The following is a 230686-nucleotide window of genomic DNA, read 5'->3' as shown; positions in this document are numbered from 1 at the left end:
ATAATCCAGGCATACCAATCCCCATTTCACGGGCATTAGTGTCTGCTAAAGTTGATAAACGGTGCTTTTTCCAAATCATTGGGCCACATTCTGATTGTCCATAAATTTGTAGGAAGACTGGATCTTTTTGCTTAGAGGCAGAAAGAAAAGTGTGCATTGTTTCTTTATTAATTGCATCAAAAGTTGAGTGAAGGTAACGAATTGAAGCAAAAATCTCAGGTTCTTGCTTTGCAAGATTCGCTAGACGAACAAAATCGTTTGGATGTGTTTCAAAAGCATAAGGCTGATGTTTAGCAAAAAGATTGACAAGATTATCTTTTGATAAATCATTGAGGGGCATAAGGCCAAACCCAAAGGTCATTGCTGATGAAACCCCTATATTGAAACGAGAATGAACAGGAGAAATATGGAAAGCTAAAATTTCTTCCTTATCAGGCATCCAATCCATTACAGTTCTTTGAAGCACCCAACGCCAACCCATTGAATTAGCAGAGTGAGCGATTAATTTTGGTACACCAGTTGTTCCAGAAGTATGAGTGAGATAAGCAATCTCATCACTGGCCAATTGCTGACTGTCAGCAATTTGAGTAGGTTTTTCCAAAGCAAATTTACTGACAGAAAGTTTTTTAGAATCTTCAAGATTCTTCATTTCATTTACAGTTTTGTCAGTAACTTGGTCATAAATGAGCCAAGGATTGCCTAAACGTCCAGCTAAAATATCCATTGTTTCGGCAGGAAGATGATAAGAAATCATTGCTGGAACAGCGCCTAGATAAGAAACAGCAACAGCTAAAAGATAGGTATCAAAAGCACTTGATTTAAAAATAATGACTTTATCCGATTTTTTGATTCCCAACTCAGATAAGAGACTTGCCTTATCAACAATTGCTTGATGAGTCTTTTGGTAAGTCGTTTCAAGAGCTAGTTCGGGGAAAGCTCCAACAGCCTCATCAAAGATAATTGGGCTATCAGGAAACTGTTCAGCTGATTTTTTAAAGTTTAGATACAAATTTAGGGGTTCGTGTTTGAATTTCAAAAAAAATCTCCTCAAGTTAATAAGTTTATTATATCACAAAGTATTCTTTAGACCAATAGTTAATGTAAATGTTTTCTTAAGTCGTAGAGAATAAAATACTCGGAAAAAAAGTCTAAAATCTGCTACAATTAAAGGGACACTAAGAGGATTCCAATCCTCTTTTATCAGGAAAAGAAGGGATAGATAGGAAAATGATTAAAAATTATGAACTATCCAACGAAAAAAAATTAATTTCAACCTCTGAAATGAAGAATTTCACCTATGTTCTCAATCCAACACGTGAAGAAATTGGGAATATTTCTGAATACTATGACTTCCCTTTTGACTATTTATCAGGAATTTTGGATGACTATGAAAATGCCCGTTTTGAAACAGATGATAATGATAATAATCTGATTCTCTTACAATATCCTGCACTTTCTAATTATGGAGAAGTGGCGACTTTTCCATATTCTTTGGTTTGGACTAAAAATGAATCGGTTATTTTAGCACTTAATCATGAGATTGATAATGGCTTAATTTTCGAGCGTGAATATGATTATAAACGCTACAAACATCAAGTTATTTTTCAAGTGATGTATCAAATGACACACACTTTCCATGATTATTTGAGAGATTTCCGAACAAGGCGTCGCAGACTTGAACAGGGAATCAAAAATTCAACAAAGAACGACCAAATTGTTGATTTGATTGCCATTCAAGCAAGTTTAATTTATTTTGAAGATGCCTTGCACAATAATATGCAAGTACTTCAGGATTTTATTGATTACTTGAGAGAAGATGATGAAGATGGTTTTGCTGAAAAGATTTATGATATTTTTGTCGAAACAGACCAAGCTTATACAGAAACCAAGATTCAGCTCAAGTTACTAGAAAATCTCCGAGATTTGTTCTCAAACATTGTCTCTAATAACTTGAACATTGTCATGAAAATCATGACATCAGCTACTTTCGTTCTAGGGATTCCTGCAGTAATTGTTGGTTTTTACGGAATGAATGTTCCAATTCCTGGTCAAAATTTTAATTGGATGGTTTGGCTTATTTTAGTTCTAGGAATTTTATTATGTGTTTGGGTCACTTGGTGGTTACATAAAAAAGATATGTTATAAAATGGAGAAAAATCTCCATTTTTTTGCTCTTTGTGAAAAAATTAATTAGTGATTGCAGATTATGAAGTTAGCAATGTTTGTTAAAACTATTTTGTGAATTATTTATGAAAACGTTTTAAAAAAGTATAACAGATATTAAAATAATTGGAACTGTATTAGTAAAGAATCTGTAATTTCTCTTGAATTCTGTTTGCTATTCTCAAACTGTATGATATAATGAAGTTGTAATTTGAAACAGAAAGAACAAAGGAGATTTCAAAATGAAAACCGAAGTTACGGAAAATATCTTTGAACAAGCTTGGGATGGTTTTAAAGGAACCAACTGGCGCGATAAAGCAAGCGTTACTCGCTTTGTACAAGAAAACTACAAACCATATGATGGTGATGAAAGCTTTCTTGCTGGGCCAACAGAACGTACACTTAAAGTAAAGAAAATTATTGAAGATACAAAAAATCACTACGAAGAAGTAGGATTTCCCTTCGATACTGACCGCGTAACCTCTATTGATAAAATCCCTGCTGGATATATCGATGCTAATGATAAAGAACTTGAACTCATCTATGGGATGCAAAATAGCGAACTTTTCCGCTTGAATTTCATGCCAAGAGGTGGACTTCGTGTTGCTGAAAAGATTTTGACAGAACACGGTCTCTCAGTTGACCCAGGCTTGCATGATGTTTTGTCACAAACAATGACTTCTGTAAATGATGGAATCTTTCGTGCTTATACTTCAGCAATTCGTAAAGCACGTCATGCTCATACTGTAACAGGTTTGCCAGATGCTTACTCTCGTGGACGTATCATTGGTGTCTATGCACGTCTTGCCCTTTACGGTGCTGATTACCTTATGAAGGAAAAAGCAAAAGAATGGGATGCAATCACTGAAATTAACGAAGAAAACATTCGTCTTAAAGAAGAAATTAATATGCAATACCAAGCTTTGCAAGAAGTTGTAAACTTTGGTGCTTTATATGGTCTTGATGTTTCACGTCCAGCTATGAACGTAAAAGAAGCAATCCAATGGGTTAACATCGCTTATATGGCAGTATGTCGTGTCATTAATGGAGCTGCAACTTCACTTGGACGTGTTCCAATCGTTCTTGATATCTTTGCAGAACGTGACCTTGCTCGTGGAACATTTACTGAACAAGAAATTCAAGAATTTGTTGATGATTTCGTTTTGAAGCTTCGTACAATGAAATTTGCTCGTGCAGCTGCTTATGATGAACTTTATTCTGGTGACCCAACATTCATCACAACATCTATGGCTGGTATGGGTAATGACGAACGTCACCGTGTCACTAAAATGGACTACCGTTTCTTGAACACACTTGATACAATCGGAAATGCTCCAGAACCAAACTTGACAGTCCTTTGGGATTCTAAACTTCCTTACTCATTCAAACGTTATTCAATGTCTATGAGCCACAAGCATTCTTCTATTCAATATGAAGGTGTTGAAACAATGGCTAAAGATGGATATGGCGAAATGTCATGTATCTCTTGTTGTGTCTCACCACTTGATCCAGAAAATGAAGAAGGACGTCATAACCTCCAATACTTTGGTGCGCGTGTAAACGTCTTGAAAGCAATGTTGACTGGTTTGAACGGTGGTTATGATGACGTTCATAAAGATTATAAAGTATTCGACATCGAACCTGTTCGTGACGAAATTCTTGACTATGATACAGTTATGGAAAACTTTGACAAATCTCTCGACTGGTTGACTGATACTTATGTTGATGCAATGAATATCATTCATTACATGACTGATAAATATAACTATGAAGCAGTTCAAATGGCCTTCTTGCCTACTAAAGTTCGTGCTAACATGGGATTTGGTATCTGTGGATTCGCAAATACAGTTGATTCACTTTCAGCAATTAAATATGCTAAAGTTAAAACATTGCGTGATGAAAATGGCTATATCTACGATTACGAAGTAGAAGGTGATTTCCCTCGTTATGGTGAAGATGATGATCGTGCTGATGATATTGCTAAACTTGTCATGAAAATGTACCATGAAAAATTAGCTTCACACAAACTTTACAAAAATGCTGAAGCTACTGTTTCACTTTTGACAATTACATCTAACGTTGCTTACTCTAAACAAACTGGTAATTCTCCAGTACATAAAGGAGTATTCCTCAATGAAGATGGTACAGTAAATAAATCTAAACTTGAATTCTTCTCACCAGGTGCTAACCCATCTAATAAAGCTAAGGGTGGTTGGTTGCAAAACCTTCGCTCATTGGCTAAGTTGGAATTCAAAGATGCAAATGATGGTATTTCATTGACTACTCAAGTTTCACCTCGTGCACTTGGTAAAACTCGTGATGAACAAGTGGATAACTTGGTTCAAATTCTTGATGGATACTTCACACCAGGTGCTTTGATTAATGGTACTGAATTTGCAGGTCAACACGTTAACTTGAACGTAATGGACCTTAAAGATGTTTACGATAAAATCATGCGTGGTGAAGATGTTATCGTTCGTATCTCTGGTTACTGTGTCAATACTAAATACCTCACACCAGAACAAAAACAAGAATTAACTGAACGTGTCTTCCATGAAGTTCTTTCAAACGATGATGAAGAAGTAATGCATACTTCAAACATCTAATTCTTAAAATTTAATGAATATTCGGTCTGTCAGTTTTACTGACAGACTTTTTTTACGAAAAAATTAATCATAATAGTTAAAAACTATTGTTTTTAGTTTAAGAAAGTTAAATTTTATGCTAAAATAGATGAATGAAAATGGTAATTGGATTGACAGGCGGAATTGCGAGTGGGAAATCAACGGTGGTTGATTTTTTGATTTCTGAGGGTTATCAAGTGATTGATGCTGACAAAGTTGTCCGTCAATTACAAGAACCTGGCGGAAAACTTTACAAGGCAATAGTAGAAACTTACGGTTTAGATTTTATTGCTGACAATGGACAGTTAAATCGTGAAAAATTAGGAGCTTTAGTTTTTTCTGATTCAAAAGAGCGCGAGAAATTATCAAACTTACAAGATGAAATTATTCGTACAGAATTATATGATAGACGTGATGACTTATTAAAAAAAATGACTGACAAGTCTGTCAGTAAAAATTTTGATTCAAAGAGTCAAGGAAAAAATCTGTCAGTAAATAAGCCAATGTTTATGGATATTCCGTTATTAATTGAATACAATTATACCGGATTTGATGAAATATGGTTGGTCAGCTTACCTGAAAAAATACAATTAGAAAGACTGATGGCAAGAAATAAGTTTACGGAAGAAGAAGCTAAAAAACGAATTTCTTCACAAATGCCATTGTCAGAAAAACAAAAAGTCGCTGATGTCATTCTGGATAATTCTGGAACGATTGAAGCACTAAAAAAACAAATCCAGCGAGAACTAGCTAGGATAGAAGAACAGAAATAGAGGTGAATCGCACGAAAACAGTTAATTGGAAAAGGAATTTATTTATAACATGGATTGGCTGCTTTTTTGTAGGTTCATCATTTTCACTCGTCATGCCCTTTCTCCCCTTGTATATTCAAGGACTGGGTGTAAGCGGTGGGAATGTTGAACTTTACTCAGGGTTAGCTTTTTCTTTGCCAGCCTTAGCTTCAGGGTTAGTTGCCCCCATTTGGGGACGTCTAGCTGATGAGCATGGGCGTAAAGTGATGATGGTACGTGCCAGTATCGTCATGACCCTAACAATGGGAGGAATAGCTTTTGCCCCTAATGTTTGGTGGTTACTTGGATTACGTTTGCTAATGGGATTTTTCTCTGGCTATATCCCTAACTCAACAGCAATGATTGCTTCACAAGCTCCAAAAGATAAATCAGGCTATGCCCTTGGAACATTAGCAACAGCAATGGTTTCTGGAACACTGATTGGTCCTTCACTTGGTGGGTTATTAGCTGAGTGGTTTGGCATGGCAAATGTCTTTTTGATTGTCGGCGCTCTATTAGCCTTAGCAACTTTACTAACCATTTTCTTTGTTCATGAAAACTTTGAACCAATTGCTAAAGGTGAAATGTTATCTAGTAAAGAAATTATTAATAAAGTCAGTAACAAACAAATTCTTTTTGGATTATTAGTTACAACATTTATTATTCAAATCACCTCGCAATCCATTGAACCATTTGTGACCTTGTATATCAAAACCCTGACGACAAGCACGAACAATTTGATGTTCATTTCAGGTTTAATTGTGTCAGCAGTTGGATTGTCGGCAATGTTATCATCAAGTTTTCTAGGACGTTTAGGAGATAAATACGGTTCACATCGTTTAATTTTGATTGGACTAGTTTTTACATTTATTATTTATTTACCAATGGCCTTTGTGCAAAGCCCACTCCAACTTGGGATATTACGCTTCCTTCTTGGTTTTGGAACTGGTGCTTTGACGCCGTCAGTAAATTCGTTGCTTTCAAAAATTACTCCCAAAGAAGTTGTCAGCAGAATTTTTGCTTACGCACAAATGTGTTCTAATTTAGGAATGGTAACCGGTCCATTAGTCGGATCAGCAATTGCAGGTTATATCAGTTATCGAGCAGCAATTGTAGGGACAAGTCTTTTTGTCATTGTTAATATTATTTGGTCCTTTATTAATTTCCGAAAATATCTGCGGAAACGGAGTATTATGGAATGAGAGTAAAAATTACATTAATTTGTAGTTCTTGTGGGAACAAAAATTATATTAGTAGCAAAAATAAAGCAACCCATCCGGAAAAAGTTGAAACAATGAAGTTTTGTCCCAAAGAACGAATTGTTACACTTCATCGTGAAGGTTAGACAGCAAGAATTATCTTGCTGTTTTTTTATTTATAATAAGTTTTTACTATGTACACTTATTAAGAATTGTGATAATATTATATAATAAAGTAAACAATATTTCATTAGAGGTGTTTTATGCAAAAAAAGACATTATTTTTTCATTATAATAGCAGTTGATGGAGACAGATAAAAAATTTTAATCATAATTTTGTGGACCATTTATAAAAGAAAAAATTCAGTTTAAAAAATATATTCGGAAATACCTTATCTTTGGGTGGTAGAAACTTATAAGCACTTTGAAAATCTTTATAAATTATTCAACTCATGCTATAATAATATGAATGAGGAAAAAAAGATAATGAATTTAAATAAGAATAATTTTTTAAACTACTCTATATTGATTCCATACCTAATTCTTGCAGGAATTGGTATTGTGATGGTTTTTTCAACCACGGTTCCTGATCAGTTACAAAAAGGATTAAATCCTTATAAATTAGTAATTAACCAAACAGCATTCGAATTATTGAGTCTCATTATGATTGCAGTGATTTACCGTCTGAAACTTAGAGCCCTTAAGAATAGAAAAATGATAGGAACAATAATGGTTATTTTGATTCTGTCATTAATATTTTGTAGGATAATGCCTTCCAGTTTTGCTCTGACAGCACCCGTAAATGGAGCCAGAGGTTGGATTCATATTCCAGGAATCGGAACTGTGCAGCCAGCAGAATTTGCCAAAGTTTTTATTATCTGGTATTTAGCCTCAGTTTTTTCAACAAAACAAGAAGAAATTGAAAAACGTGATATAAATGAGATTTTTAAAGGAAAGACGCTCTTTCAAAAACTTTTTGGTGGTTGGCGATTACCCGTAGTTGCCATTTTATTGGTTGACCTTATCATGCCTGACCTAGGTAATACTTTGATTATTGCTGCAGTTGCTTTGATAATGATTGGAGCCAGCGGTATATCTTGGCGTTGGTATTCCGGCTATTCAAAATTAATTCTATCTTTGATGGCCATTTTCTTAGGATTTCTTTTCATTGTAGGTGGAAATATCATTCCAAGTTTCTTACCCATCACTTATATCAATAAACGATTTGAAGCTTTTGTTAATCCTTTTACAGACTTAGCCAATTCTGGACACCAGTTAGCTAATTCATACTATGCTATAGTTAATGGTGGTTGGACAGGGCGTGGTTTAGGAAATTCGATTCAAAAAAATGGTTTCTTACCAGAAGCTCAAACTGACTTTATCTTTCCAATTGTCGTGGAAGAATTAGGAATCATTGGCGGAATTATTATTCTAGCTATTCTCTTTTTCTTGATAAGCAGAATGTTAATTGTTGGAATTCGTGCTAAAAGTGCCTTTAACTCACTCATTATGATTGGGGTATCTGGTTTATTGTTAGTTCAAGTCTTTGTCAATGTGGGTGGAGCAATCGGAATTATTCCAGAAACAGGAGTAACCTTCCCCTTCCTATCACAAGGAGGGTCGTCCTTCCTTGTCTTATCGTTGGGAATTGCATTTGCATTAAATATTTCAGCTGATGAGAAACGAAGAGAAGTTTCTGAGCTCTCAAATCATTATAGTAGCAGTGTCCCAACTTATGAAAACGATTGACAATTGTCAGTCGTTTAAAAGTGTATAAAAGATTTTTATAATATATGAAAGAGTGAAAGGTAATGACCAATTACCTTTCCAAGCAAGCCTCATTAAGGAGTCAAAATGAAAAAACTACTCGTCGCCAATCGTGGAGAAATCGCCGTTCGTGTCTTTCGTGCCTGTAATGAACTCGGACTTTCTACTGTAGCCGTCTATGCAAGAGAAGATGAATATTCTGTTCATCGCTTTAAAGCAGATGAATCTTATCTAATCGGTCAAGGAAAAAAACCAATTGATGCCTATTTGGATATTGATGATATCATTCGTGTTGCCCTTGAATCAGGAGCAGATGCTATTCACCCAGGTTATGGCCTCTTATCTGAAAATCTCGAATTTGCTACCAAAGTTCGCGCAGCAGGTTTAGTTTTTGTGGGTCCTGAACTTCATCATTTGGATATTTTCGGTGATAAAATTAAAGCTAAAGCAGCTGCCGACGAAGCAAAAGTTCCAGGAATTCCCGGAACAAATGGAGCAGTAGATATCGACGGCGCTTTAGAATTTGCTAAAACTTACGGTTATCCAGTTATGATTAAGGCCGCTTTAGGCGGTGGTGGTCGCGGAATGCGAGTTGCGCGTAATGATGCTGAAATGCATGATGGTTATGCTAGAGCAAAATCAGAAGCAATTGGAGCTTTTGGTTCTGGCGAAATCTATGTTGAAAAATATATTGAAAATCCAAAACATATTGAAGTCCAAATTCTTGGAGATAGTCATGGAAATATTATTCACCTCCATGAGCGTGACTGTTCAGTACAACGACGTAATCAAAAAGTCATTGAAATTGCGCCAGCCGTGGGACTTTCACTGGACTTCCGTAACGAAATATGTGAAGCAGCAGTCAAACTTTGTAAAAATGTTGGCTATGTTAATGCTGGTACAGTTGAGTTTCTTGTTAAAGATGATAAATTTTATTTCATTGAAGTAAATCCACGTGTTCAAGTTGAACATACAATTACGGAACTTATCACAGGTGTAGATATTGTCCAAGCTCAAATTTTGATTGCTCAAGGTAAAGACTTACATAGAGAAATTGGACTTCCAGCACAGTCTGAAATTCCACTTTTGGGTTCAGCAATTCAATGTCGAATCACAACAGAAGATCCACAAAATGGATTCTTGCCAGACACAGGTAAAATTGATACTTACCGTTCACCAGGTGGTTTTGGTGTACGTTTAGATGTCGGAAATGCCTATGCTGGATATGAAGTAACTCCATATTTTGATTCACTTTTAGTAAAAGTTTGTACTTTTGCCAATGAATTTAGTGACACCGTAAGAAAAATGGACCGCGTTCTCCATGAATTCCGTATTCGTGGTGTCAAAACAAATATTCCTTTCTTGATTAATGTTATTGCTAATGAAAACTTCACAAGTGGTCAAGCAACAACAACCTTTATTGATAATACACCAAGTCTGTTCAACTTCCCACACTTACGTGACCGTGGAACAAAGACGCTGCATTATTTATCAATGATTACAGTCAATGGCTTCCCAGGGATTGAAAATACTGAAAAACGTCATTTTGAAGAACCACGTCAACCCCTTCTTAATCTTGAAAAGAAAAAGACAGCCAAAAATATCTTAGATGAACAAGGGGCTGATGCTGTTGTTGATTATGTTAAAAATACAAAAGAAGTATTATTAACAGATACAACTTTACGTGATGCTCACCAATCCTTGCTTGCTACTCGCTTACGTTTACAAGATATGAAAGGAATTGCCCAAGCGATTGACCAAGGGCTACCAGAACTTTTCTCAGCTGAGATGTGGGGTGGTGCAACCTTTGATGTGGCTTATCGTTTCTTGAATGAATCACCATGGTATCGTCTGCGTAAACTACGTAAACTCATGCCAAATACCATGTTCCAAATGCTCTTCCGTGGTTCAAATGCAGTTGGTTACCAAAACTATCCAGATAATGTGATTGAAGAATTTATCCGAGTAGCGGCGCATGAAGGTATCGATGTTTTCCGTATCTTTGATAGTCTTAACTGGTTACCCCAAATGGAAAAATCCATTCAAGCCGTTCGCGATAATGGAAAAATTGCAGAAGCAACAATTTGTTATACGGGAGATATCCTAGACCCAAGCCGACCAAAATATAATATTCAATACTATAAAGACTTAGCAAAAGAATTAGAAGCAACAGGTGCTCATATCTTGGCAGTTAAAGATATGGCAGGTTTATTGAAACCTCAAGCTGCTTATCGTTTGATTTCAGAATTAAAAGATACCGTTGATTTGCCAATTCATTTGCATACACACGATACTTCAGGAAATGGAATTATTACATATTCTGGTGCAACTCAAGCAGGTGTAGACATTATTGACGTAGCAACAGCGAGTCTTGCTGGCGGAACATCTCAACCATCAATGCAATCTATTTACTATGCACTTGAACATGGTCCTCGCCATGCTTCAATTAATGTAAAAAATGCTGAACAAATTGACCATTATTGGGAAGATGTTCGTAAATATTATGCACCATTTGAAGCGGGTATTACAAGTCCTCAGACAGAAGTTTACATGCATGAAATGCCTGGTGGTCAATACACTAACCTAAAATCTCAGGCAGCAGCAGTTGGTCTTGGACATCGTTTTGATGAAATCAAACAAATGTATCGTAAAGTTAACATGATGTTTGGAGATATTATTAAAGTAACTCCTTCTTCAAAAGTAGTTGGAGATATGGCTCTCTTTATGATTCAAAATGATTTAACAGAAGAAGATGTTTATGCGCGTGGTAACGAACTTAATTTCCCAGAATCTGTAGTATCATTCTTCCGTGGAGATTTAGGACAACCAGTGGGTGGCTTCCCAGAAGAATTACAAAAAATTATCGTGAAAGATAAAGCCGTAATTACTGACCGTCCAGGCTTACACGCAGAAAAAGTTGATTTTGAAACTGTTAAAGCAGACCTAGAACAAAAAATTGGCTATGAACCAGGAGATCACGAAGTTATCTCATATATCATGTATCCACAAGTTTTCCTTGATTATCAAAAAATGCAAAGAGAATTTGGAGCAGTTACACTACTTGACACTCCTACTTTCTTACATGGAATGCGTCTCAATGAAAAAATTGAAGTACAAATTGAAAAAGGTAAAACACTCAGCATTCGTTTAGATGAAATAGGAGAACCTGACCTAGCTGGAAATCGTGTTCTCTTCTTTAACCTAAATGGTCAACGTCGAGAAGTCGTAATTAATGACCAATCTGTACAAACTCAAGTTGTGGCTAAACGCAAAGCCGAAACAGGAAATCCAAACCAAATTGGAGCTACTATGCCAGGTTCTGTTCTTGAAATTTTAGTTAAAGCTGGTGACAAAGTTCAAAAAGGTCAAGCCTTGATGGTTACTGAAGCCATGAAAATGGAAACAACTATTGAAGCACCATTTGATGGCGAGATTGTTGACCTTCATGTGGTTAAAGGTGAGGCAATTCAAACTCAAGACTTGTTAATCGAAATTAATTAATATAAATTAAACCTACCTTTTGGGTAGGTTTTTTATTTTTCTTCAAAAAAATATTTAAATTTTCAGAAAATATATAATTTTCGGAATAAAAAGTGTATAATAATGAAATAGATGGAGGCGTTTATGAATTTATTGAGTAAAGAAGAAAAAATGATTAAAAATTCACAAATTCCTAGTGAATTTTACAAAAAGTACAATGTTAAAAAAGGTTTAAGAGACATTAATGGGAAAGGAGTTTTAGCGGGTTTAACCAATATTTCGGCGATACATTCTTTTGATAAAGAAGGAAACCAAATTCCCGGTATTTTAGAGTATAGAGCTTATAATATTAAAGATATTATTAATGATTTAAGAAAAGAAAATCGTTTTGGTTTTGAAGAGATGACTTATCTATTGTTATTTGGAGAACTTCCCACGGCAAATGAACTTCAGGAATTTCAAAACCTTTTAGCCAGTAGGAGAACTCTACCAGAATTTTTTATCCGTGAAACTATTTTAACCAACCCTTCAAGTGACGTGATGAATTCGATGAGCCGTTGTATACTAGCTCTTGCTAGTTACGATGAGAAAGTTTCAGATATCTCGATTGAAAATGTTTTAGAACAATCTTTTGGACTTATTGCTGATTTTCCACTTCTTGCGATTTACAGTTACCAATCTTATGTTCATTATTTTAAAAAAGAAAGTCTTTATATCCATTATCCTGATCCAAAAATGACGACCGCTGAGAATATTTTACGAATGCTTCGCCCAGACTGCCATTACACAGAGGTAGAGGCTAAAGTATTAGATATTGCCTTGATTCTTCATATGGAACATGGTGGAGGTAACAATTCGACTTTTACGACTCATGTGGTCACCTCAAGTGGAACAGATACTTATGCTACAATTGCTGCTGCCCTCTCCAGTTTGAAAGGGCCTAAACACGGTGGAGCTAATATTAAGGCAGCAAAAATGTTGGAAAATATAAAAGAAAATATTTCTAATTATGAAGATGACGCTGAAATAGAAAAGTATCTCCATAAAATCTTAAATAAAGAAGTTTTTGATAAGCAAGGATTAATTTATGGTATTGGTCACGCCATTTATAGTGTAAGCGACCCACGATTTGAGGTTTTTAAATCCTATGTAGAGACTTTAGTAAAAGAAAAAGGATTGGAAGAGGAATTCAAATTATATGAAAAAGTTGCAAGGCTAGCTCCTAAAGTAATATCGGAAAATCGGAAAATATATAAAACAATTTGTCCAAATGTTGATTTCTACTCTGGCTTTGTCTATAGAATATTGGAAATTCCACAAGAATTATTTACTCCATTATTTGCGATTGCTAGAATTGTAGGTTGGTTAGCACATCGTATAGAAGAACTAATTAATATGAATAAGATTATCCGTCCAGCCTATGAAAGTGTCTTAGAATCAAAAAATTATATAAAGTTGGGGGAAAGATGAAAAAAATAAGTATTTCTAAAAAAATATACCATTATTATGATATCTCAGAAACTGAAAGAATTGAAGATTTTCCATATAGTTTACGAGTTCTTTTAGAAAGTTTGATTAGACAGAAAAATGACGAGAATATCAATCAGGCTCATATTCAATCCGTTAAAGACTATTTAAAAGGGGAAGTTGGTCAAGAAACAGTTTTCTTACCAAGTCGTGTTGTTCTTCAGGATTTCACAGGAGTTCCAGCTATTGTTGACCTTGCAGCAATGAGAGACGCAATGGTTGAATTAGGAAAGAATCCTGAATTAATTAACCCAGAAATTCCAGTGGATTTGGTAATTGACCATTCTGTTCAAGTGGATTTTCAAGGAAATGAAGAGGCTTTTCTGCTAAATTCAAAAAAAGAATTTGAACGTAATCGTGAACGTTACGAATTTTTAAAATGGGCAGAGCAATCTTTTGATAATTTTAGAGTAGTCCCTCCAGCAACAGGTATTATTCATCAAGTTAATATTGAATATTTAAGTGAAGTAATTACCGAAAAAAATGGCGTTTTATATCCAGATAGTGTTTTTGGTACAGATAGTCATACAACAATGATTAATGCCCTTGGTGTTCTTGGTTGGGGAGTAGGAGGAATTGAAGCAGAAGCAGTGATGCTAGGAGAGCCTAGTTCATTGACTGTTCCAGAAGTAGTAGGAGTTAGATTAATAGGTAAGTTAGGAGCATTTGCTACTGCAACAGATTTAGCTTTGACAATCACAAAAATTTTACGAGATGAAAAAGTGGTAGGAAAATTCGTTGATTTTTTTGGAGAAGGACTAAAAAATTTAAGTTTAGCAGATAGAGCGACAATTTCAAATATGGCTCCTGAGTATGGTGCCACATGTGGATATTTTCCGATTGATAATGAAACTTTGAAATATCTTCGGGCGACAAATCGTTCTGAGGAAGTGGTTGCGCGAGTAGAAACCTATGCAAAGGCAAATAAGTTATTTTATGACGAAAAACGTGAACCATACTATAATAAGACGATTAATGTTGATTTAAGTGAAGTAGCAACACGATTATCAGGTCCCTCTCGTCCCCAAGATATGCTTGAATTGTCTGAGCTAGCAAATAACTTTGAAGACTTTGCTAAAAAACAAAAACCTCTGAAAGAAGAGGATGGAAAAATTGCAATTGCCGCTATTACAAGTTGTACCAATACGAGTAATCCACATGTTATGATGATGGCGGGATTACTTGCAAAAAATGCAGTAGAACAAGGCCTTACGGTTCCTAGCTGGGTTAAAACTTCATTAGCTCCTGGTTCAAAAGTTGTTACCTCTTATTTAGAGAAAGCGGGTCTCCTTCCTTATCTTGAAACGTTGGGATTTTATGTAGTAGGATATGGCTGTACAACCTGTATAGGTAACTCAGGGCCACTTTTAAGTGAAATGGAAACAGAGATTAGAAATAAAGAACTGATTGCAACGAGTGTTTTGAGTGGCAATCGAAATTTTGAAGGTCGAATTCATCCATTAGTGAAGGCGAACTATCTAGCAAGTCCTCCATTAGTAGTTGCGTATGCTTTAGCGGGTTCTGTTCGTAAAAATTTAACAACTGTTGCTCTGGGGACTAATCTAGAAGGTGAAAAGGTATATTTGAAAGATATTCTGCCAACTTCTGATGAAGTGAATGATTTAGTGCAAAAATACGTAACAAGTGATTTATATGCTGAAAGTTATGCTAAGGTTTTTGATGAAAATACAGTCTGGAATAATATCAAAACAAAGAAAAGTGAAGTTTATGACTGGAAATCTGAATCTACCTATATTTCTAATCCACCATATTTTGAAAACTTAACTATGATAAATAAACCGATAGCTTCACTGTCAAATTTACATGTTTTAGCAAAATTTGGTGATTCTATCACAACTGACCATATTAGTCCAGCAGGGAATATTCCTTTAAAATCCCCAGCTGGGGATTATCTAAGTTCTCGAGGACTTGCTTATAAGGATTTTAATAGTTTTGGTTCAAGACGCGGAAATGATAAAGTAATGACAAGGGGAACATTTGCTAATATCCGTATCAAAAATCAGCTTGTTGCTCCTCTTGAGGGAGGTTATTCTCTATTCAATAATGAAACATTACCTATTTATGAGGTAGCTAAAAAATATAAAGAACAAGGACAAGGATTAATTGTTCTTGCTGGTAAGGATTATGGAATGGGTTCCAGTCGAGACTGGGCGGCCAAGGGAACAAAATTACTTGGAGTCAAGGCTGTAATTGCTGAGAGTTTTGAACGTATTCATCGAAGTAATCTCGTCATGATGGGTGTTCTTCCCCTACAGTTTCTAGATAATGAAAATGCCGAAACTTTAGGATTAAGTGGTTATGAAAGTTTTTCTATAGAGCTACCAGAAAATCCCAAAATTCATGAAAAAATTACTGTAAGTACTGCCGAAAAAAACTTTGAGGTTCTTTTACGCTTTGATTCTCAGGCGGATTTAGATTACTATGCTAATGACGGTATAATGCCTTATGTGATTCGGAAAAAATAAAAAAATAGGTGAAAATTATTATGAAAATTGAGATGAAAAATGGAAAATTAGTTGTGCCAGATTATCCAGCAATTGGTTATATTAGAGGAGATGGTGTTGGCGAAGATATTTTTCCTCAGGCGCAAAAAGTTTTTGATGCTGCGGTTCTAAAAATTTATGGTCAAAAAAAGAAAATAGAATGGCAAAAATTATTGGCAGGAGGAGAAGCATTTGAGACTTGTGGAGAATATCTGCCCAAAGAAACTCTCGCTCATATTAATGAAAATTTAATTGCGATAAAGGGACCACTAATGACCCCGGTCGGTGAAAGCTTTCGTTCAATTAATGTTACTTTAAGACAAAAAATGGATTTATATGCTTGCGTAAGACCAGTTGAATATTTTAAAGGGATAAAATCCCCAGTTAAGGCGCCAGAAAAAGTTGACATGACAATTTTTCGAGAAAATACAGAAGATATTTATGCAGGTATTGAATTTGCTAGTGAAACAAATGAGTCTCACAACTTATTAAAATTTTTAGAAAAAGAATTGAATGTCCATTCTATTCGCTTTCCAAAAACTTCAGCACTAGGAATAAAACCTGTTAGTCCTGAAGGAAGTAAACGACTGGTTAATGCGGCTTTTGAGTACGCTCTGAAAATGAACAAAAAAAGAGTGACCTTTGTTCATAAGGGAAATATTATGAAATTTACTGAAGGAGGATTTAGAAATTGGGCCTATGAGGTTGCTAGGGAATATCCAACTTTTACAAAACTAGAATACGATGAAATCAAAAATGAAAGAGGAAGTTTACAAGCTGAAAATGAGAAAAAAGCAGCATTAAAATCAGGAAAAATTTATGTAGATGATGTAATTGCTGACAACTTCCTCCAACAGATTATTTTAAATCCTGAAAATTTTGAAGTAATTGCCACTCTTAATTTAAATGGTGATTATATTTCAGATGCACTTGCCGCACAGGTTGGAGGAATTGGAATTGCACCAGGAGCGAATATTAATTATAAAAGCGGTCATGCTATTTTTGAAGCAACTCATGGAACAGCTCCAGATATCGCTGGAAAAAATATAGCAAATCCTTCTAGTCTAATTTTATCTGGAGTGATGATGTTTGAGTATTTAGGCTGGCAAGAGGTAGCTGAATTAATCAAAATTGCTCTTTCATTTTCATTCAGGAATGGAAATTTGACAGCTGATTTAGGTGGAAAACTTTCAACTTCAAAATTTTCCGACGTTTTAATTGATTTTATAAAAACATATTAAAAAAATAGATTGATAATCAGAAAAATAAAAAAGCCCTGAAATCAGGGCCTTTAAGATTTACATCATTATTTTAAGGAATTATTTTCCATAATTTCATCGATGAAACCATATTCCAAAGTTTCTTTGGCATCCATCCAATGGTCACGTTCGGCATCTTTGTGAATTTGTTCAAGTGAACGGTTGGAATTATCAGCAAGAATTTGTTCCAAACGTTTACGAGTTTTCAAAAGTTGCTCAGCAACAATAGCCATATCAGTTTGTTGAGTGCCTTGACCTGTACCACCCATTGGTTGGTGAATAAGATATTCAGCATTTGGCAACATGAATCGTTTGCCTTTTGTTCCGCTTGAAGCAATGATTGTTCCCATAGAGGCAGCCATTCCCATAACGATAGTTTGAACATCTGATTTGATAAAATTCATTGTATCAACAATGGCAAGACCAGCAGATACAGAACCACCAGGTGTATTTACGTAGAGATAAATATCTTTAGTGTTATCTTGTGCATCCAAGAAAAGAAGTTGAGCAATGATAGAATTTGCCATTCCATCTTCAACAGGTCCTGTCAGCATGATAATGCGGTCTTTTAAAAGTCGTGAATAAATATCATAAGCACGTTCGCCACGGCTTGATTGTTCAATAACGGTAGGTACTAAATAACCCATAGATTGAATCTCCTTTATAAATAAGATATGAATTTAATTTTAGATAAAATTGAATTCATTTGTTTATTTTTCTATATTATAACTCATTGGTCAAAAAAGGTCAAAGAATATTGTCTTTTTTTATGACTTTTCCTAAAACTTGATAAAAAAAGAGTTTAAACTTTCTTAACGCTTTCAAATTTGTTATAATTATGACATGAATACAGAACTTATTATTGCAATGATTTTTGGTCTGATTATTGGCGCGTGGCTAATGGTTGCAGGCATCTACATTTACAAAATTTATGATGAAAATCGTTATAAGAAACGATTAACAATTGAAAAATTACTTCGTGAAATTGAAGTTCGTAACACACTTAATCAAAAAGTGATTGAAATTCTTAATCGCCCAATTACTGGGAGTGATAAAGCATTAATTAATCCTCAAAGTGATGTGAAAGTTCCTTTTTACGATTATAATTTTTTGAAAAACTATACTTCAATGTATAATTTATACATTCCAACTTATTTTTTGAATACATTTTTCAAAAAGCTCTCTCACCATTTAGCTGTATTTGATGACGAGCAGGACTTGAAAAATGGGGGATACATTTTCAAAGAATCTCGTACAATTTTCGAGAATTTTTCTGTCGAAATTACTGATGATATTGAGGCAAAAAAACGAGAGTTACAAAAGGCTAAAAATGTTTATCCATCGATGTTGAAAAAACAACATTATAATATCTAATGCAGTGAAAAAAACTACTGATTTCAGTGGTTTTTTTATTGAAAAAATTTGTGAAAAAATTTTGAAAAGGTCTTTTTTTAAGTCTATAAATATGGTATAATTGTACAATCATTGATGTTTAATACTATTAGATAAATAAATATACACGAAGGAGAGACGATGATCACAATCTATACAGCACCCTCTTGTACGAGCTGTAAAAAAGCTAAAACTTGGCTTTCATATCACCACATCCCATTTAACGAAAGAAATCTCATCGCGGATCCTTTATCAACAACAGAGATTAGTCAAATTCTACAAAAATGTGACGATGGTGTTGAAGGATTAATTTCAAGTAGAAATCGCTTTGTGAAGACTTTGGGTGTTGATTTTGAAGATATTTCACTTTCACAAGCAATTAAAATTATTTCTGAAAATCCACAAATCATGCGTCGTCCAATTATTATGGATGAAAAACGTCTTCATGTTGGATATAATGAAGAAGAAATTCGCGCTTTTTTACCTCGTACAGTTCGTGTTTTAGAAAATGGTGGCGCTCGTTTGCGTTCAGCAATTTAATTCATAATTAAAATATTCATTTATTGGAATTTTTATAGACGCATTTGCGTCTTTTTTTGTTGAAAAAAAAACACTGCCAGAAAGGAACAATGGTTTTTTGTTGAGTGCATAGTAATTATTATTGGATAATAAAAGAAAATGAATTAAAAAAATATTTTATGGTTATTGTTATCCTTCAAATTCAATATCATCAAGTGTTGTGGCTGAAATAAAAATTGTGGGTAAGTATGGATCAACTGCAGAAACTGCAGCAAGTGAAAGGAGCAGTAAGCTTTTAAATTCCATGATGAACCTCCAACCAAAATGTATTTGTGAAGATATTATAACACAATTTTCTGAAAATTCAACCTTTTTGTTTTTCTTATCTGATGCTTGAGGTAATTATTTTTGAAGGAGCTTTACTTGCCATTCGTTTCCTTCTTGAATAATTCCCCTGAGTGAATTGATAAACATAACGAGCCAGGTAAAAGCTATAGCAAAAGCAATAATTTCAAAGACCGTTAATGAGAGATAGTGAATTCCCATAAAGGCAACGGCAGACAAAATTAATGCTATCAAAGCAGTCCAAGATAATTCTAAAAATTCTTTAGAAATGGTGGGAACTAACCATTTAAGAAAGATAATCATAATAAGAACAACCGCAACCAGACCAAATGCAGAATTATTATGTATAGGCATTGTCCATGATTGGGCTGGAAAAATTCCGACGAAAGCGATCAAAAATGCTATGAGAATATAAAAAATACGAATTATTTTAAATTTATAATTGTAAAGGCTACTCTTAGAAAACTCAGCAAAGAGAAAATCAGTTATGGTAAGAAGAATAAGAGCAGAAAATATTAAGGTAATATTGAACTGCCAGTGCTGTGTGGCTTCACCAGTTCCTAAGAAGCTGAAGTTATGTTGCCACCAATCTTTTTGATTGTTTGTTGCCATTGAAACAAGAATACCCCCTATGAAAGTGGTAAAGAGGAGCAAAATAAGATTAGGTAAAGTGATGGAAAGAGCTGCTGAAATAAGAAAATAAAAGATGATTCCAACAAATACTAAGACAAGAAACCCTGCAGTAAAGGGGTCAAAAGTTACTCCGCTAAATGTTTTGCCAATTATGTACCAAAAAATGATTTGAACAGCGAAAGAAATACTTGTATAGGCTACCGATAGCGTTAAAGTTTCTCTAAAAATTTTAAATTTAGATTTGGATAAGTCACAACTTTTGCGAAGATAAGTCCATATGAAACCAAAAAAACCAAAAAGAGTTGATAGAATTATGCTCAAACTTGCAACAGAGAGGTGGCGGCTCCCCGTAAATGCGATTTGTGGATGATTGGTACTTAAAAAGATAAGCAATGCAATTATTCCAGATGCTAAACTAGGTACTATAAAATAGTGTAAAGCTAAATTTTGTTTATTGGTATGATTAATTTTCGGATTTTCTAATAATATCTGTTGATTTTCTAAACGGATTGATAGTTGGTCATTTTCTGCATAATCACTTAATTTATTATAAAGTTCTTCAGGGATTTCTAAGTAATTTTTAGTCATGATATTCTTTCTAGCTTTAAAATAATGGATAAATTCATTTTTATAATACATAATATGAATTCATACATTCTAATAATATTTTACCATTTAACTTATTAAAGGGGCTACTAGAACTTATTTGTTTTGAGAACGGAAGGCATGATTTGAGTTTTAATATAAGTATATATTGTGTTGTAGTCAAAACAATATAAAATGGATTGACTTACGATATGGATAATGTTAAAATATAATTAATTAAATAAACGACTAGGTTGGGCGCAAGCTTCAAGACATATCTCCAAGGGTGAGGAGATTGTTTTGAGGTTTGCGCTCTTTTTTGTCGTTTTTTACTAGAAAGGGATGATATGAAATTTTATCAAAAATCCAAAGAAGAATTATTACATAGTTATGATGTTAAGATAGATAGGGGACTTTCGAGTACTCAGGTTACTGATAATCGAGAAAGATATGGTGAAAATAAACTTCCAGAAGAAAAGGAAGAAAGCTATTTAAAAGTATTTTTTAAAAGTTTTAAAGAACCAATAATCATTGTTTTATTAGGGGCAGTCGCTCTATCATTTTTTAGTTCATTTTATTCATTCCAAATAGTTGGAGATAAAAAACATGGTTTAGAATCTTTATATGAAGCGATTGCTATAGCTATTTTGATTATTATAAATGCATTTTTAGGTTTTTGGCAAGAAATCAGTGCTCGTAAAAATTTAAATTCACTAAAAGAAATGAACAATCGTTTTGCATCTGTACTAAGAGATGGAGCCTTAGAAAAAATTTCATCAAATGAGCTAGTTGTTGGTGATATCGTAAAAGTTACAGTAGGTGATTTTGTGGAGGCCGATATAAGATGGTTAGAGCTTGATGAACTTCAATTAATTGAGTCTCATTTAACGGGTGAAGCTGATGCTATAATAAAAAATATAGAGGTCATTAATGAAAACGTCGAAATTGGTGATCAAACGAATATGGGATTTTCTGGCTCTATCGTTTCAAATGGACAGGGAATTGGAATAGTCGTAGCCACGGGAGAAAACACAGAACTTGGGAAAATTTCTCAGTTGATGAAAGATGAGGGAATAAAATCATCTCCATTACAAGAAACCGTAAAAAAACTTACTAAAACACTGATGAAAATATCCGCTGGGATTGTTTTATTAACTTTTGTATTTGGATTAATCAGTTCTGGAGAATTTTCAATTAACTCAATTACTTCAGTATTTTCAACCTCAATCGCTCTCGCAGTTGCCTCTATTCCAGATGCTTTACCAGTTGTTCTCTCAATAGTATTGACAATCGGTGCAGTCAAAATGTCAAAAAATAAAGGTCTGATTAAAACACTAAGTAGTGTGGAGACTTTAGGGAGTACTTCTTACATCTGTTCTGATAAAACAGGTACATTGACCCAAAATGAGATGACCGTTACAAAATTTTATGCTAATGGTCAACTGTATAATGTGGATGGTCTGGGATATCGTTCCATTGGTGAAATTCACTTGATAGCAAAAGGTGAAAAAAATATAAATTTTGCTCAATTTATGAAAAATATCGTTTTGTGTAATGATTCAAGTGTCAAAGAAGTTGAGGGGCAAGTAAAAACTTTTGGTAATCCTACAGAAGTTGCTCTTACCGTTCTTGGTAGTAAAGCCGGCTATAGCAAGAATAAGCTATTAAAAAACAACAAAATTATTAGAACTCTTCCTTTTAGTAGCAGTAGAAAAATGATGAGCGTCATTGTTCAAAATGATGAAGGATTCTACGTTTATACCAAAGGAGCACCAGATGTTTTAATGGAAAAAGCTTCGGGGATTTTGATTGGAGATATAGTTGACCAATCTGAGCAGTCAAAAGATAACTTTATTAAAGTGGTAGATGATTATGCGGATGAAGCACTAAGAACCTTGGCTGTGGCCTACAAAAAAGTTGATGAAGAAGAGGCATTATACGGAGCCACGGAAGACGTAGAAAAAGATTTTATATTAACCGGAGTTGCAGGAATAATTGATCCTCCACGAGAAGAAGTGAAAGAATCTATCAGACAACTTCATGATGCAAATATTAATGTGGTTATGATTACAGGGGATCATGAAAAAACAGCTCGTGCGATTGCCTATGATTTGGGGATTGTAAAAGAAAAAAATGCAACAGTTTTAAAGGGAATTGACCTTGAAGAAATGTCAGATCAGAAGCTTTATGCAGAAGTAAAAAATGTTAATGTTTATGCAAGAGTGACACCAGAGCATAAGCAACGTATTGTTAAACAGCTCCAAAATCATCAACAAGTTGTTGCTATGACCGGAGACGGAGTAAATGATGCTCCAGCTTTAAGAGCTGCTGATATTGGAGTGGCGATGGGAATTACTGGTACAGAAGTAACTAAAGATTCTGCAGATCTCATTTTACTAGATGATAAATTTACAACGATAGAAAAATCAGTTTATAGCGGTCGTACTATCTATGCTAATATAAAAAACTTTATGAGACACGAACTGACAACAAATGTTGCTGAAGTTTTGGCCCTTGTATTAGGTTTAGTTTTATTTAGAAGTAGTGTTGGAAATGTAGCAGCAATGACTCCGACATTGACTGCTTTAATGGTTCTTTGGGTTAATATGGTGAGTGATGCGATTCCATCTTTTTCTTTGGGTTATGATGTTGCCGAAACAGATTTGATGAAAGAAAAACCACGGAACCCTAATGAATCTATTCTTGCTAACCACACGTGGTCTAGGGTTTTGATTAGGGGAACAGTTATGGGAGCGATGGTTTATCTTGGATTTCTCCTGGCTGCTCAAAATGGATTGAACGCTAGTGAAGCACAAACAGTTGCTTTTCTGACTTTAGTTTATGGACAATTATGGCATGTATTTGATGCAAGAAGTTCAAGAACATTGTTTAGACGTAATCCTTTTGGGAATATTAGACTTGTTGGAGCAGTGTTATTTGCAGGAGTTTCTTCATTTTTAGTAACAATCATTCCGTTTTTCAATAGTGTGATGGGAACTGCTCAGTTAACATTACCTGTATATCTACTTGTGATTTTTATTCCTGCTCTACCTACATTAATATTGTCAGGAATAAAAGAAGTTTTTAAAATAAAAATATGGTAAATCAATGCAAAAAAGTACTTACTTGAGTAAGTACTTTTTTGTATGTTACTAATTACAAACTGATGTTTGTTTTTGATTTCTAAATTTGCAATTTAGAGTATTACCTAATATGCTTAAAATCATCGTAAGTGCTAGTTTATAAAGGTTATATCGCTTTTTTTATTGATTGATATTTTACTTTATAGGGTTTAATAATAATCAAAAATGAATAATATGATGATATCAAGTAATTTTTGTAAGCTGTATATTACAATATTTCTTTTTGTTATGTTATACTGTGATAAATTGGTGGATTGCAATCAAAAATTAATGATTTTCGTTAATTATAAATCCATACTAAATTAAAGTTAGGAGAATAACATGATTTCGAGACAATTTAGTGATGTAAAGGAAAAATAATTGTAAATTTTGAATTGAGCGGTTTATAACCCAAATTAGAGAAAGGATTTATAGGAGCAAAATTTTTCTGCTATAAATATAAAAAAATGAAACGTAATTCATCAATAGATTTAATGAAAAGTTGTGCAATATTCTTTGTCATTTCGGTCCATTTTTTATTAAATTCGGGCTTTTATGATATGACAATTCATTCCACTTTAGCAATTTTTTGGATTGGGATAAGAACGATTTTAATTACTTGTGTGCCCTTGTTTTTAGTGGCAACTGGATTTTTAATGAATCGAAAAGAATTAAGTGCTCAATATGTTCTAGGAATAGTTCCTGTCATCATTTCATATATAGGCATATCTTTATTAGTATGGGGAGTTCTATCTCTTGTCGGAAAAGGAAGCGACTTCTCCACAGCCATAAATGGAATTTTTGATTATTCAACCGATTCTTACTCTTGGTATGTTGAAATGTATTTAGGACTTTATCTTTTTATCCCTTTATTAAATATTATCTGGAATTATAAAAAAGAAATAAAAAATTATCATTTATATATTGTCTTTATCGCAAGTTTGCTAACATTCTTACCCTCTTTATTAAATAGTTTTGGAAAAGTTATTCCAGACTATTGGCAAATTTGTTATCCCGTTAGTTATTATTTTATTGGAGCTTACCTTTATACTTATCAAAATGAAATAAAGAAAATTTCAATAGGAAAACTTGTTACAGCATTCTTAAGTGCACTTACGATTTTTACTTTGACGGACACTTTTGCAAGTTGGAATCAAGAATTTCAGTGGCTAGACCACAATGATTATTTTGGTTATCAAACAGCCATAATGACAGTATTAGTTATAGCAATCTTGTGGAGAACTCCCATTCCAAAATGGAGCGTTAGGTTGCTAAAGGCTCTATCTACCGCTACTTTGACTATCTATCTTATATCCGATTTAACGGATCAGTTTGTCTATGGATTTTTTAAGCATGAAATTCCAAACTTAAGTCAACGAGTGATAGCAGGACCGATTATTATTCCAGTAGCCTTTACTAGTGCGGCATTACTAGGAATTTTTGTGGGAAAAGTTTTAAATATCCCTTTTAAGAGAAAAAAAGAAAGAAAGGAAAATTAAAACTATGTTAATCTCAACAATGGTAGATGTTTATGTTGTTTATTATCCGATTATCTTGTCCTTCATTTGGGCAAGTGGTGCTTTTTTATCTCGGTGGAAAGAAAGAGATAAGAAAGCAATTGATGAAACAAAAGAATTTGAAAAAATTAGTATTGTTATTTCTGCGTACAATGAAGAAGAAACGATTGAGGAAGTTTTATTATCACTACGTAATCTAAATTACCCTTCCCTAGAGATCTTTATTGTTGATGATAAGAGTAGTGACCGCACTTTAGAGAAACTTTATGAAGTAAAAAAATCTTTCGACGATTGGGAAACATTAACTATTCTTGAGCAAAAGGAAAATAAGGGAAAAGCCACGGCTTTAAATGTTGCTTTGCAACAAGTTAACAGTAAGTATATGCTTGTTATTGATGCGGACTCATATCTTTCTAAAGATGCTCTATCTTATTTATTGGCCGAATTAACTTCTAGTTCAGATATTGGGGCTGTAACTGGACGACCTATTGTTAGAAACAGAACAACTCTATTGGGGAAATTACAAACCTTAGAGTATTTAAGTGTGATTGATGCGATTAAGAGAGCACAAAGTCTTTTTCTAGGTGCAATAATGACCGTATCAGGTGTGATTGTTATGTATCGTGTAGAGGCTTTGAAAGAAATTGGGGGCTTTAATACCGAAGTGATGACGGAAGACATTGATGTCACTTGGCGACTTCATCGTAATCAATGGAAAGTCAAATATGTCCCTAAAGCCTTAAGCTATATTCTCGTTCCTGAAAATTTAAAATCTCTTTTAAAGCAACGGAGAAGATGGGCAGTTGGTGGAGTAGAAGTATTAATTTCAAATTTATCATGGGTTTTTAAAAGAGGAGAATTTAAACATCGGTTTCTTTTGATTGAAATGATTTGTAGTCATATTTGGAGTTGGTTTTTCTTAATAGAATCTTATCAGTATTTTCTCCAAATGCTGTTAAATCAAGAATTCAAAGTATCGGGTCAAATTATCGTGATTTTTGTTCTTATTTCATTTTTTGTATTCTTTTTAGGACTTAATAATGATAAAGGGGAGAGTCGCTTATCCTTGACTGATAAATTAATATTTCCAGCTTATCTTGTTGCTTATTGGTTTCTAAATTTGATTAGTGCTCTTTCTGCTGAACTTGTTGTTTTAACTAATCGGACAAATAAAGGAAAATGGGAAAGTCCTGATAGAGGGGTGTAATAATGGAATTAGTAATACGTAAAAAAATGAAAAAACGACATTTTTTGGAATTCTTGGCTGTTTCACTATGTTGGCTGTTTATATTAATTGTTTTCGTTCTTTTATTAATCTCTTTGCTGGGGATATATAGTGATGGAATTATCTCTGTTTTTGTAATCATTGGGTTTCCAATAACAAATTGGGAAGATATAATTTATGATTTGTTTTGTCTTCTTTCAATATTAACGATTCCTAGTCTTTATATTTTAACGAAGGAGGCTTAGATTTATAATATGAAATTTAGTAAAAAGAATATTTTTTTGATATTGATGTTTGGTCTTATTGCTATCTTGGTGTTTATGTCCACACGTGAAACAAAAAAATATGTAAAAGATGGAAAAAAGGAGCAGCCAGATTTTGCTTATGAGAGTTTGCTTAAAGACAATGATGGAATTATTGTTCTTTGTTATCACCGTGTGTTAAAAGATACGGTGGTTACAAATTTCGCTTATTCAATTTCGCATAATTCTCAACTCCATGAATATAATGTATTCTTGCAAGATTTTGAACAGCAAATGACATTTTTAAAGAAAAATCATATTAAAGTTTTGACTAGTTCAGAACTGATAGAGAAGCTTAATAAAAAAGAGGTCATTGGCAAAGCAGTAGTGATTACTTTTGATGACATTGATAAGTCTTTACCAGAGAACGCTTATCCAATAATGAAAAAATTAGACTTACCCTTTACGCAATTCATTATCACGGGAAAAGTTGGACAAACCATTGATGGTTCACAAATGTCGACTTGGAAAGAAATAAAGAAAATGAATGAAAATCCTTTGGTTACTTCAGGACTACATACGAATGACTTACATTATCAAGAAAACTTTGAACCGATTTTATCTACTAATATTTCAAAAAAAGTAGTGCAAAAAGATTACCAGAAAAGTCAGAAAGCATTTGATGAGAAGTTAGATCAAAAAGGAAAAGTTTTTGCTTATCCTTATGGAGCACAAAATAAAGACTTAGAAGATTATATGCTACAAGATGGAATTCAAGGAATATTCACACTATCTCCAGGTGTAGTGACTAATGAAACACTATATAGTAATATTCCTAGGTTGATTGTTACGAAGGATAATTGGAAAACTATCAAACATTGGCTCTTAAGTGAAGGGACACAATAATAAGAGAAAATAAGAAGGAGATATTCATGAAGGCGAAGAATAAGTCATTTAAATTATTAATGGTTCTGAGTTTATTGATGTGCTTGGTTGGAATTAATTTATTTACAACTTCAAATGTATTTGCTGCTGACTATGGAAATAAATTTATAACGGGACATGAACTGACTGATGATTTGGGAAATCCGAAAACAGATTTTGGTATTTATGATGATGTTCAGGCTCATTGGGATTTTGATATTCCAGTGGGAAGCGTTTCTCAGGGGATACAATGAGTGTCAATGTTCCTGATTTATTAACTTTATCAAAAGATATTACTTTTGAAATAAAAGATGAAGCTGGAAATATTATCGGAACGGCGGTTGCCAATCATCTTACGGGGGTGGTAACTGTTACTTTTTTAAAACTTGTTGAAAATGCAACTTCAGACATTAAAGGTTCATTTTCCGTTTGGGTTAATTGGGATGAACAAAAAGTAGAGGAAGACACAAGGGTAGTAGTTGATTGGAAAGATGGAGGAACAACAGAGGTTAACATTGGTCCGGCAACAGGACCGGATAAAGATGAGGTACTTTATAAATGGGGATGGGTTGACGAGAATGATTCAACCTTAATTCATTGGCAGGTTCGGATCAATTATGCTAAAGAAAATATCCAGAAAGCTATTTATACTGATATTATTGGTGGGAATCAGAATTTAGTTTCTGGTTCGATTTCGGTAGCTAATGTGACTTATAGTAGTGATGGAGAGAATTATAATGTTGATAGCTATTATCCTCAAGCTAGTATTTTAGAAAATGGCGTGAACGGATTTACCGTGAATTTAGGTGATATTTCAAATACGATTATTATCGATTATTCAACGAGGGCAACGGATGGAGGGCTTTCTCAACAGTATGAAAATAGAGGAGAATTGACGGGAGAAAATATTGAAAAACAGGTAGTAGAAGTTCATACTCCTAACAATGGTGGAAATGGAAATGCAAGTATGAAACTTTCTATTTCTGGAGAGAAAACTTGGATTGATGACAATAATGCACGTGGTTTAAGACCAAGTTTTATTAGTATTGAGTTATATCGGAATGGAGAGAAAGTTGATTCACGAGATGTGACGGCTAAAGAAAATTGGAAATATTCGTTTACCAATTTGGATAAGTATGATGAAAGTGGGAAACTTTACGATTATGATGTAAAAGAGGTGTCTGTTAGTAATTACACGAGTCAACAAGAGGGGTATAATTTTATAAATACAATCATCCCTGTTAAAGAAGAAACTCCTTAAAAACCCGACCAATCAATTACTACTCCTAGTTCATCCTCACAAGTAATGTCGGTTTCGTCTTCTTCAATGGAATCAGAAACATCTGAAGAGTTTCCTAAAACGGGAGATAGCCCAAGGAATTTTTTCAAAGTGTTGGGAATACTTCTATTGATTTCTGGGGGTCTTGGAATGATTTATATTAGGAGAAAATCAAAAATTTAATTATCTGAGATGATGTAAAAGAAAAGGAGTTATAAATTATTTGAAACTCCTTTTTATATATTGTAGGCTCTCAACTTTTATGAAAGTGTTGAAGACTTTTTATTTTTATATACAGTAATCGCAATTTGACATAAACATCCGATGATAAAGCCTAAAACCGCTGGAAGAATCCAACCCATTCCTAGGGAGAAAAAGGGTAGAAAGTCTTTAGCAAAATTAATTATTACTGATATGAAAGTAATTGTGTGAAGACTGGCTGGAAGAGCATTGAGTCCGTCGATAATAGCCGCTAAAAGTGTAAAAGCTGTTGTTATCTGATAGACAAGTCTAGAATGTTTAAAAAGCGGACTTAATAAAGCCAATAAAATAAGGATAATGGCTAAGGGATATAAAAACATGAGGACTGGAACCGAAAGTTCTATAATTTTTGTCAAACCGATATTTGCAAAGATGCAAGGAAGAATACTTACGATGAGGAGATAAAAACGATATTCTTTTTTAGAAAATAATTCGACAAAGGTTTCAGAAAAGGCAGACATTAAGCCAACGGCTGTTTTTAAGCAAGCGATGATGACAATGAGTGCTAAGATAATCATGCCGAAATTTCCTAAGTAGTGGTTGGAAATTTGAGCGAGAGCAATTCCACCATTTTCACTAATAGCAAATTGCCCAAGACTCATAGCACCTAGGTAAGAAAGGCAGGTGTAAATGATAGCCATTAGTCCTACACTGATAAGGCCAGCTTTTATGGTTTCTTTTGCAATAATTTTAGGATTTTTTACGCCACGTTGGCGAATAGTTGTGATGATAATGATGCCAAAAGCTAAGGCGGCCAAGGCATCAAGAGTATTGTAACCTTGTGTGAAACCTGTCAAAATAGGAGATGCTTGATAGGCTTTACCAATTTCTGCTTGCCTAACTTTTCCTAATGGATGAGTGAAAGCAATGACCAAAATAATACCTAACAAAACCAAAAAGAGGGGATTTAAAAATTTTCCGATATAATCTAAGAGTTTTGTTGGCTTTCTAGACAGAAACCAGGCGGTTCCAAAGAAAAGGATACTAAAAAGAGCCAATAGTGGAGCTTGGAGTTCATGACTTAAAAAAGGTGAAATTCCAATTTCAAAAGAAGTGGTTGCTAAACGAGGAAGAGCGAAAAAGGGGCCAATAACGAGATAAAGTAAAATTGTAAAAATATAAGCATAAATACGATTGACTCGGGAAGCTAACTCAAAAACCCCGTTACTTTGAGAAATTCCCAGGGCGATAATTCCTAAAAAAGGAAAGCCGACTGCTGTAATTAAAAAACCAAAATTTGCTTGTGAAATAGCGGCTCCGGCCTCTTGACCCATATGTATTGGAAAAATTAAATTTCCAGCACCAAAGAAAAGTCCGAATAACATTGACCCTATAAAGAGGTAATCTTTACCAGCTAATTTTTCCTCCATAAATACTCCTTATAATTGATTTGTTTGATAGATAAAATAATGAATTATTATAGCAAAAAAATTGTGAATTTACAACACAATTTTATAGAAACCATGACGATTGATTTTATTAAGCCTTTTAAATTACCAAGTAAATTCAGAGTTAAAGTAAAGTTTGAAGAAAATTTTTTCTCTTGCTTAATTTAGAATACATAAAAAAGACCCCGCTAAAAGGTCTTTTATATTTAAAGATTAGCTTATTTCAAAACATCAGTTAATTCTTCTTTGTGTTCTCTGAAATATTTGACGGCATAAGGGCAAGTGGCTCCTAATTTTAATTGTTCGCGTCTTGCTTTTTGGATTCCGGCAAGAACTAATTTTTCGGCTAGGCCTTGACCGCGATAGTCAAGTGAAACGCCAGTATGAGTGATTATTATTGAATTATTCATAGGCATATAGGCCATTTCGCCAATGACTTCTCCTTTATCTGACAGAAGTTCAAATAGATTTTCTCTTTCAATAATTTTCATTAGTTTTTTTCCTTCGCCAAATATTTTAGTGCTCCGGATGGGCATCTATTGATTACTGATTGATTGGAAGCAACATCGCCATTATCGGGGATAATCCAAGGCTTACGGCCAACTTCAAATACTAAAGGATTTCCTCTAACACATTCACCTGCATGTTCACAAATTGCTACATTGTAATAAATATCCATGTTTTCACCACGATACTTACGATAATTATTTTTCAATAGTTGTTCTTCATTCGCAGCTTCGCCAAATAATTTTGAATTATCCATTTTCTTCCTCCTGTTTACGATTGTATTTTTTTTATATGACATTTGTCAAGCTGCTTTATCAGAATGATATCTATAGAAAGCATTAAAAATAATATAGGGGTCTAGGAAGAGATGAAAGAGATATACAGATATGTTATAATATAAATGCTTATTGACTTTTTTGTCTTGGAAAAAAACGAAAATATGTTTTAGGGTTGATTAAATAAAAGTAAAATTAATTAATCAATGACAGATTAATAAAAAAGAGAAAAAACTCTAGTAATAAATTGGAAAATTTTTTGCTTAAGAAATTACGGAGAAGGAATTTCAAATAAGATAATGGAAATTTTTGATACACATACTCATCTAAATACTAGTGAATTTGAAGGACGAATTCAAGATGAATTAGTCCAAGCTCAAACATTTGGAGTGACAAGAATTAATAATGTTGGAAGTAATTATGAATCAAATGATGCAGCACTTTTGTTGGCTGAGAAATTTGAAGAATGCTACGCAACAATTGGCTGGCATCCTGATGATGCTGCTGAATTTGATGACCAAGCTGAAAATTATTTACTGACCAAGCTGTCAGCAAAAAAAGTTATTGCTCTTGGAGAAATTGGTTTGGATTATCACTGGATGGTCCGTCCGAAAGAAGAACAAGAACGAGTTTTTAGAAGACAAATTCAGATTTCTAAGGAAATGGGTCTGCCTTTTCAAGTACATACACGTGATGCTCTTGATGATACTTATGAAATTATTAAATCAGAAGGCGTTGGTCCTGCTGGTGCGATTATGCATTCGTTTTCTGGGACAGCCGATGAGGCACTCAAATTTGTAGAGCTTGGAATGATGATTTCTTTTTCAGGTGTAGTCACTTTTAAGAAGGCTCTTGATGTTCAGGAGGCTGCGGCTACAGTTCCTTTGGATAAAATTTTAGTGGAAACTGATGCGCCTTATTTAACACCAATGCCATATCGTGGAAAAGAAAATAGACCAGCTTACACAAAATTTATTGTTGAGAAAATTGCTGAATTACGTGAAATTTCTGCTGATGAAGTGGCTAAAGCGACAACAGAAAATGCTTTGAGGATTTTTGGTTTGAAAAAATAAATTTGTATTTATTTTGATTTGGATAGGAGCTATTTTTATGAAAATTATGATTATTGGTAGTTCAGGAAGTGGTAAATCAACTTTTGCAAGAGAACTAGGAAAAATTACAAGTTATCCTATTTTGCATTTAGATAAGGTTTTTCATAAATATCCAAGTGAAATTGCCAGAGAAAAGTTACGTGAGGCGACAAGAATTTTTATTTTTCAAAATGAGAATGTGATTATTGATGGAAATTACGGTTCAACTTTAGATGAGCGATTACCTTTTGCTGATGAAGTAATCTGGTTGAAGACGCCCCGTTTAAAAACAACGTTTCGGGTGATTAAGCGCTCGATTAAGAGTCGTGTTTTTGGTAAAAATCGTCCAGATATTGCTGAAGAGTTTAAAGAAAAATGGGACAAAGAATATCTGGAATTTTTGAAATTTGTTTGGACCTTTCCTGAAAAAGAGTTTCCACAGATTGAGCAAAAAATAAAAGAATTTAATGTTGAAAGTAAAGTGATTATCCTTAAAAATCGAAAAGATAAAGAGAAATATTTAGCAAATTATGGTAGAAAAGCAAAAAATTAATGAAGTAATTGTGGTAGAGGGACGAGATGACACAGCGAATCTTAAGCGTTATTTTGACTGTGAGACCTATGAAACAGGAGGCTCATCTATTGATGACAGAGATTTAGAACGACTAAAGAGGTTAGAAGATAAGCGAGGAATTATTGTTTTTACTGATCCAGATTTCCAAGGAGAAAGAATTCGTAAAATCATAATGCAAGCCGTTCCAAATGCTAAACATGCGTTTTTAAATCGTGATGAGGCAAGACCTAAAGGAAAAGGTTCTTTAGGAGTTGAGCATGCAAATTTTGAAGCACTGAATCAGGCTTTGGCAGAAGTATTTGGTGGAGAAAAAGTTACTGATGAATTTGGAAGTGCTAAAACGCAAGAACCATCCTCTGACAGAAGTTCTGTCAGTAAAAAAGAATTACTGACAGAACTGACACAAACTGATTTAATGAGCTTTGGCTTAGTTATGGCCGCTGACAGTAGAAAACGTCGAGAATTTCTTTGTGAGCAACTCAGAATTGGTTATGCGAATGGAAAACAAATTAAGAAACGACTTAACATGTTTAAAATTACAAAAGAACAAATTGAAAATGTAATGAAGAATTACTGACAGAAGATAAATGTCGCTGATAGAATACATCAATGGTTTCTGTCAGTAAAATTTACTGACAGAAACTTAATATCAGTTTTAAAATACATAAAAAGTAAAAGAAAGAAAAAATGACAGAAAACAACATAGACCGCATTTCCAATATTATCCGTACTCAGGACATTTTACGTCGCCATGATTTTAATTTTAAAAAAAAATTTGGACAAAATTTCCTGACAGACCATAATATTCTGACAAAAATCACTCAAACTGCTGAACTTTCAAAAGAAGTAAATGTCATTGAAATTGGTCCAGGTATTGGTTCTTTGACCCAATATTTATTGGAAGAAGCAGCTGAAGTGATGGCTTTTGAAATTGACAAATCTTTGATTCCAATTTTAGAAGAAACGATGGCACCTTACGATAATTTTACCTTGGTTTCGGCAGATATTTTGAAAGTTGATTTACTTTCAGAAATTCAAAAATTTAAAAATCCAAATTTACCAATCAAAGTGGTTGCGAATTTACCTTATTACATCACAACACCGATTTTGATGCATTTGATTGAAAGCAAAATTCCATTTTCAGAATTTGTGGTGATGATGCAAAAAGAAGTGGCAGACCGAATTGCTGCAAGTCCTAAAACGAAAGCTTACGGCTCATTATCAATTGCTGTTCAATATTATATGGAAGCTAGTGTAGCCTTTATCGTACCTCGAACTGTCTTTATTCCAGCACCAAATGTTGATTCAGCTATTTTGAAAATGGTTCGTCGTGAAGCACCATTGGTTGAAGTAGAAGATGAAGAATGGTTCTTTAAAACGATGCACAGCAGTTTTGTTCATCGTCGTAAAACATTGATGAATAATTTACAAGCAGCTTTTGGTAAAGAAAGTAAACCTGAAATTGAAAAATTATTGGCACAAGCAGAAATATCGCCAACAATTCGTGGTGAAGCCTTATCTATTGAAGAATTTGCTAAATTAGCTGATGCTCTACTTCCGCTTAAAAAATAAATTAAAAGGAAACGTTAACTCATGTTAGCGTTTTTGTGTTATCATGTAAGAAAATGAAGAAATATTTTAAAGTTTAATTCTTAATTTAAAGGAGAATAAAATGAGAATTGAAAAATTAAAAGCAAAAATGCTGACAGAAAATATTGATAGTTTATTGATTACTGATATGAAGAATATCTTTTATCTGACAGGATTTTCTGGAACCGCGGGCACAGTTTTTTTGACAGCGAAGCGAAATATTTTTATGACAGACAGCCGTTATAGTGAAATAGCGCGTGGATTGATTAGTGATTTTGAAATTATCGAAACAAGAGATCCAATAAGTTTACTGACAGACCTGTCAGCAAGTGAATCAATTAAAAATATAGCTTTTGAAGAAACAGTTGACTATGCTTTCTTTAAAAGACTCTCTGACGCCACTCCAGGATTAGAACTTTTAGCCACAAGTAATTTTGTTTTGGAATTGCGCCAATTTAAAGATGACACAGAGATTGATTTGATAAAAAAAGCCTGTGCAATTGCTGATGAAGCATTTATGTCAGCTTTAAAATTCATTGAGCCGGGCCGAACTGAAATTGAAGTTGCTAATTTTCTTGATTTCAAAATGCGTGATTTAGAGGCGAGCGGAATTTCTTTTGAAACCATTGTTGCCTCAGGCAAGAGAAGTAGCTTGCCTCATGGCGTTGCGACCAGTAAAATGATTCAATTTGGCGACCCAGTGACCATTGATTTTGGTTGTTATTATGAACATTATGCTAGCGATATGACCAGAACAATTTTCGTGGGTTCTGTAGACGACAAGATGCGAACAATTTATGAAACCGTGCGTAAGGCTAATGAAGCACTTATCAAAGAAGTCAAAGCGGGAATGACTTATGCTGAATATGATAAGGTTCCGCGTACCGTCATTGAAGAAGCCAATTTTGGTCAGTATTTTACGCATGGAATTGGACATGGACTTGGTTTAGATGTTCATGAAATTCCTTATTTTAATCAATCAATGACAGAAAATCACTTGGAAGCTGGGATGGTTATTACAGATGAGCCAGGAATTTATATTCCTGAATTTGGTGGAGTCAGAATTGAAGATGACTTATTAGTGACAGAAAATGGCTGTGAAGTCTTAACAAAAGCCCCAAAAGAGCTTATCGTTATTTGAAAAAAGCAATAACTTGTGATAAAATAAGATGTTAAATCCTGTCATTTCACTTCTTTTGTGTACAGAAAAATTGCTGACAAAAGAAAAATGACAGAATATCTAAATTTATAAATACTAGGAGAAACATAAACATGGTTTTAGCAAAAGACCTTAAATCAGGCATGACATTTTTGAATGGGGAAAAACTTCTCCGCGTTATGGAAGCAAGTCATCACAAACCAGGTAAAGGGAATACAATCATGCGTATGAAACTTAAAGACGTACGCTCAGGTTCAACTTTTGATGACACTTACCGTCCTGAAGATAAGTTTGAACAAGCTGTTATTGAAACTGTAACAGCACAATACCTCTACTCAATGGATGGTATTGCTAATTTCATGAACAATGAAACTTACGAACAATATGAAATTCCAGTAGAACAAGTTAAAGATGAACTTCTTTATGTTCTTGAAAATACAGATGTTAAAATTCAATTCTACGGTACAGAAGTAATTGGTATTCAACTTCCAACAACAGTTGTTCTTGAAGTTACTGAAACACAACCATCTATTAAAGGTGCAACAGTAACAGGTTCTGGTAAACCAGCAACTATGGAAACTGGTCTTGTTGTTAACGTTCCTGATTTCGTTGAAGCTGGGACAAAACTTGAAATCAACACACAAACAGGTGAATACTTGAAACGTGCTTAATTAAGTACGATTACTGAAAAAAGTTACTGACAGCCTTTTGTCAGTAACTTTATGAAGTTTAAAGACTTCGTCAGTAAAGAAAATTCATTTTGTAAGTGAAATTTTTCCAATTGGAAAAATTTGCAAAGACAAAAGGAGAAATCAAAATGGCAGAAAAAACTGTACATTCTGAAGAACTTGGGGATATCGTCATTGCCCCTGAAGTTCTTGAAGTAATTATCGGTATTACAACAGCCAAAATCGATGGGGTACACGCCCTTCGTAACAAACGTTTTTCAGACCGCCTTGGTAAGAAAAATGAAGGCCGTGGTGTTTATATTGACTCAAAAGACGATAAAGTAGCTGTTGATATCTATGTGTACCTTACTTACGGTGTAAGCCTACCAGCCGTTGCTACAAAAATCCAAAAAGAAGTGAAAGAAGCAGTTGCCCAAGCTACTGAGATTATTGTTGATGAAGTCAATATCCACGTTGTCGGAATTATGACTGAAAAACAACCAAAACCAGCGCTTGAAGACTTGTTTGATGAGGGATTTTTTGATGCCTAAGACGCTCACTCAACACCAGATTCGTCAACGAGCGGTCCAGGTCTTATTTTCTTATGCTGTCCAAAAAGAAATGGCAACAAATGTCGTAAGCTCTTTTAGAGAAAACGTTGAAAAATTAGAAGAAGAACTTTCTCAAACTGTTCGTTTTGACGTTGATTTTCGTGATGAACGAATTACTGTTCGTAAATTTCCAAAAGGACTTTCTCAACCTTTAGAAGCCATTTATGAAATTTATGAAATTCTTGGACTTAAAGATATCGAGAAAACAACGGTTGCTAAAGCTCTTGCTTTCATGCGAGATTTTGGTGGTTACGCTAAGAAAATGAATGAATATGAAGCAACAAATTTATTTGTTGGTGTCATGGCAAATTTGAAATTGATTCGTTTGTTCCAAATTGAACTTGATGAAGAACCTGTTGCTCCAAAAGTTCTAGAATTTTTCAAAAATCTTCCAGAAAATGCGACAGCTGAACAATCTCTTGAAACTTTCCAAAAAACCTTCTCATTCCTTCATGAAAATGTTCTTGAAAAATATACAAGTGATTTATTCACTCCAAGCACTTTAAAAGAAGAACTTGATGAACAATTAGCACAAGCAGAAAATAATGCTCAATCACAATTGTCAGAGCTTTTGAAAAATACAAAACGCTTTGTTCTCAATTATGACAATGATCGTCCAGAAGATCTTGAAGCTCCTGAATACTTTACACAACTTGTTGATGGAGTTTTAGATAAAAAAGAAGATTTGGAAGCAAATATTTCTAAATATTTGACAAAAACTTGGTCATTTTCACGTTTGACTCTTGTTGAACAAGCAATCCTTCAAGTTTCTAGTTATGAAATATTATATACAGAAACACCTGATGTTGTTGCGGTCAATGAAGCAGTTGAGCTTTCAAAAGACTTTAGTGATGAAAAATCAAGCCGATTCATTAATGGTGTATTAACTAACTTCTTAAAATAAAATTAATAAAAAAGTTACCGATAATTTTATCTGTAGCTTTTTTTTTATTACGTTTTTCTAGCTTTTGTAATTAATGAGTTATCTTATTTAACATTACTTATTAATTTTCTGAAAAATCACACTAAATATTGGTATATTTTTTTTAAAAGATATATAATAAAAGAAAACGTTTTCTTTTGCGATTCTACACTATTTTTAGAGAATTAAGGAGTAAAAATGCTCACCAATAATTTTTCAATTGAACCTTACGGAAAAAAAGCTTACCATACAGGGATAGCAGTTCCAGTTTTTTCACTAAGAACTGAAAACTCAAGTGGGGTAGGGCAATTTTCAGATTTGAAAGAGTTAGCCGATTTTGCCCACCGTTCTGGGATGGACATCATTCAATTATTACCAATTAATGATACCAGTACTTTTATGGACTGGCGTGATTCATATCCTTATCGTGCCATTTCTGTTTTTGCATTGCATCCAATTTATTTAGATATTCACATCTTTTGGGATTCTTACACAAAAATTCAACAAGAAAAGCTTCTCATCGCGGAATTAGAATTAAATGCTTTAGAAAAAATAGATTATGAAAAAGCATTAGCCTTAAAATGGGAATATGCTGAAATTATTTATCAAAACTCAGCTCATAAATTTAAAGCAAGCAAAGATTATCAGCAATTTTATCAGCAAAATGAGGATTGGTTAAAGGCCTATGCGGCATTTTCGTATTTAAGAGATATCAATCAAAGTGCTAATTTTATGAATTGGGGAAAGTATGCCACTTATAGTGAAGATTTCTTTGAAAAGTTAACTTCAGAAAGTAATCAATTGGATTTGTATATCTTTGTGCAATACCTTTTGCATTATCAACTTTCAGAAGCCGTTGACTATTGTCATCAATTAGGAATTGCACTAAAAGGAGATATCGCAATTGGAATTGCTCATGATTCCGTAGACGCTTGGACTCATCCAGAACTTTTTCATCTTGATAAACAAGCTGGCGCTCCTCCTGATATTTTTGCTGTAAATGGACAAAATTGGGGCTTTCCAACCTACAATTGGAAAAAAATGGCCGAAGATGGTTATGCATGGTGGAAAAAACGGTTAACAGCCATGTCTAATTATTTTGATGCTTATCGGCTGGACCATATTCTTGGTTTCTTTAGAATATGGCAGATGCCAGAGGATTCCGTAAGAGGTTTATTGGGCCAATTTTCACCAGCTATTGCCTTGTCAGCAGAAGAAATTGAAAATAGCTATGGTATTCCATTAAGGCAATGGGGCCTCGAGCGGTTTATTAATCCTTTCATCAAGGATTGGGTAATTGATGAAATTTTTGGCCGAGATAATCGAGATTGGATTATTCAAACATTTCTGGATTATATAGGTAATGGAAATTATACATTTCAAAATGAGTATAATAACCAGAAAAAAGTAGAAAAAGCTCAATTAGAAGATTGGGTGCGAGAAGGACTTTATAAATTACATGAAAATATAATATTATTAAAAGATGATGAGAATCCAGAGAAATATCATCCACGTATTTCTTTAATACAAACAATCAGCTTTCGAGAATTTGGTGATGACTATAAAGGACGGCTTGAAAAACTTTATAATGACTATTTTTATGGAAGGAATTATGAATTTTGGAAAGAAAAGGCCTATGAAAAATTACCAGTTTTAAAAGATGCTACGAATATGTTGGCTTGTGGTGAAGATTTAGGAATGGTTCCCGCCAATGTACCAGATGTCATGAATCATCTTAATATTCTACGTTTGATAATTGAGAGAATGCCTTCAGATAATCGATTTGTCAGTCCTTTAAACGAAGTTCCCTATTTATCGGTCCTAACGACTTCAAGTCACGATACAAGTCCACTAAGAGCTTGGTGGGAAGAAAATCATGAGGAAATTCAACGTTACTACAATGAAGTCATGGGTTGGTATGGCGAAGCTCCTTATTATGCAAGTGCAGAAATTATCCAAGAGATAGTTAAAAGGCATTTAAACTCCAATGCGATGATGGTTATCTTACCTATTCAAGATTGGTTAGCAATGAGTGAACAATTGCGAAAAGAAGATGCAAAATCCGAACAAATTAATATTCCAGCAAATCCATACCATTACTGGAATTACCGATTGCATTGTCAACTTGAAACATTGATTGATAATCAGGATTGGACTGAATTTTTAAAGAAATTTATCAAAGAAAGTAAAAGAGCCTATTAAATTTCAAAGTAAATCATTTTGAATTAGAAAGTATAAATTATAAAATAATAATAAATATGTAAAAAAACAAAAATTTTGTGAAAAAAATGGAGGTTTCATTATGGCAATTGAAATGCTTGGTCTTATTCTTGCTGGTGGTCAAGGGACGCGTTTAGGTAAATTGACAAAAGATGTTGCAAAACCTGCTGTTCCTTTTGGAGGTCGTTATCGTATCATTGATTTTGCCTTATCAAATTGTGCAAATTCCAATGTAAAAAATGTTGGCGTCATTACTCAGTATCAACCTTTAACTCTAAATGCTCATATTGGAAATGGAGCACCATGGGGGTTAAATGGAATCAATAGTGGAGTCACTATTCTCCAACCCTATTCTTCACAAGAAGGTTCTAAATGGTTTGAAGGAACCTCTCACGCTGTTTATCAAAATATCTCTTATATTGACCAGCAAAATCCAGAATATGTTCTCATTCTCTCGGGAGATCATATTTATAAAATGGATTATGAAGCCATGTTAGAAAGCCATAAAGAACGTGAAGCTAGTTTAACAGTTTCGGTGATGGAAGTTCCGCTTGAAGAAGCAAGCCGTTTTGGAATCATGAATACCGATGATAATGACCGAATTATTGAATTTGAAGAAAAACCTAAAGAACCAAAATCAAACCTTGCTTCAATGGGAATCTATATTTTCAATTGGAAAAGGCTTCGCGAAGTTCTTGTGAACGGTTACTCGAAAGGAAATCCAATGGAAGATTTCGGTGGGGATGTTATCCCGGCTTATATTGAAGCTGGAGAAAATGTGTTTGCTTACCGCTTTAAGGGATATTGGAAAGACGTTGGGACCATTGATTCTCTTCATCAATCCAGTATGGAATTTCTTGATTTAAATAATGAATTAAATATTACAGATAAATCTTGGCGAATTTATTCACATAATGATATTTCAGCTCCACAGTTTATCACAGAAAAATCCAATGTAAAAAATGCACTTGTTGGTGATGGCTGTTACGTTGATGGAACAGTTCTTCATTCAATCCTTTCACAGAATGTCCATGTTCAAGAAGGAACAGTGATTGAGGACAGTTTCATTATGTCTGGGACATTTATTGGGGAAAACGTTACAATCAAAAATGCAATCATTGGTGAAAATGCAAAAATTGGTGATAATGTAGAAATAATCGGTGAAAATGAAGTCGCAGTGATTGGTCACGGAGAAATTAAAGGAGAAAATAAAAATGAACAATAGTAATAAAATGGCAGCAATCCTCTCAAATATTTCTTCAAGCAAACACTTAAGCCCCTTAACAGAGGTTCGTCCGATTGCTACTCTTCCTTTTGATTGTAAATATCGTTTGATTGATTTTCCATTGTCATCATTATCAAATGCCCATATAGATAATATTTTTATGACCTTTAATGAAGGAGAAACGCAATCTGTTTTTGACCATCTAGGTTCAGGTGGCGAATGGGGCTTGGATGGCTTTAATAGTCGTTACTTTGTCTATATTCAACAAGATTTTGACCGTTTAAGGGAACAAGGTAAGGATTATTTTGCTCAACAGTTAAATTTTTTGCGTAAATCTAAAGCACCATATACAGTTCTTTTGGGCAGTAAATTTATTTGTAATGTCGATTTAACGGCTGTTCTTAAAATACATAAATTGGCAGGTAAGGAAATAACCACCGTTTATAAAAAAGTTTCTCCAGATTTAGCAAGTGAATATGATACAATTCTTCGTTTTGATGAATCAGGGAAAATGAGTAACTGTTATGTTAATCAATTAGAAAATCCCCAAGAAAAAGAAGCCCTTTGTTTGAATCTCTTTATCGTGAACACCGATTGGTTGATTAATTTTATAAAAGAGATGCAAGATATAGGAGAATTGACTTCAATTGCCCGTCTCATTCGTGTTTATATGAAGAACTATGATGTGAATACTTATGAATACACAGGTTATATGAGTAATATCACTAATATTAAGTCATTTTATGATGCCAATATGGTCATGCTCGACCCCCAAAATTTTACCTCTCTTTTATATAGTAGCCAACCTGTTTATACTAAGATTAAGAATGAAGTTCCCACTTATTTTTCTGAGAATAGTAAAGTGGAGAATAGTCAATTAGGTTCTGGTTGTATTATCAATGGTAAAGTAAAAAATTCTCTCATTTCTCGTGGAGTTAAGATTCAAGATGATGCCTTAATTGAAGAATCATTAGTTTTTACCAACTCTGAAGTTAAAAGTGGCGCTCAAGTTAAATTTGCCATCATTGATAAAGGAGTGGTTGTCGAAAATAATGTCAAAATTATTGGTAGTTCAGAAAAACCAGTAGTGATTCCTAAAGGAACAGTTGTGACCGCAGATATCTTATAGAAGACAAATGACGCTGATAATATTTATCGGCGTTCTTGAATAAAATTCAAAAAAAGAATTATATTTTAAAGAGGAAATGAAAGAGAGAAAAATGAAAGTTTTATTTGCATCGAGTGAATGTGCCCCCTTTTTTAAGACGGGAGGACTTGGAGATGTAGCTGGAGCACTGCCCAAAGAATTGGCTAAAAAAAGTGAAATAGATTCAGTTGCTGTGATCCTTCCTTATTTTAAGAATGAAATGAAAGAAGAATATCGTTCACTTTTAAAAGATGAATTTTATGATTTTGTTGATGTTGGTTGGCGGCACGAATATGTTGGAGTTAAAAGTCTAGAAAAAGAGGGTGTGAAGTATTATTTTCTAGATAATGAACATTATTTTGGTAGGGGGCAACTCTATGGTTATGGCGATGATGGAGAGCGCTTTGCCTTTTTTGACTTGGCTCTTTGCCAACTCTTAGAAAAGTTAGATTTCATTCCAGATGTTTTGCATGTCAATGATTGGCAGACTGCAATGGTTCCCTTTTTACTTAAAGAAAAATACAACTGGATTAAGGCCTATGAAAAAATTAAAACAGTACTGACCATTCATAATATTGAATTTCAAGGCTTGATGCATGGAGATGCTTTAAGTGAGCTTTTTGGTATGGGAATGGAGCGCTATTTTGAAGGAGTGGTCCGTCATAATGGTATGCTAAATATGTTAAAAACAGGAATTTTATATGCGGATCGGGTTAATACAGTTTCGCCAACTTACGCTAAGGAAATCCAGACCTCAGAATTTGGTTGTGGTTTAGAATCGATTTTGCAATATGTAGATGGAAAAGTTTCTGGAATTTTAAATGGGATAGATTATGATATTTATAATCCCGAAAATGATATATTAATTCCTTACCATTTCAGCGAGGAAGAGCTTTCTGGTAAAGGTCAAATGAAAGCAGAGCTCCAAAAGCGAACAGGATTACCATTGAATCCAAATGTTCCATTGATTGGGATGGTTTCCCGTTTAACGAATCAAAAAGGATTTGATTTAGTTTTGAGTCAGTTGGAAAAAGTATTGGAAGAAAATGTGCAAATTGTCCTATTAGGAACAGGTTTCCCTGAAATTGAAGAAGGTTTTAGATATTTTTCTCAAAAATATCCAGATAAGTTGTCAGCAAATATTGCATTTGACATTCAATTTGCACAGGAAATTTATGCTGGTTCTGATTTCTTCTTGATGCCATCTGCTTTTGAACCTTGTGGCCTATCACAGATGATTGCAATGAGATATGGAACTTTACCAATCGTTCATGAAATTGGTGGTTTGAAAGATACTGTGATTCCATTTAATCCTATTAGCAAAGAAGGAACAGGATTTGGTTTTGTTGATTTTGAAGGACAGATTTTAGTGGAGACGATTAATCGTGCACTTGAAGTTTATGGAAAAGAACCAGAAGTCTTAAATAAAATGGTTTTATCAGCAATGAGTAAAGATTTTTCTTGGGGAACGAAGGCTCAGCAATACATTGAACTCTATCAAGAATTATAAAACCTCGCAAGCGGTTGCGCTTGTGATTAAATTGTGGTAGAATTCATTTTAAAATAAAAGATGTTTGAGAATAATAAAGGAGCGACGATTGAAACTTTCTAAAAAACAATTTAAGCAAGATTTCGAAGAGCGTCTAACTTCAAAATTTGCGACTGACCTGACAAAAGCAGGTTATCAAGAAATTTATGATGCATTGGCATCTGTTGTGAAACATTACTATGCTAATATTTGGGTAGCCGATAATCAATATAAGGATGAAACTGGAAAAAAACAAGCATATTATTTTTCGATTGAATTTTTACCAGGAAAAATGCTTAAATCAAATTTACTTAACTTGGGTATTTTAAATACCGTTCGAGAAGGGTTAAATGATTTTGGAATTGAACTGGATGAGGTTGCTAAGATAGAACCAGATATGGCCATTGGAAATGGAGGTTTGGGGCGCTTAGCTAGCTGTTTCATGGATTCTTTAGCTTCAACGGGGCTTCCAGGAAATGGAAATGGCATTCGCTATCGGTATGGATTATTCAAACAAAAAATAGTAGATGGTTACCAAGTAGAATTACCTGATTCTTGGCTAAATAATGGGAATCCTTGGGAAGTACGTAGAGCAGACAAAGCAGTTGAAGTAACATTTGGTGGTGAAGTTTGGTTAGAAGATGATGGAAAAGGAAATCTTATTCCTCATTATAAGGACCAGGAACGTGTTCTAGCTGTTCCATATGATACGCCCATGGTTGGTTTTGAAAATACAACGGTCAATAATATGTGTCTGTGGCGCTCAGAAGTGCCAGAGGAATTAGACCCTAAATTTCAAAATTTGGATTATATGCGACAAACTTCGATGCTCTCTGCTGAACTTTATCCAGATGATTCTAATTATGATGGGCGACTTTTACGTTTGAAGCAAGAATATTTCTTTGTTTCTGCTGGACTTCAACGAATTTTGCATCACTATAAAGGAACACAAAAAAAAGATATTCGAAAAATTGGGGATTATATTGCTGTCCATATTAATGATACGCATCCTGCACTTTGTGTTCCAGAATTCATGCGCCTTTTAGTTGATGAATATGGTGTGGGCTGGAATCGAGCTTGGGATACAACCCTTAAGGTAATGTCTTATACCAATCATACAATTTTATCGGAAGCTTTGGAAAAGTGGCCAGAAGAGATGATTAAACAACTTTTGCCCCGAATTTATCAAATTATTGTGGAAATTGACCGGAGACGTACGGCTGAGTTGCTTCCTAAGGTGGGTGCAACGCTGGTGCATAATACGAGAATTATCAAAGATGGACAAATTCATATGGCCAACTTGTCAATCATTGGTTCACATTCAACCAATGGCGTAGCCAAATTGCATTCTGATTTATTAAAGGATGTTGAACTTCATGATTTCTATGAAATTTATCCTGAACGTTTTAATAATAAGACAAATGGAATTGCTGACCGTCGTTGGATTCAGATTGCAAATGAACGCTTGTCTGGAATTATTGATGAAACAATTGGTAAATCATGGCGTCATGATTTAGATGAATTGAAGCTGCTGAAAAATTTTAAAAATGATGAAAAAACACTTGAACAACTTCAAAAAGCTAAATTTGATGACAAGCTACGATTGGCTGCGGTGATTAAAGAACAAAAAGGAATTACGGTTAATCCTGATGCGATTTTTGATGTTCAAGTAAAACGGCTGCATGCTTATAAGCGACAATTGTTAAATGCTTTGCATATTCTAAAATTATATTTTGATTTGAAAGATAATCCGGAATTAGATAGGATTCCTCGAGTATTTATTTTCGGGGCAAAAGCGGCTCCTTCATATCATTATGCTAAATCTATCATTAAAGTAATTAACGAAATAGCAAATATGATTAATAATGATCAAACGATTAAGGATAAACTCAAAGTTGTCTTTATGGAAAATTATAATGTAAGTTTGGCGGAAGTGATTATCCCAGCAGCCAATGTTGGAGAACAAATTTCTTTGGCCTCTAAAGAAGCATCTGGAACTTCAAATATGAAGTTTATGCTAAATGGTGCTTTAACCATTGGAACACTTGATGGCGCAAATATTGAAATTTTTGAAGCCGCAGGGGATGGAAATAATTTTGTTTTTGGGCTGACTAAGGATGAAGTTTATGAATATTATCGCAATGGTAATTATAATGCGCGTGATATTTATGAGCAAAATCCAGTAGTTAATCGAATTTTGAATGCCTTAATTGATGGAACGGTGCCAAATATTAAAAGTGAAGGTCGTGAAATTTTTGATTCGCTCACCGTCTATAATGATGAATATTTTGTACTTCGTGATTTTAATGATTATGTTCGGGCACAAGCTGAACTTGAAAAACTTTACCGTGACCAAAAAGCATGGACTCAAGCAAGTTTAATGAATATTGCCAATGTGGGACGTTTTAGTTCTGACCGAACAGTTAGGGAATATGCTGATGACATTTGGTATATAAAGGCTAAAAAAGAATGAAGAAATTTACTGACAGAAATTTTTGTTACTGACAGAGTAAATTTTAGGAGCCTTTAGCCTTAAGTGTTAATAAAGGAAATGAGAATTAGATGTATTATTATAATCCGTGGAATTTAGATTATAAACAACCTTTTGGGGCCATCAAGGTTGGAAACTCAATGAGCTTGAGATTTGCAACTGACCAACCTTCTGTACTTGTGACATGTGTAATTCGACGTGATTTTGGAAAACGTTATGAATTTTCTATGACCAAAGATTCAGGCGGAGATTTTAGACTTACCATTCCTTTTGATGAAGAGCCAGGACTTTATTTTTATCATTTTGAAATAGTCGAGTCTTCGGATTTGGGAGAAACTAGGCGATTTTATGGTTGTTCTGGCATAGGAGGAGAGGGGCTTCTATATACTGATGAAAATGATGTTAAACCTTATCAGCTGACTGTATTTGAAAAAGAAGATCAAGCTCCCAGCTGGTATCGTGAAGCAGTTTTCTATCAAATTTTCCCAGATCGTTTCTATAATGGAAATGAAAATGGTCAAATCAATCACCCAAAACCCAATTCATTTATCTATGGAAGAAAAACGGATAATCCTTTCTATGTTAAAGAAGAAAATGGTGATATTGCACGTTGGGATTTTTTCGGTGGAAATTTAAGAGGAATTATTAAAAAAATTCCCTACTTAAAAGAACTGGGAATCAATGCGATTTATCTTAATCCAATTTTTTCTGGTACAAGTAACCATCGCTATGATACGAATGATTACCTAAAAATTGATTCAATGCTAGGTAGGCAGGAAGATTTTGAAGAATTGATTCAGTTGCTTCATCAAGAAAAAATGCATTTGATTTTGGATGGTGTTTTTTCTCATGTAGGAAAAAACTCGCTTTATTTCAATATTAATGGTGATTATGGCGATGATGAGGGAGCAGCAAAAAATCCTGATTCACCTTATTTTGATTGGTTTAAATTTGAAAATTATCCTTTTGAGTATAAATCTTGGTGGGGAATTAAAGATTTACCTGAAATAGACAAAGATAATGATTCTTTTCGCAATTTTATTTATGGTGAGAAAAATTCTGTTTTAGCTAAATGGAATGCCTTGGGTATTGATGGTTGGCGTCTGGATGTTGCTGATGAACTCCCTGATTCATTTATTAAAGGAATTCGAGAAAATCTTGACTCTTATTCAGATAAGATATTGATTGGTGAAATTTGGGAAGATGCTTCCAACAAAATTTCTTATGGAAAAAGAAGAAATTATATTCTTGGTGGAAGTTTGCAAGCTGCTATGAATTATCCGTTTCGTGATTTAATTATTAATTTATTAAATGGTCATCGTTCTAGTCAAGATGTCGCTCATCAATTGATGACTTTGCAAGAGAATTATCCTAAAGATATTTTTTATAATAATTTAAACAATCTAGGGACTCATGATACTGAACGAATTTTGACAATGGTTGGAGAAAAGAATTTGTCAGTAGCGTTAGCAATGCTTTTTGTATTACCAGGAATTCCTTGTATTTACTATGGAGATGAAGCAGGATTGTCAGGTGGCAAAGACCCTGAGAATCGTAAATATTTTCCTTGGGATAACATTTCACCCAATGTTTACAATGTTTATAAAAGTTGGACGCAAAAACGTCTGTCAGAAAATAGCTTGAAATATGGAGAGTTTTCAACTTTTTTTACTGACAGGTTGTTAGGAATATTGCGATATACAGATTCAGAAGTTTTTGTTGAACTCATTAATCCGAGTGAAGATGAGCTTAATATAGAAGTTCAAGAAATTACTTTTTTACAAAATCTGAAATTCTTACCAGAATTAAAAAAATTACTGACAGAAAAAGTGATTAGTGGAAAAACAAATTTAGAATTAAAGATGAAAATTTAAAACTTGCTGATGCAAGTTTTTTTACTGACAGATTTATTTGTCAGTAAAAAATGATAAAAACTATATTTTTTAGCTAAATCTTATTTTAGAAAAGAAGAAAATATAAATAAATATCTATGAAATTTTGTTATTGTCCCTCTTTTTCCCGCGTTTTTCAAAGAATCTGTATAGGCAAAATTGTTTGACAACTTGACAAGTTGTATAGAAAACTTTATAATATAATCTATGTAAAACTTAAACAAAACAGAAAAAACATTTTTCGGTCAACCTCGCGGCCTATTGACGCTTTTTCAGACTGAGTTCTGGGAGCGTTTTTCTTACTATGGGATGCGTGCCATTCTGGTTTATTACCTCTATGCATTGACAACTGCTGACAACGCAGGTTTAGGACTTCCTAAAGCTCAAGCAATGGCGATTGTAAGTATCTATGGTGCACTTGTCTATCTTTCAACAATTGTTGGAGGGTGGGTTGCTGACCGCTTGTTGGGCGCTTCGCGCACAATCTTCCTTGGTGGAATTTTAATCACTTTGGGACACATCGCTTTAGCAACACCATTTGGTTTATCTTCACTGTTCGTGGCATTATTCTTAATTATCTTGGGAACAGGGATGCTTAAACCGAATATTTCAAATATGGTTGGACATCTTTATTCTAAAGATGACTCACGTCGTGACACTGGATTCAATATCTTTGTTGTCGGAATTAACATGGGTTCTCTGATTGCTCCATTGATTGTTGGGACAGTTGGACAAGGCGTGAATTATCACTTAGGATTCTCACTTGCAGCTATCGGTATGATTTTTGCATTATTTGCTTATTGGTATGGACGTCTTCGTCACTTCCCAGAAATTGGACGCGAGCCTTCAAATCCAATGGATTCAAAAGCAAGACGTAATTTTCTTATTACATTGACAATTGTTGTTATTGTCGCAATTATTGGTTTCTTCTTACTTTATCAAGCAAGTCCAGCTAATTTCATTAATAACTTCATTAATGTTTTATCAATTATCGGTATTGTTGTTCCAATTATTTATTTCGTAATGATGTTTACCTCTAAAAAGGTAGAATCAGATGAACGTCGTAAATTAACAGCATATATTCCTTTGTTCCTTTCTGCTATTGTCTTTTGGGCAATTGAAGAACAAAGTTCTACAATTATTGCGGTTTGGGGAGAATCACGTTCTAATTTGGACCCAACTTGGTTTGGAATTACTTTCCATATTGACCCTTCTTGGTATCAATTATTGAACCCGCTCTTCATCGTTCTCTTGTCACCTATCTTTATTCGTCTTTGGAATAAATTGGGTGAACGTCAACCTTCAACAATTGTAAAATTTGGTCTTGGTTTGATGTTGACAGGGATTTCTTATTTGATTATGACACTTCCAGGTCTCTTGAACGGAACTTCAGGTCGTGCAAGTGCTCTTTGGTTAGTATTGATGTTTGCTGTCCAAATGGCAGGTGAATTACTTGTTTCACCAGTTGGATTATCAGTTTCAACAAAATTAGCTCCAGTTGCTTTCCAATCACAAATGATGGCGATGTGGTTCTTGGCAGATTCAACTTCACAAGCAATCAATGCTCAAATTACACCACTCTTTAAAGCAGCAACAGAAGTTCACTTCTTTGCGATTACTGGTATTATTGGTATTATCGTGGGAATTATCCTCCTTATTGTCAAAAAACCTATTTTGAAATTAATGGGAGATGTTCGTTAATTAGTAATTAATAAAACCTATCTTTAATGATAGGTTTTTTGTATTTTAAAAACTATAGAAGTGTCTGAAAAGTTACACTTGTTAAAAGTCTTTTACAAATCAATCGTTTTTATCTGCGCTTACATTATGATAAAATATAGTGTAACGTGATTTTAAATTATTTGCAGATGTTAGTGCCTTTGGTTAAAAGGCCAAAGACATTCACAAATGCTAAAATAAAGTATGGAATCACTTATTTACAAATAAAACTTATAGAGGATAGAGGTGAGAAGCAAAGCTATTTTTATTCGAAAACTCGCAGTTACTCTGTTATTAAAAATATAAAATTCAAAGTAAGGATACTCAAGCACGGTCATCCATTAAAAGTGGTTGACTAAGAAATATGAGTTTACTAAAAACTTTGAACATTTTGTGTTTGAAAAGATACTGAGAAGAGGCCTGTAGAAAAAATAATTATTGTTTTTCTGTTGCTAAATTAATAAATAAATTGATAAGAAATAGTGAAAAGTTATAGATTTACGATTAGAACTGATATTTTTAATTATTAATTATTATTGAAAAATCTTGTTAACTTTAAAAATTCTCTTATTTTATTTATTAATAAAATAAATATTTTTATTAAACCAAGGACCAAAGCTAGTCTTAGATAAAAATATTTTTAAAATTAGTCTATATCTATTTGATATATAGTAAATAAAAAATAAGGAGATAAACAATGTTTACCATTGAAACTCTCGCACGCTTTCAGTTTGCGATGACGACAATCTTCCACTTTTTCTTTGTACCACTTTCTGTCGGAATGGTTCTCATGACAGCAATCATGGAAACTATCTATGTGAAAACTGGTGATGAAAAATGGAAAAAACGGACGAAATTTTTTGGATCAATTATGCTCTTATCCTTTGCAGTAGGGGTCGTAACTGGTATTATCCAAGAATTTCAATTTGGAATGAACTGGTCAGATTATTCTCGCTATGTTGGTGATATATTTGGCGCGCCTTTAGCCGTTGAGGCCTTACTTGCCTTCTTCTTGGAATCTACATTCCTTGGAGTATGGATGTTTGGTTGGGATAAATTGGGTAAGAAATTGCACAATGCAACACTTTGGATTGTATTTGTTGGGACCTTCTTATCATCTTTATGGATTTTAGCGGCAAACTCATGGATGCAAAATCCAGTGGGATATGAAGTTAAAGGTGGACGAGCAACATTAACAAGTTTCTCTGCCCTTTTGACAAATCCTCAAACTATTTTGGAATTTAGCCACGTGGCAACAGGTTTCCTTGTAACTGGTGGTTTTGTGGTTGCTGGTATTTCAGCTTATCAAATTCTTAAAAATCGTGAAATTGATATGTTTAAACCAGTTTTACGTTTAGGACTTTTAGTAGCTCTAATCGGTGCAGTTGGTAACTTTGTTGCTGGTGACCAACAAATGATTGAAGTTAAAAACTCTCAACCTATGAAATTTGCTGCAACTGAAGGGGTTTATGAAACAACACCTGACCCTGCGGCTTGGGATATGGTTGCCTTCTTTAATGAAGCTGACCACAAAGAAGTATTTGGAATTCAAATTCCTTATATGCTTTCAATTCTGACTTATCACCGTCCAAGCGGTTCGGTTGAAGGGATGAATGAAATTAACGCTCAACTTCAAAAGAAATATCCTGATGTAGCTAAAGAAATTGGCGGTAATTTCTTCCCACCAGTAACGGTTCTCTTCTGGACTTTCCGGATTATGGCCGGTCTATCAATGTTAATGATTTTACTTTCTGCTCTGGGGCTATTTTGGACTAGAAAGAAAAAACCAAGTCTATATGAAAATAAGTTTGGCTTACAAGTTTATCGTTGGATGCTATTTGCACCTTTCCTTGCGATTACCTCAGGTTGGTTAGTTACTGAACTTGGTCGTTATCCTTGGACCGTTTATGGTTTATTTACAATAAAAGATTCAGTTTCACCAAATGTTTCTGTCGGTTCACTTTTATTCTCAAATATCGTCTATTTCTTCCTTTTCTGTTTCCTTGGTGCTGTGATGGTTTACTTTACGCTTCAAAGAATGAAACAAGGAGTAGAAGGAGCGGAAACAGCTTATGTTTCTTTAGATTCATTTAGTCAAGAAAATTTTGCTTCTTCATCAAAAGAAGATAGTGAAATTCAAAAAGAAACTGATGAGAAAGGGGTGGATAAATAATGACTGGATTACAACTTTTTTGGTTTATTATTGTTGGAGTATTATTTAGTGGCTTTTTCTTCCTCGAAGGTTTTGACTACGGTGTAGGAATGAGTGCAATCACAATTGCCAAGGACAAACGTGAGGTTGAACAAGCTATCGGATCAATTGGCCCAGTTTGGGATTTGAATGAAGTTTGGTTATTAACTGCCGGTGGGGCAATGTTTGCTTCATTCCCTTATTGGTATGCTTCATTGTTCTCTGGTTTCTATCTTATTCTATTTTTGATTTTAGTAGGTTTGATTTTCCGGGGAGTAACATTTGAATTTCGTCATCACTCACATACGGAAAAAGGAAAAATGCTCTGGACAAAAGTTTTGGGCGTTGCAAGTTTTGCTATTCCATTTCTCTTTGGATTGATGTTTACAAGTATGATTCAAGGCGTTCCAATGGATGCTAAAGGAAATGTGACTGCTACTTTTACTACTTACGTTAACTTTTTGTCAGTCGTTGGTGGTGTTGCTGTAATGCTCTTAGCTTGGCTTCATGGCTTAAATTATTTAGCTTTGAAAACAGAGGGAGCTTTGCGTGAGAGAGCTGCAAAGATAGCTAATATCCTCTATTTTGTTCTTTATGCTGGTGAAGTTGTATTTGCTGTATTGCTAGCTATTTTCACTGATTTCTTTGAAAAACATTTTATTGGAACTTTAGTTTTACTTGCTTTGATTGTTATTCTAACTCTTGTGGCACATTTATCTGTTCGTGCAGGAAAAGAAATGTCTGCTTTCTTGGCTTCAGGTTTGACTTTCATTGCCCTTGTTGCATTGATTTTCCAAGGGATTTTCCCACGTGTAATGATTGCAACTAACCCTGCTCACAGTATTTTGATTAAAAATGCTAGTTCAACAGGCTATACTTTGAAAACAATGACGATCATTACTCTGGTTATCTTACCATTTGTACTCATCTATATGGGCTGGACCTATTTCATTTTCAGAAAAAGAATTAAAAAATAAAACATGAAAATAACTGGTTGAACCAGTTATTTTCAGATTAGTTTGTAAATTGATATAATTAATTAAGACAACTACATATTATGGTCAGGAAAATTTTTTCTGACCTAAATTTTTTAGAAAGGAACTGAGGAATTTTATTTTACTGACAGAAATTCTATGAGCAGATTTTAGAAACTGCCGACCTTGCTGATAAGTTCTGTCAGTTGAATGCGCCCAGAGGAAGTCATTCAATCGGTGAATGAAGGAACTATCAGCTTTGTTGGTAAGTTCTGTCAGTAAAATATTATCTCATCAGTAACTTTAAACATGATTGATAAATCTCTTTTTGAACTGCCAGGTGTAAGAAGAATGTTTCCGATATTGGGGATTCTGGCAGTTTTTCAATTCATTGCAATTGCCGGTCAAGCTTTATTTCTAGCTACTGCGATTACTAAGCTTTGGCAAGGACAATTATTTTCTCATACCATTCCTTGGGTTTTGGGCTTTTTTGCTTGCTTTTTGAGCCGTGAAATTATTAATTTTGGTCGTTCAAAGGCTCTGGATAAACTTGCTTACCAATTAGCAACAAAATTGCGGGGGGATATGTTGGATAAATTTTTCCGACTTGGTCCAGTTGCTATTGCTAATTTAGGCTCGGGCTCAGCTGCAACAACAGTAATCACAGGAATTGATCAGGTTGAAAATTATATTAAATTGGTCCTATCCAAAGTTTTAAATATGATGATCATCCCAATGTTAATTTTGATTCCAGTGTATTTTCTTGATTGGCAAAGTGGAATTGTGTTAACTTTGACATTTCCTTTTGCAATTATTTTTATGATTCTATTGGGATACGCAGCACAAGGACGTGCTGAACGTCAATATAAAACTTTCCAATATTTATCAAATCACTTTTTAGATTCATTGCGTGGAATTTCTACATTGAAATATTTTGGATTGTCTAAAGATTACTCAAATTCAATTTATAAAACTTCTGAAGACTTTCGTAAAGAAACGATGGGCGCATTGAGAATTGCTATGCTTTCAACCTTTGCCCTTGATTTTTTTGCAAGTCTTTCGGTTGCTGTTGTCGCACTTTTTTTGGGACTTCGGTTAATGAGCGGTGATATTTTACTTTTTCCAGCTTTAGCGGCTCTAATTTTAGCGCCAGAATATTTCCTTCCACTGCGTGATTTTGCAAGTGATTATCATGCGACGCTTAATGGAAAAAATGCTTTGGCAGCTGTTAATGAAGTTCTATCAACTGAGGAAAATACTTTGTCAGTACTTACAGAAAAAGTAACTTGGAGTGCAAATTCACAACTTCAACTGACAGAGTTAGGAAAAATTTATGACACAGGGCGTGGAATCTCAAATGTTATTCTGTCAGTAAATGGCTTTAAAAAAATTGCCATTGTCGGAAATTCAGGTTCTGGTAAATCAACATTGCTTTCAATGCTGGCTGGATTTCTAAAACCAACAGCTGGTGAAATTAAACTAAATGAGCAAAGTTTGACTTCTTTAACTGACGAAAACTATCGTCAGTCAGTTCAATTCATTCCACAAAAGACTTATATTTTTGCAGGAACTTTTCGTGAAAATTTAGCTTTTTACGAACCTGATTCTACTGATGACGAAATCAAAGCAGCAGCAAAACTTGCTGGTTTAGAAAGTCTTATCGATGAAATTGGTCTTGATGGACAAATTGGGGCCAGTGGCCGTACAATTTCAGGGGGACAGGCTCAACGTGTTGCATTAGCCAGAGCATTTTTAAGTCATACCCGCAATATTTTGTTTCTTGATGAACCGACAGCTCATCTGGACATTGAAACCGAATTAGAAATTAAAGCAAATATTTTACCTTTACTTGAAAATAAACTTGTTTTCATTGCTACTCATCGTCTTCATTGGCTTTCATCAATGGATTTGGTCATTGTATTAAACGAGGGACAGGTCGCAGGAATTGGAACTCCTGAACAACTATTATCTGAAAATACTTACTATCAAAAATTACTTAGTCAGATGCGTGGGGTTGATGATGACAAAAATTTATTAGACAATGAAACGAGCGAATCAGTAAAGGACCAAGAAGAAAAAGAATCTGAGAGGTCAAACTTTTCGTCAGTAAATGATAAATCTACTGACAGCTCTGTCAGCCAAGCTTCGTCAGATAATGGGGGTCAGAAATAATGAAATTAAAAAATATTTTGTTCGGTAATGACTGGATTTCTCCATTTTTGAAAAAAAATCGTTCAGGCTTTATTCTATCTATTTTCTTAGGAACGATTACAATTTCGATGGCGGGACTTTTGATGTTCAGCTCAGGATATGTCATTTCTAAATCAGCAACAAAACCAGAAAATATTTTAATGATTTATGTTCCAGTTCTCTTTGTACGTATTTTTGGGATTGGACGACCAGTGATGCATTATGTCGAAAGATTAACTTCTCATAATTGGATTTTAAAAATCACAAGTCTCTTACGAAAAAAACTCTATTTGCGACTGGAAAAAACGGCCGTTACATTAGCAGATCGTTACCGTTTAGGTGACTTATTGGGTGTTCTTAATGAAGATATTGGAAATCTACAAGACCTCTTTTTGAGAACATTATTTCCAGTTTTAATTGCTGGAAGTTTATCGATTGCTCTAATTATTGCTGGAGGATTTTTCTCACTTTGGTTTGCTTTAGGTTTAGCGCTCTTCTTAGGATTTTTGATTGTTATCTTGCCATTAATTTCTTTGAAATTTACAGTAAAATTAGATGAAGAACTCAAAATTTATCGCAATCAACTTTTTTCTCATTTGACAGATGATATTTTAGGATTACAAGATTGGGTGCTTTCAGGACGAAAAGAAGATTTTCTGACAGCTTATCGAGGTTCTGAATTATCTGCTAGAAAAATTCAAGCCAAACTATTAGCTTTCGGACGTAGAAGAAATTTATTTTTACAAGTTGTCTATGGCGCATTAGTGATCTATTTGATGATTTGGTCTTCTGGTGCCTTAAGATTGGGAGACGCGCCTAATTATATTGCGGCAGTTAGTCTTGCTGCCTTCCCTTTATTTGATGCTTTTTCTCCTTTGTCTGATGCGGTGGTTGAAACGCAACGTTATGGCGATTCAATCAATCGTTTAAATGACTTACCAGACCAAGACGAAGAAGTTAGGACTGAGGAAATTGTTTCTACAGATTTAGTCATCAATAATCTCCAATTTTCATTTGAAGAAAATAAAAAAATCTTTGATAATTTTAATTTAGAAGTTAAACAAGGAGAACATATCGCTCTATTGGGACGTTCAGGTGTGGGTAAATCAACACTTGCCGGATTAATCAGAGGAGATTTAGTTCCCCAAAGTGGAAGTATTCAATTTTCTGGTGTTGAGCCATCTAAAGCTAAAAATGTTGAAGAAAAAATTGGTGTCATTAATCAATCCCCTTATCTTTTTGCGACAAGCCTTCGTTCTAATTTGACTTTGGCGAAACTCAATGCCAGTGATGCTGAAATTTGGGAAGCTCTTGAATTAGTTGGCCTCCGTAAAATGGTTGAATCATTACCTCAAAAACTTCTGACACCAGTAGATGAAGCGGGAGAACGATTCTCTGGTGGAGAACGTCAACGCTTAGCCTTGGCACGGGTTCTTTTATCAGATGTTGATGTTGTAATTCTTGATGAACCAACTGTATCACTTGACCCAATCACAGAAAATCAACTCTTAAGTCTCTTTTTTGAACAGCTCCGTGATAAATCAATTATTTTTATTACTCATCATTTATTAGGTGTTCATCATATGGACCGAGTTCTATTTTTAGAAAATGGCTCGATTAAATTTGATGGGAAACCCGCGTCATTACTGGAGAATAATCCAACATTTAAGGAACTTTATCAACTTGATTTAGGAAATGAATAATATAAAAAATCAGTCTATGGGCTGATTTTTTTAATTTAGTTAGTTTTTGTGTTGACAAAACTAATTAAATGTTTTATAATCTTTTTTGTTAGGTAAATAAAAAATAAACTAACTAATTAATTTAAACTTTTCAAGAAATTAAAAGATAGTAAAGGAGAACCAATGATTAAGATGATAAAAATAATAATTCAAAAATTGAATTGGTTCATCAGACTTATTGAAGGCCCAGATGAACGACTAATCTATGCTTTTGATGACGAATTACAAAGAATTTGATATAAGGAGAATACATAATGTCAGAACAAACAAACAACTTATTGAATCTATTTTCAAAACTATTGCACAATCCAAACATCCTTTTTGCTTTAAGAGCAGATGGGATTTCAAAACAAATGAAAAATCGCGGTAACCGCAATGGAGCTCAAGGTTTACTCGTTGAATTATGGAATAAAGATGGTCTAACCAATGCAGAAATTGCCGAACTTCTTGATATTAAACCTTCAAGTGTAACAGCTCAGGTTAAACAATTAGAAGAAGCGGAAATGGTTATTCGTAAACAAGATGAGAATGATAAACGTGTCAGCCGCATTTTCTTGACTGATAAAGGTCGTGAAGCTCAAGAAACACGTGATACAATGCATAATGATATTTCAGAAACAATTTTTGGCAATCTAACAGATGAAGAACAAGAACAATTAGCCTTTCTAATGGAAAAATTAGTAGAAAATAACGACGCACGTAATGATCAAGATTTCCAACGAATGGCACAATTTTTCGGAAATCCATTTATGGAAAATATGATGAATGCTCATGACCGTCATGCATTTGGGAATCACATGCGCCGTGAAATGCAAAATTGGCAACGTGAAATGCGTCGTTCATCTCAAGAAATGAAACGTGGACAAAATCGTATGCGTCGTGACGAACGCTCACAAGCTCCGTTTGGTGAAGATTGGAAAGCCTTTGGTAAGCAGCTCAAAGATAGCTTTAGAAATAATTTTGGTGGAAGAGATCAAGCCGATTTTAATGAACATTGGGATCACTTTTCAGATGAAATGAAAAATCGTTTTGGTGATTTTGACGGAAACCGTCGTCCAGATTTTGATTCTAAACCAAAGACAGACAAAAATAAAGAACCTAAAAAACCAGAAAACTGGGATGATTTCTAAGGATTGAATAGATAAGGAGCGGAAAATGAGAACACTCATCGCTTACGCTGGTAAGACAGGAAATACTGCCAAGTGCGCTAGAAAGCTAGCGATACATTTAAATCAGGTCACACTTGTGGATTTAAATGCTGAAGTAGTAAATCCTAAAGATTTTGATGCTGTGATTGTTGCCAGCCCTGTTTATAGTCATAAATTTGAACGTTCAGTAGGCAGTTTCTTAAAAAAATATCAAGAAATTTTGCAAACGAAACCTTTTGCGGCATTCGTTACAATGGTTGAATATGATAGTTTTACGAAAGTGATTAAAAAAGAAATCGCCGAACCTTTGCGCAAAAAAGCTGTAGCTATAGCAAACTTTGGAGGTGAGGTAAATAATTTGACCCCTTTTAACTGGCACGATAAAATTATTGCAAAATCAATAATAAAGCTAGAGTCTAAAAAACACCCGATTGAGTTTTTACCAGAAGCTGAGAAACAGTTTGTGGCTCAATTAAACAAAGTAGAGTGGATTTAAAATAGCTAAATTTATAGGAGAAGATAATGTCAAAAGAAACCAAGGCTCTTACGATAAACCCTCAGCTTGCAGCTTTTCAAGAAGAACTTCTTAAAAGCTATGACAAGGCAAACCTATCAGCAAAAAAGGGACAAACTTTATTTGTTGGCTCATCATTAATGGAGATATTTCCTATTGAGAAGTGGGAGGGAGCTGGAGACGTTACTTTTTCACACTATATCTACAATCGGGCGGTTAGAGCCACGACGACCTCATTTTTATTAGAACACATAGAGAGTCAAATTTTTAATTTGGAACCCTCAAAAATCTTTATTAATATTGGAACGAATGATATCGGTTTTGAGATTCCAGAAGAAGAGTTTTTGAATAACTATGATCAAATTCTTTCTCAAATAGAAAGTAAATTACCTCAAACGCAAGTTTATGTGATGCGCTACTATCCGATTAATACGGTTGATTTTGGTCAAGACTCAGATGAAAAAACTTTATTTGAAACGAGAAGTAATAAAAAGTTTCAAAAAGCTTCAGATAAAATAAAAAAACTTGCAGATAACCATCATTTTCACTTTATTGATGTTAATGATGGTTTATCTGATGAAAATGGCAATTTGAAAAAAGAATTAACTTTTGATGGAGCGCATCTAAATCCAGCGGGCTATCAACTTGTCTTAGAAAACCTCAAAGTTTATTTGGAAGAATAAAAAATAATTCAAGACGAAAAGTAATTGAAATCATTTCTTTTCGTCTTGAAATTCAATAATTAGAAAAAGGAAGTAAGCAAACAATGGAAAGAGGTCCACAAATGGCCAATCGTATCGAAGGAAAAGCGGTTGACAAAACATCCATTAAACATTTCATCAAATTGATTCGTGCTGCAAAGCCACGTTATCTTTTCTTTATCATTGGGATTCTAGCAGGAATCGTTGGAACACTAATTCAATTACAAGTCCCCAAAATGGTTCAACCACTTGTTAATAGTTTTGGACATGGAGTAAACGGTGGCAAAGTTGCCTTAGTTATCGCTCTTTATATTGGTTCAGCTGCTGTTTCGGCTATTGCAGCAATTGTCCTTGGGATATTTGGTGAATCAGTTGTAAAAAATCTAAGGACGCGTGTCTGGGATAAAATGATTCATCTGCCAGTAAAATATTTTGATGAAGTTAAAACAGGAGAAATGAGTTCTCGTTTAGCCAACGATACCACCCAAGTTAAAAATTTAATTGCAAACAGTATTCCACAAGCTTTTACGTCTATTTTACTTTTGGTTGGTTCAATTGTCTTCATGCTTCAGATGCAATGGCGTTTGACCCTTGCCATGATTATTGCTGTTCCAGTAGTTATGCTCATTATGTTCCCGATTATGACTTTTGGCCAAAAAATTGGGCGAACTAGACAAGATTCTTTAGCAAATTTCCAAGGGATTGCTAGTGAATCATTATCAGAAATTCGCTTAGTAAAATCTTCAAATGCTGAAAAACAAGCCTCTAAAAAAGCAGAAAATGATGTCAATGCCCTTTATAAAATTGGGGTAAAAGAAGCCATCTTTGATGGTTTGATGTCACCAGTTATGATGTTATCAATGATGCTGATGATCTTTGGACTTCTTGCTTACGGAATTTATCTCATCTCAACAGGAGTCATGAGTCTTGGGACTTTGCTTGGAATGATGATGTATTTGATGAACTTAATCGGAGCCGTACCAACTGTGGCAACTTTCTTTACAGAACTTGCTAAAGCTTCAGGATCAACAGGTCGTTTGACCGAATTACTTGATGAAGAACAAGAAGTACTTCATCAAGGAGAAAGTCTTGATTTGGAAGGAAAAACCCTCTCAGCTCGCCATGTTGACTTTGCTTATGATGATTCTGAACAAATTTTACGTGATATCTCTTTTGAAGCTCAACCTAATTCAATTATTGCCTTTGCCGGACCTTCAGGTGGTGGTAAATCAACAATTTTCTCTCTTTTAGAACGTTTTTATCAACCAACGGCAGGAGAAATTACAATTGATGGTCAACCGATTGATAATATTTCTTTGGAAAATTGGCGGAGTCAAATTGGTTTTGTCAGTCAAGATTCAGCAATTATGGCTGGAACCATTCGTGAAAATTTAACTTATGGACTTGAAGGAGACTATACAGATGAAGACCTTTGGCAAGTTCTTGACTTAGCTTTTGCAAGAAGCTTTGTTGAAAATATGCCTGATCAACTTAATACGGAAGTTGGTGAACGAGGTGTGAAAATATCTGGTGGTCAAAGACAACGTTTAGCAATTGCTCGTGCTTTCTTGAGAAATCCAAAAATCCTCATGCTTGATGAAGCAACGGCTAGTTTAGATAGTGAATCAGAATCAATGGTTCAAAAGGCTTTAGATAGTTTGATGAAAGGTCGCACAACGCTCGTAATTGCGCATAGACTTTCAACAATTGTTGATGCGGATAAGATTTACTTCATTGAAAAAGGTCAAATCACAGGGAGTGGCAAACATAATGAACTTGTTGCCACACATCCACTCTATGCTAAGTATGTTTCAGAACAATTGACTGTTGGTCAATAAACTAAAAAGCTCAACGATTTAAGTTGAGCTTTTTTTATTTTGACTTCTTATTGTTGCAATAATCATTTCTCCTGCTGTATAAATGAATACAAAAGGGGGATAGAAGAAAGTGATAATGAAGCTAATGACCATTCCAATCTTCCAAAAAGGATTCCGTGAATAGTGATAAACATCCATTTGAGCGATTAGTTCAGCCTTTTCTTTAGGATTGTCAGCAATAAAACAATCGGTCATATAACTATATGCAAATCCCCAAATATAAATCATCACGATAAAGAGTAGGGCAGGGGCTTTTGGTGAGTGGATTCCGAAATCTTGAAAGAAGTCCATTGTGCGTCCAGCCCAAGCAGAAAGTACAGGAAGCATTGATAATGAGAGTACCCAAATCATGCAACTATGATAGATTCGACGAGTGATTTTCTCAGCCTGTGAAAGCATATATTGTTGATTAAACCAAGAAGTTGTAACATAGATAAAACTCAAAAGATAAGCAATCAGATAGACGAGATTATCTTTCAAAAAATCAAGAATTCCACCTGTTTTAGGTAATTCGAATTCTAATAACATAATAGTCATTATTACTGCAATAATTGCATCAATAAAACCGGCTAAACGCCCTTTAGATACCATAAAATCTCCTTTGTATTACCAATTATAACAAAAGTTAATGAAATTTTATAAAAAAATTAAGCATTTAAGCTTATTTTTCTGTATCAGATGAATAGTTTTTATTTTTGGGGAAAAATCGTTTCTTGACAAAGATAAGAATCGCAAGGATGAAAATAATCCCTAAAATCACAACCACAACTGAAGAGTAAGAATCAAGAATTCCAGCAATCATCTCCCAGTTATCACCAAGAGCGGCTCCAAGGCACACTAGAACAATGTTCCAAATAAGTGTTCCCAAGGTTGTTAAAATAAGAAAACTTGGGAGTTTCATTTTAGCAGAACCAGCAGGGATTGAAATTAGACTTCTAATTAAAGGAATGAATCGACAGAAGAAGATTGTTGCATATCCTCTCTTTAAAAACCATTTTTCAGCTTTTGTGATGTCCTCTGGTTTAAGACGAAGTACTTTTCCTAAACGTCCAGAAACTAATTTTTCTAAGCGTTCAACGCTTAAAAGACGACCGACGAAGTAGAGTATCAATGCACCAAGCACAGAACCAATAGTGGCTGCGATAATCATGCCGATAATCCCCAGTTCGCTATAAGTAGTCATGAAACCACCGAAAGTTAAGATTACTTCGGAAGGAATTGGTGGGAAGATGTTCTCAATCATAATGAGAAAGGCAACACCAAAGTAGCCAAATTGGTTCATGACTTGGATAATTATTTCTTGCATTAATACTCCTTTTATTTGTCTATTACTTTAATTCTAACATAAGGCTGGAAGGCCACCAAACAATATAAAAATATAAAGTACAAAAAATAGGCTTTGTCTTTTGGCAAGGTCTATTTTTTGAAATCATAGGTTTACTGACAGAGGCTGTCAGTAGATAAACTTCATCTACAAGTTCTGTCAGTCATTTGAAATTACTGACAGAAGAATTTGTATGTTATTCAGAAGCGAGGGCTTCAATTGTGTTCAAACGTGCTGCACGTCCACTTGGAGCTAAACTTGCGAGGAGAGCAATTAATACAGCAACGATAATCGCAAAGATAATGTGTCCACCAGAAATTTGAACGATACTTGCCCCGTCAAGGAAACTACTTAGAGCTTTATTGATGAGGAATTGTCCGAGGTAAGCAAATCCAATAGCGATAGCGGCTGATGACAGACCAAGAATCAAGCTTTCAGCGGTGAAGAGACGAGAAATATCTTTCTTACGTCCACCGAGTGCGCGGATAACACCAATTTCTTTTGTCCGTTCAGCAACAGACATGTAAGTAGTAACAACAATCATAAAGATTGAGACAATCAAACTGATTCCGGCAATAGCGGCAAGAACATAGCTGACGATATTTGTAATATTAGTGATGACATCGAGGAATGAAGTAACACTATATGTAACAAATGCTTTTGTTCCATCAATTTTCAAGTTTTGAATGTCAGAAGTTGTTGATTTGACATTATCTACTTTATTAACTGTAACTACTGCATAAGTGGCATCACTATCTGCATTAGCAGATTCAAGAGCAGCTTTGACAGTATTGTAAGTGGCAATTAGGCTGCTAGAAGAGCTTGCTGGGCCTTGAGGATTTTTCAAAATACCAGAAACAGTGAATTCTTTTGTAACTTCAACACTTGCTCCAGCAGCTGTTTTAGCTGGAATTTTTATAGTAATTTTCTTACCAACTAATGATTTATAATCTTTATTTAATTCTTTAGCATCACTAGCATAGATTGCGATTTCGCCATCAGCAGGTTTTGAACCGGCAACGTAATCATCATTGATATTTGATTGAGTCCAAGTATCAAGAGTCATTAAACCAGATTTAGATTTATCACTGGCAGTAAGTGTTCCTAAGCCAGAAATTGAATAAGTTGGCTCAACTTTTTTGACGTTATCAACTTTTTTCAATTTTGAAAGATGAGTACTGTCAAGGTTAGTAGCAGCATTTCCAAGTTCTTGTTGCGTTTGTTGGAGTGCTTGCTCATTTCCTAATTTATTATCAGTTGTTGTCCGCTTGAAGATGGTGACCACATTCGGATTGACACTTGAAGTAATGGTGTCATTCATATATTTGGTTGCACCATTTCCTAGTCCTAAGAAAAAGATGACTGAGAACAGGCCGATTGCTGTTCCGATTGCAATTAATAAATTAATTTTCCAAGAGTGAGTAAAGTGTTTAAAGGCTGTTCTAAAAGTATCACGATATGACAACGCTTTTGAGTTCATTCGTTGATGTGATTCAACAGGATAGGGTTCTTTTAGACGTTCGTCACCTGTGATTTGTCCATCGGCCAAACGGATAATTCTTGTACCGTAATCAGCAACTTCTTGTGAGTGAGTAACGACGATTACTGTTTTACCAGATTGAGCAATTTGACGTAAGAGTGCTAAAACTTCTTTCGTGTTTTGTGAGTCAAGAGCACCAGTAGGTTCATCAGCAAGAATAATTTCAGGGTCAGAAGCTAGGGCACGCGCGATTGCGACTCTTTGTTTTTGTCCTCCAGAAAGTTGTGATGGATTTTTCTTACGGTGTTCATAAAGACCAACTTGTTTTGTGAGCTCAATCGCTCTTTCATGACGCTCTTTATCAGATAAGCTTGTCATTTTAAGACTGATTAAAATGTTATCTAATACACTCAAATAGCTAACAAGATTGAAAGATTGGAAGATGAAACCGATAGTATCTCGACGGTAAGCATCCATATCTTTTTCTTTTTTTATTTTTTGAGCAAGGCCGTCAACGATGACATCCCCCTCATATTTACGGTCAAGTCCTCCGATGATATTCATCAGAGTTGACTTACCTCCCCCGGATTCTCCTAGGAGACTGACGAAATCACCACGTTCAAACTCGAGGTTGATTCCTTTGAGGACAGGAAATTCTTCTTTTCCAAGAAAATAGGATTTCCTAATATTTTTTAATTCCAAAACGGCCATAAAGACTCTCTTCCTTTTCTTATAAGTATGTACTTTACATTATAACTTAATTTTCTTAAATAAAAATAAGACCTAAGTCTTATTTTCAAATTTATTGACTACCTAAGCTAACCGTTCAGTAAAAAATCTAAAATATTCATTCCCGTACTCGTTTGTGCTTTGTAGAGTTCTGTATAACCACATTGAGAACAAGAAATAGTAATAAATTTCTTATTTTGAACATCAAAAATCTTTGAAAAATTTCCACCGGTTGCTTGAAGTTGATCTTCTTCAAAATTATGATTGCCACATTTGATACAAGTGTATTGTTGTTGATAACCGTTCATTTTAACTCCTCCTCGTTAGTAAAGTGAAAAATCGCTTGTCTTCTTAATTATTTAAATCCATTATAACTCAAAAAAGTTGATTCTTTTAGTCTTTTGAATCCGCTTCACTATTTAATATATTACTTAAATCTAGAATAATAAATAAAAAAGTGAAATTCAAACCATTATTGAAAAACAATGAAAATAATCTTTGTGATATAATTCTAATTATGGATAGACAAGTTAAAGAAAAACTGCGTATTGCATTAATTTTTGCATTAAATGCAGGTTTTATGGATGGTTTCTCATTCTTTCATTTTAATGACCGTTTTATTGGTGCACAATCAGGGAATGTTATTCAGGCGGGGATTAATATTGCTAAAGGAGATTTTGCTAGGTTTTGGGATTTTGCAATTCCGATTATCTTCTTTATATTAGGAGTAATGACTCGGGGCTTTTATTCTCACTATTTGATGAAACGTCGCCGTTTTGATGCCTCTTATTTGTTATTGGTTCAATGGTTAGGGGTGACAATTTTTGCCTTGGCTTATGGTTTGGGCTTGAAGATTCCTGTTTCCTTTTATGTTGGGATTTTCTCTTACTTTATGGCGATTCAATATGATACTTTTACAAAAGTTCATGGTCGTGCTTACGGAAGTATCTTTATGACAGGTAATATGAAGTCCATGTCGGCAAATCTTGCTCAGTATATCATTACCAAAGATAAACAAAAACTCCGGTCAGTTGGTATATATGCCGCGCTTATCAGTATTTTCTTTGCTGGAGCAGCTATTGCAACACTTGCTGGAAATTGGTTTGGAAGTTGGACAATGATGGGCTCTACTTTCATGATAGGGGCCGTTTATCTAATTGTTCGTTTTGATGAAATATAAAAATCCTCAAATAAGAGGATTTTTTTAAGCGTTAAGATAGGATAATTTTCCCTATTGTATGATTTTCTTCAATGAGTTCATGAGCTTTTTTCACATTCTCAGCGGTAATTGGTCCGAGATTCTGAGTCATTGTACTTTTTAGAACGTCATTATCTAGCCATTCAGAAACTTTATTTAAAATATCATGTTGACTTTGTAAATCAGATGTATTTGAGACGACTTTTGTAAACATCCATTCAAAGTTAAAACGTGCAGATTTATGAGCTAGTTGATCTAAATTAATAGCTTGCCCTGGTTCAACAATATTTGCAATCGAACCTTGTGGCGCAATTAACTCATTTACTGCTGGCATATGTTCAACAACGGCATTTAAAATTAAAATATAATCTACAAACTTAAAGCCAAGTTCATGAACTTGAGGAACCAATTTTTCATGATGATTGACGGTATAATCGGCGCCAAAATTTTTGACCCATTCAATGGCTTGGGGATTTGATGCCGTAGCAATCACTGTCAATCCAGCATTTTTGGCCATTTGGATTGCTACTGAGCCAACACCACCTGCACCATTAATAATGAGGAGTGATTTTCCTTTAGATTTATCAGTCACTTCTAGTTTTTCAAAGAGAAGTTCATAGGCAGTCAAACTTGTTAGAGGCATAGCGACTGCTTTTTCTTTGGTCAAATTTTTGGGAGCAAAACCAACAATTCGTTCATCAACGGCTTGGAATTCAGCATTTGAACCTGAACGAGTAACATCACCGGCCCAAAACACTTTATCCCCAACCTTAAAAAGCTTAGTTTCACTCCCAAGTTCGACGACAGTTCCTAAACCATCCCAACCTAGAATTTTTGGTTCTGCTAAATTTCCTTTAATCCCTTTTCTAACCTTTGTATCAACTGGATTGATTGAGATTGCCTCGACTTTTATCAATAAATCATGGGGTCTTAAGATTGGCTTTTCTATTTCAAAGTCAATAAAATTTTTGCTAGAATCAATAGTTCCAATTGCTTTCATCTCTCTACCTCTCTTATAAGTAAAAGTTTATACCAGTCTGACTCCTAAGTCAATCACTTGAATTTAATATTAAATATTTACATCATGTCATTAAAAATTTCTAAGACCAAAGAAATGACGCTTTGCTACAATGGAATGAGTTAAACTAATAGAATCTAGGTAATTTCATGACAAAAACTTATAAGCATTATCATTTTGACCACGTTGGAAGTTTTCTCCGCCCCCAAACTTTAAAAGAAGCACGTTTGGCTTATTCAGAAGGGCAACTTCCATTAAGTGACTTTAAAAAAATTCAAGAATCTGAAATTAAGAGATTAGTGAAAGAAGAAGTGAACGTTGGCCTTAAAGCGGTGACAGATGGAGAATTTAATCGTTCGTGGTGGCACTTAGATTTCCTCTGGGGGCTTAATGGAGTTGGGACTTATGAACAAGAGGATTCTTATAAATTCCATGGTGCAAAAACAAGAACAACTAATATTGAATTGACTGGTAAAGTAGCTTTTAACCCAGAACATCCCTTTTTTGCGGATTTTAACTATTTAAAAAGTCTTTTACCAGAAGGAGTTGAACCTAAAGTTACTATTCCTTCACCTTCGTTAATTCCAAATCGTGATGGTCGTTCAGACCGTTGGCCAGAATTTTATGGAAGTTGGGAAGAATTCTTAGATGATTTGGCTCAAGCTTATCATGAAACTTTGCTACACTTTTATGAATTGGGTGCGCGTTATATTCAACTGGACGATACGACTTGGGCTTATCTTATTGCCAGATTATTAGATGATCCAGAAAATCATGAAAAGTATGTTAAGATGTGTGAAGACATTGTCTATCTTGTTAATAAACTCTTGAAGGATTTACCTGAGGACTTGAGAGTTTCAACTCATATTTGTCGAGGAAATTTCAAATCAACTTATTTATTTGAGGGTTCTTATGAGCCTGTGGCAAAATACTTAGGTCAGCTTAATTATGATACTTTCTTTTTAGAATACGATGATGCTCGCTCAGGTTCTTTTGCTCCCTTAGCAGAAATTTGGAATCAAAGAAAAGATGTCTTGCTTGTGTTAGGACTTTTCACTTCTAAACATCCAGAACTTGAAAAGTATGAAGACATTAAAGCTCGCTTAGACGAGGCGCTTGAATCGATTCCACTTGAAAATTTGGCACTTTCAACACAATGTGGATTTGCTTCTACAGAAGAAGGAAACGATTTGACTGAGGAAGAAGAATGGGCTAAATTAGCACATATTAAAAAGATTGTGGATAAAATTTGGAAATAAAATAAAAGTGGTGGATTCTACCACTTTTTTTGTTTGTCAGTAAAGATTAAATGGCGCATAAGCTAAATTAGCTTTGCTTTGTTATAATAGACTTAAGCAAAAAATAAAGAAAGCGAGAAAAAAATATGAAATTAACAGCACTAGGTGTTTGGGGCGGATATCCTACGCGCGATGCCGGAACAACCTCTTATCTTTTACAATCAGAATCAGGCTTTAACATGCTTTTAGATTGTGGTTCACGCGCAGTGACAGAACTTGAACATGAATTGCAACCAACTCAACTTGATGCAGTTATTTTGAGTCATTATCATGAAGACCATATTGCAGATTTGGGTGCTCTTCGCCAATATCGTCAGCTTTATCCATTGGGTCAAGATGGTTGGGATGGAATGATGTTGCCTATTTATGGCCATGGGGAAAATGAATATGAATTTTCTAAATTAACTTTGGATAAGGTTTCGGAAGGTCATCTTTATAATGTCGAAAATGGAACAAAAGTTGGTCCTTTTGATATTACTTTTCTAAAAACAGTTCATCCTGTGGTGAATTATGCCATGCGCATTGTTGAACGCAGAACGGGACAAGTTTTGATTTATACTGGAGATACTGGTTATTTTGATGAATTGACTGACTTTGCCAAAGAGGCTGACCTTCTTCTTGCTGATGTTTATTTCTTTAAAGATAAAGCAAAAATGCCTAATCACTTATCATCAATTGAAGCCGGTCAAATTGCTAAGGATGCAAAGGTTAAAAAATTAATTTTGACTCATCTGCCACAATTTGGTGATTTGGATATTTTACTGACAGAAGCAAAAGAAGCAGCGGGGGATGCTGTCATTACTGATTTAGCAGTTCCGCATAAAAAATGGCAACTTTGATAAGCCCTTTTAAAAAGCTAATTTTCCTCATTTCATTTGTCATTTTACTGACAGGAATTTTCTTTGGCTTTGTTAGTATCCAAAATTGTGTGCTTAATTACAATCCACCAAAAACGAAAAGTCAGATTGAACAATTGGTTAAAAAAAGTGCTGACAGTTCTAAAACGAGGTTTGTCAGTGATGATAAGCACTATCAGCGTAATTTATTTGTTTCTGACATTCATGGACGCTTATCTGGCTTGAAAAAAACGCTGACAGAGATTCATTTTAGTAAAAATGACCGGCTTTTTGTCTTGGGAGATAGCATTGATCATGGCCGTTTTGGCTTTGATGTCTTACTTTATTTGTTGAAAACTTTGCCAGATGCTGGTTATCATGTGACAGTCATGATAGGAAATCATGAGCAAATGTGGTCAGAACTTGCAAGTGACGGTAAAACGGATGAAGAGCAACTTTCAAATGCAATTGGAACGATTGATATTTATGAAGGGGCTCCACCAAATGGCTGGCAGTATTCAATTGAAAACTGGAAAAAGCTGTCAGTTACTGACAGACAATTTTTACTGACAGAAATGAATAATAACTTTGGTCAGCCAGAACAGTTGATTGAAAAAATTGGAAATAAGTGGGTGGTACTCTCTCATAGTGCAAAAATGAGCCTTTCTTATGAAAAAGAGAAGACAAAAGATTTGTTTTGGGAACATTTGCCAGGGGATTCTTTTGAACGGCGAAATAGTGTTGCTAAAGCTGTGGGCGTACCAAACACTGATGTTCAGGTCTTTGTTGGTCATGTGAGTGGTTTTTTATTTGGGAAACATCGAAACTATATTTGTTTAGATAATACAATTGTCAATGGGACATTAGAACAATTTGAAGCAGTTCCAGTCAAAATATATTGTCTTGAACAAGAGAAATTTTTAGGATAAATGAATTTTACAGAAGAAGAAAAAGAATTTTTTATGAAGGAAGCACTCAAAGAAGCGCAGAAAGCAGCTGAAAATGAGGAAGTTCCGATTGGAGTTGTCATTGTCAAAGACGGCGAAATTATTGCGCGTGATTTCAATAGGCGAGAGCTTGATGGTCGGGCGACACATCATGCTGAAGTTTGTGCGATTGAAGCGGCAAATCAGGCAGTGGGAAATTGGCGACTTCTTGATTGCGCCCTCTTTGTTACCATTGAACCTTGTGTCATGTGTGCCGGAGCAATTGGGTTAGCGCGGATTCCACAAGTTTACTTTGGAGCGACAAATCCTAAATTTGGAGGAACGGTCAGTCTTTATCAGATTTTAGAAGACAAGCGACTGAATCATCGAGTCCAAGTAGAATCGGGGATTTTAGAAGACGAGTGTGCAAAAATCATGCAAGATTTCTTTAAAAATAGACGAAAAAAATAAATTGTGTTATAATAGTTTTCGGAGCAATAAGTTTCTTACTAAGCGTGTCAGGACCTGACGGTAGCAGCACTAAGTATGGAGCTTATGTGCTCTTTTTTTGTATCAAAAGTTGTCATGATTGAGTTTTTAAATATTTAATTTATAAATTTGATACTATAAAACTTAATTTATTTTATTGCTAAATAAAATAGATTTGGTATAAGAATTTTAAAAGAATAGCATTTACTGCAATTGGAGATCAATAAGAAAGTAAAGAGATTTATCAATTGATTTAAAAATTAAAAGTTTGAGAAGACTCATTTTATTTTTTTAATAAATTTTTGAATACCACTCTTTTCTAATGATATAGTTAGATTTTCTTGACTCCCCTCTACCATATTATCAATCTCATCTTCAGAATATACACAAATTTTTTTTTCATTCTTATATTGAATAACATAAACATATTGACGTTAAGTCAAGTTTTTAGAGTAACAAACGTAGAATTTTAATCTATTTATTTTAAGCACTTACCTTTTCAAATTGATTAGGTGTAAGATACCCTAAACTTTGATGGATTCGTTTTGAATTATAAAAGGCTTCGATGTACCAGAAAATACTCTGATAGGCTTCTTCAAAGTTCTTATATTTAAATTGATACACCCACTCTCTTTTTAAATGTCCATGCCAAGATTCAAGACTGGCATTATGATAAGGGTATCCCCTTCGACTGAAAGAGTGAGTCATCCCATAATACTTAAGCAACTCTTCATACTCTAGACTCGTATACTGGCTTCCTTGGTCAGAATGAAGAATAACAGCTTCTGGATAGTCTTGTGATTTAATGGCCTTATTTAAAGTTCTTTGCACTAATTCTACAGTCATTCGCTTGCCCAAATCCCAAGCAATGACTTTTTTAGTATAACGATCCATAATGGTTGAGAGATAACCCCATCCTTGTTGAGTAGGAATATAAGTAATGTCGGTTGACCAAACCTTATTTTTCTTTGTAGGTTCAGTCTGTATGAGATTTTTTCGATTGATGTGATCACTTAGTGAGTATCCAGGCTTAAATTTCTTAATGACTACAGACTTGAGTTGAAGTTGTTTCATTAGCTTCTGTACCAGTTTTAACCCGACTTTTTCCCCTTGTTTAAGTAGAAGATGATGAATTTTAGGAGCACCATAGATTCCTCGGTTAGCATTGAAGAGTTGAGAAATTTTGAGTGACAGGTATTGTCTCCTTAATTGAGTTTTAGATGGATGTCGGTTAATCCGTTCATAATAACTTGATTCAGGAACATCAAGGAGTTGACAGCTTAGTCTGACATTGAGTGCTAAAGTTTGTATGGTTTGAGCCATATCCGCAGCACTCACTTCTTTTTCTCGGCGAATATGGTCAATACTTTTTTTAAGATGTCTCGTTCTTCCTTAACTTTAGCCAGTTGTCTTTTTAATTCTAGAAAATCAGCTTTAGAGACGGAGCTTTCATTAGATTTAGAGTAGAGGTCTATCCATTTATAAATTGTTGCAGGGGCCACGTCGTATTCTTTAGACAGCTGGGTGACGGATTGACCAGAATGATAGAAAGCGATAAGGGTTTCTTTAAATTCTTTTGAGTAGCGTTTTTGCATGTTTTTGTCCTTTGTCTAAATTATACAATAGTGACTCTAAGATTTAAGGATAACATCATATGGTTTATTTTCTTTTTCAGAAATTAGTTTTAAATATAAAATATATTCTGGATTAGATTCTTCACTTGATAAATTCAATTCGGTTTTTAATTTATAAGAATTTTTCTTAAAGAAAGTGGGATTTTTTACAGATACACTTTGTTTAATTTCTTCAGAGTGGAGAGTATAGTAGATGTCAGCTTTTTTAATATTACCCTTTCCTATGAGATTTATCTGTAAGACGGGGGCAACATGGCTATTTATCATGATAAGTTTTCCATTGTCATAATATGCTGCATCATGGGCGGGAGGAGTCGGATTATCTGGACTTAAGACGGCTTTATTTTCAATTTGTTATACTGAAATATTCTTTATGTTTAATTCAGGATTTACATAATTATTGTAAGGCCAAAAGAATAGAAAAGCTGCAATAAGAATCAACCCTCCAACTATACAAGAGATAATGTGTTTATAACCTTCTTCTTTTATGTCTATGAATATTTTTTTTATTTTTTCTCTCATTGGATCCTCTGCTTACAGTATATTTTTTCTTTTCATAAAGAATTATATCATTAAATATAAGAACGCAAATTGTAAAATGAAGTTAGCCACCTTGAGTCAAGCAAAAAACATCTGAATCTCTTATACTAGAAGTTCGACCAAATAGTATAAAAAGGAAATTCAGATGCAAGACTATTCTATCACAAGCCAGAGCAAAGGGAAACACCTGACCAATCAAGACCGTTTAAACATTGAACGTTGGCACAATAAAGAAGGACTGAGCAACCGTGAGATTGCGCGCTTATTGAATAAAGCTCATGGGACGATTGACAGAGAGATGAAGCGAGGGGAAATCCAGCTCAAGCGGAAGGTAAAATACTCTGCTAAAAAGGCTCAAGAAAATTATGAAGGATTGAGGGCTCACAGTGTTCGTCCGAGTAAACTCACGACTGAGATTGATTGTTATGTGAGTACACGTCTTAAAGAAGACAAGGACTCTTTGGAAGTCATTCATCAGGCTCTAAAAGGAGTTTCTCTGAGCAGCCTCTACAATTGGGTCAACTGGGGCTGGTTAGAAGCCAAGCGTCATCATCTTTTCTATCCGCAGTATAAGGCGGCAAAGAAAATCAAACCTCGTGCGCCAAAGCATCCTTTTGGCAAGTCTATTGAAGAACGGCCTGAGTTCATTAACAATCGCTTAGAAGTGGGGCATTACGAGATTGACACGGTCATTCTTACGAGAGCTAAGAACAAGGTGCTTTTGACGCTCACAGAGCGAAAATACCGCACGGAGATCATTCGCTTGATTGATGGGAAAACAGCACAGGCGGTCAATGATGAGCTGGTGGAACTTCAAAAAAGTTATGACTTCAAATCCATTACCCCTGACAATGGCCATGAATTTGCAAGGCTCTCTGAGGTCGTAAGCTGTCCAGTTTACTATGCACACGCCTACGCGAGCTTTGAGCGAGGGACGAATGAAAACCATAACCGAATGATTCGTAGGCATCTGCCAAAAGGCACAACAAAGACGACCCCTGAAGAAGTCGCCGCTATCGAGTATTGGATGAACCATTATCCAAGAAAAATGTTCAACTATAAGAGTTCATATGAGATGAGCTTGGCTGGCTAACTTGGACTTGCAATTTGCGTTAAATATAAGAAGTATAAAAAGAAAATAAAAAATATGGACCTAACAAAGATGGTTTTCTGCTAGTGAAAATAAATATTAATAAAAGAGGAGAAGAAGCTTTTTTCCGTTATAAAGTTATTAATAAAAATAAAGTAAAAATGAGAATTCTTCCTTCAGGAAGTGATAAGGTTGCTGATGAATTTGAGGTTTATTTTATAAGAGAAAATGGTTAGGTATAAAGTAGCAAACTATTTTAGAGAGACAGTTAAATAAATAATAGAAGTAGCAATTAATAATTTAGTTACTGCTTTTTTATATAAAATAAAAAAATCAGAAAATTTACCGCAAAATTATAAAACGCTTTCAAAATAGGTATGTAAGGATTTTTGTATTGACATTTTTTATTGATAGGGTTATGATGAGTTTATCAAATAAGTTTAACGTTAAACTAAAAGAGAGGTTTATTATGACACCGACATCTCAAGTAAAAATTTTACCTAAAAAAGCTAAGAATAGCAGAATAAAAGAAAGATTAAAAAATAATACTTCTTTATATATTCTGCTAGCTCCAGCAACTATTTTACTTATTCTTTTTGCTTATGTACCAATGTACGGATTGCTGATGGCTTTTAAAGATTATTAACCTGCTCTTGGAGTAAGTGGAAGTCCTTGGGTAGGTTTTAAATGGTTTATTCAGTATTTTAATTCTTATCAGTTTTGGCCAACAATATTAAATACGTTGAAAATTGCTGTTTACAGTATTGTTTTTGGTTTTACCTTGCCAATCGCACTTGCCTTAATTTGTAATCAAATTAGAGTTCAAGCGTTTAAAAAGTTTTTTCAAGTCACAACTTATTTACCACACTTTATTTCAACAATGGTAATGTGTGGTATGATTCTACTTTTTCTCTCTCCTTCAAATGGGTTAGTAGCAAACTTTTTAGGAATATTTAATGTGAAGATGCCAGACGTTATTGGTAATCCTAATGCTTTTGCTAGTTTATATGTTTGGTCAGATGTTTGGCAACATGTTGGTTGGAATTCAATTATTTATCTGGCAGCCCTTTCTGCAATTGACCCTACTTATTATGAGGCGGCTACGATGGATGGAGCTTCTCGTTTACAACAAATGATAAAAATAGACCTTCCCTTATTAGTCCCAACAATGATGATTATGCTTATTTTAGCTGTCGGTCAACTTTTAAATATTGGTTTTGAAAAAGTCCTTCTTTTGCAAAATCCGTTGAATTTATCAGGTTCGGAGATAATATCAACCTATGTCTACAAAGTAGGACTCAAGTCATTCCAGTATTCTTATTCGACTGCTATCAATTTATTTCAAACGGTCATTAATCTAGTTATCTTAGTTACGGTTAATTTCATTTCACGACGATTGACTAAGACAGGTTTATTCTGAGAGGAGAATGATGAAAAATAAACATAAATCTAAAAAACCAAGAAGTCTACAAGAGAAGATATTTGATGTTTTAATATATGGGATGGCAATTCTGCTCATTTTACTTATCATTTACCCACTTTGGTTTGTTATTATCGCCTCTTTTTCTAACCCACAAGATGTGGCAACAGGCGCAGTCTGGTTTTGGCCAAAATCATGGAGTTTAGAAGGCTATAAAACTTTATTCGCTCAACCCTTAATTTGGCGCTCATATTTTAATACAATTTTTTATACAGTTGCAGGAACGGCATTCGGATTATTAGTCAATATTCCAGTCGGTTACGCACTTTCTCGTAAAGATTTATTAGGAAGAAAATGGATTTCTTTACTCTATGTTATCCCAATGTTTGTAACAGGTGGTTTAATTCCAATTTATTTAGTAACCAAAAATTTTGGACTCTTGAATACGATTTGGGTTATGATTGTTCCCTTTGCGGTGTCACCTTATAATATTATTATTGCTAGAACTTTTTTCCAAGAGTCTATTCCTAATGGGCTTTGGGAAGCAGCTCAAGTTGATGGTTCGAGTACCTTTAGATATTTTTTTCAAATTGTTCTTCCTTTATCCAAAGCAATTTTGGCTGTCATTGGATTATGGACAGCAGTAGGAATTTGGAATTCTTGGTTCAGTGCTTTGATTTATCTGACTGACCAAAATTTACAGCCTTTACAATTAATATTAAGACAATTATTGATTACAAACCAAACGTTACAAAGCCAAGCGACAGGAGATATGGCGACCCAACTTCGTCAGACTGCTGATATGATGAAATATGCTGCTATTGTTATTTCTACATTACCGATAATGATGGTTTATCCTTTTTTACAAAAATATTTTAACCAAGGAGTTATGGTTGGAGCAATAAAAGAGTAATTTGTTAGAGTTAATAATTAATTAGCGTTTATAAAAATAAAATTATAGGAGATTTTCAAATGAAAAATCAAAAATTGGTTCTTGCAGCTGGAGCAGCTTCAATGCTTGCAGCGATTACTTTACTTTCTGCTTGTGGAAATTCAAGTTCTAGCAAACAGGATAATTCAAGTAATAAAGACTTTACAGTGGCAACGGTTCGTTGGGCTGATTGGGGAAACGATTATACTAAATTTCCAAATCAGTTAGCAAAAGAAGCAGGAATTAATGTGAAATGGAATACTTATCTTAACGCAGATTGGGGAGATAAAAAGTCAACATTGATGGCAGGGGGAAATTTACCAGATGCTTTTATGGGTTCAATCACCTTTACAGACCAAGAAATTGCTCAGAATCAATCTAATTTTATTCCTTTGGAAAAATACGTGAAAGATATGCCTAATTTACAAAAGGCGATGAAGAAGAATCCAGCCTTAAAAGCCATGATTACAAGTCCAGATGGACATATTTGGTCCTTGCCTAAAGAAGCTCCAATGCGTCCGATTATTGCGAACCAATTGTTTATAAATAAAACTTGGTTAGATAAATTGGGCTTACAAATGCCAACGACCTATGATGAATTTGTAAAAGTTTTGGAAGCTTTTAAAACTAAAGATCCTAACGGTAATGGAAAGGCAGATGAGATTCCTTATGGAACAGGTAATTTTGATCCAACAATGTCCTATACTTTACCTTTTGGTGTTTTAAGAGGTGCTGATAATTCAAATGAAATGATGATGTTGAAGGGAAAACCAGCCTATATTCGCTCAACTGACAACTTCAAGCAAGGAATTGAAGCAATGCATGATGCTTTCACTAAAGGATTGATTGACCCTGAACTCTATACACTTGATCCTACTCAAGCACAAGCAAAATTAATGGCTGATACTGAAACAGTTGGCGTGTCTGTTGGCTGGACAACTGATGCAACTTTTGGTAAGAATGCTAAAGATTATGTTGCCTTGCCTGCATTAAAAGGACCTGATGGTAATCAATATGTGATGTCTGACCCTGATCATTTTAATCAAGGACGGGACGAATTTATGGTGACAACTCATGCTAAAAATGTAAAAGCACTAATGAAGTGGGCTGATAAATTTTATACTAATGATGCAGCCATTCAAAATTATTATGGAGCTTTTGGAGTTGGAACTGAAAAATCAGGTGATGCTTACAAAGTTTTAAAACCAACTGGGGATAACTCAGCAGACACTCAAGCTTGGATAAATTCCTTGCGAGATTTTGGACCTAAATCATGGGATAACAGTTTGAATGATAAGGTTACTTTTGAAGACCCTACAAATGGTGATGCTCAAAAATTAAAAATGGATGCAGAGTTGAAACAATATGCTCGGCCTGCCTTTCCTTCGGTTACTTATACAAATGATGAATTACAAAAAATTGCTCAAGTTTATCCAGATTTGAGTTCTTATACAACACAAGAAACTGCAAAATGGGTCACTAAAGGTGGGATTGATAAAGATTGGAATGCTTATATTGCAAAATTAAACCAAATGGGACTCAAAGATTATTTGAAAATACAGACAGGTGCTTTTGACCGTTATCAAAAGGCTTTGGGAAAATAGTTTGATTTAAAAGACCAGAGGTCTAAAATCCTCTGGTTTATTATTAAAGGTTGCTGACAGATTTGTCAGAAGTAGGGGATGAAATAATGGGGAAATTACTGAATATTGATAGCTCAGTGATGAGAATAATGGCTCTTTTAGCAGATTTAATTATCTTGAATACTTTATTTATTCTAACTTCACTTCCACTGATTACGATTGGAGCAAGTCTTTGTGCCTTGCAAACGAGTTTACAAAAAATATTACATCAAAACAGAGGAAGTGTCATCAAGAATTATTTTAAAAGTTTCAGTCTAAATTTTAGACAAGCAACAATTTTTTTCATCATTTTAAGTCTGCTAACTTTTATATTATTTTATGATTTTCGTTTAGTAAGCTATCTGCCATTACTGCTTTCATTTTTGATGAGAACGGCAGCGTTTATTTTATGTGTGTTTATTGCTTTAGCGAGTGTTTATGGATTTTCTTACATTGGAAGATACAAGAATTCTTTGAAAAAAACAGTATATAATATTTTGTTGTTGAGTATTCAAAATTGGTTTCAAAGTTTTTTTTTACTGATCTTTAATGGATTCATAATCTATTTTAGTTTTACAAGTCCGCAAGCTTTACTGACAATGATTTATTTCTTAACTTTTGGTGGCTTTTCTGTGATTAATCTTGTCAATTCAATCATGATTAAACAGGTTTTTGACAGAATTGAAAGAGTGACTCATTAGATTATAGTAAGATATCTACTGACAAAACGATCAGTGAATTAGAAAGTAAATATATGAATAATAATATTATAAAATTTGATAAAGCCAGATTCACGGTGTTGACCGAGCAATTGATTCGTATTGAGTATAGTCATACAGGTGAATTTGAAGATGGAACGACACAAATGGTACAAAATCGAGATTTTCCTGAGGTAAAATTTGATTTTATAAAAAAAGAAAGTACACTTGAAATCATCACTTCAACAGTTCATCTTTATTATAGTGGCGGAGAGTTTACAAATGCAAGTTTATTTGCTGATGTGAAATTTAACTTTTCTGTTTATTCTAATCGTTGGTATTTTGGCGAAAAATCTGCTGGAAATTTGGGTGGAACGACAATAACTTTGGATATGATTGATGGTGAATGTCCTTTAGAAGATGGAATTATGTCCAAAAATGGTTTTGCAATTTTGGAGGACAAAGGAAAAGTTCTGTCAGAAGCAGGGGATATTGCTGCTAGTTCTGTCAGTAAAATTGATTTATATTTATTTGCTTATGGACGAGATTATAGACAAGCTCTGAAAGATTTTTATCAGCTGACAGGAAATACACCACAACTTCCTCGGTTTGCTCTGGGAAATTGGTGGAGTCGATATTATGACTATAGCGATGAATCTTATTTAGCATTGATGGATAAATTTACTGACAAGAAAGTTCCCTTATCTGTCAGTGTGATTGATATGGATTGGCATAAGGTATCAGAGGTTCCAAGTCGGTTTGGTTCTGGATGGACAGGTTATTCATGGAATAAAAAATTATTTCCTAATCCCAAAAACTTTATTAATGAATTACATCAAAGAAAACTGAAAGTGACTTTGAATGACCACCCAGCTGATGGAATTCGTGCTTTTGAAGATGTTTATCCACAAGTTGCTCAAATTCTTGATTTAAATACAGAATTAGAAGAGGCAGCAAAATTTGATTTTGACAACCCTAAATTTCGAGAAGCATATTTTGAAGCGGTTCATGGACCTTTAGAAAACGAAGGGGTTGATTTTTGGTGGATTGATTGGCAACAGGGAGCAATTTCAAAATCGGGAGTTGACCCTCTCTGGTTACTCAATCATTATCAATACCAAAAGGCTCAAGAAAAGAATAAAAATAATATTATATTGAGCCGCTATGCTGGCCCAGGAAGTCATCGGTATCCCTTAGGATTTTCAGGAGATTCAGTTATTTCATGGGCAAGTTTGGACTTTCAGCCTTATTTTACGAGTACTGCCTCAAATATTGGTTATACTTGGTGGAGTCATGATATTGGCGGACATATGCAAGGTTATAAAGATGCCGAACTTAGTCTAAGGTGGTTACAATTCGGAGTATTTTCACCTATTAATCGACTTCACTCTTCTAAATCTGAGTTTACTAGCAAAGAGCCTTGACATTTTGATAGTGTTATTGAGCAATCAATGATTGAATTTCTGCAACTTAGACATCAACTGATTCCATATCTTTATAGTGCTAATTTTATGACTGCTTTTAAAGGAAAAGCGCTTATTGAACCTATTTATTATGAGTATCCATTGGAAGAAGAAGCTTACAATCATCGAAATCAATATAACTTTGGCGACCAATTAATGGTGGCACCAATTACAAAAAAAATGAATTTCAATTTACAGATGGGAAATGTGGAGGTTTGGTTTCCAGAAGGAATCTGGTATGATTTTTTTACAGGTCAACGCTATGATGGTAATGTTAGCCTTAAAGTATATCGAGAAATCACCGAAATACCCGTTTTTGCTAAAGCAGGAGCTATTATTCCACTAGATAAAAATCCTCTGATAAAAGAAGAAATTCCTAGTGAGATAATCTGGAAAATATTTCCAGGTGCTGATGGAGAGTATACTTTATTAGAAGATGATAATGAAACTAAAGCGAAATTTGTAGAGGGAATTTTTACAATTACAAGTAAACAAGAAACGATGCGTAAGCATACTATTGTTTATGGTGGCAAGGAGATTGTATCTGGTAAAATAGGAAATTTTTCTATTGATTTAAAAGAAGAAGAAGGACAGTTTGATTGGGATTTTGCTACTTCCCTTTTTAGAAGGTTAGATATTGCAGAGATTGATTATGAAGAAAAAGACCAAATTTTGCAGAAACTTTCTTTGATTAAAGAATATGATAAACAAGTGGCTTATATCAAAACGATTGAAAATGCAGAGTTAGAAGATAGTCTATTTGAATTACTTTATAGTGGAAAATAAGGAAGAACCTTTGTATAATGAGACTACAGGGCTTCTGATAAAATGACTTACAAAAATGTGAACATCAGTCGCTTCTTGTTAGAAACGAATATTATGACAAAAATCACTTTAAAAGAAATTGCGGAAATGGCTGGTGTGTCAGTGATGACTGTTTCAAATGTTATTCGTGGAAAAAATTCACGCGTTTCGGTAGAAACAAAAGCCAAAATTCAAGCCTTAGTAAAGAAATATAATTATGTTCCAAATCAAAATGCTTCTAATTTACGTTCAGGAAAATCAAGATTGATTGGCGTGCTATTTTACAATAAGTCTCAAACGATAGATTTTACTGACCCTTTTATATCTTCTGTTTTGACGGGGATTGAACGAATGGCTAAAGAAAAAGGCTATTTTACAATGGTTCATACTGTCCAAAGTGCAAAGGGGATTGAGCAGCTCCAAAGAAATTGGGCTTTTGCTGGTTTTATTGTAGTTGGAGCTTCAAATAGAGATTTCTTCAAAATAGACGATGCTATTTTAACACCAGTGAGTTATATCGATACTTATTTTGAAAAAGCGAAAAAATTAGATGGAAAGTTAAGAAATTTTATTGGAACAGATGAGGAAAAAATTTCAGAAAGTATTGCCAATTATCTCTCCAAAATGGGACATAAAAAAGTTCTTTTCTTTAGTTTTGACTTTAATCAAGAGGAACCAAGTGTCATTGAAAAACGATACTGTGCATTTCGTAAATTTTTTAAAGGAGAAATCCTATTCCTGACAACAAAAAGTGCGGATTATCAAGAAATTTTGAAAAGTGTATCAGAATATTTAATGGAGCAACCTTTTACGGCTATTTATAGTACAGCTGATATTCTTGCAGCAAAATTAAATCAAATATTTAAGGATATTTCGATTGTAGGAGTTGATAATGCAGAATTTGATGAATTTATTTCACCTAAATTGACCACAGTGGCAATCGACCAAGTTGAAAAAGGGAAGATGGCAATGTCTAATTTGATTGATTCAATTGAAAATGAAATTTCTGAGGATTATATTTCTGATAGTTTGCTTCTCGTTCGGGATAGCGTAAAAAAACTCTGACTATTTGTCAGAGTTTTTTTGTGGTACCAAAGCATTGACCACTGTGATTTGAGAAATGAGCGTTTCATTTTCGTCAGTGATTTTGATTTCCCAGACATGGTTGCGTTTGCCATTTTTGAGGAGAAGACCGCAGGCATTTACGAAACCTTCGCATTTTTTTGAATTGAGGTGGTTGGCGCTAATGCTTTGACCAAGGGCAAAATATTGACTGGAGCCGATTGCATTACTTGCCATACCAGCTGTGATTTCAGCGAGGGCAAGACTTGCACCTCCATTTAAAAAGCCGTGCGGTTGAGCATGAAAATCGCTGAGTATCATTTTACTTGAGAACTTATAAATTTTACTGACAGACTTGTCAGAATTCTCGTCAGTAAAAACTTGAAAATCTGTGATATTGAGTTGGTCAATCATGTTCATTGGAAAATCTCCTTATTTACAGTATAGTGATCTAGCGCGACTTCATTAACTGACAGACCGATGCCAATGCCAGTCGGGACGGTCATCCAGCCATTTGGGAATGCAATTTCTGGTTGAACGAGGTCTAGGTCAAAATAATGCTTAGAATCGGATAAATCACCGGCCATAGCATTTCCAGAAAGCGCGGCGAGTTGGACATGGAGTATTTTTGAGATACCAGACTCAACCATACTGCCAATCCAAAAGCCAATCTGATGCTGTCTGCAAAATTCGATAGCTTTTTGCGTTTGATAAAGTCCACCTAAACGACCTATTTTTACATTGAGCATCGTTTGAAAAGGAAGTTCTGTCAGTATTTTTAGACTTTCTAAATCTTGAACGGATTCGTCAAAGCAAATTGGTGTTAAGAAGTTTTCTGTCAGTAATTTTAATTCAGATAAATCTTTGATATCAAAAGGTTCTTCGATACAAGCCAGACCAAGTTCGTCTAGCTCTTTGATGACTGGCCAGTCTGTCAGTTGAAAACTTTGATTGGCATCAAGAGCAAATGTAATTTGTGGATATCTTTTTACCAGCTTTTTAATCAAGTCAGTCCCAATTTGTGGACTAATTTTTAATTTAATTCTTTTGACGCCACTGTTAATAAGTTGGTCAATTTCCTTAATGGTTTGCTCGTCAGACATTTGTCCAAGCACCGCACCACGTGGGATTTTATCAGCTAATTTTTCTTGGAAAAGACCAGCAATCAAATTTTTATTTCTTTCTTTAAAATACAAATCTAGAAGTGCATTTTCTAGTCCGGCCAGTGCCATTGGTAAGGGATTTCTAAAAAATTCATGTATTTCAAAAGGGTGTGAGAATTCTTTTTGCAAAATTTCTGGCAGGTAAGTTTCTTCCAAGATTTTCCAAGAATCAGCAAAAGTTTCTGAAGTATAAAAAGGAGTCGTGAAAGCAACAACTTCACCAAATCCCGAAAGTCCGTTAGGACTTTCAACTTTTATAATAATTGTATCTCGGAGATTTAAGGAACCTTTGGCGGTCTTAAAATTAAATTTCATAGGGAGTTGAACATGAAACATTGTAATTTTTTCAATTATCATCCTTTAAGCTCTTTTCTCAAGATTTTTCCAGAAGCATTTTTGGGCAATTCATCCATGAAAGTGATGGATTGTGGTCGTTTGTATTTTGCCAGTTTTTCAGTGAGAAAGTTTTCTAATTTTTCTTGGGAAATATTGCCTGAAACGAAGAGAATTGGCACTTGTCCCCACTTGGCATCTGGCTTAGCAACAAGTGCACATTCCTTGATTTCAGGAAGAGAATAAACTAAATCTTCGATTTCTTTGGGGTAAATATTTTCACCGCCAGAAATAATGATATCTTTTCTGCGATTGAGCAGATAGAGAAAACCGTCCGTATCAAGATAACCAATATCGCCTGTTTCAAAAGCTGTGCCGTAAGGCTTTTGGCCTAGGTAAGCTTTCATCAACATCGGAGATTTTAACCAAATTTCACCAACGCCAGCAAGGTCAGCTTGACGAATCTCAATTTCAACACCTGGTAAAGGCCGCCCGACAGAGCTTGTTTTATCAGGGAAATCTAAAATATTAAAAGTGACAGATTGTGAAAAACTTTCAGTCATTCCATAAGTTTTGTAAATAGGAAGACCTAATTCTTGGCATTTTTTGATTAAAGGTTGGGGAATAAATTCACCACCAAGTAGAATTAAACGTAAGTTATTGCTATGCAATTTGTCAGCAATTCTTGTAAGGAGGGTTGGGACGAGTGAAACCATGTTGATTTTCCCAGAATTGATCATTTCAAGAAGTTGGTTTTCATCAAATTTATCAACAACGGTCGCTGATGTTGCATTATATAAAGTACGCATAATAATGGAAAGCCCAGAGACATGAAACATAGGTAAGATGACAAGCCAATTATCATTGTCATAAGCGCCAAGCGTTTCCTTTGAGGCTTTGACGTGATTTGAAATCATGCCCCAAGTAATAGGGACAGATTTAAATTTTCCGGTAGTAGCGGAAGTGTTCATGATGACTACAATTTTTTCATCAGGAAAATCTGCTGACAGACTTACAGGGCAAGGGTTACTAGTCCAAATTTCCGAAAAAGAAATGCTGTCAGTAACTTTTTCTGTCAGTAAATCCGAAGTAAAGACTTTGTCAATTTTGAGTTCCTTGATTTGGTCAGCCAGTTCGTATTCGGTCAGATGCCTATTCAAAAGAAGAACCTCTTTTGACAAACCGAGCAAGGCAAACAAAACGACTGCCATTTCAACAGAGTTTTCTGAAAGGAGCGCAACCCGTGATTGATTGTCAATAAGGGGGGCCAAATGTTCAGCCATCTTATTGACTTCCTGATTGATTTGGGCAAAAGTAGAGTCATTTAAAAATTGTTTTTGGGGATAAAGTTCCGCCTGTTTTTTTAACCATTTCATATTTTAAGACGTGAGCGAACTCGATTTTCTCCTTTCTGTGTATTTTTTACTGACAGAAATCCTGTCAGTAACTTTTAAATCACAAAAAGCGTCAAAAAGACGCTTTGTCAGCAATTTGGGAAATTTTTATGGGAATTTTGGAAATTGGTCAAAATCAGGTTTGCGTTTTTCTTTGAAAGCATCGCGTCCTTCTTTGGCTTCATCCGTAGTATAGAACATAAGTGTTGCATCTCCTGCAAATTGTTGCAGTCCAGCAAGTCCGTCAGTTGCAGCATTCATTGAACCTTTGAGCATACGAAGTGCCATTGGTGAGAGGGCAAGCATTTCTTGGGCCCATTGAACGGTTTCTTCTTCAAGACGGTCAAATGGAACAACAGTATTAACCATTCCCATGTCCATTGCTTCTTGGGCAGTATATTGACGGCAGAGGAACCATATTTCACGTGCTTTCTTTTGCCCAACCATAGCGGCAAGTAAACCAGCACCATAACCAGCATCAAAAGAACCAACACGCGGACCAGTTTGCCCAAATTTTGCGTTTTCAGAAGCGATAGTCAAATCACAAACGATATGTAACACGTGACCTCCACCAATGGCAAAACCATTTACCATAGCAATGACAGGTTTTGGTGTAATCCGAATCAAATGTTGCAAATCTAAAACGTTCAAACGAGGAATTTGGTCTTCACCAACATATCCACCATTTCCACGTACTTTTTGGTCACCACCAGAACAAAAGGCTTCTTTATCTTCACCTTTTCCATGATTTGCACCAGTCAAAATAATCACGCCGACATTGGTATCATCACGAGCGACACTAAAAGCATCAATCATTTCAACGACAGTTTTGGGACGGAAGGCATTGCGGACTTCAGGACGATTGATGGTAATTTTAGCAATTCCATCATAAGTTTCATAAATAATATCTTCGTAGTTACGGTTGAGAGCAACCCAGTTAAATTTTGACATGATTCTCCTTTAAGATGTGAGGACGAGCGCTAGAAGTTGTGAAAATTAGAAAAATGCGGTTCTGGGCATAGCCCAAGTTCCATTTTATCTATTTTCATCAACTTCTGCGAGTCCGAACTCAATTAAAATTAAGATGTGAGGGGCCCTAGGGTCTTTACGCTTTAGCGCTTAGACTTCAGGGACAGCAACAAACTGATATCTTTGATGTCAGATTGTCGTTGAGTGTTTAGAAGTTATGAAGTTCTATTATTTTCATTAACTTTCATAAGTCCACTTAGAAAAATTATTTTTATTGTATTTATTTCTGTCAGTAAAACTAATTCATCAGTTTTACTGACAGAAGTGATATAGGCATTACTTTTCAATTATATCATAAAGCATTTTGACTAAGGTAAAAATTCCTCTAGTATTTTTTGATAGGTGACCGGATTTTCTAGATGAATATTATGACCAGAAGCAGCAACAGAAATCCAAGTGACATTCGGATTTGGAGCAAAAATTTCTTTAGCAATTTTTGAATATTTTTCGTCTAAATCACCAGATAGATAGAGAATGTTGGATTTTATTAAAGAAATTTTATCGCCAATATAGGAAAGTTGGCCTTGACCTGTTCCATTCAAAGTTTGGGCAAGAGCTAAGGGTGAATTGCTTGCACGGCTTTCCCAAATTTCCTGTTGAATTTTTACTGACAGTTTTTTTTGTGATTCAAAAAGTGAAATATTAGCCCAAAAGTCAGCAAACCAAGCAGCCCCATTTAACAAAATCTTCTGTCCTAATTCTTCGTCAGCCAGTCGTCTTTTTTTGCGGTCTTCACTAGATAAAAGCCCAGGACCAGTTGATTCTAAAATCAAATATTTAACAGGAGCTGACGGATAAGCAAGGCAATAACGAAGCGCCAATCGTCCGCCCATTGAATAGCCAAGTAGTGAAAAAGAATTTCCGTCAGTAAATTGTGCAAATAGCAAGTGCAGATTTTTCAAAATCGCATCAAGTTTATAAGGGGCAAGTTCCTTTGGCTTTGCTGATGAACCGTGACCTAACAAATCGATAGCAACAATTTTGTAGCCGGCCAAATGAAGATTTCGCCAGGTATTAGAACTTTCAGAAAAACCATGCAGTGCAAATAGGACCTCTCCAGTCCCCCAAATACGGACAGCATAATCAAAACCATCAATAGTAATTATTTTTTTATCAATTTTCATAAGTTGTATATTTTTGATGTAAAGCAAGACTTAAATCTTTATCCGTTTTAATTTCCAAAAGATGAATGCCAGATTGATGAAGAGAAGCTTCAAATTGCTGACCAAAATCAGCATAGCCACTGACCAAATGATAATCTAAACCAGTCAACTCAGCCAGTCCAGCAAAATTTAAACCATGTGGAGTTGAAAAAAGATAATCAAAATTCGGTATGCCTTTTTGAGCTAAATGATGAAAAATCCCACCACCGTCATTATTAAATAGCACAATAGTCAGATTAAGTTCATGTGTTTTACCAACAATTAAACCATTTAAATCGTGTAGCATTGACAAATCCCCAGTCAATAAAACCGTCGGTTTACCCGTTGTAGCAATTCCGAGTGCAGTTGATTCAGTCCCGTCAATGCCATTCACACCACGATTTCCTAAAATTCTAACTTTGGCATCTGCTTTTTTCCACCAATAATCAATATATCTGATTTCCATACTATTTGAAACAAGAAGTTGAGCATCCAGCGCTTCCAAATGTTTTTGTAGTTCTTGGACATAACGTCCTTCAAAAGGACTTTCTTCATAAGTCACTTTTTCAAGAAGTTGTCGCATTTTTTCTTGAGCATTTTGCCATTTTTCCAAATAAGAACTATCAGAATTTACTTTTTTAATTGAAGAAGCAAAAGGGAGAACATCAGACTGAACCATCGTTGTCGTTGTCAAACTAGGGTTGCGATAATCAAGAGCAGGGTCAACTTGAATAAATTCAGCTTCGTTATTGAAAGCAACGAATTGTTGCAAACGTTTAGAAACAGGCATTTGTCCAAAAAGCAGAATAGCATCCGCTTTTAATTGAGTTTTTAAATCATTATTTGCTAAAAAAGCATCATAAGAGTCTATGACCAAAGGATGATTATGATTACGCAGATTAGAAAGTGGATCCGCTAAAATTGGAGCTTTTAATTGTTCCGCAAGTTTTAAAAGTGCTTCAGAATAATCTTTGTCAAAATTGGCACCGGCTAAAATTAATGTTTTTCCAGAAAGCAATGCTTCATCAAATGGAAGTATTACTTGTGCTTGTCCCTCATAGAATTTAAAGGCATGTTTAGAACGTCCTTTTTCATAATTTTCACTTTTTAATTCTGGAACTAAAGGATCACGCAAGGGAACATTGATTTGCACAGGACCCGAAAGAGGGGAAATAGCTGATAAGACAGCTCGTTGTGCGACTTTACGTGGATAGGTCCAAAAGTTTTCTGTTTGAGACTGCTTTTGAATATGTGGAGCTTCAAGATTTTCAAAATGATTAACAAAATTTCCAAAAAATCTGGTCTGGTCGACTGTTTGAGGAGCTCCAACGAATTGAAGCTCAGCCGGTCTGTCCGCCGTTAAAATAATAAGGGGAACTCGACTCATTTTTGCTTCAAGGACAGCTGGAAAATGATGAGCCGCAGCAGAACCTGAAGTACAAACTAAAACAACAGGACGTTTTTTCGCTTTAGCAATTCCCAGAGCAAAAAAAGCAGCCGAACGTTCATCAATGTTGACATAAGTATCGTATTTTTTGTATTCCTCAAAGAGCATGGCTAAAGCCGTTGAACGTGAACCTGGACTAAAAACAGCTTCACGTACCCCTAAATTGAAAAGTTCATCAACAAAGGGAGCTAAATATTCATTGGTCATGACTATCTCCATTTCTAATTTAAAAATCTAAAATCGTAAAATATTTTAAAAAGTTACAAAGCTTCTAAAATGGTTTTTAATTTTACCTTGGTTTCCCTAAATTCTTCTAAAGCATCGGAAGAAGGGATAATTCCACACCCTGCATAAGCATAAAGTTTCTTGTCCACAATCAAAGCCGAACGAATCCCGACAATCATTGTGCCATTTCCTTTGCTGTCAATTAATCCGAGAGGTGCAGCGTATAGTCCTCGTTCATGATTTTCATGCTTTCTGAGGAATTCGAGGGCTTCATGACGAGGTTCTCCTCCAAGAGCAGGCGTTGGGTGAAGCTGTTTTGTCCAATCAATAAGTGAAAGCTCAGAATTTTTAGCACTTAAAATTGTCCGAAGATGATAAACATTTTTCAACTCCATTAATTCGGTTGTTCCAACCGTTACTGTCTCGGCTTTTTCAAGCAGATTTCTTTTTATTTTTTGGACAACAATATCATGCTCTAAAAGATTTTTGGGGTCTGTCAGCAATTTTTGCCCCGCATTTTCCATTGTTTTTGGAAAAGTTCCAGCTAAGGCATAACTAAGGAGTTGGTCATTTTCTTTTTGAACTAAAATTTCGGGCGATGCTCCAAGGAAAATTCTTTTTCCTTTTTGATAAGCAAAAATAAAAGCATTTGGATTATTATCTAATAAATTTTGGATGATACTTTCGAGTTCAAAAGAGGTTTGACTTGTAAATTCAAGTTCTCTTGAAGCGACAATTTTTCGACTCTTTCCGTCAGCAAAATTTTTTTGAATGGCATAAAAAAGTTCTTGCCAAGCCGAAAAATCAGAAGCTTTTTCAGTGAGTTGATGCTTAAATTTTGGAATAGTGATTTCAGGAATTTCTCGTGGGCTATCACAAGTGAGGGTGTAAGAATTTTCCTTATTGACAACGAAATAATGTTTAAAAGCAATGGTTTCGCCACCGAAATTTTCCCAAAGTTCTCCTTTAATGTCATCAAAAAAAGTCTGACTATGAAAGAGATAGGGATAGTCAGAAAACTTATCATGTTCAAGGTCAATGGCTTTCAAACGCTCACAGCCAATAACAAAAGTTTCTTTTTGAGGGTCAAACCAAAAGAAACGCTCACTTTCTGAAAAGTTTGCCCAGAAAGCTAAGGGGTTATTTAATTTTAAATTGATTTTTATATAATTCATTTTTTCTACCATAAAAATTATAACATAGCTCAGCATAGTAGAGGAATAATGAGCCCTAAAATTACAAATCTTCATTCATTTTTCATAGACTTTCTGATATAAGTATCACTGCTTATAACACGCTAAAGCGTGAACGCGCAGACAGAAGCCACTATGGTGCCTTTCCTAGATACCTTATTACTCACTCAGCGGAAAATTATCGTTCCCGCTTCGTTCGGTCATAATCCTCATTGTTCGTATCTTCACTGCCGTGCCAGCGATGTAGTTGCGAAGACTCGCTTCGTCAAAGCGTAGCTGTTGGCGCTTTAGCACTTACAGATAGGCTTGTATTTTTATCAGGTCTTAATGATTAAATTTAGTGTTAAAAACTATGATATAATTAAAATCATGAAAACATTCAAAAAGGAGTGCCATGAATATTTATGTCAAATTAGCTGAGTTTAGCATTATTGAAACAAAGCGATTGCTTTTGCGTCCCTTTGATTTAAAAGATGCTGAGGACATGTTTGACTATTCAGGTAATCCTGAAAATCTAAAATTTGTTTTTGCCCCGCATCTGTCACTTTCAGAAACACGTTTTTCAATTGCTAACGATTATATGAAAAGTCCTTTAGGGAAATGGGCAATTGAGTTGAAATCTGAACATCGGCTGATTGGAGATATTCATTTTGTGAAAATTTCTGATAAAAATCAGTCTGCGGAAATTGGTTATGTTTTAAATCAAAATTATTGGAATCAAGGGTTACTGACAGAAGCATTAAAAGTACTGACAGAATTTTCTTTTGAACAATTTGGACTTAAAAAGTTGATTTTATTGATTGATAAAGAAAATGTTCCGTCTAAAAAAGTTGCCCTTAAATCAGGTTATCACTTAGTTAAAAAATTTAAAGGGACGAATCAATACAGCAAAAAAATTAGAGATTTTGAACAATATGAACTTGGAAAAAGTGACGATGAAATTTATCAAAAAAATTCAGAGATTGGGGAAATTTGAAGTTTTATGTCAAAGCACGAAGAAATATTAAATTATATTGAAGGTTTGGAAATTGGTAAACAAGTCAGTGTACGTGGGATTGCCAATCGAATGAAAGTCGCTGACGGAACGGCATATCGCGCAATCAAAGAAGCAGAAATACTAGGTTTGGTAGCCGTAAATGACCGTTCTGGAACCGTTAGAGTGGCAGTTAAAGGACAAAAAGTAGCCAATCGATTAACCTTTGGTAAACTTGCAGAAATAGCTAATGCTGATGTTTTAGGTGGACTTGCTGGATTAGAAGTCGAATTCAGCAAATTTGTCATTTCAGCCATGCAAAGAGAATCCTTCAAGCGCTACCTCTCGCCCAATGGTCTAGTTATCGTTGGTGACCGAAAAGAGATTCAAAATCTAGCCCTCAGAGAGCAGAATGCTGTTTTAGTTACTGGGGGCTTTGACGTGGACCAAGAAGTTGTCAACTATGCTAATCAATTAGGAATTCCTCTTTTACGGACATCCTATGATACCTTTACCGTTGCTAATCGTATTAGTCACGCTTTGGCCAATGAACTTATCAAAAAAGATATTATTACGGTCGGAGATGTCTTTCATCAAAAAAGGGCAACCTTACGGGAAGAAGATACAGTCAAAGATTTTTTAGATTTAGTTAAAAAAACGAACGACAGTCGTTTTGCCGTCGTCAACACTTACAATGTTGTTGTGGGTGTAGTTGCCATGCGGGATGTTACAAATAAGAAAAACGATACTCCGCTCAATAAAGTAATGACAAGAGCTAATGTTGCAAGAGCGAGTATGACAGTGGCGAGCGTTTCACAAAAGATGATTTATGAAGGCTATGATATGATGCCTGTCGTTTACGAAAATTATACTTACGCAGGAATTATTACCAAATCGGACCTTCTCCAAAGCTTACAAAAAGCTCAGGAAGAAAGTCAGGTGGCTCACACTTTCAGTGATAATATTGCTAATTCTTTGGTAGAAAAAGGCTCAGCCTACACCGTGACGGTCGAACCATTTATGATAAATAGCGTGGGAACAATTGCTAATGGTGTTTTTGCAGAACTAATTACGCAAGTTGTTCAACGTGTTTTTGCCAAAAAAAGACGACGGAATATCATCATTGAAGCATTAAATATGCATATGATGGGAGCTGCCGCTATTGACAATGTGCTAGAGATTTATCCAAAGGTGATTGGAGAAACACGAATTGGTGCAATGGTTGATTGTGAAATTTATCATGTCAATAACATCGTAGCTAAAGTTCTAGTCAATGTACAATTAACATAAAAATAAAAGAGGAAAAAATGAACGAAATTTTAGAAAAAATAAAAGCCTATGAGCTTATTCTCATTCACAGACATAAAAATCCAGACCCAGACGCCATTGGTTCTCAAGCAGGACTCCGAGCAATTCTGAGAGAAAATTTCCCCGAAAAAAGAATTTATGCAGTTGGTTATGACGAACCAACCTTAACCTATTTAGCTAAAATGGATTTGGTCGAACTTAGAGAAGATGAAAAATATCTTTCTATAGTTTGTGATACAGCAAACACACCACGAATTGACGATGAGCGCTACAAAAATGCTGATTTTCTAATTAAAATTGACCACCATCCAAATGATGATGCTTATGGAGATTTGTTGCTAGTGGAGCCTGAACGTAGCTCAGCATCAGAAATTGTTGCCGATTTTGCCTTTGAAACAGGTCTTAAATTGAATGCAGAAGCCGCCCGCCTCCTTTATGCGGGAATTATTGGAGATACTGGACGTTTCTTGTATCCAGCCACTTCGCCGAATACCTTAAAAGTAGCTTCAAAATTAGCAGAATTTCCATTTGACCGTCCAGCTTTAGGACGAGAAATGTCGTCATTTGATATGAAAGTTGCTCGCTTACAAGGATTTGTTTATGAAAATATGGAAGTTTCAGAAAAAGGAGCTGCACGTGTTTTATTAACTCAAGAAATTTTGAAAAAATTTGATTTACGTGACGCAGAAACTTCAAGTATTGTTTCTACACCGGGAAATATTCGAGGAATTGAATCTTGGGCAATATTTGTGGAACAAGCCGATGGACATTTCCGAGTAAGAATGCGTTCAAAAGTAAAGCCAATTAATGAAATTGCTAAAAGACATGATGGCGGAGGCCATGCACTAGCTTCCGGAGCTAATTCTTATTCTTTAGAAGAAAATCAACAAATTTGGCAAGAATTACAAGATAATTTAAAATAAATTTACTGACGAAAATAATTTCTCAGTCAAAAACAAAAAATACCGACAGTTTAAAGCGATTGTCTAATGAGCTTTAAATCGGTAAATAAAGGAATTGTCAGTCAGCTGATAATTCTGTCAGTAGCGATTGATTAATGAGCTTTAAATCAGTAAAAGAAAGAATCATCAGTCAGCTGATGATTCTTTTTTGTCAGTAATTTTTTTTAATTCTCCAAGAAAGGTCGTAATTCTGATAAATCTTTCAAGCCAGCATTCAATGCAATAATCAATTTAATACGCGCTTTTTGAGAATTGACTTCATCAGCAAACATCACGCCTGCTTCATAAAGTTGTGAACCACCGCCTTGATAGGAATAGACAGGTTCAGCAATTCCGTTAAAACAACGAGAAACAAGAACGACAGGAACCTTAGCATCTAGTAATCTTTGAAGCGATTGACTAGCAATAGGTGGGAGATTTCCCGCACCTAATGCTTCAATGACAAGACCGTCTAGTTGTTCCAAATTGAGTAAATCTAAAATTTCCCCAGTCATCCCAGCAAATGCTTTGACAATTGGCACTTTTCCATGAACAGTTGCAACATCTAAATGTTGATTTTCACTATCTTTATGGAAATAAATAATTTTATTTTTTGTCAGTAAACCGACAGGACCATGTGTAGGTGTTTGAAAAGTTGAAACATTAGTCGTGTGTGTTTTAGTGACATAACGAGCAGAATGAATCTCGTCATTCATAACAACAAGTACGCCACGGTCACTTGAATTACTGTCAGCAGCGACGCGAATAGCTGTCAGTAAATTATAAATTCCGTCAGTTCCTAATTCATTACTTGAGCGCATGGCACCAGTTAAAACAATTGGTTTACCACGCGAAAGAGTAGTGTCAAGGAAAAAAGCTGTTTCTTCAAGTGTGTCAGTTCCATGTGTAATGACCACTCCATCAAAATCCTCAGCAATAAAAGCTGTTTTGATTCGATTTTTCAAGACCAACATATCTGATAAAGTGACATGTGGACTAGGTAAGTTAAAAATATCCTCTGTCACTAAGTTTACTTCATCAAACTGCATGCTCACAGCATTCATTGGATTGACTGCATTTGGGGAAACATGACCATTTTCATCTTCCGCCATCGAAATTGTTCCACCAGTATGGAGAATTAAGATTTTTTTCATCATTATTTCCTTATCTATCTATAATAAACAATAATTAAATATTTAAATTTAAAGACTCCGAATAAAAGCCAGCATTAGCATTATATCAAAATTTAGTCCAGAAAAAAATAACTAATAAATGAAATAGAATTAAAATTACTGTATAATTTAGTTAATAAATGAAAGCTTTGCCAAAGCTAGAAAAGATTTGAGAGATGGATATAAAAGCAGTATTTTTTGATTTAGATGGAACCCTGTTTACTTCAACACGAGGAGTAGCAACAAGTACTCGTAAAGCAATACAAGAGCTACGTCAAAAAGATATTTTTGTCGGGATTGCCACCGGGCGAGGCCCAGCTTTCGTCATGCCATTATTAGAAGATTTAGATTTAGACTTTGCTGTAAGTTACAACGGTCAGTATATTTTCACACCAAAAGAAGTGATTTTCCAAAATCCTTTAGAACAAAAATCCTTAAAAAACCTGATAAATTATGCCACTGAAAACCATTCTGACATCTCTTTGGGAACAGCCCACGGTGTAAATGGCTCTGGCCTTTTAAAATTTGGCGAGACACGTTTAGCCAGTTTTTTGTCAGGCGTTTTGCCCTCAGGTACTTCCGGGGTGGCAAGAAACAGTTTTAAACACATTATTCGCAGAGTTTTACCGCAAAATTCAAATTTAGCTGATAATGAAGAAGAAGTAATTTATCAGGCGATGATGGTTGCAACAAGAAACGAAACGGCTCGCCTACAGGAGGCATTTCCAGAATTACTGGTGACACGAAGCAATCCTTATTCTGTTGACTTAATTTCAAAATCAGGAGGAAAATTACCAGGAATTCAAAGATTAGGAGAACACTATGGCTTTACTTTAGACCAAGTCATGTGTTTTGGCGATTCGGAAAATGATTTGACGATGATTTCTGGAGTTGGTTATGGGATTGCGATGGGCAATGCTGTACCAGAAGTGAAAAATATTGCGACTTATATTACAGATACCAATAATCAAGATGGAATCGCCAAAGCATTAGCTTACTATGGCTTAATTCATTATTCTGTTGAAAAAGACTTTGTTTCTAAAGACCAAAACTTCAATAAAGTAAAAGATTTCCACCGATTAATGGACGGAAAAACACAAGAAATTCCTAAAGCCTTTTCACCAACAGAAGCAAGTTTCCGGGCTGATTTCAAAGTCGAAGAAATTGTCGAATTTCTTTACGCCTCTGCTGACGGTAACCAAGAGAAATTTACAGAACTTGTGAATAATTTACATCAAGCCGTCGATAAGGCAGCAAATAAAGTGACTTTAAAAGAGCATAATGAAGACAGCTTGACTGGCCAAGTAGATGCTATGATTGATTTGCTCTATTTCACTTATGGCTCGCTTGTTCTTTCAGGAATTGACCCTTATGAAATCTTCAATGCTGTTCATCGAGCAAATATGGGGAAAATTTTTCCAGATGGACGTCCACACTTTGACCCGATTACACACAAAGTCTTAAAACCAGAAGATTGGGAAGAAAAATTTGCTCCAGAAGGAAAAATAAAAAAAGAACTAGAACGACAAAAAAGAGTAGCCGCTAAAAAATACGAAAATAAATAAGAAAATAACAATTTTTTACTGATAAGCTTCTTCATAAAATGGTATAATATTAAGAAAGCGTAACAAAAGGCTTTCAAGGAGAATAAGGGATGCTATTTATTATCATTACTTTGATTATCATTGTACTCATCATCTTTTTAACAATCTTATTACTCCCAGGAATGGCATTTTTTAACAAAATGTCCGATCAAAAGTATAATGCGGATGAAAAAGATTTATTGACAGGAATTTTGACAACAGCCATCAGTTCAAAAGAGGCGACTGGCGAAGTTATGACGACCTTTGTCAATGAATCACGTAAAACAATGCCTGCAAAAATTTATCTACCAAATAAGGATAATATCGAGCAAATTGAATCAGGAGCACAAGTTCTGATTATTGAGAGTAAAGCGGGAATTGCTTACGTTATTCCTTATCAACAAACGATTTATTAGCAATAGAGAACCTAAAAATTGCTCAAATAAATAAAATTTATTATACAAAGGAGACATTATGCCACTACTTTATATTTTGGCAATTGTGGTGATTGTTATCATCTTAATTCTATTAGGAATTATCGCTGCAAACTACAAAAAATCAGGACCTCAAGCGGCCCTTATCGTTTATGGTTCAGGTCTAGGTTCAAAAGGTGTCAATAAAGACTCACAAGGGAATCGATTAAAAGTGGTTCGTGGTTCTGGTACCTTTGTTTTACCAATCTTCCAAAATGCGAGATACCTCAGCTTACAATCTGCTGCAATCGATATTAAAACGGAAAAAGTTCTCTCGAAAGATAAAATTCCAGTAACGGTTGAAGCCACAGCTATGATTAAAGTAGGTTCTACTTTGCAAGATATTGCGACAGCTGCTGAGCAATTTTTAGGTAAAAGAGATGAACAACGTGATGCAATGGCTGACCAAGTCCTTCGTGGACATCTTCGGGCGATTGTTGGAACAATGACAGTATCTGAACTAATCGAAGATCGTAACAAGTTTTCAGCTGAAGTTCAAGGTCAAGCAGGGACTGACCTCTCAAAAATGGGACTTTCAATCGTTTCATTCGTTATTAATGACATTCGTGATGACCAAAACTACATCAAAGCATTAGGTGCTAAAGAAGTAGCGCGTGTTCAACAAGAAGCAGCGATTGCTGTTGCAAATGCCGACAAGGAAACACGTATTCAAAAAGCAGCAGCTGATCAAGATGCCCAAAAAGCTGAAGCACTTGCCGCAACTCAAGTTGCCAATGCCCAAAAGGAAAAAGCAATCAGTTTAGCTCACTATGAGCAAGAACAATCAATTGCTGCTGCTGAAGCAAAAGCTCAAGCTGATCAAGCCCAAGCCTCTGCTGACCAAGCTTACGCGATTCAAGAAGCAATTTCTAAAAAAGAAACAACTGAAGCTGAAATGCAAGTTGAATTGATTAAAAAGCAAAGAGAAACTGACTTAGAAACTCAAGAAGTTCTCCGTAAAGCACAAGAAAATGAAGCCAATGTCGTAAAAGCTGCTGAAGCTGCCAAGGCTGCACAAATTGCTAAAGCCGAAGCCGATGCGCGTGAACGCGAAGTGAGAGCACAGGCTGAAGCAGCCGCTATTGAAGCTACAGCCAAAGCCACTGCTAAACAACGTGAAGTAACAGCAATGGCCGAAGCTACAGCTATTGAAGCAACTGGTAAAGCTGAAGCCGAAGCGATTCGCCTTAAAGGGCTTGCCGAAGCCGAAGCAATTGATAAAAAAGCCGAAGCAATGCAAAAAATGAATGATGCGGCCAAATTGAACATGGCACTTGAAATTCTGCCAGAAGTTGTTGCTAGTGTATCAAGTAATCTTCAAGCTGTTGATTCTATTAATATTTATGGTGGAGAAGGCTCGTCAAAAATTCTCGGAATGTCACAAGAAAGCCTTAAACAAGGCCTTGATGTCTTAGGAACAATGGGAATTGACGTCCCTGACTTATTAAATAATTTTAGCAGTCGTGGTAATTCCAATGAGACACTTGAAAAAGTCGAAAAAATAGAAGAATAAAAAAACAGCTCTTAGAGCTGTTTTTTATTAACATATTTTAGTCAAAAAAGGCTGAATAAATCGCTTTTAGAGCTTCTTTTTCGTATTTTTCTTTGACAATAAACATGACGGAAACTTCGCTTGAACCTTGCGAAAGCATAGCGATTGAAATGCCCTGTTTAGAAAGTGCTGCCGTTGCTCTAGCGGTAACCCCAACGTGTTCTTTCATATCTTCACCAACAATGGTGATAATAGAGAAATCACGGTCAATATAGACTTCATCCGGATGGAGCGATTCTGTAAGATTAGAAATAAGGGCTTTTGAAATAGGTTGAGTTAGATAGCGGCTGCGAATAATGATAGACATGTCATCAATACCAGTTGGCATATGCTCAAAACGAACTCCTAAATTTTCCAATACAGAAAGGACTTTTCGGCCGAATCCAACTTCACGGTTCATCAGATATTTACTGACATAAAGAGAAGAGAAGGCACTAGATGAAGCAATTCCAACGACAGGTGAGCCTTTAGTCTCTCTTTGAACAACAATTTTTGTTCCGGGATGATCAGGGTTATTTGTATTCTTAATGACCAAAGGAACATGGGCACGATAGGCAGGAACGAGTGCTTCGTCATGTAAAACAGAAAAACCAGAATAAGCAAGTTCTCGCATTTCACGGTAAGTTAATTCAGAGATATAAGCTGGATTCTTAACGATGCCAGGGTGAGCAGCGAAAATTCCATTCACATCAGTAAAGTTTTCATAGAGTTCAGCTCGCACACCAGCCGCAATAATTGAGCCAGTAATATCAGAACCACCACGGGAAAAAGTGCAAACCTCACCCTCTTTTGTGATTCCAAAAAAACCAGGGATGATTAATGTTTCTTCAAGTTCATTAAGATATTTAATATGTTCATAAGCTCCACCAAGCAATCGAGCATTTCCAGGATCAGATGAAACCATAATTCCAGCATCTGATGGATGAACATAGCGACTTGGTAAGCCAGAATGATTGAAAAAATCTGCGACTAATTTAGCATTATTATTTTCACCAGCGGCTAAAAAAGTATCATAAGTAAAAACATTATCTAAATCTAACTGGGCTAAATGGTTGATATTTTCTGCGATTTGATTAATGACTGGACTTTTTAAGCCAAGTTCATCATAGATTTCTCGAAATCTTTCAATAATCCAATTCTGATAATAGTGAATTCCTTTTTCATCAGCTGATTTATAAGCTTTATAATAAGCAATCAAAGCATCGGTAACTTTAGTATCAGCCCCCGAACGTTTGCCTGGTGCAGAAACCACAATAAATTTTCTTTGTTTATCGGCTTGAACAATATCAAAAACTTTTTTGATTTGCGAAGCTGATGCGAGAGACGAACCTCCAAATTTTGCAACTTTCACTAAATATTACCTTCCTTCAAGATTAAATTAAATTATAAATTGATTTATTATAGCTAATTTTCAGATAATTTTCAATAAATAACTCATTTATAGCCTATTTTCTTTCTGCAGTATTCAAAAAATAATTATTTTAATGATAATACTTAAAAAACATACATTAAAAGTGGTTAATGTATGTTTTAATTTGTTCAGAGACAATTTGAAAGTTAGTGTCTTCAAAAGAAATGAATTATAACCAGCGTTCTTTTATCAGAGCAGCCTCAGCTTGTCCTTGTTCACGACCTGCTTGAGCAACAAAGGGACGAATTTTTGCTTCCACCATATTATAGTTAAAATCTTTTAAGATATTCATTGTTTTTTCAGAGGGAAGAACCAGGCTGGTTTCTGTCCCTTTTTTCTCTAATTGAGCGAGTAAATCTTCTAATTTATATGGAACATCGACAGGCAGTCCAGTTGAAAGAACAAGCATCTTGTCGGCATCAACAAAGACATCTGGATTTTCCATTGAAAAAGAACCACCATCAAAAAAATGTTTTCCATTGATTTCAACTGAAGGCCAGACGCCTTGAAGGGCTCCACTTGCTTGTAAAGCCACTAGAATATCAACATTTGAATTTTCATCAAAAACTTGACGCTCAATATCCTCAATACTGGTTGCAACGATTCGTAATTTGCTGTTCCAGCGGGCTTGACCTGAACCATAACGTTCTTTAAGCATAGCTAATCGTTCCTCCTTAGAGATAAAAGGTTGGGTTTTCTTAGAAATTTCAGCTTCCGCCGCAATCCATTCTTTGGCTGAATGAGAATTTTTAGCAATGTTTTCAAATGTTTTGAAAAGCTCTCCCATTTTTTCATCGGATATGGGAGTGATTTCACTAATCTCTTTTTCAATCTGTTCCTTCCAGATTAAATCCCAATCTTTATCTGAGCTAACAATTACGCTTGCTTGTGAACCAGCAGAAGTTCCAACAAAAATATCGGCCTCTCTAATGGGCAGCCCAGCTTCTTCTAGACCTCTAAGATATCCGAGTTCCCAAGCGATACCAAAATGTCCGCCACCGCCTAATACAACCGCTCTTTTTAAATTATTTGTCATTTTTCTTCTTTTCCTCTTCATAAATTTGATTTGCATTTTGAGTCATTTGATTCAATACTTTAAATGCAATTGCTTTTTCTTGGGGATCAATTCCCTCTGATAGCAAGTTTTCTCTCTCTTTTGTCATTTCTTCAATTTGAGTTTGGATGTCTCTTGCTTTTTGAGTCAATGAGACACGATAAACGCGTTTATCTTTTTCATCGCGGACTCTGCTAACGTATTCTTTTTCAATCAGGCATTTAATTGCTCGATGAACACTAGATTTATCGATACTTAAATCATCAGTAATTTGCTCTTGGCTTTGATTGTCTTTGATATATAAAGAAATCAAACAAAGCAATTGAATATAATTGATGTCAAAAGGCACTAAGCGTTTTGTGAAATAAATATAACCTCTTCTATAAATTTCAGAAGAAAGCTTCCCAATAAATTGGATTCCTTGATATTCATATTGATTGTCTTCCATAAATTCCTCCATCGAATATAATATATCTCAAATTAGTTGTCTTGTCAACTAATTTCCGTGTAAAATAAAAATACTTTTATAATGAAGTCTATTGAACCATGCTTAGATACTGTGCTATAATGGTTCTATGAAATTTAAAGCAGTGATTTTTGATATGGATGGTGTTCTTGTTGACACCGAACGTTATTATTTACAAAGAAGAGAAGAATTTTTTGGCGGTCATGGAATTTCTATTAGCCACTTGACGCCTAGTGATTTTATTGGTGGAAATATGAAAGATATTTGGCCACGAATTTTGCAAGGGTCTTTTGATGAAGAAAAAGCGAGTGAATTGCAAGAAGACTATGAGCAATTCAAAGAAAATCATCCGATGCCTTATGCAGAACTTTTATTTTCTGATGTGCCTGATATTTTAGAATTTTTGCGTCAAAAAGAAGTAAAAATTGCACTTGCTTCAAGTTCGTCAATGTTTGATATCAAACAAATGTTAGATATTCATCAATTGAATTCTTATTTTGAAGTAGTGGTTTCAGGAAATGACTTTAAACAAACGAAACCAAATCCAGAAATTTATCAATCAACAATGAAGAAATTGGGCGTAACACCTTCTGAAACTTTAATTATTGAGGATTCTGAAAAAGGAATTCAAGCTGGAGAAGCAGCTGGTGCGACCGTTTGGGCAATTGAAGACAAACGCTTTGGCATGAATCAAGAGAAGGCTGACTTAAAGGTAGATTCACTGACAGCTATTCAAAAATTACTGACAGAATCATCACTAAAGATGATAAAGGCTTAATAAACATTTTAAAAGAAAAAATCACTGACAAATCGGTGATTCTTTAAGTTTTTTCTGTCCTATGTTAAAATAGAGGAATATAGGAGTAATATTATGAATTTTGTCCGTCGGTTTTCACCGCTTGCTATTATTATCATAATGGTTATTGTTCAAATCATTGAGACTGTTGTTGTTCATGTTTCAGCAACACGTTGGTCAATTTGGATTTATTTGTTGATTTTGAACATAGCGATTACACTCATTTTACTATCACAAACTCAAAACTATCAATTGCGTCGTCAAGATTTTATTCGTAAAATTAATGATGAAGCAGAAAATTCGCTCAATGCTACCTTGGATAATATGCCAATTGGGGTCATCCGTTTTAATAGTGAAACCTTTGAACCTGAATGGTTTAATCCATTCATTGATATGATTTTTAAGGGAAATGACAAAGTTATCAATCGTGACGATATTAAAAAGATATTGAAAAATGCGAGCGATGACCAATATATCACCCTTGGTAAGCAAAAATATGTCGCAGAACTTGATTCTGATAAGAATCTTATTTATTTAATTGATGCCACAAAAGAAGTTGCTTTTAAATCAGAATTTAATGACAGTCGTGCGGTTATTGGTGCGATTTCTGTTGACAATTATGATGATGCTACAGATTTAATTACTGACAGCGGTCGAACAGCCATTAATAGTTTTATCGCTTCATTTTTAGAAGAATTTGCTGACAAATATGGAGTTTATCTTCGCCGTATTAATAGCAGTCGCCATTATTTTTTCTGTGATTATCGTATTCTTGAAAAAATGATTAACGATAAATTTTCTGTTCTAAAAGAATTTCGAGAACTTTCATCTCAAAAAGAAATTCCTTTGACTCTTTCAGTTGGTGTGGCTTATGGTTGGAATGATTTTCCAGTTATTGGTAAAGTTGCTCTAAATAATCTTGAATTAGCCCAAGTCCGTGGTGGAGATCAAGTTGTACTGAGAGAAAATACTCCTCAAGCTCGTCCTGTTTATTTCGGCGGTAATTCCGAAAGTAGAACGCAAAAAAGCAGAACAAGAGCACGGGCCATTTCAACAGCACTTCGGACAATTATTGCCGAAGCAGAAGATGTCTTTATTGTAGGACATCGCTTTACAGATATGGATGCGCTTGGAGCAGCGGTGGCTATGAAGGCATTTGCTAATATGTCTGGAAAAGAAGCCTTTGTCGTTTATGATCCTGAACAGTTATTGCCAGATGTTGAGCGTGCAATTAATAAAATGAATGAGTCTTCTGATGGTTTTACGCATATTGTCCAGTTAGAAACTGCCCAAAAACTGAAGAAAAAAGATTCATTACTTATCATGGTTGACCATTCAAAAACAAGTCAAACCTTAAATCTTGAATTCTATAAATCATTTGAGAAATTAGTAGTCATTGACCACCACAGACGTGATGATGATTTTCCAGAACATGCACTTTTGTCATATATTGAATCATCAGCAAGCTCTGCTAGTGAATTAACTGTCGAAATTCTTCAATTCCATGATAACAATCAAAGAAAAATGTCAACCATTGAAGCTAGTATTGTTCTTGCGGGTATTGAATTAGACACTAAAAACTTTACAAAAACAACGACCGAAAGAACATTTGAAGCAGCAGCTTATCTGCGCTCTCGTGGAGCTGATAACGATTTAATTAAAATGATTATGGCTACTGACTTTGATAAATATAAGAAGGCCAATGAAATTGTTCTTAATGCAAAAATGGTTTTACCAGGAATTGCTTTAGGAGTTGGACTTAAACATCAAAAATATGATAATATAGCAACAGCAAAAGCTGCTGACACTCTCCTAGATATGGCAGGGATTACTGCTGCATTTGCAATTACACAACATACTAATGGCTATATTTCTATTTCTGCTCGTTCTCGAAATGGTTTTAATGTTCAAACGATTATGGAGCAAATGGGTGGGGGTGGACATTTTAATAATGCTGCAACCCAAATATATGAAAAATATATCGATGAAGTGCAAGAAGATTTAATTGAAATACTAAAAGAAAGAGAAAACGAAAAATGAAAGTTGTATTCTTAGAAGACGTTAAAGGACAAGGAAAAAAAGGTCAAATTAAAGAAGTCCCAACAGGTTATGCTCAAAACTTTTTAATTAAGAAAAATTTGGCAAAAGTTGCTACAGCAGCTGCTCTTTCTGAAGTGAAAGGTCAAGCCAAAGCTAAGGAAAAAGAAGAAGCAGAACTTTTAGCAGAAGCAAAAGCCCTTAAAGAAGTTCTTGAAAAAGAAGACACTGTTGTTGAAATCAAAATGAAAGTTGGACAAACAGGTCACACTTTTGGTGCTGTAGATAAAGCAGATATCGCAAAAGCCCTTAAAAGTCAATTTAATCTCAAGTTAGATAAACGCAAAATTCAATTGATTAACAAAATTCAAGCTTTGGGAACAAAAGATGTACCAGTTAAACTTCACCGTGATGTGACAGCCGTGGTTAAAGTCAAAATTAGCGAGGCCTAAACTAAATGCCCGAAATTGATTTAATAAAAGCCCCGCCTCAAGACCTAGCTGCTGAGCAGGCCGTTCTTGGGGCTGTTTTTTTAGATAGCGAACGCTTAGTCGAAATTAAAGAATTTTTAAGTTCAGATGATTTCTATAAAAATGCTCACAAGATAATTTTTCGGACAATGGAAAAATTATCTGATGCTCGTGAAGCAATTGACGTCTTAACCATTCGTTCACATCTTGAAAATCAAGGGGAGCTGGAGGCAATTGGTGGGATTGCTTATATTGCAGAACTTGCCACCGCAACCCCCACCGCAGCAAATGCGGCCTATTATGCTAAGATTGTTGCTGAAAAATCATTACTCCGTCAACTGATAAATCGTCTAACTGAATCAGTCGAAAAAGCTTATGAACAAGATTCACCAGCGGACGATATTTTAGCTCAAGCAGAAAAAAGTTTAATTGACGTCCAACAAGGACGTAATACAAATGGCTTTAAGAAAATTTCTGATGTCCTAGCGATTCATATGGATGACCTTGAGCAAAAAGCTCAACAAAAGTCTAATATTACAGGTATCGCAACAGGTTATCCCGCTTTAGATAACATGACAACAGGTCTTCATGAAGAAGAATTGATTATTCTTGCGGCTCGTCCAGCGGTTGGTAAAACAGCTTTTGCCTTAAATATTGCTCAAAATATTGGGACAAAGCAAGACCGGACCGTTGCAATTTTCTCTCTTGAAATGGGGGCAGAAAGTCTTGTCAGCCGGATGATTGCTGCCGAAGGTTCAATTGATTCACACAGCTTACGTACTGGACAATTAAATGACCAAGAATGGAATGATTATTTCATGGCAACAGGGACTTTATCAAGAGCAAGTATTTATATTGATGACACACCAGGGATAAAGATTTCTGAAATTCGGGCGCGTTCAAGAAAATTAGCCCAAGAAACAGGAAATCTTGGTTTGATTGTTATTGACTACTTACAATTGATTTCTGGAACTGGTCGAGAAAATCGTCAACAAGAAGTTTCTGAAATTTCTCGTCAGTTAAAAATTTTAGCTAAAGAATTAAAAGTTCCTGTTATTGCCCTTTCACAGCTCTCACGTGGAGTGGAACAACGTCAAGATAAACGACCAGTTTTGTCTGATATCCGTGAATCTGGGTCAATCGAGCAAGATGCCGATATTGTCGCATTTCTTTATCGAGATGACTATTATGAACGTGGAACTGGTGAAGATGAAGACGGTGAAGAGATTCTGGAAGATAATAAAGTTGAAGTTATTATTGAAAAAAACCGTTCAGGAAGCCGTGGAACAGTCGAATTACTCTTTATTAAAGAGCATAATAAATTCGCAAGTATTGATAACCGATATGGCGACTAGATTTTTTTGACTAATTCGTGTTATAATATGAGTAATTGTCTAATTCTCTTTATTAATAAAAATGAACGATAAAGAATACATTATAAAATTTGATTCTTTTAATCAAAAAAGAGAGATATAATCAAGGATAAAATTAGATTTATAAGGTAAGCGTTCGGAGAAATCCGACTTTTACGTCTTATTTGGAGGAAAAAATGGATAACCAAAATCAAGAAATAGGAAAAATCGTTGACATTCGTGAAAAAGTTCAAGCACACTTGGGTGAAACGATTGAAATTACTTCACAATTTGGTCGTAAACGCGAAAATCGTCATAAAGTGAACTTGATTGAAGCCTATGCAACACATTTCATTATTGAAAATATTCCGGCTCGTGGTCCTAAAACAACTGAGTCATATCAATATGCTGACATTTTGACTCAAACTATTTTAATTCACTATCCAAACGCATAAGTTTGAGGAATAAAGTAAATGGTTCAAATAATGATTAATAGATTTTTAAAGGAAAGGAGGAGATAAGGATGATGAAAGCCGATTGGGATATGACGCCTGTTAAAGGTGGCTCTGGCAATGCATTTTTTGGGAAAAGTGATCAGGAACGCGTTTTTATTAAAAAAAACGGCAGTCCATTTTTGCCGAGTATTTATCTTGAGGGAATCACGCCAAAAGTCTTATGGACAAAACGTACGGCTGAAGGCGATACCTTATCTGCTCAACCTTGGATTGACGGTCATACACTAAGTCCTGAGGATATGGAAGACCGCCAAATTAATCATATTTTAGCACATTTGCATGACTCAAAAAAATTGGTTGAATCTTATAAGAAGTTGGGAAGTCAAATTATTCTTCCTGAACAATTATTAGAGGATTGTGTCCAAAATACTGAGGCTTTACGAACAAATCATTTTTTGTCAGGAATCATTGAAGAAATGCGTCAACAAGTTCCCGAAATCAAAAATGAAGAGGTCGTAGTCGTTCATGGCGATGTCAATCATAAAAATTGGTTAGTGGATGATAATTCAGGAAAAATTTATTTAGTAGATTGGGATACCGTCTTTTTATCAGATTCAATGGTTGATATGGCACATGTTTTATCACATTATATTAAACCAAATAACTGGTCTTTGTGGTTGATGACATCTGGTGTTAGACCTCGTTCAGATATTATGGATAAAGTGGCTTGGTATGGAAAACTTTCTTTTCTTCGCCAAATCTCTGAATATCTTTCTAGAGGAAAAATGAAAGAAGTGAATCAAGAAATCTTGGGACTTCGTAAATTTTGTGAATTATTTTAGTAAAAATAGGCTAGGGTTTGGACCTTCCTATTTTTTGGCTTATAATTGAATAATAAAAATAAAGAAATAGAAGATCACTTTTGCTGATTTTCTATCAAAAATTAAAAAATTGAGGTAAAAATGCGCGTCAGAAATCGTAAAGGGGCAGGCGAAATGCTTGCTGAAAACGCACATATCGTAGTTGAAAATCCAGCGGACTTTAAAGGACGTTGGTCAGAACGTTTTGGAAATGATCATCCGATTCATATTGAAGTGGGTTGTGGAAAAGGAGCTTTCATCACAGGAATGGCAGCTCTTCATCCAGAAATAAATTACATTGCAATTGATATGCAATTATCAGTTTTATCTTATGCTTTAGATAAAGCAATTGAAGCAGATTTGCCAAACGTACAAATGATGCTTGTTGATGGAGCTGCTTTGAGTGAATATTTTGCTGATGGTGAAATTGATCAAGTCTATTTGAACTTTTCTGACCCTTGGCCAAAAGGACGTCATGAAAAACGTCGTTTGACTTATAAATCTTTTCTTGCAACTTATGAAAAGATTTTACGTCCTGAAGGTGAAATTCATTTCAAAACTGACAATCGTGGATTGTTTGAATATTCTTTAGTTTCTTTAGCTAACTATGGCATGGAACTTAAAAAAGTTTGGTTAGATTTACACCAAGACGAAGAATTTGCACCTCAAAATGTAATGACCGAGTATGAGCAAAAATTCTCACAAAAAGGTCAAGTAATTTATCGATTAGAAGCAAAATTTTTGCCTAAGAAGTAAATAAGTTGCTTTCTGTCATTAAAACTAATGAAAAAAATTACTGACAGAATAAGAAAGTCTAAACCAATTTTCTGTCAGTAAAATTAATAAGAATTTATTATCTATTAAGGAGAATAAAATGAGATGTCCAAAGTGTTCTTCTGAAGAATCAAAAGTTGTTGATTCAAGACAAGCCGAAGATGCTATTCGCCGTCGTCGTGTTTGTGAATCATGTGGTTTTCGCTTCACAACCTTTGAACGTATCGAAGAAATGCCCCTTTTAGTCATCAAAAAAGATGACAAACGTGAACCCTTTAATCGTGAAAAAATTGTTCGTGGTTTAGTTCGTTCAGCATACAAACGCCCAGTATCAAGTGAAGATATTGAAACAACAGTTGCAAATGTTGAAAGAAAAATTCGTCAACTAGACAGTAATGAAGTTGAATCAGATGTTATTGGTGAATTTGTGATGCAAGAATTAGCTGAATTGGATGATATCACCTATATCAGATTTGCCAGCGTCTATCGTTCATTCAAAGATGTCAGTGAATTAGAAGAGCTCCTTAAAAATATTACCAAAAAATAAATCCGTCAGTAAAAAGTGACTGAATAAGGAGCATTTTATCGGCAAATAAAAGAAAGATCAGCTTGCTGAACTTTCTGTCAGTAAAAAGTGAGGAAAAAAATGAGAGCAGGAGATTCATTTACAATGCTTAATCGAGGAAAGACCAGCTTTGACGCTGAGGCTTTTCGTCTGCTCTATTTACCAATCATTGGCACGGATGCCTTTGCGCTTTATCAGTTAATGCTAAGCTTCTCTACTGGAAGAATTTCTCACTTTTTGGAATATCTAAATCTCGGCCTCAATCCTTTTATTGAAGCATTAGATAAATTATCTGGCTTATCATTAGTTCGTGTTTATGATGATCATACCAGTCTTTATTTTGAAGTAAAAAGTCCGCTAAATTTTGAAAATTTCCTTGCAGATGATTTTTATAGACAACTTTTGATTTCAAGAATTGGTGAAAATCGAGTAGCTGCTTTAGCTAAAAGAATGGAACCGAAAGGAAAAGAAGTTTCCAAGAAATTTCATGAAGTTTACAAAGTTAGTTTTGACTCACAAGCTCAACAAAACCCTTCAAATACAAATGAACGTTTTGATATGGGGGCCTTTAAAAGTATTATGGAACGTCAAGGCTATCATTTAAACAATGAAAATCAAGACTCCTTAACGCTCTATTCACTAGCAGAAAAATTTGAACTCAATTGGTACGAATTATTCAAGCAAGCAGAAAAAACAGCCAATGCTGATAAAACTTTGAACATGAATAATTTGATGAGAAGTCTTTCAGGAGCTAGCCAACCGCAACCAGCACTTTCAGCTTTTCCTAAAGCATTTGCCGATTTGATTGTCATCAGTAAATCTCATGAACCAGATGATTTCATCCGACAGATAAAAGCGCAAGCTGGAGGCTTTGTCAGTTCGGAAGAACATAAGCTTTTAACTAATTTAAGTCGCCAAAATTTGCCAGCAGAAGTCCAAAATATTTTGATTCACTATGTTTTAGTACAGCAAAAAAATGCGTCGTTAAATCCAAATTTTGTAAATGCATTAGCCAACGACTGGATGAGAAACGAAGTATTTACAGCTGAAACAGCGGTAAAACGAATTTTGGAACGAGAAGAATTAGCTGCTGCTAAAGCAAAAACTGGAGCAGAAAAACGACCAATGAAAATCAAAAAAGAAGCACCAAAATGGTCAAATCCAGATTATGAAAATAAGACAAGCCAAGAAGAACTTGCAAAACTTGAGAAAATAAGGCTTGACTCTCTCAAAAAACTGAAAGGAGAGCAAAATTAATGGAATCTATCGGAGACATCTTAGGAAAACGTCAAGACATCCGTGAAAATTTTGAAAAATTAGTCGCAGAAGTATTAAAAAATGCTGATGTGCAAGCTTTTATTGCCCAACATCAAATGACTTCTGACGAAATTCAACGCTCTTACTCCAAGTTTTATGAATACGTTCGTGAGCATGAAAAATTTGAAAAAGGTGAAAAACGGGCAGCTGACGGTTATGAACCTGTTTTAATCATGAATCACGGCTATGCTGATGTTTCATATCAAACGACAAATGAATTGGCGCAGCAACAAGCAGCTCAAAACCTTTTGCGACGTATGAATATTATTGGACTTCCAAAAGATTTAAAACAAGTCACTTTGGCAGATATTGCCCTTGATGATGTTCAAAGAATCAAACCATACCAAGCCCTAGTTGATTTTATTACTAATTTTCCCAAGAAAAAAGGACTTTATCTTTATGGAGATTTTGGTGTTGGGAAATCTTTCATGCTTGCGGCAATGGCAAACGAATTAGCCAAAAAAGGAATTTCAACAACTTTACTTCATTATCCCACTTTCATTTCTGATTTAGATTTTGACAATGCCAAAGTCTGGGTCAATGAAATAAAAGCCAGCCAAGTTTTAGTTTTGGATGATATTGGGGCAGAGCAAAACAACGCTTGGGTTCGTGACAGTATTTTACAAGTCATTTTACAACATCGCATGCAAGAAAATCTCCCGACTTTCTTCACTTCAAATTTAAGAATGGAAGAATTAGAACAGCATTTAGCCGAAACTAAGCGAGCTGATGAAATTTGGCCAGCAAAACGTGTTATGGAACGCGTGAAATATTTGGCAGAAGAAATGCGATTAGAGGGGACGAATAGACGTCATGACTGAAACAAATGAAACGATTGATTTAATGATGAATCACACTTCGGTCAGAAATTTTACAGAAGAAGCAATTGAGCCTAAAGATTTGGAAAAAATCTTAAAAGCTGCTCAAATGGCATCAACATGGAAAAATTTCCAATCATATTCTGTGATTGTTGTAGAATCACAAGCTCAAAAAGATGCGATTTATGAATTTCAACCACAAAAATCAATCAAAAATTGTGCAGCATATTTAGTTTTTGTTGGCGATTTAAATCGTGCTCAAAAGGCAGTCGAATTGCATCAAGGCAATTTCCAACCGCAAGGAATTGAAAGCTTATTGATTACATCAGTTGATGCCGCAACAGCTGGACAAAATGCGCTTCTTGCAGCAGAATCTTTAGGCTACAACGGGGTGATGGTTGGCTTAATTCGAGACCAATCCTCAGAAATTTCTAAAGTCTTGAACTTGCCAGATTATACTTATCCTATTTTTGGCATTGCACTCGGTAAGGCCGCACGTTTGAACAAAGTAAAACCACGTCTTCCTTTGGAAGCAACAGCTTTTAAAGAAAAATATGTTGAGCAAACGTCTGAAACCATTGAAAAATATGACCAAGTTCAAGAAGAATATGCTGGAAATAGACGCTTAAACAAATGGTCTGAACGGATTGTTGACCAGTGGGGCCAACCAGAAATTTCAGCTTCAACAGAAAATTTAAAGGCGAAAAAATTACTGTGAAATTAAAGAAAATCTTAGAACCGAAACTTCCAGCCACCTATCAAGTAGCCACAAGTCAAGATTTTATTGATGGAGAAATTTATCAAGCAGAATTTATAGATAAAACTTTGACAATCAATCAAAGAACTATTTTTTCAGGTTGTTCTTTCAAAAACACAACCTTTGAATTTACTGACAATACGATCAGTGAATTTACAGACTGCCTTTTTGAAAAATGTGATTTTTCCAATTTAAACTTCAATAAAATTGGCATTTATCGCTCAATCTTTAAATCCTGCAAATTGCTAGGAACTGATTTTACTGAAAGTCACTTACAAGACCTTCAGTTTACAGAAAATCTAATGACTTATGCAAATTTTTCAGGTTCTACCTTAAAGTCAGTCCGCTTTTTAGAAAATGAAGCTAAAGAAACCTTCTTTACTGCCTGTAATTTTAAGAATGTGGAGCTTTTAAAAAATCAATTAGAAGCAGCAAATTTTTGGGAAACAGCACTTGCAGGAATTGATTTTTCTACGAATCAATTTGAACGCATGGAAGTTACACCTCAACTCGCTAAAAATATGAAGATAAGTCTTAGTCAAGCCCCATTTTTTACTAGCCTGTTTGGCATTGAAATTATCTAAAATGAACCTCGAAACCCAAATCTAAAATTATATAGTCTATGGATTACAAACTTCTTCACTATTATAATTTTTTATCCAATAAGTAAACAAAGAAAGAAATAAAAATATGAGCTTACCTACAGTAGCCATCGTTGGCCGTCCAAATGTCGGAAAATCAACGATATTCAACCGTATTGCAGGAGAACGCATCTCAATTGTCGAAGACATTCCAGGTGTAACTCGTGACCGTATCTATGCCACAGGAGAATGGTTAACCCGTAAATTCAATATCATCGATACAGGTGGGATTGAACTTTCAGACGAACCTTTCATGACTGAAATTCGAGCGCAAGCTGAAATTGCCATGACCGAAGCAGATGTTATCATTGCTGTTGTTGACGGAGAAACAGGTATTACAGATGCCGATGAAGCCATTGCTAATATTCTTTATCGTACAGATAAACCAGTTATTCTTGTTGTCAATAAAGTTGATAACCCAGAACGTCGAATGGAAATCTTTGATTTCTACTCACTTGGACTTGGCGATCCTTATCCTGTTTCAGCCGTTCACGGGATTGGGACAGGGGATGTCCTTGATGCAATCGTTCAAAATCTTCCTAATGAAATTGAAGAAGAAAATGAGAATGTCATCAAGTTCAGCTTGATTGGCCGCCCAAACGTTGGGAAATCATCTCTTATTAATGCTATTCTTGGCGAAGACCGCGTAATTGCAAGTCCAATTGCAGGAACAACTCGTGATGCGATTGACACACACTTTGTCGATTCTGAAGACCAAGAATTTGTTATGATTGATACCGCCGGAATGCGTAAATCAGGAAAAATTTACGAAAATACTGAAAAATACTCAGTCATGCGTGCCATGCGTGCCATTGACCGTTCAGATATCGTTTTGATGGTGATTAACGCTGAGGAAGGAATTCGCGAATATGATATGCGTATCGCTGGATTTGCTCACGAAGCTGGTAAAGGAATTTTGATTGTTGTCAATAAATGGGATACCCTTGAGAAAGATAACGATACAATGAAAAACTTTGAATTAGAAATTCGGACAAAGTTCAAATTCCTTGATTATGCACCAATCGTTTATGTATCTGCTAAGACAGGACAACGTCTGAATAAACTCCCAGATATGATTAAAGAAATTCATCATGCACAAAACTTACGTATTTCAAGTTCTGTTTTGAATGATGTCATTATGGATGCTGTAGCGATTAATCCAACTCCGACGGACAAAGGAAAACGTTTGAAGATTTTCTATGCAACACAAGTAGCGATTAAACCACCAACTTTTGTTGTTTTTGTCAATGAAGAAGAACTCATGCACTTCTCATATCTTCGGTTCCTTGAAAATCAAATCCGTAAAGCCTTTGTTTTTGAAGGAACACCAGTTCATTTGATTGCACGTAAACGTAAATAAAAAAATTCACTGATTTTATCAGTGTTTTTTTATGCAAAATAATTGAAAAAATTTTAAATTTGAAATATACTATTAAAAAAATTAATTTAATTGAAAGAAGATTAAATGGTATATTTTAAATACGGGAAAGCCTTCCATGACCTTAGAATTCAACATGGGTTTTCGCTTTCAGCCTTTGAAGAACTGGGGATTGCAAAGTCAACCCTCTCAAATTTTGAAAATGGTAAAAGCATGCTCTCTTTTGACCGACTTGATTTTGCACTTCAAAAAATGAATGTTTCTCCATTAGACTATAGTTTAATGATTAATAATGGCGAGCAGGATAATTATATTTCGATTTTTGATGAAATTGAGCATGCTTATTATCAAAGAAATATTAAACAACTTCAATATATATACGAAATCAATAAAGAGGGCTCAAACGAGCAAAAGTTAATCGCATTTTCTGCAAGAGGACTATACCGACGGTTGACTATTGAGGAGCTTAACGAAATAGAATTTTATCTAAAAGGAGTTCAATTTTGGGGATTTTTCGAGCTTTCTATTCTGGCAAATATAGGAGATAAGCTCGACAATTCCATAATTAATAATATCATAGATGACCTCCGCTATGATAAAGCCTACTATGAAAATAATCTCTATTATCGTGTACTGATCTATCGTTTTTTTTATAAAATAATTTTTAAATTTATTGATAGCGAAAAAAAAGAAAAGGCTCAAGAAATTCTGATGATTTCCAAACAATTTTTTATGCCTGGTGATGTGATGAGTCATGTCATTATAAATTTTGCTGAATCTTTTTATTGTTATTATTATACGGATAAAAAACAGGGGAAAATGCAGCTTCAGGAAACACTAAAGTTTCTAAAAAAAATAGGAGCAGAAGATTTTCGAAAAACCTTAAAGCTACAGTATGATAAAAGAATACTAAGAGAAAATCGTTCTGAAAAATGAACTTTTTATTTAAATATTTATTAAAGCAAAAATTTAATACAAATAATAATAGCACTAAAATCATAATGTACTTATAAAAAATAATTATCTAAAAAAATATAGTTAAAGTAATATTACGAAAAGATTACTCGCGAAAAAGACATATAAAAACCGTTCTTTTAAATGAACGGTTTTTATTTTATTTTTAAAGTCTATGGAATACGTGATTTACAAGCTATTGATTTACAAAGAGTCAGAGGATAATTTAAATTTAGTTCTAAAAAAAACAATATTACATTGCAAGGAAGTTTTTAATTACATTAAAAAGCTTGCTTCTGTTTTACTTGATGAAATAAAATTGCAATGTTAAAATGAGGTCAAGACAAAAAGAAATGAGATGTTTTCTCAGTAAAAAAAGAAATTCTACTCAGTAAGAGATGAATAACTAGAAAGTGAGGTATAAAGCATGTATCGTTCTAAGCATCAAAAAGGTTATACAACCAGTCATGAAGTAAAAACAACTCGCTTTCGTACTTGGAAATCAGGGAAAAAATGGCTATATGGTGCCACCGTTTTGACTCTCACAGCTTCAACTCTACTTCCTATTGGAAACCTAGCTTTCCAACCTAAAACAGAGAAAGCGCAAGCAGCATCTGTTTCATCCGGAACACTTGTTCCAGGAAATACAAGTTATGACACAGGAGGACATACCTACTCTGGAACTGAATTTGCTAATTCTTCAAACTATGCTTTATATGGTAAAGCAGTTGTAGCAAGTAATTGGATTAATCTTGTTTCATCAACAGCTAATAGTGTTGGTTTAGGAATATTTAATGGATCAGTTTCAGCTATTTCAGCAACAACAGGTTTTACCTTGAAGTCAACAATTAAAGTTGATTCAGGAAGTTCTCTGACTGATTTCACAAAATCAGGAGATGCCATCGGGGTTATTTTAACAGGGGCATCAAAGGCACAGTTAGCAGCAAATGCTCAATCTTCTCAGGCGACAAATGATGGGCTTGGAATTAGAGGTCTGCCTAACACAGTTTTCCTCGGCCGCGATCTTTATTCTAACTTATCCAACGTCTCAACCGGTTCGTTGACAGGAATTGACGGATCTGCAACTGTAAATGGTTGGACAGATGGTCCAGGAGTTGTAATGGCAATTCGCAATACGGATAGTAGTGGAACTTTACAAGCTGCTAATTATCCTTCATTAGGTAGTGCTGCTCCCTATAGTCCCGTGACCAACACTCAAAATGGGACAGCCTACACCTTTGCAACCGACACAAGCTATGCATTAGGTGTCGCCTCTCCTATTACATCGTCCGTACAAGAACCTATTACAGTCACTTGGACTCCTGATGCAACAAATACTGCAAGCACAGGCTATACTTCAGGGACTTTAACATTTAATTTGATTGCTCAAACAACAAGTAATGGCGCATTAATTGGAGCAAGTGCTGTCAATGGAGGAACGGGTGGTTATACCTTAACAACTCATACTAATTTACAAAATTCATTAACAGTTGGTTTTGTTGGCGGGACAGGGGGGAATTATGGTAATCTTTCTGTTTCTTTAAATGGAGCAACGATTACTGGCTCAAAAGGAACAGAGCCTGTGCCTATAAACTATCTCAATAAAGTTACAGGGCAGCCGATTCCATCTATGGCACAAAGTTCAATTACGGCAAATGTCAATGATACGATTGGTGCGGCTTTAACTGCTCCAAGTTCAACAAGCCCAGATAATAATACTTATACCTACGTTGTTCCAGCAGCTCCAACAGGTTATCAAGCTAATTCTGCAACAACAACGACGACAGTTCTTGCAGCAAACCCAGCATCCACAACGAATACTTCAGCCACAACTGTTTCTAACTTTATTGTAGGAACAACCAACCCCAATGCCTTAAATGTAAGCTATACACCAAGTCAGCAAACTGTTTTGTTCAACTGGGCGAAGGCAAGTGGAACAACCCTTGCAAATCTCCCAAATCAGATTGCTTACGGAGCAACTGGTATAACAGACGCATCAGTTGTAACCGACAACCCTTTTTCAAACACCACTTTGTTATCTAGCTATGCAACAGCTCTTTCAAATGCTGTTCCTACAGGCTACAACATTACGCAAATATCAAATGGGACAACAACAGTTTCCGGTGCTACAACGGCAGCGACCCTAGCTGCTTTTACAAGCCAAAATCCGACTGTTGGTGCTACAAGTACCCTGAATACTTATACAGTTACTTTGACTGCAGTATCACAAACCGCAACTTACACCTATGGATACACTAGTACAGCATTAAATACTCCGGCAATTCCCGCAATTTTAACTTCAACTGGAACAACAGGAGGAAGTGTTACTACACCGACAGGATATAATACTAGCCTACAAATTCCTTCAGGTTATTACATCTCAGCTATTTATGCCGGAACATCTGCATCAGGTACATTAATTAGTAGCTCAACAACTAATGGAACAAATGCCGCTTGGCCAAGTGGACAAGTCTATGCACCTACTGGTAACCAGTATTATATTCAATTGGCACCTAACACTGTAAATGTAACTTGGTTTATTTCGATTGACCCTAATCCTGATAATGATCCTCTAAATGTTGCACAAGGAGGTTTTACTCCAACTGTAGGTTCAATTTTGGGAGGTTCGACAACAACTAATTATCAGAGTCAAGTCATTGATAATATGAATTCTCTTACTGGTAATACTTTGAGTACAACAGATAATGTCACATATACTGATGGTGCAACAGGTATTAAATATATCGTTACCGGATATCAGTATCAAGAGGGGACAACAACTACAGCCACAAATTCAGCTCCAATAACAACTTATAAAACCTTTTCAGATTTATTAGCTGCTCATCCTTATGTTTTAGCTGGGACAAAGAGTAATAGAACACAATTGGTTCATTTGTTGATGACAGTTGACCAGACTACAATTACAAGCAATTCCACTTCAGGTCAGCATGTTAATCCTGCAACAAATTATATTCCAAGTAGTGAAATTACATCAAGTACCAATATAGATGGTGCGGACGATGATGGCTTAAGTTATGCAATCAATGGCTATAACGCGATTGTAAATATCACTGGAGGACAAACAGACTATTGGGGAGATGCAACAAATTCACTGCAACTTTCAATTGGAACTTATACCGAGAATTACTATGCTCTCAATTACCTTGGTGTTCAAGCCTATACTAACTGGCTTCCTAGTCATTCTGGTGGGACAGTATCACAGTTTTTGCAAACATTAGATGCGACAAGTTTGGCAAATGATACAGTAACAAGTCAGACTACTCTAGAAGTGCAAGATGCAACAGCAATTACAACAAATAATCATCATATCATTCCACGCGCCGCTTCTTACAATCCATCTTCTGACCTAGTAGGGGCCAGTAATGCTGATGGAAGCTCAGTAGAAAATATTGAAACAAATCCAATAGTCAACGGAGATGCAATCGGTGTTCTTATCACTGATAGCTCGGGGAACATACTATGGGTAAATAATTCTGATATCAGCCTACCGACAAATAAACTTCAAGAAGTAACATATATAGAAAATTATTATGCTTTAACTGCCCAAGGTTTAGTTGATTATACAAATTGGCAAACAACTACAGCTTCAGGTGGACATACAGTTGGCGATTTTATAAATTCTGGCCAAGCGACCACAAGCGACTATGTTAAATCAACAACAGAGTTGACAGTTACTAATTTTGTACTTCCTTTTGCAGGTGGAGCTGGTAATCAATTCCTGTATTTGATGATAGGATTGGCGGCCTTTGGGGCACTTGGATTCTACTTTAGTCAACGACGTAAAGCAGAAATGGATCTTGAAGTTATTAACAAGGAGATTTTAGGAAAAAATGATAATAAACGATCAAATATTTACCTAACTTCTCGACACACTCGTCCTTACGCAAAAATATTCCATACAAAAAATCGGACTCATTTAGCACAAGCACAGCGAAAGGGGACTAACGAATGATAAAAAAAATAAGAGGAAATTCTAGTTAAGAAATCCCTATTTCACATAAAATAAAAGACCGTTCCAAAAGCTTGAGTATATTTTTAACTTAATTACTCACAACTCAATCAAATAAAAATGGAGATAAACAAATGAAACTTAACTCACTTAATAAAAACTTTGCTTTGGCAAGCGTTAGCTTACTTGCTTTGAGTACTCTTGCAGGATTTAGTGGACTTGCAACTGTCAATGCGAAAACAACTAATGTAGCGGACCAAGTCTCAAATGGCGAAGTGGCTATCTATGCTCAATCAGCAGCTGGGAATCAAAATCCTACGCAAAATAACGGACTTGTAGATTCCGATGGCAATCCTGTTAATGATAGTGGGATTGCTAATAATCAAACAGGAGGACAAGCAGGAAATACTGGAAGCACCAAAAATGATGGTAGCCAACAAACAACTCTTGAAGGTTCAACTCCAAGCACAATGGCAAATGTGACTTTTTCAGCAACAAAATATGTAGGGACGGGTGTTCCGACTGGTGTGACTGATCCTTCATTTACAGATACAACTTCTGTAGCTCCAGTCACTACAGATGCATCGGGTCTTGCTGATTTCACTGGCTTGACCGATGGTTATTATCTGTTTCATCAAGTGACAACAGTCAATGGGATTACAACTGTTGGAGATTTTATCGTCCAAGTCAGCCACGAAGACAGCCAAGCGGGTATTGTTAACGTTTATCCAAAACTAGATATGTCAAGTTCAGCAGGTTTAGGAACAAGTGCGACAACAAATGCGGATGATAATTTCAATGGTCAAACACCAAATCAAATTGCTAATCCAAATGCGACGGGAAATTCTGACCAAACGCTCACAAATACGGACAACAATGCCGGAAATGAAAATCTGGCTAATGGAACATGGACAAATGGGTCTGATAATCAAAATACGACAACTGCGGCAGCTGGAAATACAGTGAATTGGAATGTGAATACAGTTTTTGATTCTTCACAAACAAACAACGGAAACGGGACTACAGGAGTCACAGGTACATATATTGTTACCGACCAATTGCCTAATAATCTGGTCAACAGCTCAACAGTAACAGTAAGTACGGTGATTGTAAATGTTACAAATGGAAGTGGAACAAAAGTGGGTACCTTGACTCCGACAACTGACTATACAATCACAAACGATGGCAATGGAAAAATCGTGGTTACTTTGACAACGGCTGGTCAACAACACGCAGCAAGCTTGCTTGGCAACGCAGATGGTGCTTTGAATATTATCATTCCATCAACGGTTAAAAGCGCCATTGGTAGTGCGATAGATTCAGCCACTACGACAATCACTAACGCTTATGGAGCAGATCTTTCAACGACGACTGCAGTTAAATCAACACTTAATGTGGGTGGTCTTGAAATGACTAAAACAGATGCTTCAACTAATGCAGCTTTGGCAGGAGCAACTTTTACCGTTGTACGTGCTGATAATAAAGAGGATGCCCAAGATTTTGTTGAAGCGAATGCAGCTTATTTTAATAACTCAGCCTCAGGTGGAACAGTAACAAATCTAACTTCAAGTAAAGCGGCTTTTGTCACTGGGGATACTTCAGGAAATGCAAATACAAGTGCAACTGCACCAGTCACATTCACTACGGGTAAAGATGGGATTGCAACCTTTAACGGCTTGAACTTGGTTGATAATAACACAGATGGCAGTAACACAACGAATTACTATCTTGTCGAAGTTGCCGCTCCAACAGGTTATCAACTTCCTAGTGTTACTACAGCAGCTAACCTGACTGGTGCCGTCACCGCAAGCACAGCACCAGCTGCTACTGATACTACAATTACCAATAATAAACCATTTGCATTACCATTTACAGGTGGACAAGGTTTAGCGGGAATCATTGCTATTGCAACTGTTTCAGGGGTGATTGCTTTTGCTATTAAACGTCGTAAAGATAACGAAGAAGAAGTTGTGAAATAAAAAACTTTATCTTTAATGGAAGTGGTAAACTAGCCAAATTGATATTGTAGATTAGGAGGGGATGATGGCAAAGAAAAAATCAAAAACCTCCCGTAAAAAGGGCTTCAGTTTCCGAAATTTACTGAGTATTATTCTTGGGATAATTGCTATTGAATTGTTGTTCTACCCGATTGTTGTTAACTATTTGGCAGGACAGCAAAATATCAAATCCGTTCAGAAATACGATGAAAATCTTTCAAATATAGGAAGTGCTAAAGTAAAGGAATTGCTTAGTCAAGCACAGCTTTATAACGCGCAACTTTACAATGAATATATCTATGATGCAAGTCAGCATATTGCTTGGAATAAGCCAATTCCTAACTATAACAATGTCTTAAAAATTGATACTACGGGAATGATGGGTTTCATCACGATTCCTCAGATTAAAGTCAATGATATTCCAATCTATCATGGAGATTCTGAAAAAATTTTGGGACTAGGGGTTGGACATGTGCCTCAATCCTCTTTGCCAATTGGAGGAATCAATAGTCATGCTGTCTTACCTGCTCATTCTGGGCGAGTGAATGATACTTTATTTACTAATCTAGATAAACTCAAAAATGGTGATATCTTTTATCTTCATGTTTTGAATCTCACTCTAAAATACAAGATTAATGATATTCGCATCGTTGCTCCCAATCAAGTTTCATCTTTGAGTATTGAAAAAGGACGAGATTTGGTGACTTTAGTCACTTGTTATCCAACAGGTATTAATAACAAAAGATTACTAGTTACTGGTGAAAGAACAGCATTATCAAAGGTTACGCCACAAGAAGATATTCAACGCAATCAGTTTGGTTATAATTTTTGGGTGATGTTTGGGTCTGCTTTCTTAATGTTTCTTGGATTAGTCTATCTTTTATGGTTACTCTTTGGGAGAAAGCGGAACTTATATCATGTTGCTGCTAGAAAAATTGAAAAACCTGTTCTTTCTGATGGACAATTGGTAGGAGATTTTGGTGAAGGTTTTTATTTAACTGATTCTAAGAAACTAGCGTTTCAGTGGTTAGATGAATTTGCTCAAAAAGAAAAGCTGAACTCAGAAGAGCTTTTCTTAAATGTTTATCGATTAAAAAGAATTAAAAAGTTGTCCCGCTGGATATTTAAAGATAAAACGGAAAACTGGCAAAATTATATTAAGGAGAAACAAGGTTATGGGGATGAAAAACATGCGCTTGTCGTAGGGCCTGCTTTTACTAGTGATAAGAAAATAATGCAGTATGTTTTGAAAACAGAAGAAGCATTGGGATATATAAAGTATATTAAATGCTTGAATATTAATAAATTAAAGAAAGGGGGAGGGATAATTGACAAAAAGTAGCAAGTTAATGGGGGTCTTAATAGTCACTTTGCTTTTGTTTTTGGGACTTGTCAGTCAAAAAGCTTTTGCTGATAGTCGCTTAATTATTGTAAAATATGGGCTAAGCCCTGGAGCGACAGGATTTAGTGAGAATCAGACGACAAATGATGGACTACAGATTAATAACCTCCCCTTGGATAATTTAGGAAACGAACTGTCAGTTCTTTCTGGAATTCATTATTTAGTTTATGAAATTTCACCTACTGGGGATGGTTCAGAACTTAAGGCAACAAATCCACCGCCATCAAGTTATACAGTTTTAAAAGAGGTTGCTGATTTGGCGACTGACTCTAATGGAGTAGCTAGTTTATCTGTGTCTGATGGTTATTATTTGATTGAAGAACAAACTAACCCTCAGAAAGGTTTGCTGAAAACAGCTTTACCTTTGGTAATCAAGGCTCCAGTTTCAGGATTAAATGAGGTTTATATTTATCCTAAATCTAGTGTTGATAAGGAAAAAACCGGACCTCCAAACAAACCTAAGCCTGCTCCTAAACCAATTGAAGTTCCTAAAGCTCCTAAAAGTAAGGATGATTCATCAAAAAATTTTTTGGATTATTACTAAAAACTGGTGTAGCTAGTTCTCTTTTATTAACTTCTTATGGTTTTGTCTTATTTCTGATTATTATCTGCTTAAAAAAACGCAGAAAAAAAGAAGAAGAAGTTAAATAAAATGATTAAATTTAGCTAAATAAATAAGGTTGGACAATTAAATGTTCAACCTTATTTATTTATATAGGAGTTTTTAATAGCCAAGAATGATTTTGGCAATGATTGGAGCAAATATCACATACATAATACCAGTCACTCCGATACTAAGAGCTGCCATTGCACCTTGGGTTTTTCCAAGTTCAATCGCTGTTCCGGTTCCGACAGCATGTCCAGTTCCTCCGAGGGCAATCCCTTGAGCAACTGGGTCAGTAATTCTAAAGAGTTTTAAGAGAGGGCCGCCCAGCACGCTTGTGAGGATTCCTGTAGCAACAACTACAACAACGGTAATTTGTTCAACACCATGCATTTTATCTGAAATTCCCATAGCCATTGCAGTGGTTACTGATTTAGGGAAAATTGAAAGAGAAGCGAGTTTACTAAGGCTGAAAAACTTAGCACAAAGGGCGGTAAAAATACAGTTGACTAGAGCCGCAATAGCAATTGAGCTAACAATTGAGCGCGCGTGATGTTTCATCAAGTGGAAAGTTTTATAGAGAGGAATTCCAAGAGCAACGGTACTAGGTCCAATAAGGTCATTGATAATTGAACCCCCGATATAATAGTTTTTATAAGGGATATGAGCTAGTGAGAGAATTAGGATTATTACGACAGTCGCAAAGAGGAGTGGATTTGTCCAAGGCTTACGAAAGTTTTCATTAATTCGTACTCCAATCATAAAGACAAGAACGGTAAGGACAAAGCCAAAGAGAGGGTCGGTAGTGATAATATTCATGATTTTATATGCTCCAAATTATTGGTCTTCAGTGGAAGAAGTGACGGTAGTTTCTGGTTTTAAAGCGACATAATCGCCTTCAAATTTTACTTTAATCCATTCAACTAATTTTCCTAAGATGAGCATATTTATAATGAGTGCTGCAACAACAATCAAGAGGATTTGTGCCCAAAAGTGGCTAATCAAATTCCATTTGGCCATAATTCCAACACCGGCTGGCAAAAACAAAATGGTCATATTATTGATAAGAAAGCTGCCGGCTTCATCAACATGACGAAATTCAAGAATTTTGAATTGTAATGCGAGGAAAAGTAGTATCATTCCTAGAATAGAGCCTGGAACTGGTAAACGAAAGACGTTTGAAATGACATTTCCAATAAAAGAAAAGCCAAAAATGATTAATAATTGCAGGTAAATTTTCATATTTGTTAACTCCCTAAGTTAATTACGGATAATTTTTACAACAATTTTTATTGTACTCTTCGAGATAGGCTTTTTCAAGGATAAACTGGCTTTAGACTAATGAAAATGGCTTAATAAAAAATTTAAAATGTGTGCTTGACTTTTACTTGAAACGTGTTATAATAAATATAAATAAACTATTAGAAAGGAGCGTTCGTAAGGGCGCTCCTTCTCTTGTGTTTTTAAAATAGAAGTTGACTTTAACTTTGTATTTTATGAAAGGAGAATTGCCTATGAATGATGTTGTTAAAATTGTAGAAGATTTCATTAGACCTCATATTCCTCAACCTTTTGAACTGTTTGCAGTTGAATGGGAAAAATTTGGTGGAGATATGATGCTTTCAATTCTGGTGGATAAAGAAGGCGGAATCGAAATTGATGAGACGGCTGAGTTGAGTGAAATCATTTCACCTTTGCTTGATACCATTAGTCCAGACCCGTTTCCAACAGAAGGTTATCTACTAGAGGTTGCAAGTCCAGGAGCTGAACGTCCTTTGCGTAAAGCTGAGCATTTTGCGGGTGCAGTTGGTGAGTATATTTTCGTTAAACTTTATCAAAAAATCAATAATGAAAAAGAAATTACTGGTGATTTGGTAAGCTTTGATGGAGAAACTTTAGTGGTAGATGTCTTGGATAAGACCCGTCATAAAAATATTGAAATTCCTTTATCTGCTGTTGCAAAAGCACAAACGATGGTTAAATTTTAAAGATATGACAGGATTTATTGATTTTTCTAAAGAGAGTCAATAATTAGAAGCTGAGTTCGATTTCCTTGAGTTAGGCGAAAATGTAAAACTTCCTTGATTCAAGGTAGTCGAACTTAGCTTATATTAAAAATGAAATTTTCTTATAAAAAGAAAGAGAGAAAAAAATGAGCAAAGAAATGCTGAACGCCTTTGCAATGTTAGAAGAGCAAAAAGGAATCAAATCTGAGATTGTTATTGAAGCGATTGAGCAAGCTATCACAGCAGCTTACAAGCGTCAATATGGTCAAGCACAAAATGTTAAAGTTATCTTTGATGAAAAGAAAGGAAACTTCAATGTTTATTCGACTCGTGAAGTCGTGGATGAAGTTTTCGATAGTCGTCTTGAAATTTCACTTGAGGATGCGCATGAATTAAATCCTCACTATGAAATTGGCGACAAAATTATGTTTGAAGAAAAACCAAAAGATTTTGCTCGTACTGCTGCTGGAGCTGCTAAACAAGTTATCATGCAAAAAATGCGTGAAGAAGAACGCACAATTATTTATAACGAATATAGCCGTTACAAAGATGAAATCATCCAAGGAACTGTTGAAAAAGTTGATGCTCGTGCCGTTTATGTAAATCTTGGCCGTGTTGATGCTCTTTTGACTAAGAAAGACCAAATTCCACAAGAAAACTTCCATGTGGGAGACCGTGTAAAAGTTTATGTTACTGATGTTGTCTTGACTCCAAAAGGAACTCGTGTCTTCATTTCACGTACTACGCCTGATATGCTCAAACGTATGTTTGAAAAAGAAATTCCTGAAGTTTTTGATGGAACTGTTGAAATCAAATCAATTGCTCGTGATGCTGGAGACCGTGCTAAAGTCATCGTTCAAAGTCATGATGAGAATGTTGATGCAATTGGTACAATGGTTGGGGCTAAAGGTTCACGTATCCAAGGAATCATTCGCGAACTTGCGGGTGAAAAAATGGATATCATTGAATGGTCAGAAGATAAAGCGACACTTGTTGCCAATGCTTTAAAACCTGCTCGTATTGAACAAGTTTTGATTACTGCTGACGGTTCAAGTTTAGCAGTTGTTGCGCGCGATCAATTGTCACTTGCCATTGGTAAACGTGGTCAAAATGTTCGTCTTGCTGCACACGTTACAAACAGTAAAATTGATATTAAAGCGGCTGATGAATTCAATCTGGATGATTATGAATTCGTGGGTGAAGATGGGGAAGAAATTCCAACAACTGAAGTTAACGAAACTCTTGTAGTTGAAGAAGTTGTTGAAACACCTGAAGTTAGCGAAAGTGAAGAATAAATTTTAAAAGCTTGAAAATTTACTGACAGAAAATAATATTTTAGAAAAAGCACAAAGGTGCTGAAAATTTCTTTTTTATAGGTCCGTCAGTAAAATGGCTGATATTCTAGTGGTCAAGAAATTGGCTGTCAGTCATTTTTTCAACAGAAATTTTGAGGATTTTCGATGAAACAGAAAAAAACTCCAATGAGAAAATCTTTAGTCTCGAATGAACAATTTCCCAAAAAGGATTTGTTACGGATTGCTTATAATAAAGAGGGAGAAATTTCAATTGACCCTTCTGGTAAAGCACATGGACGCGGAGCTTATATTGCTATTTTGAATAAAGAAGCAAGAGAAGCTAAGAAAAAACGTGTTTTTGACCGAGCTTTTCAAACTAAAATTGCTGATGAGTTCTATGATGAGTTAATCACTTATGTTGAACACCTTGTTGCTCGACGAGAACTTGAATCTGCAACCTATTCCGCTGATTTAGCGCCGGACTACGACTAAAGATGGATAAAAAACAACAAATTTCAAATTTACTAGGAATTGCAAAACGAGCTGGAAAAATTATTAGTGGTGAAGAATTGGTGATTAAATCAATTCAAAGCAGTAAAGCTACATTAGTTTTTCTTGCCAATGATGCCGCAGCAAATTTGAGTAAAAGAATTACTGATAAATCAAATTATTATGAGATTGCTGTCTCAACACTCTTTACAGAAATAGAATTATCGCACGCCATAGGACAAAATCGCAAGGTTATTGCACTTGTGGACGATGGATTTGCAAAGAAAATGGAGAGCCTCATGAACAATTGATGATATAAGGAGGACAAAGATTGTCTGATAAAAAACGTATAAACCAAATTGCTAAGGAAACTGGATTAACAAATGCTGAACTTGTTTCGGCAGCACAAACTCTCGGTTTTGAAGTGAAATCACATTCAAGTTCTGTAACAGCAGAACAAGCAGAAAAAATCATTCAAAGTGCAAAAACAGGCACTGACCAAACTGCTAAAGTTGCTGAAAAACCTGTTAAAAAAAGTCAACCAAAAGCTGCTGAGTCAGCAAAGAAAAACAAGGAAGACCATCCACGCACTTTTGCTGGAAAAGCAGTTGTTGAGGACCCAGCAATTTTAGCAAGAATTAAAGCTAAAGAAGAAGCTGAAAAAGCAGCAAAAGTAGAAGTTGCATCAACTGAACATCCTGTTGTTACAGAAAAACCTAAAGCTAGTGAACCAGTTAAAAAAGCTGAACCAAAAGTTGAAGCTAAATCTGAGCCAAAAGTTGAAAAAGTAGAAACAAAAGATAACACAGCAACGTCAAAAGCTGAAGTAAAACCAGAAAATGTTGCTGATAAAAAAGAACCAGTTGTTACTGAAGAAAAGAAAAAATCATTGACTCAAAAACCAAGAATTCAAATCAAAGTTATTAAACGTGCCGAAGATATCAAAAAAGAACAAGCGGCAGCTCGTCCTGAAAAGAAAAAATTCGACAAAAATCGTAATGACCGAAATAATCGTAGTGATAATCGCCGTCCTAACCAAAATGGGAATGGTCAAGGTGGAAACCATTATGATAAGAACCGTTCATCTGGTCAAGGACAAAATCAAGGTCAAAAACGTGACAAATTCGCTTCATCAGGTAGTGCACCAGCAACAGATTCGTTTACACCAGCTACTTCTGGTAAAACAAGCCGTCGTGACCGTGACCGTAAAAAATCTGATAACAACCGTGATAATACAAAAGATGGTAACCGTAAAGGTGGTCCACTTCGCGTAAATGATAATCGTAATCAAGTTCGTAATGCGCGTAACTCAAACTGGAATCAAAAAGGTGGTCGTGGTCGTTACCAAAACAACCAATCTTCAAGTGTTCCAGCAACTCAACGTAAATTCCATGAATTACCAGAAAGTCTTGAATATGAAGTAGGAATGAATGTTCAAGATATTGCTAAATCAATCAAACGCGAACCAGCTGAAATTATCAAAAAACTCTTCATGATGGGAACAATGGTCAATCAAAACCAATCACTTGATGAAGATACAATTGAGTTGATTCTCATGGATTATGGTGTAACACCAGTCAAAAAAGTTGAAGAAGACAAATCAGATATTGAACGTTTGTTTGTTGAAGATGGCTATCTTAAAGAAGAAAACATGGTTGAACGTCCAGCCGTTGTAACAATTATGGGACACGTTGACCATGGTAAAACAACCTTGCTTGACCGTTTCCGCGAATCTCGTGTGACTGAGGGTGAAGCAGGTGGTATCACTCAACATATTGGGGCTTACCAAATCAAAGCAAATGGTAAGAAAATCACTTTCCTTGATACACCAGGTCACGAAGCCTTCACTTCTATGCGTGCTCGTGGTGCTTCTGTCACAGATATTACAATCCTTGTAGTTGCTGCTGATGATGGTGTAATGCCACAAACAATTGAAGCAATCAATCACTCTAAAGCCGCTGGGGTGCCAATTATTGTTGCAATCAACAAAATTGATAAACCAGGTGCAAATCCACAACGTGTTACACAAGAATTGACTGAACATGGTGTTTTCCCAGTCGCTTGGGATCCAGAAAATGGTTCAGAATTCGTTGAAATTTCGGCTAAATTTAACCAAAATCTTGATGAATTGTTAGATACAGTTCTTCTGGTGGCAGAAGTGCAAGAACTTAAGGCTGACCCAACTGTTCGTGCCATTGGTACTGTTGTTGAAGCCCGTCTTGACCAAGGTAAAGGGGCAATTGCAACTCTCTTGGTACAACAAGGAACACTTCATGTTCAAGATCCAATTGTTGTCGGAAACACATATGGTCGTGTTCGTACAATGACAAATGACCTCGGACGTCGGATTAAAGAAGCTGGTCCGTCAACTCCAATTGAATTAACTGGTCTTTCTGACGTACCACAAGCTGGTGATCACTTCGCAGTATTTGAAGATGAAAAAGCAGCTCGTGCGGCTGGGGAAGAACGTGCTAAACGTGCTCAATTGATCAAACGTCAAAATACACGCCGTGTTAACTTGGACAATCTCTTTGATACTCTTAAAGAAGGTCAAACTAAATCTGTTAACATTATCATCAAAGCGGATGTTCAAGGTTCTGCAGAAGCGCTTGCTGCTTCACTTCAAAAAATTGAAGTTGAAGGTGTGAAAGTAGATATCGTCCATTCAGCTGTTGGGGCAATTTCAGAGTCTGATATTTCACTTGCAGCAGCATCAAATGCGATTATCATTGGTTTCAATGTTCGTCCAACTGGTCTTGCACGTGAACAAGCGGCTCAAGAAGAAGTTGATATTCGTTTGCACAGCATCATTTATAAAGTAATTGAAGAAGTTGAAACAGCAATGCGTGGAATGCTTGATCCTGAGTTCAAAGAAGAAATCATTGGTGAAGCAATTGTTCGCGAAACGTTCAACGTTTCTAAAGTTGGTACAATTGCCGGATTTATGGTTATTCGTGGTAAAGTTGCCCGTGATGCTTCTGTCCGTGTCATTCGTGAAGGTGTCGTGATTCATGATGGAGCTATTGCCAGTCTTAAACATTTCAAAGATGACGTTAAAGAAGTCGGAAATGCTCAAGAAGGTGGTTTGATGGTTGAAGACTTCAACGATGTTGAAATTGATGATACATTTGAAGTTTACAAAATGGTTGAAATCGAACGTAAATAATAAGGTGTGAGGAAAGCCTGCTAAGAAGTTATGAAAAATGCCATTTGACTTGTGACTTTAGTCGCATAGTGAGAATGGACAGCGTAGATAGAGAAATATGGTTATACGCGTAGCGTAGGTTCCACTTTGTCTATTTTCACTGACTTCTAAGAAGGTGAACTCAGTTAAATAAAAGGTGAGGGCGACTGGTTAAAAATGATGAATTTTATTTAAGTTTATTGTTTCTGGGAGCTTTTACTCATTTTAAAACGAAAAAATAGGAGGAGAAAATGGGAAATTCTTTTCGTAGCGACCGTGTCGCTGTAGAAATTCAACGCGAAATCAATGATATTTTACGAAACAAAGTACGTGATCCACGTGTTCAAGATGTAAATATCACTGATGTTCAATTGACTGGTGATTTGAGTCAAGCGACTGTCTATTATAGCCTCTTGTCAAATCTTGCCTCTGATAATGAAAAAGCCGCAACTGCTTTGAAAAAAGCAACCGGACTTTTCAAAAGTGAATTGGCAAAACGCATGACCATTTTCAAAATTCCAGATTTAACTTTTGCAAAAGATGAATCTGTTGAATATGGTTCAAAAATTGATGAGCTTCTTCGTGGGCTTAACAATAAATCAGAATATTAATTAAAAAAGTTACTGACGAAAAAATTGAGTGTATTCTTTAGGTTGAATACATTCTGACAGTTCTGTCAGTAACTTTTTTTGTCATAAAAATACTGACAGAATTGTTCTAGATAAATTTTGTGATATAATAGACATTGTGAAATGAAAGCGAATAAAATCTGCTCATTTGGAGGAAATTATGAAAGAACCATTGTTTTTGAACTCAGTTTTGCAAGAAAAAATCTGGGGCGGCGACCATTTGAAAGAGTTTGGCTATGATTTGCCATCAGACAAAGTTGGTGAATATTGGGCTATTTCTGCTCATCCACATGGTGTGTCAACAATTGCTAATGGCGAATTTAAAGGTCAAAAACTTGACCAATTATACGCAAGTCACCGCGAATTGTTTGGTGATAGTAAAAAAGAAGTTTTTCCCTTACTAACTAAAATTTTAGATGCCAATGACTGGCTTTCTGTGCAAGTTCATCCAGATGATGAATATGGACAAAAACATGAAGGTGAACTTGGAAAAACTGAATGTTGGTACATTATTTCAGCTGAACCAGGCGCTGAGATTATCTATGGACATAATGCTAAATCACGTGAAGAATTAGCAGAAATGATTAAATCTGGTGATTGGGATCATTTGTTACGTAAGGTAAAAGTGAAAACAGGGGATTTCTTCCATGTTCCGTCAGGAACAATGCACGCAATCGGTGCTGGAATTGTTATTCTTGAAACACAACAATCTTCTGATACAACTTACCGTGTTTATGATTTCGACCGTAAAGATGACCAAGGAAATCTACGTGAATTACATATTCAACAATCAATTGATGTATTGAATATTCCGGGCGACAAAGTTCCTGAAAATCAAGTTAAAACTGAAAAATTTGCTGATGCAGAAATTACAACTCTTGTGAAATCAGATTTCTTTGATGTTTATAAATGGCAAATTCATGGTGACCATGAATTTACCAAAGTTGCTGATTACACTTTAGTTTCTGTACTTGATGGTCAAGGAAAATTAACAATTGATGGAAATGAATATCCAGTTGAAAAAGGAGCTCATTTCATCTTACCAAGCAACATTGAAAAATGGAATTTGTCTGGTCAATTAGAAATTATTGCCAGCAATCCTGCCTAATGAATTCAAAAGTTACTGATGAAAACTTTAAATTTTCTGTCAGTAACTTTTTTTGTTGAAATTATTTCTGTCAGTAGTTTGGGAAGGCAAATTTTACTGACAGAAACTAATATTTTTTATAAAAATTGAGCAATGATGACGTTTTCTAAAAATTATTACTTGCAAATCATTCTAAAAAATAATATAATTTGATACAGAAAACCATTTGCAATATAAAAACAAATTGAGTTCATCTTGCGAGAAAGAAAAAATAGAATAATAAATCAGGGGGTAAGTTGATGATGTTTTTTTGCATCAGTTTATCCCCTATCTAAATGTAATAATAGAATTTCATAAGGGGGTTTTATTGATTTCAATTTCTTTTTTTTTCGTAATGTCTAAAGTCGGACTCACATCTAAATAATGAAGAGGATGACAGATGAAAACAGATTTTGATAAGGTGAATGAATGGCTGATTCAACTCTTTCATGATTTTATGATATTAGAGGAGCAATTTTTAAAGGACTCAGCTTATTCAGATGTAACAGTAAAAGAATTACAAATTTTGACACTGGTTCATACGCTAGGAACTTGTCGTGCGACAGATATTGCCAAAAATCAAAAATTGGCCTTGTCAACAATTACAATTACCCTCAATCGATTAGAAGATAAGGGATATATTGAACGCAAGCGTTCTACAGCGGACAGACGAGTGACTCACATTATACTGACATCGAAGGGTGATGAGCTTTGTGCAACTCACCGTGAATTTTTCCATACGATTACAGATAATCTATTTGATAGCGTTTATGGAACTACTGAAAATAAATTGGCTGGTGAACTTGCAACCTTACACGATTCTTTGGAGAATATGAAATAATGACTTTTGCGAAAATTACGCAAGTGGCACACTATGTGCCTGAAAATGTGGTATCTAATGATGACTTGTCCAAAATAATGGATACTAATGATGAATGGATTTACAGTCGGACAGGGATTAAAAATCGCCATATTTCAACTGGAGAGAACACCTCAGACTTAGCAGCTAAAGTTGCTAAGCAGTTGATTAGCGATTCAAATTTAAGCCCAGAAACGATTGACTTCATCATTGTTGCTACAGTAACTCCGGACTCATTGATGCCTTCAACCGCGGCACGGGTTCAAGCTCAAGTAGGAGCAGTTAATGCTTTTGCTTACGATTTGACTGCGGCTTGTTCAGGCTTTGTCTTTGCTCTATCAACAGCGGAAAAATTAATTTCCTCAGGAGCATATCAACGAGGGCTTGTCATTGGCGCAGAAGTCTTTTCAAAAGTAATTGATTGGTCAGACCGATCAACTGCTGTTCTTTTCGGAGATGGAGCTGCTGGTGTGCTTATTGAAGCTGGCGCGAGTCAACCTCTGATTATTGCTGAAAAAATGCAAACAGATGGAAGTCGTGGGAACAGTTTACTTTCTAGTTATGCTGACATCCAAACTCCATTTGCCTCTGTTTCATACGAAAGTTCAAACTTGAGTATGGAAGGGCGAGCAATTTTTGATTTTGCCGTACGTGATGTTCCTAAAAATATCCAGGCAACTTTAGAAAAAGCTAATTTGTCTGCTGAAGAAGTAGATTATTATCTCCTTCATCAAGCGAATTCAAGAATCCTTGATAAAATGGCTAAAAAGCTTGGTGTGACGCGCCAAAAGTTCCTTCAAAATATGCAAGAATATGGTAACACATCGGCAGCAAGTATCCCTATATTGTTGTCAGAATCCGTAAAAAATGGTATATTTAGTTTGGACGGTCAAACAAAAGTCGTCTTGACAGGATTTGGCGGTGGCCTCACTTGGGGTACAGCAATTATTAATTTATAAGAGCTTCAAAGTTTAGCAAGTTTTTCTTTAGTTGTCTATATAAGAAAACATTATCAGCTAACTTTGACTCACAAAAAGATTTTAAAAAATCTTCACTAACTAATGGTTATAAACCGCTTTGCGGATATAATATAAATATTTTCACTCAATTAAAGGAGAAAAAATTATGGCAGTATTTGAAAAAGTACAAGATATTATCGTTGACGAACTCGGTAAAGAAAAAGAAGAAGTAACACTCGAAACTTCATTTGAAGAGCTCGACGCTGATTCACTTGACCTTTTCCAAATCATCAATGACATCGAAGACGAATTCGACGTTGAAGTTGATACAGAAGCAGATATGAAAACAGTTGCTGACCTCGTTAAATACGTAGAAAACAACAAATAATTTGGGATGGGGGTGAAGCGAGCAAAGGAGTTGATTCTTTTGCGAATTTCGCCCCTTCTTTTCGTTGGACTAGTTCTATTTTCAAAATAGAATTCTAGTATAGGGGGCTCAGTAATGATATACTGAGCTTGTCCTATAATTTTCATATTGAAGAATGTCATTTTTTTTAAGATAAAAAACATTTTACAATACTAATAATTAACTTTATAAAAGAAAATACGAGGAATTCTAATTGACTGATTTTGAATCATTGATTCAAAAGGTTGATTACTATATATTATGACTAAAACAGCATTTTTATTCTCAGGTCAAGGGGCACAAAAGCTTGGAATGGCACGTGACTTATATGACCAATATGAAATAGTTAAAGCAACTTTTGATGAAGCAAGTCAAGCTTTAGGATATGATTTGCGAGCTTTGATTGATAATGATGAAGAAAAACTAAATGAAACAAAGTACACTCAACCTGCAATTTTAACAACCTCTGTTGCTATTTTACGTTTGTTAAGTGAGAATGGGATTAAACCTGACCTTGTTGCTGGTCTTAGTCTTGGTGAATATTCTGCCTTGGTAGCATCAGGAATCATTGATTTTCAAGAAGCAGTTAAGCTTGTAGCTAAACGTGGTCAATATATGACAGAAGCTGCACCGACTGGTTCTGGTAAAATGGTCGCTGTAATGAACACAGACCCAGCCTTGATTGAAGAAATTTGCCAGAAAGCGGCCGAATTTAAAGGCGGTATTGTGAGTCCAGCAAATTATAACACGCCCGCACAAATTGTTATTGGTGGTGAAGTTGAGGCGGTTGATTATGCTGTTGAGTTGCTAAAAGAAGCCGGAGTTCGTAAACTTATTGAATTAAAAGTTTCAGGACCTTTCCATACAGCAATTTTAAAACCAGCATCTGAAAAATTGGCTTTGGAGCTTGATAAAATTGATTTTAGACCTTTTGAATTACCATTAATCTCAAATACGAGTGCTAAAGTAATGGAAAATGATGAAGTCAAAGGACTTTTGACGCGTCAAGTCATGGAACCAGTTCGTTTTTATGAATCTGTTGAAACAATGCAAAAACTAGGGGCGACTCGCTTTATTGAAGTTGGTCCTGGGAGAGTACTTTCAGGTTTCATTAAAAAAATTGATAAAAATGCAGAAATTGCTAATGTTGAAAATTTAGCTTCATTTGAAGCTTTGATTAATCAGTAAAATTGAAGAAAGGAATTGTGTTTATCCTTTTGAAATCTTAGTACTAAAGTGCTAAAACTTCTTAGGCGGGCTCATATCTTAAATAATGGAAATTAAAAATAAAAATGTCTTTGTGACTGGTTCAACACGTGGAATTGGTAAAGCAATTGCGCTTCAATTTGCTAAAGCGGGTTCTAATCTAATTATTAATGGTCGTTCAGCAATTTCAGAAGAATTATTAGCTGAATTTACAGCCTATGGTGTTAAAGCAGTTGGTATTTCTGGTGATATTTCAAAATCAGAAGATGCAAAACAAATGGTTGCAGAAGCGATTGAAACTCTTGGTTCAGTAGATATTTTGGTAAACAATGCAGGAATTACTCGTGATGGTTTATCTTTGAAGATGTCAGAAGAAGATTTTGAGTCTGTTCTTAAAATCAACTTGACTGGGGCTTTCAATATGACACAGGCTGTTTTGAAACCGATGACCAGAGCTCGTTCTGGAGCAATTATTAATATCTCATCAGTTGTTGGACTTATGGGAAATGCTGGGCAAGCAAATTATGCCGCTTCAAAAGCAGGACTTATTGGTTTGACAAAATCAATTGCTAGAGAAGTTGCGGCACGAAATGTTCGTGTCAATGCTGTGGCTCCAGGATTTATTGAATCAGATATGACTGAAGTTCTTTCTGATAAAGTTAAAGATGCAATGAAGGGGCAAATTCCAATGAAACGTTTTGGAATGCCTGAAGAAATTGCAACAGCAACTCAATTCTTGGCTGAACAAGAATATATGACTGGACAAGTACTTACCATTGATGGTGGAGTTTCAATGTAAATTATTCATTGATAAATTTTAAAATTAAGAGGATAAAAATATGACAAATAGAGTTGTTATCACTGGTTATGGTGTAGTTAGTGCAATTGGAAATAGCCCAGAAGAATTTTGGAACAATCTTAAAGCTGGTAAAACTGGAATTGGTCCAATCACTCACTTTGATGCTGAAGCAACAGGGATTTCTGTTGCAGCAGAAGTAAAAGAATTTCCATTTGATAAATATTTCCAGAAAAAAGATGCACGACGCATGGATAGTTTCTCACTTTATGCGGTTTATGCAGCACTTGATGCAATGGAAATGTCTGGTATTACAGAAGAAAATACTAATTTTGACCGTTTGGGCTGTATCATGGCTTCTGGGATTGGTGGACTTGAACAATCACAAAAAAATTCACAAGCAATTGTCGCTAAAGGCCCTCGTAAAGGGGTAGCACCACTCTACGTTCCACTTGCTATTGCTAATATGGCAACTGGTAACGTTGCTTTACGTACAGGTGCTCGTGGGGTTTCGCGTGCTGAAGTAACGGCTTGTGCGGCTGGTGCTAATTCAATTGGTTCAGCTTTCCGTGAAATCAAACATGGTTACGCTGATGCAATGATTGCTGGTGGTGCTGAAGCGGCTATTTGTGAACTTGGAATTGCAGGTTTTGCTAATTTGACTGCTTTGACTAAAGAAACTGACCCTGAAAAAGCATGTATTCCATTCGATAAAAATCGTTCAGGATTTGTAATGGGCGAAGGTTCTGGTGTATTGATTTTGGAAAGCCTTGAACATGCACAAGCTCGTGGCGCTAATATCTTGGCTGAGATTGTTGGATACGGAAATACAAATGATGCTTTCCATATGACAACTCCTTCAGGAGTGGGTGCTGAAAATGCGATTAAATTGGCTTTGGAAGAAGCTGGTGCAAGTCCAGCTGATGTTGATTACGTTAATGCACACGGAACTTCAACACATGCCAATGAAGAAACTGAAAGCAAAGCAATTCACAATGTAATTGGCGATAAAGCTTATGTTTCATCTACAAAAGCATTGCACGGTCATGCACTTGGTGCAACAGGTGCAATTGAAGCAGTGGCAACTGTTCAAGCACTTTTGAATCAATATGCACCAGTAAATGCTGGAACAACTGAACTTGATGAAGGAATGACAATTAATGTTGTTCTTGGTGAAGGTAAACCTGCTGATATTAATCTTGCATTGTCGCAAGACTTTGGTTTCGGTGGACACAATGCTGTATTGGCATTCAAGAAATGGACTGGAGAGTAAATAAAAATGAACATTTCAGAAGTAAAAGATTTGATGAACCAATTCAATGGTTCTACTTTACGTGAATTTTCTTGGAAAAATGCTGATGGTGAATTATCATTTTCTAAAAATGAAGGTCAAGCCCTTGTTGGAGCTCAAAGTGCTGCACCTACTGCACCTGCATTTACAGCTCAACAAGCAACGCCAGTTGCAGAAAGTACAGAAGCGCCCGTAGCAAGTGAAGCGGCTGTTGAAGCTGAGGGTGAAGCAGTTACTTCTCCATTAGTGGGTGTAGCCTATCTTAAACCTTCACCAGATAAGGCTGAATTTGCCAAAGTTGGTGATTCAGTTAAAAAAGGTCAAACTTTGCTTATTATTGAAGCAATGAAAGTAATGAATGAAATTCCTGCACCAAAAGATGGAGTCATCACGGAAATTATGGTTTCTGGAGAAGATGTCGTTGAATTTGGTCAAGATTTGATGAGAATCAAATAAAAAAATTACTGACAAAGCTCTGTCAGTTTATCTTTGATGTAAAAGTTACTGACAGCTCTGGTTTAGGTGCCAGAGAATTTACTGACAAGTTCTGTCAGTGAATCTCTAAAAGAAAAGTGAGAATAAATGACTGAAGTAAACATTAATGTAACTGAAATTATGGAGGCTTTGCCTCATCGTTATCCATTTCTATTAGTCGATCGTGTGATTGATATTGCTGAGGATGAAATTACAGCAATTAAAAATGTGACGATTAATGAAGAATTTTTCCAAGGACATTTTCCACAATATCCAGTAATGCCAGGGGTTTTGATTATGGAAGCTCTCGCACAAGCGGCTGGTGTTTTAGAATTATCTAAACCTGAAAACAAAGGAAAACTTGTTTTTTATGCGGGAATGGACAATGTTAAGTACAAAAAACAAGTCACTCCCGGAGATCAATTGGTCTTACATGCTAAATTTATCAAACGTCGTGGTCCAATTGCGGTTGTTGAAGCAGAAGCAACTGTTGATGGAAAATTGGCGGCTAAAGGAACTTTGACTTTTGCCTTAGGGCGTTAGTGCTTTAGTACTTGCCTTTTTATCACTTGCTTTAGCAAGTAGAGAAAACGGACAGCGAAACGAAGTGGAGATAGGCTTATAACCATTACGACTAATCGCTTTAGCGATGTAGCGAGTATGGATTAAAGACGGTCAAGGTGACCTGATATCGAAGATGTCAGGTTGTGTCCTGCCTTAGGTAAATAGCTCATCTTCATTTAAAAATAATCATATTTTTTATGATTAAGAAACAAAAATTTATTTTAACCATAAGATTTTTTACTTATGGTAAATTCGGACTTATTTTTATTTATCAAAAAATTGTTTTGTTGGGAATGACTTTCTTTTTTATCATTCCTTTCAAAACACCCATTGAGCAAAAGCTCGGGGTATTTTCCCATATGGAGAACATCTATGTTTAATAAAATTTTGATTGCCAATCGTGGCGAAATTGCTGTAAGAATTATTCGTGCAGCTCGTGAATTAGGAGTGGGTACAGTTGCCATTTATTCAACTGCAGACCGCGATGCTTTACATGTTCATTTAGCTGACGAAGCAATTTGTGTGGGCCCAGCTAGAAGTACTGAGTCTTATCTTAATATGAATAATATTCTGTCAGCTGCTGTGACAACTGGCGCACAAGCGATTCACCCAGGTTTTGGATTCCTTTCTGAGAATTCAAAATTTGCTCGTCTTTGTGAAGAAATGAATATTAAATTTATCGGTCCGTCAGCAAAAGTTATGGATATGATGGGTGATAAAATCAATGCTCGTGCAGAAATGATTAAAGCTGGTGTTCCTGTAACACCGGGTTCTGAGGGCGAAGTTCATACCACTGATGAAGCAGTAAAAATTGCTGAAGAAATTGGCTATCCAATCATGCTTAAAGCATCAGCTGGTGGTGGTGGTAAAGGAATTCGTAAGGTTAATAATGTTGAGGAACTTGTTCCAGCATTTGAGGCAGCACAAGCGGAAGCACAAGCAGCTTTTGGTAATGGAGCCATGTTCATCGAACGAATGATTTTCCCAGCGCGTCATATTGAGGTTCAAATCTTAGGAGATAGTCAAGGAAATGTGATTCATCTTGGTGAACGTGATTGTTCATTGCAAAGAAATAATCAAAAAGTTCTTGAAGAATCTCCGTCAGTTGCAATTGGACACACTTTACGAAATGAAATAACAGCTGCGGCTGTTAAAGCTGCTCAGCATGTTTCTTATGAAAATGCGGGAACCATTGAGTTCTTACTTGATGAATCTTCTGGTAAGTTTTATTTCATGGAAATGAACACACGTGTTCAAGTTGAACATCCGGTCACAGAGTTTGTATCAGGTGTTGATATTGTAAAAGAACAGATTCGTGTAGCCAATGGCAATGAATTGTCTGTCAAGCAAGAAGATGTGACTTTTAGTGGACATGCGATTGAATGTCGAATTAATGCGGAAAATCCTAAATTTAATTTTGCACCAAGTCCAGGAAAAATTACTAATCTTTTCTTGCCAAGTGGTGGAGTTGGTTTGCGGGTTGATAGCGCTATGTACAGTGGTTACAGTATTCCGCCATATTATGATAGTATGATTGCTAAAGTCATTGTTCATGGTGAAAATCGTTTTGAAGCACTGATGAAAATGCAACGCGCCCTTCTTGAATTTGACGTTGAAGGGGTCATTACAAATGTTGATTTCCAACTAGAATTAATTTCTGACCCACATGTTGTGGCAGGAGATTATGATACAAGCTTCTTAGGAAATGTTTTCTTACCAGAATATCAAAAAGAAGATTAATCAATAGATTAGTGACAGAATTGTCAGATGGCTTACAATTCATCTGTCAGTAAAATTTATAAAAAAATGAGAAAAGGATGCAAAGATGGCTCTTTTCCAAAAGAAAAAATACATTAAAATTAATCCAAATCGTTCCATTATTGAAAAGCAAGCCGAGCAGCCAGAAGTTCCTGATGAACTTTTTGCCAAATGTCCTGCTTGTAAACATACGATTTATCAAAAAGATTTAGGAAAAAATAAAGTTTGTCCTAATTGTGATTACAATTTCCGAATTACAGCCAAAGAACGGTTAGCAATTGTTGCTGACAAAGATTCTTTTGTTGAAATGTTCACTGGAATTGAAAGCAAAAATCCCTTGGATTTTCCAGGTTATCCTGAAAAATTGGCGGCAACAAAAGCACGGACTGGTCTTGATGAGGCAGTTATGACTGGGACGGCCACAATTAAAGGGCAAAAAACGGCTTTGGCAATTATGGATTCGACTTTTATCATGGCTTCAATGGGAACTGTTGTTGGTGAAAAACTGACACGCTTATTTGAATATGCAACTACCGAAAAATTGCCGATTATTGTTTTTACGGCATCAGGTGGTGCAAGAATGCAAGAAGGAATTATGTCATTGATGCAAATGGCCAAAACTTCGGCTGCTGTGAAACGACATTCAAATGCAGGACTTTTTTATATTACAGTTTTAACTGACCCAACAACTGGAGGAGTGACAGCTTCATTCGCCAGTCTGGGAGATATTATTTTAGCTGAACCCCAATCTTTAATTGGTTTTGCTGGACGTCGTGTCATCGAACAAACCGTCCGTCAAACTTTACCTGATGATTTCCAAAAAGCTGAATTTCTTTTGAATCATGGTTTTGTTGATGCAATTGTTAAGCGGACTGAATTACGTCAAAAATTGGCACTTCTTTTAGAACTTCATACGGAGGTGGAAAATGTCTGAAACAATTGATTCACTGACAGGTGAAGTTTCACAAAAAAATATTGCTGACATTATTAATGAAGCACGAGCGGCTGACAGAATTTCGGCAAGAGATATTATTGACAAAGTTTTCACTGATTTCTTTGAATTACACGGCGACCGTCAGTTAACAGATGATGAAGCGATTGTCGGCGGAATTGCTCGCTTCAATAATCAAGCTGTGACCGTTATTGGAATTCAAAAAGGACGTAACCTTGCTGAAAATTTAGCTACTAATTTTGGACAACCAAGTCCGAATGGCTATCGTAAAGCGTTAAGACTGATGAAGCAAGCTGAAAAATTTGGTCGTCCAGTCATTACGTTTATCAATACAGCTGGTGCTTATCCAGGAATTGAAGCAGAAGAACGTGGACAAGGTGAAGCAATTGCTAGAAACCTTTTGGAAATGTCTGACCTTAAAGTTCCAATTATTGCTTTCATCACAGGTGAAGGTGGTTCAGGAGGAGCATTAGCTCTTGCACTTGCCAATAAAGTATATATTTTAGAAAATGCTGTTTATTCAGTACTTTCTCCAGAAGGTTTTGCGACGATTCTCTGGAAAGATGGTTCACGTCGTGATGAAGCGGCTGAATTGATGAAAATTACAGCGCCACATCTTTTAGAAATGGGTCTTGTTGATGCTATTATTTCTGAGGAAAATCTGATTGAAAATCTGAAAAGACAACTGACAGAATCACTTGGTGACTTGTCATTACTGACAGAAACAGAATTGGCAGAACAACGCTACGAAAGATTTAGAAAATATTAAAAAACGAAGGATGTCCTTCGTTTTTTTATACATAAAAAAAGTTAATTCTGCTATAAAAAAATCTTATAGCACTGGGCACACTTTCGTGATATCTTTATATTAGATTGAAAATAGAAAGAAAAGGGCCAATGACAAGTATAAAAACGAAAGTAATTCATGGTGGTATTTCAACAGACAAGACAACAGGAGCAGTATCTGTTCCGATTTATCAAACGTCAACTTATAAACAAAACGGACTTGGACAACCTAAAGAATACGAATATTCACGTTCTGGAAATCCAACGCGTCATGCCTTGGAAGAATTAATTGCAGATTTAGAAGGTGGTGTTCAAGGATTTGCATTTAGTTCAGGACTTGCTGGAATTCATGCGGTTCTTTCGCTATTTTCTGCAGGAGATCATATCATTTTAGCTGATGATGTTTATGGTGGAACTTTCCGTTTGATGGATAAAGTGCTGACAAAGACAGGGATTATTTATGATTTAGTTGATTTGAGTAATCTTGATGACTTGAAAGCGGCTTTTAAAGAAGAAACGAAAGCTATTTATTTTGAAACTCCTTCAAATCCTTTATTAAAAGTTTTGGACATTAAGGAAATTTCAGCAATTGCTAAAGCTCATGATGCCTTAACACTGGTGGATAATACCTTTGCGACACCGTATTTACAACAACCAATTGCTTTAGGAGCTGATATTGTTTTGCATTCCGCAACGAAATATTTAGGTGGACATTCAGATGTAGTGGCAGGACTAGTTACAACCAATTCAAAAGAACTCGCCAGCGAAATTGGCTTTTTACAAAATTCAATTGGGGCGGTTCTTGGACCACAAGACAGCTGGTTAGTGCAAAGAGGTATTAAAACACTTGCGCTTCGGATGGAGGCTCATTCGGCAAATGCTCAAAAAATTGCTGAGTTTTTAGAAACTTCTAAAGCCGTCTCAAAAGTTTATTATCCAGGTCTTAATAGCCATCCGGGGCATGAAATTGCTAAAAAACAAATGTCTGCCTTTGGAGGGATGATTTCATTTGAATTAACGGATGAAAATGCCGTCAAAGATTTTGTTGAAAACTTGAGCTATTTTACGTTGGCTGAATCACTAGGTGGCGTTGAATCTTTAATTGAAGTGCCAGCAGTGATGACTCATGCTTCTATTCCAAAAGAACTTCGTGAAGAAATTGGGATTAAGGATGGCCTAATTCGTCTATCAGTAGGGGTTGAAGCAATTGAAGATTTACTGACAGATATCCAAGAAGCACTTGAAAAAAAATAATTTTACTGACAGACTTGTAAGCAAAGCTTACGACTCCTTTCTCCCTCACTTTAACAGCTCACATTGGTCCTGTTGAACTGACAGAAAAATTAGACAGTAGAAATTGAAAGTAATTTACTGACAGAAGTGCATACAATTCATCTATCTCCCGCCTCAAGCGCTCATTTGGTTGACTTGAACTGACACAAAGCTGTCAGTAATTTAGGAATTAATTATGGTAAAAATTGTTGAAAATATTACTGAATTAGTTGGAAATAGTCCAATTATCAAACTAAAAAATGGTCCAGAAAATGGAGCAGAAATTTATCTAAAACTTGAATATTTTAATCCTGGAGGTTCAGTTAAAGACCGGATTGCTTTACAAATGATTCGGCAAGCCGAAGCAGATGGTCGCTTAAAAAAGGGAGGAACGATTGTTGAACCTACCTCTGGGAACACAGGAATTGGACTTGCCATGGCTGGTGCAGCTTTAGGCTATAATGTGGTTATTATCATGCCTGATAGTTACTCAAAAGAGCGTCGTCAGATTATTCAAGCTTATGGAGCAGAATTGATTTTGACTCCAGCAGCTGATGGCATCAAAGCTGCCATTGATTTAGGTCAAAAATTAGTTGAAGAAAATGGTTGGTTTATGCCAATGCAATTTGAAAATCCAGCTAATTTAAAAGCCCATGAATTAACGACTGGTCCAGAAATAATTGAAGCATTTGGTGAAAATGGCCTGGACGCATTTGTTGCTTGTGCAGGCACTGGGGGTACAATTTCTGGTGTTTCTCACTATCTTAAAAGTCAAAATTCTAAAATCAAAACTTTTGTTGTCGAACCGGCAGAATCACCAATTTTAACAGGAGGTGAGAGTGGTCCACACCGCATTCAAGGAATTGGTATTCCATTTATGTCACCAAATTTAGATACGAAAGCTTATGATGGTGTAATTGATGTAACAAGTGATGAGGCTTTAGAGACCGCAAGAAAAATTGGCAAAAGCGAAGGATTTTTAGTAGGTATATCTTCTGGCGCAGCAATTTGGGCAGCTTATGAATTGGCAAAAAAACTTGGCAAAGGTCAAAAAGTTCTCGCACTTTGTGCTGACAATGGTGAGCGCTATCTTTCAACAGAACTCTATGATTATTAAAACTTGGAATTTTCCAAGTTTTTTTTGTCTTATGAGCAGTTTTCTGTACTTTTTGAGCTACGGATGTTAGAATGAGAATAGATTAAGAAGATTAAAGGAGGGGAAATCGTAAATTATTGGTTGTCAGTCAATGATTGACAAATTTAACTGATTTAGTTTTTCTAACAAATTATTATGAAACTTTCATGATAATAAAAGAAAAAATCGCAATTACTAGGAGGATTTAAAATGGCTTTAAATGACAAACTTGATGCAACAAAAGATAAAGTAAGTGGAAAAGTTAAAGAAACCACAGGTAAAGTAACTGGTGATGAAAAACTAGAAGCTAAAGGTAAAACAGAAGGACTTATGGGAAAAGCTAAAGAAGGCTTGGAAAATATCAAAGACAAAGCTTCTGACCTAGCTGAAGATGTTGCAGAAAAATTTAATGATACGGTTGACTCTGTCAAACATAAAAACGAGAAATAATTGAATTTCTCAAAATTAAGCAAAACCTAAGTTATTTAAAACTTAGGTTTTTTCATTTGGAAATAATAAACTTGACTTATATACCCTTGGGGGTATATAATTATTATAAATCAAATAATCAAGAGGTGAAAATGCAAACAATTGACATAAGTGAATTAGAATTACTGACAGAAAGTGAAAATCCAGTAATTGTAGATGTAAGAGAAGATTTTGAGTATAACAGTGGTCATGTTCCTAATGCCAAAAATATTCCATTGAGTCAACTAGAAGAAAGATATGCAGAAATTACTGACGGAACTTATCTTATCTGTCAGTCAGGTGCTCGTTCAGCTAGGGCCTGTCAGTATCTTTCGACAAAAGGAATTGATACTATAAATATTTCAGGCGGTACCATTGCTTGGAATGGCCCCTTAGAATTTACTGACAGACTTTAGAGAGAGAACGATGTTTGAATTATTTAAGAAAATAAAAAGTATCAGTCCAGCAGAAGTAAGTACTGAATTAAAAAAAGGAACACAATTAATTGATGTAAGAGAAGCTCATGAATTTCAAAATGGACATATAAAAGGCGCTCGAAATATCCCTTTAAGTAAATTGGGAGAACATGTTCTAGCCAAAAACAAAAAGTATTTATTAATTTGTCAGTCGGGAATGCGGTCAAAAAAAGCCTACAAAATATTAAACAAAGCTAATTATGATGTGACAAACGTAAATGGAGGAATGCGAGCTTGGAGAGGAAAAATTAAAAAATGACAGAAAAAATATTAATTGTTGGCGGAGTTGCGGGTGGAATGTCAGCTGCAACCCGTTTGCGACGTCTTAACGAAAATGCAGAAATCATCGTTTTTGAAAAAGGCCCTTACGTTTCGTTTGCCAATTGTGGCTTACCTTACTATGTGGGGGGAGAAATTGCAGAGCGAGAAAAGTTAATTGTTCAATCTGCTAAAGCTCTAAAAAACCGTTTTAACCTAGAGGTGCGCGAAAATTCCGAAGTTATTGCGATTGATAGTGAAGGAAAGAAAGTGACTGTAGTTTCAAACGGCGAAAGCTATGTTGAAAGCTATGATAAATTGATTCTTTCACCAGGGGCTAAACCCTTAATTCCACAAATCAAAGGTTTGAACCAAGCGACAAATGTTTTTAGCTTACGAAATATTCCTGATGTGGATAAAATAATGACCTATTTGAAAGCCAAAGCTCCTAAAAGTGCAACAATTATTGGTGCTGGTTTTATCGGCTTAGAAATGGCTGAAAATCTTGCTAAACGAGGGTTAAGTGTCACAATCGTCGAAAAAGCACCACATGTTTTACCAACCATTGATCGCGAAATGGCAGCTTTTGTCAATGAAGAATTAATTAAAAATAATCTTTCAGTAATGACAAATAGAGGAGCTGTCGAATTTAAAAATGACGAAATTTTGCTAGATAATGGTGAAAGTCTGCAATCGGATTTAACGATTCTTTCTGTGGGAATTCAGCCAGAAACGAGTCTAGCTAAAAGTGCGGGCATCAAATTAGGACTAAGAAATGCAATTCTTGTTGACGAACATTATGAAACATCGGTTAAGGATATTTACGCAGTAGGCGATGCCATTGTTGTCAAAAATCAATTAGGGCAGGATGCTTTAATTTCATTGGCTTCTCCAGCTAATCGTCAAGGGCGTCAGGTAGCTGATATCATTAGTGGATTACCAATTAAAAATCGCGGTTCACTTGGAACGGCCATTGTCCGTGTTTTTGATTTGCAAGTGGCAAGTACAGGCCTTTCTGAGTTTCAGCTTAGAGGTTTAAAGATTAATCATAAAATTGTTCATGTCACAGCAAATAATCATGCGGGATATTATCCAGATGTAACTTCTATTGTTTTGAAATTAATTTTTGAACCAGAAAGTGGACAAATATTTGGTGCGCAAGCAATTGGTAAAGAAGGAGTAGATAAAAGAATTGATATTTTATCTACGGCTATCAAAGCAAAACTAACCGTTTTTGATTTACCAGAATTGGAATTGACCTATGCCCCTCCTTTTGATTCAGCCAAGGACCCAGTAAATATGGCTGGCTATGCCGCAATAAACCTTCTCTTGTGGCAATCAGAAAATATTCAGTGGCATGAACTTGCGGCTGAATTAGCAAAAGGGAAAGTCTTACTTGATGTGAGAAATCCAAATGAGTTGGCAAAAGGGAAATTTAAAAATTCTCAAAATATTCCGCTTGATGACTTACGTGAGCGGCTAAATGAACTCGATAAAAAGAATGAATATATTGTTAGCTGCCAGTCAGGACTTCGCTCTTACAATGCAGAACGTATTCTAAAACAAGAGGGCTACAAAGTGAAAAATTTGGATGGTGCCTTTGGATTATACAGCAAAGTTACCAAGGAATTACTTGATTAGGGAGCGAAACAAGAAAAGGATGACTGATGAAAAAATATGACAAAAAAATGAAAAATCGCTTGAAACGAGCGACGGGACAACTCACAGGAATACTTAAGATGATGGAATCTGGAGAGGAATGTATTGATGTTGTGACTCAATTAACCGCTGTTCGCTCTAGCTTAGATAGCCTGATTGGTCTAATCGTAGCTGAGAATCTCAAAGAACTTTTACTGGATAAAGAAGTGACTGACAAGGAAGAAAAACTCGAACAAGCTATAAAATTAATCATTAAAAAATAGATTTTTCATAGAAAATTGGACCAAAAAATTCCTTTTTAATATGCTATAATAAAATTAAAGCATAAGGAGGATAAGATGTACGATTTTTATTGGTATCCAAAGTGTTCAACTTGTAGAAAAGCTAAAGCAAAGTTAGATGAACTTGGAATAGATTATCAAGCGATTGATTTGAAGGAAACCCCACCGAGTCAAAAAAACTTTGAGAAATGGTTTAAAGAAGCAGATTTTCCCATCAAAAAGTTTTTCAATACAAGTGGTTTAGTTTATCGTGACTTAAATCTTAAAGATAAGTTAGCAACATTATCTGAAAAAGAAATGGCAGAACTTCTTTCGTCAAATGGAATGCTTATCAAACGTCCATTACTAGTGAAAAATGGTCAAGTTCAACAGATTGGTTTTAAAGAATCATCTTATGAAAAAATATAAAAAAATGAGTTGGTTAGACTCATTTTTTTATGTAATAATATTTAAATCTTAGGAGATTCCAAAAAAAGCAAAACTTTCAAACGAAAGCATAATTCTTTCTTATGAAGAAAATATATCATATTTTAGAAAATCTGTCAATAAAAAAATGGACATCGTCCATTTTTAATTAGATAGTAGTAACCTTTATTTTTTTCAAATCGAGAATTTTTTGACTTCCTGCATTGATTGACTTGTCAGTAAAAACTTGGGAAATTTCAGGGAATGAAAAACAGGTGACAGTTCCATTTTGGTTGAATTTAGAAGCATCAGTTAAAATAATCACTTCCTTAGCCGCAGCAGCCATGACATGAATGGCTTCACTACGAGCGAGATCATTACTTCTAAAACCGCGGACCGGGTCAAAACCATCAATACCGATAAATAATTTATCAACGTAAAATTCATCAACCACCTTTTTTATCAGAGGTCCAACGTTGACCTGTGAATTATTTTGATATTCTCCTCCTAATAAAATTACTTTTACCGAGTCGGATTTACGAATATAATTGGCAATAAAAACAGAGTTAGTGATGATAGTGACATTTTTTCGATTAAAGGCTAACTCTTCAGCAAGCAAAGCGCAAGTAGAACCAGATTCAATCATTACTGTATCCCCATCAAGAATATTTTCAGCAGCTTTGACAGCAATTTTTCGCTTTAAATCATAGTTTTTGGCTAAACGAAAATTGATATCATCTGTATTATTAATCAAAGCAAAACCGTGCTGGCGATTAATAATTCCTTTCTCTTCAAGTTTATCAAGGTCTTTTCGAATCGTTACGTTTGAAACATTAAGGAGTTGTGAAAGTTGATTGACTTCAATTTTTTTATAATCACTCACAATGCGAATGATTTCGTCAGAACGGGACATTTAGTAGCCTTTCGTCATCTTTTTTATATTTTAAGACTACCACAAAAATCTAAAAAAATAAACCTTTTTATTAGAAAACCTTTCGTTCGTAAGTCAATGAAGTAAGTCATACTCATCTTTAGTAATTGCCCAATAATCTGTAAGAAGAGGATTTTTAAACTTAGGAAAGTAAGAATAAACCTTTCCTAAGTGTTTCATTCCTAACTTCTCCATGACCCGTCCAGACTTTGCATTTTCTGTAAAATGTTTAGCTTGAATAACTTTAACTTCTAATTTATCGAAAGAAAGCGCCAAAAGACATTCAGTAGCTTCTGGCATAATCCCTTTTCCCCAATGGTCTTGATTTAAAATCCAACCCAGTTCGACTGTTTTTTCATTGATAGGATTAAGAAAAATTTCACCAATGAGCTGACCTGAAGTTTTTTCAACAATCCCCCAATGATAGAGGCTGTTCGGCAGAAAAAACTTGGCAATTGTGGCTCTAGTTGTTTCTAGAGAATCATGTGGTTCAAAGCTAGTAAAACGAGCAACTTCAGGATTAGAAGCATAGTTAAACATTTCTGGGGCATCCTCAAGTTGTAATTTTCTAAGAATCAAGCGTTCAGTTTGTAAGGTCTGATGCTCTGCTAAAACTAAATTTATATTAACCATAAACATGTTCTCCTCAACTATTTTTACTCAATTATAGTCTCTATTTGTTTTATTGACAATAAAAAAGAACCTTTAAGGTTCTTTTATTTTAGAGTTCAAATTCTAAGAGAATGGGGACGTGGTCTAAACGTTCACCAGAATCAAGGGGTTCAGAAACTTTAACTGCTTGGGCAAGACGATTGGAAACCAGCCAGTAGTCAATTCTCCAACCTGAATTATTTAGTTTTGAAGTTTTTGCACGTTGGGCAAACCAAGTATAAATACTACGTCCTTCTTCATAAAATTTCTCAACTTGACCATGGAGTTGACGAAAGGTATCAGTAAATCCAGCCTCTAAAAGTTGACCAAATTTTTCACGTTCTTGGTCAGTAAATCCAGCTGAGTTGTGATTACCACGGGGATTGGCTAAGTCAATTTCTGTATAGGCCGCATTGAAATCTCCACAAGCAAAGACAGGTTTTTGAGCATCAAGGCTTGTGAGATAGTTACGATAGTTATCATCCCAAATTCCACGTAAATCAAGTCGTGTCAGGCCTTCTTGCGCATTTGGTGTATAAACCGTAGTGACAAAGAAATCAGGAAATTCAAGGGTGATGATTCGACCTTCGGCATCCATAGGTTCAGGAGCATCAATTTCAGGAAAAGTGATGACTGGTTCTGGTAGAGTTTCTTTATAAAGAATCATTGTTCCAGAATATCCTTTACGAGCAGGCTCTACTGATGAACGCCAGACGATTTTATAACCTTTAAACAGTTCTTCCAAAACTTCCAAATGAGCTTTTTTAGGTCCAGTAGAAGGAAGTTTGGTTTCTTGAATGGCTAAAACGTCTGGTTGTGCTTGGGCAAGATTTTTAACAACAGCAAGAGAAAGGGCAGCACGTTCTGAGGTTCCAGTCAATGCAGCATTGAGTGAGTCAATATTCCATGAGATAAATTTATAGTTCATAATCGTTCCTTTATTTTTTAAAAGAATTTCCAAAGAGCTGTGACTTAAAGGAATTCTTAACTTTTCTATGATAATTATAACAAACTTAATCAGACAATGCGATTTTAGAGGTTTTTTGGTATAATATTTAGATGAGAATCTTCTCAAATATCGAGCCTCATTTGCTCGGAAAGAGGAAAATATGACAGAAAACAAAACTTTTTACATTACAACCCCAATTTATTATCCATCAGGCAAGTTGCATCTTGGTAGTTCTTACACAACTATTGCTTGCGACGTGCTTGCTCGTTACAAACGTTTGATGGGCTTTGATACTTTTTATTTAACAGGGCTTGATGAACACGGAATGAAAATTCAACGAAAAGCCGAAGAATTGGGAATGACTCCTAAAGAATACTTGGACCCAATGGCGGCTGATGTTCAAGAATTATGGAAAAAATTGGATATTTCTTATGATAAATTTATCCGTACTACAGACACTTATCATGAAGAAGCCGTAGCGAAGGCTTTTGAACAGTTATTGGAACAAGATGATATTTATTTGGGAAAATATGCGGGTTGGTATTCTGTTTCTGATGAAGAGTTTTTCACTGAAACACAACTTGAAGAAATTTTCCGAGATGAATCTGGAAATATTACTGGTGGCATTGCACCTTCTGGTCATGAAGTGGAATGGGTTGAAGAAGAAACTTATTTCTTCCGCATGGGAAAATATGCTGACTGGCTTTTACAATATTATGATGAACATCCAGATTTTATTCAACCTGAGGTTCGTAAAAATGAAATGGTCAATAATTTCATCAAGCCAGGTCTAGAAGATTTGGCTTTGACACGGACAAGTTTTACTTGGGGAATTCCTGTCCCTTCTAATCCTAAGCATGTGGTCTACGTGTGGTTTGATGCTTTATTGAACTATATTACAGCGCTCGGCTATAATTCTGACAATGACAGTAATTTTAAAAAATACTGGCCTGGAATTAATATGGTTGGTAAAGAAATTGTTCGTTTCCATACGATTTACTGGCCAATTATGCTTCATGCTCTAGGTTTACCTGCTCCTAAAAAGATTTTCGCTCATGGATGGCTCTTGATGAAAGACGGAAAAATGTCTAAATCAAAAGGAAATGTTGTTTATCCTGAGATGTTGATTGAACGTTATGGCCTTGATGCAGTTCGTTATTATTTGATGCGTGCGATTTCTTTTGGACAAGATGGAATTTTCACTCCAGAAGACTTTGTTGGACGTATTAATTTTGATTTGGCCAATGATTTGGGGAATTTGTTGAATCGTACCGTTTCAATGATTAACAAATATAATGACGGAAAAATCGAAGCAACTGGAGTTTCGACTGAATTTGATGCAAGTTTGGAAGAAGTGGTTGAAGAAACAATCAGTCATTTCCATAAAGCAATGGATAAATTTGAATTCAACGTAGCTTTGGCTGATGTTTGGACATTGATTTCAAGAACAAATAAATATATTGATGAAACAGCACCTTGGGTCCTTGCAAAATCAGAAGACGACAAAGCAAAATTGAATAATGTTTTGTATCATTTGGCAGAAAATTTACGGATTGCAGGTGCACTTTTACAACCATTTATGCGTGCAACATCAGGTAAAATCTTTGAGCAATTGGGAATGGATGAAAGATCATTTTCACTTGAAAATCTTTCTTTTGGCTATTCATTTACTCATCCTGTAGTAGCAAAAGGTCAACCTATTTTCCCACGTCTTGATGTGGAAGAAGAGGTTGCTTATATTAAATTACAAATGGCTGGTGGTGTATTGCCAGAAAAAGAGTGGGTCCCTGAAGAAGTTGAATTGAATTTAACTTTACCACAAATTAAATTTGATGATTTTGAAAAAATTGAACTAAAAGTTGCCGAAGTGCTTGAAGTAGAACCTGTTGAAGGTTCTGATAAATTGTTGAGATTTAAATTGGATGCTGGTGATTCTGAACCACGTCAAATCTTGTCAGGAATTGCACAATTCTATCCAAATGAACAAGAATTAGTAGGTAAAAAATTACAAATCGTAGCCAATTTGAAACCACGTAAAATGATGAAAAAATACGTTTCACAAGGAATGATTTTGTCAGCCGAATTTGATGGAAAATTGCGTGTCTTGACCGTTGATGATGATGTTCCTGCTGGTTCATTGATTGGGTAATAGCTAGAATAATTTACTGACAGACAATTTTGTTATGATAGTAAAAATGTTTTTTGCCGATGAGCGACAATGGTTTCTGTCAGTAAAATGCGATTGAATAATGAGCATTTTAGTTGTAGATAAAGGAATTGTCAGCAGAGCTGACAGTTCTATCAGTAAAATCAAGAGGGGCGAAAGCCCCTTTTTAAACAATATGGAGGGAAAAATGACTTTTGAAGAAGCATTAGCTTTACTTAAAGCTGGGAAAAAAGTAGTCAGAACACAAGGCTGGTCTGGTGCCGAAAATTATGTTAAACTCTATGATTCGATTGTTTTAGAATCTGGTGAGAAGTTGGAAGTTACCCCTTATTTCTTGATTAATGTCTCGGGAGAGGGTGAAGGTTTTTCAATGTGGGCCCCAACGCCTTGCGACGTTTTGGCCGATGATTGGGCCTTGGTTGAATAGATAGATAGGCTACAAAATGAAATTTTCTGGGAAAAAAGTGCTAATTACAGGTGCTGCCAGTGGTATTGGCTTGGCTCAAACAAAAGTATTTTTAGCCGAAGGCGCAGAGGTTGTTGCTGTGGACTTACAAGAATTTACTGACGAATCTATCATTAATTCAAAAAATCTGTCAGTAAAAATTCTTGATGTTTCCGATGCTCAATCAGTTGAAAAATTAGCTGACGAAGTGGGAAGTATTGATGTTTTACTCAATACAGCGGGCGTTTTGGATGCTTATAAAACTTTGGAAGAAACTGACTTTGCAGAATGGCAACGAATTTTATCAACGAATCTCAATTCGATGTATTTGATGATTTCAGCATTCTTGCCAAAAATGAAAGCTCAAAAATCAGGAGTAATTATCAATATGGCTTCGGTTGCTGGCTTGATTGCCGGTGGTGGTGGCGTCGCTTATACGACCAGTAAACATGCCATTGTTGGGTTGACAAAACAGTTAGCTTTGGATGAAGCGCAACACGGGATTCAAGTAGCAGCCATCGCTCCAGGTGCCATCAATACACCGATGAATGCGGCTGATTTCACTGAAAATAATGGTCAGATGGCCCAATGGGTAGCTGATGAGACACCAGCTAAACGATGGGCTAGTCCTCGCGAAGTGGCTGATTTGACCCTCTTTTTAGCAAGTCCACAAGCCTCTTATATGTCAGGAGCAATTGTCCCAATTGATGGTGGCTGGACAATCAAATAAAAGATATTGAAAGACTTATCAGCATGTTGGTAAGTCTTTTATTTATTGTGGGAAAGTCTGTATTAACTACAAAAGTACTGACAGACTTGTTGATTTTACTGACAAGTTGTTCAATTGCTTGTTTTCTGTGAAAAAATTTCTGTCAGTAATTTTTTTGCTTTTTTGTTGGCAGGATATTTTCATGCTCCTGTTAGAATTTCTATCGAGTACAAAGAATGATTCCTTCGTTAACGAAGATAATGCCCAAATAATAATTAGATGAAAGCAAATATTTGTCAATCCTTTTCATTTCTCAAAAAATCTGCTAAAATAAAAACGTTGCTCAATAGTGAGTTAACCCTTGAGCCTTCATCCCTTTGCTCAAGCATATTATAGGCGAATTTTGTCGCCAAAGGAGAACCTTTTGAAAAAATCAAAAACTTATGATATTGTTACAATCGCAATTGTTGCGGCCCTGTATGTTATTCTAACGATGACACCAGGTTTGAGCGCAATTTCTTACGGACCTATTCAATTTCGAGTATCAGAAATGTTGAATTTTACAGCCTTCTTCAATAAAAAATATATTATTGCGGTGACAATTGGTTGTATGATTTCAAACTTTTTATCTTTCACTTGGGTAGATGTGATTGTCGGTGGTTTGTCAACTTTAGTATTCTTAAGTCTTGGTGTCCTTTTGTTTGACCGCTTTAAAAAAGATTATTTTTGGAATGGTCAGTTAAATAAAGCATTTTTCTTTTTTGCAATTTTCTTTTCGATAAGTATGTTCACCATTGCTCTTGAATTAAAATTTGTCGCAGGAACACCATTTTTGCTGACCTGGGGGACATTAGCTCTAGGTGAATTTGCCAGCTTATTTAGCGGGGCATTTGTCATGGATAAATTAGGTAAAAGAGTTGATTTGAGTCGTTAAATAAATGAAAAGCAGCTCAGGCTGTTTTTTTTGAACCATTTTTAGAAGTCAGAATTACTTAATTTGTTATAATTAAAATAAATAAGAGATTGGAGAGCTTTTTATGAAAAAAATTGCTGTAATTGCTGCTTCTGGTAAGGCAGGAAGTTTAATCGCTCAAAAAGCATTTGGGCGCGGTCATGAAGTGACTGCCATTGTTAGAAATAAAGCACGATTAAAAGTTGAAGTGACTACTATTCTTGAAAAAGATATTTTTGAATTAACTTCTGAAGACTTAGCAGGATTCGATGCAATCGTTTTAGCGCATCGGGCACCGGCAGGTCATGAGGAAGATTATTCAAAAGTAGCCCATGTGATGATAAAACTTCTTGAAAATATAGATAGTCGTTTAATTGTTGTTGGGGGAGCAAGCTCTCTCTATCTTGATGAAAGTCACGAAAAACTCTTGCTTGATGTGACACCAACAGATTTACCTTACTATCCAACTCTTTTAGAAATGGCAAAAGCAAGCTTGATTTATGAAGCATCAAAACTTAATGTGACCTTCTTCTCTCCTGCAGAATTTTTTGACCCAGAAGGAGCACAAACAAATAATTATACAATTACCGGCGATGTTTTAGAACATAATAAAGCGGGTAAAAGTCGAATTTCATATGCTGATTATGCCGAGGCTGTGCTTAATATGATTGAGGATGGTAGCCATCAACATGAACATATCGGAATTTATGAAAACTAAAAATTAATGAATTATCAAAGAGAAAGAAATTAATTTCTTTCTCTTTTTTTGTTTAAAAAAGTATAATAATACATAAAATTCTTGACAAATAAAAAATAGAGTAGTATAGTGTATAAAAATACATAGAAAGTGTGTAAATATGAAAAAAGTAGCAATTGTCGGAATTAGAGGTTATAGCGGCTTAGAACTGTTCCGAATTTTCTATTATCATCCAGAAGTAGAAGTAACAAAAATATATGCAACAAGTCATTATGGAGAAAAATTATCAGAACACTTTCCGCAACTTGAAGGCTTGACTGACTTGACTATCAGTGAATTTAATGAAGAAGAAATTATGGCAGAATGTGATGCAGTTTTCTTTGCAACCTCAGCGGGTGTTAGTCAAAAATTAGCTTTAACGTTTATTGATAATAATTTTCCTGTCATTGATTTATCAGGAGATTTTCGATTAGCTGATTTAGAAATATACAATAAATGGTATAAAAATACAAATTTAAAAAATGAATATTTATTAAGCGCTCAATATAATCTGGCAGACATTGGTCAAGCAAAAGCTAACTATATAGCGAATCCAGGTTGCTATGCAACAGCCACACTACTTGCACTTTATCCGTTAGTTAAAAATAAGATGATTGATTTAGACTCAATCATTGTGGATGCCAAGTCAGGACTTTCGGGAGCCGGAAAAGGTCTGTCTGACGCGAGTCATTTTGTGAATGTTGTCGATAATATGTCCATGTATAAAATCAATAGTCATCAACATATTCCAGAAATTGCTCAACAATTGAAGATTTGGAATTCAAATTTTCAAGCCTTGCAATTTTCAACTTCTTTAATTCCTGTGAGTCGAGGGATTTTTGTTAGTAGCTATGCAAAAGTTGCAGCTGATTTTGATTTTGAAACGATAAAAAATGCTTATGAACAGGTCTATGCGACAAAAAACTTTGTCAGAATTCGACGACAAATGCCCCAACTCTCAGATGTGATTGGGACCAATTTTTGCGATATTGGATTAGCTTATAATCCAGTGACAAATGTTTTGTCAGTTGTTTCGGTGATTGACAATCTTATGAAAGGGGCTGCCGGACAAGCAGTACAAAATTTTAATCAGTTATTTGGCTACGATGAAAGTTTAGGCTTGAAATTTATGCCAAGTCTTTAGAAGAGGAAGAAATGAAAGAAATAAAAGGGACAATTGCAAGTCCAAAGGGATTTTTGGCAGATGCTGTTCATGCACAATTAAAATATAAAAACTTAGATTTAGGGTTAATACTAAGTCAAGTTCCAGCTGCGATTGCTGGCGTTTTTACAACCAATAAAGTTTGTGCAGCGCCAGTATTGATTGACCGTCAAATTGTCAAAAAAGGACAAGCACGGGCCATTATTTGTAATTCGGCGGTTGCCAATGCAGTAACAGGCGAGCAGGGTTATGCAAATGCTTTGAAAACACAAAAATTGCTTGCTGAAAAATTTGAACTCAAAGCTGAGGAAGTGGCGGTTTGCTCAACAGGGGTCATTGGAGTACAGCTTCCGATGGAAAAAATTGCCACAGGAATTTCAAAGTTATCCCAAAATGAAGGGACAGCAGCATATTTTGCCAAAGCCATTTTAACAACAGATACCCAAACTAAAACAATTAACTTTGAAGCTGAAATTGGGGGTCAAATCGTGAATATGGCCGGGGTTTGTAAGGGATCGGGGATGATTCATCCAAATATGGCAACCATGCTTGCTTTTATTACGACGGATGCAAAAATTGCTCAAGCTTTACTACAAAAAACATTATCAGAAATTATTGAAACGACATTTAATCAGATTACAGTGGATGGAGATACTTCAACGAACGATACTGTTTTGTTGATGGCAAATGGCCAAGCTAAAAATAATGAAATTTTAGAAGGAAGTTCAGACTATCTTTTGTTTAAAGAAATGCTGGCAAAGGTTTGTCAGTCCTTAGCCAAACAAATCGCCGCTGATGGTGAAGGTGCAACTAAACTGATTGAAGTGACCGTCAAAGGAGCGCCAAATGATTTAACAGCGCGATTTATTGCCAAAAAAATTGTGGGTTCAAGTTTAGTTAAAACGGCAATTTTTGGTGCAGACCCTAACTGGGGGCGGATTATTTCGTCAATTGGTCAGGTGGCTAATTTTGAAGTTTCTGATATTGAATTAAAACTTCAAGATGAACTTGTGCTTTATCATTCAACACCAGTTGACTTTGATGCAGCTTTTCTTTCTGAGAAATTAAAAGAAGATAAAATTGAAATTATTGCTGACTTGAATGCTGGAAGTGGCTTGGGTCAGGCTTGGGGCTGTGATTTGACTTATAAATATGTCGAAATTAATGCTTTATATACAAGTTAAGAAGGAGAAAAAATGACAAATTTATTTGAAAATTATGGTCGCCTACCATTTAGCTTAATCAAAGGAGAAGATCAATATTTATTTGATGACAGGGGAAATAAGTATTTAGATTTCACAAGTGGGATTGGGGTCATGAATTTAGGATATAGTTTTGAAAAGGGAAAAGTGGCGGTGAAAGCTCAATTAGACAGCCTGTCTCATCTTTCAAATCTTTATCAAAATCCTTTGCAAGAAGATGTGGCTGAAAAGTTAAGTCAAAATCATTCATATAAAGCTTTTTTTGTAATTCTGGGACTGAAGCTAATGAAGCAGCTTTAAAATTAACTCATCTCATCAAAAAAGATCAGAAAATTTTGGCGTTTATAGATGGCTTTCATGGTCGTACTTTTGGTGCTATGAGTGCAACCATGCAAGAAAAAATCCAAGCAGGATTTTCGCCTTTATTACCAAATTTTGTGGCTAGTCCTTTTAATGATGTGGTAGCACTTGAGCAAATTCTTGAAAAAGAAAAAATTGGCGCGATTATTTTTGAAATTATTCAGGGTGAGGGTGGCGTTTTACCAATTTCTCCAGATTTTGTTGAAGCTCTAAAAACTTGTCAGCAAAAAGGAATTTTACTGATTATTGATGAAGTTCAAACTGGAATTGGTCGAACTGGAAAATTATTTGCTTTTGAACATTTTGATTTTGAGCCGGATATTTTTACCTTGGCAAAAGCATTGGCGAATGGGATTCCTACAGGTGCGATGCTCGCTAAGAATAAATATGCCAGTTATTTTTCAGCAGGAAAGCATGGCTCAACATTTGGTGGGAATCCTTTAGCTATGGCTTCGGCTAATGAAGTTTTAAAAGAAATTGACAGTGACTTTTTAGAAAAAGTGACTGACAAAGGTATTTTTTTCTTAAAATTACTGACAGAAAAGCTGTCAGTAAAAGCGACGGTTAAGTCCATCAGAGGTTTGGGATTGATGATTGGAATTCAATTAACTGACGAGAAAAAAGTTCCAGAAGTTCTTGCTTTACTGCGTGAAAATGGTCTCTTAGCCTTGTCAGCTGGTCATGATGTCATTCGCCTGCTTCCACCACTTGTCATGACGAAAGTAGAACTGCAAAAAGGAGCAGAGCTATTGGAGAAAATTTTATGAGAGATTCACAAAACACAGCTCAGACTTTGACCGAAAGTCTCAAATATTTTCTGAAATATCGTGACCAAACGGTTGTCATTAAATATGGTGGCAATGCAATGATTGATGAAAAAGTGAAAGAAAGTATTCTAAAAGATATTTTATTACTTAAAACGGTGGGAATTAAAGTAGTTTTGGTTCATGGCGGCGGACCTGCGATTGGAGAATTACTTGAAAAATATGAGCAAAAAAGCCAATTTGTTCAAGGTTTGCGCGTGACAGATAAGAAAACAGCTCAATTAGCACTGACAGCTTTAGCTGGAAAAGTAAATAAAAGTTTGGTTCAAGATATCATTCGTTTAGGTGGCAATGCGATTGGCGTTTCAGGAATTGATGGTAAATTGATAGAAGCCAAACCTATTTCTGAAGATTTAGGCTATGTTGGAGAAATTACAGCGATTCATCCGGAAATCATTGAGCGTATCAATCAAACGGATGCTGTTCCCGTCATTGCTTCGGCCGGCATTGGTCTTGATGGTGAAATTTATAATGTCAATGCTGATACCGCAGCCAGTCGAATTGCCGGTGCATTGAGTGCTGAACAATTTATTTTATTAAGCGATGTTCGTGGCTTATATGGCAATTTTCCTGACGAGGAGTCATTTATTGATGAAATCAATCTGACCAATCTAGAAAAGTTAGTCAAAGAGAAAAAAATCACTGACAGAATGATTCCAAAGATTGAAGCCATTAAATATGCCATGTTTGAAGGATTGGGTCAGGCTGTTTTATTAGATGGCCGTGTTCCGCACGCCTTATTATTGGAATTATTTACTGACAAAGGGCAAGGGACAATGATAAATCATTGATAATTTAAGCAAATAAGAGGAGAGAGAATGTTTCAAGGAAGAAGTTTTTTAAAAGAAATAGATTTTAGTAAAGATGAATTGTTATATCTGATTGATTTTGCAATTCATCTTAAAAAGTTAAAAAAAGAACATATTCAACATAAATATTTATTAGATAAAAATATTGCCCTTATTTTTGAAAAAACATCTACAAGAACAAGAGCAGCTTTTACAACGGCCGCTGTAGATTTGGGAGCACATCCTGAATTTTTAGGGCCAAATGATATTCAGTTGGGCAAAAAAGAATCTATTTCAGATACGGCGAAAGTTTTGGGTTCAATGTTTGATGGCATTGAGTTTCGTGGGTTTAAGCAAAGTGATGTGGAAATTCTAGTCAAGGATTCAGGTAGACCCGTTTGGAATGGATTGACTGATGTTTGGCATCCGACACAGATGCTGGCAGATTTTATGACAATCAAGGAGCATTTTGGCCATTTACAAGATTTAACCCTCGCTTATGTTGGTGATGGACGAAATAATGTGGCAAATTCTCTATTAGTGACTGGAGCAATTTTAGGCGTAAATATCACAATTATTTCGCCAGAGTCCTTGCAACCCGCTTTAGAAATACAAAAACTGGCACGTAAATATGCCATGAAAAGTCGCAGTAAAATAAGTATCCGAACAGATTTAAATGGACTTGAAAATGCTGATATTGTTTATACTGATGTTTGGGTCAGTATGGGTGAGGAAGCTCAAACAGCCAAGCGAATTAAATTATTGAAATCCTATCAAATTAATCAAAAAGTTGTTGAAAAAATTATTAATAAAAACTTTATTTTTATGCATTGTTTACCCAGCTTTCATGATTTAAACACGGAAGTGATGAAAGAAATTAAGGAAAATTATAACCTTAATGAATTAGAGGTTACTGATGAAGTTTTTAATTCAAAGAATTCGGTCGTTTTTGAACAAGCTGAAAATCGAATGCATACCATAAAAGCAGTCATGGCGGCTACTTTAGGGGATTTATTTATTCCTAAAATATAAAAAAAGAGAAAAAGCGTTAATTAAGGGGGAATAGCCCAGATTTAATGTTTTTTCTCTTTTTTATGGCGCAAAAGTCCCGTTCCACAGGGAAAGGCATACAAAAAAGGTTTTTTTTGGTATAAAGAAAGTTAAAAAATCACAAATTGCTCAACCATAGGTGTAAATGAGCTAAAAATTTGAACGCAACTCAAAAATTCACAAAAAAATTCACAAAATGGCGTATTGAACAGCGTAAAAATTTTTGAGCCATTATTCCAAAGGGTTAAACGACTGAAAAAGTCTTCTCTATCCATTATTCGATTGGTTAAGAGAAGACTTTTTAATATCTCTTTGATTAGGTGAAATTATAACTCATAACTCTTGACGTAGAAACGGAAAGAGGTATAATAAATCAAAAGAAAAGAGGTATAATAAATCAAAAAAAAAATGAAAGGAGTCGCGCTCATGGAATCCGCCCTCGTCTATACCCTCTTTGCCATTCTCTTCCGCCTGATTTTCTTATCCCTCAAACTGGTGGTTGGTCTGATTAAAGGAATCTTTAAAGCCCTCTGGTTCATTCTGAAACACCTTGGAATGGGAATCAGTCACTTTGGTACAAAGCCTGCCTTATAAATCTTGAAAGGAGATCACAATAATGATCATCACAACACTCGACGTCTTACGCGTCATAAAAAACAATCCCAATGCCGCCTTTACTTTTCCGATCTATGACGTTTTGTCTGGCAATACCAAAACAGCTCCCAAAATCCCAACGCTTGCGGCAGGGAGTGAGACCATTTGGCTCATGGATAAGGGTGTCGAAGTTCCTAAAAGTCACTATGACCTTGTACACTTTCTGCGCGACCTCTGGGACGATGTGGCGGAAATAAAAAAGAACGGTAAAGTGATTGCCCAACGTGTCGCTTATGGAAAGCCTATGTTAGCGCTTGATGAAACACTCTTTAAGCCAGACGCTTATGATGACCTCATTGAAACTGACCTTGTAGGCGAAAAAACAAAGCGTGAAATTGTGGTGGGGGATTTGACAGAAGATGCAGCGGCGGCGCTCATGCGTGGTTTTATCCGCTCACAGGAGAATTAGGCATGGGCAGACCCAATCAATACTATACGGTGGTGGAACCAAAACTAGAAGACATTAAAGCCTTACGCAAACAAGGCCTGTCGCTTGAAAAAATCGCACAAAAGTTAGACCTGAAATTGGGACACTTGACCTATTATCGTAAGAGTTTCCCGGATTTAGACGAGGTGCTGAATACCCCACGTGATGAAGTTAAGCAAACTGAGCGCTCTGCCTATTTCAACCGCCAAAAGAACTACAACTCCTTGCGTAGTTTCATTCGTACCCAGTCCACCCCAGAAGAACGTGAGGAATATTTCCACCTCATCTTAGAAAAGGCGGATCAAACTGAGATTGAAATTTATGAAATGATGATAGCAGCTATCAATAATCATAAGAAAATAAATAGTTAGCTAGTTAGTTAGCTAGCTAGCTAGCTAGAAAAGCATCATAACCCGATTGTAAAACGACCCAGATACTCCTATGGCTCGTTTTTATTTTTCACATTGTAAGCAAGACAGGAAATATTTTCTCTTGACATATTTATATATAAAGAATATACTAAATATGCTAATGGAAAGGGAGATAAAAAATGGTTGACGAACAGGTAAAAGATGTTATCGCTTCTGCAATAGAAACAGATGAAGGTGTTACGCGAAGGGTTAAGAGTGACGACTCACTGGCAGACGATTTAGATTTTGATTCAGTTAGAATGATGATTCTTATTACTCTACTCGAAGAGAAGTTTAATCTTGATATTGATGAAGGTGAAATTTCAGATATTAAAACAGTTTCTGAAGTAACAACTTTCATAGAGAGAAAGCTGGAGAAAAATGAAAAATAGGGTAGTTATTACAGGAATTGGTCCTGTTACACAACTAGGTATTGGTAAAACTGAATTTATAAAAAATTTATTATCTGGAAAAAGAAATTTTTCTCAGAAAATACCTGAAGAAACAAAGAAAAAATACCCAGTTAATGTTGATTATTATGTTCCAGCCGTTAAGTTGACGAGCGAACAAACGGATAGAAAAATTAAACTTTTCAGTAATATCAATTCTCAAGTGGTTGCATTAGCTTCAAAACTAGCAATTGAAGATTCAGGGATTACTATTCCAGAAGATAATGAAATTCCAGCTATTCTTGGGTTAGGAGTTGGTGATTTATCTAGTGGGTTCAAAAACTACGAAAAGTTTATTACCGAAGGCAAGATGGATCGATTTGGTGCACCGAAAGTTATGGCCAATGCGCCAGCTTCTTGGATTTCAATAACTAATCAATTACATGGTGAATGTTATGTAATTAATGCCGCTTGCGCCTCATCAACTAATGCAATTGGAGAAGCTTATCTGAAAATAGCCGATGGCCACGCTGATACCGTAGTATGTGGTGGAACAGAATGGCTCCAAGATGATAAATTTTCAATCATCAAATTGCTAGAGGGATTAAAAGTATTCGACTCTAGTCCTGATGGTCTTCCTAGACCTTTTCAGGAAACTCGCTCTGGTTTGTTGCTAAATGAAGGAACAGCTTGCTGTCTAGTTTTAGAAAACTATGAAACGGCTAAAAAAAGAGGTGCTGAAATTTATGCTGTAGTAACAGGATTTGCGGCATCAATGGACGCTTATAGCATTGTAGCTATTGAAGAAAGTGGTGCTGTAATTGAAAAAATGTTACGCAAGCTTACTTCAGGAAAACGGATAGATTATTATAATGCTCATGGGACGGGCACAATTCTTAATGATAAGGTTGAGAGTGAAGTTTTCAAACGAATATTTGGGGAAGATGTCAAAAATCAACCAATGATAAATTCTACTAAAGGATTACTGGGACATACATTTGGTGCAAGCGGAGCAATTGAAGCAATGGTGTGTGCTATAGCAATAAAATATGGTATTGTTCACCCCAATTTGATTGACCGCCCAATAGAGAATTTAAATCTTGTGTCAGAAGTTAAGACCAATCAAGAAGTTAATACAGCGATTTCTGCTTCATTTGGTTTTGGAGGTCACAATGCAGCTCTTCTATTTGAAAAAGTGGAGGGGAAAAATGAGTAATTTTGATGGCAAAGTGAATCAGGTCATATTAAGTACAGACAAGGATAGGAAATTTGAAAAAAATGTAGTCATTGTTTCAGATAAAAAAGAATTTGAAATCTTACTTTATATGCTTGAGGGAAATGTATATTTTGATGAAAGTAGTAAATCTGCTGAAATTAAAAGATGGAAGCAAGAGATTAGTGACATCAATAAGATAAAACTTTCGTTTTTGGATAAAAGTAAAATTTTATTAGCTCTTGGAAAAATCTATCCAGAAGAAAATGACCTAAATAAGCGAGAAACATTGAGCATAGAAGATTTGCATAAAACAAATCAAGAGGATATCATGGTTTCTAAAGTTTTGTCTGAGCAAACTGGGAAAATATCAAAGGATGTAGGAAGTCCTACACATACTCAAGAGATTGTTCTTGATCACATTAACTCAGAGCATGTCGAAGCAATTTTACTAACTGAGATGTGCCGTCAAGCGGCTATCGCGACAGTTGTTTCGGAATTTACCAACGACAGTCAATTTTATATTTCAGAGGAATTTAAAAAATACGAACATTTGGTTCAACGAGATAAGGAAGTTATTATTCAAACATTCCTTGTACATGGAAAAGGGGGAATGATTATTTGTTTATTTTCCTTATTTCAAAATGATTCGCGATGTGTTTTAGGATATTTCTTGGGAATACAGAGAAAGGAAAGATGAAAATGAAAAATATAAAATTGATTGCATGTGATATTGATGGGGTTTTACTGGAAGATACATTTAGTCCAGTGCTCCATATCTTGGCTCAAAGATTTAATATTCCATATACTGCCGAATTAGAAAATAATATGTTTTCCCAAAACAGAGGGAAAGCAGTGAATTATTTTCTAAAGCAATTATCACTCTCAGGTCATAAAGAATCAGAAGATGTCCTTAAATTATTTTTTGATGAGCGTCAAAAATATATTGATAAAAGTGGTACGCCAATACTTGATGGAGTCCCAGAGTTTATAAGTTTATTGAAGAATTTGGATGTAAAAATCGTTTGTTATGGTGGGTTAGATTATGAAATGATTGATAAATGCTTTACTTCTTATTTGAAAAATTTCGATCAATATATTTGTACGAATGACTTCCGCCCAGGTCTAAAGGAAATTGTCAAGAATTTTTATCAATTAGAGTATCAAGAGGTACTGTTTATTGATGATGTTGCTGAGGTAGCAAAAGAGGCTAAGAAATATTCCATCCCTTTCATCGGCATTCCCACTCAACATAGCTGGGGATTTCAAAAAGATGAGATGACAAAAGTGGGGACGAAGTATATTGTAAGCTCAGTAAAAGAAATTACAAAAGAATATTTAGAAAGACTAGATTCCGATCAAGCTATTTGGGAGGAGCAAGATGACTAGAACACAAAAAATAATCCTTGCCTTGGCACTTATCGGAGCTTTCATCGGGGTTCTTGATACTTCTATTGTTTATACTGGTACAGTTAAAATAGCTTCCCAACTTCACTTGAATGCTGGAGCATTGTCGTGGGTTCAAGTTTCTTACGCTTTAACTTATGCAGGATTTATGCTTATTGGTGGGAAATTAGGGGATTTGTATGGACGAAAGCCCCTCTTCATTTTATCCCTTATTATTTTTGGCCTTGGCAGTTTAGCAGTTGGCGCATCAATGAATGCGACGATGATTATTGGCTTTCGTGCACTACAAGGAATAGGGGCGGCTGTCCTTGCCCCAAATTGTTTGGCACTCTTAACGGATACATTTGAAGGACAAGCAAGACAAAAAGTGATTGGCTACTATGCCTCCGTTATTGGCGCAGGTGCTGCGATTGGCTTGGTAATTGGTGGAATTTTTGCTACCTTTGCTTCTTGGCGGATTGGTTTTTATATCAATGGACCGATTGCTTTCATTATGGTCATTATTGCCCTAAAAGTTTTAGCAAAGCCTGAAAAGCAGACAGGGAACCTTGATTGGTTAGGAACGATTCTGTCTATTCTTGCGATGACATCTATTTCTTATGGATTGGACGGAAGTCCATGGAGAGTTCCAACGCTGATTGTTTCCCTTGTTTTCTGGATTGCCTTTATTTATAGCCAAGGCAGAGTGAATCATCCCACTATGCCCCTTGAAATATTCAAAGATAGAGAACGCACGGCCTCGTATCTGAGTTCCCTGCTCTTTAGTTCAGCAGGTATCGGCTTTTGGTTTTATACGCCGCAATTCATGCAGAGAAGTCTGGGATATAGCCCATTTGTAACAGCGTTAGGCATGGTACCCATGGCCGTTCTTCTCTTTGTTATTGCGGTACAGGCAAGAAAATTGGTGCAAAAGTGGGGAAATGCACGTGTTATGGTCATTGGCTTTATTGTGGTCATCCTATCTATGGCAGAGTTATCCGCTATTGCTCATTCGGCAAATTATTGGTTGCTCCTAATTGGAACACTTGGATTTGCAGTAGGTTTTGCATTAGCTTTCGCAACACTTGCTACTTCAGGACTTGTCAGAATCCGCACCGAAATTTCGGGGGCTGCATCGGGAGTATATAATACCGCGCGTCAATTTGGTGGAGCATTAGGCTTAGCAATTTTTGCGGCTTTTACTGAAAAGTTAACAGGAATTTCAGATGTTTTTGGAAAATCTATGTTAATTGGTGTTGGACTAACTTTTGTGGGACTTATATTAGTGCTAATCTTTATAGTTCCAATGGAAAGAAAGTAAATTTGCGATTATATTTGGTATAATGGAATATACTAAATATAATAATTGGAGGTACATTATGTCCTACTCTATCGCATTTTCACAAGCACTAGAAATTACATCATATATTGCTATCAAGTCAGAAGAACAATACTATGAATATTTGTCAATACAGAAAATATCTGAAAAGTTGAATATTCCTATTCCTAGTATCAAGAAAATATCTTCTCTCCTTAAAAAAAATGGGATTCTGACCTCTAAAACAGGCAGCTCAGGGGGATTGAGATTAGCAAAAGATTCTAAGGAAATAACAATTTACGATATTTTGGAAGCAATAGAAGGAACTCGGCAATTGTTTAAAATTCACACCGATTTTGATACAACAGCGTTCCAAAATAGAGAGAGTGTTGAAAAATGGCTTCAAGAGAGTTCAAAATTACTTTATGAAGCGGAAGATGCCATGGAAAACGTTTTACGTGGAGTAACGTTAGATGAACTGGATAAGAGGTAATGATATTTTGTCTCAAAAGAGAAAATATAAAATTTTAATTTATGGTGCAGGAGTTATTGGTAGTATTCTAGCAGTACACTTTTCAAAAAATGGGAATGATGTCCATGTCTATGCGCGAAATGATAGGTTAGAGGTTTTAGAAGAAAAAGGTCTCCTCTACGAAGAAGAGGGAAAAGTTGTAAAAGCAAGAGTAACAGTCGATAGCAATGTGAGTGACGGAGACTATTACGATTATATTTTTGTTACGGTACGGCGGAATCAGATACTCAATGCTCTTTCAGAGCTCAAAAACAATATCTCCTTAAATATTGTTACGATGGTAAATAATATTGAGGGATACACAGCATTTGGAGAAATCCTAGGTCAAGGAAGGCTTATTCCTGCTTTTCCAGGAGCAGGAGGAAAAATTGAAAAAGGGGTCTTGAGATATAGTCTAGTCCCCTCGTTTATCCAGAAAACAACCTTTGGAGAGCTTAATGGAAAAACTTCAAAAAGAGTAGTAGTTCTGTTAAAATTATTCCGTTCTTCAGGAATTCCTTGTGAAATTTCCAGAAATATGGAGGCGTGGCAGAAATGTCATGTCGCCTTTATTACCGCACTTGAGTTAGGTATCTACTCTTATGGAGAAACCAGCAAGGAAGTTGCTAAGCATAATGATCAGTTAATTGAAATTGTTCAATCACTAAATAGGAATTTTAAAGTAATTTCAGAAGCAGGATTTACTATAGAACCTCAAAATTTGCGAGTCTTTTATCACTTACCTTTAAAAATACAAAGGGATATATTGAAAAAGCTTTTTAAAACAAAATTTGCAGAGGGAGCTCTTGCTTCTGGAAGTAAAAAAAGTAAGGAAGAAATGGGAAAATTGCAGTCAGAACTTTTATCAATGAAATTTCCTCAATAATTCAAAAGGTAGGCAACTTAAATCATGGACATGTTTAACTTTTTAGCTCATAACGTAAAGGAAAGAAAAAAGACAACTTTTGCGGAGAACAATGAATCAATAATGTATGATGCTCTTTTTAATCCAACCTTATTTGTTTATGTTAGCAAGTTGATTGGAATTGTTCATGTAAAGATTCCTTATGAAGTCCGCTCTCTTCACAAAGGAGATATTTTATTTGAAGTTGAGAGTTTGAAAATTATTAATACTGTTTTGATGGAAGGAGACGGAATAGTTGAAGATATTTTAGTAAGAGATGGACAAATGGTAATGTATGATACTCCTCTAGTTATCATCAAAGTTCAGAAAAAGGAAAATAAAATTTGAAGTTAAATATTTTTTTAATTCGACATGGTGAAACTTTTTTTAACAAATTCAGAAGAGTACAGGGATGGTCTGATTCTCCATTAACTCAGACAGGATTAAGTCAAAGCAGAAAAATTGCAGAATATTTTTTAGTTAATGGAATTAAGCTTGAAGCTGTTTTTTCAAGTGATTCTGGACGTGCAATAGAAACTTCAGAAACTATTGTTGAAGAATTGAATATTCAAATTCCTCACAACAAAGATACACGTTTAAGAGAGTGGTGCTTTGGGAGCTTTGAAGGCCAGGATTATGGTTTATTTGTCAAGAAGTTGCTTGATAATGCTTTTGATATTTATGGAAAAAATCGAGAGCAACTTTTATATCCAGAGATGTCTGAAATATTGACGAGAATGGATACAGAAAAATGGACTGAGTCTTGGGAAGACTTGAGAGAAAGAATTTTTCAGTCCATATTTGAAATTGCTGAGAAATCTTCACGAAAAGGGGAAAAGAACATTCTCATAGTGGGGCATAGCCTTAGCATTTCTACATTTTTATGGTTGATTGATGACAGTCAGCCTAAATTCAATGATATAAAGTCTGGTACAATTACACAAATAATATTTGAAAATGAGAAATTTGAACTCGTTAATCGAGAAATAACTTTGATTTAGACCTCGAGTGAGAAGGAGATGACTTATATTTCTATAAACATCAAAAGGCTAAAATTGAGAGCTAGAAGAAGCGTGGTTTCAAACAACCGCGCTTTTTGTGTCCCTCAAGGCACGCGTCCGAGGCGACGTAAAACCAGACGTTAACGGTCAAGTTTCGACTTGACCGTTTTTTCATGCTTACTTTTTATAGAAAGGATTTTTTATGTCACACACAAAACGCAGAAACCATTCTCCGTGGTTGCTCGCAGGAAGCGCCCTAGCGCTCATGACATTAGGAGGCGTGCTCAGCCTTCAAGCAAGTACCCAAACAAAGCCAAAGGCTTCCGCACAACCTTCCATGGCACAGGCGACCAAGAGCTTTGCGCCGCTTGCACAAAAGACCGCTTATGTGAAAGCGGCGAGTGATGAGAAAGCTTTGGCGGCCACACGAAAGCTTTCCAAAGATGGGAAAATCAAAGGCGGGGCACTCACGTTAATTCCAAAGGCCACGACGGCTAAAGAGATCACAGAAAACAGCCAAAAGGCAATGACGGCCGAAAGTCAGGCTTTTAACTCTGAGGCAGGACAAGCAGAAGCCAAACGCCTCAATGCTCAAGCACATTCCCTAGGAATTGACACCTTGAGCAAATGGGCCATGAGTGCACAAGAGCTTACGACGCTTCAAAAAGGGCAAGCCTTTAGTGCTTATGTCACAAAACTCAAACAAGAAGCTAACTGGGAGAATTGGTCGCCAGAGATGAGGAGCTGTTTGAAAGTGTGAATGCGCCGTTAGACGCGACCATTCACATCACGCCAAAAAAAGGAGAGACCGCATCAAGCTCGTCTGCGGTTGAAAACCTCCAACAAATTTACTCAGGCGAACTGGTTAAGTTTATCCCGCTTGCTGAGCGAGGAAAAATTTTAAATAGGGCGGGACTCAAAAAGTTTAGTCAAACGCCTTTCGTGGACGCGAGTGGCGATGCCGCGGTTTTCTTAAAAGCCAAAGCCATGCAAGGGAAGGTCTCCACGCAAGACCTCCTTACCCAGATTTTGCAAGCCAAGACTTTGGATGAGGCCATGCGCGCCTCTCTTAAACAAGGACTGACACCTAAAGAAAGGACATCAAACGTAGGGACACTCTCTGATTTCTTCGGGGGCCTAGTGGCGCATGCGGATAGCACTAACTTTAGCGCCTCTGGGAGCGGCTGGGTCATTCAAGCCGATGGTAATTTTACGGCCACCAGTGATCAAGCCAATGACTATTTCATCAATGATCCGAGTGGCGACGGTGGCGGCTGGGTCTTAGCGCCAAACGGACGCTACTATCCGTCTTACTGTATTGATATTGCGGACGGAGGGGCGAATGAATCGTCAAGTTACGTCTTAAATACGGTCAATAATGGAAATAATGGGCTAACCTCTGGTACGAATGCTGGCAATATCGCGAACCTCCTCCCGTCTGATCCGACTGGTTTGAACGACTTAATGGACTTGCTCTACGCCACAACAGAGGTCGCTTTAGCAGGGAATAGTCAAGGCGTAGATGTAGGAACCGCTCAAAACTTAACCGCGAATGTCGGCGTGATTGAGCAAGCCATCAATGCGGCGCACGGCACTTTTGGCTCTTTTGCCAAGATGACGGACGGTCAAATCATGACGCAAAGCACATGGGCAGGCACATGGATCGGCGATAACTGGTCAAAAATTATGGCTCAGATGACAAGCAATCAAAAGAATGCCCAAGGGACGGCAGGACCTAGTGCGACGAGTAATGAACTGACCATTATCGGCATGGGAAATGCGGATACAGGGATTAAAGCTCCTGATGCCTCAAGCTTGTCTGAAAAATTGCCTCTTAAAAGCTCAGACGGGAACGCAGAGCTCTACGTGGGAGACAATGGCAACCTTTGGGTCAAGGCCTTAAAGCCAACGAATGGAACCGTGACTTTTCCTAAGATTGAAACCAAAGGCACGGCAGGAACCTCGCTTGGGACTGCGCCTTTTTATATTGCGGATAAAGCCAATAACGCAGAAGGGGCTGGCCTTCAAACACGACTTTCCCCCGTTGGCTTATTCAAAGCAGGCACTCCTGCACTTGGTACGATAAACGTATCCATTAAAATGCTTGCCATGGGCGAAAACAAAGGGCAAAAAGCCCAAATTGTCACGTCTTACCCGACGGGCCTGTCGCAAGCAGGCGCCGTCTTAGAAGTGGAAAATGTCGCAACAGGCAAACGCCTGAAAGCAACGGACGCGATTGACCCCGATGACCCAATTAAGGCAAGTAGTGGCACTTTAACCACAGGAAGTGATGGAAACTTGCAACTAGAGGTAGGTGCTGACGGAAAGTATGGGCTGATAAACCTCCCCATCGCAGACGATAAAGGCAATTATGACACCTATCGCTATGTGGAAGTCAAAGCCCCTAAAGGCGAAGCCCTGAGTGCCCCTGATGAAAAAGGCACCTTTAGCTTTTCGGCTGATGACACGATTGATTCTACGTCCCACAATCTAGAAACGGCTGACACCCAGATTCAGGATAGCCCAATGGTTGAAACAGGCATTGCCAAGATTGACGCAGATACAAATTATCAAGGCACCAACGGAAAACCTGATTTGTCGGGCGTTGAGTTGAGCTTGTATGTGAAAACGTCCGATTCAGGAACCACAGTCATTAACGGACTGACTAAATCTGGTACCTTTGTCCCCGTTAAACAAAGTCAAGGGATTGATCCAAACACAGGAAAAAGCGCTGCGGTCACTTTATCTGCGGGTGCCATCTATGCGCCAAACGCCAATGGGAATATTGTGCTCGTGACGAATCAAGACGGGCTGGCAGGAAAAGTCTCCAACCTTGCCTTACCAAGTGCCGATGATTTATACTGGTTTGAAACGAAAACACCGAAAGGTTTTACGAATAACCCTGATGGACTCTCGGAACACTTTGAAAACAGTAATACCATTGATGCCGCAAATAATAATCTTGAAGATGACCATAAAAACAGCGGTACAATTTCAGATAAACCGATGCTTGCTCTTAGTTTGGATAAAAACTCAACGAATGCAGAATTTGATACAGTGTTAGGGAAAGCGACTTATGAGGCGGTCGATGATAAAGGCACACCCCTCACAGTCGATGAGGGATTGGACCCTAAAACAGGGGCGTATGCTAATATTGATGTCACAACAGGCAAACTGGTTAAAAATGACCAGCAGCTCTTAGAGGTGGAAGCGACAAGTGACGGTAAAATCTCCCTGCAAAACATTGATGGGACGAAAGTCTCAGGAAACCTCCATTTTGTGGAAGTGAACCCAGCCGACGGCCACGCAAAGAGTAAAGCTGAAGTGGACGAAACGATGAAGCCTGACACCACCAGTTCAGACGGCACCAACTTTGAAGCAAGTGCCACGACCACCGATAAACCCATGGGGGAGCTTGCTTTAATCAAGATTGACTCGGATACCAAATCAAGCACAACCCAAGGTTCAGCGCTCTTACAAGGCGCTACATTAGGGCTTTACGTCGAAACCTCCACAAGTGGCACGACCGTGATTGATGGCGTGACTTATTCTGGAACCTTAGTGCCCGTTGACCAAAGTGCAGGGGTCAATCCTCAAACGGGTGAGTCTGCTCCAGTAGTCCTTTCAAATGGGGAAACCTATGCCAAGGATGCGAACGGAAAGGTTGTCTTGGTGTCTGATGCTAAAGGCAACTTTGGCGAGGTTCAAAATCTGGACTTGTCACAAAGCCTGACCTATTATGGGATTGAACTTCAAGCCCCTTACGGCTACACCCGAAGTACCAAAGCTCATGTCTGGCACTTCACTAAGGACGCTAAAGTGGATAGCGCAAGCAATAACTACGAAGATAGTGACAATCTCAAAGGCACGATTGCAGATCGCGTGGTGGATTTTGACTTCATGTTTGATAAAGTCGCAGGAGATAATGGCGCGACAGGATTGAAAGGTTCAGGTTGGACCCTCACACCAGTTGCTGGAACAACCACCGCCGAAAATACCCTTGGGAAATTTAATAATAGCGAAGCAACTAATTTGATTGGTCGAGACACCATGATTTCGCCAGACACTGGCTTAGCGACGCCTGTCACGAAAGTCAACCAGCTCTATCTTGGTGCGACCCAGCTCTCACACAACTTCACAGACCCCCAAGGGGCGCTAGAAACGGGTATGGTGGAGTTTGACCATGTGCAAGCAGGCAAATACATCGCCAGTGAAACCACCGTGCCTGACGGCGAAACCAAAGCCCATGACATGGAGGTGGATATTTTACCTGACGGAACGCCAAATGGTGCGCCTGATGACTATGAGTTCAAAGTGATAGATGAAACCACCCACCATGTCCTAACCGACCAAGACATTCCAGTGTCTTATGACCCGACAAAAGACGGCTTGCTGCTCTTAGATGATAACAACCTCCTCGGTAAATTCAATCTCGGACAGATTAAGGACAATCCGATTGTCCCACCGACACTCACGACCAATGCTTTTGATGAAGCGACCAATAAAACCACGCTTGGGATTGGTCAAGTCACGGTTGGAGATAATGTCACGGCGACAAATGTTGCGAGCGTCAAAACGTTGACAGGTGTCTTGGTAGATAGCTCTGGCAACCCCGTCAAAGATAGTGCAGGAAATGTGATTCAAAAAAGTGAAGCGGTCACGGCGGATAATCAAGGAAATCTGAATACGACACTCGTTTTGCCAGCATTTGATGATGAAGATGCCCCAAATGCCAAGCTTACCGTTGAAGAAACGCTGGTTGATGATACAGGCAAAGTTTTGGTGGAAGATAAAAATTACCAAAATAACCCGACGGAAACCGTCACGGTTGGTAAAGTGCCGACCTTTAGCACACAACTCTCGGATAACGTCATTAAATTTGGGAATAATGTGCTCCAAGATAAAATCTCAGGCAGTGGTTATGAAGCAGGCCAGCAAGTCCAAATTAAGGTGGATGGGATGATAGATTCAACTATGAATAAAGTAATCCCAGCCACAGACAGCGCTGTTTTAACGGCGGACGTGGACGGGAAAATCTCAGGGGAGGTCTCAGTTAACGTGGTGGTTTCTGAAGCAGCTCTTACGGGACACCATTTAACTGCCTTAGAATCCGCCTTTTTAGTGATTAGCGGAAAAACCAGTACCAACCCTGTCGCTAAAGCGGATAACCCCGCCGATAAGAATGAAAAGGGCACCGTCACAAAAATTCCTGATGGGGCAACGCAAGTCGCTACTTCAACGGTACAAGTAGGTCAGAACACGATTGAAGATCACTACCAAAGCTCAAACGGCAGTTATGTTTCAGGGACGCAAGTGTTGGTAAAAGCAGGCGAATGGGACGTGACAAAAAACAAAGCAATTCCAGCAACGGGCGAGGCGACCCTTACCGCAGATGAGAATGGGAAGCTTGATGGAAAAATTCCTGTGAGCTTTACGCTTGATAATTCTGAAATGGGCGATACCATTGTCACAACAGAAACAGCTTATTTAGTGGTTAATGGCAAGCCAAGCGCAAACCCTGTGGTCGTCAATGACAGCCACAACGATAAAAAGGAAATGGTTCAACTTCCTGATTTTCAACCCCATAAAGAGGATAATCTTATTGCTGGGACGGATAAAAATGGAAAGTTTTCGCTAACCAGTATCTTAGAGGACTTACAAGAGCTTCAAGATGACCGTCAAAATATCTCCAATTTTGCCTTGACCAATCAAAACTGGGATAACACCACCGATGAAACAACGGCCACTTACCAAGAGGAAGTCAAAGAAACCGCAAAAAACCCAGGAGTGAATCAGTTTGAAAATAATCGCAAGATGAATAACAATAATCGCAATGTCCTGCTCGGTCAAACGTATGACTTCCCTTTGATGTTGGACGTACGCAATTTGAACCAGTCGGCCCAAGAAACGGAAATTCAAATGACTGACCTTTTGCCAACTCAGTATTTGAATTTATTGCTTGACCAGCTGACTGTCCGAAATAGTGAAGGGCAAGCACTTAACCCTAGCCTCTACACCGTGACGGCAGGAAAAGAAACGAAGGGCAAGACCCCGATTACGATTGCCTTCAAGGCCACCAAGGAAATCAAAGAGGCGAACGGTCAAACCGTTAAAATTGTGGACACCACCAAAATCCCGCTTGGCGAGCGCTATTTCATTGATTTACCCGTCTCGGTCAAAGACAGCACCCCAAATGGGACGAAAATTGTCAATACGGCAAGTGAAACGCTCCTTGATACGTCAGGTCATCAGGTCACAAAAGCCACCGAAACCCGACAAAATCAAGTCGTCACCCCAAGCGGCAGTACAAAAGTGGAGAAGAATACCTTAAAACCCGTCAATGACGCGACTTATGTGGACGACTGGACCAGTGATAAAGACCGTCCACTCACGGTTGGACAAACTTATACGGTCAAAGTTCCAGACTTTATCTGGGATAAGACGACCAATCAAGAAGTGAAAGCAACGGGCAGTATGACTTTTGTTGCAACTGCCCCCGTCATGACGGTTAAAGTTCCTGTCAAATTGGACGCAAGTGGTCTTGCAGGACATGATTTAGTGACCATGGAAGACTTATACATAAAAGATGTCACAACGAAAAAGGACATCAAAGTCGCCCAATTTCGGGATAAAAATGCGGCGTCTGAAACAGTTCATGTGGAAAAACCAACCGTTCCTCAAACGCCTCAAAGTCCGCAGACTCCAAAGAGTCCCCTACAAGTCCTCACAAGTGTCTTGCCTAAAACAGGCGATAAAGGTGGCGGCCTCTTAGTTCTTCTAGGCGCACTCATGATTGCGAGTGTGGCCGTATTGAAACGCAAAGCATTCGTCAGCTTGAAGCGGAAGCTGCGCCGTAAATTGAAAAAATGAAAGGAGCGAAATGGAAAAAATCAACTATCAAAGGTACACAAGTAATCGTGAGAAGTCAATTCCTTTTGAAGTCGGTGCACATTTGGCAACGATTAAACGCGTCAGTTTCAAAAAGACCAAAGCAGGACTTGAAAAGTTAGTCTTGTTGCTAGAGGGCGAGAAGGGAGAAACAGGCTTTTATAACTTGACCTTTAACGATTTTGTCGCAGAAAATCTCAACCTCATTTTAACCAGCATTGATGATAATGGGGAACCCATTCCAGAAATGTCCTTTGGTTATGATGGGGCGACCGCTCAATTTTTAACGGGAAAAGAAGTTTATATCAAAGTCGGAATGGAAACCTATCAAGGGGAGCGTCGTTCGGTCATTAAAACTTTTTTGGACCAAGAAGAATTTGATTTTGTGACCAACTTTGAGGACGGTTAGTCCTCATTGATAAAGAACGCACATCACTTTCAAGGCAGTTTTCGACTGCCTTTTTTAATTTTAAAGGAGACATCAATGTCAGAAGTACAGAAAATTATTACCGCGATTGGGGCGATTATTACAGTAGTCGGGCTCATCTCAATCTTGATTAACTTTAACACCATGCGAAAAGGTTTGTCCTATGACCGCCCCGAAGAAGTCGATAAAGGCGTCTCAGGCATGTTAATGGGCGGCATTATTGCAGGAGGAGCCGCAGCGATTGCGGCAGCCGCCGTGGCTGCCCTCTCGCTCATTCAATTTTAAGGAGAAACCATGAACTATACAACCGATACGGTCAAGCAGATTTTTAAGAACCTGCATGACTATAATCCCGTTGTGAGTGGTGTGATTGATAAAGTCACAAAAGTCTTGATTCCGATTTCTTTGGCACTCCTTGCGATTTTGTTTCTCGTGGAGTGGTTAGAGTTTAGAAAGCAACTCATCAAAGAGGGTGGCACGCCCACCATGGAGTTGCTGGCAAACTTGGCCATCAAATATCTCATGGCCTATGCCTTGATTATGCTTTCGCCCTATATTGTGGATGCGCTCATTTGGCTGGGCATTCAGATTTCTGAATGGATTAATTCGGTTATGCCCTCGCAAAATTTTAAAACTACCATTCCAGCGATTAAAGGCTCGATTGCGTGGTATGAAAAGCCCTTCCTTTATGTCTTGATGGCGATTGCCCAAGTGATGGATTGGTTAGGCTCATGGATCACGAGTATCATCGTTTACTTGCGCGCTTTGACCCTCTTCTTTTATAAAGGTTTAGCACCACTCATGGTGGTTTTCTTTATGAATGATGAATTAAAAAGTATCTCACTAGGCTTTCTCAAACAGTTAGGGGCGCTGGTGATTCAAGGAAGCTTGCTGATTCTTATTATCGGGATTTATCCCGCGATTGTGAGTAGCGATTTTCTAACCGTGAGCGCGAGTGGCGACTTTTTAAGTAACGTCGGCGCCTTTTTCACGGTTATCGGAAAAGCCGTGATCTTTATCTTACTCATCATCGGCTCGCAACGCCTCGCGAATAAATTGATGGGGGTACTTGGCTAATGGCACAATCAGAATTTTATAAAGACTTATCCAAAATCGAAAAGAAGTATCATGGGATTTCGCTTAAAAAAATCAAAATCGGCTTTCAATTCTTTGGAATTACGCTGATTGCCCTTGCGGAATCATTCTTGGTTCCCGATTGGGCTTTTTATATCGTGACACTTCCCACAGCTCTTCTTTTAGGAGCCATTCCAGCACTGGACTACATGGATAAATGGAAAAAAGTAAGGCGAAAGCTCGAACTCTTTTTTGTTTATGAAGACAATTTTTACACCACAGGTCAGATCAGGAGGTATGAGGCCAATGAATTTATTGAAAAAGACAACGTTAGCGAAACGGGAGACTTCCTCCTTAGCGAAGCGACGAACCGCACGTTCTAAGAAAAAAGCAAACCCAAACAGTATGCACCGCATCAAATACACCAGTCAATTTGAAAATGGACTCATGCACGTTGTGGGACAAGAAAGCTCAAAGATGTATCGCTTAGGGGAATTAAACTATGAAATCTCTGATGGCGGGACGCAAGATAATACCGTGATTTCTTATGTGGAAGCCCTCAATACGCTTAATCAAAATTCCCGCTACCAGCTCTATATTACCAATCGGAAAGTCAAAGCGAGTAGCTTAGAACACGTCCTGCATGACTATCAAGGCGATGAAAATGATAGTTTACGCTTAGAAATGAATACGGTTATTCAAAGACAACAAAAAACAGACCCGAAGAATTTTACAGCGACCAAATATGCGATTTTCACCACCAAGGCAAGAACGCTTGCCATCGCCAATCACGAATTGGATAAATTAAACACCAATTTCATCAATCGCTTTGACGCCAAAGACGTGAAGCTCACAAGTCAGCCACTGACAGGAATTGAGCGCTTAGAAGTCATGAATGACCTGTTAAGACCCAATCATCCTTTTACCGCCAGCTATCAAGACATCGCCCTATCAAATCTCCCCAGTAAAGCTTTTATTGTCCCAAGCCATTTGAAATTCCCGAATGGCGCAGATTTCTTTCGGGTAGGTAAGCGCTACGCCCGTGTCTTCTATGTCCGTGAATTTCCAAAATACTTAGAGGACAAGTTGATTAAAGAGCTTTGTGGAGCAGGCATCGAGCTAGACATTAGCCTACATGCGCAAACCTACGATATGGTTAAAGCGAGAAAAGACATTAACACGAAAAAGACCCTCAACCGTTCCGAGATTCGCAAACAACAACGCAAAAACTTCAAACGCGGGTTCTCAGATGATGACATTTCTGGGGAAGAAAGTGAGATTCAGTATGCGGCTGAGGGACAGTTGAATGCCTTCAAAGAAGAAGGGCAAAAGCTCTTTTCAGGTATTTTTGCGGTTTACCAGGCAGCGGACACCAAAGAAGAACTGGATAAAAATACGGAAACCATTCTAGGGATTGGGCAGACTTATGATGTGGAATTTGAAGCGGTCGAGCAGTATAACGAAGAAGCCTTAAATACCATTCTCCCGATTGGCAAACCTTACCTAGATGTCGAAATGAACTACATGCGGGATATGACTTCCTTGAATGTGGCGACACAAATTCCGTGGTCAAACATCAACCTCCTCAGTAAAAATGGCCTTTTCTATGGTCGTAACCAACTGACCCATAACATGATTAGTGTCAACCGCTTGAAAGACTTGATTACACCAAGCGGACTCTATCTTGGCTCATCGGGTTCAGGCAAGGGCATGACGGTCAAATGGGAAATGCTCAATGTCTTATTGAAATGGCGCAAGCACCGCTTGATTATTGTGGACCCAGAAAGTGAATACCTCAAAATCGCTAAGCGTTTTGGGGCAGAGATTTTGGATATTTCGACAGGAACACCGCACCACTTAAATATCCTAGATTTAGTAGATAAAAGCCTTTTGAAAGCAGAAGACCGTAATGTGGACTTGATTAAAGAAAAAACCAATCTTCTTTCTAGTCTCTTTGATAGCCTCTTAAAATCTTTTAGTGACGCCGAGGAAACCATGGTCGATCGCGTAACCCGCTTGACCTATGAGCGCTATTCGGAGCCGACGCTGGTCGAGTGGCACAAAGTGTTACTAGAACAACCCGAAGAATTGGCGCAGCACTTTGCCACAAAAATTGAGCGCTTTACGATTGGCTCACAGGATATTTTTGCGCATAAAACCAATATTGATTTGAATGCCCGCTTTGTCGTCTTTAATATCAAGCAACTTGACCCAAGGCTCAAACCTTTTGCCATGAAAGTAATCTTGGATCAGATTTGGAAGCAGGTCGTCTCAGGGCAAGGCAAAGTCACCACGCACTTGTACTTTGATGAATTGCAGCTGATGTTTAATGATGAAGCGACAGCGCAATGGTTCTCAGGGCTTTGGTCACGCGTCCGTAAATATGGCACAGTCACAAACGGCATTACCCAAAAGGTGGGAACCTTACTCAACTCTGAAGCGGGTCGCGCTATGATTACCAATAGTGAGTTTATTGTCTTGCTCCGCCAAAAGATTGATGACATCAATCGCTTGCGTGAAGTCATGACGTTAAGCCCGCAGCTGGTGAAACACGTCCAAGAAACAGCCCCACAAGGCACAGGCTTGATTTACGCAGGGGGCACGATTGTACCCTTTGAAAACCCGATTCCAAAGGATACGGCACTCTTTGAGTTGATGAATACCGACGCAAACGCCGCCTAGAGGGAGGAAAATGGACGAGAAACAAAAGCAACAGATTAAAAAAACCATTCAGGTCAAGCAACGGGCAACTGAACTCCTCAAAGAAACAGCCCAGCAAAAGCCCCGTCAAGTGCGGCTGACTGCCTCTAAAAATGTGCATCTCGCAAGGAAAATGTTGCGCCTCAAACGCAAAAGCGCACAGAAATTAACGCCCAAAGAAACTCATGATTTGGAAAACCTAAAAGTGCAACTCAAGCAAAACGATGTTTCTGGAGGAGAAAATGAAATAGGAGAAGCTAAGCGAGAGCTTGCGGCGAGAAAACTCTTGCTCAAGAAAATGCGTAAGCAAGACCCGTCTTACCTCCCCACGCAGCTTAAACTCACGAGTAAAGTGGCGGTAAAGGAAAATCTCATGACCTCACCTGCGAATGTCTTAGAAAGTGATGAGACCCTTTCTGAGGGCGTTGAAAAAGTCCAAAAAACCATGTGTCAAGTGAACCTCGCCAAGCAGCACATTGAACTGACCAAGTCAGGAGGACGTGTCGTCTTGGGACTAACGAAACGAACGTATGGGTTATCCAATCGAACCTTTAATTGGGTTCAAGGCAAAGGCTTTACAAGGACCCCCGATGACTTAAAACTCCGTAAGCAACTTAAACATCGCTATCAACGCTTTATCCAACAAAAGAAATTGAGAAGAGAAGCCAAACAGGCGAAAGAATCAACGTCCCTTATGATGAACTTGTTGCGGGGAAAAATCTCTCCTAAAGCCGCTCTCAAAGGCCTAGCGCACAATCCTGTAGTCTGGATTGCCAGTCTGCTTTTGTTTCTGGTCTTAATGATTGTGGCCGTAGCCGCAGATGTTCCCAATCCCTCGATTAAGCAAAATGATTTTGAACTCACGGACGCGTGGACAACCATGACAAAATTGGACGCAGATCATTCAAAAGACGGCAATCAGTTTTACACGAATTTTGATGGGGTCATGTTTTATATGAATGAGAAGTTTGATGATTATGATGTCGATGGTATGTTATCAAATGGACAATCCGCCAAAGCGTACCTTTCTGATTTGTGGACCGCCCTCAATGGAAAAGCACCAAATTATGAATTAACAACGATGGATGAGCTAGAGAGAAAGGGTGCTTATGTGCTCAGTCAAGTGGATTACACCAACATGAAGCAGATGATTTCTGAAATGGGGTATCAAGCGCTAGACGGGCAACTGGCTTTTCCTTATGCGACGGATAATCTCATCATCAATAGACGCTTTGGCTATGAGGGCGCTGACCTCCACCAAAGCATTGAGGTAACAACGTCTGAAAATCAACCGATTGTCGCCCCACTCTCGGGTAAAGTAACGGTCAATTCCAACCAGCAAGTCACGATTGAAAATACCACCCAAGAAGAAAAAGTCAGCCTCCAAAAGGTGGATACGAGCCGACTCACCAATGGTCAAAATATCACTTCTAGCGCTTTGATTGGAAAGAGTTTAGCAAGTACTCTTGAAATTACCCTTCAAAAATACGATGACGGAACGAAAAGCTGGAAACGTGTCAATCCTGCTTTTTATTTCCCAAAAGTCACTTATACGCAAATGACGCAGCTTGCGGCGAATGATTACAACCCAGACAGTAGTCAGTTGGCCTCTGCCCAAGCGATTTACAATTATGCCATGGCACACGGTGGAACTTTGAATGGCGTCTGTGCGGTGCTTGGAAATTATCAAGTGGAAGGAAATCTTGATCCGACGGCGGTTGAAACCATTTACGATGAACCCTTTAAAATGGGACCACGAAAACAAGCCGCACAAGCGGCTGGTTTTGCGATTGAAAAGATGGACGCGGCTTATGCCGCTAGATACCCTGCCATTCATCAAGCAGGCATTGGCTTAGGTCAGTGGACAAATGAACGTGATATTGCCCTACAATCCTTTGCCAAAGCTCAAAAGAAGCCGTGGTGTGATGGTGGCTTACAAATCCAGTTTGCGACTACAGGCGATTCGCCCGGTGCGATTACCGCTTTAAATAATACCTTGCAAGGAAAAGTAGGCAAAGACTTGCCTACATTAACCAATTACTTCTTGACCTATTGGGAGGGGAATCCTGGGGATAAGATTTCTGAACGGATTCAAGACGCACAAAACTGGCAGGCTTATTTCACGCGGGCAGCGAGTGGCAGCTCTGGAAAGGCAGACGTCTCTGTTCCCCCTGAATATGCAGGGAAGCTTACCGAGCCAGCTCCGAATGAACAAGATGTCACAGGCTATCCAGGCAATAATTATGCCCTCAATAACTGTACGTGGTATGTCTATAATCGAGAATATCAGTTAGGAAATCACATTCCAGCAAATCTTGGTAATGGCGGTCAATGGGGAATCAGTGCAAAAGTGGCAGGCTATGCGACATCCTCCACCCCAAAAGTAGGCAATATGGCTTCCTTTACCCCAGGTCTATTAGGCTGCTCGTCCATCTATGGGCATGTTGCTTTTGTAGAGTACGTCAATCCAGACGGGAGCTTTCTCGTGAGTGAGATGAATGTGGTTGATCCTGGGTCTGGCAAGATTAGCTATCGCGTAATTTCATCAAATGCTGGGATTACATTTGTTGACCCCACAAAATAAGGAAATAGAGGTAAAAATTGATTAACGAACAAAAATTACAACTGGTCAAACGGCTAGGGATTGGAGCAGCGGTGGTCTTGCTTTTGTTAACGGGCTTATTAGTAGGGCTGCGACTCGGAAAACCTGCCAAAGTGTCTCAAAAGCAGGTTCCCGCAAAGGTTATTTCCACATCTAACCTTTCAACGGGCAATGTCACGCATTTCTTGACGGAATACTACACTAAAAAAGAATTATCTGAAAATCGGAATCGGTATAAAAACCTGATGACAGATGAAATGTACCGTGAGGCGGTCGTGACAGAAAATCAACCTGTCAATCAGGCTTATAAAGGCTATATTATCAATCAAGTTTATCAAAAAGCCACGATTTATTTGGATGAAACAGATTTGACGGCACTTTGTGTGGTGCATTATACCAATACTCAGCGCTCTAGTCTTCAATCAAGCGTTGGCGAATTAAAAGACCAAGAAAATACCGATACCATTCTATTGAGCTACACCAAACAAGGCAAAAAGTTCCTTGTCAATAATATTCAAAATGTGGCTTTTTCAGAACCCTTAGATGCAGACAATCAAAACGCCTATCCAGAAAGTACGATTGCTAGTTCCTACTCCAATGCGCTAGGCACTAAGCCGAATGACAGGGTGGCGATTACAGGAGGTGGCGTTACGTCGTCAAGCACAACGGAAAAAGGAGGAAACCCGTAATGGTAAGACAAACCAAACTCAGTGATTTAGAAAATCGGCGACTTCGCCAAGAAAAAGAACTGGCAGACTTAGAACAAAAGCAAAAAGACCTCGAAGATAAAATTGCACGCAAAAAAGAAGAATTAGAAGCGACGAACTCCAATGTCATCGCAGAAATCTTGGTATCGCATCAGTTGACCATGTCAGAGTTCTTGAAACAAATGCCGCAAATGGTAGAACAAGTCAAAAGTCCAAGCAAACAGGAAAAACCAACGCCAGTAGCACACCCAGAGGAGGAAAGACATGAATCCATTTAAAAAGACTGCTTTTCGCTATGAGATGACGAATTGTGTCAATTTTCGGGCGACAGAGGTCTCAGATGCCTATGAACTCATCAACTGGATTATTGCGGAAAATTTGCGTTTGCAGGAATTAAAAGTGAATGGTTCAGTCACTTTGACAAAAGTCAAAACCACAGCGAAAGGCGAGCAGGAAATTTATTCTGCCGCACTTACCCTTCCCGTTTTAATGGATGATGAGGAAGAGTATGATGACTGGTTAGAGTTTTTCTATGCCACACAACCCGTCAAAGAAAAAGACCGCTTGGAAAAAGGAAAAAGTTTTCCTAAAGTAATGAGATTTGAACGTCCTAAAGTGGTCGAACAAGAAACTCCTGATGTCAAGGCTTATGCGCCAGCCCCTGATTTGTCCGTTATGGACGAAGAACCAGAAAAATGGGAAGATGAAGACAAAGCAAGGCTTTCCTTGCAGGTCAGAACGCAAGAAGCTGAGATTGAGAGGTTGAAACAACAACTCAATCAATCTGAAAGCAAGAAGACACAGGAAGAACCAGAAACCATTGAGTCTCCAATGCCTGAACCGCTTGGTAAGACCTTGTCGGTTTCTAAAGCAGCGCCTATTGATTCATCGGATGTAGCGAAACTTTTACCTTTGCTGGATAAAGATTCTGTCCCAGATTCCACCTTAAAGTCCCTTGGCCTGTTGGACAAAGCGGAGATTACCCAACAAGTTCAGGACAGTTTTCAAGTCTTCTACCAGCAAGAACTGGAAAAAGAAAGGGACAAGATTGAAGCAACTAAGGCGGCTGAACTAAAAATTGCCAAACAAGAATTTGATGAGAAAGAACGCGCCGCGAAGGTAGAAGCCCAAAAGAATCGCCTCACCACAGAGCAGGACTTGAAAGAAAAATATGAACTTCTGATCTTTGAGGAAAGTCAAAAACGCTTAGAGGCACAGCGTGAAAAAGTCCAAGCCCCATCTGAACAAATGCTTTCCACCCTACTTAGGGACATCGGTTTTGAAGAAGGAAATAAATAGGAAATATGAGAAAAGTTGTATATTTCACTATAAAATGATATAATGAGAGCAAGAAAGGTGGTGAGATTGCCATGTTAAATCAGAAAACCCGACAAATTTTTGAAAAAAATGGAGGCGTGTTGACCCTACCGAAAGCCTTAGAATATGGTCTTTCTAAGGAGGGCGTGCGTAAGATGTATTTGCGTGGCGAGCTTGAGAAAGTCCATGCAGGAGTCTATACGCTAAAAAATGAGCTCCCAGATGAGCTGTTGCTGTTACAAACGGTTTATTCTAAAGGGGTTCTCAGCCATGAGAGTGCAGCTGCTCTATACGGCTTTACGAGTTTCACACCAACAGAACCCATTTTCTCCTTTCCACAAGGCTATAAACTCTATCGTAACCCTAAGCTTGCGATTGCCCCTTATTTTGTCAGTCGTGAGCAATACCAGACAGGAATCGAGGAGGTACAAACTTGGGAGGGAAATCCAATTTTGGCTTATAGTCCAGAGAAAACACTGGTTGATTTAGCACGTTCTCGCTATACGCTTCCCCTTATTTTTGAGGAGGCCATGCAAGGTTATTTTGCTTTGGGAAATGTCAATGTGAATCGTCTATTAGGCTATGCCCAACAGTTTGGCGTACTTGACAAAGTGAAAAAGAGGATGATGGTCTATGCTTAGTGAACAACGCGTTAAAAATCTCATTAAGAAAAAAATGGATGAGACAGGCTTGTCAGCCCAACAACTCTATCGGCTTTATGCAGTGGAGCAACTTGCCAAAAAGATTGCCTCAATCGAACAGTTAAGAGATAAATTTATTCTCAAAGGTGGCTATCTCTTAACAACAATTTTGCAGCTGGCGAATCGTGCAACGGCGGATTTGGATGGAACAATCGCTAATATGCGTCTTGATGAAAAGGGGTTAAAGGAATTTGAACAGCTTATCTCAAAACCTGAGAGCAATGGCAAAAGCAATTTTGAATGGTTGCGTCAAGAAGAAACACGGGAAGATTTTCTGTACAATGGCTTTAAAATCCACTTGAATTACTGCATTGGTAAAATGAAAATTCCAATCAAGATTGATTTAACAACAGGAGAGGATATTCTTCCTGCTCAAAACCAACAAATTCAACTCTTGTTTGAAGATGAAAAAATTGATTTCAGGTCTTATCCGATTGAGCAGATTATGGCAGATAAAGTGATTACAACGCTCTCTTATGGGCAAGTTGATAATACGAATTCCCGCTCAAAAGATTTGTACGATATTTATGTCTTGAAAAATGTTTTTCCGAAGTTCTCGCTAGTGGACGTGGTAGTGGCGATGAATAAAACAAAGACTCAGAGAAACTTAGAAATTCCAGCTAGGGAGTATGGAGCAATCATTTCAAGGCTCTCTCACTCTACAGAGCAGAAAAGTCATTGGCGAAAGTTTCAAAGCCAAAATAGCTATGCGAGAACACTCGACCTTGAGACAGTTTTTGAAGCAGTAAAGACTGTAGTTGATGATTTGGCTGCAATGGAAGAGAAGATGTTGAACCTTACCAAAGGTAAAAATCCTAAAAATAATTTTGAGAAACGGCTTTGGGAGGCAGAAAAGAAGCAAACAAAATTTATAGAAGATGACTCCCCTGAGAAATAAAAGTCGGCCCATTTGTAAGGAAAAGCAAAAAGTTAGATGTATCACTAGATAGAAAATTATGGAGAGATATAAATGTCCATTGATGAAGAACGTCCTTATCAGGTTGAAAAGACGGAATGTAGCAGCTGCTACAAGTTAGACCTTTGGGAAACGGCTTTTGGACTGCAAAAGACAGATGGCTTAGAGCCGTCTGAGTACATGGTGCGACAAGCCAAAGCCCATATTGATGGAAAAGCCAGCTATCAGGAAGTTGAGCAAAATGTCAAAAGTTATTATGCGGAGAACCAACCACAAGAAGGTAAGCGCCAGGAAGAAGCGGATGTTTCGTCTCTTGGAATTTTCCGAATTTTAGCAGAAGAAGGCTTTAGTCTAAGTCCTGTGACTTTACTCAACTATCACAAGCGCCTTTTTCAAGGCATCGAGAGCTTTCGCTATCCAGTCGGGCGTTATCGGACAGAAAACATCACGAAGACTGAGCCTGTCTTGAACGGCAAAAGTGTTGAGTATGCCAGCTCCGCTATGATTGCGGATAATCTTGCTTATGACTTTGAAATGGAGAAAAATCGGGATTACTCTATGATTACAAAACACGAGATTGCGGATCAAGTAATGAAGTTTGTTTCTGGAATCTGGCAGACGTACCCTTTTCGCGAGGGGAATACTCGAACGTCAGCCGTCTTTTTAATCAAGTATTTACAGCACATGGGCTTTGAAGTCAATAATGAACCGTTCAAAAAAAATTTTAAGTTTTTCAGAGATGCCCTTGTACTAGCCAATGCGGCCACAACTTCTCGCTATCGCACGGATCAATTCCTCAAATGGTTTACAGATAACCTATTGTTTGAGGGCACTCATGAGCTTGTGATTGTCCCTTTCAAGGGATAGTTAGATTTTCAAACACGATAAGGATTAAAGGATAAAATAGAATTATGAAATTTCAGTCATTACAGGTAAAAAACTTCAGAAGTTTTGAAGATATAAGCATTGACCTATCAAATAAGAATGTATTTTTCGGGCTTAATGATGTCGGAAAAACAAATCTTCTGACAGCTTTGCGATTTGTTTTTGATAGAGATACTCGCAGAAATGATTTTATGGACTCAGACTACTTTGAGAAGAAAACGGAAATTCCAATTGAAATTTTGGTTACCGTTGATATTAGTGATAACAATGAGGACAGCTCTAAATTGCGTGCGAGGCTTAGAGGAGCAATTTTATCTGGGCAAGACTTAATATACATACGATTAATAGCGAAATATGATAACTCTGAAATGGTTGGAGTTGCTGAACTGTTTTGGGGTGGAGATAAAGAAAATCTTCAGGAAATCAAACCTAGGGGAACCCGTTTTGATATTGATGATGTATTTAACGTTTTTTACATAGATTCTTATGTTGATATGGATGTTCTTTTTAAACGAAATATCAAGAAGTTTATCCAAAGTGATACAGAGGACGACAAGGCTATCAATGACTCAATAAATTCTATCGTAGATGAACTGAACGAAAAAATTTCAAGCCTTTCTGGAGTTTCAGATTTTGAGTCGAAGATAACTCCTGCTTACCAAAAATTCAATGATGAAAACATCTCAATTTCAATTAAATCTGAAATTGCAGTAAAGGGACTCTATTCTAATATTGTCCCTTACATGAAGAAAAAAGACGATGATAATATTTATCCAACGGCAGGAGAAGGCAGAAAAAAGCTTGTTGTGTACTCTTTATTTACACTTTTAGCGGAGCAAGAAGCAGATAAAAAAATAAATTTATTTCTTGTAGAGGAGCCTGAAAATAATCTTCATAAATCTTTACAGATAGAGTTATCTCAGATTCTGTTTGGTAATTCTGAAAGCTATCCGTATTTATTTGTTTCTACTCATTCTCCTTATATTTTGTATGAAATGAACAAAGTCACTTTGGTACGAATTTTTGCTGAGAGGAAAGTGACAAGTAAAAGTGCTTTTTATAATGTACCTTCTGACTTTCAAGATAATAAGAAAATGCTTAACCGCTTGCTCGCGGAAGCAATTTTTGCGAATAGGGTTTTGTTAGTAGAAGGACCCTCTGAACAACTTTTATTTGATAAAGTTCTTTCAGTAATAAAACCATATTATGAGGTTAACGGAATGTATATTCTTTCAGTTAATGGCATAGGTTTCAAAAGCTATCGACCTATTTTGAAGAAGTTGGGAATCCATTGTGTCATTAAAACTGATAATGATATCCAATGGCGAGCAAACAGCGGTCACCATGCCCTAGGATTTTCCAGAGTTAATAATCTAGTTAATGGGACGCTTGCTGTAAACTGGACAATTACTCCTCTTCCTGCATCTAAGGAAGAATTTATAAACAAGTCTATCGGATATAGAAAAGAGCTTTATAATCTTGAACAAAATCTTCCTGTATTAAATAGCATAAGAGAAGATTTTCATGTCTATTTATCAAAAGTCGATTTAGAAAATGACTTAGACGAAGTCCTTCATGAAAATCTTGTTACTTATCTTGGCGATAATCCAGTTAAGTATCTTCAAGCAGCTAAAAATAATCACATGGTTGAGCTCATTGAGAAATTAACGGATGAAGACTGCAGAGAAGTATATGAACATTATAATTTTGCTTGTCTAAAGGATTTGGTAGAATGGAATTAACAGATACTCAGAAAAAAATTGTTGACACTGCAGGCAACTTGATTGTTAGAGCAAGTGCGGGCACTGGAAAAACACATACAATGGTCGCAAAAATTGCGAAAGAAATAGACGAGAATAGGGATCATCGTGTTATTGCAGCAATCACTTTTACAATTAAAGCCGCACGAGAAATAAAAGAAAGACTATCTGTTGATACTACAGGACATTTTATTGGTACTAATAATAGTTTTGCAATCGAAGAAGTTATCAAACCGTTTATGAAAGATGCCTACGGTGTACAATTTGATTGTGAGATGACGACTGACTATAGTCTAAAATTTGATAATTACGAAGAAGGGTTGAATTTCATTTCTGAAAACTGCACTTTAGGAAGCTATGAGGATAATAATAAGAATTTTATTTTCGAACTAGCTCTAAAAATACTTAGAAAGTCAGAAGTAGCACGACTGTACCTGCAAGCTAAATATTTCAAAATTTATGTTGACGAATATCAGGATTGTGATACAGCAATGAATGAATTTTTTATGTATTTGACAGATTCATTGACCATTGACTTATTTATTGTTGGTGATGACAAGCAATCCTTATATACATGGAGAGGTGCTAATCCTGAAGCATTCAAGAGTATTATTGGCAAAAGAAATTTCGAAAAATTTTTTATGGTTGATAACTTTCGTTCAAATAAACAGATTCAAAACTACTCAAATCTGCTTTTTGAAGAGACTTCCAGTCTCTATGATCAACAAACCAGCATAGAGAATATTATTTTGTTAAATTGTACGGAACAAGATTGGATTGAAAAAATCAAATGTTTTTGGGATGCAGACAAATCTTCTGCTTTGTTGAGATTTTCTAATTCAAATGCGAAAAGTGCTGCTGATATTTTGTGTGCGCATGATATGGATTTCAAATTTATTCCGAAAGCTCCAATTGAAGATATTTCAAATGACGCAGGATGGCTCTATTATGCAATAGCACAATATTTACTTGTTGATACCTATTCGGTTTTTGATTTTATCTATGATATCCCTTCAGGGACGGAGGAAGACTCGAAGATTAAAAGCAAGTTGGAGAGATACCTACAGGGTTTAAAGACAAACGTTGTTGATGAAAATCAATTTAAGGAAAAAGTTTCAGAGCTTGCTACATTTCTAGGATATGGAGCTCAGCCTAAAGATTTATCAGCTCTTTATGAAACTATTTCTACAGACAGATATATTGAAACGTTCAAATCAGATAACATCAAACATAGGGCGATGACATTCCATTCTTCAAAAGGGTTGCAATTTGATCAAGTTATCCTGTTTGTTGAGGATTATAATTTGCGAGATGAGGTAAGTTTCTATAACCATTATGTGGCAACTACAAGGGCCAAAAGCAAACTAATTTTTATTAGTATCAAAGAAAACTATGGAACAAGGCTGTTCTATCAAAATATTGCTAAAAGGTTAGAAGCAAGTGGTTTGACATTGGATAAATTGGTTACTATCTATTAGCAGAGGAATCGAATTAATTCTTTGTTAGGCCCTTTTTAAATTTTACTGTACGTGAAATCATAAAAATTAGACTAATGAGAAAAAATCTTAGGACCATATCTTGATATTTTGAAAGATTCAAAAGAGCTTTGAAAAAATAATTAATCAGGAAATCAATCTTCAAAGAGGTTGATTTTTTTGTAGAAAAGGAGGAACATGGATCAAGAACAAGTCATTGACAAATTTGTCGTCAATGGAACCAATACGCTGCGCACCATTCTCAAAATCCTAGAGAATTTGTCGAGCGATGGGCTACATACTTGGCTAGAGCGACAAAATACTCCAACGACAGGACAAAATAAACTACACCGTTTGCTGAATGCGACAGACCCAGTAACCTCACAATTTTTACGGCAAGAGGTGGATTTGAAAAAAGTCAAGCACTATTTTGAGGAACAAGGTCTCCCGTTTGCTTTTAAGAAAGTAGAGCAGGGCACGAATATCTTTTTCAAAGTGAAAGATGAAGCCTTGGCTAAAAAGGCATTGGAAGGAATTCTGTCAGAATTGACGACGCGCCCTGCCGAGGTGGCGAGCCAACTGGTTAAAAATCCTAATGTACAAAGCTTTGAAGAAAAACTTGAAGCAGGAAAAACCCAAGAGGCAGAGCGCCTGTCCCGTGTGGCAAGACATCATGCCCAAAGCTCGGAAGCTACACCAAAGATGGGAAGTTTGAGATGAGAGATGGAACCCGCCCCTATCAAAAGAATTTGAAGCACTACCTGATCTTATCAGGAGTGCTTTTTATTTTAGGTTTTTGGTCAGGAAACTTTCTGACGGGACTACCAGGGCAAACGCTGGCAGACCAGTTCAATAGCCTCTTTAATCATGGCTTATTAGAACTCCTATCAGACCAAGATTTCCAATTTCTTTATGTGCCGACCTCAAGCGGTTTTTTATTTGCCCTCATTGGGGGCTTTTCGGGACTGATCGCTTATGTCCGAAACAATGACCACGGCGTTTATCGCAATAATGAAGAACATGGCTCGGCGCGGCTTGCACGACCTGAAGAAATCGGGCATTTTGCGGATTTAAGACCTGAAAATAATATCATCTATACGCAAAAAGCCCGCATGGGCCTGATTAACCAAGCGATTGATTATCGCTATCAAAAAAATAAAAATGTCGTCGTGCTGGGCGGGCCTGGCTCAGGGAAGACCTACACCTTTGTCAAACCCAATCTCATGCAACTGCTGGGAAGTTATATCGTAACTGATCCGAAAGGCTTGTTGGTTCGGGAGTGTGGCAAAATGCTTGAAGAAAATGGCTATCAAGTTAAAATTTTTGATTTGGTCACGTTCTTGAACAGCGACCGCTTTAACATTTTCCATTATTTAGAAGATGAGATGGACGTGGATCGAATTTTTGGAGCCATTTCAGAAGCCACCAAGAAGGGCGATAATCAAAGCGAAGACTTCTGGCAGCGGGCGGAAGGCCTGCTTGCGCGCGCCATGATTACCTTTTTGTGGATTGACGGTCAAGATAATGATTATACGCCAGACCTTGGCATGGTCTCAGAACTTTTCCGACATATTGAACGCAAAGAGGCTAAAGTTCCGAGTGTCGTAGAGGAGTGGATGGAAGAGCAAAATAATCGCCACCCCAATAACTATGCTTATAAGCAATGGACACTCTTTAATGACCTCTTCAAAGCAGAAACGCGCTCCAGTGCGCTTGCGATTGCGGCCACCCGATTTTCGGTCTTTGACCATGAGAAAGTCGTTAATCTGATTGCGGAAGACACGATGGATATTGATTCTTGGAATGAAGAAAAGACGGCCGTCTTTTTGGCTATTCCTGAAACAGACGACAGCTATAACTTCATTGCGGCTATGTTCTTATCAACGGTCATGGAACGCTTGCGTAAAAAAGTAGATGAAGTCATGCAGGGAATCAGAACTCTACCAGAGGGGAAATCGCTTTTGCATGTGCGCTTTATCTTAGATGAGTTTGCGAACATTGGGCGGATACCAAACATTGATAAGGCTTTGGCCACCTTTAGAAGTCGAGAAATGTCGATTGTGATTATCCTGCAAGCTTTGGCCCAACTCAAAGCCATGTATAAGAACGGTTGGGAAACTTTGTTGAATAGTTGTGACAGCCTGCTCTTTTTGGGTGGAGATGAGAAAGAAACCACAGCCTACCTCTCTCAACGTGCAGGAAAACAGACCATTTCCATTCGCAATCGAACGCAAAATCATGGTCGAACGGGTGGTTCAACGAGCTATCAAAAGCAAGCGCGTGACCTCTTTACGCCTGATGAGATTGGGCGCTTAAACAACAACTCAGCGCTGCTCTTCATCTCAGGACAGTATGTCTTTAAGGATAAAAAATACACGGTGGATGACCACCCGAATGCTAGCCTATTGGCTCAAAACCCACAAGATCCCAATTGGTATCGTTATAAACGCTATATGGACGAGGAGGAAGAATTTTTGGATAAGGCCACACAAATCATTGACCACGGAGCCATTACTCATGAGGAGGCCGCCTAAGATGAAACCAAAGTCTCCTAAAAACAAAACGCTTGATTGGCGGCTTAAAGATATTCCACAAGCACAACTGGATAGGATATTATCAAAAGACGATGCCCTAGAAGAACTTGAAACCATCGTCAATCATTCCATTTGTGGTGAGTCGTTTGAGCTAATGAACCGTCTTCCTAAGCAAATTGTAGATTTAGCCATTGTGGACCCACCCTATAATTTGAATAAAACTTATGAGGGCAAGTCTTTCAAGAAGATGAGTTCTGCCGATTACCAAGCCTATACAGTAGCTTGGATCGAACGACTCAAACCGTTACTCAAAGAAAATGCGACGGTCTATGTTTGTGCAGATTGGCAAACAAGCCTAGAAATTGCACCCCTCCTTGGTCAATATTTCCACATTCAAAATCGGATTACGTGGCAACGAGAAAAAGGGCGAGGTACTTTATTCAACTGGAAAAATGGGATGGAGGACATTTGGTTTTTAACCAACACGAAGGATTACACTTTTAATGTGGAACAGGTCAAAATGCGCCATAAGGTGCTCGCTCCTTATAAGGAAAACGGACAGCCTAAAGATTGGCAAGAAACCCAAGCAGGAAAATTCAGAGATACCCTACCGTCTAATTTTTGGTCAGACATTTCCGTGCCCTATTGGTCCATGCCAGAAAATACGGCACACCCGACCCAAAAACCTGAAAAGTTGCTGGCAAAGTTGATTTTGGCAAGCTCTAATCGAGGAGATCTCGTCTTTGACCCATTCTCTGGGTCAGGGTCAAGCCTCGTCGTTGCCAAAAAGTTAGGCCGACGCTACGTCGGGATTGAACAAAGTTTACGCTACACAGCTTGGGGCGAAGTGAGGCTGAAACGGGCAGAGCGAGAGCCTACCATTCAAGGCTATGCGGCAGGTGTTTTCTGGGAGAGAAATACCTGGCTCGACCAGAAAAAGAGTATGAAAAAACAGAAGGGAGGCAAGAGTGGCTGAAATACAAACGCTTGATGATCGAAAACAGCTGTTAGCCCAAGCGCAATCGGCAAATATTTTTCAAGTTGCCCAGCAACTGGGCTTAAAAGCGCTTGGCTCGAATATGTATGAGTGGGAAGGGCATCAAAGTATTTGGCTCAACCCCAGAAAGAATCGCTTTAATTGGTTTGCAGAAAATTTGTGGGGCGGGCCTATTGACTTAGTCAGTTTGGTTCTTTTTAATGCTCGAACTTTTGAGGAGCGTCGGGCGCACTTCAAGGAAGTAGTGGCTTACCTGACTCAGACGGACTGGCAAACGTTTGATGCTCAAAAAGTTCCAAAAGCACAACCTTTTCATTACTACTTGAGAGATCAAGCCAAAAATCAACTTGCGGAGAAGTACCTTGGCGAAGAACGGGGACTGTCCCAAGCAACGATTCAGTTTTTTGAGGAAAAGGGCTTGATTGCTCAATCTCAGTGGCGTAATCCCCTAGCAAATGGCCGACATTTTTATGAGCCAATCGTGGTTTTTAAACATTTTGATAAGCCCAACCACATGGTCGGAGCTAGCGTACAAGGCATTCAGGCTTATCCTGAATTGCACAAGGATCACGCGAGTGGACATTTGAAACGGGTCTTGAAAAACTCAGGAGCCTATGGGGGCATGGTGCTTGATATTGGTCAACCTGAGCGTTTGATTGTTTTTGAAGCACCGATTGACTTAATGAGTTATTATGAACTTCATCAGGCAGAACTTAAAAACGTCAAACTGCTTTCAAGTGATGGCTATAAGCCTCAAGTGATTTCGCGCTATCTTGCGGAGATTTACGGCCGTGAAGAGCTGACACTTGCTCAAAAGGAGAAGTTTTTAGAGACGTTTGACCGCTTGGCGGGAAATATTGAAGGCTTACCTGAACAGCTGATTACCTTTGCCTATGACCACGATGAAGCGGGGAAAACCTTTGTGAAACGGTTTAATGACCAGTACCCTAATGCTCCCAAATATGCACGGACAGATTTCCCACCGCTTCATGACGGACAAGCAAAAAATGATTGGAATGATGAACTAAAAAGACAGAAAGGATTGATGACAATGAAAAATGAGTCTAGTGAAAAATCAGAAAAAAGGGAGCACTTTTTAAAGCTCCCCGAAGCGGAACGGGCTTATCTCGTGCAGAAAGCTCGTGCGGACGAGGAGAAAAAGACACCGAATCAAACGGCGGCTGCTCAACACCTCCGTGAACTGCAATGGAATTTCACGAAAGAAGATCAGAGCCGATTAGATGACCTTTATGGCCAGTTGATTGACCAAGACTTTTCTCCGCTTGACCTGCTTGCTTTAGAAGATACGCAGGACGAAGTGGTACAAACGCTTCTTAAAGAAACCCAGCAATTTGACGATGAATTGAGTAACCTCTTTACACAAGCCCCTCCCGCTCCTCAATCTCAAAACGAAATCCCAGAGAATATAGTCGCTGAGCAGACGAAACAACCGCAGCCTACGTCAGCTGTTGAAAAAAGAGCGACACCCCAAAAGGAAGCACCTATTAAGGAGCCTCCGAGTGAAGTAAAAAGTGTCCTTACAAAAGAAGAGCTAGAAGCTTTACTCTCGGCACATTTTTCAAAAATTGAGGGACTGGTCAACCAGTTTAAAAAGGATGTCTTGGAAAATAAAAACTTGTCCAAAGAGAAAACTCAAACAGAAGTCAAAGGACTCTTGGCACAGATTCATGAGCGCTTATTGGAACTTGTGGATCAGGTAAAAGTGGCGATTCTCAATAAAAGAAATCAAATGGGAACATCGCTCCAAGCCACAAGAATTTCTGTGACCAATAGCCTGAAATCGCCTTTTTTGAAATTGAGTCAGGAACTCCAAGAAATCAGTAAAAACCTAGCGCAGCGTTTTGCCTTGGAGGAGATGCCAAAGTCACCTGAAAAAGCTAAAAGTAGAAAAGTATTGGCTGAGGAACTGTCAGAGAAGGCAAAAGTGATTGAGACCTTAAAAGCCCAACTGGCGGCGCAAGGTCAAAAACAGCCAGAAGCTGAAAAGCCAAAGACGGCAAAAAAGCGCTCAAAATCTAAAAAGAACTTTGACACGCGACTCCAACAGGCCAAAGAAGCGGAACAAGAAAAGATAAAAGCCGTTGCCGCTCAAGGAGCTCAGCCCGTAGTTAAGGGAATTTCAGTCTAAAGAAGAAAAAAATCACGTTTTTAAGGAGTAAATTTGGCTCATTTATCACGTTTTCGAGGTGTATAAATGGTGCTTTTTTCACGTTTTAGCAAGTTAATTTTGCGAAACGTTCACGTTTTGGGAGGTTTACGAGCAAGAAAGTTCCCTTTTAAAAAATCTTTTTGTAAAGTTAAAGGAGAAAGGCTTGATGATTGAGGGAAGTTGTACCCAATGCCAAAGTAAGCTGACGGTTTTCGAGCAAGAAATAGTAAAGATGAAGTAAAGCAGCGAAAGCACCTGATAAAAAAATTAGGTGTTTTTGTTTTGCTCAAAATTGAAACGAGGGATAAATGGAAAATGAACAAATAAACGCATAAGTTTGGAACTATTATGAGCCCTATCAAAGTGTGATTGCTTTGATAGAAGACGCTTTTGACCCGTTTTGTTATGATGAGGCAATCAGTGAGAAACTTACGGTAGAGGAACTTGGGGAGGATGAAAACTACGAAAACTTGGACCCAGAAGTGTACCTAGCTTTAACAAGGACTTCTGAAAATATGGTTACGCAAGGTCTAAGCAGTGACTATAAGGTGTACAGCGAACAAATCAAATTGATGGAAATGAACGGCGACTTCACGTATGTTCTCGTCAATTCTGACTATCAAGTTTTGAGAATGTCAGACTCTTTGGTGGAATTGGTAGGCTCTCCTGAATTCTTAGAGGAAGTAAAGAGAATCGACTCATCATTTGCGCAAGAACGGGTAACGGGGCTTTTAGCCATTGTAAAAGAAGCCTTGTCTGAAACGCAAACGTTTATTGAAGATGGATGGGAAGTGGGACATGACCCGTATCATTATGTCGCGTCCGCAGAAGCACTGCTATTAGAAAATAGTTTGGAGGAGGATAAAAAATATTATGCTGTTTATGATACCCAATCCAATGATTTTAGGACATTGGGAATTTTTGAAACAGCTGAAGAAGCCATGGAGGCGGGGGCGGATTATTTTGTGAATGTGCTTGACCTAGAAAACTATACGGAAATGGGAGGAGAAGCCCACTTTCATCATTCCACACCCCAAGAAGACGGGGAGCTGCTTGGTTTTACAGCAGTAGGAATCAGGGCCAAAGAAGCAACGTGGCTCAATCAAGCCACTCAAACCCAGTCTTCTATTTACTATCACGACAGCCATATTGGCCAAGGCGATACTTATAAGAAATTCCCTATCATTTCTCTCAATCGACCCGACATTTATGGTCGTGATTTAAGAACAGGGGAAAAAGTTGCCTCAATTTCTGCTCAATATAATCCCCTTTCGGCTGTTTTGGCGAGGGAATTTTTAGAGCGTGCCTTAGATTATTTACGACATAACGGGGAGCTGTCGGCCGAGGAACGTCAAGAAGTTGAACATCTAGGGACAGTCGTTACACCACGGACGGACCAAGAACTTCACTTGATTTTACAAAATGGCTGGTTTGACGACTTGTACGATGTCTTTGACGATGAATTGAGTTATTTTAATACTGTAAATGATGCAGAACTGACTAAGCTGGACATTGAACATGAGATTTCAAAGTATTTAGAGGAACACCCTTTTCATTTAGATTTACCTACCCTTTACTCATTAGCCCAAAAGGGCGGAAACATGAGTTTTGTTGCACTATATAATAGTGCAGTAAATGGAAATATGGTTTACACCGATGAGGTAAAAGTAAAAATAATCTATGATAAATTGATTGATGAACTCGGGAGGAATGAATTAGAAAAGCATGAGATATTTAACATTCCCCAATTTCAGAAAATCTTGCTTACGACTCAAAAGGAAAAGAAAGAAGCACAACAAGTAGAAACAACGCTTACCCACCTGAGCATGATTAAAGAAATAAAAAATTTGAAAAAATTGGCTTCTGGAAAAAATGAAGTGTTATCAGTTGGTGGTGGGCTGCTTGATAAAGATTTGTTGCTTCAGCTTGTGAGAGACTATCAAAAAATGTACCCTGAAATTGTGGAACTTGAGGACGATAATGCAAAATCAGGCTTTTCAAAACTCAATGAACACCAAAGTTCAGATTTTATTCTGTCTAATTTCAATCGACCTCAATCAGTCCTCTACGTAGGCGATAGTTTTGAAACGCTGCTTGATGTGATTCAAAAAAATATTCCTGGGGTTATTTCTGAAATCAGACAAGAATGGTCGCAACGTTTTCATGAAATCTTTGACTTTGATCAAGAACAATTAAATCAAGTGCAAGATTGGATGATGGAGCACCTTAAATTTACGGAACACTTTGAGGAGTCTGTGGATGTGCCGATTGAGTTCGAGGGAGGCGTAAGCAGAGGGCTATTAGAAGATGAGGCATTGCGCTTCCCGATTGAGGAAACGACGAATCACTGGGTAGAATATCAGAATAAGGAAAAAGAAATTCCCTATGACGCCTTTGAAATCATGGCTTTAGAGGAACATCAGCTCCCTTTTGAGGGAATTCAAGAAATTCTGGAGGCCGTTGATTTAACCATTGATGAGGTTGTTCAAAAAATAAGTACAGAAAAGAAAATGGCAATGTCCCAACAGGAGCTTTCAAAAGGAAGCAATGAAAATGAAACGCTGAGTTATGTTCAAAAGATTGTTGATTCAACAGTTCATGCGACAGGAATCATTGAACGGGTTAACATCAATGATTTAGATTATTGGCAGGAGAACGTCATCAGTCAATTTAATCTGTCAGCCCTGACAGAAAAGGAGCTTGTAGCTCTGTCGCTTAATCTCATTCATCAAATCTATAAAACAACTCAGTATATCAACGAAATGAAGAATGATGATTCTGAACGACAGGATTATTTGAGTGATTATGAGAATGAGCGAGATATCTATGATCTATTAGTTCAGGAATGGGAAGAGCGTGGGGTAAATGTCCCACTAAGAGCTGCTGCATTTGATGCCAATGAGACAGAGCATAGTGAACCGTTAGCGCATTACTTTGAGGAACTGTTGTCTGATTATTTAGTCAAAGGGGGAATCAATTTCAAAGAAGAACTTCCTTTGCCTCAAAAAGGGAATCAGTCATCTGTCCATTTGAAATGATGGGGAAGTTATCTCATTTAGAAATATAATAATAAATTAAAAAAAACAAGAAGTAAAAAATAGGTATTTTTTACTTCTTGAAAATAGTTATAAATGCTGTTATAATGGTAATTATAGAAAGTGAACGATTTGAAATGGGAATAACGTTAAAAGAAAAAGTTATTGCACGGATTAAGGCCTCTCCCAAAGGGCGGCTTTTCCTCATGTCCGATTTTTCTGATTTAAGCACTAACCATAGTATTTATAAAATAGTGGTAGAACTCGTAAAAAATGGTAACTTGGTGCGAGTTCATCGGGGAATTTATCAAAAGCCAAAATATAGTGAGCTTTTTGGACAAAATATTCCAGCAACACCAGATGAAATTGCAAGAGCAATCGCTCGTAAGAATAATTGGAAAATTGCGCCCGCTAAAGACTTAGCCCTTAATCTTTTGGGCTTAGACACACAAGTGCCTAATCGCTACGATTATATTTCAGACGGTCCAACTAAGACGGTTCAACTGGAAGACGGACGAACCCTTTATTTTCGTCATGTCACACAGCGCGAAAGTCTGATGGCTGAAACGTCATCACTCGTCATTGAAGCCCTCAAACAGCTGGGGGAAGAAAATGTGACAGAAGCAGTTTTAAGGCAAATTGTCTCTAAACTGACAGATACTCAACTTAAACGCTTGGAGAAAGATGCTAAAAATTCTCGTGTTTGGATCAAAGAGAAAATTAAACAAATGAAAGAGGTCGCTTAATGCTAGATTTTGCAAGACGAAGTGATAAAGAACGCCAAGAAGGTTTCCAGATTGTCGCTCCAATGATGAAGATGAATGAGGGGATTATCGAAAAAGATTTCTATGTGGTCTTGATTCTGGAACTGCTCTTTCATCATTCCAAATTTGGAAAATCCTTTGCCTTTAAGGGCGGAACGTCGCTCTCCAAAGGTTATAATATCATCAAACGTTTTTCCGAAGATATTGATTTAGTGATGGATTGGTCGCTCTTAGGATTGAGTGATGTGGAGGCTTGGCAAGAGCGTTCGCATCGTCAACAAGAATTTTTTAACACACGAATCAATGAAGAGGCAGGGCAATGGATTGAGAAAAGCCTTGTCCCTGAGCTGATTGATTGTTTAGAGCGAGAAGAACTTCAAGGCTTTCATGTTTTTGTTCGTGAAGAAGATAAGCAGACAGTCATTATTGAATATCCGAAACACTTTACAAGTGCTGGGATACTTCCTGAAATTCGATTAGAGATTGGACCCTTAGCGGCTTGGACACCCGTTAAAGATCGGGCGATTACCAGTTATATTGCGGAAAAACTTCCCAATGTTTTCTCAGAGCCAAGCACTGTTATTCCCACCGTTGAAGCAAAGCGTACTTTCTGGGAAAAGGCAACCATTTTACACAAGGAAGCTAATCGCCGTCACAATTTCACACCAAAGCGCTATTCCCGTCACTATTATGACTTGTATTTACTGGCTCAATCGGAGATCAAAGAAGAAGCATTTGCGGACCTGGATTTGCTTAATCGTGTGGTAGCTTTTAAGGAAAAATTTTACTTGGATAATTCCGCGAAATATGAGGAGGCCGTACCCGCAACACTCAAACTCTTACCTAAAGAAGAACAGTTGGAGCATTTGAGAGCTGATTATGACGCGATGCAGGCCATGATGTTTGAGAAAGCACCAAGTTTTGATGAGATTATGCAAGGCCTTGCTAAGTTGGAAAAAGAAATTCATCAGCTTGGTGTTTGATAAAACGAGAAAATGCTTAGCGGTCAAGTGCTAACCATTTTTAAGGCTTTTATAGCCATTATTTAAGAATGTAAGCAGGATAAAATGGGGAAAGCTTGCTTATTTTAGAAAGCACATCACAAATTTGTGATGTGCTTTTTTCGTTCCCCGAAAAAATAGGAGGAGTTTCCGTATGGAAAAAGAAACAAAAATAAATAATTCACCCGCCCAATTTATCCGCCATTTTATGACGGCTACGCCCCTTGAAATCTTAAACTTTATCACTTTCAATAGTCACTATTTCGAAGAACCAAGCATTCGCACCATTATCGAAAGCTATTCACGAGAAACATTTCAAATGGAAAATCAGGATTCTGTTAACGTTAGCGACAAAGACTTGTTAGATCAAATGTACGAGGTAGCTTATTTATCAAGTTCTACCTTTCAAGATTCTCCTGATGATATGATTGAGGAGGGGCAAAAAGCCATGACCTCTTTTTTGAGTCCCTATTTTTCAAGCCTCCAACAATTTACAGCAACTGAAAAGAAAATTGCCACAAAGGTTGCGCTTTATAACCTTTATGCGCATTACGGACTTTATGAAGCTCATTCAGCCCTAAAGATTGAATTAGAAGATGACCTCATGCGAGAATTAATCAACATTCCAAATAGGGAAAGAATTTTTCATGTGCTCAATCTCGCTAATAGTTTTACACGAGGCTTTGACCAACAACTTCTTAAACGTCAAAAAGCTTTAATGGCTAAAGCCCAGAAAGTTACATCTCTTGATATTTCAAGACAGTTTTCTGAGGAACAGATTGAGCGAGTCGAGCAGGAAAGTTTGAAAATCTTTCAAGAATCAGGACTTGACCTCCCCAATCGGACTTATTTTGAAGTGCTATACCAAGTCAAACAGGACTTGCTTCATGATGTCCAATTGTCTGCTTCCGCACGAGTCAACACCCTTGACGATTTCCGTTTTACTTTTGTGGGGGTTGTCAATGAAATTCTGGTTGCGCATTACTCAGAAAATCAAGCGCTCTATGGGACCTTACTTGAAAAAGAGGCCGCCAAGTCATGGCTTGCGGATCTCTTTTTGCAGGACATCTATCGGGAATTTTCAGAAGTAAAAGAAAGCCCGAAAGAACAAGAAACTTTTCCAGATAGGGAAGGTTCTCAATCAGACGCGGAAACTGAGGCTCTTTCCAACCCAGCAGGTCTCAGGGATTCAACCGAAACAGAACAGGAAGATTTACGTGAAAGTAAGTCAGAGATAGCTTTTCAAGAAAAAGAAATTGTTTCATTACCGACTGTTGAACCTAAGAGCGACCCTTCGACCGCCAAAAAGCTACTTGTTTCTAACTCAGAAATGTACTACGAAGAGATGATAGCAGCCTATAAAAAGCTCTATGATTCTTATATGCACCAACAAGACCTCAAAGCACAGGGGCATAATGTGTCGGGGGCTTATGATACCTACGACATCGAAACCACTCAAGAAGCGGTCCAGTTTTACTACACCTATCTAGGACGAGCGCTTGGGACCAATGATGATCGTCGGGTTATTTTTGGTATTGCTACGGAACAAGGGGATTTCCAGACGGATTCAATGAGTACCCCGATTCGCTCCCGTGTCTTTGATGTTTTTGAACAAGGACTCAAGTCACTTCATTTAGATGAAGCACCCGAAAAAGGCGAGCATTTTGATGAAACGGCGCTCCAAGAACTCCACAATGCTTTTATTCAAGATTGGACAGCTTATCGTCAAGCTGTGGCATCCTTTGAGACTTGGAAAAGCGACCATCCCGAAGCAGAATTGATAGACTATCAGGACTTTGATAGCCTTCAATTCGCCAAAGGGAAAGCTCAATATTATGAGGAAGTGCTGAGTGACCTCATTTATCGTAATCATCCAGAGGGCGGGCGAGAGGTTGACCTCTTTCCCGCTTCAAGGGAGCTTTCCCGCACGCAAAAAGAAGCGATTGAGGCGCTTGTCGCTGCGGTTTATCCACACTTTGAAGGCTCAACACTTCGAGAAAATTTTGACCATTGGAAAGAGGAGGCTCAAAGCTCACTTGATTCTGTTCCAGCCCTCTTTGAGCAACTTAAAACTGATGATGTGGCCTATTTATTTTATGTGTCTAATGCCGCAACCTTTGCCCCGCAGGAACAGTACCACGAAAAGAGCCCGATTGAAAAACTTTTTTTGAACCATGTTTCAGAGCTGCGGAGTTTGAGTGATGAAAAGCTCAAAGCCGTGTGGCAGGCAGAAAAAGACAAAACGCCAAATGCTTATTATGACCTCTGGCAGGAAGTGAGAAAAAATATTCGTCCAGCCCTAGAATGGTCTGGTTACCGCAAACTTTTAATCTCCGCACTCCAAGTGAACCAAATGCTAGAGGGCACGCGTTTTGCAAAAGAAGACCTCTCTTGGCAAAGGCAATATGCCGCAGCGCGTAATTTCTTGTTTCAATTTTTTCCTAATAAAGCCAAAAGCGCTGATGCGGAAAGTGTCGAAAGTGAAAAGCTATCTGAAAAAGCGTTAGAGGCTCTCCATGAAGAGACGCTACGCCAAGAAATAACCCAACAAAACAGTCATCGTAAATTTCGGATTTATGAATTTTTTGAAGAAGCATCTCGTGCGACTGACCGCGTGAAATTTCTAAAAAATGAGTATGGGTTAAGTGGACATAGTGGGTTTGGAGACAGTCCTTATTTTGTCAATTATGACGGAAAAGGAGTGGAATTTGAACAATTTAGTTCTCAGGAAGATTCGGACCGTTTTCGACTCACTTGGGCTCAGTTTAATGCAACACTAGCAAAATTGATAAAAGAGGAAGCTTTTTTGACTTCTTCTGAAAAATTGGAATATCAAGAGTGGTTTGCTTTAAGGCATACGCTTGATAAGACTGAGCCAATTAAAAATTCGGGAGAGAAAGAAAAAACAGGACTTCGTCCAAGAGAAGTTTTAGCACAGGTCAAAACAGCCCTCCTTCCAGAAGAAGAGTTTGTGATTTTGGAAGAAGGTGAAAATCTAACCCTTGTTAAAACCAGCTTTGATGGGCTTTTGAATGAGGTGGTGATTGAAGCTGATTCGGAGCATTACGAGGTCTCAGATTTGGCGGATCAAATCACGGGGATTGTTCATTTTAAGGAACAAGTTGAAGTATTACTCAGTCAAATCCAGACTGCTAAACCAAACGAACTGGCAGAAGAAAAAAATTATGGGGAAGCAGAACAAACAGAGCAGTATTTCGCGACGCCGTTGCCTGATTTGTGGTTTCAGATTGATAGCAGTTATGCCACTTTAGAAGCTCGCTTTTTTAATAGCGCTCATGAGCGCTTAGGACAAACCTTTCTCAAAGGAACAAGTGCTCTTGCGAATTCAGAACGACAGGCTGCGATTGAACGCTATAGCCACTCTAGTGAAGCCCTTTTTGAAGCTTTAGACTTAGAAAACTTGCGGACATTTATTCAAAATAGCCGTGGTGGGTCGCTCAGTGAATTTGTATTGGATAGAACAGGGATTCATTCTTGGCAAGACCTCTATGACCAGCTGGTTACTTCTAGGCATGTTTCGATTGAAAATAATCCAGGCTTTTTAGCTAAGGATACACGAGAGCCGCCGAAAAGTGAAATTTCTCTCTTTGACTTCATGGACGAGCCGAAAACTGAGGAAACTGAAAAAAGTGGCCAGTCGGTTCAATGCGATTCTTCCCCAGAAAGTCGCAGTCCATTGCCTCCGCAAAATGCCCTTGAAAGGCTGAAAACGGCTTATCTCGGAGAATTAGCTGACCTGAAAGACTTGCGAGCGCGCCAAGTGGGCGGAACCCTTTATTTGATTCATAAAGAGCGGGCAGATTTTTACGAATACGTCGTAAATGAACTTGCACAACTAGATAACCACATCCAACAAAAGGATTTTACCTTTGAATGGCTTAACGAAGATGATAAACAACTGATTCAAGAAACAGTTGAGGCCGCCTATCATGCGTTCGGCTTTCAAGTTTTAACCTTTGAGGCTTGGAGGGAAGCCTTCGAGCAAGGCAATCAGCTTAAACCAGCACTAATGTCAGAAGCAGAGGTTCTGGATGAAAATACCGAAACTGAGCCGACACAAGCTCCGCCGCTCATAGATTATCATTTTCCTGAGACGGGGCTTGTTTATCCAAAGTCTATCCGTGAAAAAATTGAAGCCAATCTTGCAGCCATTCGACTGGTTAAATCTCTTGAAAAAGAAAATCGCATGGCGACCCTTGACGAACAAACTGTCTTGGCCAAGTATGTGGGCTGGGGAAATGGCGAGATTGTCAATACGCTTTTTGATGAGGAGAATCCGCGCTATGAAGATTACCGTGAAGCACTCAAGCAACTCCTCTCAGAGGAAGAATATAAGGCCGCTCGTGCGTCTAGCTTGACGGCTTTTTATACGTCACAAGAAATCATTCAGGCGATTTACCAAGGCCTTTCTGACTTAGGCTTTGAGAATGGACGGATTTTGGAGCCGTCCATGGGAACAGGGAATTTTTTTCACGGGATGCCTGAGTCTATGAAGCTATCTTCTGAACTCTTTGGGGTGGAAATTGACCCGCTGACCGCAAGCATTGCTAAGCAGCTCCAACAAACCGTCAATATCCAAGCTAAAGGCTTTGAAGCCACACACTTTGTGGAAAATGGCATGGACTTAGTGGTCACCAATGTGCCTTTTTCGGATCGGATTCATTTGACACACCCAAGCTATGACCGTCCCTATGTGATCCATGATTATTTTATCAAGCGCGCACTTGATTTAGTCCATGAGGGCGGTTTAGTGGCCGTTATTACCTCGACAGGGACGATGGATAAACGCTACTCCCGTTTTCGCACCGAGTTATCTCAAAAAGCGCGACTCCTTAAAGCGATTCGCTTGCCTGACCGTGCTTTTGCGCAAATTGCGGGGACGGAGACGCCTTCCGACATTCTGATTTTCCAAAAGGATAGTCGTCTGGTGGATTCTGAAGCAATCCCTGAATGGATTGAAACGACTTCTAAGATGGATAATAAAGGCAACCAAATTTTCTATAATCGCTATTTTGAAGCACACCCTGAACAAGTTTTAGGAGACCTCACCATTAAAACGTTTAATGGGGGCAGACTAGCGGTCAAAGCGAATTTTTCAGATGAGAAATTGCCCGAAAAACTCCAAGCAGCCTTTGTTTTTCAAGAAGAGGAGCATTATCTCGCAACAGAGGAAAAGGCACCCCTTTATGAACTCGAGGAAAAGTCAGACCTTGACCTTCCAGAAGAAGTGACTTCTGAGATTGAACCGTATACCTTAATGGTTTATCATCGCAAGCCCTATTATCATAACGGCGAAGCCATTACCCTTTTTCAAAAGTCGTCAAGTGTTACCCTTAACATTCATGAAACCCGCAAAAATCAGTTGACCCGTTATGCCAAGAATAAAGCACAAATCTACGATGAAACACCTAATTTCCGATTCAAACAGCTCAAAGTTGATATGATTGAGGGAGGGATTTACTCGGATGACGCGGCTTTTGAGGCTTTAGGATTAAGCGATGCAGAACGAGCAACCTTAGTGCAGGAGGGGACGGTTAATCAAGGGGAGACTCAGTATGAGTTGGGACAAACCAATGAAAAATGGTTCTTGACTCAAAAAGTCAAAGAAAGTACAACCTATACTTATCATGTCAATTATTCCGCTAAGGAAGTGCAAGCGATGAGTGCCATGATTGAACTCAGAAAAACGCTCCAAGCCTTGCTTGCGATTCAACATGAAGAAGATTATGACATGGCTGCTTATGAGGAATTACGTCAGTCTTTGAATACGCAATATGACAGCTTTGTCAAAAAGTACGGTCATGTCAGTAGTCGAGCCAATTCGCTGCTCATGCGGCAAGATGACTATTATCAACTGCTGGCTTCGATTGAGGTGGATGTTGAGGACGAAAAAACCAAGCGCTTAATGAAAGTCAAAGGAACGGTCTTTTTTGAACCCACCATTCAATCTCAACCAAAGAAAATCGAAGTCAAAACGGCCGAAGATGCTCTCCTTGCCTCGCTCAATCACAAAGGAAGACTTGATTTTGACTACATGGCGGCTGTCTATTCGCAAAGTAAAGCAGACATCATCAAAGAGCTTGGTGACAAGCTTTTTTATGTTGGCGAGGGGCGTTATGCCACACGAGAAGATTATCTCTCCGGAAATGTTAAAACCAAGCTCGCCGAGGCAAAAACGAAACAAGGGTTTGGCGTTGAAGATCACGACTGGAGTGCGAACATTGTGGCCTTAGAAGCGGTGATTCCTAAAGATATTACCATTAGTGAACTCAATTATAAATTTGGGACACGCTTTATCCCGGTGGCTTTGTATGCGGCTTTTTTGGAGGCCGCATTAGGTCAAAAGCCCGATGGGGTGACGATTGAATACGACAAGCTCACAGATAGCTACGCGGTTCATGTTGCCAATCAAGGGACAGACGCTAATGAGCACCAATACGGCGTGGGAAGATATGATGGGGAACAGCTGGCGCAAAGTTTACTTAATCAACGCCCGCTAGAAATTAAAAAGCTTGACCCCAATACCCCGCCACAAGCTAAGCCCAAGTATATTGTGGACGAAGTCGCGACGGCGGAATTACAGGCTAAAGGCGAGCAGTTTGAGGCAGCTTTCAAGGAATGGGTGCTTAAAAATTCGGACATGCAAGAAGAAATTGTCTCGATTTATAACGAAAAGATGAATCGGGTCGTCCCTAAAAAGTATGACGGCAGTCATTTAACTATTCAAGGGCTTGCCAAGCAGTTTACCTTGCGACCTCACCAGAAAAATGCCATGATGCGTATTATTCAAGAGCAACGGGCTGGCCTGTTTCATGAAGTCGGGTCAGGGAAAACCCTGACCATGCTTGCGGCAAATCTTAAGCTCAAAGAGTTGGGGGTGATTCAAAAACCGCTCTTTGTCATTCCAAAACCCTTGATTGACCAATTCGGGCGAGAAATTTATCGGTATTTCCCTGAAAGTAAGGTCTTGATTGCGCACTCGGAAGACTTTTCCAAGGATAATCGCAAGCGGTTCATCAGTCGTATTGCGACAGGCAACTATGATTTTATCGTGGTGGCCGATTCTCAGTTTGGCAAGATTGGAATGTCTAAAGCCTATCAAGAGCGCTATATTGAGGACGAGATTGACAAGGCAGAGCGTCAAATGCACCTGGCTAAACTGAGCGGTCAGCGCCATACCGTCAAAAAGGTTGAACAGTATCGGAAAAGTTGTCAAGAACGTCTTGAAAAGCTGCAAAAGCGAGATATTGATACCTTTATTGATTTTGAAGAACTGGGGATTGATATGCTCAACGTGGACGAGGCGCAGGGGTATAAAAATTTAGCCCCAGAAACGCAACTGGGACAAGTCAAAGGGATTTCAGATGCACGGAGCCAGAAAGCCATGGACATGGATCAGAAGACCCAATATCTCCATGCTAAGTATGACAATAAACGCGTACTCTTTTCAACCGGAACACCGATTTCTAACTCTGTGGTAGAACTTTATACCATGATGAAATACCTTGCGCCTGACGTGCTCCAACAATACGACGTGTGGAGTTTTGACAGTTGGGTTTCAACTTTTGGGATTATTGAAGATGTCTTTGAGTTGAATGTCGCAGGCAATTATAAAACTAAACGACGCTTTACCAAGTTTGGGAATATGCCAGAGCTACGGAATATGTTTCTTGAAGTGGCAGACATTCAGACCTCAGAAGACCTTGATTTACCTGTTCCGAAAGCCAAAACCGTGGTTCATGAGTCCCACACCACTCCTGAACAAGTCAAGTACATTGAGGGCTTGGTTGCAAGAGCAGAAGCGATTGAAGCCCGTCTTGTTAAGCCGTATGAGGATAATATGCTCAAAATTTTGGGCGAAAATAAAAAGCTCACGATGGATATGCGGATGCTGGATAGCCACCTCTACACTGAGGAGGATTCTGAGAAAATCACCCAGGTTGTAGATAGCGTCTTTGAAATCTGGGCAGCCACGAAAGAGGAGCGCTCGACCCAGATGATTTTTTCGGATACGGGGGTGCCTTTAAAGTACAGAAACAGTGCCTCTTATAATCTTGACCGCTCTGTCAATTCCTTTTCAGCCTATGATGAAATCAAGCGCCTGCTTGTCTTACGTGGCGTTCCAGAGGAAGAAATTCGCTTTATTCATGAAGCGACAGACGCTACAAAAGAGCAGATGATGCGGGATATGCGCACAGGGAAAATCCGAATCTTAATGGCGAGTACCAGTAAAGGCGGAACAGGGCTTAACGTTCAGGACAAGCTCCTTGCCGTCCACCACTTAGATGTGCCGTGGAAACCGAGCGATAGCACCCAGCGAAATGGTCGGATTATCCGTCAAGGCAATGAAAATGACGAAGTCCAAATTCATATCTATATTACCAAAGGGTCGATGGATTCTTTCATGTGGCAAACTCAGGAAAATAAGAAAAGAGTAGTGGATCAGTTGATGCGTGGGAAATCTAATGTTCGTGAGATTGATGAGATGGACAATGAATTTGGCCCGTCAGTCTATAAGGCGATTGCGACCGATGACCCTGTCAAAGCGGAGTATATGCAATTAGAAATGCAAGTTGAAAATTTGGAGCAGGCTCGGAATCGTTACTATGAGAGTAAAGTGTCTGAAAGTAAACGTGTTGAGCGGGAGCAAGCCAAACTTCCTGTTTTAGAGGAACGTGCGGTGCTTGTAAAGCAAGATGTGACAGCATTAGAACAGTCGAAAGACGCTCCTTTTGAGATGACCTTATTTTATGAGGAGAAAGAAAAACGTTTCGGAAGTGACGATAAAAAAGCTGCCGCCGAACTTTTTCATCAGCTCATCACGCAACACGTCACCGAAACGCCGCAGCAAGCCCACATCGCAACCTTTCGAGGGTTCGAGATTTATCACATCAGTCATGGCTTGACCCCAGAAGGTCAGCTCTTCGAAAGCGAAAATGAGCAATTCCTTTTTCGAGGACAGACCGATTATCATGTCCAGTTGAGCATCACCAGTATGTTGGGAACGCTCGTGAAAATTAATAACAAGTTAGACAAACTCTTCTGGGATTTAGATAAAACCACTCAGGAAATTGAACGGATTAAAGCAGCTATTGAGCGGCTTGAAGTTGAACGCTCGCTGCCTTTTCCACGCGAGGAAGAGTTTAACAAGAAGACCGCACGCCTGAAAGAATTGAAAGCGCAGCTTGACCATACTGAAAATGAGACGGTTGAGGCAGAGCATTTTCTGGCGCTAAACGGCATAGAACAAACGGTGACAGGAGAAATTCAAGGCACCAATTTGGAAGAATTGGACTACTTTGATTCTAGCTTTCTGGAAAACTTTGATTTGACTGAACTCTCTGATGAGGAGCTGGCTGCTTTAACTTTTAATGTGGTCTTTCAATATCAGGACAGCTTAATGGCGCTCGAAAAGGGGGTGCTTAGTTTAGCAGAGCGGGATGAATTGGTGCTTGATTTTCACGAAGAGGAAGAAGCTTATGCGCAACTTTGTGACGCATGGACAGCACGCGGGATTGCTTTTCCTGATCACTTACAAAGCTTGAACCAAGACAAGCTGAGTTTGATTCAAATGCAACTCTATGCTCACTTGCAAGACCAAACGGATTTACCACGCGAGCTGATGCAAGAGCTGCCGTCTGAAAAACAACTGTCGTTGGGTTAAAAAAATGGAAAAGGAGGATGCAATGGAAAACGAAAAAGAACATTTAGGGCTACTTGAAGTGTCTGCTTTCAAGCATTATTTACGCTTTGCGGCAGAAAATCTGAGGTATTCAAAGGACAATCTTCAGCGGCTCTTGAAGCAATTTCCGACTGCGACAAGGGTTTTAACGCTTGATGAGTGGCAGAAATTAGGGCTTACACCTAAGAAAAAAAGTCGCGCCCTTGAAGTGCTCGTGCCACGAAAAATCGTCAAGCGGGATGCAGCCCACCAGTTATTAACCACGGAAGACGGGGAGAGACTAATCGAAACTCAATTTATTCTGTCTCTTTGTCTTTTTGATGTGAGCCAAACAAACGCCTCACAAAAAGAATGGGTTCCGCTGTTTAACCGTCCTGAATGTTTGGGAACACCTTTGCGCTATGCCAAATTATTTGTTGGCCTTCGGGCTTTTTCGGCGGGCAAGGTGGCCATTGACTTCTTAAAATCAGAAACCCTTCCCGATGAAAAACAGGTGTGGGTTCCGCAAGGCTTGGGAGAAGAAACCACTATTAAAAGAATTTTGCGCGACTTGGTGGCTTTAGAAGTTGACACAATGAACAAGGAAATCAGGGACTTTGAGGTGCGCGCCATAAGTTACGCCCTCTTTAGTCATCTCAAGCTCTCGTGCGAAGCGGAGGCCTTTCCAGAGTTAGCGGAGTGGACAAAATCGGGCAAGTCGCCCGCCTTTTCTGAACCCATTCTGTCTCACTTGACCACCCTCCTTCAGCAAATCATTCGACGGCTAGACCCTATCTTAGAAGCGACGTTTGATCCAACCGTGGGGAAAAATCCCTTTGAGCGTCGCTTAATGGCGGTTCAAAAAGTCAGACGACGGGGGCAAGCACCGCCCGTTTCAGAGCGTTCTTTTACGCTCCCTTCTCCAGATCCGCAAGAAAATGCGGCCGTACAAGCGATGAATCGGAGAATGCAAGCAGGCAATGCGACACGCCAAGCCCGCTCACAAGTGATGGAAAAAGAGAGGAAAGTAGAAAATGACGAATGAGAATTTACAACTTGCGGTCTTAGAAATTTTGCTCAAAGATCCCAGCAGCGAGTCGCTACGACTTGATATTCATGCGAAAACATTCAACCAAAGAAAGCTCATTCGCAGGCTCCATGCCAAGATAACGTCTTATGAGCGCTTAGAAATTGAGGCGAATGTATCAGAATTACGTGAGGCAAAAGCGACAATCCAGCAGCTATCAGAGGCAGAAGTCAATGACTTGATTGAAGATATTTTGGTGGCTTATGGGAAAAAATAAAGCGGCATCTTCCTCAGAAAAAAGTGCTCTGGGGGATTGGGGGACACCCCCAAAACTTATGGAAAGCGTCGAACGGAGTTCGGCGCTTTTTATAAATTTTGTGTTTGGATATCCAAACACTATGCTTGCAAAAAGGAAAGCGGAGCTGGGAGAAAGTTTGTTTCTCCCAAATGGGGTGCAGGGGAAAAGCTGGGTTTCCCCTGCCCGATTTTGGAACAAAAGCGGAAAGGATAAGATAAAAAATGAAAGGAAAGAACACTCAGAAAAATCGAACTCGTTCTCATCAACGGCTTATTCGATTTAATGATGAAGAAAATGACTACATCAATGCCAAGGTAGAGGCTAGTCCATTTAATAATTTTCAAAACTTTGCGCGGATTTTGCTTATCACAGGGGAAGTCCATTTCACAGATTTCTCGGAACTCAAAGCACTCAACTATGAAGTCAATCGGATTGGCAATAACATCAATCAGTTGGCCAAGCTGGCGCATGAATTTCAGGAAATTTCGCCAGCAGATATTCAACAGTTGCAAACACAGATGACAGATTTGACAGCTCTCGTGAGTGAGCAACTGACGGGAGCAAAAAAAGAAGAAAGGCGGTTGTAGCACATGGTTTACACAAAACATTTTGCGATTCACACGATTGATCACTTGCGCAATTCTAAAGATTATATTGAGAATGCCGCAAAAACCTTGGTCGAAAAATCTGATGTCACGGGACATTTGGATAATATCTTTCCCTATATGATGAATGATGAAAAGACTTTTGCCAAACAGTTGGTGTCAGGCTATATGATTCACAATGTTTATGAAGCCTCAGAAGAGTTTATTGCGACCAAACAACTTTCCGCCAAAGCAAACGGTGAGCATTATATTTTTAATCCTAAAACCAAGCGCTTGGAGTTTTCCTTAAAGAGTTTGGAGCGCGCAAAAAATGGGAATCAGGCGGTGCTGGCTTACCACTTGATTCAATCTTTCTCACCTGAAGACGGGCTAAGCCCCGAAGAAGTTCATGAGTTAGGACGACAAACCATCCTAGAATTAACAGGTGGGGAGTATGAGTTTGTGCTTGCGACGCACGTTGATAAAGCGCATCTGCATAATCATATTGTTTTTAATTCCACGAATGCCTTGACAGGAAAACAGTTCGAGTGGCAGCTGCCTCGCCTGAGAAATGGAAAGGTCAAGGATATGACTTACGAAGCCTTTCAAAAAATCTCAGATCGCATTGCCTCAAAAGCAGGTGCAAAAATCATTGAGACCTCTCCTAAAAATTCTCATGCCAAGTACACCAAATGGCAAACCGAAAACATCTTCAAGTCGCGGATTAAATCCCGGTTGGATTTTCTACTGGAGCATTCTCTTGATCTGAATGACTTCAAATCAAAAGCCAAGGCTCTCAACTTAGCCGTGGACTTTTCAGGGAAGTGGGCGACTTATCGCTTACTGGATGATGTGCAAGTGAGAAATACCCGCGGGAGGAATTTGGTCAAGTCTGACCCTGAACGCTATAATCTGGATCGGATTAAAGATTATCTGAAAAAGAATACAGGGACATTTTCGGTAGAAGATGTCGTCAATCAGTACGAAGAAAAAATCGAAACCGTTAAAAACGATTTCGATTATCAAGTGACGATTGAGCCGTGGCAGATTGACCATGTGACGGCGAAGGGACTTTACGTCAATGTGGATTTTGGCATTGCGCAGCATGGCGTCATCTTTATTGGGACCTATAAGACTGACTTACTTGAGGACGGTAATTTCAATCTCTACCTCAAAACGAATGACTATTTTTACTTCATGGATACAGCAGGAGCAGATAACAATCGTTACATGATGGGACCAACACTCATGCGGCAGCTCAGTCTTTATAACGGTACCGTTCCTGTCGCCAAGGAAAAAGTCATCTCGACGATTGACGAATTGACCGAGGCAATCAACTTCTTGGCGAGTCATGGCGTGACGGAAGGCGGCGAACAGCTGGTGCGATTAGAGCAGCAACTGCTTGAAGCGCTACAAGGGGCAAAGAATCGATTAAAGGAACTCGACAAGAAACTCAGAGACTTGAATGATTCGGCCAAAGAATTGATAATCGGCAACGATGGCGGAGTTCAAGACGAAGTACTTGAGCAAATTAAAAATCAAATTGCTTCGGTCAAGGTTAGTCGTGATTTATTTCAAGAAAAATACAGTAGAACCATTTCTGAGATTAATGACTACCAGGGAATTGTATTTCAGGATAAGAAAAAAGGTTCAAGAAAAACCCTTTGACTTTTTCGGTTTAAATTATCATTGGTTATCATCTTTGGGGTGTAGCTCAAAAATCTCGTGTTGAACTAGGTTAGCAGTGTCAAGGCAATTGCAGAAGATAAGGATTTCCTGACATTTTTTTAGTAAACCTAGAGCTGAAAAATCTCCTTGTTTATATTCGATGAGTAATTTGTTGTAAACCAAAGTAAATTTTTCATACATATAAATGCTGGATTCAAATATGAAGATTTTTTTAGATTTCTTTATATTTGAATGTTCTTCTGGAGAACCTGATAAATAATTCTTAAGACCTTATATGCAACTACAATGAACGCTTTCTGCTTACTACTTCCCTTTCCGACTATTCTCTCGTAAAACTCAGAAAATCTGAGAGAATTAGAATGAACCACTGTCCATCCTACATGGTAAAGCACTCCTTTAAGATACTTTTCCCCTTGAGTAATGTGAGCGGATTTAACCATCCTAGCACTCTCATAGCTGCGGGAAGAGTCCGCATCACTTTGCTAAATGTCTCCCATCTGAAAAGTCAGAAACATCAGGGCCAATTTCAGAGAGGAACGTCCAAGTGGATACTTGACTTATCCTAGGAATTTTAACAAGCTGCTCAAAGTTTTCATGATAGAGCAAGGTCAAAGCATCAATAGACACTTTTAGTCTACGAATCTCTATATCCAGAGTTTGAAGGATGTCTAGATGAACATCCATTTTTTCAAGATAAAGCTTTGAGAAGTTGCCATCACGTGACGCCAGAATCTGTTCTGGTGTAGCTTTGAAATGACGTGAATGTCTCATGGCTTCTATTACAAAGCCAAAGCCAATCCTTACCCATTGTTCAGCGCTTCTAAGAGTTTCTGCTCCGTGCTCACTAAAGCAATCACTCAGGTTGATATTGGTTTGTTGGAGGACATTGTGAATACTACGAATTTGGAACTGAGTAAGTCTAGAGAACACGTTGTCGTTAAGCGTCTCAAGTCTTGAATGACTTTTCAGGCATATTACTTCGAGGAATAAGTTCCATTCGTCCTAAGTCCGCTATCCACCGGGCGCATTTTGATCCGTCTTTCTCCCTTTAATCCGTTGTGTATTGGCGAGGATTAGCTAAAAATCAAAGCATTCTAAGAAATTCCAGATGGGACACCAGTATTGACTGGTTGAGTCCATATAAACTTGAATGACTTCTTGTGCCAACAGCCAGTGAGCTAATTCTTTGAGTTCGGCTGTTGTTGTTCCGACAGTTTTTTCGCTTGTTTTGGAACAACACTTGGTAAAGGACCATAAAGGACTACAAGGGGCACAAACAGCGGGTTTCTTTTGGGGGACATCTATTCCTGCCACCCTTTCCTGCGTCCGCATAAAACCACCTTATTTCATAAAAAATTGAAAGCAAGTGCAAGACACTGCTAAAGCTAAGTTCACGTAATTTTTCATTCGTGCTCAAGGCAAGACTCCGTTATTCTCTCAGTTTCTTGCGTTCAGTTTTTATTATGGGATAAGATCACCATAAAAGTCCATGGGCTGTTCTACTTCAAGTCTATTCTAATCCAATTTACTCCATTACCGTCATTGTTAAAGGGGAAGCCGATAGGCCTCCCCTTTAAGTTATTATTGTTAAAAAAATTTTTTTCATAAGCTTATTTTTTTTTACGGAATAATAACCAGAAAATCATAGCTAGAATAGCTACCGCTATTCCAATAAACATAAAATTGAATTCAAAATTAGGATGTAAAATAAGAGTAAAAGTTATAGTTCCAAGTGGCATAAATAGTATAGCTACAGTGAAAATAATTCCAAACACACGACCTAAAAACTCATTTTCTACATCTCTCTGAACAAAGGAGAAAAACTGTATATTAAAAATTGTTAAAAATAAATTAAAAAGTGCAGGAGCTACTGATAGTAATACCAAGTTTGAGGAAAACAGATATAGAATCGGTGTCGTGGATAGGAGCAAGCCAGAAAAACCAAGATAAAATAATAGTTGACTAGTAGATAAACTTTTATTAAGCTTTCCGCTTAAAAAAGCGCCTATAAGCCCGCCTACAGCTTCTGCTGCAAGAAAACCACCATAAACTCCACCTGATATTTTAGGAAACATTTGATTTCCGTAAGGAAGTAGCAAATTGTATGCTGCAAGAAAGAAATTTACTAATGCTGAGAGCACTATTAAAGTAAAAATCATTTTTTGACCTAAAAGATATTTAAATCCAGCACTTAAATCTTGAAAAATTAAATGAGGCGAAAATTTTTCTTCTTTTTTAATTTCTTCAATTATCGGAGAAACAATTAACATAATCAAGCTTGAAGCAACAAATGAAATACCATCTAGGAGAAGAGAACCATGAATTCCTATCAAATGGTAAATTCCAATGGCAATTACAGGTACTGCAATTTTAACAATTGTACTCGCAGTTTGTAAATATGAATTAATTTTAGCAATGGTATCTTTTTCAACTATTTCTTTGGTAAAAGCTTTATATGCTGGTCCTGAAAACGAGGACAACAAAGCAAGAAAGACATTGGCTATTATAATAGCATAAACAAGCCATGCTTCAACACTAATAAAAGATAATATTATACAGGCTAAACCACTAAAAAAATCGGTTAAAATAATTATTCTTTTTCTTCTAAAGCGATCTGCAATTACTCCTCCAAAAAGATTAAATACAACTCCCATTACACTTTCAAGAGTCTGGTAAATACCTACCAACGACAGAGAGCGTAAATTTAAACCCGCAAGAAATGTATTATTAGCATAATCAAACAGTACATCTCCGATTCTAGAAATTGTGCTACTTGTTACAAGAAAAGTTGAATTACGTTTTTCTATTTTCTTCATTTGAACTCCATTTATTTTGAGCTTTCATTTTTATTATTTAATTTTTTAAAATAATTTGAAACAACGTACATTCAAAGAACGCTTTTTCTGTTATTGAGTAAATTGCTATTCTTTAGGTTTCTTTAACGTAATCTCTTACTTTAATAATTTCTGATTCCTCAAAAGAATCTATAGTAAAATCAGATGGAAGAAGTCTGTCATCAAAAATAGCCATATATAGTTTTTCCTTTTTAGTAAAAATGATTATATATTTCTGAGTAAATTTAGCTTTTATAATACTTTGCAAAGTATTTTTAATATCTTTTACTTCTCCAATGTAATTAAAAGAGAAATTCAATTTTTCTAGTTTTTCCTTAGCAACTTGATAGTTTCCCAAAAACATCGGATAACCGTCAAATATTTTATCTCGAATGTTTAAACCATCTCTATACACGTTTAAAGATTTGCCTATTTCAAAGTTCAAGTCTTGAAATTTTTGATTTTTATGAATTTCAAACGGTATATTAGAGTGTATATCTCCGATAATTTCCGTAGCATCAAAATTATTAAATATTCTTGCATCAGCAATAAATGAACCCGTTAAAACCTGCATATCTTTGTCAATATTAAAAATATACTGTGCAAGCTTATAAACAGCTTCACTTGTTACTTCAATAGCCTCTCTGCTGTGCCGCCTTGACTCGAATAAAAGTACTCTGTTATCTATATGTTCTCTTAATAGAGGTAAAAAACTATCGGTATCTGGAAGCATTGGTAAAATATCATCAATTTCAACGCTTTTATTTCTTTTTTTAGTAAAACCAATAAAATCCTCATAGGTTTTATTGGAAATCTGGACATCTTGTTTATTTAAAAAAGCTTTGAATATTTTCGATAGCTTAAATAAACTTGATTTATCAATTATATTATGTGAAAAATATAGTGTTAATAGTTCTTTGTTTGGGCATACGGTTGCAAAAAATTGTTGTGAATTACTTGAATTATAAAGTATATTTTTGGCATCACTTTCTTGTAACGATGAGTTCATAAGGGCTATAACGGGAACAAATTTATCTGCCTTAATTTTTTTGAAATAAAGATTTCCCCTTTCTTCTATGAGTATCATTCTTAAGATATCAATTTTTCTTGCGACTCGCTCAATAGTATTCTGTATATTTTTTATTCCTTCAAAACTAAAATCATTGTATTTGAAATCTAAAGACAAAACGGCATTATATTTCTTCAATGCATATTGTTTTTGCATAAATAAAGTTGGAATCAGATTATCTTCTAAATCCTCCTCGCGTAAATAATTTTTTAGCATCAATTCAATATTAATTTCATTAAACGTACAAATTTTATTATCCGTTTTTTCCTCTAATGGTTTATTTTTTGTAATATTTCTCTCTTTGTTTTCTAAGAATTCAACAACTTGTTCAATATTCAGTAAACTAGAAATTAATTCTTCAGCAATTTCTAATTGAAATCTCTCTTCAATTTCAATAAAAAAACGAACAGTATCTAATGAGTCCATATCTTCATACGAAATGATTTCGAGTTTTTTTAATATTTCTTCTACCTCAGCCCTAATCATTCCGTTTTCACCGAGGGATGCTTTAATGAAATATTTTTCAATCATTCGTTTTGAATCAAACTTCCTATTCTGGTTTACTAGAAATTCTGGCACCTCAATCAAAATAGGATTCAAATATTTAGGAATAGACTTTTTTATTTTTTCTTTCAGTTTATTTTCACGAGAAAAGACTTGATAAAAGATATAAATCCTCCTACCTTCATAAACAACTTTACAATGTTTTATCTCTTTGAATTTTATAACTTGGTTTTCAATTTCTCCTAATTCAACCCTTATACCGTTAACTTGAACTTGATTATCTTTTCTATTTTCAAATATAAGTTCATCCTTATCATTAAAATGAACAAAATCACCCGTTTTATAATATGGTTTTGAATTAAATTGAATAAATTTTTTCTCAGATAACTCTTTATCAAGTAAATATCCTAAGGCTACCCCATTACCTCCAATATACAACTCACCACTTTTCTTATCATTATCTTCTTTATTGATAATTTTAAGCTCACAACCACTTAAAGGTTTCCCAATTGGTACTTCTAACTTTTCTTTTCCTGTTACCTTATAATAGGTGGCATAAACAGTGGTCTCACTAGGCCCATATAAATTTAATACGCAAGTACCTTGATCTATAATATCAGAAAGTTTATTTGCTAATTGTATTCCAAACACCTCTCCTCCTAGACATAAATATTTCAATCCCTTGAACATATTAAGGGGCGAAATATCCACTAGAAGATCAGCATAAGTTGGTGATAAAGACATATGGGTAATGTTATACTTTTGCACATATTCCAAAGTAGATTTCATTTTTTCCACGTTTTGCAGGTCTTCAGAAAAGCAACAAAGTTTTCCACCAGTAAAAATTGGGGAAAATAACTCTGTTAAAGAAACGTCAAAGGTATATGGAGTTGTAAATAAAAATATAGAGTCCTTACCAAAATCTACAAGAGAATAAAATTCTTCTAATAACCATGAAATGTTTTGCTGTGACAGAAATACTTTTTTAGGAATACCTGTGCTTCCCGATGTACAGATAATATAGGCAGTATTTGATTTTTGAACCACCTCATAATCTATTGTATGCAACTGATTACCAAAAAAAGGTTGGGGTACCGTTAAAATTGCTACATTTTCTAGTCTAATATTATTTGTATCTAAAAACTGTTCATCTGATAAAATTAAATCATAATCTACTTCCTGAATTCTCGTAATTGATTGTTCAAAGCTTAGAGAAGTGGTTAGTGGAAGAGGGATTTTCCCCAATTTTATTATTCCTAAAACTGCAGGCAAAATTAAAATATCATTTTTTATAAACAACGGAACAATATCTTTAGAGGTTTTTTCAGTAATAATTTTTGCTATCTCATCAGAATATATATCAAGTTGTTTGAATGTGAAAGAGGTATCTGGTGACATGAGGCAAATATCGTCTGGATTATTCGATACTCGCTGGTAAAGATGTTCTAAAATTCTCATTTTTTTCTTTTCCTTACATTAATGGGGGGCACTTTAGTGGTGTTTGAAATGGATTTCCCATTTTTAGCTTACGTTTTCATTTAGTTGCTCATAAATATTATACCACAAAATACCACAAAAATTCCGCCTTGAACATTGAGCAAGCCTGGGAGAAACACGTTTTTTTTTAGCCAGAACCTTCACCTGATTTATTTTTTACCTTTATGAGCTAATACACTAGTTTAATGTTGATAAAACACCGAAGAAGTGCTATAATAAAGGAATGAAAACGAAATTACATATTGAAGCTTTATCTGCTTCTGACTCTAAAATTGAAGGATTAAAAATCATTAACGCAAAAATGGTAACTGACGATCGGGGGACTGTCCGAGAACTTTATCGGCAAAGTAGCTACTCAGATTTTCTACCTACTGGTGTATCTGCTTGGCGTCAAGTGAATTTAACACGAACCAAACGTGGTGCAGTCCGAGGTCTTCACGGAGAGGCTATGTCAAAACTGATCACTGTTGCTCATGGGGCTGCGTTCGGAGTATATGTTGACACAAGACCTGGCAGTAAAACAATTGGTGCAGTGGAAACTGTTAATATTACCCCTGGTGTTCAAGTCTTTGTTCCACAAGGCGTTTGTAATGGATTTCAGGCTCTTGACGATGACACAGAATATCTATACTTCTTTGACAATGAATGGATGCCAGGAATGTCAGGAGTTGCTTTAACTCCTCTAGATGCCGACCTACATATCGATTGGCCAATTCACATTAATCCTAATGATCTTGAACAAATATCTGAAAAAGATTCAAAGGCTCCTAAGTTTCAAGAGTTACTGAACAACCAAGCAAAAAAACCAAATGCTTGAGCTTTCAAAGGCAATTGCAGAAATAGCTGATATGTTTAATGATGAAGTTGAAGATGTTAAAGTGTATCCCCATCAATCAGGTGTTTGGGGAAATTCGCTTTATGAAATAATTACTCCCACTCAGCATTTGCTATATAAACAGTTCAATTCTTTTGAGGCAGTTGACATTAATTATAACCCCCCAGCCATTACCGCAGAAAATCGGTTAAACTTATCTGTAGCTATGCAAAATATGGCATTCAATACAATTCTCTGCAAGCATATAGAAATCCCTATGATTAGATTAATATTTCAACAATCTTTTGTAATGGATTATCTGGGCGCTGGATCAAATTTAAAGTCTTTGTTGGATAAAGGACAAAATATTCCTAATTTAAAAAGTTTGGGAAAAGCGATTGCCAAGTTTCACAATATTTCTAGACCTGAATCTGCATTGGTAAGAATTAATGATCTCGTTCAATATAAAATTGAAATTCAATATAATTCTATTTCGATTTCAGAGTTAGGTACAAAAGCTGAACGTATTTATAAGGAACTTTATAGTGAGGTTATTGATAGTACCAATTTAGTGCCAATTCATGGAGACTTCAATGCCAAAAATATAATTGTGAACAATCCCGAAACATTAGGAATTGTTGATTTTGAACATTCTGGCTTAGGAAATCGAATATACGATTTATCATATTTTATTGCTGATATTATGATTACTATCATTATTTATCCTAATAAACTTTCTTATTGTCAAAGTCTGGTTGACTTTGTTTCAGCATATATAAAAGAATCTGGTCAAAATGAATCCTATTTTTCTTCCCTTTGGGGGCATACTGCGGTTCAAATGTTGTATAGAATTAATGGCCCCTCTGCTAATAATTGGACTGGATATTTCTCAAAAGAAAATCTTTCAATAATTAGGAAAGTCGGAATAAAAATGTTGAGCACTAATTTCACATTAGGAAGTTCAGCATCTCAAATAGCATTCTTCATTGATTAGGAGGAGAAATTAAAAATGCTAGTAAAATTCGACCGAGAGCTCTACTTAAAAGAAATGCAATGTAAAGTACGATTTATTCCTTCCTTTGAAAAAAGGTATTATGACTGGGAGCAAAAATCTGTAAACGAGGATCAATGCCCTTTCTGTGAAAAGTGGTCAGTTTCGGATACAGCTTTGCTTCCTTTTTTTCATATTATAAAAAATGATTACCCTTTTATGAATAATCAATTTACTGTATTTGGAAAGTTGCACCAACAATTTTTTAATCCTAAGCAAATTTCTTTGGCCCTTCAACTAATTCATAGTATAAGCGACTGCAAAAGTGGAGGCCTGCAAATTTCAGGGAGCGGTGCTTCGATTCCTAAACATGCGCATTTTTCAATATCAGATGAAATATATCCAATAAGCACACTAAAACGTGAAGTGCTGATTGATAATGGGGATTACGAAATTTGTCGTGTTCTTGGAACTCCCCACTTGGTGCTTGTGATTACAGGGAACTTAGAAAAGATAAGTATGGTAACCAGTGAAATATTGTCCTCCCTATTACATCAAAATTTTAGCTATAATTTATTATTAACCGAGGCACAAGAAATCTTTATTATACCCAGAACTAATGAAGTTAGTATATCTTTAGGAAGAAAAGTCGGAGTCTCACTTGTAGGTGGTATTTATCCTTGCTATGTCAAAATTACACAACTTCATGCAGGGCACAAAAATATTTTGAGTAAAATATTTGATCACTGGGAAAAGGTGACAGCTAAAGAACTTGTACAAGCTTTAACTGATACTACACTCCCCTCTTCATTAGAACGTCCCGAAGTTTTAAAACTACTTAATATGGAACATTAATAATCGACAAATAGTTTATCTTAGAAGGAGTTTTTAGTGGCAAAAAATTTAAATATGTCAGATGAGTGCTGGTACATAAATTCTGATTCAATGAAATATAAACTAGATGGATTTCGTTATCACAAAAGCCCTCAAAATGGAACTCGTCTCCTGATTCAAGGGCTGGGCTGTGAGTCTAAAATTATTTGGAATGGGGTCACAAACGAGTTTTCAAAATCGGACTCACACCGCGATATAATAGCATTTGATGTTCGAGGGGTTGGGAAATCTACGGGGAATCCGATATCTTTGGAACAAATAGTAGATGATACAATTCAAATTGTTTGCTCAGAAGAAGGACCCATTCAATTAGTCGGGCATAGCTTAGGAGGAATAATCGCCCTTAAAGTTGACGAGCAAGTTCAAGAATACATTGATAGCGTTGTACTCATCTGTTCAAATCCCCAATACACTCCTAAAGCCAAAAATGGATTTGCTTGGCGTGCCAACCAAATCCAAGAAATGCAAACAGTAAGTTGTATTTTTCAAAAAGTCATTCCACGTAGCTTTTCCGAAAATTTTATTAACAATCACCCAATTGCTGTTTCTGAATTTATGGATATGTTAAACCGTCAATCACCAACTAATTATAGCAAGTTATCTCTCATCGCCTCCGAAGCAGACGCTCTAGGAGCTTTTGACAAAATTGATGTCCCACTTTTGATGATTGTTGGATCAGAGGATCCAAGTATTACAATTAAAAGGTCGACCGAATTTGCTTCAAGAAGAGACTGCAACCTTGAAATCGTTTATGGCGCAGGGCACAATATCCCCCTTGAAGATCCAGGAATGTTGACACATATTATACAACAGTTTGATTCTTCAATTCACTAATTTTCTTTATTAGCAAAAGACGTAGATGATATTTTTCTACATGTTCAAGTTCACTAAACCTATCTATCTATCTATCTGTTGCAAAGTGCAAAATATGCAACATCATAATAGTTTTTTATCCTATTATTTTTACTAGTAATAGGATAAAAAAACAACTAGATTCAAAAGAAGGGAGAAAGATGCTTAATTTACTCATTCTCTTAATCGGAGTGCTTTTTCTCTTGATTATGATAGTAAAATTTAAAATAAATACCTTTGTGTCCCTAATTGTAGTATCTGTACTCTTGGGTCTTGGATTGAGGATGCCTATTGCTCAAATTCCCATTTCTATCATGGATGGAATAGGAGGGTCTCTTAATGAGCTGGTTGTAGTTTTTGGATTTGGAGCTGTTCTTGGTCGACTAGTTTCCGATGCAGGCGGAGCTTATCGTATTTCAAAAACATTAGTTAATTTTTTTGGGAAAAAGCATATTCAATGGGCAATTGTGATTAGTAGCTTTATCATTGGAATCTCTTTGTTTTTCGAAGTTGGCATGGTCTTACTGATTCCCATTGTATTTGCAATTGCACTCGAAGCAGAAATTCCTCTTCTTTATTTAGGAATTCCTGCTTCAGCAGGATTGATAGTAACACACGGTTTCTTACCGCCTCATCCAGCTCCTACCGCAGTTTCCGAGATATTTGGAGCAAGTCCGGGAACAGTTTTAATATATGGAATCATCATAACAATTCCATCAATTATCATTGCTGGACCTATTTTTGCAAAGATTGCTAAAAGATTTGTTCCCGAAGCGTTTGTAGTTAAGGACAAATTAAATGCTTTCGGAGAAATAAAGAAATGGAAACTTGAAGAAACTCCATCATTTAAAATTTCTATTTTGACATCTTTACTACCTGTTATTTTAATGACTATTTCAACACTATATGTTATATTATTCAAAGGTGGGCATGCTCTATCATCAACTACTACAAATATTAACGGGGTTTCAAAAACAGTTTTCCCGATGGGAATAGATGGAATCATGATGTTTCTTGGAAATCCAGTAGCAGTAATGATAATTTCTCTTTCCTTTGCGATGTGGTCAATGGGGTGGTACCAAAAGAAAACAAGCAAGGAAATTGCAACTTCGACAGAAAATGCCATAAAATCTATTGCTATGCTTCTCTTGATAATTGGTGGAGGTAGTGCTTTAAAACAAATTTTGATTGATGGAGGAATTTCAAATCAGATTGCATTAATTTTTTCCCATTCCTCATTTTCACCGTTAATTTTGGCTTGGATTATCACGGTAATTCTTCGCATTTCTCTTGGATCAGCAACTGTTGCAGCAATGACATCTGCAGGTTTAATTTCAAAAATTATTGGAACAATGTCACCTGATATGTCCGCTTTGATGGTGTTAGCTATTGGGGCTGGTTCTATTGCAGCTTCTCATGTCAATGATGCAGGATTTTGGATGTTCAAAGAATATTTTGATTTAGATATAAAACAAACACTTAAAACTTGGACTGTTCTTGATTCAATTGTTTCTTTTGTTGGAATTTGTATAATCATGTTTATGAGTATTTGGATTCATTAATTAAAAGCTATTTATATTTTGAAATGCTTCATATGTCGCGTAGAAACTTTTTTGAGGATAGTTCATAATATAAGCTTCCTTTGCATATAAACATTTTCAAGAAGAATATTGAAACCTTTATTCAGAGTGAAACTTTGAGAAATAATGCGTAATGTAGTCTGTCTATACGACTGTATCATACAAGATTAGCTGATTTTTTCATCAGTTTACTAAATTCATCATAACCACACGTGAAAACGGCTGGTTTGCTCTACAAGTATAACCCGTTAATACCCAACTGCGTCTCAAGGCGCTAACCTGAACAAAAAAAGCGTTCAGTCTCTGTGTTTCTGCCACTTTGACTGACCCGTCTAACGGGCTTATTTTTTATTGGTTCTATAATAAATCCTGTGGGAAATCATTCTCATAGGATTTTTTTTCTTGTAAAATAAAAAACCTACCTCTAAACTGTAAGTACACCACTACACACAGAGAAGAGATAAGCTATGTTTGATTCTATCATGAAGGAATTGTTTTTGCAAGCTCAGGATTGGGAAAGTGAGACGCTCATGCCCCTCAAAAAGGGCAAACGCTATGAGCTCAAGGTCACCTATAAAGCCACCTTTAAAGCTTGTCCGCATTGTCACAAAAGCAAATTTCATAAGCACGGCACGATGCCTCGAAAGGTGCAGCTCACGGAATATCTGGGCTCTCCTTGCTTTTTGATCATTGCTATTCAGCGCTACAAATGTTGTTTCTGCGGCAAAGTGTCAACCCCTGAGTTGCCCGAAAGCTTGGTCGCAAAAGGCACCAAAGATTCTGTTTTGCTCAAAAAAGAAATTATTTTGAAACTCAAAAGCAAGCAGTCAATCTCAGAAGCGGCGCGGGATTTGAAGGTCTCGCCTTATAGCTTTTATCGCCTTTTAAACCAGATGCCCACAAAAGATCATTTTAGCTTTCTGCCCGAAGTGCTTTGCATTGATGAGTTTAAAGCCACAGGAGATTGCAAGGGAAAAATGGCTTTTATCGCCATGGACGGACAGACCCACAAGCTGATTTCTTTGCTGGATGACCGTCGTTTGGAGCACCTCGTGACTTATTTTCTCAAGTTCCCAAGACAAGTTCGACTCAAAGTCAAAATGCTCGTCATGGATATGAATGCCAATTACGGTGCGCTCATCAAACGCTGTTTTCCCAACGCTCAGCTGGTCACGGACCGCTTTCACGTCGTCCAGCAACTGACCCGCGCGTTTAACCAGCTGCGAGTTCAGGAGATGAAGCAATTCGACACGGACAGCCCGCAGTACCGCCACCTCAAGTACTATTGGAACTATTTGCTCAAGAATTTTGACGACTGCTCTGAAAATCGCTTTTATTCTCGCAGCTTACGCCAGTGGACGTCGAGTCATGATTTGGTGCTCCAACTCAAAGCTTATACACCCGTGCTCGACGAGGCGTGGGAAGTCTTGCAGGCCGCACTGACAGCTTTCAGGAAGCACGACGACCAGAAGTTTTTCGAGATTATTGACGAATTGAAAGAAGAGCTATTGCCCGAGACCTTTGTGAAAAAGCTCCAATTTCTTGCCTCCAAAAAGGCTTCTATCTGCCTGGCACTGCACACGCCCTACTCCAACGGCTGCGTGGAGGGCATGAACAACAAAATCAAGGCGCTCAAGCGCGTCGCCTTTGGTTTTCGCCGCTTTAGCAACTTCAAAAAGCGGATTATTTTGATGAATTGATGAAACAAAAATAAGCCACCGCGGTGACTTACTCTTAGAGGGGGAAGAATTTTCCCACAGGATTTGACAAAGAGCCAGAAGTTTTTCTATTATGAAGCTGTTATCAATGAAACGGACTATCGGTTTTTTCGATAATATCTCTTGATTTAAAGAAGATTTAGCGCTATAATATTGATAAATTCAATAATTGGAAGGGGCATTATGAACATAGGAAAAAAGTTAAAAGCTCTGCGTGAAGAAAATCATTTGACGCAACAAACAGTAGCTAAAAGGCTTGGTATCACACAGGGAACTTATGCGATTTGGGAGCAGAAAGAAACTAATCCTACATTAGAAACACTCAAAAAGTTCACTGAAATCTATGATGTTTCCCTGCAAAATCTCCTAGGGGAGAAGCGAGAACCACAGGATATTATCGATTTAATCGATAATTATAAATGCCTGTATCGAGAACAAAAAGAGATGCTTGGCGACTTGGCAAAAGTCATGGTCGAGCGAAACGCAAGTCGCCTAGAGGTTCATGAGTCCCCAGTAGTCTATGAGTTTAAGACTTATCATCGCAATGATCTCTACGAAGTCAAAATCCAAGATGAGGAGCTTTCTGCTGGTTTTGGGACAGGTGTTAAAGACAACTATGAAACTTATACCATCTACACCGATACACCAGTCAGACGGTATGACAGTGCTGCACGGATTAAGGGGGAATCCATGGAGCCTGATATTCCGAACGAATCAATCGTGACCTTTGTGAATAATGGTTTTGATATAGATGGAGATATTTATGTAATCTCTGAGGGGGGGTATGGAGAGGAAACGCTTTATTGTAAGCAGGTTTATCGTGAGGAAGATAGTTTCCGCTGCCATTCTCTAAATCCTGACCCGCAGTACAAAGATTTTTACTTGAGCGAAGATGCTCGTATTTTAGGTGCTGTTCTAGATTGTGTACAAGAGGTTGACCCAGACTTAATAGAGAGTTGAGAAAGTCTGTTCGAGTGTTACGTAAAGCTACCTCGGATCCAAACCATTTTAGATTTTATCAAGTGTAAAGAGAAAGAATTCAGTGATTCAAGATTCAAAGAGATAAGTTGAAGGAGAAAGTCATGGAAAAAGATATTTCGTTCACGCAGTACATCAAATCACACTTCTTACCAGTCTTATTTGATGCCGTGAATACACATCTGGAAAAGACCAGTCATGATTCATTACAAGATTTAGAGGTTCGCACGGTTTACGTAGAGGACGTGCCATTTATGCAGCTAAACTTTGATGTAGTGGTCGTTGCAAAGCTTGTGATGGGGGAAAATCTTTTTGATTCTTGGTTGCGGATTTCTTGTACAGGGGATTTAGAAAAGCAGTTAGAAGATTTTCATATCTTATCGGTTTCTGTTTATCAAGGAAAAGCTTCTTATCAAAAGCCATTATCTGATACTTTACTTCCTTATCTTCATCGTGATCAACTTGATGAACTGGCAAGTGGAATTATCAAACAGTATTATCCTGAAGCGTTGCTCACAAGCCAAGTATTAGATGCTATGAAATTTGCTCAGAATTTGGGGTTAGATATAAAAATGCGAAAACTCAGTAAAGCAGGGACAACCTTTGGAGAAACGATTTTTACAGACACCAAAGTAAAAATTTATGATAAAATTTCCGATTGTATGGTGGAGGAAGAAATTAAAGGTGGGACTATTCTGATTGATCCAAGCCATTATCTTACGCGAAATTATGGCGCAGTCAATAATACGATTGTACATGAATGTGTGCATTGGTTGTTGCACCGCAAGGCTTTTACCCTTGCTCGGCTTTTTCAACCAAAAATGCGCTTTCTAAGAAGTTCTTTTAGTAATAAGACGACTCTAGACTGGATTGAGTGGCAAGCTAATACGTTGTCGCCAAGACTTCAAATGCCACTTGTCCATTTCAAGAAAAAAGTGGACGAACTCCAAGGAATTTATCACTATCTCAATGGCGAACAATCAAATTTGATTGGGGAAATGATTTATGTTATTGACAACTTATCTAACTTTTATCACGTCTCAAAAATGGCGGCCAAAATTCGATTACTCAATGTAGGTTTTGAGGGAGCGCGAGGGATTTATAAATATGTGGATGGGCATTATGTCCAGCCTTATGTTTTCGAACGTGGTGTACTCTCTCAAACACAAACTTTTGCGATTCCTTTAGAAGAAACAATTCGTCAAAGTACGACGAACAAGGACCTTCAGGAGAAACTTAAAACAGGAAATTATCTGTATGTGGATTCCCATTTTTGCTTGAATGATCCGAAGTATCTTCAAACGAACAAGTTTGGGAGGTTGGAGTTGACAGAGTATGCGCGACTCCACATTGAAGAATGTTGCTTGATTTTTGAACTGGTTGTCCAAGATAAAAAAGCCAGTACTTGCTTTGATGAAGTGCTTTATCGAGACGTCAATCAGGAAATTCGTTTTGAAGCACACTTCATCAATAAGAAAAACATGGACGAAAAGTACCTTATTCGGAATCGCATGATTGAGCTTCAAGAACTTGCCATTTCTTTGCCTGGGAGCTTTTCAGGAACCGTTTCAAAATTGATAGAATGGTCAGAATTAACGCTCTCTAAAGTTGAGGAGCAGTCCCTGATTAGTGAGCGTACGCTTTATCGTATGCGAACCGATGAAAATTATAATGTCTCGCTTGAACTGATTATTCAGTTGTGCATTGGGTTGCATCTGCCGCCAGAAATTAGCACCATTCTTATTTCGCGTTCAAGTAAGCGCTTAGGGAATATGGAGTTACATTTTCTTTATCGTTTCCTACTTAATTGTTGTTATACTAGATCAATCTATGAGTGCAATGATATTCTCAAAGCACAGGGATTTAGCCGTTTGGGAAAAGAAAGTTAAAAAATTTTGATTTCATCCGCCACCAGATGGCGGATTGGAGGCCTATAGAAACAAGGATTACAGAGCAGTTCTCTTTTGAGAAGTGCTCTTTTTTGCGTGGTTAAGCCAACATTATCCGCCATGGGGTGTCCTGTTCTTTTTATTTTATCTCGTTAAAATAGAGTGTAGAGAAGGGATAAAACTTTCTCATATTGCGAATATCGGAACTGTAAGTAACCACTTACGAGCGGGAAAGAGCCAGTGAATGCGCTCGCTATAAAAAAACACCGTTTCAAAATTTTGTACAAATATTCTGATGGAGAAAATCATTTTTGATTGCAGGTTCGAGTCCTGCTATTTGTATTCTTCGAAGAAAATAAAAACTGGAAAAGAGAACCCCATGAACTTTTATGAACAACAATTAGAGCGTTTCCGTCGAAATTTCGATTTTAGTCTAAAGATTTATGAAGGGCGTCCTTTGGAACAAAAGGCACTTTGCATCCAAATGGAAGAAAAGGTAGAACATTTTCGGATTCCAAAGAATTTTTCAATGCTTTATCAAGAACGTCAACGACTGATCAATTATATTCAAGACACTTATTTGGAAGTTAAGACCCAAAAGGAGGCTGGAAAGTATGGAAGTTAAAACAGAAACTACATTTAAAAAGAAAATGGTTAAACTTTACGGAACCAAGCAAGAAATTGCTTATATTTTTGGTGTCAATGTCAAGACATTGGCCAATGATTTAACGGCGATGCGGCGTTTACCAGAGTTTTCAGGCTATGTTCTGAATGTAGGGCACAAGCGTGTGAATGTTTCAATCAAAGGTTATGAGGAATATCTTCAGTATCTGGCTCGTGAGCAGCAAGAAAAGCAGTTGTGGTAATGACAAAAACAATGCTAAGTCGGGCTTTAAACCTCGACGAACCAAAGTTTTAAATGGTATAATAGGAGTGTTCAATACGCTCCTTTTTGTGAGACAAGAAGGAGAAATAATGGCAACAAAAAATGGATTGAGGTATTACGAAGAAAAGGTATCTGGAAAATCGAAATATCGTATCGTAATGGACTACTACCACCCTTATGAAGATAAGTGGAAACAAGTCACTTGTGGGTCGAATAGTGTGACAAAAGGTGCGATGGATGCCGCAAAAGTTAAACTTGATCAGAAAGTGGAAAGGATTTTAGGCGAGTACAAGAAGAAAAAAAAGACGAGGACTGTAAGTGAAGCTTTAGAGGAGTGGTATAAGTTTCGCGATGGCTCAGTAGCTGAGGGAACTCACACAGATGACCTAGACCATACTCGTGTCTTTAGGTCAGTCTTTGGGAAATGGCAGTTGGTCAAAGTTGAAAAAGATCATATCAAAGATTACTTGATGAACTTGAAAGTGGCTCCTAGCTCTCGTAAAAACTATCGAAGTAAGCTGAATTTGTTTTTTCAATTCTGCGAAGATGAGGGATACATTAAAGAAAGTCCGATGTATCGGGTGCGGCTCCCAAGGCATAAGGAAACGCTTGCAGAAAAACAAAAACGAGAAGACAAGTATTTTACAGTTGAGGAAATGCGGTTCTTACTTGATGCGATGGAAGAACGTGCGAATCAGGTTAAAACAGAAAAGGCAAGGCAAAACAAGTGGCGACGGCGAATGCTTATCGAATTTCAATTCTCCATTGGAGATCGTATTTCTGAGTCACTCGGTTTACGTTATC

Annotated in this window: 197 protein-coding genes, 1 other RNA gene, 4 pseudogenes, 1 riboswitch and 1 other annotated feature (2 of these 204 running past the window's edge); of the genes and pseudogenes, 168 read left to right on the top strand and 34 right to left on the bottom strand. The window is 36.8% G+C overall.

Annotation, left to right across the window (positions count from 1 at the left end; all coding sequences use genetic code 11):
* Window positions 1-1036: the 5' portion of a class I adenylate-forming enzyme family protein gene (locus MHB61_RS05670; RefSeq protein WP_010905493.1), read on the bottom strand. Its footprint begins 488 nt before the window's first position; the window shows 1036 of its 1524 coding nt (coding positions 1-1036); it begins with the start codon at window positions 1034-1036; the stop codon falls past the left edge of the window.
* Between the two features lie 191 nt (window positions 1037-1227).
* Between MHB61_RS05670 and MHB61_RS05665 the strand changes: the two genes are divergently transcribed.
* The 10 genes from MHB61_RS05665 to icd all read left to right on the top strand — a co-directional run bounded on the left by MHB61_RS05665 (window position 1228) and on the right by icd (window position 17296).
* Window positions 1228-2145 carry a magnesium transporter CorA family protein gene (locus MHB61_RS05665; RefSeq protein ID WP_003129577.1) on the top strand — a complete coding sequence of 306 codons (918 nt, stop codon included), beginning with the start codon at window positions 1228-1230 and terminating at the stop codon, window positions 2143-2145.
* Between the two features lie 260 nt (window positions 2146-2405).
* Window positions 2406-4769: a formate C-acetyltransferase gene (gene pflB / locus MHB61_RS05660; RefSeq protein ID WP_137016538.1), complete on the top strand. Its 2364-nt coding sequence runs from the start codon at window positions 2406-2408 to the stop codon at window positions 4767-4769.
* Window positions 4770-4900: 131 nt separating this feature from the next.
* Window positions 4901-5560, top strand: a complete 660-nt coding sequence (gene coaE, locus MHB61_RS05655) for a dephospho-CoA kinase (RefSeq protein ID WP_137016536.1) — start codon at window positions 4901-4903, stop codon at window positions 5558-5560.
* A gap of 2 nt (window positions 5561-5562) precedes the next feature.
* Window positions 5563-6780 (top strand): multidrug efflux MFS transporter, encoded by a 1218-nt coding sequence (locus MHB61_RS05650; RefSeq protein ID WP_137016534.1) that lies wholly within the window; start codon window positions 5563-5565, stop codon window positions 6778-6780.
* Window positions 6777-6923: a 50S ribosomal protein L33 gene (rpmG, locus tag MHB61_RS05645; RefSeq protein ID WP_003129585.1), complete on the top strand. Its 147-nt coding sequence runs from the start codon at window positions 6777-6779 to the stop codon at window positions 6921-6923. Before MHB61_RS05650 ends, rpmG begins: the two co-directional genes overlap by 4 nt.
* Window positions 6924-7263: 340 nt before the next feature.
* On the top strand, window positions 7264-8526 hold the full coding sequence (locus MHB61_RS05640; RefSeq protein WP_014570401.1) for an FtsW/RodA/SpoVE family cell cycle protein: 1263 nt from the start codon (window positions 7264-7266) through the stop codon (window positions 8524-8526).
* A 105-nt stretch (window positions 8527-8631) separates the two neighbouring features.
* Complete coding sequence (locus MHB61_RS05635; protein ID WP_023163848.1) at window positions 8632-12045, top strand: pyruvate carboxylase; 3414 nt, start codon at window positions 8632-8634, stop codon at window positions 12043-12045.
* A 123-nt stretch (window positions 12046-12168) separates the two neighbouring features.
* Window positions 12169-13494 (top strand): citrate/2-methylcitrate synthase, encoded by a 1326-nt coding sequence (locus MHB61_RS05630; protein ID WP_003129590.1) that lies wholly within the window; start codon window positions 12169-12171, stop codon window positions 13492-13494.
* Window positions 13491-16037 carry an aconitate hydratase AcnA gene (gene acnA, locus MHB61_RS05625; RefSeq protein ID WP_003129591.1) on the top strand — a complete coding sequence of 849 codons (2547 nt, stop codon included), beginning with the start codon at window positions 13491-13493 and terminating at the stop codon, window positions 16035-16037. The genes MHB61_RS05630 and acnA overlap by 4 nt, the downstream gene beginning before the upstream one ends.
* Before the next feature lie 20 nt (window positions 16038-16057).
* Window positions 16058-17296, top strand: a complete 1239-nt coding sequence (gene icd / locus MHB61_RS05620) for an NADP-dependent isocitrate dehydrogenase (RefSeq protein WP_010905501.1) — start codon at window positions 16058-16060, stop codon at window positions 17294-17296.
* Window positions 17297-17361: 65 nt separating this feature from the next.
* Here icd and MHB61_RS05615 read toward each other — a convergent pair whose 3' ends face one another.
* Window positions 17362-17961: an ATP-dependent Clp protease proteolytic subunit gene (locus MHB61_RS05615; protein ID WP_003129593.1), complete on the bottom strand. Its 600-nt coding sequence runs from the start codon at window positions 17959-17961 to the stop codon at window positions 17362-17364.
* Between the two features lie 196 nt (window positions 17962-18157).
* On the opposite strand from MHB61_RS05615, the gene MHB61_RS05610 reads away from it, so the two are divergent.
* Window positions 18158-18688: a hypothetical protein gene (locus MHB61_RS05610; RefSeq protein ID WP_170959163.1), complete on the top strand. Its 531-nt coding sequence runs from the start codon at window positions 18158-18160 to the stop codon at window positions 18686-18688.
* Between the two features lie 159 nt (window positions 18689-18847).
* A complete protein-coding gene (gene spx / locus MHB61_RS05605) occupies window positions 18848-19246 on the top strand; it encodes a transcriptional regulator Spx (RefSeq protein ID WP_003129597.1) in 399 nt (132 codons plus the stop codon).
* Window positions 19247-19627: 381 nt separating this feature from the next.
* On the opposite strand, the gene MHB61_RS05600 is transcribed toward spx, so the two are convergent.
* The gene (locus MHB61_RS05600) at window positions 19628-20791 is read right to left on the bottom strand and encodes an ABC transporter permease (protein ID WP_014570402.1); all 1164 of its coding nucleotides are present in this window, start codon (window positions 20789-20791) and stop codon (window positions 19628-19630) included.
* A 249-nt stretch (window positions 20792-21040) separates the two neighbouring features.
* Window positions 21041-21084: a sequence feature (sodium ion sensor (DUF1646 type); this cis-regulatory element may regulate processes involved in with the transportation of sodium ions), on the top strand.
* 51 nt (window positions 21085-21135) lie between these two features.
* On the opposite strand from MHB61_RS05600, the gene MHB61_RS05595 reads away from it, so the two are divergent.
* The 7 genes from MHB61_RS05595 (at window position 21136) to MHB61_RS05565 (ending at window position 29280) form a co-directional block, all read left to right on the top strand.
* The gene (locus MHB61_RS05595) at window positions 21136-23892 is read left to right on the top strand and encodes a cation-translocating P-type ATPase (protein ID WP_021214919.1); all 2757 of its coding nucleotides are present in this window, start codon (window positions 21136-21138) and stop codon (window positions 23890-23892) included.
* A 485-nt stretch (window positions 23893-24377) separates the two neighbouring features.
* Window positions 24378-25409 carry an acyltransferase gene (locus MHB61_RS05590; RefSeq protein ID WP_003129606.1) on the top strand — a complete coding sequence of 344 codons (1032 nt, stop codon included), beginning with the start codon at window positions 24378-24380 and terminating at the stop codon, window positions 25407-25409.
* Between the two features lie 4 nt (window positions 25410-25413).
* A complete protein-coding gene (locus MHB61_RS05585) occupies window positions 25414-26634 on the top strand; it encodes a glycosyltransferase family 2 protein (protein WP_023163855.1) in 1221 nt (406 codons plus the stop codon).
* A gap of 272 nt (window positions 26635-26906) precedes the next feature.
* Window positions 26907-27800, top strand: a complete 894-nt coding sequence (locus MHB61_RS05580; protein WP_003129609.1) for a polysaccharide deacetylase family protein — start codon at window positions 26907-26909, stop codon at window positions 27798-27800.
* A 26-nt stretch (window positions 27801-27826) separates the two neighbouring features.
* Window positions 27827-28072: a hypothetical protein gene (locus MHB61_RS05575; protein WP_010905508.1), complete on the top strand. Its 246-nt coding sequence runs from the start codon at window positions 27827-27829 to the stop codon at window positions 28070-28072.
* Window positions 28069-29079 carry a collagen binding domain-containing protein gene (locus tag MHB61_RS05570; protein WP_058221832.1) on the top strand — a complete coding sequence of 337 codons (1011 nt, stop codon included), beginning with the start codon at window positions 28069-28071 and terminating at the stop codon, window positions 29077-29079. The genes MHB61_RS05575 and MHB61_RS05570 overlap by 4 nt, the downstream gene beginning before the upstream one ends.
* Window positions 29080-29124: 45 nt before the next feature.
* A complete protein-coding gene (locus tag MHB61_RS05565; protein ID WP_308297758.1) occupies window positions 29125-29280 on the top strand; it encodes an LPXTG cell wall anchor domain-containing protein in 156 nt (51 codons plus the stop codon).
* Between the two features lie 77 nt (window positions 29281-29357).
* Here the strand turns inward: MHB61_RS05565 and brnQ are convergent, their stop codons facing one another.
* From brnQ to MHB61_RS05550, 3 genes are all read right to left on the bottom strand, one after another.
* Window positions 29358-30728: a branched-chain amino acid transport system II carrier protein gene (gene brnQ / locus MHB61_RS05560; protein ID WP_003129615.1), complete on the bottom strand. Its 1371-nt coding sequence runs from the start codon at window positions 30726-30728 to the stop codon at window positions 29358-29360.
* Window positions 30729-30964: 236 nt separating this feature from the next.
* On the bottom strand, window positions 30965-31237 hold the full coding sequence (locus tag MHB61_RS05555) for a GNAT family N-acetyltransferase (protein WP_003129616.1): 273 nt from the start codon (window positions 31235-31237) through the stop codon (window positions 30965-30967).
* The gene (locus tag MHB61_RS05550; RefSeq protein ID WP_003129617.1) at window positions 31237-31509 is read right to left on the bottom strand and encodes a (4Fe-4S)-binding protein; all 273 of its coding nucleotides are present in this window, start codon (window positions 31507-31509) and stop codon (window positions 31237-31239) included. The genes MHB61_RS05555 and MHB61_RS05550 overlap by 1 nt, the downstream gene beginning before the upstream one ends.
* A gap of 318 nt (window positions 31510-31827) precedes the next feature.
* Here MHB61_RS05550 and MHB61_RS05545 point away from each other — a divergent pair, with 318 nt between their 5' ends.
* The 23 genes from MHB61_RS05545 (at window position 31828) to lmrA (ending at window position 61663) form a co-directional block, all read left to right on the top strand.
* Window positions 31828-32601 carry a TatD family hydrolase gene (locus MHB61_RS05545; RefSeq protein WP_003129618.1) on the top strand — a complete coding sequence of 258 codons (774 nt, stop codon included), beginning with the start codon at window positions 31828-31830 and terminating at the stop codon, window positions 32599-32601.
* Between the two features lie 37 nt (window positions 32602-32638).
* The gene (locus MHB61_RS05540; RefSeq protein ID WP_010905512.1) at window positions 32639-33172 is read left to right on the top strand and encodes a hypothetical protein; all 534 of its coding nucleotides are present in this window, start codon (window positions 32639-32641) and stop codon (window positions 33170-33172) included.
* Window positions 33150-33770 carry a ribonuclease M5 gene (gene rnmV / locus MHB61_RS05535; RefSeq protein WP_003129620.1) on the top strand — a complete coding sequence of 207 codons (621 nt, stop codon included), beginning with the start codon at window positions 33150-33152 and terminating at the stop codon, window positions 33768-33770. The genes MHB61_RS05540 and rnmV overlap by 23 nt, the downstream gene beginning before the upstream one ends.
* Before the next feature lie 110 nt (window positions 33771-33880).
* Window positions 33881-34765, top strand: coding sequence for a 16S rRNA (adenine(1518)-N(6)/adenine(1519)-N(6))-dimethyltransferase RsmA (gene rsmA, locus MHB61_RS05530; protein WP_003129621.1), 885 nt, complete (start codon window positions 33881-33883; stop codon window positions 34763-34765).
* A 100-nt stretch (window positions 34766-34865) separates the two neighbouring features.
* A complete protein-coding gene (locus tag MHB61_RS05525) occupies window positions 34866-35924 on the top strand; it encodes an aminopeptidase P family protein (RefSeq protein ID WP_137016532.1) in 1059 nt (352 codons plus the stop codon).
* A 131-nt stretch (window positions 35925-36055) separates the two neighbouring features.
* On the top strand, window positions 36056-36613 hold the full coding sequence (gene efp, locus MHB61_RS05520; protein ID WP_003129623.1) for an elongation factor P: 558 nt from the start codon (window positions 36056-36058) through the stop codon (window positions 36611-36613).
* Window positions 36614-36759: 146 nt separating this feature from the next.
* On the top strand, window positions 36760-37161 hold the full coding sequence (locus MHB61_RS05515) for an Asp23/Gls24 family envelope stress response protein (RefSeq protein ID WP_021722362.1): 402 nt from the start codon (window positions 36760-36762) through the stop codon (window positions 37159-37161).
* Window positions 37154-38125, top strand: a complete 972-nt coding sequence (gene nusB / locus MHB61_RS05510) for a transcription antitermination factor NusB (RefSeq protein ID WP_010905513.1) — start codon at window positions 37154-37156, stop codon at window positions 38123-38125. The genes MHB61_RS05515 and nusB overlap by 8 nt, the downstream gene beginning before the upstream one ends.
* Window positions 38126-38341: 216 nt before the next feature.
* Window positions 38342-40345 (top strand): 4-alpha-glucanotransferase, encoded by a 2004-nt coding sequence (locus tag MHB61_RS05505; protein WP_012897405.1) that lies wholly within the window; start codon window positions 38342-38344, stop codon window positions 40343-40345.
* A 100-nt stretch (window positions 40346-40445) separates the two neighbouring features.
* Window positions 40446-41588 (top strand): glucose-1-phosphate adenylyltransferase, encoded by a 1143-nt coding sequence (locus tag MHB61_RS05500; RefSeq protein ID WP_003129630.1) that lies wholly within the window; start codon window positions 40446-40448, stop codon window positions 41586-41588.
* A complete protein-coding gene (glgD, locus tag MHB61_RS05495) occupies window positions 41578-42717 on the top strand; it encodes a glucose-1-phosphate adenylyltransferase subunit GlgD (RefSeq protein ID WP_137016529.1) in 1140 nt (379 codons plus the stop codon). The genes MHB61_RS05500 and glgD overlap by 11 nt, the downstream gene beginning before the upstream one ends.
* A 91-nt stretch (window positions 42718-42808) precedes the next feature.
* Entirely contained in the window at window positions 42809-44245 is a 1437-nt protein-coding gene (gene glgA, locus MHB61_RS05490) for a glycogen synthase GlgA (RefSeq protein WP_014570454.1), read from the top strand.
* 88 nt (window positions 44246-44333) lie between these two features.
* Window positions 44334-46736 carry a glycogen/starch/alpha-glucan phosphorylase gene (locus MHB61_RS05485; protein ID WP_003129635.1) on the top strand — a complete coding sequence of 801 codons (2403 nt, stop codon included), beginning with the start codon at window positions 44334-44336 and terminating at the stop codon, window positions 46734-46736.
* Between the two features lie 89 nt (window positions 46737-46825).
* On the top strand, window positions 46826-48628 hold the full coding sequence (locus MHB61_RS05480) for a glycoside hydrolase family 13 protein (protein WP_003129636.1): 1803 nt from the start codon (window positions 46826-46828) through the stop codon (window positions 48626-48628).
* A gap of 279 nt (window positions 48629-48907) precedes the next feature.
* The gene (locus MHB61_RS05475; protein ID WP_249351785.1) at window positions 48908-50347 is read left to right on the top strand and encodes a peptide MFS transporter; all 1440 of its coding nucleotides are present in this window, start codon (window positions 48908-48910) and stop codon (window positions 50345-50347) included.
* 715 nt (window positions 50348-51062) lie between these two features.
* Entirely contained in the window at window positions 51063-52538 is a 1476-nt protein-coding gene (locus MHB61_RS05470; RefSeq protein ID WP_010905520.1) for a cytochrome ubiquinol oxidase subunit I, read from the top strand.
* Window positions 52538-53533 (top strand): cytochrome d ubiquinol oxidase subunit II, encoded by a 996-nt coding sequence (gene cydB / locus MHB61_RS05465; RefSeq protein WP_003129639.1) that lies wholly within the window; start codon window positions 52538-52540, stop codon window positions 53531-53533. Before MHB61_RS05470 ends, cydB begins: the two co-directional genes overlap by 1 nt.
* Window positions 53534-53839: 306 nt before the next feature.
* Window positions 53840-55702: a thiol reductant ABC exporter subunit CydD gene (gene cydD / locus MHB61_RS05460; RefSeq protein WP_003129641.1), complete on the top strand. Its 1863-nt coding sequence runs from the start codon at window positions 53840-53842 to the stop codon at window positions 55700-55702.
* The gene (gene cydC / locus MHB61_RS05455) at window positions 55702-57423 is read left to right on the top strand and encodes a thiol reductant ABC exporter subunit CydC (RefSeq protein ID WP_003129642.1); all 1722 of its coding nucleotides are present in this window, start codon (window positions 55702-55704) and stop codon (window positions 57421-57423) included. The genes cydD and cydC overlap by 1 nt, the downstream gene beginning before the upstream one ends.
* Window positions 57424-57716: 293 nt before the next feature.
* Window positions 57717-58592, top strand: a complete 876-nt coding sequence (locus tag MHB61_RS05450) for a MarR family winged helix-turn-helix transcriptional regulator (protein ID WP_003129644.1) — start codon at window positions 57717-57719, stop codon at window positions 58590-58592.
* Window positions 58593-58617: 25 nt separating this feature from the next.
* Window positions 58618-59106, top strand: coding sequence for a flavodoxin domain-containing protein (locus tag MHB61_RS05445; protein ID WP_003129646.1), 489 nt, complete (start codon window positions 58618-58620; stop codon window positions 59104-59106).
* Window positions 59107-59132: 26 nt separating this feature from the next.
* Complete coding sequence (locus tag MHB61_RS05440; RefSeq protein ID WP_137016527.1) at window positions 59133-59807, top strand: SGNH/GDSL hydrolase family protein; 675 nt, start codon at window positions 59133-59135, stop codon at window positions 59805-59807.
* Between the two features lie 101 nt (window positions 59808-59908).
* A complete protein-coding gene (lmrA, locus tag MHB61_RS05435) occupies window positions 59909-61663 on the top strand; it encodes a multidrug efflux ABC transporter LmrA (protein WP_010905525.1) in 1755 nt (584 codons plus the stop codon).
* Between the two features lie 18 nt (window positions 61664-61681).
* On the opposite strand, the gene MHB61_RS05430 is transcribed toward lmrA, so the two are convergent.
* The 4 genes from MHB61_RS05430 to MHB61_RS05415 all read right to left on the bottom strand — a co-directional run bounded on the left by MHB61_RS05430 (window position 61682) and on the right by MHB61_RS05415 (window position 65543).
* Window positions 61682-62293, bottom strand: coding sequence for a TMEM175 family protein (locus MHB61_RS05430; protein WP_003129652.1), 612 nt, complete (start codon window positions 62291-62293; stop codon window positions 61682-61684).
* Between the two features lie 70 nt (window positions 62294-62363).
* Complete coding sequence (locus MHB61_RS05425; protein WP_010905527.1) at window positions 62364-63008, bottom strand: DedA family protein; 645 nt, start codon at window positions 63006-63008, stop codon at window positions 62364-62366.
* Between the two features lie 214 nt (window positions 63009-63222).
* Window positions 63223-65217, bottom strand: a complete 1995-nt coding sequence (locus MHB61_RS05420; RefSeq protein WP_003129655.1) for an ABC transporter ATP-binding protein/permease — start codon at window positions 65215-65217, stop codon at window positions 63223-63225.
* Window positions 65218-65324: 107 nt separating this feature from the next.
* Complete coding sequence (locus MHB61_RS05415) at window positions 65325-65543, bottom strand: zinc ribbon domain-containing protein (protein ID WP_003129656.1); 219 nt, start codon at window positions 65541-65543, stop codon at window positions 65325-65327.
* 209 nt (window positions 65544-65752) lie between these two features.
* Here MHB61_RS05415 and MHB61_RS05410 point away from each other — a divergent pair, with 209 nt between their 5' ends.
* The gene (locus MHB61_RS05410) at window positions 65753-66415 is read left to right on the top strand and encodes a YoaK family protein (RefSeq protein ID WP_003129657.1); all 663 of its coding nucleotides are present in this window, start codon (window positions 65753-65755) and stop codon (window positions 66413-66415) included.
* A gap of 31 nt (window positions 66416-66446) precedes the next feature.
* On the opposite strand, the gene MHB61_RS05405 is transcribed toward MHB61_RS05410, so the two are convergent.
* Window positions 66447-67433, bottom strand: a complete 987-nt coding sequence (locus tag MHB61_RS05405) for a zinc-binding alcohol dehydrogenase family protein (RefSeq protein ID WP_010905528.1) — start codon at window positions 67431-67433, stop codon at window positions 66447-66449.
* Between the two features lie 167 nt (window positions 67434-67600).
* Between MHB61_RS05405 and MHB61_RS05400 the strand changes: the two genes are divergently transcribed.
* From MHB61_RS05400 to ffs, 5 genes are all read left to right on the top strand, one after another.
* Window positions 67601-68710: a vitamin B12 independent methionine synthase gene (locus MHB61_RS05400; protein ID WP_003129660.1), complete on the top strand. Its 1110-nt coding sequence runs from the start codon at window positions 67601-67603 to the stop codon at window positions 68708-68710.
* A 125-nt stretch (window positions 68711-68835) separates the two neighbouring features.
* Complete coding sequence (locus MHB61_RS05395; protein ID WP_003129661.1) at window positions 68836-69588, top strand: MBL fold metallo-hydrolase; 753 nt, start codon at window positions 68836-68838, stop codon at window positions 69586-69588.
* On the top strand, window positions 69576-70514 hold the full coding sequence (locus tag MHB61_RS05390; RefSeq protein ID WP_003129662.1) for a metallophosphoesterase: 939 nt from the start codon (window positions 69576-69578) through the stop codon (window positions 70512-70514). The genes MHB61_RS05395 and MHB61_RS05390 overlap by 13 nt, the downstream gene beginning before the upstream one ends.
* Window positions 70515-70982: a tRNA adenosine(34) deaminase TadA gene (gene tadA / locus MHB61_RS05385; RefSeq protein ID WP_003129664.1), complete on the top strand. Its 468-nt coding sequence runs from the start codon at window positions 70515-70517 to the stop codon at window positions 70980-70982.
* Window positions 70983-70997: 15 nt separating this feature from the next.
* Window positions 70998-71083: signal recognition particle sRNA small type (gene ffs / locus MHB61_RS05380), an RNA gene on the top strand.
* A 400-nt stretch (window positions 71084-71483) separates the two neighbouring features.
* Here ffs and MHB61_RS05375 read toward each other — a convergent pair.
* The 3 genes from MHB61_RS05375 to MHB61_RS05365 all read right to left on the bottom strand — a co-directional run bounded on the left by MHB61_RS05375 (window position 71484) and on the right by MHB61_RS05365 (window position 73156).
* Window positions 71484-72595 (bottom strand): IS3-like element IS981 family transposase gene (locus tag MHB61_RS05375; protein ID WP_124175202.1). Its coding sequence is split into 2 segments (ribosomal slippage): window positions 71484-72379 and window positions 72379-72595, totalling 1113 coding nucleotides; the frame shifts between segments, so codons are not numbered across the junction.
* A 36-nt stretch (window positions 72596-72631) separates the two neighbouring features.
* Window positions 72632-72901, bottom strand: a complete 270-nt coding sequence (locus MHB61_RS05370) for a hypothetical protein (RefSeq protein WP_014570459.1) — start codon at window positions 72899-72901, stop codon at window positions 72632-72634.
* 87 nt (window positions 72902-72988) lie between these two features.
* Entirely contained in the window at window positions 72989-73156 is a 168-nt protein-coding gene (locus tag MHB61_RS05365; protein WP_153927714.1) for a hypothetical protein, read from the bottom strand.
* Window positions 73157-73319: 163 nt separating this feature from the next.
* On the opposite strand from MHB61_RS05365, the gene MHB61_RS05360 reads away from it, so the two are divergent.
* The 8 genes and pseudogenes from MHB61_RS05360 to MHB61_RS05320 all read left to right on the top strand — a co-directional run bounded on the left by MHB61_RS05360 (window position 73320) and on the right by MHB61_RS05320 (window position 82267).
* The gene (locus MHB61_RS05360; RefSeq protein ID WP_003130410.1) at window positions 73320-74267 is read left to right on the top strand and encodes an IS30 family transposase; all 948 of its coding nucleotides are present in this window, start codon (window positions 73320-73322) and stop codon (window positions 74265-74267) included.
* Window positions 74268-74350: 83 nt separating this feature from the next.
* Window positions 74351-74500 carry a hypothetical protein gene (locus MHB61_RS05355; RefSeq protein WP_003132915.1) on the top strand — a complete coding sequence of 50 codons (150 nt, stop codon included), beginning with the start codon at window positions 74351-74353 and terminating at the stop codon, window positions 74498-74500.
* A gap of 233 nt (window positions 74501-74733) precedes the next feature.
* Window positions 74734-75684, top strand: a pseudogene (locus tag MHB61_RS05350) (ABC transporter permease).
* A gap of 10 nt (window positions 75685-75694) precedes the next feature.
* Window positions 75695-76597, top strand: coding sequence for a carbohydrate ABC transporter permease (locus tag MHB61_RS05345; RefSeq protein WP_014570460.1), 903 nt, complete (start codon window positions 75695-75697; stop codon window positions 76595-76597).
* A 59-nt stretch (window positions 76598-76656) separates the two neighbouring features.
* Window positions 76657-78219 (top strand): extracellular solute-binding protein, encoded by a 1563-nt coding sequence (locus MHB61_RS05340; RefSeq protein WP_058225871.1) that lies wholly within the window; start codon window positions 76657-76659, stop codon window positions 78217-78219.
* Between the two features lie 86 nt (window positions 78220-78305).
* Window positions 78306-78938, top strand: a complete 633-nt coding sequence (locus MHB61_RS05335) for a YesL family protein (RefSeq protein ID WP_031559032.1) — start codon at window positions 78306-78308, stop codon at window positions 78936-78938.
* A gap of 53 nt (window positions 78939-78991) precedes the next feature.
* Window positions 78992-81184 (top strand): annotated as a pseudogene (locus tag MHB61_RS13815) (TIM-barrel domain-containing protein).
* A gap of 42 nt (window positions 81185-81226) precedes the next feature.
* A complete protein-coding gene (locus tag MHB61_RS05320; protein ID WP_010905530.1) occupies window positions 81227-82267 on the top strand; it encodes a LacI family DNA-binding transcriptional regulator in 1041 nt (346 codons plus the stop codon).
* On the opposite strand, the gene MHB61_RS05315 is transcribed toward MHB61_RS05320, so the two are convergent.
* From MHB61_RS05315 to MHB61_RS05285, 7 genes are all read right to left on the bottom strand, one after another.
* Window positions 82268-82684, bottom strand: coding sequence for a PaaI family thioesterase (locus MHB61_RS05315; RefSeq protein ID WP_010905531.1), 417 nt, complete (start codon window positions 82682-82684; stop codon window positions 82268-82270). It abuts the gene before it with no gap.
* Window positions 82681-83784: an o-succinylbenzoate synthase gene (gene menC, locus MHB61_RS05310; protein ID WP_003132442.1), complete on the bottom strand. Its 1104-nt coding sequence runs from the start codon at window positions 83782-83784 to the stop codon at window positions 82681-82683. Before menC ends, MHB61_RS05315 begins: the two co-directional genes overlap by 4 nt.
* The gene (gene menE, locus MHB61_RS05305) at window positions 83781-85136 is read right to left on the bottom strand and encodes an o-succinylbenzoate--CoA ligase (protein WP_003132443.1); all 1356 of its coding nucleotides are present in this window, start codon (window positions 85134-85136) and stop codon (window positions 83781-83783) included. Before menE ends, menC begins: the two co-directional genes overlap by 4 nt.
* A 126-nt stretch (window positions 85137-85262) precedes the next feature.
* A complete protein-coding gene (menB, locus tag MHB61_RS05300) occupies window positions 85263-86105 on the bottom strand; it encodes a 1,4-dihydroxy-2-naphthoyl-CoA synthase (protein WP_003132444.1) in 843 nt (280 codons plus the stop codon).
* Between the two features lie 386 nt (window positions 86106-86491).
* Window positions 86492-87307 (bottom strand): 2-succinyl-6-hydroxy-2,4-cyclohexadiene-1-carboxylate synthase, encoded by an 816-nt coding sequence (menH, locus tag MHB61_RS05295; protein ID WP_003132446.1) that lies wholly within the window; start codon window positions 87305-87307, stop codon window positions 86492-86494.
* Window positions 87297-88979 carry a 2-succinyl-5-enolpyruvyl-6-hydroxy-3-cyclohexene-1-carboxylic-acid synthase gene (gene menD, locus MHB61_RS05290; RefSeq protein WP_014570466.1) on the bottom strand — a complete coding sequence of 561 codons (1683 nt, stop codon included), beginning with the start codon at window positions 88977-88979 and terminating at the stop codon, window positions 87297-87299. The genes menH and menD overlap by 11 nt, the downstream gene beginning before the upstream one ends.
* 53 nt (window positions 88980-89032) lie before the next feature.
* Window positions 89033-90172: an isochorismate synthase gene (locus MHB61_RS05285; RefSeq protein ID WP_032398814.1), complete on the bottom strand. Its 1140-nt coding sequence runs from the start codon at window positions 90170-90172 to the stop codon at window positions 89033-89035.
* A gap of 412 nt (window positions 90173-90584) precedes the next feature.
* On the opposite strand from MHB61_RS05285, the gene MHB61_RS05280 reads away from it, so the two are divergent.
* The 3 genes from MHB61_RS05280 to MHB61_RS05270 are packed head-to-tail and all read left to right on the top strand — an operon-like array spanning window position 90585 to window position 93394.
* Window positions 90585-91166 carry a GNAT family N-acetyltransferase gene (locus MHB61_RS05280; protein ID WP_003132449.1) on the top strand — a complete coding sequence of 194 codons (582 nt, stop codon included), beginning with the start codon at window positions 90585-90587 and terminating at the stop codon, window positions 91164-91166.
* 6 nt (window positions 91167-91172) lie between these two features.
* Window positions 91173-92453 carry a DRTGG domain-containing protein gene (locus tag MHB61_RS05275; protein ID WP_003132450.1) on the top strand — a complete coding sequence of 427 codons (1281 nt, stop codon included), beginning with the start codon at window positions 91173-91175 and terminating at the stop codon, window positions 92451-92453.
* A gap of 17 nt (window positions 92454-92470) precedes the next feature.
* On the top strand, window positions 92471-93394 hold the full coding sequence (locus tag MHB61_RS05270) for a DHH family phosphoesterase (RefSeq protein WP_003132452.1): 924 nt from the start codon (window positions 92471-92473) through the stop codon (window positions 93392-93394).
* 203 nt (window positions 93395-93597) lie between these two features.
* Here MHB61_RS05270 and MHB61_RS05265 read toward each other — a convergent pair whose 3' ends face one another.
* A complete protein-coding gene (locus tag MHB61_RS05265) occupies window positions 93598-94566 on the bottom strand; it encodes an asparaginase (protein ID WP_026138879.1) in 969 nt (322 codons plus the stop codon).
* Window positions 94567-94760: 194 nt separating this feature from the next.
* On the opposite strand from MHB61_RS05265, the gene MHB61_RS05260 reads away from it, so the two are divergent.
* From MHB61_RS05260 to MHB61_RS05250, 3 genes are all read left to right on the top strand, one after another.
* On the top strand, window positions 94761-96149 hold the full coding sequence (locus tag MHB61_RS05260; protein WP_003132454.1) for a Cof-type HAD-IIB family hydrolase: 1389 nt from the start codon (window positions 94761-94763) through the stop codon (window positions 96147-96149).
* A gap of 89 nt (window positions 96150-96238) precedes the next feature.
* Window positions 96239-96583 carry a hypothetical protein gene (locus MHB61_RS05255; RefSeq protein ID WP_003132455.1) on the top strand — a complete coding sequence of 115 codons (345 nt, stop codon included), beginning with the start codon at window positions 96239-96241 and terminating at the stop codon, window positions 96581-96583.
* A 58-nt stretch (window positions 96584-96641) separates the two neighbouring features.
* Window positions 96642-98153, top strand: a complete 1512-nt coding sequence (locus MHB61_RS05250) for a flotillin family protein (RefSeq protein ID WP_010905537.1) — start codon at window positions 96642-96644, stop codon at window positions 98151-98153.
* 37 nt (window positions 98154-98190) lie between these two features.
* Here MHB61_RS05250 and MHB61_RS05245 read toward each other — a convergent pair whose 3' ends face one another.
* The 3 genes from MHB61_RS05245 to MHB61_RS05235 all read right to left on the bottom strand — a co-directional run bounded on the left by MHB61_RS05245 (window position 98191) and on the right by MHB61_RS05235 (window position 101105).
* Entirely contained in the window at window positions 98191-99543 is a 1353-nt protein-coding gene (locus MHB61_RS05245) for an aspartate kinase (RefSeq protein WP_003132457.1), read from the bottom strand.
* Between the two features lie 229 nt (window positions 99544-99772).
* The gene (locus tag MHB61_RS05240; protein WP_003132458.1) at window positions 99773-100639 is read right to left on the bottom strand and encodes a patatin-like phospholipase family protein; all 867 of its coding nucleotides are present in this window, start codon (window positions 100637-100639) and stop codon (window positions 99773-99775) included.
* Entirely contained in the window at window positions 100629-101105 is a 477-nt protein-coding gene (locus MHB61_RS05235) for a MarR family winged helix-turn-helix transcriptional regulator (RefSeq protein ID WP_137015965.1), read from the bottom strand. The genes MHB61_RS05240 and MHB61_RS05235 overlap by 11 nt, the downstream gene beginning before the upstream one ends.
* Before the next feature lie 127 nt (window positions 101106-101232).
* On the opposite strand from MHB61_RS05235, the gene MHB61_RS05230 reads away from it, so the two are divergent.
* From MHB61_RS05230 to MHB61_RS05145, 18 genes are all read left to right on the top strand, one after another.
* Window positions 101233-101901, top strand: coding sequence for an HAD family hydrolase (locus tag MHB61_RS05230; protein ID WP_010905540.1), 669 nt, complete (start codon window positions 101233-101235; stop codon window positions 101899-101901).
* Window positions 101902-101994: 93 nt separating this feature from the next.
* Entirely contained in the window at window positions 101995-103959 is a 1965-nt protein-coding gene (locus tag MHB61_RS05225; RefSeq protein WP_003132463.1) for a DHH family phosphoesterase, read from the top strand.
* Entirely contained in the window at window positions 103956-104408 is a 453-nt protein-coding gene (gene rplI, locus MHB61_RS05220; protein WP_003132464.1) for a 50S ribosomal protein L9, read from the top strand. Before MHB61_RS05225 ends, rplI begins: the two co-directional genes overlap by 4 nt.
* 5 nt (window positions 104409-104413) lie before the next feature.
* Window positions 104414-105781, top strand: coding sequence for a replicative DNA helicase (gene dnaB / locus MHB61_RS05215; RefSeq protein WP_003132465.1), 1368 nt, complete (start codon window positions 104414-104416; stop codon window positions 105779-105781).
* Between the two features lie 194 nt (window positions 105782-105975).
* Window positions 105976-106233, top strand: a complete 258-nt coding sequence (locus tag MHB61_RS05210; protein WP_010905542.1) for a Veg family protein — start codon at window positions 105976-105978, stop codon at window positions 106231-106233.
* Between the two features lie 68 nt (window positions 106234-106301).
* Window positions 106302-107075 carry a phosphotransferase family protein gene (locus MHB61_RS05205; RefSeq protein ID WP_003132467.1) on the top strand — a complete coding sequence of 258 codons (774 nt, stop codon included), beginning with the start codon at window positions 106302-106304 and terminating at the stop codon, window positions 107073-107075.
* Between the two features lie 120 nt (window positions 107076-107195).
* On the top strand, window positions 107196-107849 hold the full coding sequence (trmB, locus tag MHB61_RS05200) for a tRNA (guanosine(46)-N7)-methyltransferase TrmB (RefSeq protein WP_003132468.1): 654 nt from the start codon (window positions 107196-107198) through the stop codon (window positions 107847-107849).
* A gap of 118 nt (window positions 107850-107967) precedes the next feature.
* Window positions 107968-108414: a transcriptional regulator NrdR gene (nrdR, locus tag MHB61_RS05195; protein WP_003132469.1), complete on the top strand. Its 447-nt coding sequence runs from the start codon at window positions 107968-107970 to the stop codon at window positions 108412-108414.
* A gap of 99 nt (window positions 108415-108513) precedes the next feature.
* The gene (locus MHB61_RS05190; RefSeq protein ID WP_003132471.1) at window positions 108514-109689 is read left to right on the top strand and encodes a DnaD domain protein; all 1176 of its coding nucleotides are present in this window, start codon (window positions 108514-108516) and stop codon (window positions 109687-109689) included.
* The gene (gene dnaI / locus MHB61_RS05185; RefSeq protein ID WP_010905544.1) at window positions 109689-110570 is read left to right on the top strand and encodes a primosomal protein DnaI; all 882 of its coding nucleotides are present in this window, start codon (window positions 109689-109691) and stop codon (window positions 110568-110570) included. Before MHB61_RS05190 ends, dnaI begins: the two co-directional genes overlap by 1 nt.
* Window positions 110563-111285 (top strand): NADPH-dependent oxidoreductase, encoded by a 723-nt coding sequence (locus tag MHB61_RS05180; protein WP_003132474.1) that lies wholly within the window; start codon window positions 110563-110565, stop codon window positions 111283-111285. The genes dnaI and MHB61_RS05180 overlap by 8 nt, the downstream gene beginning before the upstream one ends.
* The gene (locus MHB61_RS05175; RefSeq protein ID WP_003132475.1) at window positions 111282-111908 is read left to right on the top strand and encodes a pentapeptide repeat-containing protein; all 627 of its coding nucleotides are present in this window, start codon (window positions 111282-111284) and stop codon (window positions 111906-111908) included. Before MHB61_RS05180 ends, MHB61_RS05175 begins: the two co-directional genes overlap by 4 nt.
* 106 nt (window positions 111909-112014) lie before the next feature.
* Window positions 112015-113325, top strand: a complete 1311-nt coding sequence (gene der, locus MHB61_RS05170; RefSeq protein ID WP_137015963.1) for a ribosome biogenesis GTPase Der — start codon at window positions 112015-112017, stop codon at window positions 113323-113325.
* Window positions 113326-113430: 105 nt separating this feature from the next.
* On the top strand, window positions 113431-114279 hold the full coding sequence (locus MHB61_RS05165; RefSeq protein WP_003132477.1) for an Rgg/GadR/MutR family transcriptional regulator: 849 nt from the start codon (window positions 113431-113433) through the stop codon (window positions 114277-114279).
* Window positions 114280-114724: 445 nt separating this feature from the next.
* On the top strand, window positions 114725-118270 hold the full coding sequence (locus MHB61_RS05160; RefSeq protein WP_137015961.1) for a KxYKxGKxW signal peptide domain-containing protein: 3546 nt from the start codon (window positions 114725-114727) through the stop codon (window positions 118268-118270).
* A 131-nt stretch (window positions 118271-118401) separates the two neighbouring features.
* Window positions 118402-120246, top strand: a complete 1845-nt coding sequence (locus tag MHB61_RS05155) for a SpaH/EbpB family LPXTG-anchored major pilin (RefSeq protein ID WP_137015959.1) — start codon at window positions 118402-118404, stop codon at window positions 120244-120246.
* Between the two features lie 64 nt (window positions 120247-120310).
* The gene (locus tag MHB61_RS05150; RefSeq protein WP_249351707.1) at window positions 120311-121606 is read left to right on the top strand and encodes a class C sortase; all 1296 of its coding nucleotides are present in this window, start codon (window positions 120311-120313) and stop codon (window positions 121604-121606) included.
* The gene (locus MHB61_RS05145) at window positions 121593-122210 is read left to right on the top strand and encodes a pilin N-terminal domain-containing protein (protein ID WP_014570472.1); all 618 of its coding nucleotides are present in this window, start codon (window positions 121593-121595) and stop codon (window positions 122208-122210) included. Before MHB61_RS05150 ends, MHB61_RS05145 begins: the two co-directional genes overlap by 14 nt.
* A 180-nt stretch (window positions 122211-122390) precedes the next feature.
* Here MHB61_RS05145 and MHB61_RS05140 read toward each other — a convergent pair whose 3' ends face one another.
* A complete protein-coding gene (locus tag MHB61_RS05140) occupies window positions 122391-123089 on the bottom strand; it encodes an LrgB family protein (RefSeq protein ID WP_003132485.1) in 699 nt (232 codons plus the stop codon).
* An 18-nt stretch (window positions 123090-123107) separates the two neighbouring features.
* Complete coding sequence (locus tag MHB61_RS05135) at window positions 123108-123512, bottom strand: CidA/LrgA family protein (protein WP_003132486.1); 405 nt, start codon at window positions 123510-123512, stop codon at window positions 123108-123110.
* A 272-nt stretch (window positions 123513-123784) separates the two neighbouring features.
* Here MHB61_RS05135 and rimP point away from each other — a divergent pair, with 272 nt between their 5' ends.
* The 26 genes from rimP to MHB61_RS05005 all read left to right on the top strand — a co-directional run bounded on the left by rimP (window position 123785) and on the right by MHB61_RS05005 (window position 147007).
* Complete coding sequence (rimP, locus tag MHB61_RS05130; protein ID WP_010905551.1) at window positions 123785-124258, top strand: ribosome maturation factor RimP; 474 nt, start codon at window positions 123785-123787, stop codon at window positions 124256-124258.
* 164 nt (window positions 124259-124422) lie between these two features.
* Window positions 124423-125571, top strand: a complete 1149-nt coding sequence (gene nusA / locus MHB61_RS05125) for a transcription termination factor NusA (protein ID WP_137015954.1) — start codon at window positions 124423-124425, stop codon at window positions 125569-125571.
* A 165-nt stretch (window positions 125572-125736) separates the two neighbouring features.
* Window positions 125737-126063 (top strand): RNase P modulator RnpM, encoded by a 327-nt coding sequence (gene rnpM, locus MHB61_RS05120; RefSeq protein WP_003132489.1) that lies wholly within the window; start codon window positions 125737-125739, stop codon window positions 126061-126063.
* Between the two features lie 2 nt (window positions 126064-126065).
* Window positions 126066-126371: a YlxQ-related RNA-binding protein gene (locus tag MHB61_RS05115; RefSeq protein ID WP_003132491.1), complete on the top strand. Its 306-nt coding sequence runs from the start codon at window positions 126066-126068 to the stop codon at window positions 126369-126371.
* Between the two features lie 20 nt (window positions 126372-126391).
* Complete coding sequence (infB, locus tag MHB61_RS05110; RefSeq protein WP_003132492.1) at window positions 126392-129226, top strand: translation initiation factor IF-2; 2835 nt, start codon at window positions 126392-126394, stop codon at window positions 129224-129226.
* A gap of 269 nt (window positions 129227-129495) precedes the next feature.
* Window positions 129496-129855 (top strand): 30S ribosome-binding factor RbfA, encoded by a 360-nt coding sequence (rbfA, locus tag MHB61_RS05105; RefSeq protein ID WP_003132494.1) that lies wholly within the window; start codon window positions 129496-129498, stop codon window positions 129853-129855.
* A gap of 178 nt (window positions 129856-130033) precedes the next feature.
* Window positions 130034-130981 (top strand): mannose-6-phosphate isomerase, class I, encoded by a 948-nt coding sequence (gene manA / locus MHB61_RS05100; RefSeq protein ID WP_014570474.1) that lies wholly within the window; start codon window positions 130034-130036, stop codon window positions 130979-130981.
* Between the two features lie 418 nt (window positions 130982-131399).
* The gene (locus MHB61_RS05095; RefSeq protein ID WP_003132498.1) at window positions 131400-131840 is read left to right on the top strand and encodes a MarR family winged helix-turn-helix transcriptional regulator; all 441 of its coding nucleotides are present in this window, start codon (window positions 131400-131402) and stop codon (window positions 131838-131840) included.
* Entirely contained in the window at window positions 131840-132817 is a 978-nt protein-coding gene (locus tag MHB61_RS05090; RefSeq protein ID WP_003132499.1) for a beta-ketoacyl-ACP synthase III, read from the top strand. Before MHB61_RS05095 ends, MHB61_RS05090 begins: the two co-directional genes overlap by 1 nt.
* Window positions 132818-132983: 166 nt before the next feature.
* Window positions 132984-133205 (top strand): acyl carrier protein, encoded by a 222-nt coding sequence (locus tag MHB61_RS05085; RefSeq protein ID WP_003132501.1) that lies wholly within the window; start codon window positions 132984-132986, stop codon window positions 133203-133205.
* Window positions 133206-133484: 279 nt separating this feature from the next.
* Window positions 133485-134411 carry an ACP S-malonyltransferase gene (gene fabD, locus MHB61_RS05080; RefSeq protein ID WP_058225829.1) on the top strand — a complete coding sequence of 309 codons (927 nt, stop codon included), beginning with the start codon at window positions 133485-133487 and terminating at the stop codon, window positions 134409-134411.
* Window positions 134412-134496: 85 nt separating this feature from the next.
* On the top strand, window positions 134497-135228 hold the full coding sequence (gene fabG / locus MHB61_RS05075) for a 3-oxoacyl-[acyl-carrier-protein] reductase (RefSeq protein ID WP_003132504.1): 732 nt from the start codon (window positions 134497-134499) through the stop codon (window positions 135226-135228).
* Window positions 135229-135268: 40 nt separating this feature from the next.
* A complete protein-coding gene (gene fabF / locus MHB61_RS05070; protein WP_003132506.1) occupies window positions 135269-136498 on the top strand; it encodes a beta-ketoacyl-ACP synthase II in 1230 nt (409 codons plus the stop codon).
* 6 nt (window positions 136499-136504) lie between these two features.
* Window positions 136505-136972 carry an acetyl-CoA carboxylase biotin carboxyl carrier protein gene (gene accB, locus MHB61_RS05065; protein WP_003132509.1) on the top strand — a complete coding sequence of 156 codons (468 nt, stop codon included), beginning with the start codon at window positions 136505-136507 and terminating at the stop codon, window positions 136970-136972.
* Window positions 136973-137098: 126 nt separating this feature from the next.
* Window positions 137099-137533, top strand: a complete 435-nt coding sequence (gene fabZ / locus MHB61_RS05060; RefSeq protein ID WP_003132511.1) for a 3-hydroxyacyl-ACP dehydratase FabZ — start codon at window positions 137099-137101, stop codon at window positions 137531-137533.
* A gap of 393 nt (window positions 137534-137926) precedes the next feature.
* Complete coding sequence (gene accC / locus MHB61_RS05055) at window positions 137927-139294, top strand: acetyl-CoA carboxylase biotin carboxylase subunit (protein ID WP_137015952.1); 1368 nt, start codon at window positions 137927-137929, stop codon at window positions 139292-139294.
* An 85-nt stretch (window positions 139295-139379) separates the two neighbouring features.
* Complete coding sequence (gene accD / locus MHB61_RS05050) at window positions 139380-140246, top strand: acetyl-CoA carboxylase, carboxyltransferase subunit beta (protein ID WP_003132516.1); 867 nt, start codon at window positions 139380-139382, stop codon at window positions 140244-140246.
* Window positions 140239-141033 (top strand): acetyl-CoA carboxylase carboxyl transferase subunit alpha, encoded by a 795-nt coding sequence (gene accA / locus MHB61_RS05045; RefSeq protein ID WP_003132518.1) that lies wholly within the window; start codon window positions 140239-140241, stop codon window positions 141031-141033. Before accD ends, accA begins: the two co-directional genes overlap by 8 nt.
* Window positions 141034-141161: 128 nt before the next feature.
* Window positions 141162-142304 carry a cystathionine gamma-synthase gene (locus tag MHB61_RS05040; protein ID WP_014570476.1) on the top strand — a complete coding sequence of 381 codons (1143 nt, stop codon included), beginning with the start codon at window positions 141162-141164 and terminating at the stop codon, window positions 142302-142304.
* Between the two features lie 214 nt (window positions 142305-142518).
* Window positions 142519-143439: a cysteine synthase A gene (cysK, locus tag MHB61_RS05035; RefSeq protein ID WP_003132521.1), complete on the top strand. Its 921-nt coding sequence runs from the start codon at window positions 142519-142521 to the stop codon at window positions 143437-143439.
* 228 nt (window positions 143440-143667) lie between these two features.
* Window positions 143668-143907: a CsbD family protein gene (locus tag MHB61_RS05030; RefSeq protein WP_003132523.1), complete on the top strand. Its 240-nt coding sequence runs from the start codon at window positions 143668-143670 to the stop codon at window positions 143905-143907.
* A 131-nt stretch (window positions 143908-144038) separates the two neighbouring features.
* Complete coding sequence (locus MHB61_RS05025) at window positions 144039-144341, top strand: rhodanese-like domain-containing protein (protein ID WP_003132525.1); 303 nt, start codon at window positions 144039-144041, stop codon at window positions 144339-144341.
* A 10-nt stretch (window positions 144342-144351) separates the two neighbouring features.
* Entirely contained in the window at window positions 144352-144660 is a 309-nt protein-coding gene (locus MHB61_RS05020) for a rhodanese-like domain-containing protein (RefSeq protein ID WP_003132527.1), read from the top strand.
* Window positions 144657-146300: an FAD-dependent oxidoreductase gene (locus MHB61_RS05015; RefSeq protein ID WP_137015950.1), complete on the top strand. Its 1644-nt coding sequence runs from the start codon at window positions 144657-144659 to the stop codon at window positions 146298-146300. The genes MHB61_RS05020 and MHB61_RS05015 overlap by 4 nt, the downstream gene beginning before the upstream one ends.
* Window positions 146301-146326: 26 nt before the next feature.
* Entirely contained in the window at window positions 146327-146581 is a 255-nt protein-coding gene (locus MHB61_RS05010; RefSeq protein WP_003132530.1) for a metal-sensitive transcriptional regulator, read from the top strand.
* A gap of 75 nt (window positions 146582-146656) precedes the next feature.
* Window positions 146657-147007, top strand: a complete 351-nt coding sequence (locus tag MHB61_RS05005) for an arsenate reductase family protein (protein ID WP_003132532.1) — start codon at window positions 146657-146659, stop codon at window positions 147005-147007.
* Between the two features lie 166 nt (window positions 147008-147173).
* Here the strand turns inward: MHB61_RS05005 and MHB61_RS05000 are convergent, their stop codons facing one another.
* The 3 genes from MHB61_RS05000 to MHB61_RS04990 all read right to left on the bottom strand — a co-directional run bounded on the left by MHB61_RS05000 (window position 147174) and on the right by MHB61_RS04990 (window position 149514).
* Entirely contained in the window at window positions 147174-147917 is a 744-nt protein-coding gene (locus tag MHB61_RS05000; protein WP_003132534.1) for a DeoR/GlpR family DNA-binding transcription regulator, read from the bottom strand.
* 93 nt (window positions 147918-148010) lie between these two features.
* A complete protein-coding gene (locus tag MHB61_RS04995) occupies window positions 148011-148574 on the bottom strand; it encodes a GNAT family N-acetyltransferase (protein WP_003132535.1) in 564 nt (187 codons plus the stop codon).
* Window positions 148575-148656: 82 nt separating this feature from the next.
* Window positions 148657-149514 carry an exodeoxyribonuclease III gene (locus MHB61_RS04990; protein ID WP_021722957.1) on the bottom strand — a complete coding sequence of 286 codons (858 nt, stop codon included), beginning with the start codon at window positions 149512-149514 and terminating at the stop codon, window positions 148657-148659.
* A 172-nt stretch (window positions 149515-149686) separates the two neighbouring features.
* Here MHB61_RS04990 and metG point away from each other — a divergent pair.
* The 51 genes and pseudogenes from metG to MHB61_RS04735 form a co-directional block, all read left to right on the top strand.
* Window positions 149687-151684 (top strand): annotated as a pseudogene (metG, locus tag MHB61_RS04985) (methionine--tRNA ligase); the annotation flags it as partial.
* 205 nt (window positions 151685-151889) lie between these two features.
* A complete protein-coding gene (locus tag MHB61_RS04980) occupies window positions 151890-152129 on the top strand; it encodes a DUF2829 domain-containing protein (protein ID WP_011835550.1) in 240 nt (79 codons plus the stop codon).
* Between the two features lie 16 nt (window positions 152130-152145).
* Complete coding sequence (locus MHB61_RS04975; RefSeq protein WP_003132542.1) at window positions 152146-152877, top strand: 3-oxoacyl-ACP reductase; 732 nt, start codon at window positions 152146-152148, stop codon at window positions 152875-152877.
* A gap of 300 nt (window positions 152878-153177) precedes the next feature.
* Window positions 153178-153283: riboswitch (PreQ1 riboswitch) on the top strand.
* Window positions 153281-153790: a QueT transporter family protein gene (locus MHB61_RS04970; RefSeq protein ID WP_031296887.1), complete on the top strand. Its 510-nt coding sequence runs from the start codon at window positions 153281-153283 to the stop codon at window positions 153788-153790. It overlaps the preceding riboswitch by 3 nt.
* A 103-nt stretch (window positions 153791-153893) precedes the next feature.
* Window positions 153894-154526: an NAD(P)-dependent oxidoreductase gene (locus MHB61_RS04965; protein ID WP_003132546.1), complete on the top strand. Its 633-nt coding sequence runs from the start codon at window positions 153894-153896 to the stop codon at window positions 154524-154526.
* A gap of 139 nt (window positions 154527-154665) precedes the next feature.
* Window positions 154666-155688, top strand: coding sequence for an N-acetyl-gamma-glutamyl-phosphate reductase (gene argC / locus MHB61_RS04960; RefSeq protein ID WP_014570480.1), 1023 nt, complete (start codon window positions 154666-154668; stop codon window positions 155686-155688).
* A gap of 11 nt (window positions 155689-155699) precedes the next feature.
* Entirely contained in the window at window positions 155700-156890 is a 1191-nt protein-coding gene (gene argJ / locus MHB61_RS04955; protein ID WP_010905565.1) for a bifunctional glutamate N-acetyltransferase/amino-acid acetyltransferase ArgJ, read from the top strand.
* A gap of 12 nt (window positions 156891-156902) precedes the next feature.
* A pseudogene (locus tag MHB61_RS04950) lies at window positions 156903-158035 on the top strand (acetylornithine transaminase).
* Window positions 158032-158883: an acetylglutamate kinase gene (gene argB / locus MHB61_RS04945; RefSeq protein ID WP_003132551.1), complete on the top strand. Its 852-nt coding sequence runs from the start codon at window positions 158032-158034 to the stop codon at window positions 158881-158883. The pseudogene MHB61_RS04950 and the gene argB overlap by 4 nt, the downstream one beginning before the upstream one ends.
* A 27-nt stretch (window positions 158884-158910) precedes the next feature.
* A complete protein-coding gene (gene argF, locus MHB61_RS04940; protein WP_137015948.1) occupies window positions 158911-159912 on the top strand; it encodes an ornithine carbamoyltransferase in 1002 nt (333 codons plus the stop codon).
* A 444-nt stretch (window positions 159913-160356) separates the two neighbouring features.
* Complete coding sequence (locus tag MHB61_RS04935) at window positions 160357-160524, top strand: hypothetical protein (RefSeq protein ID WP_021215274.1); 168 nt, start codon at window positions 160357-160359, stop codon at window positions 160522-160524.
* A 22-nt stretch (window positions 160525-160546) separates the two neighbouring features.
* A complete protein-coding gene (locus MHB61_RS04930) occupies window positions 160547-160993 on the top strand; it encodes a hypothetical protein (RefSeq protein WP_081144230.1) in 447 nt (148 codons plus the stop codon).
* A gap of 2 nt (window positions 160994-160995) precedes the next feature.
* Window positions 160996-161382 (top strand): hypothetical protein, encoded by a 387-nt coding sequence (locus MHB61_RS04925; protein WP_081144231.1) that lies wholly within the window; start codon window positions 160996-160998, stop codon window positions 161380-161382.
* Window positions 161383-161561: 179 nt separating this feature from the next.
* Window positions 161562-161813, top strand: a complete 252-nt coding sequence (locus tag MHB61_RS04920) for a phosphopantetheine-binding protein (RefSeq protein WP_023164094.1) — start codon at window positions 161562-161564, stop codon at window positions 161811-161813.
* Window positions 161803-163026 carry a beta-ketoacyl-[acyl-carrier-protein] synthase family protein gene (locus MHB61_RS04915; protein ID WP_137015944.1) on the top strand — a complete coding sequence of 408 codons (1224 nt, stop codon included), beginning with the start codon at window positions 161803-161805 and terminating at the stop codon, window positions 163024-163026. The genes MHB61_RS04920 and MHB61_RS04915 overlap by 11 nt, the downstream gene beginning before the upstream one ends.
* Window positions 163019-163723, top strand: a complete 705-nt coding sequence (locus tag MHB61_RS04910) for an AfsA-related hotdog domain-containing protein (RefSeq protein ID WP_170959139.1) — start codon at window positions 163019-163021, stop codon at window positions 163721-163723. Before MHB61_RS04915 ends, MHB61_RS04910 begins: the two co-directional genes overlap by 8 nt.
* Before the next feature lie 2 nt (window positions 163724-163725).
* Window positions 163726-164412, top strand: a complete 687-nt coding sequence (locus MHB61_RS04905; protein WP_031559204.1) for an HAD family hydrolase — start codon at window positions 163726-163728, stop codon at window positions 164410-164412.
* Entirely contained in the window at window positions 164405-165730 is a 1326-nt protein-coding gene (locus MHB61_RS04900; RefSeq protein ID WP_081144233.1) for an MFS transporter, read from the top strand. The genes MHB61_RS04905 and MHB61_RS04900 overlap by 8 nt, the downstream gene beginning before the upstream one ends.
* A gap of 58 nt (window positions 165731-165788) precedes the next feature.
* Window positions 165789-166220, top strand: coding sequence for an RrF2 family transcriptional regulator (locus MHB61_RS04895; RefSeq protein ID WP_023164099.1), 432 nt, complete (start codon window positions 165789-165791; stop codon window positions 166218-166220).
* Window positions 166201-167124: a ketopantoate reductase family protein gene (locus tag MHB61_RS04890; protein ID WP_023164100.1), complete on the top strand. Its 924-nt coding sequence runs from the start codon at window positions 166201-166203 to the stop codon at window positions 167122-167124. The genes MHB61_RS04895 and MHB61_RS04890 overlap by 20 nt, the downstream gene beginning before the upstream one ends.
* Window positions 167125-167148: 24 nt before the next feature.
* Window positions 167149-167490: a biotin/lipoyl-containing protein gene (locus MHB61_RS04885; RefSeq protein WP_043994610.1), complete on the top strand. Its 342-nt coding sequence runs from the start codon at window positions 167149-167151 to the stop codon at window positions 167488-167490.
* Window positions 167487-168143, top strand: coding sequence for a histidine phosphatase family protein (locus MHB61_RS04880; protein ID WP_050490624.1), 657 nt, complete (start codon window positions 167487-167489; stop codon window positions 168141-168143). Before MHB61_RS04885 ends, MHB61_RS04880 begins: the two co-directional genes overlap by 4 nt.
* 265 nt (window positions 168144-168408) lie before the next feature.
* The gene (locus MHB61_RS04875) at window positions 168409-168903 is read left to right on the top strand and encodes a hypothetical protein (RefSeq protein ID WP_023164103.1); all 495 of its coding nucleotides are present in this window, start codon (window positions 168409-168411) and stop codon (window positions 168901-168903) included.
* Window positions 168867-175013, top strand: a complete 6147-nt coding sequence (locus MHB61_RS04870) for an LPXTG cell wall anchor domain-containing protein (RefSeq protein ID WP_137015939.1) — start codon at window positions 168867-168869, stop codon at window positions 175011-175013. The genes MHB61_RS04875 and MHB61_RS04870 overlap by 37 nt, the downstream gene beginning before the upstream one ends.
* 10 nt (window positions 175014-175023) lie before the next feature.
* Window positions 175024-175440 carry a hypothetical protein gene (locus MHB61_RS04865; RefSeq protein WP_081144235.1) on the top strand — a complete coding sequence of 139 codons (417 nt, stop codon included), beginning with the start codon at window positions 175024-175026 and terminating at the stop codon, window positions 175438-175440.
* A 75-nt stretch (window positions 175441-175515) separates the two neighbouring features.
* Window positions 175516-175743, top strand: a complete 228-nt coding sequence (locus tag MHB61_RS04860; protein WP_044009665.1) for a hypothetical protein — start codon at window positions 175516-175518, stop codon at window positions 175741-175743.
* Between the two features lie 9 nt (window positions 175744-175752).
* Window positions 175753-176535 carry a hypothetical protein gene (locus MHB61_RS04855; RefSeq protein WP_081144236.1) on the top strand — a complete coding sequence of 261 codons (783 nt, stop codon included), beginning with the start codon at window positions 175753-175755 and terminating at the stop codon, window positions 176533-176535.
* On the top strand, window positions 176535-176915 hold the full coding sequence (locus tag MHB61_RS04850) for a type III secretion system protein PrgI (protein WP_081144237.1): 381 nt from the start codon (window positions 176535-176537) through the stop codon (window positions 176913-176915). The genes MHB61_RS04855 and MHB61_RS04850 overlap by 1 nt, the downstream gene beginning before the upstream one ends.
* Window positions 176839-179214: a VirB4-like conjugal transfer ATPase, CD1110 family gene (locus MHB61_RS04845; protein ID WP_081144238.1), complete on the top strand. Its 2376-nt coding sequence runs from the start codon at window positions 176839-176841 to the stop codon at window positions 179212-179214. The genes MHB61_RS04850 and MHB61_RS04845 overlap by 77 nt, the downstream gene beginning before the upstream one ends.
* Window positions 179215-179605: 391 nt before the next feature.
* Window positions 179606-181816, top strand: a complete 2211-nt coding sequence (locus MHB61_RS04840) for a phage tail tip lysozyme (protein WP_340817493.1) — start codon at window positions 179606-179608, stop codon at window positions 181814-181816.
* Between the two features lie 131 nt (window positions 181817-181947).
* On the top strand, window positions 181948-182523 hold the full coding sequence (locus tag MHB61_RS04835) for a hypothetical protein (protein ID WP_137015937.1): 576 nt from the start codon (window positions 181948-181950) through the stop codon (window positions 182521-182523).
* Entirely contained in the window at window positions 182523-182819 is a 297-nt protein-coding gene (locus MHB61_RS04830) for a hypothetical protein (RefSeq protein ID WP_081144241.1), read from the top strand. Before MHB61_RS04835 ends, MHB61_RS04830 begins: the two co-directional genes overlap by 1 nt.
* Window positions 182806-183840, top strand: coding sequence for a hypothetical protein (locus MHB61_RS04825; RefSeq protein WP_137015935.1), 1035 nt, complete (start codon window positions 182806-182808; stop codon window positions 183838-183840). Before MHB61_RS04830 ends, MHB61_RS04825 begins: the two co-directional genes overlap by 14 nt.
* 119 nt (window positions 183841-183959) lie before the next feature.
* Entirely contained in the window at window positions 183960-184499 is a 540-nt protein-coding gene (locus tag MHB61_RS04820) for a type IV toxin-antitoxin system AbiEi family antitoxin domain-containing protein (RefSeq protein ID WP_137015932.1), read from the top strand.
* Entirely contained in the window at window positions 184492-185457 is a 966-nt protein-coding gene (locus MHB61_RS04815; RefSeq protein ID WP_081144244.1) for a nucleotidyl transferase AbiEii/AbiGii toxin family protein, read from the top strand. Before MHB61_RS04820 ends, MHB61_RS04815 begins: the two co-directional genes overlap by 8 nt.
* 72 nt (window positions 185458-185529) lie before the next feature.
* Window positions 185530-186342: a Fic family protein gene (locus tag MHB61_RS04810; RefSeq protein ID WP_081144245.1), complete on the top strand. Its 813-nt coding sequence runs from the start codon at window positions 185530-185532 to the stop codon at window positions 186340-186342.
* Window positions 186343-186386: 44 nt separating this feature from the next.
* Complete coding sequence (locus MHB61_RS04805) at window positions 186387-188102, top strand: ATP-dependent nuclease (protein WP_081144246.1); 1716 nt, start codon at window positions 186387-186389, stop codon at window positions 188100-188102.
* The gene (locus MHB61_RS04800) at window positions 188093-189598 is read left to right on the top strand and encodes a UvrD-helicase domain-containing protein (protein WP_023164119.1); all 1506 of its coding nucleotides are present in this window, start codon (window positions 188093-188095) and stop codon (window positions 189596-189598) included. Before MHB61_RS04805 ends, MHB61_RS04800 begins: the two co-directional genes overlap by 10 nt.
* A 195-nt stretch (window positions 189599-189793) precedes the next feature.
* Entirely contained in the window at window positions 189794-190315 is a 522-nt protein-coding gene (locus tag MHB61_RS04795; protein ID WP_023164120.1) for a DUF3801 domain-containing protein, read from the top strand.
* A complete protein-coding gene (locus MHB61_RS04790) occupies window positions 190312-192129 on the top strand; it encodes a VirD4-like conjugal transfer protein, CD1115 family (RefSeq protein WP_081144247.1) in 1818 nt (605 codons plus the stop codon). Before MHB61_RS04795 ends, MHB61_RS04790 begins: the two co-directional genes overlap by 4 nt.
* A 1-nt stretch (window position 192130) precedes the next feature.
* Entirely contained in the window at window positions 192131-193105 is a 975-nt protein-coding gene (locus MHB61_RS04785; protein ID WP_023164122.1) for a DNA-methyltransferase, read from the top strand.
* Window positions 193098-195275, top strand: a complete 2178-nt coding sequence (locus MHB61_RS04780) for a toprim domain-containing protein (protein WP_081144248.1) — start codon at window positions 193098-193100, stop codon at window positions 195273-195275. Before MHB61_RS04785 ends, MHB61_RS04780 begins: the two co-directional genes overlap by 8 nt.
* Window positions 195276-195661: 386 nt before the next feature.
* Window positions 195662-198334 carry a hypothetical protein gene (locus MHB61_RS04775; protein WP_081144249.1) on the top strand — a complete coding sequence of 891 codons (2673 nt, stop codon included), beginning with the start codon at window positions 195662-195664 and terminating at the stop codon, window positions 198332-198334.
* Between the two features lie 104 nt (window positions 198335-198438).
* Window positions 198439-199077 (top strand): DUF6088 family protein, encoded by a 639-nt coding sequence (locus MHB61_RS04770; protein WP_023164125.1) that lies wholly within the window; start codon window positions 198439-198441, stop codon window positions 199075-199077.
* Window positions 199077-200078, top strand: a complete 1002-nt coding sequence (locus MHB61_RS04765) for a nucleotidyl transferase AbiEii/AbiGii toxin family protein (protein ID WP_203227017.1) — start codon at window positions 199077-199079, stop codon at window positions 200076-200078. Before MHB61_RS04770 ends, MHB61_RS04765 begins: the two co-directional genes overlap by 1 nt.
* Window positions 200079-200250: 172 nt before the next feature.
* Complete coding sequence (locus tag MHB61_RS04760) at window positions 200251-209781, top strand: DEAD/DEAH box helicase family protein (protein ID WP_081144250.1); 9531 nt, start codon at window positions 200251-200253, stop codon at window positions 209779-209781.
* A gap of 22 nt (window positions 209782-209803) precedes the next feature.
* Window positions 209804-210823, top strand: coding sequence for an ArdC-like ssDNA-binding domain-containing protein (locus MHB61_RS04755; RefSeq protein WP_081144251.1), 1020 nt, complete (start codon window positions 209804-209806; stop codon window positions 210821-210823).
* Window positions 210813-211082 (top strand): hypothetical protein, encoded by a 270-nt coding sequence (locus MHB61_RS04750; protein ID WP_081144252.1) that lies wholly within the window; start codon window positions 210813-210815, stop codon window positions 211080-211082. The genes MHB61_RS04755 and MHB61_RS04750 overlap by 11 nt, the downstream gene beginning before the upstream one ends.
* Window positions 211069-211386 (top strand): hypothetical protein, encoded by a 318-nt coding sequence (locus MHB61_RS04745; protein WP_081144253.1) that lies wholly within the window; start codon window positions 211069-211071, stop codon window positions 211384-211386. Before MHB61_RS04750 ends, MHB61_RS04745 begins: the two co-directional genes overlap by 14 nt.
* A complete protein-coding gene (gene mobC, locus MHB61_RS04740; protein WP_137015930.1) occupies window positions 211325-211690 on the top strand; it encodes a plasmid mobilization relaxosome protein MobC in 366 nt (121 codons plus the stop codon). Before MHB61_RS04745 ends, mobC begins: the two co-directional genes overlap by 62 nt.
* Window positions 211691-211693: 3 nt before the next feature.
* Window positions 211694-213355 (top strand): relaxase/mobilization nuclease domain-containing protein, encoded by a 1662-nt coding sequence (locus MHB61_RS04735; RefSeq protein ID WP_081144254.1) that lies wholly within the window; start codon window positions 211694-211696, stop codon window positions 213353-213355.
* Window positions 213356-213850: 495 nt separating this feature from the next.
* Here the strand turns inward: MHB61_RS04735 and MHB61_RS04730 are convergent, their stop codons facing one another.
* The 4 genes from MHB61_RS04730 to MHB61_RS04715 form a co-directional block, all read right to left on the bottom strand.
* A complete protein-coding gene (locus MHB61_RS04730) occupies window positions 213851-214306 on the bottom strand; it encodes a hypothetical protein (RefSeq protein ID WP_081144256.1) in 456 nt (151 codons plus the stop codon).
* A gap of 147 nt (window positions 214307-214453) precedes the next feature.
* Entirely contained in the window at window positions 214454-214708 is a 255-nt protein-coding gene (locus tag MHB61_RS04725; protein WP_137015927.1) for an IS110 family transposase, read from the bottom strand.
* Window positions 214709-214986: 278 nt separating this feature from the next.
* Window positions 214987-216192 (bottom strand): MFS transporter, encoded by a 1206-nt coding sequence (locus MHB61_RS04720; protein ID WP_137015925.1) that lies wholly within the window; start codon window positions 216190-216192, stop codon window positions 214987-214989.
* A 112-nt stretch (window positions 216193-216304) separates the two neighbouring features.
* Window positions 216305-219241, bottom strand: a complete 2937-nt coding sequence (locus tag MHB61_RS04715; RefSeq protein ID WP_081144259.1) for a non-ribosomal peptide synthetase — start codon at window positions 219239-219241, stop codon at window positions 216305-216307.
* Window positions 219242-219503: 262 nt separating this feature from the next.
* On the opposite strand from MHB61_RS04715, the gene MHB61_RS04710 reads away from it, so the two are divergent.
* The 11 genes from MHB61_RS04710 to MHB61_RS04660 form a co-directional block, all read left to right on the top strand.
* Window positions 219504-220097, top strand: a complete 594-nt coding sequence (locus tag MHB61_RS04710; protein ID WP_081144260.1) for a dTDP-4-dehydrorhamnose 3,5-epimerase family protein — start codon at window positions 219504-219506, stop codon at window positions 220095-220097.
* Entirely contained in the window at window positions 220090-221088 is a 999-nt protein-coding gene (locus MHB61_RS04705) for an aminoglycoside phosphotransferase family protein (protein WP_081144261.1), read from the top strand. The genes MHB61_RS04710 and MHB61_RS04705 overlap by 8 nt, the downstream gene beginning before the upstream one ends.
* 15 nt (window positions 221089-221103) lie before the next feature.
* Window positions 221104-221940: a DUF4922 domain-containing protein gene (locus MHB61_RS04700; RefSeq protein ID WP_081144262.1), complete on the top strand. Its 837-nt coding sequence runs from the start codon at window positions 221104-221106 to the stop codon at window positions 221938-221940.
* Window positions 221941-221976: 36 nt separating this feature from the next.
* Window positions 221977-222813, top strand: coding sequence for an alpha/beta fold hydrolase (locus MHB61_RS04695; protein ID WP_137015922.1), 837 nt, complete (start codon window positions 221977-221979; stop codon window positions 222811-222813).
* Window positions 222814-222992: 179 nt separating this feature from the next.
* On the top strand, window positions 222993-224393 hold the full coding sequence (locus tag MHB61_RS04690; protein ID WP_081144264.1) for a gluconate:H+ symporter: 1401 nt from the start codon (window positions 222993-222995) through the stop codon (window positions 224391-224393).
* Between the two features lie 485 nt (window positions 224394-224878).
* Complete coding sequence (locus MHB61_RS04685; RefSeq protein ID WP_081144265.1) at window positions 224879-226111, top strand: ISL3 family transposase; 1233 nt, start codon at window positions 224879-224881, stop codon at window positions 226109-226111.
* 201 nt (window positions 226112-226312) lie between these two features.
* Window positions 226313-227089, top strand: coding sequence for a helix-turn-helix domain-containing protein (locus MHB61_RS04680; protein WP_081144266.1), 777 nt, complete (start codon window positions 226313-226315; stop codon window positions 227087-227089).
* Window positions 227090-227211: 122 nt separating this feature from the next.
* The gene (locus tag MHB61_RS04675; protein WP_081144267.1) at window positions 227212-228996 is read left to right on the top strand and encodes an ImmA/IrrE family metallo-endopeptidase; all 1785 of its coding nucleotides are present in this window, start codon (window positions 227212-227214) and stop codon (window positions 228994-228996) included.
* Window positions 228997-229375: 379 nt separating this feature from the next.
* Window positions 229376-229621: a hypothetical protein gene (locus MHB61_RS04670; RefSeq protein ID WP_081144268.1), complete on the top strand. Its 246-nt coding sequence runs from the start codon at window positions 229376-229378 to the stop codon at window positions 229619-229621.
* On the top strand, window positions 229611-229862 hold the full coding sequence (locus tag MHB61_RS04665; protein ID WP_081144269.1) for a DNA-binding protein: 252 nt from the start codon (window positions 229611-229613) through the stop codon (window positions 229860-229862). Before MHB61_RS04670 ends, MHB61_RS04665 begins: the two co-directional genes overlap by 11 nt.
* 109 nt (window positions 229863-229971) lie before the next feature.
* Window positions 229972-230686 carry the 5' portion of a tyrosine-type recombinase/integrase gene (locus MHB61_RS04660; RefSeq protein ID WP_161487263.1) on the top strand. Its footprint extends 539 nt past the window's final position, so only the first 715 of its 1254 coding nucleotides appear in the window; the start codon lies at window positions 229972-229974; its stop codon lies off the right edge, out of view.

Source organism: Lactococcus sp. FSL K6-0773, assembly GCF_038006485.1.
GTDB classification, from domain to species: Bacteria; Bacillota; Bacilli; order Lactobacillales; family Streptococcaceae; genus Lactococcus; species Lactococcus lactis.
This window is presented reverse-complemented; position numbering and strand designations above follow the sequence as displayed.

What these genes read in the sequence shown, in the direction of transcription:
- MHB61_RS05665 (WP_003129577.1), top strand. Translation starts at nt 1,228, where the DNA reads ATGATTAAAAATTATGAACTATCCAACGAAAAAAAATTAATTTCAACC.
- pflB (WP_137016538.1), top strand. Translation starts at nt 2,406, where the DNA reads ATGAAAACCGAAGTTACGGAAAATATCTTTGAACAAGCTTGGGATGGT.
- coaE (WP_137016536.1), top strand. Translation starts at nt 4,901, where the DNA reads ATGAAAATGGTAATTGGATTGACAGGCGGAATTGCGAGTGGGAAATCA.
- rpmG (WP_003129585.1), top strand. Translation starts at nt 6,777, where the DNA reads ATGAGAGTAAAAATTACATTAATTTGTAGTTCTTGTGGGAACAAAAAT.
- MHB61_RS05640 (WP_014570401.1), top strand. Translation starts at nt 7,264, where the DNA reads ATGAATTTAAATAAGAATAATTTTTTAAACTACTCTATATTGATTCCA.
- MHB61_RS05635 (WP_023163848.1), top strand. Translation starts at nt 8,632, where the DNA reads ATGAAAAAACTACTCGTCGCCAATCGTGGAGAAATCGCCGTTCGTGTC.
- MHB61_RS05630 (WP_003129590.1), top strand. Translation starts at nt 12,169, where the DNA reads ATGAATTTATTGAGTAAAGAAGAAAAAATGATTAAAAATTCACAAATT.
- acnA (WP_003129591.1), top strand. Translation starts at nt 13,491, where the DNA reads ATGAAAAAAATAAGTATTTCTAAAAAAATATACCATTATTATGATATC.
- icd (WP_010905501.1), top strand. Translation starts at nt 16,058, where the DNA reads ATGAAAATTGAGATGAAAAATGGAAAATTAGTTGTGCCAGATTATCCA.
- MHB61_RS05615 (WP_003129593.1), bottom strand. Translation starts at nt 17,961, where the DNA reads ATGGGTTATTTAGTACCTACCGTTATTGAACAATCAAGCCGTGGCGAA.
- MHB61_RS05610 (WP_170959163.1), top strand. Translation starts at nt 18,158, where the DNA reads ATGAATACAGAACTTATTATTGCAATGATTTTTGGTCTGATTATTGGC.
- spx (WP_003129597.1), top strand. Translation starts at nt 18,848, where the DNA reads ATGATCACAATCTATACAGCACCCTCTTGTACGAGCTGTAAAAAAGCT.
- MHB61_RS05600 (WP_014570402.1), bottom strand. Translation starts at nt 20,791, where the DNA reads ATGACTAAAAATTACTTAGAAATCCCTGAAGAACTTTATAATAAATTA.
- MHB61_RS05595 (WP_021214919.1), top strand. Translation starts at nt 21,136, where the DNA reads ATGAAATTTTATCAAAAATCCAAAGAAGAATTATTACATAGTTATGAT.
- MHB61_RS05590 (WP_003129606.1), top strand. Translation starts at nt 24,378, where the DNA reads ATGAAACGTAATTCATCAATAGATTTAATGAAAAGTTGTGCAATATTC.
- MHB61_RS05585 (WP_023163855.1), top strand. Translation starts at nt 25,414, where the DNA reads ATGTTAATCTCAACAATGGTAGATGTTTATGTTGTTTATTATCCGATT.
- MHB61_RS05580 (WP_003129609.1), top strand. Translation starts at nt 26,907, where the DNA reads ATGAAATTTAGTAAAAAGAATATTTTTTTGATATTGATGTTTGGTCTT.
- MHB61_RS05575 (WP_010905508.1), top strand. Translation starts at nt 27,827, where the DNA reads ATGAAGGCGAAGAATAAGTCATTTAAATTATTAATGGTTCTGAGTTTA.
- MHB61_RS05570 (WP_058221832.1), top strand. Translation starts at nt 28,069, where the DNA reads ATGAGTGTCAATGTTCCTGATTTATTAACTTTATCAAAAGATATTACT.
- MHB61_RS05565 (WP_308297758.1), top strand. Translation starts at nt 29,125, where the DNA reads ATGTCGGTTTCGTCTTCTTCAATGGAATCAGAAACATCTGAAGAGTTT.
- brnQ (WP_003129615.1), bottom strand. Translation starts at nt 30,728, where the DNA reads ATGGAGGAAAAATTAGCTGGTAAAGATTACCTCTTTATAGGGTCAATG.
- MHB61_RS05555 (WP_003129616.1), bottom strand. Translation starts at nt 31,237, where the DNA reads ATGAAAATTATTGAAAGAGAAAATCTATTTGAACTTCTGTCAGATAAA.
- MHB61_RS05550 (WP_003129617.1), bottom strand. Translation starts at nt 31,509, where the DNA reads ATGGATAATTCAAAATTATTTGGCGAAGCTGCGAATGAAGAACAACTA.
- MHB61_RS05545 (WP_003129618.1), top strand. Translation starts at nt 31,828, where the DNA reads ATGGAAATTTTTGATACACATACTCATCTAAATACTAGTGAATTTGAA.
- MHB61_RS05540 (WP_010905512.1), top strand. Translation starts at nt 32,639, where the DNA reads ATGAAAATTATGATTATTGGTAGTTCAGGAAGTGGTAAATCAACTTTT.
- rnmV (WP_003129620.1), top strand. Translation starts at nt 33,150, where the DNA reads ATGGTAGAAAAGCAAAAAATTAATGAAGTAATTGTGGTAGAGGGACGA.
- rsmA (WP_003129621.1), top strand. Translation starts at nt 33,881, where the DNA reads ATGACAGAAAACAACATAGACCGCATTTCCAATATTATCCGTACTCAG.
- MHB61_RS05525 (WP_137016532.1), top strand. Translation starts at nt 34,866, where the DNA reads ATGAGAATTGAAAAATTAAAAGCAAAAATGCTGACAGAAAATATTGAT.
- efp (WP_003129623.1), top strand. Translation starts at nt 36,056, where the DNA reads ATGGTTTTAGCAAAAGACCTTAAATCAGGCATGACATTTTTGAATGGG.
- MHB61_RS05515 (WP_021722362.1), top strand. Translation starts at nt 36,760, where the DNA reads ATGGCAGAAAAAACTGTACATTCTGAAGAACTTGGGGATATCGTCATT.
- nusB (WP_010905513.1), top strand. Translation starts at nt 37,154, where the DNA reads ATGCCTAAGACGCTCACTCAACACCAGATTCGTCAACGAGCGGTCCAG.
- MHB61_RS05505 (WP_012897405.1), top strand. Translation starts at nt 38,342, where the DNA reads ATGCTCACCAATAATTTTTCAATTGAACCTTACGGAAAAAAAGCTTAC.
- MHB61_RS05500 (WP_003129630.1), top strand. Translation starts at nt 40,446, where the DNA reads ATGGCAATTGAAATGCTTGGTCTTATTCTTGCTGGTGGTCAAGGGACG.
- glgD (WP_137016529.1), top strand. Translation starts at nt 41,578, where the DNA reads ATGAACAATAGTAATAAAATGGCAGCAATCCTCTCAAATATTTCTTCA.
- glgA (WP_014570454.1), top strand. Translation starts at nt 42,809, where the DNA reads ATGAAAGTTTTATTTGCATCGAGTGAATGTGCCCCCTTTTTTAAGACG.
- MHB61_RS05480 (WP_003129636.1), top strand. Translation starts at nt 46,826, where the DNA reads ATGTATTATTATAATCCGTGGAATTTAGATTATAAACAACCTTTTGGG.
- MHB61_RS05470 (WP_010905520.1), top strand. Translation starts at nt 51,063, where the DNA reads ATGTTTACCATTGAAACTCTCGCACGCTTTCAGTTTGCGATGACGACA.
- cydB (WP_003129639.1), top strand. Translation starts at nt 52,538, where the DNA reads ATGACTGGATTACAACTTTTTTGGTTTATTATTGTTGGAGTATTATTT.
- cydD (WP_003129641.1), top strand. Translation starts at nt 53,840, where the DNA reads ATGATTGATAAATCTCTTTTTGAACTGCCAGGTGTAAGAAGAATGTTT.
- cydC (WP_003129642.1), top strand. Translation starts at nt 55,702, where the DNA reads ATGAAATTAAAAAATATTTTGTTCGGTAATGACTGGATTTCTCCATTT.
- MHB61_RS05450 (WP_003129644.1), top strand. Translation starts at nt 57,717, where the DNA reads ATGTCAGAACAAACAAACAACTTATTGAATCTATTTTCAAAACTATTG.
- MHB61_RS05445 (WP_003129646.1), top strand. Translation starts at nt 58,618, where the DNA reads ATGAGAACACTCATCGCTTACGCTGGTAAGACAGGAAATACTGCCAAG.
- MHB61_RS05440 (WP_137016527.1), top strand. Translation starts at nt 59,133, where the DNA reads ATGTCAAAAGAAACCAAGGCTCTTACGATAAACCCTCAGCTTGCAGCT.
- lmrA (WP_010905525.1), top strand. Translation starts at nt 59,909, where the DNA reads ATGGCCAATCGTATCGAAGGAAAAGCGGTTGACAAAACATCCATTAAA.
- MHB61_RS05430 (WP_003129652.1), bottom strand. Translation starts at nt 62,293, where the DNA reads ATGGTATCTAAAGGGCGTTTAGCCGGTTTTATTGATGCAATTATTGCA.
- MHB61_RS05425 (WP_010905527.1), bottom strand. Translation starts at nt 63,008, where the DNA reads ATGCAAGAAATAATTATCCAAGTCATGAACCAATTTGGCTACTTTGGT.
- MHB61_RS05420 (WP_003129655.1), bottom strand. Translation starts at nt 65,217, where the DNA reads ATGGCCGTTTTGGAATTAAAAAATATTAGGAAATCCTATTTTCTTGGA.
- MHB61_RS05415 (WP_003129656.1), bottom strand. Translation starts at nt 65,543, where the DNA reads ATGAACGGTTATCAACAACAATACACTTGTATCAAATGTGGCAATCAT.
- MHB61_RS05410 (WP_003129657.1), top strand. Translation starts at nt 65,753, where the DNA reads ATGGATAGACAAGTTAAAGAAAAACTGCGTATTGCATTAATTTTTGCA.
- MHB61_RS05405 (WP_010905528.1), bottom strand. Translation starts at nt 67,433, where the DNA reads ATGAAAGCAATTGGAACTATTGATTCTAGCAAAAATTTTATTGACTTT.
- MHB61_RS05400 (WP_003129660.1), top strand. Translation starts at nt 67,601, where the DNA reads ATGACAAAAACTTATAAGCATTATCATTTTGACCACGTTGGAAGTTTT.
- MHB61_RS05395 (WP_003129661.1), top strand. Translation starts at nt 68,836, where the DNA reads ATGAAATTAACAGCACTAGGTGTTTGGGGCGGATATCCTACGCGCGAT.
- MHB61_RS05390 (WP_003129662.1), top strand. Translation starts at nt 69,576, where the DNA reads ATGGCAACTTTGATAAGCCCTTTTAAAAAGCTAATTTTCCTCATTTCA.
- tadA (WP_003129664.1), top strand. Translation starts at nt 70,515, where the DNA reads ATGAATTTTACAGAAGAAGAAAAAGAATTTTTTATGAAGGAAGCACTC.
- MHB61_RS05370 (WP_014570459.1), bottom strand. Translation starts at nt 72,901, where the DNA reads ATGATAAATAGCCATGTTGCCCCCGTCTTACAGATAAATCTCATAGGA.
- MHB61_RS05365 (WP_153927714.1), bottom strand. Translation starts at nt 73,156, where the DNA reads ATGAGAGAAAAAATAAAAAAAATATTCATAGACATAAAAGAAGAAGGT.
- MHB61_RS05360 (WP_003130410.1), top strand. Translation starts at nt 73,320, where the DNA reads ATGCAAGACTATTCTATCACAAGCCAGAGCAAAGGGAAACACCTGACC.
- MHB61_RS05345 (WP_014570460.1), top strand. Translation starts at nt 75,695, where the DNA reads ATGAAAAATAAACATAAATCTAAAAAACCAAGAAGTCTACAAGAGAAG.
- MHB61_RS05340 (WP_058225871.1), top strand. Translation starts at nt 76,657, where the DNA reads ATGAAAAATCAAAAATTGGTTCTTGCAGCTGGAGCAGCTTCAATGCTT.
- MHB61_RS05335 (WP_031559032.1), top strand. Translation starts at nt 78,306, where the DNA reads ATGGGGAAATTACTGAATATTGATAGCTCAGTGATGAGAATAATGGCT.
- MHB61_RS05320 (WP_010905530.1), top strand. Translation starts at nt 81,227, where the DNA reads ATGACTTACAAAAATGTGAACATCAGTCGCTTCTTGTTAGAAACGAAT.
- MHB61_RS05315 (WP_010905531.1), bottom strand. Translation starts at nt 82,684, where the DNA reads ATGAACATGATTGACCAACTCAATATCACAGATTTTCAAGTTTTTACT.
- menC (WP_003132442.1), bottom strand. Translation starts at nt 83,784, where the DNA reads ATGATAATTGAAAAAATTACAATGTTTCATGTTCAACTCCCTATGAAA.
- menE (WP_003132443.1), bottom strand. Translation starts at nt 85,136, where the DNA reads ATGAAATGGTTAAAAAAACAGGCGGAACTTTATCCCCAAAAACAATTT.
- menB (WP_003132444.1), bottom strand. Translation starts at nt 86,105, where the DNA reads ATGTCAAAATTTAACTGGGTTGCTCTCAACCGTAACTACGAAGATATT.
- menH (WP_003132446.1), bottom strand. Translation starts at nt 87,307, where the DNA reads ATGAAAATTGATAAAAAAATAATTACTATTGATGGTTTTGATTATGCT.
- menD (WP_014570466.1), bottom strand. Translation starts at nt 88,979, where the DNA reads ATGACCAATGAATATTTAGCTCCCTTTGTTGATGAACTTTTCAATTTA.
- MHB61_RS05285 (WP_032398814.1), bottom strand. Translation starts at nt 90,172, where the DNA reads ATGAATTATATAAAAATCAATTTAAAATTAAATAACCCCTTAGCTTTC.
- MHB61_RS05280 (WP_003132449.1), top strand. Translation starts at nt 90,585, where the DNA reads ATGAATATTTATGTCAAATTAGCTGAGTTTAGCATTATTGAAACAAAG.
- MHB61_RS05275 (WP_003132450.1), top strand. Translation starts at nt 91,173, where the DNA reads ATGTCAAAGCACGAAGAAATATTAAATTATATTGAAGGTTTGGAAATT.
- MHB61_RS05270 (WP_003132452.1), top strand. Translation starts at nt 92,471, where the DNA reads ATGAACGAAATTTTAGAAAAAATAAAAGCCTATGAGCTTATTCTCATT.
- MHB61_RS05265 (WP_026138879.1), bottom strand. Translation starts at nt 94,566, where the DNA reads ATGAAAAAAATCTTAATTCTCCATACTGGTGGAACAATTTCGATGGCG.
- MHB61_RS05260 (WP_003132454.1), top strand. Translation starts at nt 94,761, where the DNA reads ATGGATATAAAAGCAGTATTTTTTGATTTAGATGGAACCCTGTTTACT.
- MHB61_RS05255 (WP_003132455.1), top strand. Translation starts at nt 96,239, where the DNA reads ATGCTATTTATTATCATTACTTTGATTATCATTGTACTCATCATCTTT.
- MHB61_RS05250 (WP_010905537.1), top strand. Translation starts at nt 96,642, where the DNA reads ATGCCACTACTTTATATTTTGGCAATTGTGGTGATTGTTATCATCTTA.
- MHB61_RS05240 (WP_003132458.1), bottom strand. Translation starts at nt 100,639, where the DNA reads ATGACAAATAATTTAAAAAGAGCGGTTGTATTAGGCGGTGGCGGACAT.
- MHB61_RS05235 (WP_137015965.1), bottom strand. Translation starts at nt 101,105, where the DNA reads ATGGAAGACAATCAATATGAATATCAAGGAATCCAATTTATTGGGAAG.
- MHB61_RS05230 (WP_010905540.1), top strand. Translation starts at nt 101,233, where the DNA reads ATGAAATTTAAAGCAGTGATTTTTGATATGGATGGTGTTCTTGTTGAC.
- MHB61_RS05225 (WP_003132463.1), top strand. Translation starts at nt 101,995, where the DNA reads ATGAATTTTGTCCGTCGGTTTTCACCGCTTGCTATTATTATCATAATG.
- rplI (WP_003132464.1), top strand. Translation starts at nt 103,956, where the DNA reads ATGAAAGTTGTATTCTTAGAAGACGTTAAAGGACAAGGAAAAAAAGGT.
- dnaB (WP_003132465.1), top strand. Translation starts at nt 104,414, where the DNA reads ATGCCCGAAATTGATTTAATAAAAGCCCCGCCTCAAGACCTAGCTGCT.
- MHB61_RS05210 (WP_010905542.1), top strand. Translation starts at nt 105,976, where the DNA reads ATGGATAACCAAAATCAAGAAATAGGAAAAATCGTTGACATTCGTGAA.
- MHB61_RS05205 (WP_003132467.1), top strand. Translation starts at nt 106,302, where the DNA reads ATGATGAAAGCCGATTGGGATATGACGCCTGTTAAAGGTGGCTCTGGC.
- trmB (WP_003132468.1), top strand. Translation starts at nt 107,196, where the DNA reads ATGCGCGTCAGAAATCGTAAAGGGGCAGGCGAAATGCTTGCTGAAAAC.
- nrdR (WP_003132469.1), top strand. Translation starts at nt 107,968, where the DNA reads ATGAGATGTCCAAAGTGTTCTTCTGAAGAATCAAAAGTTGTTGATTCA.
- MHB61_RS05190 (WP_003132471.1), top strand. Translation starts at nt 108,514, where the DNA reads ATGAGAGCAGGAGATTCATTTACAATGCTTAATCGAGGAAAGACCAGC.
- dnaI (WP_010905544.1), top strand. Translation starts at nt 109,689, where the DNA reads ATGGAATCTATCGGAGACATCTTAGGAAAACGTCAAGACATCCGTGAA.
- MHB61_RS05180 (WP_003132474.1), top strand. Translation starts at nt 110,563, where the DNA reads ATGACTGAAACAAATGAAACGATTGATTTAATGATGAATCACACTTCG.
- der (WP_137015963.1), top strand. Translation starts at nt 112,015, where the DNA reads ATGAGCTTACCTACAGTAGCCATCGTTGGCCGTCCAAATGTCGGAAAA.
- MHB61_RS05165 (WP_003132477.1), top strand. Translation starts at nt 113,431, where the DNA reads ATGGTATATTTTAAATACGGGAAAGCCTTCCATGACCTTAGAATTCAA.
- MHB61_RS05160 (WP_137015961.1), top strand. Translation starts at nt 114,725, where the DNA reads ATGTATCGTTCTAAGCATCAAAAAGGTTATACAACCAGTCATGAAGTA.
- MHB61_RS05155 (WP_137015959.1), top strand. Translation starts at nt 118,402, where the DNA reads ATGAAACTTAACTCACTTAATAAAAACTTTGCTTTGGCAAGCGTTAGC.
- MHB61_RS05150 (WP_249351707.1), top strand. Translation starts at nt 120,311, where the DNA reads ATGGCAAAGAAAAAATCAAAAACCTCCCGTAAAAAGGGCTTCAGTTTC.
- MHB61_RS05140 (WP_003132485.1), bottom strand. Translation starts at nt 123,089, where the DNA reads ATGAATATTATCACTACCGACCCTCTCTTTGGCTTTGTCCTTACCGTT.
- MHB61_RS05135 (WP_003132486.1), bottom strand. Translation starts at nt 123,512, where the DNA reads ATGAAAATTTACCTGCAATTATTAATCATTTTTGGCTTTTCTTTTATT.
- rimP (WP_010905551.1), top strand. Translation starts at nt 123,785, where the DNA reads ATGAATGATGTTGTTAAAATTGTAGAAGATTTCATTAGACCTCATATT.
- nusA (WP_137015954.1), top strand. Translation starts at nt 124,423, where the DNA reads ATGAGCAAAGAAATGCTGAACGCCTTTGCAATGTTAGAAGAGCAAAAA.
- rnpM (WP_003132489.1), top strand. Translation starts at nt 125,737, where the DNA reads ATGAAACAGAAAAAAACTCCAATGAGAAAATCTTTAGTCTCGAATGAA.
- MHB61_RS05115 (WP_003132491.1), top strand. Translation starts at nt 126,066, where the DNA reads ATGGATAAAAAACAACAAATTTCAAATTTACTAGGAATTGCAAAACGA.
- rbfA (WP_003132494.1), top strand. Translation starts at nt 129,496, where the DNA reads ATGGGAAATTCTTTTCGTAGCGACCGTGTCGCTGTAGAAATTCAACGC.
- manA (WP_014570474.1), top strand. Translation starts at nt 130,034, where the DNA reads ATGAAAGAACCATTGTTTTTGAACTCAGTTTTGCAAGAAAAAATCTGG.
- MHB61_RS05095 (WP_003132498.1), top strand. Translation starts at nt 131,400, where the DNA reads ATGAAAACAGATTTTGATAAGGTGAATGAATGGCTGATTCAACTCTTT.
- MHB61_RS05090 (WP_003132499.1), top strand. Translation starts at nt 131,840, where the DNA reads ATGACTTTTGCGAAAATTACGCAAGTGGCACACTATGTGCCTGAAAAT.
- MHB61_RS05085 (WP_003132501.1), top strand. Translation starts at nt 132,984, where the DNA reads ATGGCAGTATTTGAAAAAGTACAAGATATTATCGTTGACGAACTCGGT.
- fabD (WP_058225829.1), top strand. Translation starts at nt 133,485, where the DNA reads ATGACTAAAACAGCATTTTTATTCTCAGGTCAAGGGGCACAAAAGCTT.
- fabG (WP_003132504.1), top strand. Translation starts at nt 134,497, where the DNA reads ATGGAAATTAAAAATAAAAATGTCTTTGTGACTGGTTCAACACGTGGA.
- fabF (WP_003132506.1), top strand. Translation starts at nt 135,269, where the DNA reads ATGACAAATAGAGTTGTTATCACTGGTTATGGTGTAGTTAGTGCAATT.
- accB (WP_003132509.1), top strand. Translation starts at nt 136,505, where the DNA reads ATGAACATTTCAGAAGTAAAAGATTTGATGAACCAATTCAATGGTTCT.
- fabZ (WP_003132511.1), top strand. Translation starts at nt 137,099, where the DNA reads ATGACTGAAGTAAACATTAATGTAACTGAAATTATGGAGGCTTTGCCT.
- accC (WP_137015952.1), top strand. Translation starts at nt 137,927, where the DNA reads ATGTTTAATAAAATTTTGATTGCCAATCGTGGCGAAATTGCTGTAAGA.
- accD (WP_003132516.1), top strand. Translation starts at nt 139,380, where the DNA reads ATGGCTCTTTTCCAAAAGAAAAAATACATTAAAATTAATCCAAATCGT.
- accA (WP_003132518.1), top strand. Translation starts at nt 140,239, where the DNA reads ATGTCTGAAACAATTGATTCACTGACAGGTGAAGTTTCACAAAAAAAT.
- MHB61_RS05040 (WP_014570476.1), top strand. Translation starts at nt 141,162, where the DNA reads ATGACAAGTATAAAAACGAAAGTAATTCATGGTGGTATTTCAACAGAC.
- cysK (WP_003132521.1), top strand. Translation starts at nt 142,519, where the DNA reads ATGGTAAAAATTGTTGAAAATATTACTGAATTAGTTGGAAATAGTCCA.
- MHB61_RS05030 (WP_003132523.1), top strand. Translation starts at nt 143,668, where the DNA reads ATGGCTTTAAATGACAAACTTGATGCAACAAAAGATAAAGTAAGTGGA.
- MHB61_RS05025 (WP_003132525.1), top strand. Translation starts at nt 144,039, where the DNA reads ATGCAAACAATTGACATAAGTGAATTAGAATTACTGACAGAAAGTGAA.
- MHB61_RS05020 (WP_003132527.1), top strand. Translation starts at nt 144,352, where the DNA reads ATGTTTGAATTATTTAAGAAAATAAAAAGTATCAGTCCAGCAGAAGTA.
- MHB61_RS05015 (WP_137015950.1), top strand. Translation starts at nt 144,657, where the DNA reads ATGACAGAAAAAATATTAATTGTTGGCGGAGTTGCGGGTGGAATGTCA.
- MHB61_RS05010 (WP_003132530.1), top strand. Translation starts at nt 146,327, where the DNA reads ATGAAAAAATATGACAAAAAAATGAAAAATCGCTTGAAACGAGCGACG.
- MHB61_RS05005 (WP_003132532.1), top strand. Translation starts at nt 146,657, where the DNA reads ATGTACGATTTTTATTGGTATCCAAAGTGTTCAACTTGTAGAAAAGCT.
- MHB61_RS05000 (WP_003132534.1), bottom strand. Translation starts at nt 147,917, where the DNA reads ATGTCCCGTTCTGACGAAATCATTCGCATTGTGAGTGATTATAAAAAA.
- MHB61_RS04995 (WP_003132535.1), bottom strand. Translation starts at nt 148,574, where the DNA reads ATGTTTATGGTTAATATAAATTTAGTTTTAGCAGAGCATCAGACCTTA.
- MHB61_RS04990 (WP_021722957.1), bottom strand. Translation starts at nt 149,514, where the DNA reads ATGAACTATAAATTTATCTCATGGAATATTGACTCACTCAATGCTGCA.
- MHB61_RS04980 (WP_011835550.1), top strand. Translation starts at nt 151,890, where the DNA reads ATGACTTTTGAAGAAGCATTAGCTTTACTTAAAGCTGGGAAAAAAGTA.
- MHB61_RS04975 (WP_003132542.1), top strand. Translation starts at nt 152,146, where the DNA reads ATGAAATTTTCTGGGAAAAAAGTGCTAATTACAGGTGCTGCCAGTGGT.
- MHB61_RS04965 (WP_003132546.1), top strand. Translation starts at nt 153,894, where the DNA reads ATGAAAAAAATTGCTGTAATTGCTGCTTCTGGTAAGGCAGGAAGTTTA.
- argC (WP_014570480.1), top strand. Translation starts at nt 154,666, where the DNA reads ATGAAAAAAGTAGCAATTGTCGGAATTAGAGGTTATAGCGGCTTAGAA.
- argJ (WP_010905565.1), top strand. Translation starts at nt 155,700, where the DNA reads ATGAAAGAAATAAAAGGGACAATTGCAAGTCCAAAGGGATTTTTGGCA.
- argB (WP_003132551.1), top strand. Translation starts at nt 158,032, where the DNA reads ATGAGAGATTCACAAAACACAGCTCAGACTTTGACCGAAAGTCTCAAA.
- argF (WP_137015948.1), top strand. Translation starts at nt 158,911, where the DNA reads ATGTTTCAAGGAAGAAGTTTTTTAAAAGAAATAGATTTTAGTAAAGAT.
- MHB61_RS04935 (WP_021215274.1), top strand. Translation starts at nt 160,357, where the DNA reads ATGGAATCCGCCCTCGTCTATACCCTCTTTGCCATTCTCTTCCGCCTG.
- MHB61_RS04930 (WP_081144230.1), top strand. Translation starts at nt 160,547, where the DNA reads ATGATCATCACAACACTCGACGTCTTACGCGTCATAAAAAACAATCCC.
- MHB61_RS04925 (WP_081144231.1), top strand. Translation starts at nt 160,996, where the DNA reads ATGGGCAGACCCAATCAATACTATACGGTGGTGGAACCAAAACTAGAA.
- MHB61_RS04920 (WP_023164094.1), top strand. Translation starts at nt 161,562, where the DNA reads ATGGTTGACGAACAGGTAAAAGATGTTATCGCTTCTGCAATAGAAACA.
- MHB61_RS04915 (WP_137015944.1), top strand. Translation starts at nt 161,803, where the DNA reads ATGAAAAATAGGGTAGTTATTACAGGAATTGGTCCTGTTACACAACTA.
- MHB61_RS04910 (WP_170959139.1), top strand. Translation starts at nt 163,019, where the DNA reads ATGAGTAATTTTGATGGCAAAGTGAATCAGGTCATATTAAGTACAGAC.
- MHB61_RS04905 (WP_031559204.1), top strand. Translation starts at nt 163,726, where the DNA reads ATGAAAAATATAAAATTGATTGCATGTGATATTGATGGGGTTTTACTG.
- MHB61_RS04900 (WP_081144233.1), top strand. Translation starts at nt 164,405, where the DNA reads ATGACTAGAACACAAAAAATAATCCTTGCCTTGGCACTTATCGGAGCT.
- MHB61_RS04895 (WP_023164099.1), top strand. Translation starts at nt 165,789, where the DNA reads ATGTCCTACTCTATCGCATTTTCACAAGCACTAGAAATTACATCATAT.
- MHB61_RS04890 (WP_023164100.1), top strand. Translation starts at nt 166,201, where the DNA reads ATGAACTGGATAAGAGGTAATGATATTTTGTCTCAAAAGAGAAAATAT.
- MHB61_RS04885 (WP_043994610.1), top strand. Translation starts at nt 167,149, where the DNA reads ATGGACATGTTTAACTTTTTAGCTCATAACGTAAAGGAAAGAAAAAAG.
- MHB61_RS04875 (WP_023164103.1), top strand. Translation starts at nt 168,409, where the DNA reads ATGACATTAGGAGGCGTGCTCAGCCTTCAAGCAAGTACCCAAACAAAG.
- MHB61_RS04865 (WP_081144235.1), top strand. Translation starts at nt 175,024, where the DNA reads ATGGAAAAAATCAACTATCAAAGGTACACAAGTAATCGTGAGAAGTCA.
- MHB61_RS04860 (WP_044009665.1), top strand. Translation starts at nt 175,516, where the DNA reads ATGTCAGAAGTACAGAAAATTATTACCGCGATTGGGGCGATTATTACA.
- MHB61_RS04855 (WP_081144236.1), top strand. Translation starts at nt 175,753, where the DNA reads ATGAACTATACAACCGATACGGTCAAGCAGATTTTTAAGAACCTGCAT.
- MHB61_RS04850 (WP_081144237.1), top strand. Translation starts at nt 176,535, where the DNA reads ATGGCACAATCAGAATTTTATAAAGACTTATCCAAAATCGAAAAGAAG.
- MHB61_RS04845 (WP_081144238.1), top strand. Translation starts at nt 176,839, where the DNA reads ATGAATTTATTGAAAAAGACAACGTTAGCGAAACGGGAGACTTCCTCC.
- MHB61_RS04840 (WP_340817493.1), top strand. Translation starts at nt 179,606, where the DNA reads ATGACCTCACCTGCGAATGTCTTAGAAAGTGATGAGACCCTTTCTGAG.
- MHB61_RS04830 (WP_081144241.1), top strand. Translation starts at nt 182,523, where the DNA reads ATGGTAAGACAAACCAAACTCAGTGATTTAGAAAATCGGCGACTTCGC.
- MHB61_RS04825 (WP_137015935.1), top strand. Translation starts at nt 182,806, where the DNA reads ATGAATCCATTTAAAAAGACTGCTTTTCGCTATGAGATGACGAATTGT.
- MHB61_RS04815 (WP_081144244.1), top strand. Translation starts at nt 184,492, where the DNA reads ATGCTTAGTGAACAACGCGTTAAAAATCTCATTAAGAAAAAAATGGAT.
- MHB61_RS04810 (WP_081144245.1), top strand. Translation starts at nt 185,530, where the DNA reads ATGTCCATTGATGAAGAACGTCCTTATCAGGTTGAAAAGACGGAATGT.
- MHB61_RS04805 (WP_081144246.1), top strand. Translation starts at nt 186,387, where the DNA reads ATGAAATTTCAGTCATTACAGGTAAAAAACTTCAGAAGTTTTGAAGAT.
- MHB61_RS04800 (WP_023164119.1), top strand. Translation starts at nt 188,093, where the DNA reads ATGGAATTAACAGATACTCAGAAAAAAATTGTTGACACTGCAGGCAAC.
- MHB61_RS04795 (WP_023164120.1), top strand. Translation starts at nt 189,794, where the DNA reads ATGGATCAAGAACAAGTCATTGACAAATTTGTCGTCAATGGAACCAAT.
- MHB61_RS04790 (WP_081144247.1), top strand. Translation starts at nt 190,312, where the DNA reads ATGAGAGATGGAACCCGCCCCTATCAAAAGAATTTGAAGCACTACCTG.
- MHB61_RS04785 (WP_023164122.1), top strand. Translation starts at nt 192,131, where the DNA reads ATGAAACCAAAGTCTCCTAAAAACAAAACGCTTGATTGGCGGCTTAAA.
- MHB61_RS04770 (WP_023164125.1), top strand. Translation starts at nt 198,439, where the DNA reads ATGGTAATTATAGAAAGTGAACGATTTGAAATGGGAATAACGTTAAAA.
- MHB61_RS04765 (WP_203227017.1), top strand. Translation starts at nt 199,077, where the DNA reads ATGCTAGATTTTGCAAGACGAAGTGATAAAGAACGCCAAGAAGGTTTC.
- MHB61_RS04760 (WP_081144250.1), top strand. Translation starts at nt 200,251, where the DNA reads ATGGAAAAAGAAACAAAAATAAATAATTCACCCGCCCAATTTATCCGC.
- MHB61_RS04755 (WP_081144251.1), top strand. Translation starts at nt 209,804, where the DNA reads ATGGAAAACGAAAAAGAACATTTAGGGCTACTTGAAGTGTCTGCTTTC.
- MHB61_RS04750 (WP_081144252.1), top strand. Translation starts at nt 210,813, where the DNA reads ATGACGAATGAGAATTTACAACTTGCGGTCTTAGAAATTTTGCTCAAA.
- MHB61_RS04745 (WP_081144253.1), top strand. Translation starts at nt 211,069, where the DNA reads ATGGGAAAAAATAAAGCGGCATCTTCCTCAGAAAAAAGTGCTCTGGGG.
- mobC (WP_137015930.1), top strand. Translation starts at nt 211,325, where the DNA reads ATGAAAGGAAAGAACACTCAGAAAAATCGAACTCGTTCTCATCAACGG.
- MHB61_RS04735 (WP_081144254.1), top strand. Translation starts at nt 211,694, where the DNA reads ATGGTTTACACAAAACATTTTGCGATTCACACGATTGATCACTTGCGC.
- MHB61_RS04725 (WP_137015927.1), bottom strand. Translation starts at nt 214,708, where the DNA reads ATGCGGACGCAGGAAAGGGTGGCAGGAATAGATGTCCCCCAAAAGAAA.
- MHB61_RS04720 (WP_137015925.1), bottom strand. Translation starts at nt 216,192, where the DNA reads ATGAAGAAAATAGAAAAACGTAATTCAACTTTTCTTGTAACAAGTAGC.
- MHB61_RS04715 (WP_081144259.1), bottom strand. Translation starts at nt 219,241, where the DNA reads ATGAGAATTTTAGAACATCTTTACCAGCGAGTATCGAATAATCCAGAC.
- MHB61_RS04710 (WP_081144260.1), top strand. Translation starts at nt 219,504, where the DNA reads ATGAAAACGAAATTACATATTGAAGCTTTATCTGCTTCTGACTCTAAA.
- MHB61_RS04705 (WP_081144261.1), top strand. Translation starts at nt 220,090, where the DNA reads ATGCTTGAGCTTTCAAAGGCAATTGCAGAAATAGCTGATATGTTTAAT.
- MHB61_RS04700 (WP_081144262.1), top strand. Translation starts at nt 221,104, where the DNA reads ATGCTAGTAAAATTCGACCGAGAGCTCTACTTAAAAGAAATGCAATGT.
- MHB61_RS04690 (WP_081144264.1), top strand. Translation starts at nt 222,993, where the DNA reads ATGCTTAATTTACTCATTCTCTTAATCGGAGTGCTTTTTCTCTTGATT.
- MHB61_RS04685 (WP_081144265.1), top strand. Translation starts at nt 224,879, where the DNA reads ATGTTTGATTCTATCATGAAGGAATTGTTTTTGCAAGCTCAGGATTGG.
- MHB61_RS04680 (WP_081144266.1), top strand. Translation starts at nt 226,313, where the DNA reads ATGAACATAGGAAAAAAGTTAAAAGCTCTGCGTGAAGAAAATCATTTG.
- MHB61_RS04675 (WP_081144267.1), top strand. Translation starts at nt 227,212, where the DNA reads ATGGAAAAAGATATTTCGTTCACGCAGTACATCAAATCACACTTCTTA.
- MHB61_RS04670 (WP_081144268.1), top strand. Translation starts at nt 229,376, where the DNA reads ATGAACTTTTATGAACAACAATTAGAGCGTTTCCGTCGAAATTTCGAT.
- MHB61_RS04665 (WP_081144269.1), top strand. Translation starts at nt 229,611, where the DNA reads ATGGAAGTTAAAACAGAAACTACATTTAAAAAGAAAATGGTTAAACTT.